Consider the following 230,686-nt stretch of genomic DNA (forward strand, 5'->3'; position numbering starts at 1 on the left):
GGTTAAACAGCTGGGCGTCCCGATCATCCGGTATCCCGGCGGGAATTTCGTTTCCGGGTATAACTGGGAGGATGGGGTTGGTCCGGTTGAATCGAGGCCGAAACGCTTGGAGTTGGCCTGGAGGACGGTTGAACCGAATTGGGTAGGCACGAACGAGTTTGCCGGATGGGCCAAAGAGGTTGGTGCCGAAGTGATGATGGCGGTGAATCTGGGGACCCGCGGCGTTGATGCGGCCCGCAACCTGCTGGAATACTGCAACCATCCGGGGGGCAGCTACTGGAGCGATTTGCGTCGCAGCCATGGTTACGAGCAGCCCCATAAGATCCGGACCTGGTGTCTGGGCAACGAGATGGACGGTCCTTGGCAAATCGGACAGAAGACGCCGCAGGAATACGGCCGGCTCGCCTATGAGACGGCAAAGGCGATGCGACTGGTCGATCCCGATATCGAGCTGGTGTCCTGCGGCAGCTCCAGCTCGTCGATGCCAACGTTCCCGGAATGGGAAGCGGTAACGCTGGAGCATACCTACGAGGTGGCCGACTATATCTCCCTGCATCAATACTATGGCAACCGGGACAACGATACGGCGAACTTCCTCGCCCGTTCGATGGATATGGACCACTTCATTCGTACGGTGATTTCCACCTGCGATTATGTCAAAGCGAAGAAACGCAGCAAAAAAACGATGTACCTCAGCTTCGACGAGTGGAACGTTTGGTACCATTCCAACGATGCCGACGCCAAGCTGGAGCCTTGGGGAATTGCGCCGCCGCAGCTGGAGGATGTCTATAACTTCGAGGACGCTTTGCTGGTCGGAAGCATGCTGATTACGTTCCTGCGCCACGCCGATCGGGTGAAGATGGCCTGCATGGCCCAATTGGTGAACGTCATCGCCCCGATCATGACGGAGAATGGCGGGCGGTCCTGGAAGCAGACGATCTATTATCCTTACATGCATGCATCGCTCTTTGGACGGGGCGTTTCGCTGCAGCCGGTTGTCGACTCCCCGGTATACGACACTAAGGATTATACCGATGTTCCGTATTTGGACAGCGCGGTTGTATATAACGAAGCAGACGAGACGTTGACGATTTTTGCGGTGAACCGCCATTTGGAGGAAGCTCTTGAGCTGGATTGCGATATTCGCGGGTTCGAAGGCTACCGTGTGATCGAGCACCTTGTGCTGGAGCACGAAGACCTGAAGGCCGTAAATACGGCGGACCAGGAAAATGTGAAGCCTCACACCGGAGGAAATGCGGTATGCCAGGACGGTTATGTGAAAGCCTGTTTAGCTAAAGCTTCCTGGAACGTGATTCGCCTGGGTCAAGCGAGAGCTTAAGGAAACCGACGCTTCTGGGAAGCAACTGCTTCATTCACCCTTTGAGACGATGACAACACCTAGCTATCCACAACCGGTGAGCGCTTCTTCGGGTCATCGATTGACCATCGGTTCTACTAGAGAAGTGGGAGATAACCGACTGTAAGTGGAGTGTGTAGATTTTATTTTGTCAGGGAGGGTCAAGGATGAAGAAAAAGGTTTGGACTGTGCTGTTAGTGTTAACGATGGCCACATGGCTGTGGGGCTGCGGCAAGACGTCAACCACAGCGGGGGGAGAAACCTCCGTGTTGGACGGCGGCGCGGGGGAAGACGCGATAGAGCTTTCCTATTGGACGTTCGTGGAACTGCATGGACAACATTTTGAGAAAATGCTGGAGAAATGGAACGCCGCCAATCCGGATCGGCAAATCAAGCTGAACGTCACGGTGATGCCATACGACGACATGCACAACAAATTATCGATCGCCGTGCAGACGGGCGTTGGTGCGCCGGACATCGCCGATATCGAGCTGGGCAAATTCCCGGACTTCTTGGCCGGGACGCCGCAGCTGGTTGAATTAAATGACGTCATCGACCCGTACCGGGACACGATCGTCAAGTCCAGAATCGACCTCTACAGCAAGGACGGCGTGAATTACGGTATCCCGACCCACGTTGGCGCCTCGGTGGCGTTCTACAACACGGAAATTTTAGAAGAAGCCGGAGTGGATTACAAGTCGATTGTGACCTGGGAAGATTTCAAAAAAGCCGGAATTCAAGTGTATGAGAAAACGGGCAAGTACATGGGCACCGCCGATACGAGTGCAACATGGCAGCTTTCCCAGCTGCTGGCACAGCAAGGTGCAGATTTCACCGATGACGCCGGGAACCCGATCGTTAACTCGGAGCCCGTAGTGAAGGCGCTCACCCTGCTGAAAGACCTGCAAGACAACCATGTCATCGCCACCATCGCCGGCGGGCAGCCCGATACGGAGGAAGCGTACGGAGAGTTTAATGCGGGCAACTATGCGACCGCTTTCATGCCGCTGTGGCAAATGTCGAGATACACGAACTATATGAAGGACCTCTCCGGCAAAATCGCGATCGCCCCGATTCCGGTCATCAAAGAAGGGATGCCGCGTTCGGTCGGCGGCGGCGGAACCGGGACGGTCGTGACCAAAACGGCCAAAGACATCGAGCTGGCCAAGGATTTCCTCGCATTCGCCAAATTGTCGGAGGATGCCAATATTGAAATCTGGAATACGCTGGGCTTTGACCCGGTCAACATGGACGTTTGGGAGATGAAGGACGTTACTCATAACCCGGACAACCAGTTTGTCCAATACTTCATTAATAATCCATTTGACGTGCTGAACGACATCAAGGACGAAATCCGATTGATTAAATCCACCTCGGCGTCGCCGACGATCAACAACGTGCTTTGCACGGTGACGTTAAACGAGATTTTTGAAGACGGGAAGGATATCAAGCAAGCTCTGGATGATGCGCAAGCGCAAATCGAGCAGGAGCTGAAGTAATCGAAATAAGCAGCGAGCTACTCCTTCGGGAGTAGCTCTGTTTAAAAAGGGGTAGGGCGATGGTTAAAAAATTCCTTTACTCGCAAAAGGTTGCTCCTTACGTATTTGTGTTGCCGTTCGTGCTCGTTTTCCTCATCTTTTGGGTGTATCCGCTGATCAGCTCCTTTGGGATGAGCTTCCAGAAAGTGACCCTGGGTCAGGAAGCAGCGTGGATTGGCATAGACAACTACGAGAAATTGATGGGCGACGGGATCTTCCTTAAGGCCGTCACCAACAGCGCCATCTACATGGTCTTAACCTTGGTGATCCTGATCCCGTTTCCGATGTTGTTTGCCGTTTTGATCAACAACAAGTTCATGTGGGCGAGGGAATTTTTCAAGTCCTCGTTTTTCTTCCCGGCGCTGACGTCGGTGGTGGTGGCCGGGACGATCTTCCGACTGATGTTCGGTGAAATGGAAGGGTCGCTCATCAACAGCTTCTTGGGCTTGTTTGGCGTGGAGCCGATCAAATTCCTGAAAGGACAAACGACCGGCTTTATCGCCTTATTGGCGCTGGCGACCTGGAGATGGACCGGGGTAAACATGCTTTACTTCTTATCTGGACTCAAAAATATTCCCGACGAATACTACGAAGCCGCTTCAATCGATGGCGCCTCTCCCATCCAGCGATTTACGAAGATCACGATGCCGCTGTTGAAGCCAACAACGATATATGTCTTAACGATCAGCATCTATGCCGGTCTGGCGATGTTTATCGAAAGTATGATGCTCTGGAACGGCAACAATTCTCCGAAAAATATCGGCTTGACCATCGTGGGTTACTTATACCGTCAAGGGATCGAGAAGAACAACCTGGGGTATGCGGCCGCCGTCGGCATCGTGCTTCTCGTCATTACGATGGTGATTAACCTGACGCAGTTGGCCTTTACTGGCATGTTTAAGAAGGAGGAGGAAGCATGACGAAATCGAAGCGCGGCTTGCTGATCAAAATCGTTTTGTTCGTGTTTTTCGCCTTCCTGTGCGTGCTGGTGCTTCTGCCGTTTTATGCCGTTACGCTGGCTTCCTTTAAGCCTGGGGAGGATTTGATCCGGTACGGGCTGAACCTGAAGTTTGATTTATCGGTCATGAGCTTGGATAACTTTGTTTACTTGTTTACGGGCAATCATTCCTATTTCTTATGGTTTTTTAATTCGCTGCTGCTGACGGTCGTCCAAGTCACGGTGACGCTGCTGGTCAGCGCTACGGTGGCGTACGGGTTTTCGGCTTATGAATTTAAAGGGAAAAATACCCTGTTCATCTGCGTCCTGCTGATCATGATGGTTCCGTTCGAGATTCTGCTCCTGCCGCTGTATACGTTAACGTACGATATCGGGCTGATGAACTCGTATTCGGCCATTATTCTGCCGGGGATCGCCAGCGCGGCGACGATCTTCTTCTTCCGGCAGTATTTGCGGGGAATTCCCCGGGAAATTATCGCCGCAGGACGCGTCGACGGAGCGAGTGAGTACGGAATCTACGTGCGGATCATCTTGCCGGTGATGAAGCCTTCTTTTGCCGCGATGGCCATTCTCAACGGTATGAACAGCTGGAACAACTTCCTGTGGCCGTTTATGGTGCTCAGCGATGCCAATAAATACACGTTGCCGATTGGGCTCAAGACGCTGCTAACCCCTTACGGGAACAACTATGATTTGCTGATTGTTGGTTCCTTTTTCTCCATCATTCCGATCTTCATCTTGTTTGTTGCCTTCCAAAAATACTTTATCGACGGGATGACGGCAGGAGCGGTGAAAGGATAGAACGGCCCTGCGCTGCGGACGTTTGCGGACGGCTTCAGCGCCGGCCGATTTCATATCATATTAATTATTCAAAACGGGGGAAGAAACATGAAAACGAAGTGGTTGTATTTATCTTTGGTTTTAGTTCTTTTAAGCGTGACAGTACTATCTGGATGCAGCAGCGGCTCGGACAAGAAGACGATTACTTTCTGGACGCCGTTAACCGGCGATGACGGAGCTTACATGGATCAATTGGTCAAGGATTACAACGCTACCAATCCCGAGTTCAAAGTGAAGCATGTGATTACCGCAGACATGTATACCAAAATTTCCACGGTGCTCAACTCTGGCAAAGGGGTTCCTGATTTGGCGATCATCCACGCGGACCGTGTTCCCGGCTTTGTGAAGCAAGGCGTGCTGGAACCTATCGGCGGTGCGATTGCCGCGCAGCCGGAAATTAAGGAGGAGAACTACCTTCCGCAGGCTTGGGCGACGGGGAACATCGATGGAACGCAGTATACCGTTCCGCTCGACATTCATAGCAACACGATGTATTACAACAAGGATCTGCTCAAGAAGTACAACGCGGAATCCTTCTTGGACGACGACGTGGTTACCATCGACGAAATGCTGTCGCTTCAAGGCAAGCTGGAGGATGGTGATTACGTTGTCAATGATGCGCTGCTCGGCTGGGTGATTTTAGCTCAAGTGCAAAACCTTGGAGGAGACATCCAAGAAAACGGCAAGCCGGCTGTGAATACGCCGGTGATGAGACAAGCCTTCGAAGAGGTGAAGAAAATTGCCGATGCCGGGTTGATGACCCCATTTGGCGAAGACGGCTACTTAATGTTCCAATCCGGCAACGTCTTGTTCTCGACGGACGGTACTTGGAGTTCTACGGCCCATGCTGCGGTTGAGGGTCTAAACTTCGGGGTGACGAACATCTATTCTCCGACGCCGGACAAGTTCACGAACCGCGCTTCGTCCCACCTGTTTGCGATGCTGAAAAATGACGAACGATCGGATGAGAAAGAAGCCGGCATCGGCGCTTTCCTGGAATTCATCCGCGCGAACTCCTTGGAATGGGCGAAAGCAGGTCAAATCGTGGCGAGTAAACAAGTGATCGAAAGTCCGGAATATCAGCAATATATGCAATCCTTCTTCACCTCCAATGAGAAGGAGACCCAGTCCCTTTATATTTATACCTACGAATATTACCCTTACATCGCCGAAGCGGTTGATACCTATTGCGCGGATATCGTTCGCGGCAACGTCGATCTGGATGATACGCTGCAGACGATGCAGAAGTTCGTCGAGGACAAGATTGCCGAGAGCACTACGGGCAGTGCAAGCTGAGCCTGCGTTCTAGATAAACAGAAAGAAATCATGTGCCGGAACGATGCGTCTGGCACATGATTTTTCCAAAAGGAGATATGGAAAGGCGATGAACAAGAAATCCTTTGCGCCGTTTTTCTTTGTGGGTCCGCACCTGGTTTTGTTCCTGATCTTCATTCTGATTCCGACCGTATACGGGATATATGCTTCGTTTACTCAGTGGAACTTGATGAACGATCCGACCTGGGTCGGATGGGCTAACTACAAAACGATCCTATTTGATGAAACCTCGACCTTCCACACCCAATTCGTAAACGGGCTTCGGAATACCCTCATTTTTGTCGTGATCAGCGTTCCGCTGTTGATCGTCATCCCATTGTCGGTGGCCGTCGCCTTGGAGCATAAGAAGGTCAAATTGAAGGGCATCATCCAGTCCATTATTTACATTCCGGGCTTGATTTCCATTTCCGCTGCCGCTTTGATCTGGCTGCTTATCTTTAACAAACAGCTGGGGATTACGGGGAACATCTTCCATTCGCAGGTCGCTTGGGCGGCGACGCAGCCTTATGCTTGGATCATTATTTTTGTGATCACCGTATGGGGCGGGGTTGGCGGGAACATGATTATTTACCGCGCCTCGATTGCCGGGGTATCCAAAGACTTGTACGAAGCCGCCGAGATCGACGGAGCCGGCGCGACCCGGCGATTCTTCAGCATCACCTTGCCGTCGATCCGTTTTCCGCTCATTTATACCTTTGTCATGACCACTGCCGGGGCCTTTAACGTCTTTGGCCAACCTTTAATGATGACGGATGGCGGACCGCGGCAATCGACGCATGTTCTCATGATGTACATCCGTCAATTAGCGTTTGGTCATGGCGAATCGATTGCCGGCATGGCATCCGCGATGGCGGTGCTGCTAGGCATGGTCATTTTGGTCATTTCGGCGCTGCAGTATTACGTCATGAACCGAAACGCCAATTGACGCATCCTGTGATGGATTATGGAAACGAGAGGTAAGGTGTAAATCAAGATGTCGAAGAAAATCAGCATATCGAAGTATATCGCATACCTGTATTTGATCCTCCTGTGCGTCATTTGGGTCATTCCCGTGTTATTTGGGATTTCGACTTCCTTCCGCTCCCAATCCGAAGTGGTGTCAACGGGCTTCCGTTTGCTTCCCGTGGAATGGATCCTGGACAATTACGTGACGATTCTGGAGAATACGTCCACGGCTCCGATCCTGCGCTGGCTGACGAACTCCGTATTCATTGCGGTGACACATACGTTCCTCGTGATCGTGATCATCTCCATCACGGGTTACGGGTATGCTCGAATGAACTTTAAAGGCAGAGACACGCTGTTTTTTACATTGCTGGGCATTTCCTTCTTTCCGGGAGTCGTCAACATTATCCCCTCTTACAAAATCATCGATATTTTCGGCTGGGTGAATACCGCATGGGCGATGATTATTCCGGGTTTGGCGGGTATGGGCAACATCTTTCTGGTCAGGCAGTTTCTGAAAGGGATTCCGACCGACCTGGATGAATCCGCCCGGGTTGACGGGGCCGGAGATTTTCGGATCTACTCGTACATCATCCTGCCGCTTATCAAGCCGATCCTCATCGTTTGCGGCCTGTTCTCGTTTGTCGGCTCCTGGAACGACTTCCTCTGGCCGGTCATCGTCTATACCGACGTGGACAAAATGCCGGTGACTGCGGGACTGCTGCTGCTTCAGGATATCTACGGCAACTATCGCATGATCGGACAGCTTATGGGTTCGGCCATGTTGGCCATCATTCCAACGCTGCTGCTGTTTGTTTTTGCGCAAAAATACTTTATTCAATCGATCAATCTGAATTCAGGCATTAAAGGATAAATGAATTTAGGGTGGAGGAAAAACCGTGAACAACAAAGTGATCATTCAAACGGACGTGACGAAAGCGGTCATCAACAAAAATATTTACGGTCATTTTGCCGAGCATTTGGGCAGATGCATCTATGAGGGGATTTGGGTCGGAGAAGATTCCCCGATTCCCAACACGCAAGGGATACGTAACGACGTGCTGGAGGCGTTGAAGCGGATCAAGGTTCCGGTGCTTCGTTGGCCCGGAGGATGTTTTGCGGATGAGTATCACTGGAAGGACGGCGTAGGCCCGAAGGAAGCCCGCAAGCGGATGGTCAACACCCATTGGGGCGGCGTTATCGAGAACAATCACTTCGGGACGCATGAATTTATGCTGCTATGCGAGCTGCTGGAATGCGAGCCGTATATTTGCGGGAATGTGGGGAGCGGCACGGTTCAAGAAATGTCCGAATGGGTCGAGTATATGACATTTGACGGCGAATCCCCGATGGCGAACTGGCGTAAGGAGAATGGCAGGAGCGCGCCGTGGAAGCTGACCTATTTTGGCATCGGAAATGAGAATTGGGGATGCGGCGGCCACATGCGTCCGGAATATTACGCCGATCTGTATCGCCGCTATCAAACCTACGTCCGCAATTATGGGGATAACCGGATATATAAAATCGCCGGCGGGGCCAATGTGGACGATTATCGCTGGACCGAAGTGCTGATGCAACAGGCCGGCGGGCTCATGGACGGGTTAAGCCTGCATTATTACACGATTCCCGGCGATTTCTGGCTGGGGAAGGGTTCGGCGCTGGATTTTTCAGAGGACGAGTGGTTCGTGACCATGAAAAAAGCGCTGCACATGGACGAATTAATTGCGAAGCACAGTACGATCATGGATCGGTACGATCCCGAGAAGCGTATCGGCTTGATTATCGACGAGTGGGGTACTTGGTACGACGTTGAGCCGGGCACGAATCCGGGATTTCTGTATCAGCAAAACACGATCCGTGACGCACTGGTGGCCGGGCTTCACTTCAACATCTTTCATCATCACGCCGACCGGGTGCAGATGACGAACATCGCCCAGACCGTCAACGTCCTGCAAGCGATGATTTTAACAGAAGGTGAGCGGATGATCCTAACGCCGACGTATCATGCGTTTGATATGTTCAAGGTCCATCAAGGAGCAGAGCTGTTGTCGACCGAGTCATCGCTGGTTGCTTCGGCGAATGGCGACGACACACTTCCGGCCCTGTCGGTGTCCGCCTCGAAGAACGCCCAAGGCGACATTCAGATCAGCTTGGTTCATATCGATCCGAGACAGGCTGCGGAGGTCAGTCTCGAGTTGCGAGGAAATCACGCGGAATGGGCTTCGGTTTCGGGAACTTTGTTAACGGCTGCAACGATGAATGCGCACAATACGTTTGAGCAACCGGATGTGGTTACGCCGGTTCCGCTCCGGGACGTTCACGTAGCCGGTGACACGCTGCACGTGAAAATGCCGGCCATGTCACTGGTAACCTTGATCATCAAATCATAACCTAAACCTTATGAAGGAGGGAAGTCCGTTGAAAAGTATGGTTAAGTGCCTGGGTTTACTCTTGATCTTCACGATGCTCATCCCTGCCGAAGGGTGGGCGAGCAGCGGCGATACGGATGCCGGGAAACGCGGGGCAACGGAAAGCGAGAGTGCGGGAGGGGCCTCGGGGAAAAAGCGACCGCCCGCGTTTACCAATGTCTCGGTCCACGATCCGAACATCGTCAAGGCCGGCTCGACCTATTATGTCTTTGGGTCGCATATCGAAGCCGCCAAATCAACCGATTTGATGAATTGGACGACGTTTACCAACGGCTATCAAACCCCGGGGAACGTGATCTACGGCGATCTGTCTCAAAATCTGGCCGGTTCGTTCGCTTGGGCGGGAGAGGACGATGCCGACAGTAAAGGCGGGTATGCGGTCTGGGCGCCGGGCATGATCTGGAATGAGAAATACCGGAATGCGGACGGAACGAGGGGCGCTTATATGATGTATTACAGCGCTTCGTCCACCTATATCCGCTCTGCGATTGGTTATGCGGTATCCAAAAATATCGAAGGCCCCTACACCTACGTGGACACGATTATTTACTCCGGGTTTACGAAGGAGACGGCGTATGACGAGAACAGCCGGGTCGATAAGAAGTGGACGAATACGAACCTCAAGCAGCTGGTGGACCAGGGAAGGCTGAAGGAGGCCAGTCCGAATTGGTTTAACAGCGACGGTTCCTATAATAATGCCATGTATCCGAACGCAATTGACGCCGCTTTGTTCTTCGATAAGGACGGCAAGCTGTGGATGACGTACGGCTCCTGGTCCGGCGGAATCTTCATCGTCGAGCTGGATCCGGTCACCGGTCAGGTGAAATATCCCGGCAAAGACGGCACAACAGCGGACGGACGCCTGGTGGATCGATATTTTGGCACCAAAATCGCCGGAGGCTATACGAAGTCCGGCGAAGGGCCCTACATTTTATACGATAAAACTTCGGGATACTACTATTTGAACGTTTCCTATGGTTGGCTGGGGGCGAACGGCGGCTACAACCTGCGGCAGTTCCGGGCGAAACGTCCAGACGGCCCTTATCTCGATGCGGCCGGACAAAATGCCGTGCTGCCCAGCGATACGGATAACGCGCCGTACGGCATCAAAATGGTCGGCAATTTCCTGTTCGACCGCAAAATAGGCGATCCCGGCACGGGAATCGGTTACGGTTATGCTTCGCCAGGGCATAACTCGCTATTTTATGACGAGAAGACGAAGCGATATTTCTCGGTGTTCCATACTCGCTTCCCGCAACGGGGAGAGGTTCACGAAGTCAGGGTGCACCAGCTGTTTATGAACCAAAACGGGTGGCTGGTCATGGCACCGACGCGTTACGCCGGGGAATCCCTGCAGAAAGTGACGGCCTCCAAGGTGGTCGGCGACTATCAGTTCGTGAATCATGGGCTTGGCTATTCCGGTGAGGTCCCTACTTCGGTCCACCTTACTTTGAACAAAGACCATACGATTTCGGGTTCGATAACCGGAACCTGGAAGCTAAACGGCTCCTATGGAGCGGAGCTGACCCTTGAGGGAGTAACTTACCACGGCGTATTCGTCAAAGGCTGGGACGAGAACCAAGGGCGGGAGACGATGACCTTTACGGCCATCTCTCGCGAAGGCACCGCCATTTGGGGCATTCAGCAGCCGGAGATGAACGACCGCCAGGTCGTTAAGGCGGTGCAGGAAGCCTTAACGCTCGGCGATACCAGCAAAGTCATGAACAACCTGACATTGCCATTGGAAGGGACGCATGGGGCTCAAATCGTCTGGTCCACCTCCGATCCAGGCGTCATTTCAGAGACCGGGGTCATCCACCCGCCCGATGCGGGAGAAGCCGATGCTCCCGCTACGTTAACCGCAACGATCACGAAGGGGAAAGCGAAAGCCGTCAAGACGTTTGAGATCGTCGTTGCTCCGATTGATCTTAACTATGGACTGCGAGCCCACTATCGCTTTGAGGGGAATTTATCGGAGGTCGAAGGACGGTTTGGCGATGGAGCGGTGACCGGGGCAAAGCTTGATACCGAAGGCGGAGCGATCACTTTTACGGATGGAGTCCAGGGGTTGGCTGCCGAGTTTGATGGGAAATCCGGCATTCGGCTGGATGACGGTCTGATTCAAGGGAACCGTTATTCGGTTTCCCTCTGGTTGCATCCGCAGCAATTTACCCAATTTACGACCAGCTTCTTTGGGGCGAAATCCAATACAAGCTGGATCAGCCTCGTGCCGGATTCCTGGGATCATAACACGATGCTGTGGTCCGGTGAAGCCTGGTATGACGGGACAACGGGTTCGCGGATCTCGGCGGGAGCGTGGCATCACGTAGCCTTTACCGTCGATGCCGGGAACGTGAAGGTGTACGTTGACGGGGAACTGAAGTTTACGGGAACGGGATTCCCGGATATCTTCACGGATAATCAAGGTATGTTCAGCCTAGGGGTGAATTGGTGGGATCCCCCTTTCCAAGGGAAGATGGACGAACTCCGGGTTTACGACGTGCCGATTCCAGAAGCGGTGGTCCGCAAGCTGTATGAGGAAGGCCAGAACGTAACGAGATGACAGAAAGAGAAGGAGAAACCAAGATGAAGAACACGCAGGAATATCGAAATCCAATCGTGGAGCAACGGGCGGATCCATGGGTTTATAAGCATCAGGACAGGTATTATTACTTTACGGCTTCGGTACCTGAGTATGACCGGATCGAAATTCGCCGGTCCAAGACGCTGCAAGGATTGGGGGATGCCAAGCCGGTGGTGGCCTGGCGCAAATATGATACCGGCCCGCTGAGCGCCAATATTTGGGCTCCGGAAATCCATTTTATCGACGGAAAATGGTATATCTATTTTGCCGCCGCGCGAACGACCGAGACGAACGAAGGATTGTTTGATCACCGAATGTACGTGCTGGAGAACACCTCCGCCAATCCGCTTGAAGGCGTATGGGAGGAGAAAGGGCAAGTCCGTACGCGGTGGGAGTCGTTTGCATTGGATGCGACGACGTTCGAGCACCGGGGGGAACGGTATTACGTTTGGGCGCAGAAGGACCCAGGTATCGAAGGCAACTCCAACCTCTACATCTCCCGGATGAGCAACCCTTGGACGTTGACCGGGGAGCAGGTCATGATCTCCACGCCGGAATACGATTGGGAAACGATCGGCTTCAAAGTAAACGAGGGACCGGCCGTACTGAAGCGGAACGGGCGTATATTCATCAGCTATTCGGCCAGCGCCACCGACCATCATTATTGTATGGGCCTGCTCACCGCGGACGAATCGGCAGATTTGCTGGACCCTAGCTCCTGGTCAAAATCGCCGCTTCCGGTGTTTGCGACCAATGAAGCGGCGGGACAGTATGGACCAGGTCATAATAGTTTTACCGTCTCGGAGGACGGGCGGGATGTATTGGTCTATCATGCCCGGAATTACAAGGAGATCGACGGTGATCCGCTGTACGATCCGAACCGGCATACCCGGGCCCAAATTCTGGAATGGAACGAGGATGGCACGCCAAACTTCGGAGTGCCGGTACCCGACTCGGTCCGCACGAATCCATAGGTTTGGACTACTCCCGGCGCGCGTTACCCCGGTGCGCGTTACTCCAGCGTGCATTACTCCGGCGCGAGTTCCTAGCGGCACGACGAAGCAGAATGGCTGCTCTACCACTCATCTAGGGATGAGGTAGGGCAGCTTTTTTTGGCGAGGCATCAAAATAGTGCAATAAATGAACAGAATAATGTTTGTGAGCTGTTCGAAAATTAACCTATAATTACATTGAAAACGCTTTATCTAATGCTGGGGAAAACAAAATTTTTTCCGGCCGGAGGAATGCAAAATGATTAAAGTGCTGATTGTTGACGACGAACCGAAACTTAGGGAGGGTCTGCGGACCTTTATCGAATGGGGAGCCTATGACTACGAAGTTGTGGATACGGCGGCCAACGGGAATGAAGCGCTGGAAAAGTATCAGCAATATCATCCCGATCTGGTCGTGGCCGATATCCGCATGCCGGGGATGGACGGGTTGCAATTGATCGAGAAGCTCCGCACGCAAGATCCGAATTTGCATATTTTGATTCTTAGCGGTTACGCGGATTTTAGTTATGCCAAGAAGGCGATGACATACCGGGCGGATGGTTATTTGCTGAAGCCGGTAGATGAAGATGAACTCAAGGATTATCTTTGGAAAATCAAGCTGACGATCGACGAAGAGAAAGCATCCGAGCAGTGGAAGCACGTCACAACGGAGTGGAACCGGGAAGCGTTGATCCAGTCCGTGCTGACCGGCGAAGACGAAGAGGACCCTACTCCGCTATGCGAGCGGGCTCATGAAGTAGGTATCAGCGGCAAGGTGTTTCAAATTTTGCTGCTTGCCCCGCAAATGGAAGGGGACGCTGATGCCCAAATTAACGCTCTGATCCGCAAAGCATTGGTCCGGCAGTTCGAGGAGCCTGGCCGCGGCTGGGTGTTTGCGATCCATTCCAAGTTTGGCGTCCTGCTCAAGGAGCCGCTTCTCTCCGTGGAGCTTGCGGGGATCTATCGCGAGCTTGCTGCCGAGCTGTCCGATTTAGGCATCTGCTATTCCGTGGCGCTTGGCGAGAAGGTGGGATGCATGGCGGAGATTCGGGAATCGTACCGGACGGCATGTGATTTGGTCCGCCGCCATTTCTTCCTTGATCAGGGAACGATCTTAACGCCAGACAGCCTGTCTGCCAGAACGGATGCGGGGGCTGGTGCGAGTGCGGGACCGGAGCTTACGACCGAAGAGCTGGGCGAGCAGCTCTTTTATGCGGTAGATATCGGTAATCGCGATGCCGTAAAATCTCTGCTGCACCAGCTGGGCGAAGCGTATAAGGCTGAAGGTGCGATGGAGAACGAAATCAAGAACCGTTATGTGGAGCTGCTGACCACGATTTTCAGTAAGGCGCTGAAGCAGTCGCCGGAGCTGCAAAATCGCAGCAAAGAGTTTTCCGACGGGTACTCGAAAATCCAAAAAGCCTACTCCATTCTGGAGCTAAACGGGCAGGCAGAGCATCTGCTGCAGCAGATCATGAACCAGCTCGGCGAAGACGGGAAACACCGCGAAGTCAAAATTATGTTGGATCTGATTCACCGGAACTATAACGAAAACCTCAAATTGGAGACGCTCTCCGGCATCTTCAACTATAACAGCGCATATTTAGGCAAATTGTTCAAGAACACGACCGGAGAATACTTTAACACGTACCTCGACAAGGTGCGGATCGAGAAAGCTAAACACTATTTAGAGGAAGGCCTGAAGGTCTATCAGGTGGCCGAAAAGGTCGGATACACCAATGTCGATTATTTTCACAGCAAATTCCGCAAATATGTCGGTACCTCACCTTCCGCATATCGCAAGCAGATGAACCATGCCTGATGCCGGCCCTGTAAGTTTCCATGGGGGCACTGAGGTGTGCTTTGGTCCGTTGCCCTAGGGCATTTGCTTTAGTGGCATATTGCGCAAGTGACATATTGCTCTAGTGGCATATGATCTATCGGCGGCGCTCTTCTGACGATTATCCCGTTGAATCAGGGAGTGGAAAAAGAGAAACCTGAAAACGTTCGGAAGAAAAAAACGAAATAACAATTAAAAGACAAATGGATAAAACTCCAAGTCCAACCGATTCATAGACATAGAAGAGCTCGTCCTGTTAGGTGTAAACAAATTCGTACACTAGTACAGCAAGCACTTGTAGCCCGTTCATTCGGCAGTGGTTTAAGCCGCTGCTGCAATGGACGGGTATTTTTGTTGGCGGTTGATTAGCTCACGGTAAGGGATGGCAGAAATGGACAGGCACATCTGCAGCAGATTTTGGCGCATCTCTTCCTCGGAACAAGTCATGCGCAGGTAACGGCGGGCGGTGTACTCATTCAAATACGCCTGCAAATGCGTTGTCCCCAAGGCGACATACGTGCGTCGGATCGAGTCTCTTGCTTGTCTCACGACTCTCCGCAAGGGCAGATACATCCGATAAACGAAAGGAAACCACCGCTTGGTTGAAGTATGTTGAACATCCACATGCTTGTTGATGAAAGCCTCGAGATCGGGCCGAGTAGCCCATTGATCGCTTCCTCTTTGATGCGAAACCAGTTGAATCTTCACCCGCTCGGGTTCACCCGACTCCGTGACCGTGCAGCCGCTAACAACCGCGGTGGCATAAGGTTGACAAGCTGGATGAAAGCGTCTGGTATCCGTCCCATATTGATCGCGGCACACTTTGACTTCTCCAGAGAGCAAAACCTTCGCATCGCATTCACCGAGGGTATGGCGGATTTTGTGCAGCATGAGCCAAGCGGTCTTGTAGGTCACTTGGATTACCTGACTCAACCGCAGCGCCGAGATGCCATCCGGAAGCAAAAACAACTCCAGCGCTTGGAACCACTTCACCAAAGGCAGATGGGTTCTTTCAAAAATGGTGCCGACCAAAGGAGAGGCTTGATAACTGCATCTTCCACATTCAAATAAAGGAATATGTCGAGTGGACAGACGGGTGCACTCGGTATAAGCACAGCGCGGGCAGACAAAGCCATTTGGCCACTTCATCGCGATGATCGCCTCGATGCAGTCGGCTTCATTTTGAAAACGACGGCTAATAGCTTGATGCTCCGTGTTCATCCCTGATTTCATGTCCGCTTCCTCCATTGATTCTTCTAAATGACACAAACAAGCACATACGTTCTCTTTTCCTAAATTATACCAAACGCATGTTCTGATATCAAGAAAAAAATCCTAAAAATACTAACTTATATACGGAGGACTAATCAGATTCCGGGAAACCAGCTTTCCGTCTCGCCTATTGATTCCTTTTATCTGAACAAAAGGGATAGCGGCGAAAAAGGGCGGTAAGAAGATGATCCTCCTGAAAAATCCCAATTCTGAACCAAAGGGATAATGGTGCAAAAGAGAGGGCCAGAACATCATCCTCTCCCAAATCTGAGCAAAAGGGATAATCTGCAGAGAAGCTGCTTAGAAGATCCTCTTCTCGATTTCTCCATTCTGATTAAAGGGGATAATCGTGCAAAAGGAGGTGCAGCTAGGGGAAACTCTTCGGGGGCGTACCGTGCTGATCATGCGATATTTTTATATGAAAAATACACTAATGTTCCGTGTATCGCTGAAGGGGGCGGCAGACTATGATAGGGTGGAAGACTTGATGGTATCAGCAGCAACAAATTCTTAAGCGCTTACAATGAGTTTGATAGAGTAGGAGAGCGAGGTAATTGTATGACGAACAACACGTACCAATATCCTTTTCAGAACCCTGATCTGCCGCTGGCGGAGCGGGTGGACGACTTGGTTAGCCGATTTACATTGGATGAGAAAATTGAACTGATGTGCCAATTCCAAACGGAAGTGCCGCGGCTTGGCGTCAAAAAATACAAGCATGGTACGGAAGGCGCGCACGGCGTAGCTTGGTTGGGGGAAGCCACGTCCTTCCCGCAAAACACCGGACTAGCCTGCACCTGGAATCCCGAGTTGATGCGCCAAATCGGCTCGGTGATTGGGGATGAGGCCCGCGTGTATTTTCAGCGGAATCCGGAAGTGAACGGCTTGACGATCTGGGCGCCAACCGTAGATATGGAGCGCGATCCGCGTTGGGGCCGGACAGAGGAAGCCTACGGCGAAGATCCGCATCTCACGGGAGCGTTAACGACCGAACTGGTGAAGGGGCTGCAAGGCGATCATCCGTTTTATTACAAGGCGGTAGCCACGCTGAAGCATTTTTACGCAAATAACAATGAAATCGGTCGTGGCAGTGAATCGGTGAGCATCGATCCGCGCAACAAACGGGAGTATTATTTGAAAGCGTTTGAGCGGGCGTTCCGGGAAGGTCGCGCAGGTTCGATGATGACGGCTTACAACGGGATCAACGGTACGCCTTGCAACCTGAATTCGGAAGTCAACGAGATCGTCAAAGGCGAATGGGAGATGGACGGGTTTGTTGTCGGCGACGCCGGCGACGTCATGGGCACGGTGCTGGATCACAAATATGTGGAGTCTTATGCCGAAGCGGTTGCAGGGAGCATCAAGGCAGGCATCGACAGCATGACGGATGAGCAGCCGATTATGTTCCAGGCGCTGCGGAATGCGCTGGAGCAAGGATTGCTGGCTGAATCGGACTTGGACCGTGCGCTACGGAATGCCTTCCGCGTTCGCTTCCGGTTGGGTGAATTTGATCCGGAGGAGCGGAACCCGTACAGCCGCGTGCCGGAAGAGAAGCTGTGCGCACCGGAGCATGCGGCCTTGGCGCTAAAGGCTTCCCGCGAAGCGATCGTACTGCTGAAGAACGAAGGCTTACTGCCTTTACCGCAAACGTTAGGTTCTGTCGCGGTTGTCGGGCCGCTGGCCAATGAAGCCTATACCGACTGGTACAGCGGCACGCCGCCGTACCGCATCACCCCGCTTCAGGGCATTAAGAAGAAAATGGGCGATCGCCCCGTCCTGTTCGGAACTGGCCTGGATCGGATTCGCCTGCGCTCGGCCTTGACCGGTAAATATGTCCGGATCACGTCTGGCGAAGGAGCGGAAGCCGTTCTGGAGGCGACCGGCGAGAATGCGGCCGATGCGTCCGTTTTTGAGCGTAACGATTGGGGCTGGGGCTCCATCACGCTGCGGTCGGTGGAGAACGGCAAGTTCGTGACGGAGACCGAATCGGGATTGCTGACGGCGACGGCGAACGAAGCAAGCGGCTGGTTTGTCAAGGAAGTGTTCGACTTCCGCCCGGCTTTGAGCGGCAAGGTCGAGTTGAAGGCGTGGAACGGACGGCCAATCGTCTTGAACGAACGCGGCGGGTTGATTGCTGTGGGTGAGAATGTTTTTGATAATGCCGTGAAGGTGGATAGTCGCCTTCCAGGAGAACAATGGATCGTGGAAATTGTGGAGAGCGGGATCGAGCAAGCCGTACAGGCTGCCAAATCGGCGGAGACGGCGGTTGTCTTCGTGGGCAACAACCCGTTCATCAATGCGAAGGAAACGATCGACCGGGTGGACATCGTGCTTCCGCCGGCGCAGCAAGCATTAATTCAAGCCGTAAGAGCGGTGAATCCTAATACGGTGGTCGTCATCGTCGGCAGCTATCCGTTTGCAGTGAACTGGGAGAACGCGCATGTACCGTCGATCCTGTTTACCTCTCATTCCGCCCAAGAGCTGGGCCATGCCGTGACTGACGTGCTGTTCGGCGACTATAATCCGGCGGGGCGGTTGAATATGACCTGGTACCAATCGGTGGACCAACTGCCGGACATTATGGATTACGACATTATTAAGGGCAAACGGACTTATCAATATTTTGACGGCGAGGTGCTGTATCCGTTTGGTCATGGGCTTAGCTATACGACGTTTGAATATAGCGATCTTGCACTGGATCGGGCCGCGATAGGTCAGGATGGCGAGGTTCAGATTTCGTTTGATGTGCGTAATGCCGGGAACATAGCCGGGGACGAAGTGCCGCAACTGTACGTGCGAATCGGGCAATCGCGCGTGCCGCGGCCGCTGAAGACGTTGAAGGGCTTTACCCGCCTGCATTTGCAGCCGGATGAGACGCAGCGGGTGACCTTTACGCTGAAAGCAGAAGAGCTGGCGTTCTGGGACGTGACCCGAGATCGCTATTGCGTGGAGTCGGGCGAATATACGGTGATGGTTGGCCCTTCCTCGGACGAGATCGCCTTGACGGCAACGCTTCAGGTTGACGGCGAAACCGTGCCTCCGCGCTCGCTGCGTGAACCAGTCCGCGCGGTCAACTATGACGACTACGAGCAAGTTTTCCTCGATGAATGCCGTGAAGGCGGTGAATGCATCCGGCTGAAAAGCGAACGCGGGTGGATTGCCTTCCGTGATGTCGAACTAGGCGAAGGAGCATCCCGATTTGAAGCCCGGGTATCGGGGAATCTGAAGGGCGGTGAAATCGCCGTAACGCTGGATTCTCCGGATGGCGAGTCGGTGATCACCTGCAAGATCCTGCCTACCGGCGGTCGCCAAGCTTGGACAACGGTCACCGCAGAAGCCGCGGCAAGCTTGTCGGGCCGGCATGATGTGTACCTGCATTTGCAAGGTGAAACGCAAATCAGCTGGTTCCGGCTGGGCTAAACCTACGGCTACTTCCTGTGATTACTTATTGAATCAACCGCAATCAGCGAACCTAGACCTCGACCGAAGCCTGCAGCCGCTTGCGGAATTCCGACGGCGAGCAGTTCATCGCTTTACGGAACACGCGGATGAAGTAGCTGATGTTGTCGAAGCCGACCTCCAGTGCGATATCGGAGATTTTACGTTCCGGATCGCGCAGCAGCTCGGCGGCCTGGCGGATCCGGTACGAATTGATGTAATCCATCGGCGTCTGCCGGGTCATCGACTTGAAGAAGCGGCAAAACTGGCCTTCGCTCATCGGAATCAGCGCGGCCAGCTCTGCCAGCCGGATCGGATGGCTGTAGTTGTGCTGGATATGCTGGATGACCGTCTTGAGCCGGTCAATCTTGGACGACTCGCTGCGGCTGCTGCTATGGGAACGGTTGACGGCCCGGCCGGTGGCCGCGATCTCCGCCAGCATCAAGAAGAGATGCCCTTTGACGGCGCCTTCATAGCCGGGCGACTCGGTGCTGCAGCTGCGCATCAACGCCACGATATGCTCCAGAAGAGCAACGTCTGCCGCTGTGTCGCGCCGGATATGGCGGGGAAACGTCGCCTTTCGTTCCTGCAAGGGCAGCACCAGATTCTCCTGGACCGCATCATAGTGTACGCTGGCCAGCAGCTGCGTATCAAACACGAGGGAGAAGAACGCGCAGCCCTGCTCACCATGCGCATGGGCGGCATGAATGTCTCCGCCGTCGATAAACACCGCTTCCCCAGCCCGAACCGGGAAGTAATCTGTATCGACCTGAAACAGCGTTTCGCCTTCAAGGCAATAGAAGAACTCGGCTTCATCATGCCAATGGCAGTCGATCACATGTTCACCGGGCCCGTAGCGGTACCAATAGGTTCCGAACGGCTGCCGCTCGTTGCCGTGACTCTTGCTCTCCTTCAGGGAGCGGCGGAGCGCTTGATCCATACAGGTCACCTCATCAAAATAGTGTTATATTTCGGCTTGATAATGTTAGTTTTATATTAGTGGTATCAGTATAATGCAAGTATAGAGCGTTTTCATAAGAAAAACAATGCGACGAGAAAGGCGGTATTCCACCCATGAAGTTTACCGATGGTAACTGGCTGATTCGCGAAGAGTTTACGCTTTCCACCGCGGTACAGGCCTATGATTTTCAAGTAAAAGATCATACTTTAATTGCCTCCGCCTCCACGACGCCGCTTCGCGGCCGGGGCGATATGATTAATACGACATTGCTGACGATGCAGTTCCATTCCCCGTTGCCGGGGGTCATTGGCGTGAAGCTGATCCATTTTGCCGGGACGGTGGACCATGGTCCGCATTTTGAATTGGCGAAGGGCGGCGACCATGCCGAGATTACTGTGAACGAGCACTATGCCGAGCTGAAAAGCGGCAGCCTTAGCGTCCGCATCAACAAAGGCCCGCAATGGTCCGTGGATTTCTTCCGCGGCAACGAGCGGATTACCGGCAGCGGCTACAAATCGATGGCGCATATAACCGAAAAGGGTGGCAACACTTATATGCGCGAAGAGCTTGACCTGCGCGTCGGCGAATGGGTGTACGGTTTGGGCGAACGCTTCACCTCGTTCCTCAAGAACGGTCAAGTTGTTGACATCTGGAACAAGGACGGCGGGACGAGCTCTGAGCAGTCCTATAAGAACATTCCTTTTTACGTGACGAATAAAGGATATGGTGTGTTTGTAAATGATCCGGGCGCGGTTTCGTTTGAAGTCGCATCGGAAAAAGTCAAAAAAGTACAGTTTAGTGTTCCCGGCGAATCGATTGAGTATTTCGTGATCGACGGTCCGGAGCCAAAGGATGTGCTGAACAAGTATACCGATTTGACTGGCAAGCCTTCGCTTCCTCCGGCGTGGAGCTTTGGCTTGTGGCTGACGACCTCGTTTACGACCGATTATGACGAGGCGACCGTTAACTCCTTCGTGGACGGCATGGCGGAGCGCGACTTGCCGCTGCACGTCTTCCACTTCGACTGCTTCTGGATGCGCGAATTCCACTGGACGGACTTCAAATGGGACGAGCGCGTCTTCCCGGATCCGGTGGGCATGCTGAAGCGCCTGAAGGAGAAAGGGCTGAAAATCTGCGTTTGGATCAACCCGTATATTGGACAGCGTTCCCGTCTGTTTGAGGAAGGCAAGAAGAACGGCTACCTGGTGAAAAAACCAAACGGCGACGTATGGCAATGGAACTTGTGGCAACCGGGCATGGCGCTGGTGGACTTCACGAATCCGGCGGCTTGCGAATGGTTTGCCGGATATCTGCGGGAGCTGGTCGATATGGGTGTCGACTGCTTCAAGACCGACTTCGGCGAACGGATTCCGACGGATGTCGTGTATCACGATGGCTCCGATCCAGTGAAAATGCACAATTACTACACGTACCTGTACAACAAAGTTGTTTTTGAAGTGCTGGAAGAGAAGCTGGGCAAAAATGAAGCCGCCTTGTTCGCCCGTTCGGCAACCGTCGGCGGTCAGAAGTTCCCGGTTCACTGGGGCGGCGACTGCTACGCCGATTATGAGTCGATGGCGGAAAGCCTTCGCGGCGGCTTGTCGCTGGGTCTCGCCGGCTTCGGCTTCTGGAGCCACGATATCGGCGGATTTGAGAACACGGCTCCGGCGCATGTGTTCAAGCGTTGGCTGGCCTTTGGCTTGCTGTCCAGCCACAGCCGTCTGCACGGCAGCAGTTCGTACCGCGTGCCTTGGGCATATGACGACGAGGCGGTGGACGTAACCCGGTTCTTCACCAAGCTGAAATGCCGTTTGATGCCGTATATGTTCGACATTGCGGTTCAAGCGACGCAGCAAGGCGTGCCAACGATGCGGGCGATGTTCCTGGAATTCCCGGACGATCCGGCCGCCGAAACATTGGACCGTCAATATATGCTGGGCGACTCGCTGCTAGTAGCGCCGGTGTTCAGCGAACAAGGCGACGTAACTTACTACCTGCCGGATGGCCAGTGGACGCATTTGCTGTCGGGACAGACGGTGGAAGGCGGCAAATGGCGCAAAGAGAAATATGATTTCTTCAGCTTGCCGCTGTTCGTTCGTCCGAACTCGATTCTGGCGACGGGGGCAAACGACGTTCGTCCGGATTACGACTATGCGAATGAAGTTGAGCTTGGCTTGTATACGATCGAAGACGGGGCAACCGTATCCCGCACGGTACGGAACACCAAAGGCGAAGCTGAACTCCAAGTTACGGTCGTTCGCGAAGGTAAGCTTGTGAAGCTGACTGCAGAAGGCGCCGGCAAACCGTTCTACGTAACATTGCACGGCATGGGCGAAGCGGAGTCGGTGCAAGGTGCAGCGTTGTCCAGCAATGGTGCAGTAAAAGTTGATGCTTTCACAGGGAAAACCGAACTGCAAATCACCTTGAAATAATTGGTCCTAGACCTTAATCGCATCTTAATTTAATATGTGACAGGCATCCCCGGCGCACGGTACGTGCCCGGGGAAACTGAAATATCCCCTTTCCCTTTGACGAAGGGGATATTTCCATTTAGGCGAGAGGTGATCCGATTGTTAAGCAAACTGATTCGCATCACCAATAATTTGCGGCTGAAGCATAAGCTGCTCATTTCCTATATCGTCGTGGTCATGATTCCTGTCCTGATTGTCGGCGTTGCCGTAACCGCTTACTTTCGTAATCAAGCCATGGAACGGGCGATCGCCCAAACCACCAATAACGTCGAAAAGGTGAAAACCCGAACCGCCGCGATGCTACGGGTGCCGATGGATATCTCCGATATCTTTATGCTCGACGAAGGGCTGGAGAAAATCGTCAGCACCACGTATCCCAGTGTGTTAGAGCTGACCAAAGCGTACCTCAACTATAATGATTTTCGCGCTTACGACAGGACCTATCGTGAGGTCTCGGGGATTCGCTTCTATTACGATAACCCTACCTTGATCAACAACCTGGAATTAATCCCGGTGAACGAGGAAATCGAGGGCATGTATTGGTACCAGCAAGCGATGAAGAGCAAAGACATCGGGTGGTTCTACATCAACGACAATCAGGAGGTTCCGGTCAAGCGGCTGAGTCTCGTTCGGCAGATCTCTTTTAAAGGAACAAAGAAAAGCGGTGTACTCATGGTCATCATGAACCAGGAGGAACTGAACCGGATGCTGCAGCAAGAGCCTTTTGAGACGCTGATCACCGATGATTTAGGTTATGTTGTGGCCGCCAATAACCCGGCGATCGTCGGTAAAACGCTGGAGGATTTGGATTACGGCATCGACTTGCGAACCCAGCAAAAGGGGACGTTTCGGGTAGATATCCAAGGAGTTCCATCCTATCTCGTCATCGACACCTTGATCCCGGAATCCAGCATGAACGGTCTGAAGTTTATTTCCGTGTTTGCGACGAAGCCGATTGTTAAGGACGCAAATACCGTAAGCCTTGTCGGATTGCTGATTATCCTTCTCGTATTGCTGATCGCGCTGGTGTTCGTATACACCGTATCGTTCCTGACGACCAACCGGATGCTGCGATTGAGCCGGCACTTAAACCGTCTGGCCTTAGGGGACCTGAACGTCGTGTCGCGGATCGACGGGAATGATGAGATCGGACAGTTGTCCCGGCAGTTCAACTACATGGTGGACAGCATCCGCCGGCTGATGGACCAGGTCGTGGAGAAAACAGAACAAAACAATGCCCTGGAGCTAGCCCAACGCGAGATTAAGCTGAAGATGATGGCCAGCCAGATTAATCCGCATTTTTTGTTTAACGCTTTAGAGTCCATCCGGATGAACGCTCATCTCAAAGGGGACAAGGAAATTGCCAACGTGGTCCGGTTGCTGGGCAAGATGATGCGCAAAAATTTGGAGGTCGGCCGGGAAAGCACACCGCTGAAGGAAGAGCTGGAAATGGTCAGCTCCTATTTGGAAATTCAGAAGTTTCGTTATGAGGACCGGCTAACTTATACCTTGTCCATTGATCCCGCAGCCAGCTCTATTCGGGTGCCGCCGCTGATCATTCAGCCGCTCGTCGAGAACGCTGTCGTGCACGGGGTAGAGGACAAGGAAGAAGGCGTCCATGTGGAGGTGAATATCCAAAGGGACGAAGGATTAGTCCGGGTGTCGGTACAGGATAACGGAATGGGTATGACCCAGGAGCGGCTTGATGAGGTCATGCGCTTTATCTCCGGTACGAAGGAACCGGAACAGGGGCGCATCGGGCTGCGTAACGTGCATCAAAGGCTTGTCCTCTCCTATGGGGAAGAACATGGATTACAGATCGTCAGCGAGTATGGAGTGGGTACGAAGATCAGCTTTACGATCCCGGCGGGAGGCAATCTCTAATTTTTATATGGTTTTGTTTGAAATCTCTCGGGTATTTCGTCGGCCGCTCCTCCCTTATCATAAAGCTATAGCAGACAAGGGGGGAGAAATCGAGATGGAAACGCTGTCAACTCAGCCTGAAACCAGAAATGTAAGCGCAACCCCTAAGCCGCAGAAGAAGCGGAAGACCGGTATCTGGCGGAGCATTTTGCAGCAAAAGTACTTATATTTAATGTCCATGCCATTCGTGATCTGGTTGTTTGTATTCAACTACCTGCCGGTGTGGGGATGGACGATGGCTTTCCAAAACTATAAGCCGGCGAAATCCTTCTCGGAGCAAAAATGGGTTGGATTTAAAAACTTCGTGGATTTGTTCCAGGATGAACGGTTCTACCTGGTCCTCCGTAATACGCTGGCGATGAGCTTTATGGGGCTGGTCGCGGGATTCGTGATTCCGATCACCTTTGCGGTGTTGTTGAACGAGCTGCGCGGCAAATATTTCAAACGGACGGTTCAGACGATTTCCTACCTTCCGCACTTTGTATCTTGGGTAGTCGTCGCCGGGATCGTGACGAAAATGCTCTCGATCGACGGCGGGATCGTCAACGAGATTTTAGTTTCCTTGCATATCATTGACGAACCCATCCAATTCATGGCCCAAGGGAAATGGTTTTGGGGAATTGTAACCGCTTCCGATGTATGGAAAGAAACCGGTTGGAACGCCATCATTTATTTGGCAGCGATCACCGGCATCGATAAAGAGCTGTACGAAGCGGCACGGGTCGATGGAGCCGGACGTTTCCGGCAAATTTGGAACATTACGCTGCCGGGGATCCGGACGACGATTTCGGTACTGCTGATTATGTCGATCGGCCATTTGATCGGCATCGGGTTCGAGAAGCAGTTCCAGCTGAGCAACTCGCTCGTCACCGACTATTCCGAAGTGTTGGACTTGTACGCACTGAACTACGGTATCAATATCAGCCGTTTCTCCTATGGTACAGCCATCAGTATGTTCACGTCCGTGGTCAGCATCATCCTGCTGCTTACGGCCAACGGAATCATGAAGAAAACCACAAAAGAGAGCATCATGTAAAGGGAGGGAGAAGGGCGATGGCAAGTTCAAGCAGAGGCTTTAATGATACGCGGGGCGATAAAATCTTCAACATTTGCAACATCATTCTCATGAGCGTCATTTTGGTCATCACGTTGTATCCTTTCCTGAACGTGTTGGCGATCTCCTTTAATGATTCCACCGATACGGTTCGAGGCGGCATTTACATCTGGCCGCGGGAATTCACTTTGGAGAACTATAAAACGATCTTTAATTATTCCAGCCTGATTACCGGCTTTAAAATTACGATTTACCGGACGGTTCTTGGGACCGTGCTTGGCTTGATCAGCGCCTCAATGCTGGCCTATACGCTAAGCCGGCCGGATTTCAAATCCCGGAAGTTTGTATCCACCTTCCTGGCGTTGACGATGTACTTCTCCGGCGGTTTGGTTCCAACCTACATGCTGATGCGCCATCTCGATTTGATCGGCACGTTCTGGATTTACATCTTACCGGGCGTTGTCAGCGCGTTTAACGTGTTCGTTATCCGTTCCTTTATCGACGGGTTGCCGTATGCATTGCAGGAATCTGCCAAGCTGGACGGAGCCAACGACTTCACGATTTACTACAAAGTGATTCTGCCGCTCTGTAAGCCGGTACTGGCGACCATCGCCTTGTTCCTGGCGGTAGGCCAATGGAACTCTTGGTTCGACACTTATCTGTACAACGGGAACAAAGCGCATTTGACGACGCTTCAATATGAGTTGATGAAAATTTTACAAAGCACCAACCAAGGCGCAAGAATGATCAACGCCAACGATATGGCGAATCAGATGGCTCAGGTATCGCCGGAATCCATCAAAATGGCGATCACTATCGTTGTAACGGTACCGATCTTGATCGTTTATCCGTTCTTGCAGCGTTACTTCGTAGATGGGATGACGCTGGGCGCCGTCAAGGCTTAACCCTAGAGCCTGCCGGGCGGTAAGCCTGATGGATTAACGCCGCCAAATCCGCCTCCGCCGCAAGCTGCATCAGCGGCGGGGCGGCACTCGGCGGGTGGGAGTAATTTCTTTTTCAATCAAAGATGAAAGCCTTTACTTTTTTGGGTAACACCGGGAATGAGGGAAGCAACTCAGGTATCAGCAGGCGAAAGCCTGTTCATACAATACAAGTTTGATCAAGATGACGAGGGGGAACGTAGAAATGAAGTGGAAAAGCCCTAAAGCATTCGCGGCGATCTTGCTCGCGAGTACGGTGTTGGTTGCGGGTTGCGGAAGTAACGGTAACAATGCTGCCAACAGCAGCAATACCGGCAACGCGGGAAGCAATGCGGAAGCGTCCGCAGATAACAGCCCGATCACCTTTACCTTCTTTGGTGCGGATGCCAGCCCGAACTGGAACAACATGCAGGACGATGTAGGCAAAGTGATTACAGAGAAAACCGGTGTAACGCTTGAAGCCGAGTTTGACGTAGGTGCCGGCGGCGGCGAAAACAAAATCGCGCTGATGGCCGCAAGCGGTGACGTTCCGGATCTAATTTTTGCCAAAGGGGAATTGAGCAAGCTGGTGGATGCCGGTCTCATTATCGACTTGGCTCCGCTTATTGAAGAGCATGCACCAAACCTGAAGAAAATTTTCAGCGAAAATATGAACCGTCTGAAATACAGCAACGATGATCCTGCGATTTATTCCATCTTCACGAATGGCGGCGTGGATCAGCAGTACTTCGACGCTGGCGGCGGCTTCGAAATCCAGCAACGCGTTTTGAAAGAGCTGGGATATCCGAAGATTCGTACGGTTAAGGATTTTGAAAACGTGCTGAAGCAGTATGTAGAGAAACACCCGACTACAGACGGTCAGCCAACCATTCCGCTGACACTGAGCGCCGATGACTGGAGAATCATGATTACGGTAACGAACCCGGCGTTCCTGACAACAGGTGCACCGGACGACGGCGAATATTATGTCAATCCGGAAACTTATGAGGCGATGCTGCATTACAAACGTCCGGAAGAGAAGGAATACTTCCGTTGGCTGAATCACATGTATAACGAAGGCCTCCTGGATAAAGATACATTCGTGCAAAAAGAAGACCAATACAAAGCGAAAATTGCCAGCGGCCGCGTGCTTGGCCTGATCGACCAAGAGTGGGGATATCAGGATGCAGAAAACGCGTTGAAAACAGCTGGTAAAGACGAGTACACTTACGCGCACTTCCCGGTTACTTTGACGGAGGAATATGAAGATCATTCCTTCCAACAAGCAGGCGTTGACGGCTACGGAATCAGCATCACCACAGCATGTAAAGATCCGGTTCGCGCCATCAAATTTATCGACTGGCTGTCTTCTGACGAAGGTCAGGTTTTGAGAAACTGGGGCGTAGAAGGTAAACACTATACGGTTGATGAGAACGGCCAACGCGTCATTCCAGCCGACATTCAAGAACGTAAAGTAAATGACAGCACGAACTTCACGAAGGAATCCGGCATCAGCTTGTACCGCATCTTCGGTGCGAACTATGGTGACGGCGTGAAAGATCCTTCGGGCAACTACTACACCACGAACTTCCCTGAGCAAATCGTGGCAGGCTACACCGAAGCTGAAAAAGAAACGTTGAAAGCTTACAATGCAACAACTTGGAAAGACCTGTTCCCAGGTGAAGATGCATTCCCTGCGAAGGATTGGGGCGCTCTGTACAACATGCCTGTTCCTACGGACGGCGATTACCAAGTGATTTACCAAAAAACGCAGGATATCATCCGTAAGCGGATTCCGGAAGCGATTCTGGCGAAGGAAGCCGATTTCGACAAGATTTATGACGCTTTCCTTGAAGAGCTGGACAAAGCCGGCGCGAAGAAGATGGAAGCCGAGTATACGGAATTGGTTAAGAAGAGAGTCGAATTGTTTACCGGTAAGAAATTGTAATTGTAGCTTAGCAGTAACAATCTAAATAGGATTGCAAAAAGGCCCGTGTGTTTTCGGGCCTTTTTGCGCCAGTTAGCCATTATATACATCATTCAGGAGGATGAGGAAACTGAACTATTCGGAGCAAACGGAGTGGAAGCTATGGTATGATCGCCCCGCTTCTCGCTGGGAGGAAGCTCTTCCCGTTGGAAACGGGCGAATCGGCGGGATGGTCTTCGGCGGGATTCATCGCGAGCGGATTGCGCTGAATGAAGATACGTTATGGTCGGGATTCCCCCGGGACCCGCAAAACTACGATGCGCTGCGTCACCTTGGACCGGCCCGGGAACTGATCTTCGCCGGCAAATACAAAGAGGCCGAGAAACTGATCGATGCGAAAATGCTAGGCCGACGCACGGAATCCTACCAGCCGCTTGGGGATTTGTGGCTGGAGCAGGGAGATTCGGCGACGGAGGCCGATGGGAATGAGCTGCGGGGATTCCGACGGGAATTGGATCTGGCGACCGGGATCGCAACGACGACTTATCGGATCGGGGGGGCGGAATATCGCCGCGAGGTATTCATCAGTGCGGTTGATCAGGTAATGGTTCTCCGCATTACGTCGCTGGGGAGTGAACCTGTGAATATGGCCGCTTCGTTGGACTCTCTTCTTCGGCATCAAGCCTTCGGCGGGCCGGCGGGAACGGCACGGATCTGCATGAGAGGCCAGGCCCCCAGCCATATTGCCGACAATTATCGCGGGGACCATCCGCAGTCGGTCTTATACGAGGACGGCTTGGGCCTCACCTTTGAGGCCCAGCTCTTGGCGCTGCCGGAGGGCGGCGGCACGGTGCAGGCAGCTGCCTCAGGCCGGCTGACGGTGAGCGGGGCGAAGGCGGTGACGCTGCTGCTGGCAGCCGCCACGGATTACGCCGGCTATGATCAGGCGCCGGGAAGCGGCGGCATCGACCCGGCGGAGCGATGCCAGGCGGCGCTGGATGCGGCCGCAGCGCTTGGCTATGAGCAGCTGCGTCAGCGCCATGAGGCGGATCACCGCCGGCTGTTCGGCCGCGTTGAGCTGCGGCTGGGCCGCGCGGAGGAGGCCGCCGAGCGGGCAGCCCGTCCGACCGACGAGCGGCTTGAGGCTTATCGCCGCGGAGAGTCGGACCTTGGGCTGGAGTCGTTGTATTTTCACTACGGCCGATATTTGCTGATGGCCAGCTCCCGGCCGGGGACGGAGGCTGCTCATCTGCAGGGAATCTGGAATCCGCATGTGCAGCCGCCGTGGAACTGCGGATATACGACCAACATCAATACGCAAATGAATTATTGGCACGCAGAGGTGGCAGGGCTGGCCGATTGCCATGAGCCGTTGTTCGAGCTGATCCGTGATCTTAGCGTAACCGGAGCCCGAACGGCGCGGATTCATTACGGCGCCCGGGGCTGGGTCGCTCATCACAATGTGGATTTATGGCGCCAATCCACGCCATCGGACGGCGAGGCCAGCTGGGCGTTCTGGCCGATGGGCGGCGTGTGGCTGTGCCGCCATTTATGGGAGCATTACGAATTTGGGCTGGACGAGCAGTTTCTGCAGGAAACGGCGTATCCGCTGATGAAGGGAGCTGCCGAGTTTTGCCAGGATTGGCTGGTGCCCGGACCGGACGGACGGCTGGTTACAGCCCCGTCGACTTCGCCGGAGAACAAGTTCCTGACACCGGATGGCGGAGAGCCTTGCAGTGTGTCTGCTGGCAGTACGATGGATCTGTTCTTGATCCGTGAACTGTTGGAGCATACGATTCGGGCCGCAGAAATTCTTAAGGTTGACGAGGCGTGGCGACAAGAGCTGGCCGATACGCTCACGCGTATGGCTGAGCCGCAGATCGGCCCGGACGGCCGGCTGCAGGAGTGGAGCGAGCCGTTTGCAGAAGCCGAGCCGGGACATCGGCACGTGTCCCATTTGGTTGGCTTCTACCCGGGCAATGCGATCACGGTGCGGCAGACGCCGGAGCTGGCGGAAGCTGTCCGCCGCACGCTGGAGGAGCGCATCCGGAACGGCGGAGGCCATACCGGCTGGAGCTGCGCCTGGCTGATTAACCTGTACGCCCGGCTGGGCGACGGGGACACCGCTCACCGGTTCGTGAACACGCTGCTGTCGCGTTCCACGTATCCGAACCTGTTCGACGATCATCCGCCGTTCCAGATCGACGGCAACTTCGGCGGAGCAGCCGGCATCGCCGAGATGCTGCTGCAAAGTCATATGGGCGGCATCGACCTGCTGCCGGCCCTGCCTGCGGCCTGGACGAGGGGGCAAGTGAGCGGCCTGCGAGCCCGCGGAGGGTTTACCGTCGACATGACGTGGGAGGAGGGCCGTCTGACGTCGGCCTGCATCACGTCAACGTCCGGCGGCGAGTGCACGCTGCGCGGGCTGCATGGCCTGAGCGTCCGCTTGCCGGACGGCCGCACCGTGCAGGAAGGTGAACGCTTCCAGACGGAAGCGGGAGCGACGTACCTCGTAGGCTAGGGGACAGCCCCTGCGTCTCGCGGGTTACGGCGTCAAATTGATGCAAAAATGCAGTTTTTTAAGGCCAAAATCGCTGATACTCTCCATTTGGAGCGCTTTTGCAGTTTTTCTTGTCCACCTGCCACGCTGCCAAAGGCAGAACTCTTCCTAATGCAGCCTACGGAACTGCTGGGGGGTCATCCCCGTGTGCTTGCGGAACGTGGCGACGAAGTGGCTGGCATCGCGAAAGCCCGTTTTGCCGGCGATCGCGGCGACGGTGACGCCAGGTTCGCTGGCCAGATGCTCCTTCGCCTTATGGATGCGCATTTGCGTGAGGTAGCTGTAGGGGGCGATGCCAAACGATTGCTGGAACAGCTTGCTGAGATGTCGGCCGGACATTCCGGCCACTTCAGCCAACGTATCCAGCCCAACGTCGGGGTTGCCGTATTCCCGCTCCATCCAGGCGAGCAGCGGTCCCAGCTTCTCCATGATTCGCGGGACGGCGCTGCCGCTCACCTGGCCGAATTGGCTCAGGACTGCAAGGAACCGGTACACCTCGGTTGAGGTCTCCAGGCCAAACGGGTCCTGAATGCTGTCCAGCCGGTTGAGCAGGTGGCCAAGCAGCGGGGAGATAGGCGCCTCCGCTTCCCAGCGGAACAGGACAGCCTCCCGGATGCCAAACGCCGCCAGAATCGACCCGGCAGCTGCTCCGCCAAACGTGAGGTAATACGTCTCCCATGTCGAGCTTCGCTTAGCTTGATATTCGTGAGGCATGCCGGGCGGCAGCAGCATCCCGCTGCCTGGAGGGAGCAGGACCGTTCCGCTGCCCAAAGTCAACTCCCCCTCGCCCTCGGCGGTATGTAGCCAATGGTAATAAGGGTAGCCGTCCGGGCGGACGATTTTCTCCTGATTCGGATTATAGCCGACGCTTTCCAGGAGCAAGGGAAGATTCGGTGTGGCAGCCGGGGAAAAAACAAAACGGGTAAAGGCCCGTGAACTCATCGTGCGAATTGCCTCCTAAGTTTGATCCATATTATTATATTACAATTCGAAATTATTATATATAAAGCGGGAAATTTCAACCTTACAATGGACTTAGAAGTTATATATCGCAAAAGGATGTGGATATGGTGATCAACGAGAAACTGCCGAAAATTTGGTACGGCGGCGACTACAATCCGGAGCAGTGGGGACCGGACGTTTGGAAAGAGGACGAGCGGATGTTTAAGCTGGCCGGGATCGATGTGGCTACGGTCAACGTTTTTTCCTGGGCGCTCATTCAACCTAGCGAGGAAACGTATGACTTTACGCAATTGGACGAAACGATCGACCGCTTGTACAAGAGCGGCGTTTATGTCTGCCTGGCGACCAGCACCGGGGCTCACCCGGCATGGATGGCCCGCAAATATCCGGACGTGCTGCGCGTTGACGTGCAGGGACGGAAACGCCGGTTTGGCGGACGTCATAACTCCTGTCCAAATTCGCCGACCTATCGCAAATACGCTGCCCGTCTGGCCGGCAAGCTGGCGGAACGCTACAAGGATCATCCGGGGCTGTTGATCTGGCACGTTTCCAATGAATATGGCGGCTACTGCTATTGCGACAACTGTGCGGCTGCCTTCCGCGTGTGGTTGCGAGAGCGTTATAAAACGTTGGATGAGCTTAACCGGGTATGGAATACGCGATTCTGGGGTCATACGTTTTATGATTGGGAAGAAATCGTGGTGCCTAACGAACTCAGTGAGGAATGGGGCGGAAACCGCACGAACTTCCAAGGGATTTCGCTGGATTACCGGCGCTTCCAGTCGGAGTCGCTGCTGGAGTGCTACAAGCTGGAGTACGACGAGATCAAAAAGCATACGCCAAACGTGCCGGTAACCACCAATTTGATGGGCTTTTATCCGGAGCTGGATTATTTCAAATGGGCGAAATATATGGACATTGTTTCTTGGGACAACTACCCGTCCTTGGATACGCCGGTCAGCTTCACGGCCATGGCCCATGACTTGATGCGCGGGCTGAAGAGCGGCGCGCCGTTTATGCTGATGGAGCAGACGCCAAGCCAGCAAAACTGGCAGCCCTACAACTCGCTGAAGCGTCCTGGCGTGATGCGCCTTTGGAGCTATCAGGCGGTCGCGCGCGGCGCCGACACGGTGATGTTCTTCCAGCTGCGCCGCTCGATTGGGGCGTGCGAGAAATACCACGGTGCGGTCATTGAGCATGTCGTTCACGAGCACACCCGGGTCTTCCGCGAAGTGGCGGAGCTTGGCCGAGAGCTGGAGCAGCTGGGCGATACGCTGCTGGACGCGCGGACCGAGGCGAAGATCGGCATCGTCTATGACTGGGAGAACCGTTGGGCGATCGAGCTTTCCAGCGGTCCAACCGTAGCTTTGAATTACGTTAATGAAGTCCACAAATATTACGATACGTTGTTCCAAATGCATGTGGAGAGCGACATGGTGTCGGTGGAAGAGGATTTCAGCAAATACGAAATCCTGATTGCGCCGGTGATGTATATGGTGAAGCCGGGCTTTGCGAAAAAAGTCGAGGAGTTCGTAGCGAACGGAGGCACATTTGTCACCACCTTCTTCAGCGGCATCGTAAATGAGAACGATCTGGTGACGCTCGGGGGTTATCCGGGCGAGCTGCGCTCCGTCCTAGGCATTTGGGCAGAGGAGATCGACGCCTTGCTGCCGGGCCGCACGAACCAAATCGTGATGAAAGAAGCTTGGGGTGCACTGTCTGGCCAATACGAATGCGGCCTCTTGTGCGATTTGATTCATGCCGAAGGCGCAGAAGTGCTAGCGGAATACGGCTCCGATTTCTATCAGGGGATGCCGGTCGTGACGGTCAACCAGTTCGGCAAAGGTCGCGCCTATTATGTGGCAAGCAGCCCGGACGCCGCCTTCCTGCAAGGGTTCCTGAAGAACCTATGCGAAGAGAAAGGGATCCAGCCGTTGCTGGACGCACCAGCCGGCGTCGAAGTCGCACGCCGCGTGAAGGATGGCAAAGCCTTCTTGTTCCTGCTGAACCATAACGAAGGGGCTGCTGAGGTGGAAATCGGGTCTGAAGGAATGAAGGACCTGCTGGCGCAAACGGAAGTGTCGGGTACGGTTCAGGTGCCTAGCCGGGGCGTCGTTATTTTGGAAGGTAAAAAGTAAAGATTATCCAAAAAACCGCAAGGCCTGACAAACGGCCTTGCGGTTTTTTTGAAGATATCAGAAAACTTTGAATGTACGTCGATAGACGTTTTTCTTACGGAGGTTCAGCTATTCTCCAGAATTGTGTTCAGCGTCGTCCGGTCCAGTCCGCGCACCAGGCGAATCAGCAGCTCCTTCGCAGCTGCATAATCATCCGTATGGATGATTGAGGAGGATGTGTGGATGTAGCGGGAGCAAATGCCGATGACGCTCGACGGGACGCCGGTGCCGCTGAGATGCACTTGACCGGCATCCGTGCCGCCCGGTGACACGAAATATTGGTACTTAATCTTGTGCGTATCCGCCATATCGCGGATATATTCGACCAAGCCGCGATGGGTGATCATCGTCGGGTCAAGGATGCGCAGCAGCGCGCCATCGCCCAACCGGCCGAACGCTTTTTTGTCGCCGGTCATGTCGTTGGCCGCGCTGGCGTCCAAGGCGAAGAAGATGTCAGGCTTAATGAGATTCGCCGCCGTCCGAGCCCCTCTAAGGCCCACTTCTTCCTGCACGTTAGCCCCGGCATAAAGAACATTCGGCAGCTTCTCGCCGTGCAGTGCCTCGAGCAGCTCAATCGCTAAACCAACGCCATAGCGGTTATCCCAGGCTTTCGCCATAATTTTCTTCGGATTTACGAGGGGGGTGAACTCGCAAATCGGCACGATCTGCTGGCCGATCCGCACTCCTGCGGCTTCGGCTTCCTCACGGCTGTCCGCGCCGATATCCAGGTACATCGATTTGATGTCTACCGGCTTGTTGCGTTGCGACTCATCCAGCAGGTGGGTGGGGATCGATCCGACGACGCCGACGATTCGCCCGTTTGGCGTAATGATTTGCAGGCGTTGCGCCAACACGGCCTGGCTCCACCAGCCGCCGAGCGGCTGGAACGACACCATCCCGTTATCGCTGATGCCGGTGGTCATGAAGCCGACTTCGTCGAAATGCCCGGCGACCATCACCCGAGGACCTTGCTCATCTCCGCGCAATACCCCGAACAGTCCGCCGAGGTTATCCTGCACGAATTCCTGCGTATAGGCCGACATTTTCTTTTTAACGAGGGCCCGCAGTTCTCGTTCAAATCCAGGAGCCGCTGGAAATTCCGTCAGTTCTTTAAATAGCTCGCGCGTTTTTTCATTCATCGTTTGCTTCTCCTTTTTCTAAAGATACGGGTTCCAAAGGCCCGATTTACAGCATCTAGATATCTTAGAATCCATCTCAGATAACCTTCCTACCCTAGTATGAACTACCTTTTTTCGATTGTCCATGGCGATTGGATTGCCGTCAGTGTCAAGCTAGCGTGGGCAGTCATTTAAGATGCCTGGAACGCGAACCCCGAAGGAACCTCTTCCTTGTAAGCGCTTTGCTTCGTTCTTTCATCAAACACAAGTGATTTGTCAGAATTTTTTGCCGTTATCCGCGAAGTGCTTTGAGTGCCATACCCGTTGTGCTGCTTTGCTTCGGTCCTTGCAGCATGCGAATCATTCCAGCGATACAACCCTTGACCGGTTGCGTCACGTTCTTGAGCAATTGCCGCATGTTTATCGACTGCTGCGGCGTTGCCTGCTTACTCGCTTGTCCTTCAACCGTTCTTACCACCGTGCCCGCTTCTTGAATCCTCATCATCGTCCTCAGCATCGCCCTGACGCCTCGCTCACTCCAACTGTACCCGCCACGCTTCGTCCGCTTGGCGAATATACGCATCTGCGATTCCGCGCTTCCCATCGGGCGCATACCGCTTGTGTCGATCCCCTTCGCCTGGAGTGTTTTTCGGTAGTCGTCCAAATGCTTCTCATGCCGCTTTAGAAATCTTTTATACGGCTTCCAATCCTTCCGGTTCTCTTCCGCTATCTCTTGCTCCGACACGCCTTCCAGGACCGCCATAAGCGCGGCTGCATCCTGTTTGGCCAAAGACCGTCTCACTCTCTCCCACACCTGCGGCAAATGACCGACAAAGCGTTTCAAATCACGCGCCACATGAAAGCGGTCCAGCATGTACAGACATTGGTGAAAGTAGGATGTACATTCCCCGATCCACGCCGCGCCGTCTCCGTTCACCACAAGCCACGTGTTCTCGTCGATTTCGTAACGCTCCACCAGAAAGTCCCCGAACCCTTCCCAGAAGTCGCCGCCGCTCGTATGCAGGTAATGCTGTTTGTTCTTCAGCTGTACCCGCTTGCCGTTCTTCTCCCAGCCTTCGTGTACGACTGCAATTGCGTTCTCCATCCCGCGCTTTTTGCTCCGCTGCAGCTTCGTGTACAGCCCATCCACTTCCACGAACAGCACGCGGGCAGCGCGCCGTTTCACCGCTGGCATCGGCTGTTGCGCACGCTCCATCAGTTTTTCCCTGATCGCTTGGTGGCTCAGCACATTGTAGCCCAAAAGCTGCTCCAGCCGCTTTGCGCTGTCCCGGTACGACGGTCCTTGGCTTGCGAATGCGATTGCTGTCTCTTCCAAATGCGGACTGACTTTCCCGCGCCCTTCGAATTGCAACAGCTGATCCAGCAGATACACGTGTTTGCCGCTTCTACGGTCACAGTACAATCTCCGCTTAAAGCGCACATTCCCGAACACTGTGTTGACGCTTGTTTCACGCTCGTCCTTTACTCGATAACGCTCTCGGTCCCGTTGCTCCAGGATCTGCTGATCCAGCGCCTCCAGTACCTGCTTCATCGCACGAGCGAATTCCTCCTGCATTTTCCGGAAAATCCATTGCTCAATCTCTTTCATCGTCGGCATTGTTGTGGTAAAGTGGCTCACAGGAGCTTCCTCCTTCTTGGTGTGTTGTGCGTCAAACATCACTTTACCAAGGGAGAAGCTCTTTTTCTATATCCGCTTTTTCCAATTCCTACACCCACAGAGATTTTACACTATCTGGATTGCCCGGATTTCTTGTGCTGTCGTAACTCTGGCGAGCACCCGCCATCCGAGCGCAGCATATACTGCAGAAGCAGCAGTCGATGGGCGAATGAGGAGGCTAAGCTTAATGGAACGATATGCCAAAGATTGGCTGGTGATCTGTCTGCTCTTTATCCTGTTAGTGATCATCCTTCTGTATTTGTGATTTCAGGATGCGATTCCCTTGCCTCACCTGACGTGAGTCCGCCGGAACTTTGGTTCCTGCGGGCTTCTTTAAGATATCAGCGTACTATGTCAAGTAGAATTTTTAGGTTTCTGGGTAACCCAAACACACCTAACCACCCAGATTTTCAAAAAAGTTAGCAACTGACAGAGAAGCGATGCTTGAAACCGGCCTTTCTCGGACTTGAAAGGAAATAGCCTCGTTTTTTCAATCCTGCGATGCAATCTGGCTGAGTGCAGAGTATACGCTAACGTACAATTCGCATTCACAGGGCGAGGTGGATAAAGCTGACATACGAGATCCAAGGTCTCCAAGAAAGTGATCCGATCTTCCCTCAGTCCCAGAAAGACCGGTTCCAAGATCTTGCTTAGTTAGGCCACCGCTAGTGTCGGCATAACGCAATTGAAGTTCAACTTCTTATTGACCTCATCAAGGATGTGATAATCAGAGCACTGCGATTGAAACGGTAAACGGTCTCGCAGCATGGCGAAAGCGACTTTGAGCATCTTATTACCCATTGCAACAAAGATGGCTCGTTCATGTTTTCCTTTTTCCTTCAGACGATCATAGAAAGGCTTAAGGTCCTTATTATGCATGCAGAGACTCTTACCTGCTAGATATACCGCATAACGAAGGTGATCGTTTCCCTGTTTGGAAATCTTGCGGTAGGAGCCTTTGCCGCCACCTGTTTGCTTAACAATGGGGTTTGTGCCAGCTTTCTTAATTAACTGGTTTGCGTTCGAGTACTGAGATACATCGCCGATTTCAGCATAAAGCTCAGCCGCGGTAGTCACTCCTAAGCCCGGGACGGTAAGAAGCAGTCGTCCGTCTGTCTGAAGGAGAAGGTTCTCGATCTCTTGTTCCAAAACATTAATTTTGGCATCAAATGTTCGTAAGTCACGTAGCTTCATTTTCAGTAACATAAGCTCAGGCCGAAGTTCCTGTAAGTTTCTCGATAACGCTTGTTCAGCGACGTGCAAGAGCTTCTGGATGGTGGTGTTTCGCAATTTGAGATTATGCTGAATCGAGAGCTTTCGTAGCCCGGTCTCCCCTAGTTTCAGGACAGCAGCGGGGTGTGGATAATGCTCCATGAAGAAGAGCGAGGCTTTCCCCCAGAAGTCACTGAATACTTTGATTTTTCGAGCTCTACCGGCTGAATAATCTGCATATCCTTGGTACTCGCGCCAGATGAGGTCCATAAGTGCTCGAATCTCTGTACGCAAGGAAGCACGCTTCCGTGTCTCAGAGCGCCGTGCTCGAGTCAAGACATGGAGCTGACGCTGCACGCCATTCAAAAGCTGGTTTTCAGTGGCTTTGTTGCTTTTGATGGCATGGGCGATGGCCACAAGATCAAGATCATCTGTTTTGCACCAATTCAGTGCGCCGGCGCGTTCCTCGAAGGTGGTATACGGATTCAAGATCTGAACGTGGTACCCTCGTTTCGCCATCTCGCGGACGATGTCTTCATAGTAATGGCCTGTTGCCTCAATACCCAGGAACAAGCGAACAGCCTCTGTGGCTGTAACCGCTTGATTAATCTTCTTGCAAAGCAGCTCCATACCAGAATTATTCGCTGAGAAAAAGAAGGGTTTTTCAATGATGTCGCCGAAATAATTGCATATTAAGGCTTTTTGGTGGAGCTTGGCCGCATCGATTGCAACGATGAGGACTTGCTCCAGGTTAACGCCCCTTAGCTGTTGACTGAACTTAGTTCCCTTACGGCCTTGAATGTGCGAGGATTTCCCCATGCGACTTTAACCTCCTGTGGTTGGTAGGTAAGATTGAAGCTTCCCTGTCAGGTGCTTCTTTCTTCGATAGTCGCTGGGGATTTCCTCTTTATATTTTGATTATATTACACGCCAGAAAGTATAAACTTCGGGGCATTAGCATCCTGATATCGCAGGAAAAACTTCCGCTAAACGCGGTCTGTCTACTTTGAATGTACGTCGATAGACGTTTTTCTTAAGATATCAGAAAGTATAAACTTCGGGGCATTAGCATCCTGATATCGCAAGAAAAACTTCCGCTAAACGCGGTCTGTCTACTTTGAATGTACGTCGATAGACGTTTTTCTTATGTTTTAAGCTCGCTTTCTGGTGCCGGATTCCATGGATCATTTTCCAAACATAACAAGCCGCAGGATGACAAATAATGAGTATACCGTGCAAGTTAGGAAAATAAGGAGGAATGCCGTTTGCCTGCAAAAGCGAAAAACAAGCCGGGAGCTCGGGTGAAGTTGAACAACCTGCTGCTGACGGAGGAAGAGTATCAGCAGGTTGCCGACCAGCATAAGCCGAAAACAAACATTTTGCGCAACTGCCTGAGGGCGTTTCTGGTCGGCGGGTTCATCTGCTTTATTGGCCAATGTATCCAGCAGCTGTTTATGACTTTTGCCGACATGTCCGCGCGGGAAGCAGCGAGTCCTACGGTCGCGATCCTGATTCTTATCTCCATCGTGCTCACCTCGTTTGGCGTTTACGACAAAATCGCCCAATGGGCCGGGGCCGGTACGGCTGTACCTGTGACGGGGTTCGCCAACTCCATGTGCTCCTCGGCCATTGAATCCCGAGCGGAGGGGCTTGTCCTTGGCGTCGGGGCCAATATGTTTAAGCTGGCGGGTTCGGTGATCGTGTTTGGCGTCGTGGCCGCTTTTATCGTAGGTGTGATTCATGTGATTTTCGGCCTGGGAGGAGTGCATTAACCGATGCTGATCGGCGCGCAAACCTGGGAATTTCGCTCCAAGCCGGCCGTTATCGGAGCGGCGACCGTTGTAGGGCCTGAAGAAGGGGAGGGGCCGTTGTCCCACACCTTTGATTTCGTCTACGACAATTTGGAGATTGACGAGAAGACGTGGGAAAGAGCGGAGCGCAAGCTGTTGGAGCACGCTGGGTCCCTTGCCTTGGTCCATGCCGGCATTAACCGGGAGGATCTGTCCTTCTTCATCAGCGGCGATTTGATGAACCAGATTATTACCGCGACGTTTGCGGCCCGGACGATTGCGGCTCCGTATCTTGGGGTGTTCGGTGCCTGCTCGACCTCCATGGAGAGTCTCGCCTTAGCCGCATTTCTGGCTGACGCCGGCGGGGCAAAATATGTGATGGCCGGTACGGCCAGCCATAACTGCACTGTGGAGAAGCAGTTCCGCTATCCAACCGAATACGGTTCGCAAAAACCGGCCACCGCCCAATATACGATTACGGGCGCAGGCTGTGCGGTTGTATCGAAAGAGGGGAGCGGTCCGCGCATTACCCATGCCACGATCGGCCGGATCCAGGATCTCGGTGTTAAGGATCCGTTTAACATGGGAGCGGCCATGGCGCCGGCCGCTGTGGATACGCTGGTTTCCCACTTCCGCGATACGGGCCGGGGGCCCGAGGATTATGATTTGATCGTCACCGGAGACTTAGCTTCGGTGGGACATGCCATCGCCAAGGATTTACTTGAAAAAGACGGCGTCTCGATGGACAAAACGGAATTTGACGATTGCGGATTGATGATTTATGACCGTAACAAACAAACGTATGTGAATGCCGGAGGCAGCGGCTGCGGCTGTTCCGCCGTCGTCACCTATGGCCACATTCTAAGAAAATTAAAGAACCGGGAACTAGGCCGGGTGCTGGTCGTTGCTACGGGTGCCCTCTTGTCTCCGCTGTCCTATCAGCAAGGCGAGAGCATTCCCTGCATCGCGCACGCGGTTGCCCTGGAACAGGAGGTTAACGAAAAATGATATTTTTTTGGGCATTTGTCGTTGGCGGATTGATCTGTGTTATCGGCCAACTGATGTTTGACGTGCTAAAGCTCACCCCGGCGCACACAATGAGTTCGCTGGTCGTCGCCGGTGCAGTGATGGATGCGATTGGCTGGTATGACCCGCTGGTGAAGTTCGCCGGAGCGGGAGCTTCCGTACCGATTACAAGCTTCGGCAACTCGCTGGTGCACGGGGCATTAACCGAACTGCAGCGGGACGGCTGGATCGGGGTTATTACCGGGATCTTCGACGTGACTAGTGCGGGGATCTCGGCGGCGATCATTTTCTCCTTCCTTGCGGCACTTGTTGCCCGGCCAAAAGGTTAAAATTTTTGGAAAACGCATTGCTTTTTGCGGGAACAGTGTACTCCCTATCTATCTTCATGTAAAATAGGTAGATATATACAGGTCTTATTTGGGAGGGAAAATGCGTGCCCGTACATGAGCAATCGATGCAAACTTTGAACGCCGTAAAGAACAACCTGGAGTCGTGTATTTTAGGAAAGTCTTTTGAAATCAAGCTGCTGCTTTCGGCGCTGCTGGCCGGCGGCCATGTGTTAATCGAGGACGTACCCGGTACAGGTAAGACGCAGCTCGTGAAGGCGCTGGCCAAGTCGATGAGCGGAGACTACCGGCGGATACAATGTAATCCAGATATTTTGCCCAGCGACATTACGGGGGTATCGGTTTTCCATCCTCATGAAGAACGTTTCGTATTCCGGCCAGGTCCGGTGATGACGCATATTTTGCTGGCGGATGAAATCAACCGGGCAACTACAAAGACGCAATCCGCCTTGCTGGAAGTCATGGAGGAGCGAAGCGTCACTGCCGATGGCGTGACCTACCCGCTTCCTCATCCTTTTATGCTCTGCGCTACGCAGAATCCGATTGACTTTGAAGGCACTTATCTGCTGCCGGAAGCTCAGTTGGACCGCTTTATGATGAAAATTGGGATCGGTTATCCCGACGCCGACACGGAGAAAGCGATGCTGCGCTCCCATAGTCAAGGCCAGCCGGCAGATCAGTTGGAATCGGTTACAACGATGGAGGAGATTGCCGCCATCCAACGTGAGGTTCAGCGCGTGCATATCAGCGAACCGCTTGCCGATTACTTGCTGGAGATCGTTCGCCGGACACGGGAGCATGAAGAAGTGTTGCTGGGCGCGTCGCCGCGCGCTTCGCTCGCCTTTATGGCCGCAGCCAAGGCCTATGCTTTCCTGGAGGAGCGGGATTATGTGCTGCCCGACGATATTAAGACGCTCGCGCCATTCGTGCTGGAGCACCGGATTCTGCTGCGTCCCGAGTCCCGCCTGGGGCACCGGAACGTCAGCGAGGTGCTGCAGCAAATTCTCCGGCAGGTCCACGTACCGGTCGCCATAGGACGGTAACCGATGCGCGCGCTGGTTGAAGGCGTTAAAGCGGGCCTCACCTCCCGGAAGTTCTGGAGGGTGGCGTCCGTTTGGCTGGTCTGCCTGTTGTATGTCTTGTTTCAAGGCGGGAAAACCTCGCTGATGTTATTTATGATGGTTTCGGTGCTGAGCTTCTACTGGGCGATTGGAGGGTTTGGCGGCGTCAAACGGATCACGGGCTCGCGGACGCTTTCGCTCTCTGGAGAACGGGGCGGGTTGCTTCAAGCCGGGGATCAGGTGGTGGTGAAGCTGCAGCTGCAGCTTCCGGCATTTTTGCCGCTGCCTTACATCGTCGTCAGGGAAACGCTGCGGCGCCATAACGGGGACAACTGGATGTTCGAGGACAGCATTGTGCCTTATTTCAGCTCCCGATCCGAGCTGGTGTACAAAACGCCGCCCCTCGAGCGCGGGAAATACGCATTTGCCGGTACGAATTGCAGTGCTGAGGATATTTTTGGTCTCATGGAGCATACCAGCGTCTTTCAGACTGGCGGGGAGTTTCGCATCCTTCCCCGAACGGCGTTTATTCCGCACTGGGAGCTGTACAGCCGCAATTCGCGTCTTGCCGGTCCGGAGACGGCCGTTGCACTGTCGCGCCGGGAATCGACTCAAATCAACGGGGTGCGCGATTATGTGTACGGGGATCGGATTTCGCGGATTCATTGGAGCGCTACCGCGAAGACGGGGACCTGGAAGTCCAAGGAGTTCGAGCATGAATCGCTGCCGAAAATGGTTCTGGTGCTGGACGCCCATACGAGCGGATATTTCCGCCCTCCGCAGTTCGAATTGGCCGTATCGACGGCCGCGTCGCTGCTGGAATTTGGGGCTAGAGAACGGATCAGCATGGGGCTGTGCACCATGGGCAAGACCCTCCGTTACTTCCCGCCGGCAGAAGGTTATCTGGAGCGGCAGCAGATGCTGCACCATCTCGTAGATATCGATGCGGACGGATTCGGCAACTACAAGGATCGCTTAGAAGCGAAGCCGGATTTGTTTCAGCCGGGCGCGTTCTTTATCCTAATCAGTCCGCTGGCGGACGACAAGGTGCTGGCTATGCTTAGGTTAGCCAAATCGCGGCAGATGATCCCGTATCATATCCAAATCGGGGATGAGGCTGTGGCCGCAGGCGCGCCTAACACATATCAAACCGTTAAACGTTCCGCATGGCAGGCGACCCTGCAGGAGCGGGGACTTCGCGGCATTTACGTCTCCTCTCTGCGCGAGCTTCCCGCAGCGATGGGGGGTGCGAAGCTGTGAAACTTACGGCAAATTCTCAGCTTCCGAAGTCTTATCAGAGCTTAACCCTGTTGTGGATCGTGATCATTGCCATGCAATGGATTGATTTTACGGAGCCGCTGTGGTTTTCGGTCACGACCACTTTGGTGACGGTCACAATCATTATGATGGCTCTGATTGAATGGCTGCTTCCGGTGCAGGCGGCGTGGAAATGGACGATCAAGATCATCGCGCTGCTGTTGATTTGGAGGTTCATCCTGACCAGTTACGGGGTTTACGTTCCGTTTGGCCCGTTTTTTCCCGATCAGATTCGCGGCATGGCGTTAACCTTTACGCCGTATATCTGGTTTTCCTTAATCGCCTGGGTGCTGCTTGAGGCGGCGCTGCGGCTGGTCGTGACTCGTCTGAGAATTTTGGCGTTTTTGGCCGTCCATCTGGTTGCGTTTACGATTTTGGACTCTTTTACACGTTATTATTTATGGCAAAACGTAGCCTGGATTGTATTCGCCGGTCTCGGCTGGCTGGTGAGCGCTCATTTCTACGAGTATCGCCGGAAATATCCGCATGGCTGGCAACGGTTGCGGCAAAGCCCGTTCAAGATCGCCGTGAACATCTTTATGGTCTTTGCCTGCGTGCTGCTGATCGGAATCAGCATGCCGTCGGTGTCGCCTACGCTGACCGATCCGTATACGGCTTGGATCAAGCGCAGCGGGGGAGGCGGCGGCGGTCCCTCAGCCCTGACCAGCGCGTTGGGGGATAGCCCGTCTGCCGTACAAGAGGAGGTCGTCTCCGGCTACAGCCGCGATGACAAAACGCTAGGCGACGGATTCGAATTCAGCTACAGCCCGGTTATGTCCATCGAAACGCCGGTGAGATCTTATTGGCGCGGTGAAACCCGGCGCATCTACTCAGGGAAGGGATGGGCTGACCTGGAGCAGGAAGGCCGGGATACGGAACGTTATCGCGGCGGACCGGACGCCGACCCGCTCATGCACGATCAGCCGGGCAAGGTGGAAACGATGCGGGTAGAACAGATCGTGACGATGAGTACCGATAAGGTGTACCCGGTCTTGTTCGGCGGTTATGCCATCGAAAGCATCGAATTGCTGGACGAACGCCAGCAGGCGGATATGCGCTGGGCCGGCAAACAGGCGGAGCTGTTCTGGAACGGCTACCGCGATCCCGGGGATTTGCCGGATTATCCGCGGAAATATAAGGTGGTTGCCAATATTCCGCTGATCCCACTGAAGGAGTTGGAGCAGGTCAGTTACGATGCGTTGTATCCGGAAGGTGCGCCGGAGGAATATTTGCAACTCCCCAGCAACCTGCCGCAGCGGGTGAAAGACCTGGCCGAGGAAATTACCGCAGAAGGCGAGACACCCTACGCGAAAATGGATTTGTTGCAGCAATACCTTCGGCAAAACTACGAATATACGAACAAGCCGGATTTGACCCGCAGACGCAGCGACGATTTCGTCGACAGCTTCCTGTTTGAAATCCGGCAGGGGTACTGCGACTACTATTCGACGGCGATGGTTGTGATGGCCCGCTCGCTGGGCATCCCCGCACGTTGGGTTAAAGGGTACGCTCCCGGCAGTCAGCCAAGCGACGAGATGATGATGCGCAACCCGGAGCTGGGCCGAGCGTACAATGTGAGCAATGCGGATGCCCACTCTTGGGCGGAATTGTATTTCGGCGATTACGGCTGGATTCCGTTTGAGGCGACGCCGGGCTTCGTCTCTCCGATTATGGAGGCGCCGGAGGAGAGCGAAGATACGCTTACGGTGGATACGAACACCGATACGGAAGTGGTTGCAGCCGAAGAAAGCTTCTTCTCCAAGCTGGATCCGGTGGTCATGCAACGGATTTTCGTTTCGGCCGTCAGTGTCTTATTGCTTTGGACTTTATATCAACTGCGCTCGGAGTTGTATTTCCTCTGGCTCCGGCTGCGGCTGGGCCGCCCGCTGACGCCGGGGGAGAAGACGATTTACGAAACGCTGCGACTCGTAAGACGGATGCGGCGAAGAGGCTTCACCCGCGGCGACCAGGAAACGCTGCGGGAAGCGTTTGGGCGCTGGAAGCTTGAACGACCGCAGCTCGCGGAGGCGCTGGATCCGTTGCTGCTCTTATACGAGCAGGCGATGTACAGCCCGAGTCCGGCTGCCGCCGATTGGCGCACCGCGCGGGAGCTGTCGCGAAAGGCAACCAAATTGGTTGGCGGTCACGGTTGGAGGCAGGCTTGGCCGCCTGGCCCTAAACGGTCCCTTGGTCAATGATCCGATCGTAAACTTATATACTCTGTCAACGTTAACGCCCCCGTGCTTGCGCGGGAGGCGTTTTCTTTTTTAAAATAGAAGCATGTCGGGGGAATAATATGGTATAGTTTGTCGTATGAAACCGAGGTGAACGTATTTGTTTGAGAAGTTTATACCGAATATGCGCGTGGACAGCGTATTCGATATCGATCTGGAAGGACTCTATGCCCAAGGCTACCGCGGTATCATCACCGACCTCGACAACACCCTGGTCGGAGCCAAAGCGCCGCTGGCCACTCCCGAACTGATCGAATGGTTTGAGAAAGTGAAGAAATGCGGGTTTAAACTCGTGATTGTGTCAAACAATAATTTGGATCGGGTGTCGGTATTCGCCAACCCGTTAAATATTGAGTTTGTGCACGCAGCCAGAAAACCGTCCGGCGCAGCTTTTCACCGAGCGATGGAAATGATGGGGCTTGGCCCGAAGGAGACGATCGTGGTAGGCGACCAAATGATGACCGACGTCTTTGGCGGGAACCGGCAAGGGTTGTTTACTGTGCTCGTGCTCCCGATTTCCGTTCAGGATGAAAGGTTCGGCACGAAAATTAATCGCATGCTGGAACGAATCGTGAAGCGGCGGCTGGGCAAGGTTGGATTATGGCTCGAGGAGGACAAGAGGAGATGACGGAAGTACGGGGCGCAGAAGGCGCTCTTCGTTGCAGCGGGTGCGGTGCTGTGCTGCAAACGCAGGATTCAAGTAAGCCGGGGTACGTCCCGGAGCAAGCTTTATCGAAAGAACCGGTGATATGCCAACGCTGTTTCCGGATCAAGAACTATAATGAATCTTCATCCGTTACGGTGGAGCAGGACGAGTTCCTGCGGTTGCTGTCGCAGATCGGCAGTAAGGAAGCGTTGGTCATTCATATCGTGGATCTGTTCGATTTTCATGGCAGCGTGATTACTGGCTTGCAGCGGTTTGTTGGGAACAATCCGGTGCTGCTGGCGGTAAACAAGACCGACCTGCTGCCGAAAGTAACGAACTGGAACAAAGTCCGTAACTGGGTGCAGAAGGAAGCTAAGGACTTGGGGCTGAAGATCGAAGACGTCGTTCTGTGCAGCGCCAAGCAAAACAGCGGCTTCGACCGGCTGCTGGATGCGGTGGCGGCACGGCGCGGCGATCGAGACGTGTATGTCGTTGGCGCAACGAATGTCGGCAAATCAACGCTGATCAACCGGTTGATTCGGGATTACAGCGATCTGGATCAGGAGTTGACCGTTTCGCGTTATCCAGGCACGACGCTCGACATGGTGCACATCCCGCTGGATGACGGCCGGGCGATCATCGATACGCCGGGGATTGTGTATCCGTCCCGCTACAGCGAACTGGTAGCCCCATCCGATTTGGGCGTCATCATGCCGGACAAGCCGCTTAAGCCGGCGGTATACCAGCTGAATGAGGGACAGACGCTCTTTTTTGGCGGCTTTGGCCGGTTTGATTTCATTCAAGGGGAGCGCCAGTCGTTCACTTGTTTCGTCAACATCCGGGTGCCGATTCACCGTACGAAGCTTGCCCGGGCGGATGAGTTGTTCACGGAACATGCCGGGGAATTACTGTCACCGCCGAGCAAGGAGCATATTGAAGCGTTGCCGGAATGGACGCGCCATGAATTCCGGATTCCGAAGGGCAGCCGGAGCGATGTGTTTATTTCCGGCTTAGGCTGGATCAAAATTAACAACGATGCGGGTGCGGTCGTCGCGATGCATGTGCCTAAAGGCGTGAAGGTGCTCGTTCGGCCGTCGTTGATTTAAGGGTTTGATGGTGTGGACGCTGGCTGGCCTTGCTGGCTAGCGTCTTGCCATGCAGCACAGATAAGGGTAAAAAAAGGCGCTATTTGATGGAAAACGCAAGGATTGAGCAAAATAGCGGTCATTATGGGTGTTATTTTTGGAGCGTGGCCCGAAGTAGGGGCGATTGCGGCGTTTTTTAGGTGGAATAAGGCCATAATTTACCGCTATTTTTGAGTAGAAACGGACTTTAGAGTAAATAAGGCCCATTTGGACCTTTATTATTCGGAAAGTCCGGCGAGCGGGAGGAGAACCGATGGGAGAGCGAGAGCAGGCGAATCACGAAAAATGGGGAGAGACACAGGCAAGGGACTACGGAAGCGCTAGGCAACCGCTGCTGCTCGGCGTCATCGGCGATCCGATTCAGCATTCCAAATCGCCGGTGATGCACACCGCCGCCTTGCAGGCGTGCGGGCTTACTGGTGCTTACCTGCCGTTCCACGTCAAAGGGAACCGGTTGGAGGAAGCAATCCGGGGCATTCGCGCGTTGGGGTTCCGAGGCATCAATGTCACGGTTCCGCATAAGGTGGAAGTGATGAACTACTTGGACCACATCGACGAAAGCGCGCGGCTGATCGGGGCGGTGAACACGATCGTGAACGACGACGGCGTGCTCACCGGGTACAACACCGATGGTATCGGGTATATCCGCTCGCTGAAGGAGGAGGCTGCCCCTGAGCTGAAGGGCAAACGCGTGCTGGTGCTGGGCTGCGGCGGCGCAGCCCGGGGCATTGTGTACGCGCTGCTGCAGGAGGAGCCGGGGCGGGTGACAATCGCCAACCGCACCGGGGAGAAAGCGCAGGAGCTGGCCGCCGAATGGTCCGGGCTCGGCAGCTTAACCGGCTGCGGCATGGATGAGCTGGCTGAGGTGCTGCCGGAAGTGGACCTCATCATTAACACCACCTCCGTTGGCATGCATCCGCACGTGAGCGATTGTCCGTTGGATGCGCGGCTCATCCCGGAGGGGATCGTGGTCAGCGATCTGATCTACAATCCGCTAAAGACCGAGCTGCTGGTGCAAGCTGAGGCGAAAGGCTGCACGATTCACAGCGGGCTGGGGATGTTCATTTACCAGGGCGCTTACGCGTTTGAGCGTTGGACTGGCCTGATTGCGCCGGTGGGTGCGATGCGGGCAGCGGTCTTGGAGAGCATGAATCAATAACGCAAGTTGTCGCATAATTGAATGTTAAGGGGTCTTGAATACGACATGTTAACAGGAAAACAAAAACGTTACCTGCGCAGTTTAGCGCATGGGCTGCAGCCGATTTTTCAAGTTGGCAAAGGCGGCACCAACGAGCATATGATTAAGCAAATCTCGGAAGCGCTGGAGCGCCGGGAGCTCATCAAAATCTCTGTGCTGAACAATAATCTGGACGATCCGCAGGAAATCGCCGAGGAGCTGGCGAAAGGCGCCGGCGCTGAGCTGGTACAGCTGATCGGCCGGACGATTATTTTATATAAGGAGTCTCGTGAATATAAGCAAATCGAGCTGCCTTGAAACGAGCTGCATTCAAAGGTTATTGGAGGCAACGCAACATGAAAAAAGTCGGAATTATGGGCGGGGCGTTTGACCCGATACACCTCGGCCATCTGTTGGCGGCGGAGGCAGCCAGAGAACAATACTATCTGGAAGAGGTTTGGTTCATGCCCTCCCATATCCCTCCGCATAAGCATCAGGCCGGCGTGAGCGGCCAGCAGCGGCTGGAGATGGTCGAGGCGGCGATAGACAGCAATCCCGCCTTTAAGCCGCTGGATATCGAGCTGCGCCGCGGCGGCGTGTCCTACACGGTGGATACGATCCGGGAGCTGCGTGCACTGCATCCCGATCTGGAGTTTTATTTTATTATCGGGGCCGATATGGTGAATTACCTTCCGAAATGGGAAGGGATTGAGGATTTGGCCGGGATGATTTCGTTTATCGGGCTGCAGCGCCCCGGAAGCTTTCTGGAACTGGACGCGCTGCCTCCGTTTATTCAGGAGGCGGTGCAGCTTGCGGAGATGCCGCTTGTTGATATTTCCTCGAGCCTGATCCGCAGCCGCTTATCCGCCGGACGTTCGGTCAGATATATGGTACCGGATGCCGTGTATGAATATATGACAAGGAGCGGATTGTATGGGTTACAGCCGTGAAGAACTGATCGCCTCCGTTTCGGCGGGGATGCCCGCCAAACGCTGGAAGCATGTTGAAGGCGTGATGGAGAGCGCGGTCATTCTGGCCAAGAGGTATGGAGCCGATCCGGTCAAAGCGGATTTAGCCGCTCTGCTGCATGACTTGGCCAAGTTTTGGCCGATTGAGGAGCAGGAAGCGATCATCCGCGACAACGGTTTAAACGCCGAGCTGCTGAATCACGACAAGCAGCTGCTGCATGCTGAGGTCGGGGCATTCATCTCCAGGCGGGATTACGGGATAGAGGATGAAGAGGTGCTGGACGCGATCCGTTACCACACCTCCGGCCGGGTTGGCATGACGCTGCTGGACAAAATCGTATGTCTGGCAGATTACATCGAGCCGGGGCGCGAGTTCCCGGGCGTGGAGAGGATTCGCGAGCTGGCGGAAACAAGTTTGGAGGATGCGCTGATCGCGGGCTTTGACTCGACGATATCTTTTTTACTGGAGAAGGGGAAGCCGATCTTTCCTTTGACGGTATTAGCACGTAACGATTTGATCGTAAACCGACAAAAATCTAAGGAGGCTGAATGAATGGCGATTAGTTCCAATGAATTGATGAACTTGGCGGTGCAAGCTGCAGACGATAAAAAAGCAATGAACATCGTGGCGCTAGACTTGAAAGGGATTTCCTTGATTGCGGACTATTTTGTGATCTGCCACGGGAACTCGGATACGCAGGTGCAGGCGATTGCCACCGAGATTCGCAAAAGAGCGCATGAGGTTGGCGCCAATATTCGAGGCATCGAAGGCTTGGATTCCGCCCGCTGGGTGCTGATGGATCTGGGGGACGTTGTCGTGCACGTGTTCCATCGCGATGAGCGCGAATATTACAATATTGAGCGGCTTTGGTCGGATGCCAAGGTCGTGGAGACGGTATGAGCCTGGTCGCGGGAACCATCGTCTCTTTACCGATCGATCGCGAGGTATCGCCGTACGGGTATTTTCTAAGTGCAGGCGGGCAAGATGTGCTGCTCCATTACTCCGAGCTGACACGCCAGGTGAAGCCGGGGGAAACGGTGGAGGTGTTTCTGTTCTACGATACGGAGGACCGTTTGGCGGCCACGATGAAGAAGCCGTATCTCACGCTAGGCGAGCTGGCGCTGCTTGAGGTGGCTGACGTGCATCCGCGGCTCGGCTGCTTCCTGGAGATGGGGCTGGGCCGTCAGCTGCTGCTGCCGATCCGTGAGCTGCCCGAGATGAAGGAGCTTCATCCGCAGGTGGGCGACCAGGTGTACGTCATCATGGAGCACGACAAGCAGGGCCGTCTCAAAGCGAAGCTGGCTGGCGAGCAGGATCTGGCTCCCCTTGCTTTCCATGCTCCAACCTCGTGGAAAAACCAATGGCTCGACGCCATCGTCTACAAGCCGCTGCAAATGGGGACGTTTGTGGTCGTCCAAGGCGGCGTGCTGGGGTTCGGGGCGATTGGCTTGATCCACGCCTCGGAACGCAGCCGCTTGCTGCGCCTGGGCGAGCGCGTCCAGGTGCGGGTGGCCCATATCCGTGAGGACGGGCGCGTGAACCTGTCGATGGCGCCGCGCAAGGAAATCGGCATGGGCCAGGATGCGGAGCGCATTCTCGCGTATTTGGAGAGTCGTCCGGGCGGAAGCATGCCGTATTCCGACGCGACGCCGCCGGACCTGATCAAGCAGCGGTTTGCCATCAGCAAGTCCGCGTTCAAGCGGGCGCTCGGCAAGCTGATGAAGGAAGGTAAGGTTGTCCAGAAAGAGAACTGGACCTATTTGGTGCAGTCTCCAGTTGCCGGCACGGACGATCACGGGCAGCCGGAAGCTTAAGCAACAGCAGCAATTAGACAGAAGGCGGTGACAAGCAAGCCCATGGCATCTTATCGGAAATTTGCTTACGTGTACGACGAATTGATGGAGGACATGCCTTACCCGGACTGGATCCGGTTTGCCCGCACGGCTTGGGAACGGTACGGAATGCCAAAGACGGTCGTGGATCTCGGTTGCGGGACCGGCAGCATTACAATTCCGTTGGTGAATGCCGGGTTCGAGGTAATCGGCATCGATTTGTCCGCCGACATGCTGGCGGTGGCCCGCTGCAAAATGGAAACCACGCCCCAAGGCGCCCGGTTACTCCGCGAGGGCAGCGTGCGCTGGGTGCAGCAGGATATGACGGAGTGGTCCGTGCCGGAGCCGGTCGACGCCGTCATTTCTTTTTGCGATTGCTTGAACTATTTGCTGGAAGAAGAAGACATCATTCGGACCTTCCGCCGGACCTACGAAGGGCTGAAGCCCGGAGGGACGTTCCTGTTTGATGTGCACCATCCCCACACGTTGATCCGGTACGAGGAAGAGCAGCCGTTTGTTTGGGACGAGCCGAGTGTGTCGTATATCTGGACTTGCGAGCGAAACGCGCATCGCAACGAAATCGAGCATCATCTGACGATCTTCGCCCGGGAAGAGGAGCAGGGACCGGAATTGTACCGCCGGTTCGAAGAGACGCATATCCAGCGGGCGTACGACCCGGCATGGATGAAAAGCGAGCTGCTGCGCTGCGGCTTCCGCGAAGTCAGCATCTATGCCGATTTCGAGTGGGTCGAGGCGGTGGATGAGGCGGCCCGGCTCTTTTTTGTGGCGGTGAAGTAGACGGCCCCGAGTGCAAATCAGGGGCCCCAAGTGCAAATCCCTGCAAAAGTGCCGTTTTTTTGGGGATTTTCCGCATAAATCGCAAAATAAATGCAAAAGTGCAGGAATTTTTTATCCAATTCGGGGTTTGACGTTTTCCGTCTAAAATAACTGCAGTTTTGCAGGGATTTATCGAAAAAAGGCTGAAGTTCGCGAAGAAAACTGTATTTTTGCACTAATTTCTCCATGGAGGATCGCTGTCTCTCAAAGCTATAATGGGAAACGGAGATCATGGAAGGAAAGAGGGGAAACGCATGAAAAAGCAGTTGACCGTATTGTTTCAGGGGGATTCCATTACAGACGGAAATCGGGATCGCGGCACGGATTTGAATCATATTTTGGGCCACAGCTATGCCTACATCATCGCCGCGAAGCTAGGTCATGAATACGCGCATTTGCAGCCAAAATTCATTAACCGGGGCGTGAGCGGGGATCGGGTCTCCGACCTTTACGCAAGATGGAACGAGGATGCGATCAGTCTGAAGCCGGACGTGATTAGTCTGCTGATCGGCGTTAACGACGCCTGGCGGCAAATGAGCGGCGAACCTAGCGGGGCAACGGATCGTTTCGAACGGGCGTATCGTCACTTGCTGGAGGAGACGAAGGAAGTATTGCCGAACACCAAGCTGGTGTTATGCGAGCCGTTTATTTTGAAAACCGGAGCTACGGCGGAAAAATGGACCGAATGGGAGCGCCTGATCAAACGGTACCAGGATACCGTTCGTCAATTGGCTGAAGAGTTTGGTACGGTGCATGTTCCTTTGCAGGATGCGTTTGATGCGGCGACGGAAAAAGCCGAGGCCGCTTACTGGATCTGGGACGGCGTCCATCCGACGGCTGCAGGCCACGATGTCATCGCCAAACGGTGGCTGGAGGTCGTGGAGCGCAGCGGATTGTGGGACTAAGACGAACATAAATAAAGGGTTTAAAGCGGATCGATTCCGTTTTAAACCCTTTTATTTTTGACGAAACATTTCCTTCAGCACACGGTACGCACGCGCTTGTTCCTCGGCTGGCTGTTCCTGCAGCAGCTGCACGATCTGCCAAATCCAAGTTTGGTCCTGGAGCTCGTCGTACCCTGGATTGCGAAATAGAGCATATACGCTGATCTGCAGGGCATCCGCAATTTTATGCAGCGTTTCGAGCTGAACGTTTTGCTCCCCGCGTTCCAACCGTCCGATGTAGGAACCGTACGTTTCCGTCGACTCGGCCAGTTGTTCCTGCGTAAGCCCTTTGAGCTTGCGATAGTATCTGACATTTTTTCCGACCTGCTTTGCTACATCCATAGAGGCCACCTCTCGTATTAAGTTTAGTCCAAGCGGAGGGGCAAACTGCAGAGTATTCAAAGTTCAATATTTTATCAAAAAGAATTCATAAGTTCTCTATTGCATATTATTGACAAAATTCGAGTGGAATATTATTTTGAAAATAGAAAGTTGAACCATTCCTTTGGGATGGTTGATTTTTTCATATTGAAGGTTGTGAGGAGTGGTCTTTTTGAACAAATCAGGGTTGCAGATATTTCCATTTTATTCGAATTAGACATAATCCCCTAAAATCATGGATGAATAGTTTTTTTTGCAAAATAGAGGGGGATTCCTTTGAAACCGCGTGCCACTATTGTCGCTGCAATAGAAGAATATATGGTGCGACACCAGCTAAATCTCACTCAATTGGCCAAGCAGCTTGAACTGAACCCAGGGACGTTAAGCTCCATTCTGAACGGAAACCGTCCGCTGGCTGTAGATCAATTAGAACGGATCACCATGGTGCTGGGATTTCCGAGAGGCCATTTCTATAAGACTTATATCAGCGAGTATCTGCACGAGAAGGATCCGGATTGGCGAAGAGTAAAACCACTAATTCATAACTGCGCGGAGTTGGGCCAGTTTGATCGCATTCGGGAAATCGTTGGATTATTGCTGGACAACCCGCTTTATGCTCAACTTTTATTTGATTTGGCCGAAGAATTGTACGAGAAGGGCGAATATGAAGCAGCGGGGATCTTATACGAAAATGTGGCGATGACCGAGCGCAAGCAGCACTCCGAACGGTTGGCCCTTTGCCAATATCGTTTATTCCTGATCGGTCAAGGGACGAATCAGGATCAAAACTATCAGTCAGCGATCCAGTTCGAACCGTATATTGAGCGACTGGATGAAGCGAGTCAACTCGATGCGTTAAGGGATCTGGCCAATACCTATCGTGCCTTAAACCGATGGGATAGGGTGGAGAGTATTGCTCAACGATTGGAGCACAAGGCCAAAGTGTATTACTTTTCGGAACAGAAGCGAAAGATCTTGCAACGGAAGACAACTAGACCTTTGTTTTACTATTTGGCGTATTCCTATTTGCTGCTTGGGAGTGTACATAATTTGCGGGGGGAATATGACCAAGCCTTACTTTATATCCAACGCTATCATGATCTAAGTTGGGTGCGGGAAAACGATCCGGAAACGTTACATTGGCGGAACCTGTTTCGTGAATGGGCCTATGCAAACGCTCTTATAACCCGGCTTTCCTCCGGGGATATTACGGTACTCGATGAATATGTCACCTACTGCGAAAACAGACAAGCGGACAAGATCCTCATGATCTTCAATCTGGTTAAAAACGCCAATCGGCATGACTTCTCGATTGAACATATCCTTGAACGGTTTAAAGAAGATTTGGCTGCTTTAGATCATCAGCCCTTGACTACGGGAATGTACAGCCCGCAGTTTATTCTTGATCGGATCTCCCAACTTTATATCGAATTAGCCGATTATGATCTCCGCCGAGGTAAGTACCCGGAGGGGTTTCGTTACTTACTTAAAAGCTTGGAACAGTTCAATCAATTAAACAATTCACACCGAGCTGTCATGGTTAAATATGTAGAGCTATTCGAACGATACAGGAACTTTGCAACGCCGCAAGTCATCGATACATATGAGGAATTAATCAGCAAGTTAAAGAAAAGTGTATAATCCGTTGATGGAGCCACTGCCAAAGGAGCCGGTGTTGATGCACGGCTCTTTTTTTGTTGTCTTCCTTTTTTATGCAAAATTCCTCTTTTCGTGAAGGTTCTGCAGTAAATTCATCTGGTTCAGTGGAGAATTGTAAAAATTAAATAGGGCTTGCTGAACAATATTCGTTCCATCTACACCCAACGCAAGTCTCTAAACCCAAGCAGTCTGAAAAAATGCAAAAAGAGAACACGCAGTCGCCGCTCCAGATTCATGACCAGAAACTGAAGGGCGATGACGGTCAAACTGGTTTCGGCGCCACGCGCCCGAATGCGACCTAGGCCCAATTTGCGCTTGCCTTCTCCAAATTTTCCTTCGATCGCATTACGCTGTACAGCGTCCTGGCGCTCTTGCCGACGATCGGCGACTTCACTTTGCTCTTTCGAGGGTCTGCCGAGCTTCGGGCCACTAAGGCGAATCCCTAGCGTTTTGCAATAGTTCAGGTTGTCTCGATTGCGGTAGATTTTATCGGCTAGAATGACGGCGGGATAATACCCGAATCGCTGTTTGTACGCTTCCACCGATGCTTGCAGCGTGGTTGCCTCGTTGAAGCTGTCCCATTGTGCCGTTTCGATCCAAGCGTAACCGTCCACCAGACTGACGGCGATTTTGGCGCCGAACTCCACGTTCGCTCCAGCTTTGCCTCGAACCATCGGACGTACATGCGGCTGTTCGATACTCACGATGCGATCGGCGACGACATGCGTATTCTTCTCTAGCATTTCGCGCTGCTGACGGTAGAGCTCCGAGATGATCAGAAGCTGGCGATAGTGTCTTTTGCTCAGTTCCGTGAGAGGCGTATACTTCAAGAGGGCTTCAATAATCCGCAGATTCCGTCCCACGTAGCCAAGTTGCTTTTTGATCGCTTTGCGGATCACCTTGCCCGATGCCTTGCGTTGCTTGGAAACACTCAGGTACGATTTTCTGGCTTTCTCGCGGTACGTGCGCGGCTTCTCCATCGCTCCGACATGGGGACGGTGCAGCACGTCGATGATGTCTTCCAGGATTTCACGGGCGTGATTCAGCAGCCCCAAGTCAGTCGGATACTTGATGTCCGCAGGCGCGCATGTCGCATCCAGCATGAGGGTGCCCTTGTTCATGACTTCCGCTGTCGGTGCGGCTGTAGATGGCAGGACGTGTAGCTTTTTCGCCATGTTGCGGGGTTTCTTCGCCACAACAGGGGGCTCCTCGGGAATAGAGAAAGCGTCCCCTACCTCCATGGTGAGCTGCGAGCCGCCCGCGTCGTTGTCGTCGTCATCGCGATCTCGCTTGGACGATTTCGGTTTCGCCTCGACCTCTCGCTCTGCTTGCAGCGCGGCTTGGGCGATCCAGTCGTTGACTTCAGCTAGGATTTCCAAGCCGAGCCGTTCCCGAAAATGCGTGAGCAGGGAGTGATGAAACGGCACTTTATCGACATACGCGGTGTAGCCCAAGAAGAACTGCAAATATGGATTTTCCTGGATTTGTAAGGTGGTCTCGCGGTCACTTAAACCAAGGCGCTCTTTGATGATGAGCGAGCCGAGGGCGATACGTGCCGAGTATGCCTTTTGGCCGATGGCTGGGGACTTGAACGAGCTCACATATTTCTCTTCTACTTTGTCCCAAGGGATGATCGCCGCAAGCTGCACCCACCGATTGGTTGGATTTAATTTTCCGCCAAAGGGCAAATAGAAGTTTTCCAACAAGTCTGCCATATCTCGATTCAGCACGAACACTTTCGCTCACTCCATCTGCAAGGTTTTTTACCGATTTTCCGTGTTTTCTTTGCAGATGAATTCGACAAAAGTGCCTCTAAACCCTTGTGAGATAAGGATTTTTTGATTATTCAGCAAGCCCTAAATAGTTATTGTGCTCATAATTCAGTATAATTCTTATGAACCCATTGAACGAACTCTTCAGAGAGGATTATCGACCTAATGAATGTAGCAGCAACTAAATCAGTTAAGACAAATCGGCGTTCGAAGCCGTCACCTCCACCTGTCCGGATCTTTTCACTCGGCGGGATCGGGGAAATCGGAAAAAATATGTATGGCATCGAGTTCAGAGACGAAATCATTTTGATTGACGCGGGGCTTAAGTTCCCGGATTCCCGTTTGACGGGCATTGATTGCATTATTCCGGACATCAGTTATCTGATTGAGAACAAGCATAAAATGAAAGGGCTTTTCCTGACTCACGGTCATGAGGATCATATCGGTGCGATCCCGTATGTGTTGCGCCAACTGCAGCTGCCGATTTACGGCGGCCCGTTAACAATTGGCTTAGTGAAAGCCAAATTGGAGGAGCATCGGTTGCTTGGGCAAGCAGAGCTGCATGTGTTCCACGAAAATGATCGGTATGCTTTTAAGCATCTGGCCGTGCATTTTTTCAGGACGACACACAGCATTCCCGATGCCTTTGGCATTGTCGTGGATACTCCTTACGGATCTATCGTTCATACCGGTGATTTCAAATTCGACTTCACCCCGGAGGACCGTCCGGCGGATCTGTTTAAGATGGCCAGCGTCGGGGGAGAAGGCGTGTTGGCATTGCTTGCTGACAGCACCAACAGTGAGAAAGAAGGCTTTACCCCTTCGGAGCGCCGGGTTGGTGACGCCATCCTGGAGTCATTCCGCGGCTGCCGGGGGCGGATCTTGTTCGCCACCTTCGCCTCGAACGTGCATCGGCTTCAACAGGTGGTAGAAGCGGCCACGATCGTCAACCGCAAAATTGCAGTTATCGGCCGCAGTATGGAAAAAGTATTCGCCATCGGTCAGGATTTGGGCTATATCCGCGTTCCGGAAGGGATGCTGATCGATGTGAAGCACATCGACCGTTACCCGGAGGAGCAGATCCTTATTGTCTGCACCGGCAGCCAAGGTGAACCTAACGCGGCGCTCAGCCGAATTGCCTCGGGTGCGCATCGGAATGTCCAGGTTTATCCGGGAGACACGGTAATTTACTCATCCTCGCCGATTCCTGGCAATGCGCAAAATATTAACCGCAGCATCGACCTGCTGCTTCGCGCAGGTGCCAACGTCATTTACGGCTCGATCTTCGATATCCATACGTCCGGGCACGGCTGCCGGGAGGATCTGAAGCTGATGCTCAGCTTTATTCGGCCTAAATATTTCATTCCGATCCACGGCGAGTACCGGATGCTGCTCAGCCATCGCGATTTGGCGCTGCAAACGGGAATTCCTGAGGATCGCATCTTCATCATGAACATCGGGGATACGTTGTCGGTGTACCGGAACCGAGCCAAACGCGGGCGCACGATTCCTTCAGGACAAGTGCTCATCAGTAACGGGGAAATGCGTCCTACCCATGAAGACACCCTGTTGCTCGAACGGATGGAGCTGGCTCAGGAAGGGATTGTCATCGTCGTCATGACAGTCGACCGTAAGACACGGCAAATTTTGGCTGGACCAGACATCGTCTCGCGCGGTTTCGTTTATATGCAAGATGCCAGACCGTTGCTGCGGCGGGCGGAGGCGCTGTTGAAGCGGAACCTGAACCGCCTTGGCGAGAAGGAGCCTTACGATCATAACGCCTGGCTGCGCGCGACGCAGCAGCAACTTCGGCGGTATTTTGCCAAAGAAGTGGGCCGGACGCCGCATATTATGCCTTCCATCTTGGAAGTCTAGCATCGACAGTGGGAGCTTCCCGATCACGGGAGGCTCTTCTCTTTGAATTGACCGCTTGTTCGGAGTTCCGTATAATGTGTAAAAATATAAGGAGATCGCAAAGGAGGGAGATTCCATGAAAGAACCCACGATTCGTTCCGTGATCAGCGATCAGCTGGAAAGGAAGGGCTATTCCTTGCACAGCTTCTCTCGCCGTTCGGGAATTAACCGGGGAACGCTCAGCGCCATCTTGAACGGAAATCCCCCTAAACAGATCTCTATCGGTCAGTTGGACCTGATCACCCAAGCGCTGGAACAGCCGATCGGGTCGTATTATCCCTTGTATGTGGAGGAATGTATCGATTCAGACCATCCCAACCGTCGAAGGTTAAAAGCGTTTCTGCATCGCTGCGCGGAGATCGGCGAATTGGCTTGCATTGATCAAGTGTTATCTCGCTTAACCGAGGACTTATCGTATCTTCCGATGATTTTTGATCTGGGGGAGGAGCTTTACGAAGAAGGATACCGCGATGCTGCAAAGCTCTTCTACCATTCCGTCTGCGAAAACGAGAAGTACCAGCACTCAGAACGACTGGCAATCAGCCAATACCGCCTGTTCCGGATGAATCTGGGGGATGACGCGGAATCCAACCTGCGGACTGCCACCTGGTTCGAGCCCTATCGCAACCGACTTCCTGAGGATCTTCAGCTCGATGGGCTGCTGCAATTAGGGAACACCTATTACGCATTGCAAAAATGGATGTATGTCGTGAGATTTGCCGAGGAGCTGCAAACGCTGGCCCGCCGAATCTATGAAACGAGCTGGAAGGCCTCCTCTGCTCAATGGGATCGGGAGCTGCGTTGTGAGCGTCACCTGGTGGTTTACTATGGCCAAGGATATCTGCTGAAGGGCGCGGCATTGGAGCATCTGGGCAGGTATGAGGAAGCGCTGCAGTGTGTTGCTGAATACGCGGATTTAAGCTGGTTTGAGGGCTTGGACGAAACGGGCTTCAAAGAAGTGGAGAAATTTAAAGTCTGGGCCAGAGCGAACCGCTACAATCTGGAAATTTTAAATGGGAACCAAGCGATTCTTCCGGAATATATCCAGATGCTCAGAGAGCATCCGTATGAAGTGCTGCCGAGCCTGAGGATCATTGTCGAAGCCGCGAACATCAACGGTTTTCTAATTGACGACGTATTAAAAGAGTTTCCGATGAATACGGATTTATATAGCCTTTATCCCAATCACTATGTTTCCGCTATAAATAAAGACCGCTTCTTGGACCTTAACTATCAGCTGGCGATTTATCTGCTGCGCAAACAGGAGATTGAGGAAGGTTTGGAGAAGTTGATTTACGCGCTCCAATACGCGGTTTCTCTGAATAACAAGGAATTTTTCATAAAAATGGTTCCGCTATTCGAGCAACATCGAAGCTTCGCGACACAAGTGCAACTCCAGCAGTACGAATCTTTGATGAGGGAGGTGTTGAAGGTTGTGGAAGTGGGCAGTGGCGTTCGCTTTGTTGATTAGTTTAGGTTCTGGAGTATTCGGCAGCATCAGTCACAACGGCCCTATTACAGTGTACGAAAACGGAGTAGGGGGTTAATAAGACACCAGAACATAAGATGCAGTTTGGCAGGGACCAAGTCAATTCATCCGGGGGAACCCGTATCGATGGATTGGCTTTTTTTTTGATAGTTTTCCGAGTCCGGACATGAGATAATGGTAGTAAATTGACTCCAAAAGAAGGTGTGAATCTGAACATGCAGCAGTTAAGTGAATCTCGTCCGAACCCGGGAAGCCCCGAGGTGGTCACCTTTGGCGAAAGCATGGCTTTATTGATCGCGGAAGGGGGCAAAGGGCTCGAATATGCAAGCGCTCTCTCTCCATCGTTTGGGGGGGCGGAGTCCAATGTAGCGATCGGATTGGCACGGCTGGGCCAAACTTCCGGATGGTGCGGCCGCCTGGGGGACGATCCGTTTGGCCGGCGTATCCTGAAGGCGATCCGCGGCGAAGGCGTTGACGTATCCCGTGCGATGTTGACGGATGAAGCCCCTACGGGCATGATGGTACGGGAGAACGTGGCGGGCAAAAGCTCGGTCTATTACTACCGCAAGTTATCTGCGGCCAGCTTCATGCGACCGGAGCATCTGGACGAATCGTACATCGCCGGAGCCAAGGTCCTGCATCTGACGGGCATTACGCCGGCGCTTAGCGCTTCTTGCGTGGAAACGGCCCATGCGGCGGTGGATATCGCCAAGCGGCATGGGGTGAAGGTGAGCTTCGATCCGAACTTGCGATTGAAGCTGTGGAGCATTGAGGACGCGCGTAAGGTTTTGCTGCCGCTGGCGATGAAAGCGGATTATTTCCTGCCGGGACTGGATGAGTTAAAGCTGTTGTACGAGACAAATTCGATGGATACGATCATCGGCAAGCTGCAGGAGTTGTCTGCGATCAGTATCATCAAAGGCGGAGACGACTGCACCTACGTGCTGGAGCAAGGGCAGCTGAACCCGGTGCCGTATTTTAAAGTGGAACAGGTGATTGATACGGTGGGAGCGGGCGACGGATTTTGCGCCGGATTTCTGGCTGGAGTCGTACGCGGGTACAGCATGATTGAGGCCGTTCGCCTGGGGAATCTGGTTGGCGCTCAGGTCATTCAGGCTGTTGGTGACTGGGAAGGGTTGCCAAGTGCGGCGGAGATTGAACGTCTCTTGTCCGGCAAAGGGCATGTGGAGCGGTAAAGGGCTGGATCCTTTGCTGTGAACGGTTGTCGTTTGGGCTTTAATGTTAACGTGATCATTTTCTTAGGTAATGATAAAACCGCGGGAGCCTCGTCTCCGGCGGTTTTGCTTACTTATGGGGCGAACCCCTCCTGACTAAGAAATACTTGATGATCGGGAAAAACTTGCAGCAGGCGCTCATACACGATTCGGTAGGCGTCCGGTGAATACCAGGATTCGAGGCCCAGCTGTTCATAGATCGAGCGGATGCCCAGCCTCAGCGAATGAGAGTAGTGGGACAGGAATCCGGTCCCTATATTAAGCAGTGTCTTGGGCGTCATATAGGCGGCAACTACCCGCGGGTGGCCGTTGGGATTCACCGCCCGCCTCCGCCTAAAGCGGCATGTTCCAGCTCCAGCAGCCGCATCTTCATCTCCAGGCCGCCGCGGTAGCCGGTAAGCGCCCCGTTCTTGCCGATCACGCGATGGCATGGAATCGTGATAAGCAGCGGATTCGCCCCAATCGCCGTGCCTACTGCACGGACGGCAGCGGGTTTACCGATCGACTCAGCAATGTCGGAGTAAGAGCGGGTTTGCCCGAACGGAATCGAGCATAACGCCTGCCAGACGTCTTGCTGGAACGGAGTTCCGTGCAAGTCGAAAGGGAGGGTAAAACGTTGGAGTTCACCGCGAAAATAGGCCGCCAGCTCGGAAGCATAGGGAGCCAGCCGGCGGTCATCTTGCGCAAGCAGACGGCCGGGGAAACGTTGGCCCGCCCAGGCGGTCAGCTCCTCAAAAGAACCGCCGGATGAGCCAACGAACGCCAGGCCTTGTTCGGTAGCGGCGAGATATAGGCTCCAAGCAGGTTCCTGGAGCTGTGACCAGTATAACGGCGGGGACTGAACGATTGTCATGGAGCTTACACCTCCGTTTGCATTTTGCGGTATTCGTTAGGCGTGATGCCGGTGATTTTCTTGAACAGGGTGATCAAATAGGCGGCGCTGCCAATCCCCACTTCTTGGGCGATCTCAGCAACGGTCCGCTGCGATTCAGATTCAGCCAAAGCGTGCTTCGCCTCATCGATTCGCCGTCGCACCAGGTATTCCGTTGGCGTCATTCGCATGACCCGTTTGAACGTTCGTTGCAGATGGTACGGGCTGCCGTGGCACGCTTCAGCCAACGTCTCCAGGGTGAGCTTGTCTTGGTAGTGGCGGTTGATATAGTCCGCGATCTGTTCGACCCATTCCTGATCTGGCAACCGCTGTCCTTCCGGCTTGCAGCGTTTGCAGGGGCGGAAATGGGCAGCACGCGCTTGCTCCGCAGTAGCAAAGACGAGAACGTTCTCCCGCTTAGGCGGCCTTGATTTACAGGACGGGCGGCAGAAGATGCCCGTGCTGACCACCGCGTAGAAGAATTGGCCGTCCTGTGCAGCATCATTGGCGAGAATCGCTTGCCACTGGGCATCGTTTGCGGTCTGGTAAGTCCGGGACCCGGTATGGATTGTCATGGCTTCACCCCCAGCCCTAGTATACCTTGACCAAGATCACGGCGCCACGGGAAGCGAAAGGAAAAGCAAGATTACGAAATGCCCCATCATAGAAAAAGCCTGCCAATAAGGCAGGCGAAATTCGATGATATTACCGCGCCATCCATCCTCCATCAACGCAAAGGATATGGCCGTTCATATAGTCTGAGGCGGCGGAGGCGAGGAAGACGGCCGGCCCTTTTAGATCCTCCGGCGTTCCCCAACGCCCGGCAGGAATCCGATCCGTGATCGAAGCCCTCCGGTTCTCGTCGGCCCGGATTTGCGCGGTATTGTCCGTTACCATGTAGCCGGGTGCGATGCCATTCACCTGTACGCCATAGGAAGCCCATTCGTTGGCGAATGCCTTCGTTAAGCCGGCGACCCCATGCTTGCTGGCCGTATAGCCGGGCACGTTGATCCCGCCTTGGTAGGAGAGCATCGAGCAGATATTAATGATTTTGCCGCTGCCGCGTTCAATCATATGGCGTCCGGCGATCTGCGAGAGCAAGAACACGGTGTTCAAGTTCAGTTGGATGACGTCGATCCAATCCTTTTCGCTGTGATCCTTCGCTGGTGTCCGGCGGATAATCCCGGCGTTGTTTACCAGAATGTCGACCGCCCCCGTTAATTGGAGCGCTTCATCAAAGGTTTCCTGCAGCTTGTCATGCTCGCTGAGGTCGACAACGATTTCCGTCGTTTTCCGGCCTAAGGCTGTAATTTGGCTGACCGTTTCAGCACTGCTGGTGCGAGAGACGCATACGACGTCGGCCCCGGCTTCGGCTAGTCCGACTGCAATCCCCTGGCCTAGTCCGCCGGAAGCCCCGGTAACCAGGGCGGTTTTGCCCGTTAAGTCAAAAAGTTGATGCATATGTTTACGCTCCTCCCATCAAACCGCTTTCGTTTATTTCGTTGCGTATTCGATCGTTACGCCGGCACGTTCATACGGTAGTGCAGACTCTGCGGGTAGGCCCCGATCGGTGAGGATACGCGAGATCTCGCTCAGCGAGGCGAAGGTGCGGAGCGCCGTCTGCCCGAACTTTTGATGGTTTAAGACGGCGATCGCCTCGCGGGACGTTTCGATCAAAGCCCGCTTGAAGTCGATCAAATCACCGGTATAAATCGACAGTCCGTGTTCCGGATGGATGCCGGTTGCCGAGATAAAGGCTTTCTGGATATTCAACTGACGCACGTACGCCGCCGATTCGGGACCGGCCAGCATGTTGCGGACGCGGTAGCCTCCGGGGACGACCAGACGAATCTGGTCTTTGGCTGCCAGCTCGCTGATGATATACACGTCGTTCGTGACAACGGTAAGCGGGCGATTCTCTAACCGCCGGGCGATCTCCAGCGTTGTGCTGCCCCCGTCCAGTGCGAGGATATCACCCTCTTGAATGTGATTGAGGGCGAGGCGGGCGATGTCCCTTTTCTCCTCCGCATGCTTGGTCAGCGGCTCTTTGGACGGCAAAATGCCGTACTGGTCGCTTTGGGCGAGCATTGCTCCGCCGTGTACGCGCACCAGCAGCCCTTGCTCCTCCAGCTTGGCGAGATCCTCCCGGATCGTCTTGCCGGTCACGCCCAAGCTTTCGCTTAATTCTGCCACCGTCACTTCCTTTTGCGTCAGTAGAACCTCCATAATTTTTTCATAACGTCGAATTGGATTCATGCAAGCTTTCACTCTTTCTTACACAGCTGACGCATGAAAATGTTTGTAGGTCTTGCGAATGGCTAAAATGCCGTTTTTACGGGGTATCCTATGAACTTTTCCGGAAAATATCCGGCTGTACGGCTGCATCACCACCTTCTCGTGATGTACTTTCTTCTTTGAGCGTACTTTTTTTCCTTATAATGGACAGACGTGTTGCGTCGCACTCTTGGATTCTTTATGCACATTTGCAGGTCATGAAGCAAAACGCAGGTACCTCTTCTGTTCCTGAAGTTCCCGCATCCGTACGAGGTCTAACCACGGACTCGCAATCGTTTCCCGCAGCAGCCGAAGAAATCCGCGAATGCCGAACTGAGAAGTTAATGCCGCCACAACTTCAACCAGTCCGGCCAGTTCATTCATCAAATGGGCCAGATGCATAAGGTAGTGGTATCCTCTCATCGCGTTCCAATCATAGGCGAAAACATGCTCGTACTGGTACCCTTGCCGTTTCTCTTGCAGGATGTCGTTCTCCAGTCCCCAGCGGCTCCGGGCCATCACGTTGCAACGCACATGCAGGTTGCGCTCATGGAGCGGTTCGCTGGAAAGCCAGGCATGGCGGGAGGTTTTCGTGACGATCTTGGCCTGCTCATCTGCTTCTTCCCACGTTTCTTCACAGACGACGACGTGTACGGTCTGCTTCAACCGTTCATTGGAGCCATAAACGTATTCGATGTCATTCGTATACCGGAATGTCTGGGCTCTCCCCTTCCAAGTGCGGGTGACGGTCTGCTCCGGATGGAGCTTCATGAGCGCATGTGCTTCCTTCCATACGCTCAGCAGCGAATCGTTCTGCAGCACGATCATAAATTCCCACCGGTTTTTGCGGCAAAGCGCCATCACCGGACCGTTGGCATACAAGCCATCCAGCAGAAGCGTCACGGGCAAGCGGGGAAACGCCGCTTTCAGTCGTGCCGCCAGCCGGTAAAACGCCTTTAATTCACAATCCTGTTTGCTGCTCCCTTCATCGACCGTGTTATCCAGAAATTCGCTCATCAGCGGCAACACCAACCCGCTGGGAAACACCAGCTTCGCTTCCAGCAGATACACATAGTATTCCGGCTCTTCTTTGCCGCCCGGTTTCCGGTGCAGTTGCTCTTCGGACAAACACGTTTGCGTCACCAATTTTTGTGTGCCGTCTACCGCGATCAGATATCGTTTCTTCACCAGATCGTTTCGAAACTTTTTGCTTCGGATGAGCCGCCGAAGCAGCTTCAGGTGCGCCTGCTCAATCTCCTGTACTTCGATCCGCTCCAGCAACCGGCACAGCGTATCGTGATGCGGCAAACTTTCCAGTTCGGGAAACAACGCCTTTAGATTCTCGTACAGCACAGGACGGCTCATCTCGCGTCCGGCTTCCCGCCGCGACGCATATTGAAACACAAACGCCAGTATCCCGTACAGCATCAGCACGGTGAGCTTGTGCTTGACTTTGTTGGGATGGCGCGGATCCTCGATCTTCCCCAGGTCATGCAGCAGCCCCGGCAGCAGTTGCCGGAATACGTTCAGGGTTCCCTCCACCGCCTGCTGTCTTCCCGCCTTTTCCTCTTCCGGCGTCTTCCATATGCTGTTGCGATTCGGAAGCGTTGCTTTACGCGGCATGGCTATGCCCTGCTTCTGCTGACGGACTCGGAGCATCTTCTGGCTTCTTCTTTTGGCTTTGCGGCGTAACTGGGCTGCGGACACCGGTTTACTCATCCCGCTCACCCCCGGATACGGGCAGCGAACACAGCTGCGCTCGAAAATCCCGCCGCAGCGGATAGACAAAGATGCGTTTCCGGCTTAGCGCATGCTCGTGTGTTCGGTCCATGCGCCCCCGTCCGGCGGTAAGACCAAGATCGATCCAATTGGCCGCCCGGTAACACGTCCCTGCGTAATGCGCCGTGTCCACGAATGTCTCCAGCAGTACGGGTGCATAGCCGTATCGCTCCTGCCAATCGACGACGATTTGGCATGATGCTATCGCCAGCGCTTTGCTCGCCAGGTTCTTGATCTTCACCCATGGAAAGATGAGAAACCGAGTATTGTTCACGACCAGATGCAAACGCTGGCTGCGGTCTTCCCTGCTCCAGCCAATCCAGTTGTCGCGTTCAGCCAAGGCCCATGCCGACGCAGAAAACAGCAGACATCCGAGCCGACGCTTCGGTTCGGCGCTTGACCAGATAAAGTAGCGCTGATGGGCGCCAAACGGGCGTTTGTAGCCCAGCATGTGGTAACGTTCAATGAAACTGTTCCAAAGGCGAACATCGGCTTGGTCTTGAACGGGTTCCAAAGCGATTGGGGCATATTGAGATACAGTGCCGGAAAGAACTGCTTGCTCCTGAAGTTCATCACTTTGCGCGAAAGGAACATAAGGATTACGAACGACCGTCTTCCGCTTTGCCGGAAGAACAATCTCACCCTTGGCTTCCAACTTCTCAAGCAATGCCATACAGGCATCTCGCTTATACTTTCCGTTAGGAGCGAACCATTCAAGCCCCTCACAGATGGTATGTGCCAACTCTGTTCGGGTTAAGTGCTTGAACCGGCGTACGATGTACTTGATATCTTCCAACTCTTGCTTGGTAAATATCCGTCCAGCTAACAGCTCCGAGTCCTGAGTCATAAAGATTTCGCCCCCCCCCACAGGTTCCCACACTATTATCGCATAGTGTTTTTGCCTTGTCCAGCACGGGATTGCGAAAAAGTTTTTTCGACGATCTATGAAAACCCGCGTCAAATGTTACATCTCAGTTTCATGCGTCAGTACTGTCTTTCTTATCTCAAGTCTTTCATCGGAACGGCGTCCATGTCCGCATAAGCTTTGTTGTCGCCGGCCATGCCCCAAATAAACGTATAATTGCTGGTTCCTACCCCGCTGTGAATCGACCAGCTCGGCGAGATGACAGCTTGCTCGTTACGCACAACGATATGCCGGGTTTCGTTGGGCTCGCCCATCAGGTGAAAGACGACAGCGTCCTCTGCCAGATCGAAGTACATATAAGCCTCCATCCGGCGCGGATGGACATGGGCAGGCATCGTATTCCACATGTTGCCGGTCTTGAGCTGAGTCATCCCCATCACGAGTTGGGAGCTTTGAATGCCGTTCTCGTGGATGAACCGGTGAATCGTGCGCTCATTGGAATTTTCGATCGAACCAAGCGCTCCGGATTCCGCTTCCGCCAGCGTTGTTTTTGCCGTAGGGAATTCCTTGTGGGCCGGTGCCGAATTCAAATAGAACTTCGCTGGCTTCGAGGCATCCTTGCTTCGGAAAATCACTTCACGCGAACCCTTGCCGACGTACAAGCAATCCTTGTTGTTCAGCTCGTATTCCGTTCCGTCGACAATAATGGATCCTGGTCCGCCAACATTAATGGCTCCAAGCTCGCGCCGTTCGAGGAAGTAGGAGACGCCTAGCTCCTTGAGATCCGTTTCCAGTTTGACATCCTGCTGCACCGGAGCCGCGCCGCCGATAATCAGCCGGTCTTCGTGCGTGAGCACCAGCTCCAATCGATCCGGCGTAAACAAGGTAGGAATGTGGAATTCCTTGCGTAAACGGTCGGTATCAAATTGCTTGACCTCTTGGGGATGCGAAGCGTAACGACGTTCCATGTAAAATCTCTCCTTTACACGTTCATTTTGGTGTATAATGTTCATATACGTTCAGATTAATCCATTTAGGTTCATTTGGCAAGAGGGCACACCATATTGCTCCATCTAGGATGAAGATGCCGGAATTCGGAAGTTTACCGTAGGAAATCGTGGATTCACCGGCTTTAAGCAGCTGAGGGAACCATGGTAGGATGTGGGGGAAGGGGTACGTTTTGATGAGTCTGGATCAAGCTCGAATGAAGACAATCGTCCGAAAAGCCGCAGCAACCGCCTGGCGGCAGCCGCTTCTGGACAGCGGACTGTGGTTTCATGGCGATATCCGGGACAACTATTATTACGCCTCCTATTTATTTGCTGCCGCCGTAGATCCGGACGAAACGCCGCCGTTTGATCGGACGGAAGGCCGGCGGCTGGCGGAGCGGGTGCTGCTGCGCGTGCTTCAGCTGCAGGACCAGGAGACGTCCAGCCCGACATATGGACACTGGCCGCTCGGATTGGATCCGACACCGGAGCGGGCCAAGCCGCATGTGCTCCCGGTCGAGCTCATGGGCAGCTTGATGGCGTATTTCATGCACTGCTATGGGGAAGAGCTGAGCCCGGAGTTGGCCGCCCGCTTCGAGGACGCGTTGTCGCATGTCTATCGCAGCGGCTTCTATCGCAAACCTTTACGGGAATACAACCATCATGAGGCGAAGTATACGGCCGCGAAGCTGATCTTGGGGCAGCGTTACGGAGATGCGACATTGTTCGCGGACGGCAGGGAATGCTTACGGCAAACGTTGGCCCGTTTACGGCTTAAGGGTATGGCCGAATACGGCGCGTTGCCGTGGTTTTGGCACTGGGTTCAGGCGTTCACCTGCGCTTGGGCGCTGATGGGCGATGCGGAGGTAAAGGCCGAGCTGTCTGAGATGTTAAATCATCTATGGACCCTTCGGGCCACCTATTATTTCAAGGGATCATGGGTTGGTGCCCATGCCCGCGGTTGGCTGCATGATGCGCCGCGGGATGCGAACGTGCTGCACGATTATGTGCAATTCGGCGATTTCGAGCTGCCGGAAGCGATGCCGCGCACCGAGTATGCCGGGCTTCTATTCTATGAAGCTCCTGCGTCAGCTCGGCTGCGGGCATTGGAGCGAAGTAAGCCTGCCGAGTCCAAGGCGGCCATCCTCAAGGAGATCGGCGGCGTCAAGCAGCGGCTGCATTCCTATGCCTATCTGACCAACCACTTCGCGGCAGGTGGGCTGTGGGAGAGAGTCGAGGAATTCGACAATGAGCAGCTACGTTGGCTGTACAGCTTGCCGGTCCGCGGGGAGAAAGGAAATCAGCTGTATTTTTTCCATCCCGGCAAAGGGTATGATCTTAGCGGCTACGACCCGCGCCATCAGAGCGAATGGACGGAAGTGTTGTATTATCACAACGTCGTGGTGGCGGTCTACCCGCTGCCGGAGGGTGTGCCTGGGCAGGTCAATGGCGTGCTTCCGGAAGGAGAATGGCGATTTACAGCGAATGGTATATTCGGAAAGGTTGAAGAGACGTTTTTTGCCGTATATGTGTCGAGTGATTATCAGGTGCGGGAGCGGGACGGCTATCTCCAGGTCGAGGCGGAAGGCCGCTACGTTGGTGTTGTGGTGGAAGCGATGGGCCTTCCGGAAGCAGGCGAGCGGGGAATCGCGGGTCTAGACGATTTCGTATTAACTATGAAGTCCCACGCCCCACGCTTCACAGCCGACGATAGGACCGGTCGGATCGATGCCTCCTATACCACCTATGCCGAGGGAGTCCAGCTTACTCTAAGCGTCAAAGGTCCCGGGCTTCCAGGGGATCGATGGGTAAACGGCGAGCGTGTGGATTTGGAGTCGTATTCTTTTTCATTGTAAGGGGCAAAAAGTACAACGATTAGGAGAAAGAGGGTTAGGGAATGAAGAAGCTGCAGCTTGTGCAAAAAATCGTACAGGAAGGCGTTGTCGCCGTCCTGCGCGGAGAAACCCCGGAGGAAGTCGTACAAATGGCCGAGCAGGCCATTGCCGGCGGGATTAAGGTCATCGAAGTGACGATGACGGTTCCGTTTGCTTTGCGGGCGATCGAGGAATTGGCGCGTAAATACAGCTGGGACGCCCAGGACGAATCCCGTTATGCGATCATCGGCGTGGGCACGGTGCTGGATCCCGAAACGGCGCGGGCTGCGATCTTAAGCGGCGCTCAGTTCGTCGTTGGGCCTTCCTTGAATCGTGACACGGTGATGCTGTGTAACCGGTACCGGATCCCGGTCATGCCTGGATGTATGACGATCAAGGAAATCCAGGAGGCGCTGGAGCTGGGGGCGGACATCGTGAAGCTGTTCCCGGGCAATTTGTACGACCCGTCGATGATCAAGGCGATCAAAGGGCCGTTGCCGCAGGCAAATATTATGCCAACCGGCGGGGTCTCGCTGGCGAACCTCGGCGAATGGATCCAAGCGGGCGCGGTCGCTGTGGGGATCGGCTCGGATTTGACAAACGAAGCGGTGAAGCGGGGCGACTTGTCGTTGATCGCCCAGAAAGCCGCTGCTTATAAAGCGGAGTATCTGAAGGCCAAAGGATGATCCTAATCAATACACGTTGATCATAAAAATATCGTCGAGGAGGGATTCGCGTGGATCTTGGATTGAGAGGGAAACGGGCAATCATTACCGGCGGCAGCAAAGGCATTGGGCTGGCAACCGCCCTCACGTTGGCTGCGGAAGGCGCCCAGGTCGCCATCGTGGCGCGGAACGAAGGGCCGCTGCAGGAAGCGGCTGCGGCCATCCGCGAGAAGACGGGGACGGAACCGCTTGTCCTTGTCGCCGACGTCACTTCGGGCGATGACGCCCGCCGGGTTGTTGAGCAAGCGGCCCAGCATTTTGGCGGACTCGATATTCTCGTAAATAATGCAGGCACCTCGGCGGCGGCCCCGTTTGAGAAGGTGGAGGCCGAAGCTTGGGGCGCGGACTTGGACCTGAAGCTGCTTGGCGCGGTGAATTTCTCCCGGGCAGCGCTCCCCCATCTGCGTAAAGCGGGGGGCGGAGCGATTCTGAACGTCACTGCCATAGGCGGCAAAACACCTGGGGCTTCCTCATTGCCAACATCGGTCAGCCGGGCAGCGGGGTTGGCGTTAACGAAGGCGATGAGCAAGGATTTGGCGGCCGACCGGATCCGCGTGAACGCGGTGTGCATCGGGCTTGTCCGCAGCGACCAAATCGAACGGAAATGGCGTCAAACCGCGCCCGAGCTCACTTGGGAGCAATTTGCAACGGATCCTCGCCATGGCATCCCGCTAGGCCGAATCGGTCAGGCGGAGGAGGCGGCGAAGGTCATCGCCTTCCTGGTGTCCGAAGCGGCGTCATATGTGACGGGCACAGCGGTCAACATCGACGGCGGTACGTCGGCGGTGTTGTAATACTCGGCGGGGTGGAACCCGCCGGATGAAAAAAGGCGGATCGCCGGTGAGTCGGCGGTCAGCCTTTTTTTACAGGCATGATGCTGCGATTCATTTGGAACAGCCTCATCACGGGAATCCGCTTCATGACCTCTGTTCCCACGGCGCTTCCCATTGAGCCCAGCAGCACGCTGGCGGTCGCCAGCTTGATCAGGTAGTACAACCCGGTTTCCGGTGATCAGATCCAGAATAATGAAATTTCGAATCGTTGTTGATGCCCGGATCGACACAAAAATAAAGGGTTGTTGTATTCGCTCAGCCATCGTTCTCCCCATTCCTCTCCATCATCGCTGTTCAACAACGATATGGGGTGCAGAGATTGGGCTATTCGCAAAAAAAAGAAACCCCGAACTTGATCAAGTCGGGGTTTCTTGGCGTTTCGTTTTGGCTTAGTGCCGGTGTCCGGTTAGTCGAGCCGATACGGCTTTAGATCCAGCGGCAACGCTGCCGGCGGGGTGCAAGTGCTCTGCATTTCATAGTAGCTTCCCGCATCGGAAGCATCGTGGAAGCCCCACATGGCCTCAAGCACATGGTAGGCAAGCTCGCCGGTGGCGCGGTGCGGACGCCCGTGCAGTAAAGCGCTGGCCATATCGGCCGGGCCGATGCCGCGGCTGTTCTCGGCGTAGCCGGGCAGGAGCGGCACCTCGGTCCAGGCTTCCTCGCCGATCCGGCGGAGCTTCACCGGGCCGCCAAAGGAGTTAGGATCGGGAACGAGCAAGGTGCCTTCCGTCCCGTGGATTTCGATCGGCGGTAACGTACTGCCGCCAAAAATATCAAAGCTGGTCGTGAGCGTAGCAATAGCGCCTTGCGCAAACTCCAGCGTGCCCGTGACATGGGTCGGGACTTCGACCTGAATCTTTTGCCCGTACTTTTTCTCGCTGGTGATTGTGCGCTGCTCCAGCGCTTTGCCGGTCATACCGGCGATCCGCTTAATAGGACCCAGCAGCTGGATGAGTGCGGTCAAATAGTAGGGGCCCATATCAAACATCGGGCCGCCGCCTTTGGCGTAATAAAATTCCGGGTCCGGATGCCAAAACTCATGGCCGCGGCTCATCATAAACGCCGCTGCCGAGACCGGCCGGCCGATCGCCCCGTCCTGGATGAGCTTCAGTGCCGTTTGGATTCCGGCACCAAAGAACGTTTCCGGCGCGCTGCCAACCATCAGCTCGCGCTCGCGGGCCGCTGCGAGAACGGCCAAGCCTTCCTCGCGGGTCACAGCCAGCGGCTTCTCCACGTATACATGTTTGCCGGCTTCCAGCGCTTTCAGGCAAACCTCGGCATGGGCCGCCGGAATCGTCAGATTTATCACGATCTGGATGTCAGGATCCTGCAGCAGCTCGTCGACCGTGCAGGCACGGGGGACGTTATATTGCTTGGCCTGCTCCTGCGCCCGGTTCAGGTCGAGATCGGCGCAGGCTACGAGTTCGAGCGCCTCGAACTTTGCGCAATTTTCCATGTAGATGCCGCTGATTTTGCCGCAGCCGATAATTCCTACTTTGATTTTGTCCATTATTGGCTGTCCCCCATGCCCGTATAATTGCTGTGACTCAGCGCATTTTCACCTAGAGACTCGACGGCAAGCCGTTTGCCTTCCGCCGCCCACAGCATCCCGCGGGTCATCATTTCCTTCACCGGAGGCAGGTCGACGATGTCGGCGTGATGTCCCAGCGAGTTATAGTACACTCGTCCAACCCCCCAGCGCTTGGTCCATACGACCGGCATATCCACCGGCTTATTCAGGCGATGAGGCCCGTCAACGACCGGGAAGCGGGTGGTGGCCAGCACTTCAACGGCAGGATCGACATGCAGGTAATACTGCTCCGTTTTGACGTAAAAGTCTTCGATCCCCTCCACCAGCGGGCTGGAATTGGCGATAATCTCTACCTTGTACTCGACTCCGTCATTACCCGGATGGGCCACCCATTGTCCGCCGGTCATAAATTGCCAATCGACATTGTTGCGGAACGAATCACACATCCCTCCGTGGCAGCCAGCCAATCCGGTTCCGGCCTGTACCGCCGCGGATACGTTATTAACCAACTCTTGAGCAATCGTTCCCATCGTCCACACCGGGACAATCAGATCAAGACCCAGGAGCTTTTCTGCATCGGCAAAAGCCTCCAGCGTATCGGAGACCTCCACCTCAAAGGCGTGCTCTCGCAAAACGCCGGCGAAGATGCCAGCAACCTGCTCCGGCTCATGCCCGTCCCAGCCGCCCCAGACGATTAATGCTTTTTTCATTTCTCGATTCCTTCTCTCCTGATAAATTGTTTAAAAAGCTAACGGACACCAGAGACGTTATCGACTTATGCTTGTACATCTGCGAATTCTAACGGACTGAGGAGACCTTATTTCGGGAAAAAGCAGCTGAACGTTCGCCACAATCGCTCCATAAGGTCATTGGAGTCCGTTACAGCGGGAAATAGCCGGGAAATAGACAAATAAGGTCGCTGTGGTCCGTTAGGCCGCTGGATGGGGAACACCGGATGTGGGATGCCGGATGGGGACCGATTCCGCAGGTCACCCCGCGGAACGGGTCGCATTCCGTGGACCCCAGCAGAATGTGCCGCATTCCGCAATACCCGCGGACCCACCTGCAATCCGGCGCGGCCTAAACGGCCACACCCCATGACCCTGTGCCTATCACATTTCGGAAATGCCGACCCAGCGCCGCTCCGCAATCGAGCGTTCCACCGCTTCCAGCACGGCCTGGCATTGAACGCCTTCACGGAAGCTCGGCACCGGCCCACGGCCTTCGCGAATGGCCGAAGTCAGCTCCAGCACCTCGTGCGTAAACGTATGCTCGAACCCGATCGTGTGCCCCGGCGGCCACCAAGCTTCGGCATAAGCGTGGGCCGGATCGGTGGCAAGTACGCGCCGGAAGCCCTGGACATCGGCGTCGTCGGAGGTGAAGTACACCTCAAGCTCATTCATCCGCTCGAAGTCGAATTTCACGCTGCCCAGGCTGCCGTTGATTTCAAAAGCATTGGTCGAGCGGTGGCCGGCGGCAAACCGCGTTGCCTCAAAGCTGCCTAGCGCGCCGTTGGTGAACCGGGCCAGGAACAGCGTGGCGTCATCGACCGTGACCGGCCCCTTCGGCGCATCTGCGCTGCTTTTGGCGCTAAGGCCGGTCATATTCTCAGCGAGCGGCCGTTCCTTGATAAACGTCTCGCTCATGCCGATCACTTCCTGGATGTCTCCAACCAGATAGTGGGCCAGATCGATCAGATGGGCCCCTAGATCTCCATGCGCCCCCGATCCAGCAATGTCCTTCTGCAGCCGCCAAACCAGCGGGAAGGACGGGTCCATGACCCAATCCTGCAGGAACCAGGCCCGGAAATGGTAGATCCGGCCAAGCCGGCCGCTCTGTACCAGCTCCTTAGCCAACCGGACAGCCGGCGAGAAGCGGTAGTTGAAGCCAACCATATGAGCGACGCCGGCAGCTTCGGCCGCAGCAAGCATCTCCCGGGCATCCTGCAATGTAAGCGCTAACGGTTTCTCGCAAAAAATATGCTTTCCCGCCTGAGCTGCCGCAAGTGCGATTTCCTTATGGGCGTCGCTGGGGGCATTGATGTCGATCAGGTCGATATCGTCTCTGGCGACGAGCGCTCGCCAATCCGTGGTCGTTTCGCGCCAGCCCAGACGATTGGCCGCCTCTTGCACCGCTTCTTCGTTACGGCCGCATAATACAGCCATCTCCGGCTTTAAAGCGTCGGGGAAAAACATCGGCAGCGCCCGATAGGCGTTGCTGTGGGCTTTGCCCATAAACTTGTAACCGATCATTCCAACTCGCAGCGGGTTCATCGAATTCCTCCGTTTCGCGGGTGTAGTCAAAAGTTTTTTTAAATTTTACTTTTTCAACCCCATTATAATTAGATTTCCTTGCGATCTCTCGCCAGTTTATGCGTATGTATGGACAAAATATGCGTTTTCCCATTCTCTGCAGGTACCCGTTCAGCTATCGGGATGGGCGCAGGCTGGAAGGGACAGTGCCCCGCAGCTCCTTAAACACGCGGTTAAACGTACGAATGCTGCTGAAGCCGCACTCCAGAGCGATTTCCATAATACTGAGATCGCTGGTCAGCAGCTGATGTTCGGCGCTTAGGACGCGAACCGTGTTGAGATAAGTTTTGAAATTCATGCCGATGGCGGCTTTGAAGGAACGGCTGAAATGGGAGGGCTCCATGGAAAAACGTTTCGCCATCACCTTCACGTTTAATTCCTCCCGGTAATGGTCCTCGATATAGGACAAAATTTGCTGCATCCGCGCCCGGCGGGACTCGTACTTCTCCTTGGTGGTACGGTCCATCGGCAGCGTGTCCACCGCCCTTTGCAGACTGCCGCACAGCTTTAAGATGCCGGCTTTCAGCAGCAGGGGATAGCCAGGTTTCTTTTCGTCTTTTTCCCGAATTAGCTCGTCCAGGATCGTTTTCACTGTTTCGAGCCCCGGAGTACCTGCCGGAATATAAGGTGAGGCGAAGCGAAAGTCGGACGGCCAGCTTTTTGTCATCGTGATCCACTCCGGTTTGCAGATCAGAATGATAATTTCCGACTCCAACTCTCGGCTGTCAAAATAGTGGATATCGTTGCTGCCGCAGATAACCATGTCGCCTTGCCGAAGCAGGCGGATTTCTTCATTAACCCCAATCCGGATGGTGCCGGAGAGGACATAAATAAACTCGATTTCAGCATGGAAATGAGGATAAAACGTAATGTTCGTGCTCTGGTAGATATCCATCGGAAGCTCGGGATCCAATTTCCAATTTTGATAGAACGATTTCACTTTTAGATCCCTCCGTGTCGTTAAAATCACATTCCCTCCTAAATGTACTGCATTTTGGCGGGAGATTCCTCTTTTTTGTTTCAAGAATAGATGGAAGAGCTTGGACATAGGATGAAATTGGGAGAATTCAAAAAATGGAAATGAAGGTGGCAATATGAATGATCGATGGGTCAAAATATTTCAAATTGCCGTTACCTACATCGGTACGGTGGTCGGCGCCGGTTTTGCTTCGGGACAATCGATTATGCAATTTTTTACCCTTTATGGCTCGGTTGGCGCCGCAGGGATTATCATTTCGACGTTGCTCTTCATGTGGTTGGGGACGAAAATGATGATCTATGCCCATCGAATACAAGCATTTTCTTACCAGGAATTTAATGATCATCTGTTTGGCCGCCTGTTCGGCAAGGTTGCCAACTTCCTGACCCTGCTGATCCTGCTGGGGGTTACCGCCGTAATGCTATCCGGTACCGGTTCGATCTTTGCCGAGCAGCTTCAGCTGCCTTATCAACTCGGGATCATCGTGAGTATCGTCTTGAGCTATCTGGTGATGATAAAGGGGATGAACGGTATCGTGGTTGTGAATGTGCTGGTTGTGCCGATGATTCTTCTATTTACGAGCTTGATTGCGTTCCGCGCGATTGAGCCGGAAGGTCTGTTCGGGATCAACGGCTTCCAGCTGCAACAACTGGAAAGTTACAAGTGGGTGCTGAGCCCATTTGTGTATGCTGCCCTCAACTTTGCTTTTATCCAGGCTGTGTTGATTCCGCTGGGGAGCGAGGTTCAGGAGGAGAGTACATTAAAATGGGGCGGCTTCTGGGGTGGTATCGGGCTTGGCTCTATGCTGTTGATTTACCATATTGCTTTGAATTCCCGGATGCCTGAAATGCTTAGTTACGAGATTCCGATGGCGGTCATCGTCCGCGACCTCGGCCCGTTTCTGCATGTGCTGTTTCTGTTAGTGCTCTATGGCGAGATATTTACGACCCTGATCGGCAATGTCTTTGGCGTCACGCGACAGCTGCAAAGCCTCTATCAGGTGCCCAAAAACATGACCATGCTGATCATCTTAGTTGCTTGCTTTGTGATTAGCCAGGCTGGTTTTGCTTCCTTATTAACATACCTGTACCCCATGTTTGGATATATTGGGATGCTGCTGCTTATTTTATTGGCGTTCCGGCGGTTGCCTCTTCGTTAAGCTTCCTGTTTCCATGTGCTGCTGAAAATATCACGGAACCGATTCACCTGCGGGTTTATACTGGGGAAACCGCTGGCGGAATGGATCGTGTCGATTTTTCGCTGATATAGATGAGAAGAAGAGCCGGACATTTCCCTGGATGCAGGGAAGGTCCGGCTCGATTGATGTTCGCCCTAGCTTTCAGTTGGGACTAAGATATCCCAGTCTTTAAACACAGGCTGCAGTCCGTTTTGATAGAGCATTTCCCGGATTTCGGCTACGCTACGCTCATCGGATATTTGAAACTGCGGGGTGCCTCCGCCTTGGGAATGGCCCCCAACTGCCGTGGATACGCCGGCCGACATCTTGGTAACGCCAAGGTGAACCAGCCTGTCGCGTAATCGGGCAGGCTCCCGGCTGGATAAGGTGATCCCGGCCCGCGGCAGAAAGAGACGGTAGGCGAGCGTCACCTGCACCAAAGCCCGATCGGTCACCTGGGCATCCGGTTCGTAATCTCCGAGAAAAGGGCGGAACCGCGGGATCGACAAGCTGATCTCACACCCCGGATACTTGGTTTGTAAATAATCCGCATGCATGGCTGCAAAAAAGGCTTCCTGTCTCCAATCGTACAAGCCAAGTAATGCACCGATATTAACGGACCGATAGCCTGCAGCACAGCCGCGCTCAGGGGCATCCAGCCGATTTCGATAATTGCGCTTGGGTCCTTTCAGATGGAGCTTGGTATACGTTTCCCGGTGGTAGACCTCTTGAAATACCGTCAGGCTGTCTACACCTACCGCGCCTAACTCCTGATATTCGGAGACGGACAGCGGGTTGACCTCAATGCCTATGGAGGAAAAATACTTGCGCAGCACCTTCACGCAATCCTTTAAGTATTCGACCGGGGAATCTTTGCGGGATTCACCGGTTAACAGCAGGATATGACGGATGCCGGTAGCGGCAATCGCCGCGGCTTCCCGTTCGACCTCTTGCATATCTAATTTTTTTCGCGGAAAGTCATAGATCGAGCTAAAGCTGCAATACTCACAGTGGTTTACGCAATAATCGGACACATACATCGGGGTAAACAACTGGATCACGTTTCCGAACTGGCTTTGGGTGATCCGCTGAGCCCGTTGGGCCATCTCCTCCAAATGTCTATCGGCCGCCGGTGACAGCAAGGCTAACAGATCCTCCCCATCAAGCTTAGGCTTGCTAAGCGCCCGCCGTACATCTGCATCGCTGTAACCTTGCAGCCGCTGTGGAAAGGGGAAGCCTTCCCAGGATTGGATTTTGTCATAAAAGCTCATCACTTAGGCCCCCACTTCATCCAGAAACCCGGTCAGCGGGGAGGAGGCCACGGCGTTTTGCTCCACCGGCCCTAGTCCGGCCAAATGAGCTAGTCTGCCGGCCACTACGGCTGCGCGGAACGCTTCGGCCATCCCCAGCGGATCGCGGGCGGTCGCAATCGCTGTGTTCAAGAGGACCGCCGCCGCTCCCATTTCCATCGCTTCTGCCGCCTCAGACGGCTTACCGATGCCGGCGTCAACGATCACCGGCAGGCCTGCTTCCTCGATCAGGATCTGAATCAGTTCCTTCGTCCGCAGACCGCGGTTACTGCCAATCGGTGAACCGAGCGGCATGACGGCAGCGGCTCCTGCATCCCTTAGCCGGAGAGCAGCCGACAAATCCGGGCTCATATAAGGAAGGACAACGAACCCTTCCGCGGCCAATATCTCGGTTGCTTTAATGGTTTCCACGTTGTCTGGCAGCAAATAACGTTGATCCTGGATGACCTCCAGTTTGATCCAATTGCCCATATCCGCCGCCCTAGCCAATCTGGCGATGCGGATCGCCTCTTCCGCGTTACGGGCGCCGGAGGTGTTCGGCAGCAGCGTCATATGCGAAGGGATATGATGCAGCAGATTTTCCTCTTCCCAATCGGGATTCACTCTTCTTAAAGCGACGGTGATGACCTCTGCTCCTGAACGCTCGATCACTTCGGGAATTAAGGTGTTGCGGTTATATTTGCCGGTACCGATAAATAAACGGCTGGACAAAGCCTTGCCGCCAATATGGAATAAGTCCTGCATGCTGATCAGCCTCCCCCTACAAAATGGACTAGCTCAATGCGATCTCCATCAGATAACTGGATAACGGCATAGTCTTCCTTTCGCACAACCGTACCGTTTAGTTCAACCAACAGCTTCCGGTCCCTCCATGGGGGGTCCGCTAATAAATCGGCCAGTGTGACACAGCTTTCGTTTAACGTCGTCTCCTTCCCATTCAGACGAACCTGCACGTGGTTCACCTCCTTTCCAGCCAAGCTGCTTGCATCGCCTTGCGGTAAGCTTGGGCTTCTTCTGCCGGGTCCGGTGCATGAAACAACCTTGTCATGACGGCAATCCCTTGAGCGCCGCAGCGGATGATCTCTCCCGCTTGATCCGGTCGGATGCCTCCAATGGCGATCATCGGAACCGGGCAAGCCTTCGCCGTAGCAGTTAATGCCGCCAGCCCTCTGCCGGGAAGTCCGGGTTTGCTGGAGGTATCGTACACATGTCCGAACAGGCAATAATCCGCTCCATCTACGGCGGCCTGCACCGTTTCTTCCACCGAATGAACCGACCTGCCCAAGCGCATCCCGCTGGCTAACGGACGAGCGGAGTCCACCGGAAGACTATGGCCGGCTAAGTGGACATTCACTGCCCGCGCGGCCAAGGCCACGTCCAGCCGATCGTTCACGACAATTTTGTTCAGCGGAATGCCTGATTCGAACATTTGTTGAATGATCTCCAGCTGACCTTTCGCGGTGAGCTGCTTATCCCGCACATGAATGTAATCCAAGTAGGGAAGGGCCTTGAGGGATACCCTGAGCAGTTCGGATACGTGGATGGGAGAGATGGAGATCAGATGCAGTTCGGGTGCGGTTAGCGTTAATTTTTGGCTCGTCATATTCATCCCCTCTCAGGTTAGAAATCCAATGCAAAAAAGCCCCCTCCGTAAGGAGGGGGCTAAGTTCAGCAACAGAATGTATAAGCCTAAATAGACCTATTTTCCGGTTCATGTATGCTTTACTCTCCACTTCCCTACGCAGGTCTTAACCCGTTCAGGTTCAAAGGGTCCGAATCTTTCGATTCATCTCAGCCTTGCGGCTCCCCTAGTGTCGATCGATTTAGAATTGTCATGTTTACTATACACGGGGATCCAGATAATTACAACCGTTGAATTGGATTGGTGTTAAGCTGCCTGCTTTAAGCCGTTTCCAAGAAATTTTCATGAAAATGTCACGATTTATCGCAAAAATAGCCGTTTTGTGATGTTTAATTAAATTGAAGCGAATTAAAAACATCCTCTATAATACGGTCGGAGCTTGATTGGGGAGTGATGAGATTGAAATGGACGATTGGTTTACGCAATCTCAAGACAGGGCTAGCCATCTGTTTGTGTGTGATCGTTGCAGCGTTATTGCGCTTGGAGTATCCTTTTTACGCCGCGATCGCAACGATCATTTCCATGGAAAATTCGGTCACCAACTCATTTACGGCCGGGAAACATCGGACGATGGGGACGTTTGTTGGGGCGATCGTGGGTGCAGGTTTCGCCATGATTGAGCCTGGGAACGCGGTGTATTGCGCGTTAGGCGTCATCGTCGTAATCTATGTCTGCAATTTGCTGAAATGGAATAAGTCAATATCCATCGGGTGTATCGTTTTTTTAGCTATCATGTTGAATCTTCAGCCGGGTGAAAGTCCGATTTTTTATGGGATTAACCGGATCACAGACACATTGGTTGGTATTGCTGTTGCTGTGATCGTCAATTTGGTCGTCTTCCCCCCTAAACATGAGGCCGATTTGGAAAAGGCGCGGAAAGCCGTCGCTAAGCGGATGGCCGATTTATTCGGGCAGATCACGACGTGCCGGGAAGTCGTCGATTTGGAGAGTTTTCGTGCGGAGCTAGGTTGCCTGGAGAAATATTATCAGCTTTGCAAAGAGGAATTCCATCTGACTCGAGATCTCAGCGAATCGATGGAGCACATCGGCAAAGAAATTGAATCCTATCGCCATATCTATGAGCATTTGGTGATTTTGCAGCAGCTGCTTGCCGAGCATCGACTGTTGCTGGTCGAGGCCGATCATGAACGGAGCGACTCAGCAGAGGTAGGAAACCGTAGTGAAGAGCAGCAGTACAAGATCGAAACCGTCTATGAGTACCACGCGGATTGGATATACGCTGAGCTGCAGAAGCTGGGATTACCGCTTCCGATTAAGGAGCGGGGTCGTTTCCAGACGAAAGCGGAGCTTAAAATATCGTAACGTGGGTATGGTGCCTACGATTTTCTAACGAACAGGTAGAAAGGGGATGTCCCAAGAGCCGTTAAAGGCTTCTGGGGCATCCCTGCTTTTTTAAGCAAAATAGTGTCCTGATGGCACCAAGAAAACCGAAATGGGCATCAGCCTCTTCCGGTGTGATGCTGACCACAGGCACGTTTAATTGCCGCCCGATGACAGCAGCGATTTCGCGAAGCTGAATGCCTTCGTCGCCGGCACCAAGCAACCGTGAACCCGCTGGGGCGGACTCTACATCCGCTAGTATGAAAAAGAAGGGTTGCTGGATGAGATTGATGAAAATCAAAGGCTTTTAGTGGATCAGAGCCCTCTTCCAGCCATAGCTCATATACCAAGAGATTCGCGGGAAAAAGATATTTAGTAAAGCAAGAAGGACAAATAAAAATAAAAAGACTCCCATTACTAACCAACTCCTTAAAAAACAATACGTTAAGTATCGGAAATTGTTTCAAGGATTGTTTTTATACAGTAAAAAAGGAGTGTACTAGCAGTTTTTGGCCTGTTAGAATCTAAAGGAGAAGAAAAGAAGGAGTCCTACGATGATGACGAGAGTGGTCCAAAAGCCGCCTTTTGCTAAAGCGTCCCAATCTCCGATTTCAGCACGATTCATCGAATCCGCAAAATTGATGAAAGGCTTACGTTGATACTCTTTAAACTTTTCTTTCTCTTGTTTCTCCCACATATTCACTGTAATCCCTCCCTATGGGTTACCCTTTAACATTAGTATACTTGGAACCGCGTTGAAGAGCATTCATTTTTTTAAATTGAGTTTAGGAGCCGATCTCTATGAACAAACTCCCCCCAAATAAATCAACGAAGTCTTCTCTTCAAGAAGTTGAGAATTTCCTTATTCAAACCTACTCAGCCAAGAAGATCCCCGTTTCGAACTTTGAGGAACTTAGAAACGACGCTCAGGTTAAATTTGATCGGATTGTGGCTTGCTTTGAAGTGGATCATCCGGAAGTTCTTAAGAGCATCTTTAATGAAGATGAGAAAAAAATGCACGAAGACTGCATTCATGAGCATAGGAATACGTCATTTGCTACTCCATGGCAGAAGATAAATGCGGGGAAGCTCCTTAGGATCGTATTAGAAAGCAAGGACGGGGTCAGTATTAGTAACTTCACCGTTCAGGGGTTGTGCATGAGGTTGGTTAATGATCTTTCAGCCTTAAAAACGCAATAAAAAAATCGCGGCCATAAGACCGCGATATTGGTGTCATAAGAATCGAGACGACAGGATTTGAACCTGCGACCTCTTGCTCCCGAAGCAAGCGCTCTACCAAGCTGAGCCACGTCTCGTCAGCAATATTAATAATTTGGGGGAAACATTAATACATTATACACTTTTAGACGAAACTGTAAAGGGGGTAACGGATGAAAAAATTTTGAACGCAAGGAATAGGAACCAACGTTGACGATATGTGGTATTATTTTATATAATAATTGATAATCCAATTCTATAGTGTGGAACTTTGAAGAGGAATAGTAATTTGGATTCCGCCATCCAGAGAGCCGGCGTTTGGTGCAAGCCGGTTGGGGAATGCAGATGAACTCGCCTTGGAGTTATGATGCGCAAATCATCATCGTCTTGCCCGCGTTAAGGGTGCAAAGGGAGCTAGGACAAAGCATGTCCGACGCTAACTAGGGTGGTACCACGGGAAATCTCCTCTCGTCCCTAGCGATCATAACGCTACGGGTCGGGAGGTTTTTAATTTTAGGGAGTTCAATCAGTCGGTTATTGACTTTGATCCCGCATATCAAATTGTTGTTTCAAGGAGGATTTTGAATTATGGCGGACTATAACGTGCCCCATGACGTTTACCGTCCCCAGGCCATCGAACCGAAATGGCAGGCCTACTGGGATGAGCATCACACTTTCAAAACACGGGAAGAGTCGGGGAAACCGAAGTTTTATGCCCTTGACATGTTCCCTTATCCATCGGGAGCAGGCCTCCATGTAGGCCATCCGGAAGGCTATACGGCCACGGATATCGTCTCCCGCTTTAAACGGATGCGCGGATATAACGTTCTGCATCCGATGGGCTGGGATGCTTTCGGGCTGCCGGCGGAGCAGCATGCGCTCGATACGGGCGAACATCCGCGTGATATCACGGTGAAGAACATCAACAATTTCCGGCGCCAAATCAAGTCACTGGGCTTCTCCTACGATTGGGACCGCGAGATCAGTACGACGGATCCGAATTATTATAAATGGACGCAGTGGATTTTTATCCAGCTGTATAAAAAAGGTCTGGCCTATGTGGCCGAAGTTCCGGTGAACTGGTGCCCGGCATTGGGAACGGTGCTGGCGAACGAAGAGGTCATTGATGGCAAGAGCGAACGCGGCGGCCATCCGGTCATCCGCAAGCCGATGCGCCAATGGGTGCTGAAAATTACCGAATATGCCGAACGACTGCTGGAAGACCTGGAGGAGCTGGACTGGTCGGAAAGCATCAAGGATATGCAGCGCAACTGGATTGGGAAATCCGAAGGCGCCGAGGTCGTCTTCGAGATTGATGGACATGACGCATCTCTGACGGTCTTTACCACACGCCCGGATACGCTGTTTGGGGCTACTTATGCCGTGCTTGCGCCAGAACATGAACTGGTCAAGAAAATCACGACCGATGCTCAACGCGAAGCGGTTGAAGCTTACCAAGACCAAGCTGCGCGGAAGAGCGATCTGGAACGTACCGACCTTGCTAAGGAGAAAACCGGGGTGTTCACCGGTGCATACGCGATCAATCCGGTCAATGGCGAGAAGCTGCCGATCTGGATTGCCGACTACGTGCTGGCGGGTTACGGAACCGGTGCGATCATGGCCGTACCGGGGCATGATGAGCGCGACTATGAATTCGCCAAACAGTATGATCTGCCGATCATCGAGGTGGTCGAAGGCGGCGATCTGTCGAAAGAGGCTTACACGGGCGACGGAGCCCATGTGAACTCCGGCTTCCTGAACGGTCTGGGCAAAGAGGAAGCAATCAAGAAAATGATCTCCTGGCTGGAGGAAAACGGCAAAGGCCGCGGCAAAGTGACTTACCGCCTGCGCGACTGGCTGTTCAGCCGTCAGCGGTATTGGGGTGAGCCGATCCCGATTCTGCATCTGGAAGACGGCACGATGAAGCCGGTACCGGAAGATCAGCTGCCGCTGGTTCTGCCGGATGTGGATGCCATCAAACCGTCGGGTACCGGGGAATCGCCGCTGGCGAACGTGACCGAATGGGTGAACACGGTAGATCCGGAAACGGGGCTGCCAGCTCGCCGCGAAACGAATACGATGCCGCAATGGGCCGGAAGCTGCTGGTATTATCTGCGTTATATCGACCCGCACAACGACAAGGAGCTGTGCTCGAAGGAGAAGCAGCAGGAATGGCTGCCGGTTGACCTGTACATCGGTGGGGCTGAGCATGCAGTGCTTCACCTGCTCTACGCCCGCTTCTGGCATAAGGTGCTGTATGATCTCGGAGTGGTTACGACCAAAGAGCCGTTCCAAAAACTGGTAAACCAAGGGATGATCCTTGGCACCAACAATGAGAAGATGAGTAAATCCCGCGGCAACGTTATCAATCCGGACGAAATCGTTAACCAATACGGGGCGGATACGTTGCGCGTTTATGAAATGTTCATGGGACCGTTGGAAGCAACGAAGCCATGGAATGAAAGCGGCGTGGAGGGCATTCACCGCTTCCTGTCCCGCGTATGGCGTCTGTTCATTGCTGAAGATGGCAGCCTGAATCCGAAAATTACAGCGGACGGCGGCAGCGACGAATTTAAACGCACTTGGCACAAGACGATTAAGAAAGTGACGGAGGATTTTGAAAACCTGCGCTTTAACACCGCGATCAGCCAGTTGATGATTTTCGTTAACGAGGCTTACAAAACGGATGCTGTGCCGAAAGCGGCAGCGGAAAACTTCGTGCAGATGCTGTCCCCGCTGGCACCGCATTTGGCGGAAGAGCTGTGGGAACGCCTTGGCCATACCGATACGATTACGTATGAACCATGGCCAACGTACGATGAGGCTTGGACAGTAGAATCCGAAGTTGAAATCGTCGTGCAAGTGAACGGAAAAATCGTAGAACGCACGAAAATTTCCAAAGACCTGGATCAAGCAGCTATGCAAGAACATAGCTTAAGCCTGCCGAACGTTCAGCAGGCTGTGGCTGGGAAGACGATTCGCAAAGTGATTGCGGTGCCAGGCAAGCTGGTGAATATCGTCGTCGGATAAGCCGCTTCCCTTCGTGAGGGCGTAGGTTTGTTCAGGAAATGGAGGCGGCCCCCGATCCGTCCGGCGGTTTGACGCCGGCAAAGGGGGCTTCCCTTTCCGGACATGACGGAGCATGATCCGAAGACGACGGCAGGGCATCCGGAATGGCCGGATGAAACAGCGCATGCAGCTTGTTGATATCGTCGTCGTATTTGCGATGAGTCGTATTGATCAGGCGGGCAAAAACTTCGCGCAGGCTGGAATCCAGCACAGCGATGCCTTCAGCGGTCACTCCTCCGGGGACCGCAACCCGTTCGATCAGTTGCTCGGGGTTCAGGCCGCCTTCGGTCAGCAGCTTGCCGGTGCCTAGCAGCATTTCCGAGCCGAGCGCAATCGCCTCCGCATAACCGATTCCGGTTAATTCAGCGGCAGACTCGGCCCAAAGCTGCAGCATATGAGCAACGAAAGCCGGCCCGCAGCTGGATAAATCGGAAGCGATTCGAGTTTCGCTCTCTTTGAGAGTGATTGGCGTACTGATTGAGGACATCAGCTGCTCCAGGAGCAGACGGTCTTCGGGGCGAATCCGCCCGCCGTAGATGCAGAGCGAAGCGCCGCTGTGAACGGAATGCGTGATGCTGGGAATGATTTTGGCGATTTTTGAGGGAATGGCAGCTTCTAAGGTTTCAATTTGAACGGGGCTCGTGATCGACACGACGATCTGTTTCTCATCGAGCACGTCCCGGATTTCCGCGATGACATCGGGGTAATCCAGGGGTTTGATGCACAAGAAGACGATTTTGCTTCCCTGGGCGGCTTCGGCATTGCTGCTGTACGCCCGCAGTCCGGGATGGCGCTGGGCCAGCCGTTTCGCTTTCGAGGGAGAGCGGTTGCTGGCACAAATATTTTGCGGGAGCAGCGCGCCGGAACGCAAAAACGCGTCAATGAGCAGGCTTCCCATGGCTCCGGTTCCGATGAAGGCGACTTTCATCCGGCTTCCCCTTTCCGTGCTTCGCGCACTGTATTGGTAAAACGTTAAAGTGATTGCACTCGTTCACTTGTTGTGGTATTGAGGCGGTTAGTCTTACGTTATTGCGATCCTACTTTTGCCGTTTCTACTTCACTTGTATAGATTGTATGCAGCTTGATTGGATCTTCATGACTATTGGCAGATTCTTTTAAGATGTTGAAAGAGGAGTGGAGTTACGATATGCGGAGGGAACTCGTATTGACGGCCATCGTTTCGGCTGCGATTGGCGCCGGATTGATGCTGCTGGCTACGGGCAGCCGCCCACCTGCAGGCATCGAAGGCTGGACGCCGATCAATGCCGAGGTTAAGGCCGCACTGGCCACAGAAGGCTCGGCTGCGGATCCAGGCGGCGATAAGGCCTCTAAGCCCGCAGAAACTGCGTCAGCGGTGGACAAGCCTGGCGAAGAGGTGACTGGGAACGGCGCAGCCGGGAAAACAGAGCCAGGCGGCGGTTCAGGAGAGACGGTAACGAACGCGGATGCAGCAGGTCAGAACGCAGGGCCTAGTGCCGGGGCCGAATCGAACAGCGGAGTCGCAGCCTTTAAGGAAGAAGCCGGGAAATCAACGGATACGGGAAAGATCAGCATTAATCGCGCCGGATTGGCCGAGCTGCAGGAAATCCCCGGGATCGGCGAGAAGAAAGCCCAAGCTATCCTTGATTACCGGAATGCGCACGGCCCTTTTACCTCCATTGAAGAGTTGACTCAGGTGAAAGGCATCGGAGACAAAATGCTGGAGAAAATGAAGCCTTATATCGGGCTGTAAGGCTTGTGATCGAAAGATGACTTGCGAGGGTGATGATGGAATATGAATCCGGACAAACGCAAAGATTGGGATACGTATTTTATGGATATCGCTTATATGGTATCGACGCGGTCGCGGTGTAACCGACGTCATGTCGGCGCTGTGCTCGTTCAGGGCAAGAAGTTGCTGGGTACGGCATATAACGGAGCCCCTTCCGGCGTTCCGGACTGCTCGGAGGCCGGCTGTATGATTGCGAAAGAATACGAGCTGGTGGTGGAGGACGGACAGGAGAAAATGGTGAAGAAGCAGCGCTGCGTCCGCACCATTCATGCCGAGCAGAATCTGCTGTTGTTCACCGACCGGATCGACCGGGAAGGTTCCAGTGTTTACGTCACGGACGAGCCATGCTGGACTTGTGCCAATATGCTGGCCAACAGCGGCATTACGGAGATCGTGTTCCATCGGCCCTATCCGAAGGATACCGGCAAAGTGACGGCCATGATGGCGCAAAAAGGCATCACCTTCCGCCGTCTGGAAGGCTATCAACCGCCGCAGGAAACGATTGCGCACGTGGAAGAATAACTGAAATCTTACGATTCATCATCGAATGCGGAAGCACCCCATTCGCCTTAGGGCGGGTGGGGTGTTTTTGTTTAGGTCGACCAGGGGGGGATGTCCATGAACCGGAGGCCGTTAATCGCGATCGCCTGCGGTTGGATGGCTGGCAGCGGCTTGGCGGCAGCTTATGCCGGCTGGCGTTTTTGGCTGTTTGGGCTGGGATTATCGTTGGTATGTACGGCTATCGCCATCATTTGGCGTCAGTCGTGGCGGAGTCTCGCCTTGGCAGGGCTGGCTTTTTTGCTTGGAGGCGGCTATTGGCTGTATAACGAAGCGGGAAATGTGAGCCGGATCGGGCCGATGGTGGCTGGTGTGAATGTAGAAAAAGAAGCGAGAACGGGTACACGCCCTATAAAGGAGGGGGCGCAGCCACTTGACGGTCAACCCGTCCGTCTGGAGGGAACGATCGTGTCCACGCTAAGGGTTGACGGGGATCGGGCTGATTTTACGCTGAAGGCCGACCGCCTATCGCTAAAGTCTCCAGAGGGGAAAGCATCGGTGATGCAGGAGATTCCCCGAGGAGAAAAGGTAGCCGTCCAGCTGCGGCTGGCGTCGCAAAGCGAACAGCGTACGGCGGCCACCTGGCGTCGCGGGCTTCGGATTACGCTAAACGGAACGTTGGAGTCACCGCAGCCTGCCCGCAATTTTGGCGCGTTTGATTACCGCCGGTATTTACATTTGCAGCGGATCCATTGGCTGGTCAAAGCATCGGGTGTATCGTCCCTGAAGGCGGGACAGCCGACCCGAGGCGTCGCCGCAGCCTTGGGATATATCGATGCGCTGCGCGAACGTCTTGGTGAGCGTATTGAGGGGTTGTTTCCGGGCTGGCAAGCCGGTTATATGAAGGGGCTGCTGATTGGGCTGCAGGATGAGCTGGAGCCGGACAAATATGCGGAGTTTACACAGCTGGGACTTACGCATATCCTGGCCATCTCCGGCAGCCATGTCGCGATTAACGTGGCGCTTGTGTTCGGATTACTTCGCCTGTGCCGGGTGACGCGGGAGACGGCAATCACGGTTGCAATGATGTTCGTTCCGGGATACATGCTGCTTACCGGTTTCTCCCCATCGGTCATCCGGTCCGGGCTGATGACGATGCTGGGGCTGTATTTGCTAAGGCGCGGGCTGCTAAAAGACAGCCTGAATGTATTGGCCGCCGTTGCGATGCTGATGTTGATCTGGGAGCCGTATTATTTGCTGAACGTGAGCTTTCAGCTCTCGTTCGCTGTGACGGCGGGGCTGATCGTGTTCGTCCCGCGCTTAACTCCGTACCTGAGATGGCTGCCTGGTAAGATCGGGAATGCGGTGGCGATCACGTTGGCGGCGCAGCTGGTATCTTTTCCGCTGACCATTTTCTATTTTAATCAGTTCTCTTTCCTATCGATTCCGGCCAATTTGCTGCTGGTTCCGTTGATTGGTACCTTAGCGCTTCCCCTAGGAACAGGGGCGTTGCTGTTAAGTTTGTTGTCGATCAAGCTGGGCTCATGGGCAGCTCTGCCGGTACGTTGGCTGAACGAGGCAACGTTTGCAGCAACAAACTGGCTAAGTGCGCGCAGCGGCTTTATGACCTATTGGAAATCGCCATCGCTGCTTTGGATCGCGGCTTTTTATGCCGGGTGCTATCTGCTGGTGTATTGGGGACAACGCCGTGAGCGCTTTGCCGCCGAGGCCTTAGCTGTCAGTGGGCAGGATGACGAAACCGTTCCTCTGAATCCAGCTAAACGAGAGGCAGCTTTCGCTCATCTCAGCTGGAGTGAGTGGCCTCAGGACGTGCCTGGATTCCGGGCTCGGCTAGGGTTTCTTGGGAGATTGACAGCTGTTAGAACCGCCTGGGCCCAACAGGGTCACGGATTGGGGCCGATCGCAGACGCGCTTAGCCGATGGGTATGGACGAAACGAATGGATCTTCTGCGTTTGGGCGTAGCCATGGGCCTAGGGCTGCTGCTGATCACTGGATATCAACCGGCATACAGCCAAGGGACCGGCTATATCGAGTTCATCGATGTCGGCCAAGGTGATTGTGCCCTGATCACAACGCCATCTGGCAAGCATATTTTGGTGGACGGCGGCGGGACGGTATCGTTTCGCAAAGCGAAGGATGCGTGGCGGGAGCGGCGTGAACCTTTCGAGGTCGGGGCCAAAACGGTGGTTCCGCTGCTCAAGAAGCGCGGGATCCACCGCTTGGATGCGGTTATTTTAACGCACGGGGACCAGGATCATATCGGCGGACTGCAGGCGGTGCTTGATTCCATTCCCGTGGAGGCGCTGTTGATCAATGGCAGCCTGGCCGAGTCCAAGACGATGACGAGCTTGATGGAAACGGCGCTGACCCAGCGTATTCCGGTGTACGCGGCAAGCCGCGGCATGAAGCTGCAACCGGATGACGCCACCCGCTTGGAGGTGCTTTATCCCTTGATGCCTGAGGAGGCGCTTAACCCAATCCCCTTCGTGAAAGAACAAAATCACCGCTCGATCGTCTTTCGTTTAGATATGAATGGAGCTTCCTTTTTATTTACAGGTGATATGGATGAGGCGGCGGAGAAGGAGGTACTTGGGCTTGAAACGCTGACCGCTTTGCGAACGACAACGCCGAATCCCTCTTCGATCGATGTCATGAAAGTCGCCCACCACGGCAGCAAAACCTCTACCTCTGCAGCTTGGCTAGAATATTGGCAACCGGAGGCGGCACTTATCTCGGTTGGCGCTTCAAACCTGTATGGCCACCCGCATCCTACGGTCATTGATCGGTTGAACGCTCAACAGATTCGAATCTATCGAACCGACAACCAAGGCGAGGTCCAAATGAGAGTTCGAGAGGGAAGAATCGAGGTTAGATATAAGCTGCTTCCAATCCCATAGAATCAGGCCTTTTCGCTGTTTGTAAGGATGACGGGGCCTTTTTTTTCTGGTATCCTTAGGTCAGATTGCTTAGAGGGTGGACTTCTAAAATATTTTTTAAAAATAGTAACAACATTGCAACATCTTGTCGGACATTAGCGTCTGTAAGGATGCAAGGAAGGGGGAGCCTTAGTGGTAGAGCAGGGACTCATCAGAGCCGCTCAAACGGGCGATCGCGACGCTCTAATCACCCTATTGCGAGAAATTGAAAGCCATGTGTACCGGACGGCCTATTATATTTTAAACAATGAACAGGATGCACATGATGCTGCTCAGGAAGCGCTCATTCGCATTTATACGAAAATCGGTTCCTATGAAGAAAAAGCGCAGTTCAAAACCTGGGTTCAGCGGATTGTGACCAACATCTGTATCGACAAATTTCGCAGAAATAAGCCAACCGTATCGATCGAAGAGCACGAAATGGTGTTTCAGGGGAATGATAGCGTAGAACGGGAAGTGATGTCGGGCTACTTGGCCGAGGACATCCGAAGCGCGATAGAACAATTGCCGGATCACCATCGGTCGGTGGTTGTGCTGAGGTATTTGCAAGATTTTTCGTATAACGAAATTGCTGACAGCTTGAATTTGCCGCTGAATACGGTGAAATCCTATTTATTTAGGGCAAGGCAACAGCTGCAACACTTACTCCAAGATTATCAGAAAGGTGGTGTATCAGGATGAAGTGCCCAGAGGCGGTGGAATGGATGCATCGTTATCTAGACCATGACTTAAATGAAGAGGAGACCTCTCTTCTCTTTGAGCATATGCGCAGTTGTGAAGAGTGCGCCGAAACGTTTGCGCTGCTTCGCAAGCTGTCTGCGCAATTGGAGGAGCTGCCGAAGGTAGTTCCGAACTATAGCCTCGTGGACGCGATCCTTCCGCAGTTGGATGAGATCGACCGGGCCCGCCGTGAAGGCGGCAGTGCTGCGGAGGAAATCGTGCTGCCGATGACAGCGGTGAAACGCGATGCGGATGCCGGTCAAGGTGGCATGCTGCCGAGCCGACGCAGTCTTCGTCGTCCTGATGCGGGAGCAGGAATGCGTCGGAGCCGGATTTACCGGTATGGGGCGCTTGGTGTGGCGGCGGTATTGATATTGGGCGTATTCATTTATCAATACGAACCGCGCACTGTATCCGATGCCGAGATCGCCATGGACACCGCGTTGGAATTGGCGAATGAGCAATCCTCGGCAGCCAACTCGGCGGACGATGCCGCGGGCAACGCTCGGCTGTTCAGTGACGACACCAATACCGGTGAGCCTGAGACCGGAGATTTGGACACTCCAGTGTCCAAAGATGTGGTTCCTCCGACTGAAGACTCGAATACCGGAGGCGCCCAAGATCGAATTGCTCCCGGGAATACACCGGATACCGGTTCTCCAGCGGTGACGCCGGGCAACCCCGGTGCAGGCGACAAAGCTCCAAGCGAGCCAAATCAAGGGAAGAACCATTCGTCCGGCAGCCCTTCGGTTCCAAATGGCGGCAGTGACAAGGCTCCTGTGCAGGAGCCAACATCACCAGAAGCGGGAAATTCGGACCCTGCGGGCGATACGCAAGCTCCGGACAATCTGGAATATCCGATCGCAGATCAGCAAATGCTCATCGATGATCTCAGAGAGAAGTTTGGCATCGCGAGCTTTAATATCTGGACTTCTCCAGATGGCGCATTTGAAGCCGAGTTCAAGGACGGACACCTGTATGTATATCGTCTCGAAGCCGAGGAACGGAAACTGGTGGCTGATCAGGTGATCGATGGGAATTGGGTTGACGGGTCGTGGTCGGAAGCAGGCCATGTATTTACGTACGAGACAGAAATCGAGGGAACCCCTGCGGTTCATACCATCGATGCCGAGAAGGCGGCCACGGATGCTGCAAAAGGAACACAACCCTAAAATAAGTGCAAAAGACGGACGAATTTGGGCGGTTTTTTGAACATGCGGCAGTCACCTTTTCAGGAGATATGGAATAGGTTATATATATAGTAGAGATAACGGATTAAACCCCTGATCGTCGTATGACCGCTGGCGGGAGAGTTTCTAGAGCTCTTTAGCCCGCGTTTATATAGATGTTCCGGGACAGAGGGATCTTTCGCCAAGAGGCAGAGGTCCCTCTGTTGCATTATAAGCGGTTGTTTAAAAAGTCATCTTGGGATCACGAAGTGTCTCAGGGAAGTGTTCTCGACGTCGAATCTTGAATTCAGCCGGGCCTTCCGTTGCTCACGTAGCCTCCGGCTACGCTCCGCTACTCAGTCCCTAAGCTTCATCCAACCTTCTCGGTGCTCCCAACCTGACTTTTTAAACCTTCATTGGAAGAGGTTGTTTAAAAAATCATCTTGGGATCACGAAGTGTCTCGGGGAAGTGTTCTCGACGTCGAATCTTGAATTCAGCCGGGCCTTCCGTTGCTCACGTAGCCTCCGGCTACGCTCCGCTACTCAGTCCCTAAGCTTCATCCAACCTTCTCGGTGCTCCCAACCTGACTTTTTAAACCTTCATTGGAAGAGGTAGTTTAAAAAGTCATCTTGGGATCACGAAGTGTCTCAGGGAAGTGTTCTCGACGTCGAATCTTGAATTCAGCCGGGCCTTGCGAGCTCGGTTCCTGGTATCCCCGCAGGCTAACGGACTCTAGAGCCGCTATTTTCACATATCGTAGGCTTACCGATTCTAACGGACCGAGGAGACCTTATTCTGGACAAATCCAGCTAAAAGGGTGCTGGAAGTGCCCAATAAGGTCTCAGGTGTCCGTTACAGCGGGAAATAGCCGGGAAATGTACAAATAAGGGCTGTACGGTCCGTTACGTTACTTTAGGCCAACCTTAGGCCCATTTCGCGGTACATCGGAGCTGGAACAGTACAACCCCTGTCATGCAACTGAACATTTTCCGCCGCATCCCCGTCTAATAACAACCGCGCACGTTTCCCCTTGCTGTGACCTCAAGTAACTTGACGGTATTTCGACTGAACAACAATAAACAGAGCTTGGACGAATGCGTGAAATCGAAGTATGATGGAAGAAGGCAACAAAGTCGAAAGGGAGATACCGGATGGACGCAAAGCAAAAACAAGCGATAAAAGACATTAAGCAGGGGCGGGTCTCCCCGTTGTACGTATGTTACGGTACGGAGAAGTATCAAATTCAGGAGTTTGTTAGTTTGCTCCAGGATCAGCTGGTGGATCCGGATCAGAAGGATTTTGCCATCGCGACCTTTGATTTGGCGGAGACGCCGATTGAGGTGGTGGTCGAGGAGGCGGAGACGATGCCTTTTCTCGTGGAGCGCAAGCTGATCGTTGTACGCGACTCCACCCTGCTTGTAGCAGGCGGCAAGGAAGGCGGCAAGATTGAGCATAAAGTCGAGGCGCTGCTGACGTATATCGGCAATCCGGCAGAACATAGCGTCGTTGTGTTTGTCGTGAACGGTGAAAAGCTGGACGAGCGAAAGAAGGTTGTCAAAGCGATCAAGGCGGCGGGTACGGTGTTGTCCTTTTTGCCGCTTGGCGGCGGCGAGCTTGTTCAGTGGGTTGTGCAAGAGGTAGAGAAGCGAGGTTGCCGAATTGGACGGGATGCCGCGGAAGCATTAATTGCGGCAAGCGGTGTGCAGATGGCTGTATTGGCTGCGGAAATGGACAAGCTCTGCTTGTACGCCGGAGCCGGCGGCATGATCGATACTGCTGCGGTGGAGCAACTGGTGGCGCGCAGCACAGAGCAGAACGTGTTCGTGATGGTGGAGCATATCGCCGCGATTCGGCTGGAGCAGGCGCTGGGCATTTTCTACGAGCTGCTGAAGCAACGTGAGGAACCGATTAAAATTGCGGCGCTGATCGCCCGCCAGTTCCGGATTATGCTGCAGGTGAAGGAGCTCGCCCGCCAAAGCTATTCGCAGCAGCAAATTGCCTCCCAGCTGAGCCTGCATCCGTACGTCGTCAAGCTGGCCGGCGACCAGGCCCAGAAGTTTGAGACCGGCCGCCTGAAGGCGATTTTGTCCGAGCTGGCCGAACTGGACTACCGGATGAAGAGCGGGCAGATCGACAAAGTCCTGGGGCTGGAGCTGTTCCTGCTAAAACTGGCGGCTTGAGGTACAAGCCCGACCTAAACAATAACCAAAAAGACCTGAACGATTTATCGTTCAGGTCTTTTTGAGCTTCGTATCATTTAACGAGACTTACGCTTGGGACGTAAGTTCGTTTAATTTTTTAGCCAAGCGGGATTTCTTACGGGCAGCTGCATTTTTGTGGATCAGACCTTTCGTAACGGCTTTGTCCAATTTTTTGGTAGCAGCCACGAAAGCAGCTTTAGCTGCTTCAACTTCGTTGTTCGCCAGAGCGGTGTCAACTGTCTTCACAGCCGTACGCAGGGCGGATTTTTGCGAAGCGTTCAACGCGCGGCGTTTGTCGCTCGTTTTTACGCGTTTGATTGCGGATTTAATGTTAGGCATTGCATTCACCTCCTGTAAAGCATATATCAACCCAGATGATTCACAACTTAAAATATTTTATCACGCAAGATAGCAAAAAGCAATAAATTCATCATACCGAATCTCTCGATTTCGCGCAAGTTTTTCAGCCTCGCAGAAGGGATGTATAAACCCATTCCCTCTCCCGCACAATAAAGGCAATCAGAGGAAATGGAGGTCTTATGGCATGAACTTGGACTTGCGCGAATATTCCGTACGCACTGACTTGGCCGTTGAATCAAAGGAAATGGCGGAGACGATCCATGGCGGCCCGGTCCCTGGCCTCAATGAGCAGGTCGAGGAACAGGACGGGATCAAGATTACCCGTCTGGATGTGACCGATGAGGCAGCCTCGCGGCAAATTGGACGAATCCAGGGGCATTATGTGACGCTGGAGGTTCCCGGTCTCCGCAATCAGGATACCGAGCTGCAGGAGAAGGTGGCTGCGGCGTTCGCCAAGGAGTTTACTGCATTTTTAAATAAAATCGGGGTTGGACCGGAGGCGAAGACGTTGATCGTTGGCCTCGGCAACTGGAACGTCACGCCGGATGCGCTTGGACCGCTGGTGGTGGAAAATGTGATGGTCACCCGCCATTATTTTGAGCTGACACCGGACCAGGTAGCGCCAGGTTACCGCGAGGTTAGCGCGATTGCCCCCGGGGTGCTTGGCATTACCGGTATTGAATCCAGCGAAGTGGTGCAGGGGATCGTGGATCGGACAAAACCCGATCTCATCATCGCCATCGATGCGCTGGCTTCGCGCTCGTTGGAGCGGGTGAATACCACGATCCAGATCGCCGATATCGGCATCCATCCCGGCTCAGGGATCGGCAATAAGCGGCGGGGGCTGACCAAGGAAATTTTGGGCGTGCCTTGTATCGCCATCGGCGTTCCAACGGTGTGCTACGCATCGACGATCGTAAATAATGTATTGGATTTGATGAAAAATCATTTTAACCAGGAAAGCGACGACGGAAAAGCTCCGACCAAGCAGATCATGGGCATGCTGAACGACCTGAGCGAAAACGAGCGTCTGGGTCTCGTCAAAGAGGTGCTTGAACCGCTCGGCCATGATTTGATCGTCACGCCGAAGGAAATTGATGAATTCATCGAGGACGTAGCTAACGTGATTGCTAGCGGACTTAATATTTCGTTGCATGAGGCAGTTACTCCGGATAACGTGGCGTCCTACACGCATTAACGAGCGTATGCTGCTTCTAGTTCCTTCTCCTTAAATCTCAAGGAAATCCGCGAATCTAGCGGATTTCTTTTTTTGTGTGAGAATTTGAGGTTCTAGCCTTTCAACTAGGTTCATAGATTTGGAATATAGTTTGAAAGCGGCTGGAGGAGGACATGCATATGAAATTCAAGGCTTGGAATCTAGGGAAAATGAGAAGGAATCTGCTTCATGTGTTGGCGATGGGACGCACCTTTTTGCTGCTGTCGGTCATGTCGGTGATCTTCTTCGTCATGCTGGGGGTGCTGGGGATCGCTGAGAAACAGCTGAACACCTCTCCTGTCTCCTCGATGAAAGGACTGGCGGCCTCGCTGTCCAGCGGATTCTTCATGGATATGGTTGGCATGGAGCTGCCACATGTGGCTAGCGAGAAGCAGACCCCGGCGATTTCCGGGCGGCAGGTGACGAACTTCGTCTTTCAGCTGTTGACGGACGTGAATCCGTCCGATCCAAAGAGCTTGGTAGCCCGGGAAGTCCCAGGGCTTGGCGCTGACAGTCCGATCCTGCTGCGCACCGGCTCCGGCAACGGGACGGCCCAGGCTCCGGAGGACTACCGGCCAGGCGCAGGAGCCGACGGAAGTGCGCCGGATCACCCGGAACCGGATATCCCCGATGACGGAAGTAACGCGGATCCCGGGAAGGACGGCGACAATTCGGACACAGCACAGCCGCCAGCAGTGGAACCGGGGAAGACGGACGGCACGTCCGGGGATCAGGAGGAGCCTTCCATCAAGCCGGGCAACAAAAATATCGTGATGATCTATCATTCCCATCCGCAAGAATCTTTTAATCCCGTGCTTGGCACGAATGTAGATAATCCGAGCTCGGCGGAGGATAAGAAGAACGTAGGCTTAGTTGGAGAGGCCTTGGCGAAAGAGCTGGAACGCAGAGGGGTCGCAACCTTACACACGTACGAAAATTATGCGGCCAAGGTGAGCAATTACAACTACAACTACTCATATAAATATTCACGAGAGACTGTCAAACAAGCGATGGCTGAAAATGGTCAGCTGCAATATTTTATCGATATTCACCGCGACTCGCAGCGCCACGACAAAACGACAACAACCATCAACGGTGTGAATTATGCCCAGGTATACTTCATTATCGGACACGGGAACAAGAATTGGCGCGAGAATGAGAAATTCGCCAGCTCCATCCATGAACGGTTGGAGAAGGCGTATCCCGGGATTTCCAGAGGCATCTGGGGGAAGACGTCTTCCCAAGGCAACGGGGAATATAACCAGTCGCTGTCGCCGAACAGCGTGCTGATCGAAATCGGCGGCATCGACAACAGCCAGGAAGAGCTGGAGCGTACCGCCAAGGTGCTGGCCGGAATTTTGGCCGATCTGTATTGGGAAAGTCAGGACGCGGAGAAAGCAGGCAAGCTGTCGAAGAGCAGTACGAACGGCATCGCTAGCGGCAGCGCAAAGAGCACGGACAAGTCCGCTGGCACCACGAACAAAGGCGCGGGCAGTTCCAATAAGTCTTCGGACAGCGTGAACAAAGGAACGAACAGCACAAACAAGAAATCTTGATTTGAATGGGGGATGGACATGGCTAAAATGCTGCGAAAAACATTGGTATACGGTTTATTGCTGGCGACTGGGGTGACGCTGGGGATGCAGCTTGCCGAAAGCGGAACCAGCTCGATCCTCGGCCCCGGATTTCAAACCGGAGGGACGACTGCAGGCATGAACGGACAATCCATGATCTATCCCTATCCGCAATCGCAGCAGCCGCAACAATCGCAACAGCAATTACAGCAGCAATTGCAGCAGCAATTGCAGCAGCAATTGCAGCAGAACAACAACGGTTGGACCGCCGGATCCCCCCCCATTTGGACAACCGGTCAAGGCAATGCCGCGCCGCAAGGAACGACAGGCGGTTATACCCAGGTTCCCGGCTACGGAACCTCCCCATCCGGGACCGATGTGCCAAACACGACGGGGGGCGGTCAGGCGCTGCAGACGCCAGCTGACCTGCTGATGCCGCCACCCTCGCCGCCGGCCATCGACCGATTTGCCGACAAAGCGGCTCACCTATTGCAGCAGGCGTCGCAGAAGAGCATTCATTGGGTGGCCTCCTGGTTTGGTCCAGGCGAATGAAATAACGATTTATAACGAATGGCGAGTTTGTTATACTGTTGTTATATTGTTATGAACCCGTTCGTTATACGTTATTTCGGAGGTTAGAGTCCTTGAAAAAAATTACGATGCAGCAAATCGCCGACCATCTAGGCGTCTCGAAATTCGTTGTATCCAAAGCTTTGTCCGGCAAGGGAGGGGTCAGCGAGCAGACCCGGGAGCGGGTCATTCAAGCTGCCTCCCAGCTTGGGTATTTTAATCAGAAGAACGGTTATGTGAAGAACGTCATCCCTACGGGAACCGCGCTGCCGGCACCGGCCGGCAAGCAGTCAGTGCTGGTGCTGATGCCAAATATCCGGTTTCAGAACAAGGAATCGCTGTATTGGGGTAGACTGCTGGAAGGCATCTCCCGGGAGCTGGAGGCGCAGGAGCTGGGGATGATTATCGTATCCGAACCTCGCGGTGACAACTTCATGAGCATCCTGAATCCTGACGGGATTCTGGGGATGATCGGGGTGGGGCAGATCGCCACCCCATTCCTGCTGGAGGTACACCGGATCGGGCTGCCGATCGTGCTGGTCGATCATGAGGACCCGCTGATTCCAAGCGACACGGTCTTCGCTAACAACGTTGATGGGATGGCCCGTTTGACCAATCACCTGATCGGCCTGGGGCATCGGAAGCTGCATTTCTTAGGCAATTTAACGTTTTCCCGCAGCTTTCGGGACCGCTGGATTGGTTTCCGCAGCGCCTTGGAGGAGAACGGCTTGACACCGCAGTCCCTGGAGGATCCGATGCTGGAGCTGGAAGGTGTCGACACCGGGGCTTACGGCGACGTGCTGCGCGGATGGCTGGAGGGGCAGAAAGCGGAAGGGACGCTCCCGACCGCGCTTGTGTGTGGGAACGACTCCATCGCGATGCATGCCTGCTCCGTCCTGAGTGAGATTGGCCTTCACGTGCCCGGGGATATCACGGTCAGCGGGTTTGACAATATCGACGATGCGGCCCGGTACACTCCGGCCATTACCACCATTAACGTGCCGAAGGAGAACCTTGGCCAGCGGGCGGTGAGGAAGCTGCTGGAACGACTGGTCCAACCGGACGCGCCGCGGGAGAAAATCATGATCTCCGTCGAGACGGTATACCGGGATTCCACCGCCGAGCCGCATCGAAAGGCCGAGTAAAGAAGTCAACTCAAACAAACGAGCTGCCAAGAGATGAACTCCTAGCAGCTCGCTTGTTTTACTTGTTCAGAAATTGGATATTCCGCTCGATCAAATCGATTCGTTGCTGTACGCAGGCATAGGAGCGCAGCGGATCCTCCGGCGTGTTCAGCACGTAGTCCAGCAGCCGGTCGACCGTCGTTGTGGCGACGTGGATGCGCGTATCAGAGGAAGCGTAATAGATGAAGACGTCGCCGTTGTCGCGGGCGATGACGCCGTTACAGAACACGACGTTGGACACATCGCCGACACGCTCCTCGCCTTCCGGTGCGATCAGATGGCCGCCCGGCCGATGCGTCACCCGCTGCGGCTCCTGCAAGTCGGAGAGGAAGGCGTACAGCACGTAGCGGAGCCCGGCCGCCGTTCCCCGCACGCCATGGGCGATGTGCAGCCAACCTTTATCCGTTTTGATCGGGGCGGGACCTTGGCCGTTCTTGACCTCTTTGATCGTATGGTACTTGCGGTCGTCAACGATGATTTCCTCGTCGATGACCGCCTGCTCGATCGAATCAGACAACCCCCAGCCGATGCCGCCGCCGGAGCCGGCGTCGATGAAGCCGTCCTGCGGACGGGTGTAGAACGCGTATTTCCCGTCTACGAACTCGGGGTGCAGCACCACATTGCGCTGCTGCGGAGATTTCGTTTTCAGGTCGGCTAACCGCTCCCAAGTGACGAGATCCTTCGTGCGGGCGATGCCGCACTGGGCTACGGCGCTCGACAGATCTCCCCGCGGCGCATGGGGGTCTTTCCGCTCCGTACAGAACAGTCCGTAAATCCAGCCGTCTTCATGCCGCACGACCCGCATGTCGTAGACGTTGACGTCCGGATCTTCGGTTTCGGGCATAACCACCGGCTTATCCCAGAAACGGAAGCCGTCGATGCCGTTATCGCTCTCGGCTACAGCGAAGAACGATTTGCGGTCTACGCCTTCAACGCGGGCGATCAGATAAAATTTTCCATTCAGCTCGATGGCTCCCGGATTAAACACGCCGTTGACGCCAAGGCGTTCAGAGAAATACGGATTCGTCGCCGGATTGAAATCGTATCTCCAAATGAGCGGCGCATGCTCCGCCGTCAAGACCGGATAGCGGTAGCGGTCGTACACCCCGTTGCCATAGGGCATTTTCTCGTTGCGGCGCGCAATCAGCTGTTCGTAACGTTCGGTCAGCTGCTGTTTTCTTTCGTCAAATAGGCTCATTCTCAATTCCTCCGATCCATCAAATTACTTCTCACGTTCCAGACGCTCCAGCATTTCCAGACACGCGCGGCTGTTATGATAAGGGCATTTCCAAGGGCTGACCTTTGGTTCGCCCGGCAACGGTGCGCCGCCTCGATCCACGCCCCAGAACCATTCGCCGTGTTTACGATCCACCAGATACGTTTGAATAAAGCTCCAGGAATTTGCTGCAGCCGCCCGGTACTTGGGGTCTCCGGTCAGTTGGTACGCATTGTAGAAACCAACCATCGCTTCCGCCTGCGGCCACCAGTCTTTGTTATCGTCAGTCAGGCCGTTTGGATCGGCTTCGTTCCATATCCCGCCGTCCCGGTCAACGCCTTCCGCATACACAGCCTCGGCCATCTTTAAGGCGGTTTCCTTCACGCGCTGCAGCAGAGCGGGCTCACCCAGCACCTCGGCTGCCTCGACGAGCAGCCAGCTGCCCTCGATATCATGGCCATACGAGACATGATGTCCTTTGACCTGCCAGCCGTCATCGAAGAACAGCAGGAAGTGGGCAGTTTTCGGATCGATGATTTGCTCTAGCGTCACTTCGATCAGCTCGGACAAGCTGCCCCGCAGCTCAGAGGATTTCCATACCCGGTACAAATTGGTGTACGCCTCCAGCACGTGCAGGTGCGTATTCATCGATTTCTTTTCGTTTAGATCCTTGTTGCTGAGACTTAAATCCCCGGTGGGTTTCCAGTCGCGGGACAGAGCCTCAACATAGCCTTTATGAACCGGATCATAGCTGTGCTGCTCCAGCAGGCGGTAGAGGTTGACCGCTTGCTCCAATGCCTCTTCGCTGGAGGTTGCGCGATAATATTCAGTCAAAGCGTAAATGACAAACGCTTGCCCGTAGACCTGCTTTTTGTCTTGAACCGGCCGTCCTTGGACATCCACCATCCAATAGAAACCGCCGTACTGAGGGTCCACAAAATGCGTCTTCAGGTAATCATAAGCCCGCTCGGCGATTTCCAGGTATTTGGGATCGGGAAATCGACGATAGGCCGAAGCGAAGGTCCATAGAATGCGGGCGTGCAGCACCAGCCCTTTATCGGCCTCGGGGTGCTTGTTGAGCTGCTCATCGATGTATCCGACAAAGCCGCCATGCTGCCAATCGATTGTATGTTCGATCCAAAAAGGGAGAATGTTGCCTTGCAGCTCCTGCTGCAGCTGTACCTTCCAATCATGGATTTCCACGTAAAAAACCTCCTTATCGCTCGATCGCGTTCAGCTTGGCGGCATAAGCTTCAGCTACGACCGTCTCCGCTTCCTTGCCATAAATGCAGTAACCATCATTTGTTGCAGCCTGGCTCCGATCGTACAGCCGCGCCGGCCAATCCCACAGCATCAAGCCGCGGACCCAATCGCGCGCTCCGCATTTCTCCAGCATCGTGCGGTAATATTCCGCCTGTTCCGCCTCATTCACTGCACCCTGCAGCGTCCAGTCATTTGGGACGTTCGCCGACCCGGTGCGGCTCGGGCAGCCGGCTTCCATAAACAAAAACGGCTTACCGTATCTCCGGACAACGCTTTCAATTCGATCCAGCTGACGATCCCAGTCTCCGATCGGGTAGTAGCCGCTGGAACTGATCACATCCAGGGCATCCCACCACATCACATTGTCCTCTTGATATTTGTCGCAGTTATACGTCAGCGGTCCGTGGTAAACCTGGCGAATGTCGGCGATCAAAGCGCGCCATTCCGCTTCCCGCCGGTCGGTTTGCACCATTTCGCAGCCGATACAGAACATCTCGCACCCGGTTTCCTCGGCGATTTGCGCGAAATGAAGGAGATATGCGCGATACGAGGCAAACCAGTCAGACCATTTTGGTTCACAAGGGACGTCTCGATCAAAAAAATTAATGTGCGCTCGCCAAGTTCCGTCCGCGCAGTTCACGATCGGCTTCAGACATACCTTCAACCCCAGCGAATGCGCCTTACGAATGGCCCATCGGACTTCCTCGTCGGTCACCGTCGGCGCCTCCCAGAAGGGGATATCCGTGGAGAAGGCTGTTGCTTGCAGTGCGGCAAAAGCAATGGCCGTCCAGTTACTGCGGGTCACCTTCGCCATCATTTCCATGGAATGAGCTGCGGCCTCGTTACCCCAGGTCCCCCTGACGCCCATAAACCCCCAAGTCATTCCGGCAATATAAGGTTTGAGCGATTGCATACTTGCATTTCACCCCACGATCTCGAAAATTTAAAATTTGTTATTATTTGTTATATAAATTAAGATAACAAAATACTAATTATGAGATAACTATATAACGGCTAAACGGTGGATTCAACCTTTTTTATTTTGAATTTGTTAGCGTGAAGTTGTCCTAAAGAAGCAAAAAACCGCCGATTACTCGGCGGGTTCGGTATTAAGGTTCTTAACGGAATCCCGGTAGATGATCTTGCCTTGCACCAGCATGCGGCCGATGCGGCGATGGGGGTTGGACACTTTATCCATAATCGCCTTGACGGCGGATCGGGCCATCTGCTCAATATCCACCTCAACCGTAGTTAGCGGCGGATTTGCCAGCGTGGCGTATACGTCGTTGTCGAACCCGACAATCGAACAGTCATCCGGGATACGGTAACCCATGCTGGTGAGGCGCTCGCCCAAAAGATAGGCGACTTGGTCGCAGTTGCAGACGAACGCGGTAGGCATTTGCTCCGGAAGCTCGATATCGATATAGGTACCGTGTTCATCACGGTCATTGATCAGATAACGCTCGTTAAACTTCAACCCGTGCTCCAGCAGCGATTTGTAGTAACCCAGGAAGCGGTCTTGGATACTGCTGGTGGAATAGACGTTGCCAACATAAGCGATCTCGCGGTGGCCGCATCGGATCAGATAGTTCGTGATCTCGTAAGCGCCGTAAAAGTTATCGGTAACGATTGAATCGATCGCGGCATGCTCGTCATAAAAGTCGAGAAACAGCTTCGGCAGCTCCATATTTTGCACCGTTTCGATGTACTTCTTGCTGACCTGCCCCAAAATGATGATGCCATCCACCTTATTTTCACTGTATACCCGCGGGAAATTGAGCTGTTCCTCATCTTCGCTGCTTAAGATATTTAAGATTCCGAAATAGCCATAGTGGTCCAACTGAATGGCGATCTGCTGATAAACCTGCAAATAGAAGGACTCTCTAAGACCCGTAAAACGCTGCGGAATCATCACGCCAATATTATAAGAAAGCCCGTCCTTGATCGATTTGGCCGCCGAGTTAAAGCGGTAGCCCATCTCACTGGCCACCTTCTTGATCTTCAGCTTCAGGCTGTCGCTGACGCCTTCCTTGTCATTCAGCGCTTTGGATACCGTAACGCTGCTGACGCCCAGCTTGTCGGCGATATCTTTCATCGTTATGTTGCGTTTCATGAACTTATATTCACCATCCCGTTCAATCTATCATCCAGAGCCAATCGATCTAAAATCCAGTATACCGATTCTGTTGGTAAATAGGAAGATGAGCGAAAAATTAAACTTATCATTCATAAGCAATAACTTAATACATTACTTTATTAACCGAAAATAAATGGATTTAGTCATTGACTAGTAAGCGTATACATTATAGAATCTTAGTTAGTTTATCGATAACTTAATTTATAAATTGAAAGGGGAAACGGATGTGAAAAAGAACAAAGCTTTCATCGGTTTGCTGGCCTTGATGCTTGTTTTGACTCTGTTGGCTGGCTGTGGAGGGAACAACCGTAATAACGCGGCACAGAACAATGCAGCCGGAAATGCCGGAACCGCGAACTCCGGCACGGAACAGACGGCGGGAAGGGACATCTCGGGAGAGATTACCGTCATTACGCAACGAACAGACATCGTCGACACCGTATTCAAGGATTATGCTGCCGAATTTAATAAGGAATACCCGAACGTGAAAGTAAACTTCCAAGCGCTTTCCGATTATGAAGGACAAATCACAGTGCGGATGAACTCTGACGATTACGGTGATGTTCTGTTGCTGCCAACCAGCATTCCGCTGGCGGATACGCCGGAGTTTTTTGAACCGCTGGGTACGTTGGAAGAGATGAGCAAGCAGTATATCGGTCTGGAGGAAAGAACCGTTGATGGCAAAGTTTACGGGATTCCGATCGCTGTTAACTTTTCCGGGATCCTCTACAACAAGAAAGTATTTAACGACGCCGGCGTAACGACGACGCCGAGAACACCGGACGAGTTTTTGGCCGCTTTGCACAAAATCAAAGAAAAAGGCGACGCGATTCCTCTGTACAGCAACTATGCAGACAGCTGGCCTTTGACGCAATGGGAAGCTGTATTAACTACCGTTGCCGGCGACGTCGACTATGTCAATGTGATCCAGCCGAACACCGATGACAACTTCGTTCCTGGACAGCCGCACTATGAACTGTACAAGGTGATGTACGACACCGCCAAACAAGGTTTGATTGAAGATGACCCGACAACGACGAACTGGGAAGCTTCCAAAGCCGACATGGCCAATGGCAAAATCGGTGCGATGGTGCTGGGCTCCTGGGCGATCGGGCAGGTTCAAGGCTTAGCTGAGAATCCGGATGACATCGCTTACATGCCTTTCCCAACGAATGCTAAGGAAATCATTATGCCGCTTGCAGACGACTATACGCTGGGCATCAGCAAGCACAGCAAGCACAAAGAGGCGGCAAGAGCTTGGGTGGACTGGTTCATCAACAAATCCGGATATCCCACGGAACAAGCCGGCGGCATGAGCCCGGTGGTCGGCGCTCCTCTTCCGGAATCGCTGAAGCAATTCGAAGGAACTGACGTGAAGTTCGAACTGCAGACTCCTGCAAAACCGGGGCAAGAAGGCCTGGTGGACAAAATCGACAAAGACGCGGAAATCGGCTTGTGGCAGCCGGAATTCAAGAAACGGATCATGGAAGCCGCGATCGGTAACCTGAACGAATCCTATGACGACATCATGAAGGATCTCAACGACGCTTGGGTGAAATCCCGCGCCAAATTCGTGAAATAACACCGGTCACAGGGGAGGACAAAGTTGCAGGGGGAACGTGCCGGATGCGCGTTTCCCTTGTGATTTTAGCCAAGGAGAGACAGAGATAGGCATTTTGCAGGATTTTTGGAGGTGTGAGTGGTGTTCAAAAATTTAAGCTACAAAACCCAGCGGAAAGTGATCATTTTCGCCTTCTCGCTGATCCCGGTCGCCTTGTTGTTCACTTTCGCCTACTTGCCGGTTTTTAATATGTTCAAATACAGCTTCACCAACTGGAACGGCTACAGCAAGCATTATGATTACGTAGGGTTTGAGAACTACAAGACGATCTTTACCGACTCCAAATATTTCACCGTCTTTAAGGTCAGCTTGTATTATTTTTGCGCGACCTTTGTTCAAATGGCAATTGCTCTTTATTTTGCAACGATACTTAGCTTTAAGGTGCGATTCAAAAACTTCTTTAAAGGCGTCCTGTTCTTTCCTTACCTCTTAAACGGGGTAGCGATCGGGTTTATCTTCCTGTTCTTCTTCCGTCCGGACGGTACGCTGGATACCTTGATGCAATCGGTGGGGCTTGGCGCTTACACGCAGGGATGGTTGAAGAACCCGAACATCATTAATATTTCGCTGGCGGGCGCATCCGTGTGGAGATACATGGGCTTTAACTTCATCATTTTCCTGGGCGCGATTTCGTCGATTGGTTCCGATATTTACGAAGCGGCCGAGATCGACGGGGCCAACCGTTGGCATCAGTTCCGCCATATCATCATTCCCAGCATCATGAAAATTGTGCAGCTCAACCTGATCCTCGCCATCAGCGGTGCAATCAGCGCCTTCGATATTCCGTACATTATGACCGGCGGCTCCAACGGAAGTAATACGTTTGTCATCCAAACGGTGACCACCGCGTTTAAATATAACAAGCTTGGCCTTGCCTCCGCCATGGCGGTTGTCCTGCTGTTTATCGTGATCATTGTCACCTTGCTGCAGCGCTTGTTGATCAAGGAGGAGAAGTAAGCCATGTATAGACTGAAATACGTAGCCGCGGCCTTCATTAAATATGTCAGCTTGCTGCTGGGCGCTTTCGCCGCGCTCGTTCCGATCGTGGTGGTGCTGTTCGCTTCCTTTAAAACGAACAAGGAATACGGTTCGACCAGCCCCTTGACGCCGCCGGAGAACTGGCTGAATTTCGCCAACTACTCCAAGGCTTTTATTAATGGAAAAATGCTGCTTGGCTTCGGAAACACCGTCATTATCGTAGTCATCTCAATTCTTGGCGCGACCTTGATCGGCTCCATGATCGCTTATGTCCTAAACCGCTTCAAATTTCGCGGCAACAAGCTGTTGATGGGGGCCTTCTTGCTGGCGACCTTGATCCCAAGCGTGACGACCCAGGTGGCGACATTCCGAATCATCAACTTCTTCCACTTGGTGGATACACGATTTGCTCCGATTTTGCTTTACTTAGGCACTGACATTATCGCCGTGTATATTTTCATGCAATTCCTCGATTCGATTTCCGAATCGCTGGACGAATCCGCGATGCTGGACGGCGCGTCCTATTTCACGATTTACTGGCGCATTATTTTGCCGCTGCTCGCCCCAGCCATCGTGACGGTCATTATCGTCAAAGGCGTGAAAATCTATAACGATTTCTACACGCCGTTCCTGTATATGCCAAGCGAGGACCTGCAGGTGATCTCGACCGCGCTGTTTAAGTTTAAAGGCCCTTACGGTTCGCAATGGGAAGTGATCTGCGCCGGGATCATGATAACGATTGTGCCGATCCTGATTGCTTTTGTGGCGCTGCAGAAATACATCTATAACGGATTTGCCCAAGGCTCCGTTAAATAAACGCACTTATTTGAGTTGATTTGGAAGGGGTAACCTCATGAGCACAGTGAAAATCATTGGAGAGAACCTGCCGAACATTCCTTGGCAAGACAAACCGGAGCATGCGGCAGGACCCGTATGGAGACATAATGACAATCCGGTCGTGAAGAGGAATCCGGCCAAAGGCATCGCGCGCATCTTCAACAGCGCAGTTGTTCCTTACGATGGCCGCTTTGTTGGCGTGTTTCGCGCCGAAACGATTAACGGCCGTCCTCACCTGCATACAGGCTGGAGCGAAGACGGCTATGAATGGAAGATCGACGAGGAGCGTATTCCTTTTGTGGATGAGGAAGGGAAGCCGTTCCAACCTCAATATGCCTATGATCCCCGGTTGGTGAAGGTGGAGGATACCTACTATATTATTTGGTGCACGGACTTCTACGGCGCTTCGATTGGGGTGGCCAAAACCCAAGACTTTAAGACGTTTGTCCGTTTGGAGAATCCGTTCTTACCATTTAACCGCAACGGCGTGTTGTTCCCGAAGAAAATCGGAGGCAACTTCGTGATGTTGTCCCGTCCCAGCGACAGCGGGCATACTCCGTTTGGCGACATCTTCCTTAGCGAAAGCCCGGATTTCGTCTATTGGGGCAAACATCGCCATGTGATGACCAAGGGCGGGCAAGGCTGGTGGCAGTCGGTGAAAATCGGCGGCGGTCCCGCTCCAATCGAAACGACCGAAGGTTGGCTGATGTTCTACCATGGCGTCACCGGGACGTGCAATGGCCTTGTTTACAGCATGGGTGCGGTCATTCTTGACCGAGAGGAACCGTCCCGCGTGAAATATCGCTCCAGCACGTATGTATTAACGCCGGAGGAATGGTATGAGGAGCGCGGCTTCGTCCCGAACGTCGTGTTCCCTTGCGCCGCTTTGACCGATGCTGCCACAGGCCGTATCGCCATTTACTACGGCGCTGCAGATACCTATGTTGGGATCGCCTATACGACGGTTCAGGAAATCGTGGATTATGTCAAGGCGACGCATGAGGAAGTTGGCGATGACGCAGAAATCGGTAGAATGTAGCGGGACGGAGGCGACCGGGTTCTTCTGGAGAGGTTGAAGCTGTAAACGCAAAATCGCTGGCCGTGATTGCTGCTTGCCCCTTCAACTGCTATAATAAATTGATTGCATTACTTCGATGATTTGTGGTGGGGGTAAGGATGACAGATATTAGGGCTAGACAAGCGAAAATTCGCAATTTCTGTATTATTGCACATATAGACCATGGCAAATCGACTTTGGCCGACCGGATTCTGGAGTATACCGGGGCGCTGACCTCCCGGGAAATGCAGGATCAGGTTCTTGACCAGATGGACTTGGAACGGGAGCGCGGAATTACGATCAAGCTTCAGGCGGTCCGCCTGAACTACCGTGCTGACGACGGCGAGGAGTATGTGCTGAACCTCATCGATACTCCAGGGCACGTCGACTTCACCTATGAGGTTTCCCGCAGCTTGGCGGCTTGCGAAGGCGCATTGCTGGTCGTGGACGCAGCCCAGGGGATTGAGGCGCAGACGTTGGCCAACGTTTATCTGGCGCTGGATAACAACCTGGAGATTTTGCCGGTCATCAACAAAATCGACTTGCCGAGCGCAGATCCTGACCGGGTAAAGCAGGAGATTGAAGATGTCATCGGCCTGGATGCCAGCGAAGCGGTGCATGCTTCCGCCAAGGCCGGAATCGGGATTAAGGAGATTTTGGAACAGGTCGTTCAGAAGGTGCCGGCACCGACGGGAGATCCGGATAAACCGCTGAAGGCGCTGATCTTCGACTCCCACTATGACCCTTACAAAGGCGTTATCGTTTATGTGCGCGTCATTGACGGCAAGATCAAAGCCGGTTCGAAAATCAAAATGATGGCGACGGACAAAACCTTTGAGGTCATCGAAGTCGGCGCGTTCAAACCGCGGATGACGATTGTGGACGAGCTTAACGTCGGCGATGTTGGCTTTATCGTCGCCGGGATCAAGACGGTTGGCGATACCCGTGTCGGGGATACGGTGACGGACGCGAAGAATCCGACACCAGAGCCGCTGCCGGGTTACCGGAAGATCAACCCGATGGTGTACTGCGGCTTGTACCCGATCGAAACGTCGGATTACAACGACCTGCGTGAAGCGCTGGAGAAGCTGCAGCTGAACGACGCTTCGCTGAGCTTCGAACCTGAAACTTCAAGCGCGCTGGGCTTCGGCTTCCGCTGCGGTTTCTTGGGACTGCTGCACATGGACGTGATCCAGGAGCGGATTGAACGGGAATTTAACATTCCGCTGATTACGACAGCACCAAGCGTTATCTACAAAGTAACGCTGACGAACGGCGAGACGATTTCCATCGACAACCCGTCGAACTATCCGGAGATCGGCAAAATCGACTATGTCGAGGAGCCTTACGTCAAAGCGTCGATCATTGTGCCCAACGATTATGTCGGAACCGTGATGGAGCTGTGCCAAAGCAAACGCGGCGAGTTTGTCAATATGGAATACCTCGACACGACGCGCGTGACGATTACGTATCAGGTTCCGTTGTCGGAGATTGTATACGACTTCTTTGATCAGTTAAAATCGAGCACCAAAGGCTATGCTTCGTTTGATTACGAGCTGTCCGGCTACCGCAGATCCAATCTCGTGAAGATGGATATCCTGTTGAACGGCGAGCAGGTGGACGCCTTGTCCTTTATCGTGCACCGCGATCGCGCATATCACCGCGGCCGGATCATCTGCGAGAAGTTGCGCGAGCTGATTCCGCGCCAAATGTTCGAGGTACCGATTCAGGCTTCGATCGGAACGAAGGTCATCGCCCGTGAAACCGTAAAGGCGATGCGCAAGAACGTCCTTGCCAAGTGTTACGGCGGCGACATCTCGCGGAAGCGGAAATTGCTGGAGAAGCAAAAGGAAGGCAAGAAGCGGATGAAGCAGGTCGGCAGCGTCGAGGTGCCGCAGGAAGCGTTCATGGCGGTGCTGAAGATCGACGACAATTAAGAAGCGGGTTGGTTGACGAAGGAAAGCCGTCAGGCTTTCCTTTCTACTATTATTTAAGAGAAACTTGGAGGAGGGCATGACCATGGACCAAACGATGAAGCATCCGGGGCAGGGAATGCCGATCCAAAACCCTGCGGCAAGCGGCGTGACATCATCCGGACCATCCGGCGCACCGCATGCGGTATATATTCATATCCCGTTTTGCACCAACAAGTGCTTCTATTGTGATTTCAACTCCTACGTATTAAAAGATCAGCCGGTGATGGACTATCTGCGCGCCTTGGATCGGGAGATGGAGCTGACGGTCCAGCAAACTCCGCCGGGCGAAATCCGCAGCATATTTGTGGGCGGCGGGACGCCTACCGTGCTGACTCCGCAGGAGATGGAGTTTTTCCTGGCATCAGTCAGACGTCATTTCCCGTATTGGGCCAGCGATATCGAATTTACGATGGAAGCGAACCCGGGCACGACGGACCGCGACAAGTTGACCGTCATGAAAGACGGCGGCGTCAACCGGGTCAGCTTTGGCGTGCAGGCATTCCAGAATGAGCTTCTGAGCGGCATTGGCCGGATCCATAACACCGATGATGTCTACCGGAGCTTGGAGAATGCTAGAGCTGTTGGGCTAGATAATCTGTCCATCGATTTGATGTTTGGTCTGCCCAACCAAACGGTTGAGATGCTGGACTACAGCGTCTCACGGGCATTGGAGCTTGGGCTGCCGCATTATTCGATTTACAGCCTGAAGGTTGAGGAGAACACGTTGTTCCATACGTTGTACCACAAAAATCAGCTCCCGCTTCCAAGCGAAGAGGAGGAACTGAACATGTACCTGCTGTTAATGGAGCGAATGGAACAAGCCGGTTACAAGCAATACGAGATCAGCAATTTTGCCAAACCCGGCTTCGCCAGCCGGCACAACATCACGTACTGGAAGAACGAGGATTATTACGGTTTGGGCGCCGGCGCCCACGGGTATGTCGGCCGCACGCGTCACGTGAACATTAAGGGCGTGAACCCTTATGTGGAAGCGGCGAAGACAGGATTGCCTCGCTTGGAGCAATTTGGCGTGTCCCGGGAAGAGGCGATGGAGGACTTCGTTATGGTTGGACTTCGGATGCTGGACGGCATCCGTAAGGCGGATTTCCGGAGACAATTTGGCGAAGAGCTGGACGATGTATTTGCCCGGCAGCTTACGAAGATGTTAAGCGCCGGCCTGTTGGAGCCTCATAGCGACGGTGAAGGCTATCGGCTCAGCAAGCAAGGCGTGTTGTTCGGAAACGAAGTGTTTGCCGAATTTATCGGCGTCTTAACGGATTAGTGACTTATCCAACAAGCAGCTTGCGCTTCTTTAATGAAGTAGCAAAGCTGCTTTTTTACATGTCGCTGAATATACTTGGAAAAATGACATGGCCATGAAACATTTCTCTTGAAGTTTTATACCGTATAATGTATATTTATTCATATTATTTGTGATCGAGGGGGAATCAGCATGCCAGCGGTAGCCGTGTGCAGACAGGCGAATTTAGCGGATGTCGAGCCATTATATAACATCATTGAAGGGTATGCCCGGCGAGGCATTATGCTGCCGCGTTCACGGGCGGTGTTGGAGCGTCAGATCCAGGATTTCGTCGTGGCGGAAGTGGATGGCGAGGTCGTCGGCTGCGGTTCGCTGTGCAAGCTGGGGGAGGAACTGGTTGAAATCCGTTCCCTTGGGATCGCCGAAGGCCACAAGGGGAAGGGGCTTGGTTCCATGCTGGTCGAGCAACTGGTGGAAGAGGCCCGGAGACAAGCGATCCCCAAAGTGATGGCACTCACCTATGAGGTTTCCTTTTTTATTAAAAATGGCTTTACAGTCGTGAATAAAGAGATCTTTCCGGAGAAAGTATGGACCGACTGCGTCAATTGTGCAAAGCAGCATTGCTGCGATGAAATCGCCGTTCTCAAGATACTGGACTGACCGTGTCAACTCATATAAAAATGTTACCGAAGGATAATGGTTCACTCACGTAATTTTGTTACCCAGTGGAGGCTGTTACACAGCCTCCACTGGTTGCGTAGCGGAAGCAGACGTCACGGGTTGGGAAAGCAGCGCTTCCAACTGATGGTGTAATGCAAGCGGATCTTGGGAAGTCTGATACGCCTGTAACCGCCCGGTTTGTTCTGGTAGTAGCACGCCCAATTCGATTAACCGCGCAACGGGTGTTTTGGCCGTGTCGAATGTTTTCTTTACACGAGCTCCGCGACGCTCCTTGCCGATCAGCTTGCGAGTGGGCAGGCAGCAATTGAAGTACCGATCATGCAGAGCATAGATGGAGTTGAGCCACTCCACCTGTTCCGGGCGGTCATAGCGTTCGTAGCCGACCAACTGGCGGACGAGAAAGCCGTTTTTCTGCTCCACGTGAGCATTGTCGTTTTTGCGATAAGGGCGGCTGCGCGTGAAACGAATGTTGTTCGAAGCGCAGAAGGTTTTCAAATGGGCGTTTAAAAACTCTTGGCCGTTGTCACTGTGGATCCCCCAAGGCTGCATGGGCCACTCCGCGATGATGTGCTTGAGCTCACGAAGCACGGCAAGTTGGGATTTGCCCAGCAGCGCGCGTCTGCGGGTGTAGCCGGAGACCACGTCGGTCACAGTCAGCGTATAGGCGAAGTGGCCGAGCGACGATCCGCCGTTGTGTTCGACCAAATCGATTTCCAGCGCGCCCGGACGCGTTTCATCCCAATCGTAGGCGATCATGGGCACTTGTGAACGGAGTTCGGCGAGCGGCTTTCGCTTGTTGACAGCTGGTCTGGCTTTTGGACAACGAAGTGTGGATAACCTGCGCGCCAATGTCGGGCGGCTGATCTTTTGCAACTGCGATATGATAAGGTCGGTAAGGTGCAGGTGACCGTGCCGGGCAAGGCTCTGGGCTGTATCGAGCAGAACAGGATGCAGTCGCTCGGCACAAGGATAATCCAGGGCTTCCCAAACGCGCTCAATGACGGGCATCGCCTCCTGGTAAGCTAATGGCCGATTACGTTTCGATTTCGCTGGCGTCAGCGCAGGAGGGTTCGTGAGAGCGCGGATCGCATGCTTCCGATGGCAACCCAGCACCTTCACGGCGTTGTCAAGGATTGCAGATTTCTCATTTCGCGATTTCGCTCTCATGTATTGATCAGCCAAGGTACGGATTACTTCACGTCGTGTTTTCATGCTCAGTTTCAAAACACATCCCTTCGGTAACATTTCGATGTGAGTGAACCGATGCCTCTTTAGTAACATTTTAACTGAGTGATCGCGCTGACTTGACAATCGTCAGGTCGGTTTGGTATTTTTGTATTAGTGATTAGCACTCTATGACATTGAGTGCTAACGATTCGGAAAAATCGAGTTTATCCGGGAGGGATTGCCATGTTGACGGAACGCCAAAGAATGATATTGACCGCTATTGTTGATGACTATATTCGCTCGGCGGAGCCTGTGGGATCCCGAAGCATTTCGAAACGGGACGATGTCGGGTACAGTCCGGCAACGATCCGGAACGAAATGGCCGACTTGGAAGAGCTCGGTTTTTTGGAGCAGCCGCATACGTCGGCGGGGCGGATTCCTTCTCATAAAGGCTACCGCTACTATGTGGATCACCTGACGCCGTTGAACTTACTATCGAATGAAGAAGTAACGACGTTAAAAGCATTCTTCGCAGAAAAGCTAAACGAAACTGAACAAGTGATTCAACATGCTGGGACCATTCTATCCCAAATGACCAATTACACTTCCATCCTGCTGGGGCCGGAAGTTTTTCATACGTCTTTGCGTCACTTCCAGCTATTGCCGTTAAACGAAACGAAGGCGGTGGCGATCGTCGTGACGAATACAGGACAAGTGGAGAACAAGACCGTCGCGATTCCGCCGGACGTATCCGTATCCGAAATGGAGCGGGTGGTCAACCTGTTGAACCGCAAACTTGCTGGGGTGCCGATCTATAAGCTCAAGACTGCCTTGTATAACGAGATTGCTCAAGAGATGCAGCGGCATATTGAGCATTTTGAAGATCTGATGAAGGTGCTGGATCAAGCGCTTGACCCGGGCACAGAGGGGCAACGCCTCTTCCTGAGCGGGGCGACGAACATGCTGACACAGCCGGAATTCCGCGATGTCGAGAAGGTCAAAGGGATTCTGGATGTACTGGAAGAGACCCCAACCTTGACGAAAATGATCTCTTCCGCATCCGGGTCTGGCATTCAAGTGCGAATCGGCACCGAAAACGGGCATGAAGCCTTTGCCAACTGCAGCCTCATCACGGCAACCTATCAAGTCGAAGGCGAAGCGGTTGGTACGATCGGCATTTTGGGACCTACACGGATGGAATATGCCCGAGTGATCCGGATTTTGGAAATTTTGTCGAAGGACCTAAGCAATTTTCTGAGCCGGATGCAATAACATGCATGATCTGCGGGTCTAGCTGCATGTTAAGGAGGTGAGCATCTTGAAGGAATCACAGCCGATTCAGGACAACAATCACACTGTAGAGGAAGAAACGAATATGAACGATAACGTGAAAGAGGACTTGCAAAACACCCCGGAATCCGAAGAGAGGCAGGATGAAGTAGCGGCTCAAGAGCCGCAGGATACTCAGGACGCTGCCGGTGGAGAGGGTGCAGCTGAGGCTGTCAACGAAGCGAATAACGCAGATGTGACTGCGGAGCTGGAGAAGCTGCGTGCGGAGAACGAGGAAATTCAGCAGCGCTTGCTGCGTGCTCAGGCGGATTTCGATAATTTCCGGCGCCGTACGGTGAAGGAAAAGGAAGAACTGGGCAAATACGCATCCGCCAAGCTGATTACCGAGCTGCTTCCGGTGATTGACAACTTTGAACGGGCGCTTAACACAACCGGAGACATCTCGGACGCCGCCTCATATGTCAAAGGGGTGGAAATGATCTTCCGCCAACTGGAAGGCGTCTTGAAGGCGGAAGGCCTCACTCCGATGGAAGCGGAGGGCCAGCCGTTTAATCCTGAATTCCATCAGGCGATTATGCAGGTGGAATCCGAGGAGCATGAAGAGGGCATCGTCGTGGAAGTTGTGCAGAAAGGCTATATGCTGAAAGATAAGGTGCTGCGCCCGGCGATGGTCAAAGTCAGCGGCTAATATAGCAGCTAACAACGAATCCAAAAGACGATTCAACCTATTAAGGAGGACATAACGTAATGAGCAAAGTAATCGGTATTGACCTTGGTACAACGAACTCCTGCGTTGCGGTGATGGAGGGCGGCGAAGCGGTCGTCATTCCTAACCCGGAAGGTGCGCGCACAACCCCTTCCGTCGTAGGTTTTAAGAAAGACGGCGAACGGATCGTCGGCGAAACGGCGAAACGCCAAGCGATCACCAATCCGGATCGGACGATCATTTCGATCAAACGTCATATGGGGACGAACCATAAAGAAGTCATCGACGGCAAAGAATATACGCCGCAAGAAATTTCTGCGATCATTTTGCAGAAGCTGAAAGCTGACGCCGAAGCGTATTTGGGACAACCGGTCACCCAAGCGGTTATCACGGTTCCGGCATATTTTAACGATAGTCAGCGTCAAGCGACGAAGGATGCCGGGAAAATCGCCGGTTTGGAAGTATTGCGGATCGTGAACGAACCAACGGCAGCTGCACTGGCTTACGGTCTGGATAAAGCTGAAGATCAAACGATTCTCGTATATGACCTTGGCGGCGGTACCTTTGACGTATCGATCCTCGAGCTGGGCGACGGCTTCTTCGAAGTTAAAGCGACCAGCGGGGACAACCATCTGGGCGGCGACGACTTCGACCAGAAGATCATCGACTACCTCGTTGCCGAGTTCAAGAAAGATCAAGGCATTGACTTGAGCAAGGACAAAGCAGCGGTACAACGTTTGAAAGATGCCGCGGAAAAAGCGAAAAAAGAACTGTCCGGCGTGCTGACGACGACGATTTCTCTGCCATTCATCACGGTAGTTGACGGCGTGCCGCAACACCTTGAAGTGAACCTGACCCGCGCGAAATTCGAAGAGTTGACTGCGGATCTTGTTGAACGCACCCTTGGACCAACTCGCCGTGCTTTGAGCGATGCTGGCCTTACTCCGGCTGACATCGATAAAGTCGTGCTTGTCGGTGGTTCTACGCGGATTCCTGCCGTACAAGAAGCGATCAAGAAACTGACGGGCAAAGAGCCGCATAAAGGCGTAAACCCGGACGAAGTCGTTGCGCTTGGTGCTGCGGTGCAAGCCGGCGTATTGACTGGCGATGTCAAAGACGTTGTCCTGCTTGACGTTACTCCGCTTTCGCTGGGGATCGAAACGGCTGGCGGCGTATTCACGAAGATGATCGAACGGAATACAACGATTCCGACGAGCAAGTCGCAAATCTTCTCGACCTTCGCCGATAATCAGTCAAGCGTTGAGATCCACGTCCTGCAAGGGGAACGGGAAATGGCAGCCGGCAACAAAACGTTGGGCCGCTTTATCCTGGGTGATATTCCGCCTGCACCACGCGGGGTACCGCAAATCGAAGTTACCTTCGACATTGACGCGAACGGGATTGTTAACGTATCGGCAACCGATAAAGGGACCGGTAAGAGCCAAAAAATCACGATTACTTCCTCCAGCGGCTTGAGCGATGAAGAAATCGAACGGATGATGAAGGACGCCGAGCTGCATGCGGAAGAAGATAAAAAACGCAAAGCGCTGGTTGAAGCGAAAAACAACGCTGACCAACTGATCTACAGCGTTGACAAAACGTTGAAAGATCTGGGCGACAAAGTTGACGCAGCTGAAGTTGAGAAAGCAAACGCCGCTAAAGAAGAGCTGAAGAAAGTGCTGGAAAGCGACAATCTGGAGCAAATCAAAGCGGCATCGGAGAAATTGACCGAGGTTGTTCAGCAGTTGTCCGTGAAGCTGTATGAGCAAGCTTCGCAAGCGGCAGGTGCGCAAGGCAACGCTGAAGCTGCCGGCGGCCAAAACCGCGATAACGTCGTTGACGCTGACTACGAAGTGGTTGACGAAGATAAGAAATAAAGCTAAGATGGCTCACAGAGCAGTTTGAGTCTGGTGAATAGACTTTGGCATCCGGGAAGGTCAAAGTGCGGGCTGCTACCGCACTTTGACTTTCCTTTTGCTGATAAGGGTTATTGAATAGATTTACTTCGTGATTAAAAGATGACCGATGGGGGTGGAAGGATGGCAGAGAAGCGCGATTACTACGAGGTGCTGGGCCTCAGTAAAAACGCAACTGAAGACGAAATCAAAAAAGCTTACCGCAAGCTGGCCCGGCAATATCACCCGGACGTCAATAAAGCGGCGGATGCGGAAGCGAAATTCAAAGAAGTCAAGGAAGCCTATGACGTCTTAAGTGATCCAGCGAAACGGTCGCGTTATGACCAATATGGCCATATGGATCCGAATCAGGGGATGGGCGGCGGCTTCTCTGACGCGGATTTTGGCGGCTTCGGGGATATCTTCGATATGTTCTTCGGCGGCGGCAGCCGGCGTGATCCGAATGCGCCGCAGCGCGGTAACGATTTGCAATACACGATGACGATCGAATTTAAGGAAGCGGTGTTCGGGAAAGAAACGGACATCACCATTCCGCGTACTGAAAGCTGCGATACCTGCTTTGGAACGGGAGCGAAACCAGGGACCAAACCGGTCACCTGTTCCGTGTGCCATGGCACCGGGCAACAGGAAGTCGTTCAAAATACACCGTTTGGCCGTATGGTGAACCGGCGTACTTGTACGAACTGCGGCGGAAGAGGGCAAATCATCAAGGAGAAATGTCCGACCTGCGCAGGCAGCGGCAAGGTAAAGAAGCAGCGTAAAATTCATGTCCGCATTCCGGCAGGGGTTGACGATGGAGCTCAACTGCGGATGTCCGGTGAAGGTGAAAGCGGGTTGCGCGGCGGTCCAGCCGGCGATTTGTACATCGTGATCCGCGTGAAACCGCATGATTTCTTCTACCGTGAGGGCGACGATATCTATTGTGAGGTTCCGTTGACGTTCGCCCAAGCTGCGCTGGGGGATGAAATCGAAATTCCTACGCTGACAGAGAAAGTGAAGCTGAAAATTCCGGCAGGAACGCAAACCGGAACCTACTTCCGCTTGAAAGGGAAAGGGGTGCCGCGCCTGCGTGGAATCGGTCAAGGCGACCAGCATGTTAAAGTGGTCGTTGTGACGCCAAGCAAGCTCAGCGAAGAGCAGAAGGAGCTGCTGCGCCAATTTGCTTCGTTGGACGGCGAGCAGACGCATGAGCATGAGCAATCGTTTTTTGACCGAATGAAACGGGCGTTTCGCGGAGACTAATCGCTCCAACATAAAAGCGCGAGCTAAGGAGAAATAATTCCCTAGTTCGCGCTTTTGTTTTTGTATTGAAAAATCAACCTTCCGTCCGAATCTCCGCCAAGATTTCATCCTCCAGCATCAGCCGGATATCTTCCCGGAAGACCCGCATTCCGTATTCCCGATGTACGTACACCATGATCGCCTCCATGATGTTCGACTCAACGATATACCAACTGCGGCCGTTCACCCATACTTCACCGGTATAGCCGGTATCCTCGTCCCAGCTGAGCTCGACCGTCACATCGGTGGGGCGGACGCCCCTCCGTTCGGCCGTATGCAGGCAAATCGCGTTAATAATTTCGTCCATACCGAGGATCATGGCTTAATAACGGCCTCCGTTGCGATAATCGTCGTGGCGCGGCTGCTTTTTGAATCGGCGGTACAGAGCCATTGCGGCGGCAATGATCACATAGATTGCCAACAGATTTACGGCTAATCCCAGCAGATTGCCGAAGAAGCCCATGCTGCTAAATAAGCCGCCGAACAGCAGACCCGCAAGCCCGCCGATCATCATGCCGCGCATAAAGCTGCCGCCGCTAAAGAATCCGCGGTTTGTTGTCGGAGTTCCCGTTTGGGTTCCGGTGCGATTGCCCGTCGTATTCTGATATTCGCTTTGCGACGGCTTCTTCGGGGTTGGATTGTACGACCGAGGGCCGGATTTGAATCCGCCGCGTCTGGCGTCAGCAAAGTCAGGGGCGGTGAAGGTGAAGAAGACGGTGAAGACCATCATCAGAAGCATTATTCTTTTTAACATCGTCTATAAACTCCTCCTATGATTGTAAGATAAGTATGTTCGCTTCCCCATCGAGTAATACGGACAAGCCAAGGAAACGTTTCAAATTTAAATCAATTCAGGTCGGTAAACGAACAAAATTTGTATAAAGCCATGGCCAAAATTACATCCTACCGAATAATGGGCTGCGAGCGTGCAGCTTCATTGAAGTGTAAAACGAAAGGCAGGGAGGAAGGATGGCTGAAAAGAACATTTTGGCCTATTTCAAAAGCCCGGAACAGGCCGAAGGGGTTGCCCGCAAATTAAATGCGCTGCGGGTGGAAGAGATATCGATTGATCGATTCAGCCGTTATGCCGGCGAGGGCTACAATCCGATGAATCCGGTGACGGGAAGCATCTCCAACCTGGCGGCTGTCACCCAGGATGCGTCGATGACCAACCAATCAGCGGGGATATTGGCAGCAGCGGATCCGGCAGCCAGCGGACTTAGCCATGGGGGACAAGGCGGGCCGACCGGCCATGATATTTTACTGACCGCTGTCGTTGACGAATCGATTCATCATCAGGCGCTGCGCATCATTGAAGAAGCGGGCGGCTTGATTTAATCGTTAAGAAGGATGACTCCAATCATGCCAATCGGAGAATACATGGAAAGGAGCTGAAGCGAGAGATGAGTCAAAGCCAGGAGGATCGGCGAACCAAGCGGATCTCTGCCAAAGGAAAAAATCTGCCGATCGTACATTACACGGATGTGGAGTTTTCCGAAGAGAGGGCTGATCAAGAGGATTGGGAAGCGCTGGAGCGCAGCGAACGGGCGGACGCACGCCAGCAGGGACAATACAAGCTGTAATCGTAAGCAGCAGACGGGGGACCCGAATGGTTCCCTGTTTTGTTTTGTCACGTTCCTGAATCTATAGTACAATTAATTTTATGCATGTAAGTCAAGGAGGAAATCATACGATGATTTGGAAAGAAATAACTATACATACGACGGAAGAAGCGGTGGAGATGGTTTCCAACTTCCTGCATGAAGCAGGCGCAGGCGGGGTAACCATTGAAGAGCACGTCGATAACGATAAACCTCGGGATACTTCACTGGGACAATGGTTTGAAATTCCCCCTAATGACATTCCTGAAGGAGAAGCGAAAATCAGCGGGTATTTTCCGGAAGGACTGGATATCGACGAAGTGATTGCGGAAGTCCGCGCACGCATCGAGGAACTTAAGAGCTTTGATATCGATCCTGGGGTTGCGGAGATCTCCGTGCGGGATGTCAGTGAGGACGATTGGGCGAACAATTGGAAGCAATATTTCAAGCCGCTGCGGGTCTCTGAGAGACTGACGATCAAACCAACGTGGGAGGAATATGTACCAGTTTCGCCGAATGAGCAAATTATTGAGCTGGACCCGGGCATGGCGTTTGGTACAGGTACGCATCCTACCACCTCTCTTTGCTTACGCACACTAGAGAGTATAATCCAAGATGGGGACGAAGTGATTGATGTCGGCACAGGTTCAGGGATTCTGGCCATCGGAGCATGTCGGCTTGGTGCCTCCAAGGTGTTGGCGCTGGATCTGGATCCGGTAGCCGTATCTAGTGCGAAGGAGAACACGCGTCTGAATGGTCTTGAGGACCGGATCCAAGTCGTGGAAAGCGACCTGTTATCCGTTCTGAAAGGAGAAGGCAGCACGGGTGTAGAGATCAAGCTGCCGGTACGGGTGGTCGTGGCTAACATTTTGGCAGAGATCATTTTACTGTTTATCGAGGATGTCTATCAAGCATTGGCACCCGGCGGTTATTATATCGCCTCGGGGATTTATAAGAATAAAGAACAAGCCGTACAAGAAGCGCTGATTGCCGCGGGTTTCGAACTGGAACGGACGGCCCGGGAAGAAGATTGGGTCGCTTTTGTGGCGAGAAAGAGGTAATTAAATATGGATTTTCTAGACCGAATATTGCGGGTTCCGTTGGACCAGCTCCCCTTTTATTTGATCACGCTGGTGATCGCCTTTACGCTGCATGAATTTTCTCATGCCTATTTTGCGAACAAATTTGGGGACCCGACAGCCAAGCTGCTGGGTCGCGTGACGTTGAACCCGGCAGTTCATTTTGATCTATTGGGCATTATCCTGCTCCTGCTTGCCGGGTTCGGTTGGGCTCGGCCGGTTCCGGTGAACCGGGACAATTTCAGCAAACCGCGCCTGATGGGTGTGATTGTATCCGTTGCCGGGCCGCTCAGCAACTTGCTGCTGGGCGTCCTGGGGACGCTTGTTTACGTGATGCTGGCTCGTTTTGGCGTACTGGATGCAATTACGAACGAGAAGTTGTTTCAAGCCGTTCTCATTTTCTTTAATCTATTTACGGTCATGAACTTTTTCTTATTTTTATTTAACCTGATTCCTTTACCGCCGCTGGACGGCTATCGAATTTTGGAGGATGTCGTGCCGCGCCGCATGCTGGGCAAATTGCAGCAATACGAGCAGTGGTCGGTGCTGATCTTCTTAGTGATCCTAATCGTCCCGGGGATGCAGCAGTATACGATTCTGCCGTTATATAATGCAGCGGAAACAATCTATTACCAGTTTGCCCATCTTTTCCTGACATTGTCTGGGGTTTAGGCTGGGGAGAAGGACTGGAAACGGAAGTTCAAAAGTTGTATGATGTAGTTTGGTGATTTTGACCTTGTGGAACGGTGAGGATGATGGCATGCAGCGATATTTTGTGGATCCCGCGCAATTTGGCGATCGGGAAGTGACGATTGCCGGTGAGGATGCCCGTCATATCGGCAGGGTGATGCGTTCCAAACCCGGCGATAAGCTGATCGTGAGCGACGGGATATCCCGGGAAGTCCTCGCGGAGATTACGATCATAGAGCCGCAGCAAGTGACTGCGGCTATTATAGAGGAGCTGGCGGCGTCGGGAGAACCGTGGTTTCAAGTGACTGTAGCCCAAAGCTTGCCGAAAGGCGACAAGATGGAAACCGTCATTCAGAAGTGCACGGAAATCGGCGCGGCTTCTTTCCTTCCTTTTTTATCAGAACGTACGATCGTACAGTATGACAGCAAGAAGGAGGAGAAGCGGCTCACCCGCTGGCAGAAAATCGCCAAGGAAGCCGCCGAGCAAGCGCATCGCAGCAAAATCCCGGCGGTTGAGCTTCCAGTCAAGTGGGACAAGCTGCTTGTAGAGCTTAAGAACTACGATTTGGTATGTTTATGCTATGAAAAAGAGGACGGTCGGCAGCTGCGGGACGTGCTTAAGCCTTTCGTCACCGGGCTGACGCCCGAGAGAACGGTGAAGGTCGCTGTTGTCGTTGGACCTGAAGGCGGCTTTACTGAAGCGGAAGTGGAGGAAGCCGAAGCTGCGGGAGCGGTATCCGTTGGTTTAGGCCGGCGCATTCTGCGCACCGAGACGGCTGCGATGGCCGCCCTGACCTGCATCATGTATGAATCCGGAGAAATGGGGGGGGAATGAGCGATGCCTACTGTCGCCTTTTACACCTTGGGCTGTAAAGTTAATTTCTATGATACCGAAGCCATTTGGCAACTATTTAAAAACGAAGGCTATGAACAGGTTGATTTTGAGCAATCAGCCGCCGACGTTTACTTGATTAATACTTGTACGGTTACGAATACCGGTGACAAGAAGAGCCGTCAGATCATTCGGCGGGCGGTGCGCCGCAACCCAGACGCGATCATCGCGGTAACCGGCTGCTACGCGCAGACGTCGCCTGCGGAGATTCTGGATATTCCCGGCGTGGATCTGGTCATCGGAACGCAAGACCGGGACAAAATTATCCCTTACGTCAAGCAGCTCCAAGAGCAACGTAAGCCGATTAACGCCGTGCGCAACATTATGAAGACCCGGGAGTTCGAAGAGCTGGACGTGCCAAGCTTCGCCGATCATACCCGCGCTTATCTGAAAATCCAAGAGGGCTGCAACAACTTCTGCACCTTCTGTATTATCCCTTGGTCGCGCGGACTGTCGCGCAGCCGTGACCCGCAAAGCGTGATTCAGCAAGCGCGTCAACTGGTCGCTGCGGGCTATAAGGAAATCGTCCTGACCGGCATCCATACGGGCGGCTACGGTGATGATCTGGAGAACTACCGTTTGTCCGACCTGCTGTGGGACTTGGATAAAGTAGAAGGGCTGGGACGCATCCGGATCAGTTCGATTGAAGCAAGCCAGATCGATGACCGGATGCTGGATGTGTTGAAGAACTCCTCGAAGATGTGCCGCCACTTCCATATCCCGCTGCAAGCGGGCAGCAATGAAGTGCTGAAGCGCATGAGAAGAAAGTACACGATTGAAGAGTTCGAGCATAAAATCAAAATGATCCGCGATTTCATGCCGGACGTTGCGATTACCACGGACGTTATTGTCGGCTTCCCTGGGGAAACTGACGAGCTGTTCCGCGAAGGCTTCGAAGCGATTAAACGCATCGGCTTCTCGGAAATGCACGTATTCCCGTATTCCAAGCGGAGCGGTACGCCGGCAGCGCGGATGGAGGACCAAGTGGATGAAGAAGTGAAGCATGCTCGCGTGCATGAACTGATCGACTTGTCCGAGCAAATGCAGCTTGCTTATGCGGAGAAATTCGTTGGCCAGGTGCTGGATGTCATTCCAGAGAAGGATGAGAAAGGCACAGCCGGAGACGGCTATGTGACTGGCTTCAGCGACAACTACCTGCAAATCCGCTTCCCGGGCACACCGGACTTGACCGGTAAAATCTGCCGCGTGAAGCTGACCCAAGCGGATGCGAACACCTGCGAAGGCCAGTTAGTCCGAGTCCTGGACGATGCCGCGCAAGCTTTAGCATAATACTGTCGCCCGACATCGGGCATAGGCCAAGGATTTCACCCTGTCGGGGGTGAAATCCTTGTTGTTACATACGGGCAAATTGGAAGTATGAGTGCGATGCTCCTATAATTAACAAATAACACCAGGTGTCAATAATTTCTCGCCCAGCGCCGAAGGCAGCATTTTCCCGGAGGGAACAGCGAGCAGGAGCGCCTCAGTCACTCCCGCGTTTGTCCCGTTTGCGGGATACCTAAGGGCTGCGAACCCTTAGGGCCCTCTTTTACGGTAAGGGAGGCTTGGGTAAAATAAAGGGAGGTACAGCCAGAATGCCATTCAAAGAAATCTCTGCTGGAGGCGTCGTTTACCGCATCCAAGACGGACGGCTGCAAGTGCAACTGATTACCGATCGTTATGGCAAGATATCGTTTCCGAAAGGAAAGCGGGAACCGGGAGAAACCGTGGAACAAACGGCGCTGCGCGAAATTTTGGAAGAAACCGGCATTGTGGGCCGGATCAGTAAATTGATTGATATCATCGTGTATACTTACCATCATCCCAAGCTGGGGAACGTGGATAAAGATGTCCATTATTACTTGGTTGAATGGCAAAGCGGAGCCCTCCGTCCTCAGCTTGAGGAGATCCGCAGCGTGTCCTGGTATGAGCCGCAGGAGGCTTGGCGTCAGCAACGCAAGGCGGGATATGACAACAACGACTTCATCTTAGAGAAGGCGTTGCAAATGCTTGGTATCGAGCCGGAGAACTAATACGGTGCAGTTATTTTCTGCGATATTTAAGAGATGGGAGAATATCGGGGGAAATAACTGCATTTTTACGGCTATTTAGACGCTTTCGTATTCGGGAGGAGGGGGCCGGCGAGATGATCCAGGTCCTCGGGCCGATCCAGTTTGGACCAGATGGGCAAATAGCAGAAAGGCAACGCCAGCAAGGAGCAGACGACGTTAAAAATCGTCTGCGTGTGTGCGATTTGCGCTGAAAGATCGCTGGTTAGCCAGGCTGCCGCCGCTTGCAACAGCGGAACCAGCGGCAAGAACAACACTGCCCCCAGCACGTTGAGCGCCACGTGCGACCAAGCGACGAATCGGCCGGATCGGGTGCCGCCGATGGCGGCGATCACCGCCGTGACGCAGGTGCCAACGTTGGATCCGATAACCATGGCAATGCCGAATTCCACCGGCAAGGCACCGCTGGCGGCGAGTCCCATCGTCATGGCGACGACTGCGGCGCTGCTATGAATGATCGCCGTCAGGATGGCGCCGGCGAAGGCGCCCCACAGCAGGCTGCCGGTGGCATGCTCCAGCAGCCAGGAGATCACGCCGCGTTCTTCCAGCGCCGGACCGATCGACTGCATAAAGCGGATGGCGATCATCACCAGGCTGAAGCCGGCTAAGGCCAGTGTGGCAAACTGCAAGGGCAACAACCATGGCATGCGGCGTTTGATCTCGTCCGGCAGCATTTCGCCTCCCAGCACAGCGGCCGCCCATAACGTTAACGAAACGATCAGCATGGGGACCCCCAGCTTGGCTATATTAAGGGCAAGCAGCTCCGTGGTCAGGCAGGTTCCGATATTGCCTCCCAGAATAATGCCCAGCGTTCGCGCATAGGACAACAGGCGGGCATTAACCAGGCCAATCGTCATTACCGTCACGGCAGTGCTGCTCTGTAAGACGGCCGTGATGAAGGTGCTCGACAGCAGGCCTGTCCAAGGCGTCCGCGTCGTCCGGTGAAGGAAACCGATCAGCCGGGGACCCGCCCATGCGTGCAGGGCAGCCTCCATCACCTTCATGCCGAACAGGAACAGGGCGAAGCCAAACGTCACTGGAAACAAGATCTCATGAAACATATTGGCAGCCTCCCTTCCCGGATCATCTGTAAAATGCAGACAAGCGACAATCGTACAAGTTACATATATGACGGTCGGACAACTTCCATGCCAGCCAAGCTGACGTACCGTCCCGGCCGCAGGGGTGCTTTAGGCGCAGTGGGTCATATTTTTAATGAGGAGTGAAGGATTAAGTGGCAAGGGTCATATTGCAGCGCAGCCGCAAGAAACGGTTGGAAAAAGGGCATCCTTGGATCTTCAAAAATGAAATCGAGCGTTTGGAAGGGAACGTGGAACCGGGCGGATTGGTTGAGGTCGTTGACCACCGGAACCGTTACCTGGCCACCGGGTATTACAACCCGGCTTCGCAAATTACCGTCCGCGTTGTGTCGTATACGCCGTTGGAAGCGATGGACACGGCCTTTTTTGTCCGGCGGTTTCAGGAATGCTTGAAGCATCGGGAACGGTTCGTGAAGGAGGATGCTTACCGCTTCGTGTACGGAGAGGCCGACTTTTTGCCGGGGCTGATCGTGGACAAGTTTGGTGACGTACTGGTTGTACAGCTGCTTACACTGGGTATGGACCGCTGTCGGGAGCAGATTGTGGAGGCGTTGTCGGAAGTGCTGCATCCCGTTGGCATCTATGAACGCAGCGATGTAGCCGTCCGGGAAATGGAGGGCTTGGAGCAGGTGAAAGGGCCGATCTTTGGCCAGCCGCCGCGCCATGTCATCGTGTCGGAGAACGGGCTCAAGATCGAGGTGGATATTGAGCAGGGGCAAAAAACGGGCTATTTCTTCGACCAGCGGGAGAACCGGGCGTCCATCAAGCCGCTGATGACCGGTTGGGGCGGACGCAGCGGCATCACGCTGCAGGAGCTGCCGACGGAAGACGGCGGCGTGCGGCTAGCGCCGGTCAACCGGAACGGCAAAGAAGTCACTTTCCCGTACTGGGACGGAGCCACCGTGCTGGAATGCTTCTCGCATACCGGAAGCTTCACCTTACATGCCTGCAAATACGGAGCCAAAAAGGTGACCTGCCTTGACATCTCCGAGCATGCGATCGAAAGCGCGAAGCGGAACGTGGAGCTGAACGGGTTCACCGATCGCGTCGAATTTGTCGTGGCTGATGCGTTTGATTATTTGCGCAGTCAGGTGAAAGGCTTGGAGGAACGGGCGCGCCGTGCGGCCCAAGACGCCAAGGTGGACACTTCCGTGCCGCTGACGGCCGGCGGCGGGCGGACTTGGGACGTCGTGATCCTCGATCCCCCGGCGTTTGCCAAGACGAAAGCGGCGGTTAAAGGTGCCGTTCGCGGTTATAAAGATATTAACCTGCACGGCATGAAGCTGGTGAATGAAGGCGGCTATCTGGTAACGGCCAGCTGTTCCTACCATATGCGACCGGATCTGTTCCTGGAGACGATCCTCGAGGCCGCGGAGGATGCAGGCAAAGTGCTGCGCCTTGTGGAATGGCGGGCAGCCGGCAAGGATCATCCGCAAATCCTTGGGGTGGACGAAGGACATTACCTGAAATTTGCCATTTTCGAAGTGCGCAGCAAACACGCGTTGTAAAATTGGATATAACGGATAAACAGCCTCGTTTCGCGAGCTTTCGCGGTACGGGGCTTTTTTAAGGTATCAGAAAGTATAAGCTTCGGGGGATTGACATCCTGATATCGCAAGAAAAACTTCCGCTAAACGCGGTCTGTCTACTTTGAATGTACGTCGATAGACGTTTTTCTTATGCTTGAAGAAGATACGAATGTTTGATCGTATTTATGCTATACTGGAACTTAACGAATTGTCCGTCGCAGGAGGTACTTCCATGTCTTTACAGTTCATACTCGGCCGCTCCGGCAGCGGCAAAACCAGCCTCATTCTCGACCGGGTGACCGCCAAGCTGCGCGAGCAGCCGATCGGTCCGCCGCTGATTATTTTAACCCCGGAGCAAGGCACGTTTCAGATCGAGCAGCGGATCGCCACGGCCCCGGGCTTGCGCGGTACGGTACGCACCCAGGTGCTTGGCTTTCGCCGTTTGGCGCTGCGCGTCATGCAGGAAACCGGCGGTGCGGCGCTGGTGCCGATCGATGATGAAGGCAAAAAAATGCTGCTATATAAGCTCATGCGCCGCCGCAAAGGCGAGTTGAAGCTGTTTGGACACGGCGGAGACCAGCTCGGATTAATTGACCGGATAGCCGGACTATACACGGAAATGAAGAAATACAACGTGGATTTCTCAGCTCTGCGGGAGCATTATCAACTCCTGGAGCAGACCGAAGGGGAATCCCCTTTATTAAAGGATAAAATGCACGATCTTAGCCTTTTGTTTGCGGAGTATGACGAAGAGCTGTCCCGCTTGTACATCGACAACGAGGACCATGTCGTCAAGCTGGCGCAGGGGGCTAGCAAGTCGGCTTATTTGCGCGGGGCGGAAATTTGGATTGACGGGTTTCATACGTTTACGCCGCAGGAATATACAGCGATCCTCGCACTGCTGAAGACGGCGGCTTCCGTCACCGTCTCGCTGACGTTGGACCGGGTATACAGCAATGGAAATCTGCCGCATGAACTAAACCTGTTTTATACCCCTGCATCCGCCTTCGTTAAGCTGAGCCGACTGGCCGCAGAAGAGGGAATTGAAGTTCTGCCGGCAGAGCTGTTGGAGGCCCGTCCGTTTCCGCGGTTTCGGGAGAGCGAGACGCTTTCGTACCTGGAGTCTGCGTACGAGCGGCGTTCGCCGTGGCCGAAGTCCGAGCCGCCTCAGGATTTGGAACAGGCCCTATCTTTGCACCGGGCTGCCAGCCGGCGGGCTGAGGTTGAAGGCGCGGCGCGCGAGATGGTTCGCCTCGCCAGGGAAGAAGGCGTGCGTTGGCGGGACATGGCGCTGCTGGTGCGCAACTTAGGGGATTATGAAGAACTGCTTGCTCCGACGATGGAAGCATACGGGATCCCTTATTTTCTTGACCAGAAAGCAAGTATGCTGTATCACCCGATGATCGAATTTATCCGGGCCGCGTTGGACGTGGTACTCGGGTTTTGGAGATACGAAGACGTATTTCGCTGCGTGAAAAGCGAATTTCTTCTGCCGCTGGACGGCAGCCTGACGCGCGAGCATATGGATGTGCTGGAGAATTATGCTCTGGCGAGCGGGATTCAAGGTTACCGTTGGTTTGACGGCCGTCCTTGGAAGTCGGCGCCAAGCCTGTCGCTGGAGCAGGAGGATCAAACGGCGGCATCCGTTAAAGCCATGGAGCAGCTGCAGCTGCTGGAGCGGTGCCGCGCTGCGGTCGCCGGCCCTTTGTCAGCGTTTGAGAAAGAGATCCGCAAGGCGAAGAACGCGGCAGACATGTGTGCCGCAGTATTCCATCTGCTGGAGCGGGTGGAGGCCGCCCAGCGTCTGGATGTGCTGGCGCATCGGATGGTGCGCGAAGGCAAGCCGCGTCAGGCGATGGAGCATCGCCAACTATGGAGCGCGGTATTGGACGTGCTCGACCAGATCGTGGAAATGATGGGGGACGAGCCTTTGGAGCTGGAGCTGTTTGCCGGCGTGCTGGAGACCGGGCTCAAGGAGCTGAAGGTGTCGCTTGTGCCGCCTTCGCTCGACCAGGTGCTGATCGGGAGTACGGAGCGGACGCGTTCGGGGCAAGTCAAGCATCTGTTCCTGCTTGGCATCAACGAAGGGATCATGCCGGCCAATCTGCAGGAGGAGGGTGTGCTCAGCGAGCAGGAGCGGGAGCGACTGGCGGAGCTTGGCTTGGAGCTGGCTCCGGGGCTGGCCCGCAAGCTGCTGGATGAGCGCTTCCTCATTTACGAAGCGTTGTCTGGGGCAAGCCGTTCTCTGTGGTTGAGCTACCCTGCTGCCGACGGAGAGGGCGGTGCGCTTTTGCCGTCGGAGGTGATCCGGCATGTGAAGCGGATTTTCCCGGGACTAACGGAGCGGCCGCTGCTGTTAACACCAGGACCTGCAAGCCGTTCTGCCGATCCGATGGCGTCGCAGCTTGAATTCGTCTCCCGTCCGGGCCCGGCGCTGAACGCCTTAATCGGCCAGCTGCGGCTGTGGAAGGCGGGAGAGTCCATTTCACCGCTATGGTGGCGTGTGCTGGATTGGTACAAGACCCGGCCGGAATGGGAGAGCAAAGCGGCGCGCCTGCTGACCTCACTGGATTATCGTAACCGGGTGCGCGGTTTGACGCCGGCAACGAGCCGACGGCTTTACGGCAAGCGGCTGCGGACAAGCGTGTCGCGAATGGAGCAGTTCTCGGCTTGTCCGTTTGCGCACTTCGCTTCGCATGGGCTGAAGCTGAAGGAACGCCAGCTTTACCGGCTGCAAGCGCCGGACATCGGACAGTTGTTTCACGCTGCGCTCAGTCAGATGGCGATCACTTTTAAGGCGCAAAACCGCAGCTGGGGGAGCCTCACGCCGGAGGAGGCGATTCAGGCGGCCAATTCGGCCGTTGATGAACTGGCGCCCAAGCTGCAGGGAGAAATCCTGTTAAGCTCCAAGCGCTACGGTTATATTTCCCGCAAGCTGAAAGCTATCGTCGGCCGTGCTTCGTTGATCCTTGGCGAGCAAGCGCGCCGGGGCAGCTTTGAACCGGTTGGACTGGAGTTGGATTTTGGACCAGGGCGGCCCTTGCCTCCGCTGACGTTTGAGTTACCGAACGGCTGCGTTATGGAAATCGTCGGCCGGATTGATCGTGTGGACATGGCGGAAGGGGAGCAAGGCCTGCTCTTGCGGGTCATCGACTACAAGTCAAGCCAGACCGACCTGAAGCTGCATGAGGTGTATTACGGCTTATCGCTGCAAATGCTCACGTATCTGGACGTCTTGTTGTCCTCGGCGGAAGCCTGGCTTGGCCAGCCTGCGCTCCCTGCGGGCACGCTGTATTTCCACGTGCATAACCCGCTGCTGCAGAGCAGCAACGGCATGAGCGCGGAGCAGGCGCAGCAGGAGCTGTTAAAGCGATTCAAGATGAAAGGCCTGCTGCTGGCAGACCGGGATGTGATCGCGAAGATGGACGCCCAGCTGGAAAAAGGCTATTCCGATATCATCCCGGTGGCGATCAAGGCGGACGGCGGCTTTTATAGCAGCGCCTCGGTTGCGACGCCGGAGCAGTGGGATACGCTGCTGGGTTCTGTGCGGCGGACGATTACGGAGATCGGCACGCGCATCACCGACGGTGACGTGCAGATTGCCCCATATCGGCTTGGGCTGGAAACGGCTTGTACGTTTTGTCCCTACAAACCGGTGTGCCGCTTTGAGGAAGCGCTGGACGGCAATGCATACCACGTCCTCGGCAAACCGGGCAAAAACGAAATTTGGCAGCTCCTTGGACAGGAGCGCGGAAAGGAGGGGAACCCTTCATGACCATCCCGATGAAACCCAAACCGGCCAGCAGTTATTGGAGCGACGACCAATGGCGGGCGATCGCTCTGTCCGGCGGCGACATGCTGGTGGCGGCGGCCGCCGGGTCCGGCAAGACGGCGGTGCTCGTCGAGCGGATTATCCGCAAGCTGACGGACCGCGAACAACCGCTGAGCGTGGACCGGCTGCTGGTGGCCACGTTCACCAAAGCCGCCGCCGCGGAGATGCGGGGGCGGATCACGGAAGCGCTGGAGAAGGAACTGGCCAAGGACCCGGGCAACGAGTACCTAAACCATCAGTTGGCCATGTTGGGGCGTGCTTCGATCACGACGCTCCACTCGTTTTGTATGGAAGTGATCCAACGCTATTACACGCTGATCCCGTTAGATCCGGGCTTTCGGATCGCCTCGGAAAGCGAGACGGCGCTGCTGCGTCAAGAGGTGCTGGAGGAGCTGCTTGAGGACAAATACGGCAGCGAACCGGAGGACAGCCCGTTTTTGAAGCTGGTAGATCTGTTTGGCGGAGAGCGCAGCGATACGGCGGTCTTTACGCTGGTGCAGCGGCTTTACGACTTCTCGCGCAGCCATCCTTGGCCGGATCATTGGCTTCAGGAAGCATCCTCAGCTTTTATGGCTCCGGATCTCGATGCCTTAGAGAAGAGCGCATGGGTCCAAAGCCTATTGGCCGATACGAAGTTGGCGCTGGGAGGCGCGATCAGCTTGCTGACTCAAGCGAAGGCGCTGGCGTTGTCTCCAGGAGGGCCGGAGCCGTACGCCGTCACGCTGGAGGACGATCTGAACGTGGTCCGCTCGCTGCAGGAAGCGGTGGCAGGCGGAGCTTGGGCTTCGTTGTATGACGCCTTTCAGGGTGTGAACTTCGGCAAGCTGAAGCCGGTCAAGAAAGACCAGACCGATCCGGAGGTGCAGGAGCGGGTTAAGGCGCTGCGGGAGGAAGCGAAGAAGACGGTGACCGATTTGCGCACGCAACTCTATGGCCGGCCGCCGGAGGCGTTTTTGCGGGAGATGCATGACATGGCTCCGCTGCTTGGCGCGTTGTCCGAGCTCGTAAGCGAATTTGGGGAACGTTACCGGCTGCAAAAAGTGTCCAAGGGCTGGCTCGATTTCTCCGACCTGGAGCATTATTGCCTGCAGATCCTGCGGCATCCGGATTCGGAGCCGGGCGAGCTTCGGCCGTCCGATGCTGCCTTGGAATACCGCCGGCAATTCGATGAGGTGCTGCTGGACGAATATCAGGACACCAATACGGTGCAGGAAACGATCGTACGGCTGATCTCCCGGGAGAACCCGGGCAACCGGTTTATGGTCGGCGACGTGAAGCAGAGCATCTATCGTTTCCGCTTGGCTGAACCGGGGCTGTTCCTGGAGAAATATCGGACCTATGGCGACGATTTTGACGGAGCCGGGCTGCGCATCGATTTAGCGCGGAACTTCCGCAGCCGGCGTGAGGTCGTTGATGCGGTGAATTTGCTGTTCCGGCAAATCATGAACGAAAGCGTGGCGGAAATTTCGTACGATACACGAGCGGAACTGGTGTATGGAGAAGGTTTTCCGCCGGAGGGGGCGGAGGATTATCGGCCCGAGCTCTTGCTGATCGATCGCGACAACGGCTCAAGCGGCGGTTCAGATTCGTCCGAACGCGGGGACAACGAATGGACGGACGGCGACGGCGGGGATGAGGAAGATGAGGCGGCGCTGATTGAAGCGGTGCGGCTGGAAGCCCGTGCGATCGCGGCCCGCATTCGCGGCATGCTGGGCGAAGGCGGCGAACCGCTGCTCATCTACGACAAACAGCTGCAGGCGATGCGCCCGGTCGCTTTCCGGGACATGGTGATTTTGCTGCGCTCAACGCTGACCTGGGCACCGGCGATGATCGAGGAGCTTCGGGTGGAAGGAATCCCGGCGTACGGGGAACTGAGCCAGGGGTATTTTCAGGCGTCCGAGGTCGAGACGATGCTGTCGCTCCTGCAGGTGATCGATAATCCGCTGCAGGATATTCCGCTGGCGGCGGTGCTGCGTTCTCCGCTGTACGATTTCTCCGAGGAGGAGCTGGCGGACATTCGCCTTGCTTCTCCAAGCGGCCGTTACTATGAGGCGGTGCTCGCACGGGCAGCCGCAGGGAATGCGGAGTCGGCTTTGAGCGACAGCAGGGGAGGCGACGCCGGGGAAGCCTCGGTGTATCACCCGGAGACGGGGCAAATTGAACCTTCGGCCAATGATGCTTTGGCGCTGAAGCTGCAGGCTTTCTTACGGCAGCTGGAAGCTTGGCGGAGCATGGCGCGGGTTGGACAGCTGGGCGACCTGATCCGAGAGATTTACCGGGAAACCGGTTATCTGGAATGGGTTGGCGGCTTGCCGGGCGGAACCCAGCGTCAGAGCAACCTGCAGGCGCTGCTGGATCGGGCGAGACAATACGAGGTATCGTCTTCTGCGCCCGGGTTGTTCCGCTTCTTGCGTTACGTCACCCGGTTGCGCGAGAACGGCGGAGACCTTGGAGCTCCGGGGGATGCCGGGGAACAGGGCGACGGCGTTCGGATCATGACGATCCACAAGAGTAAAGGCTTGGAGTTTCCAGTTGTGTTCGTCGCCGGATTGTCCAAGCAATTTAACCGGCAGGATCTGAACGCGCCGTTTCTGATGCATAAGGAGCTGGGTTTTGGTCCGAAGTACGTCGACGCGAACACGCGCGTCAGCTATCCGACGCTGCCGAACCTGGCGATCCGGCGGCGGGCGCAAATGGAGCTGCTGGCGGAGGAGATGCGCGTCTTGTACGTGGCGCTCACCCGCCCGAAGGACAAGCTCGTGCTCGTCTCCTCGGTCAAAAATCTCACCAAGTCCGTCGAAGCTTGGGGCGGTGCACTTGAGGCAAGTGAACAGCAGCTGCCAGATTACTTGCTGGCGCGCGGCCGCTGCTATCTCGACTGGATCGGCCCGGCGTTGATTCGCCATCCAAGCGCGCGCGAGCTGCGACAGTTTGCCGGGCTGCCGGAGGTTGGCCCTGCCGTGTTAGCGGACAGCCCTTCTGACTGGCACATCGCGTTTCTTTCCGCCCGCTCGGCGGGACAGAACGGAGGAGCGGAAACAGAAGCGGCAGCAACTGCAGAGGCTACGGCGGTGGACACGGCGCAAATCAAGGCGCTGCTGTCCGGGCAGCCGACAGCGGTCCTTGCAGAGGATGCGGACGATACCGAGGCCGCTGAGATGAGAGCTATGGTGGAGTCCCGGCTCAGCTGGACGTATCCTTATGCGGCAGCAAGCCGAATCGCGGCCAAAACCTCGGTGACGGAGATGAAGGCGCTGCTGATGCTGCAGGAGGAGCCGGTGCGCGACGTCTTCGCCGAAGCGGAGCTATTGCGCGAGCGGGAGCAGGCGGAGGCGGAAGAGCAGCCGGATTTCAAGCTGCATCTGCGGCGGCCACGGTTCATGGAGCAGCGCAAGCTGACCCCAACCGAACGCGGGGTGGCCTACCATACGCTGATGCAGCATCTGCCGTTTGACGCAGAGCCGGGAATCGCGGTCGTCCAAGCGACGCTCGCCCGGTTGATCGAGCGGAAGATTATGACCGCTGAGCAGGCTGCGGCCATCGAGGTGGATAGCATCGCCAGATTGCTGCAGAGCCCGCTTGGCGAACTGCTGCGGCAGGCGGACTGGGTGAAACGTGAGATGCCGTTCAGCTACGGGCTGCCTGCAGCGGAAGCCTCGCCGCAGCTGGGGGGCTTGGAAGCCATGCAAGACGGCACAGCAGGCGACGCAATCCGGGAGCTGGATGGGGAAACGGTGCTGATCCAGGGGATCGTGGACTGCCTGTTCGCTGCAGGCGGCAAAGTGTACCTGCTCGATTACAAAAGCGACCGGGTGCTGGAGCATCGCGGCGGCGCTGCGGCCCTGGCGGAATCGTACCGGTTCCAGCTGGAGCTGTACGCCAAGGCGGTTGAGGAGATCACCGGTTCGACCGTGGATGAGAAGTGGTTGTATTTCTTCGACGGCGGCCAAGCGGTGAGACTGTAATCTAAAATGAGTATGGATAGAATTGCAGGTTTTACGGCTTTATGAAAAAAGGGATGTTTTGAACGCCGGCGTACTTGGCCGGAATCAAGGGGGAGAAACGGATGCGCATTTTACATACGGGCGATTGGCATTTGGGGCGCACGCTGGAGGGACGCAGCCGGCTCGCAGAGCAGGAGGCGTTTCTGGACGAGCTGGTGCAGATGGTTAAGGAGCAGCAGGTTGATCTCGTCCTGATGGCGGGCGACGTCTATGACAGTGTGAACCCGCCGGCTGCGGCGGAAGCGATGTTCTATGAGGCGGCGGCGCGGCTGACGGAGACCGGCTGTCATCTGGCGGTGATCGCCGGGAACCATGACCAGCCGGAGCGGGTGGCCGCGGTATCGCCGCTGGTTGCGCGCCGGGGCATTTCGCTGGTGGGGCTGCCGGTGCCGGAGGCGATCACCGTTCCCGTGCCGCGCACCGGGGAGACGGCGGTCATCGCCGCGCTGCCCTATCCTTCCGAAGCCCGGCTGTCCGAGCTGCTGGCCGGCGACGCGGATGAATCCGAGCTGCGGCTTGCCTACAGCGCCAAGGTAGGGCTGCTGATGCGCCAGCTGGCCGGTGCGTTTCGCCCGGACACGGTGAACCTCGCGATGAGCCATATCTATGTGCTTGGCGGCGTGGAGTCTGACTCTGAACGGCCGATTCAGGTTGGCGGCGCATATACCGTGGACCCGTCGGCGCTGGACATCGGCGCGCAATATACGGCGCTGGGCCACCTGCATCGGCCGCAGGCGGTGAAGGGAGGCGGATTGACCCGGTATAGCGGGTCGCCGCTGGCGTATTCTTTTTCTGAGGCAGGACAAGCCAAATCGGTGATGCTCCTGGACGTGGCGCCCGGGAAGGAGCCGATCTTGGAGGAGCTGTACCTGAGCAGCGGGCGGCCGCTGGTGCGCTGGAGCTGCCGGGGCGGACTGGCAGAAGCGTACCGCTGGCTGGAGGAGGGGAGGGACGCGAATGCGTTTATCGACCTCGAAATCAGTCTGAGCGAAGCGATGTCGCTGGGCGACATCCAGGCGCTGCGCAAAGCCCATGACGGGATCGTCCATATCCGGCCGGTATATCCGGGACGGGAGCTGCAGGAGGAGCTGGCCTCCCGGGAGAGTGTGCCGGTGCATGAGCTGTTCCGCAAGTTTTATCAGCGGCAAACCGGCGGAGCCGAGCCGGAGGCCGAGTTGGTCGAGCTGTTCATGTCGCTCGTCTCCGAAGAAGAGGACGAAGGTGCGGATGCGGATGGAGCGATGGAGGGAGTAAGCCGATGAAGCCGATTACGCTGAAATTAGCCGGGCTGCAAAGCTACCGTGAGATGCAGACGATCGATTTTACCGAGCTGTGCGAGACAGGGTTGTTTGGCATTTTTGGGCCGACAGGCAGCGGGAAGTCGACGATTCTGGATGCGATCACGCTGGCCCTTTATGGCAAGGTCGGCCGTGCATCCGGCGGAACCCAAGGGATTATGAACCATTTGGAAGACGCGCTGTTCGTCGCGTTTACGTTCGAGTTGACCTCTGCTGCCGGGACGGAGCGTTACCGGGTGGAGCGGCGGTTTAAGCGCCAGGGCGAGCTGTCGGTCAGCAATACGATCAGCCGGTTTATCGAAATTCTGCCGGATGATGAGGAAAAAGTGATCGCCGACAAGCTCGCTGACGTGACGCGCTGCGTGGAACAGAAGCTGGGCCTCAAGATGGACGATTTCACCCGCGCGGTCGTATTGCCGCAGGGGAAATTCGCCGAGTTTTTGTCCCTGAAGGGGGCGGACCGACGGGCGATGCTGCAGCGCCTGTTCCACTTGGAGAAATACGGCGACCTGCTCGGGCAGAAGCTGACCCGCAAGGTCAGAGCGAACGAGCAGCGCCGCGCTGAGGTCGCTGCCGAGCAGCAAGGGCTCGGCAATGCCTCCGCCGAGGCGCTGGAGCAAGCGGCGGCAGCGGTGCGCGAAGCCGCAGCGCTCGCCGCCCAGCGGCGCCGCGAGCTGCTGCTCGCGCAGCAGCGCTACGACCAGCTCGCCAAAGTGCGCGAGCTGGCGGTGGAGCGCGCCGAGCGTGCGGCGCAGCTGGAGGCGCTGCGCGCGCAAGGCGGCGAGATCGCCGCGCTGGAGGCGAAGCTGGCGCGCGGGAGCGCCGCCGAGGCGCTCAGGCCGGTGCTGACGGCCTGGCAAGAGGCGCAGCGCGCCTCGGCCGCTCGCGCGCAGCAAGCGGCCGAGGCCGAGCAGGCCGCCCGGGCCGCGGCTGCGGCGGCCGCCGAGGCCGGCGCGGCTGCCGAAGCCGCAGCGGCGGCGCTCGGCCGCGAGGAGCCGGCGCTGCTCGTGCGGCTCGAGCAGCTGGAGCAGGCGCGCAGCCTGCAGGATGAGGCCGCGCGCCTTAGCGCCGAGCTGCAGCGGCTCGCGGCGCAGCGCGCGGAGGGCGCGCAGCGTAAGCAGCACCTCGCCGAGCAGACGGCGAAGGAGGAGCAGCTGCTGGCCAAGGCGCAGACGCGCCAGCGCGAGCTGGAGCAGCAGCTGAAGGACACGGAAGTTAAGGCCGAGGAGCGTCATCAAGCGCAAGCTGCCGTACGGCTGGCCCAGCAGTTGGCCGCGTTGCAGGAGCAGCTTGCGCAAGCGGAGACCGAGGAAGCGGCTGCGCGTACGAGCTTGCAGCAGGCTGCAGGCAAGCTGGAGCAAATCGCGAGGGAGATTGCCGAGGTACAGCAATCCGGCCAAGCGCTTGCCGGACAGCTCGCGGAAACCGCTTTGGAGCTGACGGCAGTGGAGAAGGAGCTTCAGCAACATGCTGCTGAGCTCACCGGATACGAACACTCGCTGCGTCAGGCGCTGAAAGCCCGTGAACGTCATCTGTGGGCGGCACGGTTAGCCGAGCAGCTACACAGCGGCGAACCGTGCCCGGTGTGCGGCTCCGCGCATCATCCGGCTCCGGCCGAGGGCGATGACGACGGGGGCGCCGGCGGGGAGGCGGAGCTTGAGACGCTCTCCGCCCTGATCGCGGAGGCCCGCGAGCTGCAGTTCGCCGTCGCCCGCGACCGCGACGTGTGCAGCGCGCTGCTGCAGGCGCTGGCCCAGGACGGCGCCTTCGGCTACAGCGGCGAGCCTGCTTCTGCGCCAGGCGCGCTTGCTGCGGGCGAAGCCGCCGCCAGCGCCGAAGCCGCCGCCACAGCGGCTGCGCTCGCCGCGCCGCACGCAGCCGCGCCCGCCGGCCTCGCGGCCCTGCAGCGCCAGGCCGCGGCGCTGGCCGAGCGGCACGCCGCTTGCCGCCGCCGGCTGGAGGCGCTGCAGCGGGACGGCCGCGCAGCGCAAAGCGCGCTGGCGGCCTTGCAGCCGCAGCGTGCCGCCGCCGAAGCGGCGGAAGCCGCGGCCTCCGGCCAGCTGAAGCAGGCGGCCGCCCGCAGCGCGCAGCACCGCGAGGCCCTCGCGGCCAAGCAGCGCGAGTGGGCCGAGCTTTACCCGGACCTCTCGCCAGAGGAAGCCGCCCGGCAAATGGAGACGTATGCCGCCAAGGATCGGCTGGCCGAAGATTTGCGGGGCCGGCTGGCCGTCAGCGTGCCGTTTATCGAGGAGAAAATGGCCAAGCTGCAGGCATTGACCGGCGAAATGATCGAGCTGGACAAAACGCTGGTCCAATGGGAAGTACAGGAGCAGGGGAAACAGGATCTCCTGCGGGAGAAACAGGAGAGATTGCACGCCGTGGCCGGGGAACGTCCGGTTGATGAGCTGCTAACCGAAGCACGGGAGAAGCTGGCGGCCCTTCGTGAGCAGGCGGAGCGCAGCCGAGCGATGCAGACGGAAACAGCGGCCCGAAGCCATGAGCTCGCCAAAGCGGAAGCGCTGGCTGCTCAAGCGGCCGCATCGGCCCGGGAGCAGGAGGCGGAGCTTGCGGCCCGCTGGCTTCAAGCGCTGGAGGCGTCGCCTTTTGAGGAGGAAGCTTCCGTATTGAATAACCTGCTTGCCCCGGGAGAAGCGGAATCGATCGCGGAGACGGTGCAGCAACACCGCAGCCGGGAGCAGGAGCTCGTGATTAGCCTAAGTGAGCTGGACGCCAAGCTGTCGGGACAAACGGTCAGCGACGAGGAATGGCAGCAAAGTAGAGCGGCATTCGCCGCGGCGAAAGAGCAAGATGAAGCGGCCTTGCAGCAAAAAGCCCGGGCCGAGCGGGACTGGGAGGACCTGCAGGTTCGCCATGTCCGCTGGCAGGAGCTGGAGCAGGTCCGCAGCCAGCTGGAGCATGAAGCCGGCTTGCTCGCCAAGCTGCAATCAGCGCTGCGCGGGAACGCGTTCGTTGAGTATGTCGCGGAGGAGCAGCTGATGAATGTCAGCCATGCCGCTTCCCAACGTCTGAGGTTCCTGACGAAGCAGCGGTATGCGCTGGAGACCGACTCCGGCGGCGGCTTTGTCATCCGCGACGATGCGAGCGGCGGCGTGAAGCGCCCGGTGGCGACGTTGTCCGGCGGGGAGACCTTCCTGGCTTCCCTGGCGCTGGCGCTGGCCTTGTCAGCGCAGATTCAGCTTCGCGGCCAATATCCGCTGCAATTCTTTTTCCTGGACGAAGGCTTTGGGACGCTGGATCCCGAGCTGTTGGATACGGTCATCACCTCACTGGAGCACCTGCATCACGACCATCTCTCGGTGGGGATTATCAGCCACGTTGCCGAGTTGCAGACCCGGTTGGCCCGCAAGCTGGTGGTGATTCCGTCGGAAAGCGGCGGGGCCGGTTCCCGGATTAAGCTGGAACGGCTGTAGCCTTCACAAATTTAGAAAGAAAGCGCAAGGCGGGCCTTGTGGCAACGCCGCCGAGTAAGGAGACGAAACGGAGGAGCGGTATGAAGATACGGGTGCTGATCGCAGACGACAACTCGTTTATCCGTGAGGGAATGCGAATTATTTTAAACAGCTTTGAGGAATTCGAGGTGGCGGAGACCGTGGAGGACGGACAAAAGGCGGTCGAGTACTGCCGGTCTAACCCGGTAGACGTTGCGTTGCTGGACGTGCGGATGCCAAATATGAACGGGGTGGAAGCGACCCGGCTGCTGACGGAGGAAGGGCTGGCGAAGCCGCTGATCCTGACCACCTTCGATGACGATGAATATGTCATGGACGCGATCCGTTTTGGCGCGAAAGGATATTTGCTGAAAAATAACGACCCGGAACGCATTCGCGACGCGATCAAAAGCGTGTATTACGGCCACAACGTCTTGCAGGACGTGGTGCTGGACAAGCTCAAGCAGACGCTTGCCTCTGGCGGAGCTTCGAAGGAAGCGGAGGTGCCGCCTCCGCCGGAATCGGTGAGCGCGCAAGCGAATGCGACTGCATCGCCGGTGACTCCTGCTGCAGCTTCAACTCCGGTAGGCACCGGCCTGTCGCCAAGCGATCTGGAGCGGTTCACCGAACGGGAGCTGGAGGTCATGTCCCGAATTGCCAAGGGCTTGTCCAACAAGGAAATCGCGAAGGAAATTTTTATATCAGAGGGAACCGTAGCCAACTACATCACCTCGATCCTGAACAAAACCGGGCTGGAGCACCGCACGCAAATCGCCATTTATTACTTGACCGGGAGGGTCCGCTAGCTTATGGAACGGTGGAGCATCGGCAACAAGTGGCTCGTGCTGGGCCTGGCCATTGCTTTGATCTATGCGAGGGAAGCTTCCCCGTCCTCCTGGCTGATCTTGATCGTTTTACTTTATTTGGCCTTGGACCTCACGGCGCTTCTGCTTCCCAAATTGGCGCATCGAAATGCGCTGTACGGAGCGATGCTGATCTACTGCGCCTGTTGCGCGGTTTACGTCTCTCCCGAGTTCGTGCTGCTGCTGCCGCCAACCACCTATGAAATGGCAAAGGGAAAGAGCACGCTCATCGTTGCTGCGGCGCTGCTTGCAGTACCGCTGCTCTTCCTGAAAGGGACGCTGGCAGCGGTATACGCGTTTATCGTGATCATCAGCTTGCTTAACAGGCATCATGTCCGCCGCCTGCTGATGAGGTTAAGCCGGCAGGAGGAGCAGCTCGACAAGCTGCGTTTGACTCAGGATAAGCTGCGGAAGCGGCTGAACGACAATGAGGACTTCATTCGGGCTTCGGAATACACGTATAAGCTGGAAGAACGAAACCGTCTCTCCCAGGAAATTCATGATGGCGTTGGCCACTCCATGACTGGGGCGCTGATCCAGATGGAGGCCGCCAAGCGTGTGCTGCATACCGACCCGCCAGGGGCGGAGAAGCTGCTGCAGAATGCGATTGGCATTGCCCAGGAATCGATTGAACGTATCCGGCAAACGCTGAAGAACATGAAGCCTCCGGTGGAGCAGTTAGGGATCCATCGGTTGAAAAGCGCCGTAGAAGCCTTTGGCAACCGTTCCGGACTGCAGACCCTGGTCGTCCATAGCGGAGATCTGGAGAAGATTACACCGCTTTATTGGAAAATCATTTATGACAACGTGACGGAGGCGCTGACCAATACGGCCAAATACAGTGGAGCTACCTCCGTACAGGTCGAAGTGCGGGTTCTCGGCAAATGGATTCAAGCCGTCGTAACGGACAATGGCCGAGGGCAAGCCAAGATCGTCAAAGGAATGGGCTTGATCGGTATGGAAGAGCGCGCGGCTGCGGTGAACGGCATGGTGATCGCAGACGGCACGCAGGGATTCAAGGTGACCACCTTAATTCCCTACGCACCTCCCGAATCATGAAGAACTTCATTGGCATGGGTCCGCCCCTAAGACAATATGAATTTTCTCATGCGCAAAGGATGAACTTATGCACTGACATAAGGGCATCCTTTTTTTCTACAATAAGGTCAAGAACGAAGCAGAATGGAGAGGTTGCAATGAACGTTTTAGAGATTCGCGGACTCACGAAAAAATTCGGCGACTTTATCGCAGTTGACAATATGTCCTTATCCGTGCAGGAAGGGGAGATCTTCGGATTTCTTGGATCCAACGGCGCCGGCAAAAGCACAACGATCAATCTGGCCGCTTCGCTGCTGCGTCCAACGAGCGGGGAGATCCGCATTTTGGATAAAGACATCAGCAAGCACAACCGCTTTGCCAAAATGAACCTAGGCATTGTTCCGCAGGATTTGGCGATTTACCAGGATATGACCGCTTATGAAAACGTGAAGTTTTTCGCCGGATTGTACGGCTTGCGGGGAGCAGAACTGAAGGAGCGGGTTGAGGAAGCGCTTCATTTTGTTGGGTTGGAGGATAAGGCGAAGAGCTTTCCGAAGAACTTCTCCGGCGGGATGAAGCGGCGGCTGAATATCGCTTGCGCCATTGCCCATCGGCCGAAGCTGATCATCATGGACGAACCTACGGTTGGCATTGATCCGCAGTCGCGCAACTACATTCTCACCTCCGTCCGGAAGCTGAACGAAATGGGCTGCACGATCATTTATACCAGCCATTACATGGAGGAAGTTGAAGAAATCTGCTCCCGGATCGCCATTATCGATCATGGCAAAATTATCGCGGACGGTACCAAAGAGCAGCTGATCGCCACGATCACCGATGTGAAGGAAGTGCGCATTGAACTGAAACAGGATGGCGAAGCGTTCCTGGGGCTGATCCGGCGGTTGCCCGGGGTAAGGACAGTAACGGCACAGGAATCCGAAATTCGTATTCATAGCGACCTGTCGGTGGATAACCTTAGCGGCATCCTGAAGCAGTTAATCGACGGCGGGGCTGTCATTCGTTCCGTTGAGGAGCAGGAGCCAAATCTGGAAACGGTGTTCTTGACGCTGACCGGACGCAACTTGCGGGACTAGAGCAGCGGTCGCAAACCGATCGCTTTGGGAGGAGATCTGAGGAATGAATACATTATCGATTGCACTTAAGGAGCTTAAGCAGGAGGCGCGCAACCGTTGGACGCTGGTGTTTATGCTCGCTTTTCCGATTGTGCTGATGTTAATTCTGGGCACAGCTCTGTCGAACGCTTTTGACAGCACCGCCCAGGTAGGGGATATTCGCGTGTTGGTGAAGGATAACGGTGACAATCCGGCTTTAACACAAGCCTTCAAGGCTTTTGCCCAAGAAACGGCCGGCATGGGACTAACGTTCGAGACGCTGGCTCCGGGGGCAGATGCCCGGAAAGAGGTCGAAGCCGACCATTACGATGAGTACGTAGAACTGAGCGGCCAAGGCGTGTTGCTCTACTTAAGCGGTCGGGATGCCATTCAGGGCAATGTCGTGCAAGGGATGCTGACGGCCTTTGCCCAGCAATATAACGCGATAATGGCTATTGAGAAGAACGCTCCTGGCCAATCGGAAGGAGCGATGGCGGCGGGAGCAGTGAATAACCGGGATTACATCAAAGAAACCTCGATTGCAGCCGACCGTCAGCCCGGATCGCTTGATTATTACGCGCTGGCGATGACCACCATGATCGCTTTGTGGGGCTCGCTGTCCGCCAGCCGGCTGATCACCGGGGAGATTCGGCAGGGGACCAGCATCCGGCTTGCGGCGTCTCCGATTGCCAAAGGCGAGATTTTTGCCGGCAAGGTACTCGGCAACGTGGTCATTAACCTGCTGTGCGTGATCCTCCTGATTCTCTTTAGTAAATATGTCTTTAAGGCTTATTGGGGAGAGCATCCGGGTGCGGTGCTGGCCGTGTTAGGCTCGGAAGTGATCATGGCCGTCAGTCTGGGGCTCGCAGTAAGCTATGTGCTGAAAGAGGCGGCAACGCAAGGAGTGATCTTGATTTTTACTCAAGTCGCAGCGTTCTTAGGCGGAGCGTACTTTCCTATGGGAGAACTCGGCCCGCTGGGGGCGGCTGCCAAATTGTCACCGGTTCGATGGGCGAACGTAGCGATTACGCAAATCATTTATAACAATCAAGTTTCGGCGATGTGGCCGGTTGTAGCTCTAAATTTAAGTTTAGGCGTCGTTCTGTTGGCAGCGGCAGCCTGGATGATGCGGCGCAAGGAGGGTCTGTAACATGCTCAAGGACATTTGGTGGTTGACTTCCCAAACTTTGCGGAAGACGTTTCGTAAACGCAGTAATCTCATTCTATATGTAGCCCTGCCGCTGGCTGGAGTCTTATTATCGCTCATGATTTATGGCAACAGCGAAAGTGCCGGACTGCGGGTCGGCGTTGTGAATCATGACGGGAATGAACCGATCGCGGTGGATACGATCCGGTTTCTGGAAGGGCTGGATCAGATTCAGTTGACGGAAGTAACGGAGCAAGGGCTTCGCGAACAACTGGCAGCCGGGAAGCTGGACAGCGGTCTGGTGCTGGGGGCTGGTTATTCGCAAAGCATCCTTGCCGGGGAGCCCGACCATATCGGAATTCAATCGGTCAAAGGCGCTCAGGTCACCGCCTACATGAAAGCGATGCTCTACAATTACACCGGTAATCTGGCTGCCCTTACCCGGGTTGCTCAGGGAGACGAAGCGAAGTTTGCCAAGCTTTACGAAGATTATCAGCACTCCGGGATTACGTTCACCGTCCAGTCGGCTGACAGCTCTGTAGAGCAAAAGCATGCGATGACGTATCAAACGATTGGCTTCCTGATTATGCTGATGATGATGTCAGCCGTGAATTTGTCGGAGTTGATTCTGAAAAGCCGGGAGGACCGCACCTTCTTCCGTGTGATTTCCTCTCCGATCAACGCCAAGCATTTTGTGATTTCTAACTTGATCGTCAATTTCGTGGTGATGGCGGTACAGATTGTGGTCACCCTGTTTTTCCTGGAGGTCGTGTTCCACATCGATACTGGGATTCCGTTTGGGCGGATGGCGCTGCTTCTGATGCTGTTTGCGCTCGTATCGATCGGCCTGTCGCTCGTGATCGTCGTGTTCTCTAAGAACAGCGGCATCTCCAGCGCTCTGCAAAATATTATCGTGACGCCGTCCTGCTTGCTCGCGGGCTGCTTCTTCCCAAGCGAGATCATGCCGGAAGCGGTGCGGCGGATCTCCGAGTTCATGCCGCAGCACTGGGTGTTGCAGTCGATTGAAACGCTGCAGCAAGGCGTAGGCTTTGCTCAAATCTGGTTTAACCTGTCCGTACTTGCCGCGTTTGCCCTGGTTTTCTTCCTGCTGGCAGCCTATAAGATCGCACGGAACAACGATACGCGTAATTTCATTTAAAATATTCATTCGCCGGTGATGTACATCACAGTAACAGTATCAACCTGCTGTTATACTACAGTTAGCCGACATCCTATTTGCAAGCACCCCGCCGGACGTATTGGTGACAGAAAGAGTCGTTGCTTTTTCCGTCCAATACGTCCGTGCGTAAAGCCAACTCATTCTGTGAGGCGGCAGGGTGCTTCTTTTTTTTGCCTATTTTCGGTAAAATGAAACCTATCACAGAATCTGTTTAGGAGGCTTTCCGATGGACAACTGTTTGTTTTGTAAAATCGTCGAGGGGACGATCCCGTCGAACAAGGTGTATGAGGATGATCGCGTTCTTGTTTTCCACGATATTCAACCCGCTGCACCGGTACATGTGCTGATCATTCCTAAGAAGCATATCGCTTCCATGAATGACGTGGCTCCCGAAGATTTTGCTCTGATCGGCGAGATGCACCGTGTTGCGCAAGAAACCGCGAAGAAGCTAGGCGTTGCAGAGAGCGGGTACCGGCTGATCAACAACTGCGGACCCGACAGCGGACAAGCGGTCGCGCATCTGCATTACCATCTGATTGGAGGCGCCAAGCTGGGCGCGTTGGTGCAATCCTCTAGCTCTCACGCGCTCTAAAACTCCTTTTAGAATTTGGAAGAGAAAAAAGCCGGTGCTCAGGTTGACACCCTATTTCTCTTTCCCCTATAATGAAGTTTGATGAACCGTGTTATGCTCTTGGACGGTCTGGTCGGAGGGAGGGAAAACTGGTGTCTGAAACTAAAGTTCGCAAAAACGAGACAATTGATGCTGCACTTCGTCGCTTTAAACGTTCCATCGCGAAAGATGGAGTATTGGCTGAGGTGAAGAAACGTAAGCATTATGAAAAGCCAAGCGTAAAGCGCAAGAAAAAGTCCGAGGCTGCTCGTAAGAGAAAGTTTTAGGAGGATTTAATCAGCGATGAATCTTAGCGAGCGATTGAACGAAGATATGAAGCAAGCGATGAAGAGTCAAAACAAGTTCAAGCTCTCCACCATTCGAATGGTTCGTGCTACGATCAAGAATCTTGAGATAGATTTGAAAAGAACTTTGAACGATAATGAAGTGCTTGATATCCTAAGTCGTGAAATCAAACAGCGCAAAGATGCCCTCCAAGAATTTGAGAAAGCGGGTCGTGACGATCTTGCCGAGCAAGTGAAAGCGGAAGCGGAGATCCTTGCTGAGTACCTTCCCGAACAGCTAAGCGAAGAAGAAATTAAAGTCATTGTACAGCAGACCATCCAGGAAACCGGTGCTTCTTCGAAAGCCGATCTCGGGAAAGTGATGAGTGCACTGATGCCCAAGGTAAAAGGCCGGGCAGACGGTAAGCTCGTAAACCAGACGGTTCAACAGCTTTTGCCATAACTTCGAGAGACAAACACCTTTTACGATGTATTCGTAGAAGGTGTTTTTTCATGTGCGCCCGGCATGGGCGATAAGCAAACCCAGGACAAACGTGTCAAGCGGTTGAACCGCCGTATGCCGAACGGTACGTACGGTGTGGAAGGTCGGCTACTCAATTCATGGGTAGCCTCCTATCCGATTATATATCCCCCCCATGAAAGCCAAGGTTGCCGGCCTAAGCAACCTTGGCTTTTACTTCTCCTTTTCCATTCTCATAAATCCAAGCAGGGCCGCATAATTTGTACAGTAGGGGAAGGAGGATTGTCTCATATGAGCCGGTTTGTCCGCAAAATTCGCAAATGGACGGTCGATGCGCTCGACCTGCCCAGTGACCTTGTATTCGATTTGCCGAGGCTCACCTTAATTGGAGGTCAGCAGCTGTATATAGAAAATCATCGGGGCGTGGTCCACTTCTCTCCCGAAGCGCTGCATTTGGCGCTGAGTGAAGGAACGCTGGAAGTCGAGGGAAGCGGCTTGGTTATTAAAGCCATCATGCCCGAAGAAGTGGTCGTGGAAGGGCGGATCTTCGGCATTAAATATCGTGGAACGGGGGAATGAAGCGTGAAATCACCGGCCTTAAACCAGCTGAGAGGCATCGTTACCATCACGGTCCGCGGAGGATCGATCGAACAGCTTGTGAATGAGATATCTCACCAGGGCATCGACATTTGGGATGTCCAACCCTTGCCCGGAGGGCAAATGAACATGAAGATCGCGCTGCCCGACTTCTTTCGGCTGCGGCCGCTCTTGAAACGGACAGGCTGCCGAATGTCGGTTCAGGGACGCTCCGGGCTCCCGTTTGTGTTAGGCCGCGTATGGAAGAGGAAGGGGTTTATCGCCGGATTCGCTTTATTTGTTGCGGCGATTTTTTGCTTATCTTCGCTGGTCTGGGATGTCGAGGTAGTAGGGAACAAGGAGATTGCCTCCCAAGATATTCTTCAAGCGGCTAGACAAGAGGGCATTTATCCGTTTCAATGGATTTTTCGTTTGCCTGAGCAGGACAAGCTGTCTGCCGAACTCACCCGCAAGCTGCCGGGCACGTCCTGGGTTGGGGTTACCCGTACGGGGACAAAAATCACGATCCAAGTGGTGGAGGCGACCAAACCAAAGGACCAGAAACTGGTCAGCCCAAGCCATTTGATCAGCAAGCATGACGCGGTGATCACACATATTTATGTGGAAAAAGGTCAGCCGGAGGTCAGGAAAAACGATCGGGTGAAGAAAGGACAAGTGCTGGTGTCGGGATTCCAAGGCGGCAAGCTGGTCGTGCCCGTGGCGAAGATCCGCGGTATTGTCTGGCACGAGTATAACATCCAGGTACCGCTGGTATATAAGCAGAAGGTTTACACGGGAGAGCGCAAGCAACGGGGGTATTTATATTTTGGCAATACTGCGATTCAGTTAACCGGTTATGGCAAAGTGACTTATGCACAATCAGAGACGATGACCGATCAGGATCCGTTGACATGGCGCGGTTGGAAGCTCCCGATTGGATGGATGACCGAGAAGGTGATGGAAACAACGGAGCTTGAGCTGAAACGGACGGAGGAACAAGCAAAACAGGAGGGAATTGAGCGAGCGAAGCGCGATATTCTGGCGAAGTACGGCACGGATAGCGTCATTCTGGATCAAAAAATTTTGCATGAGAAGGCGGACAATGGTAAAGTTTATATAAAAGTGCATTTCGAAGTAGAACAGAACATTTCGGAAGAAGTGCCGATAGTACAAGATCAAGGAGAATGAGGCTATTTGTCGGAACAACTGGTGAACATCAAATTACCGCTTCACAGTGCGGCTGAAGGACTCTCTTTGTTTGGCCCTCAGGATTCGTTCCTGAAATTAATTGAACAGCATTTACCAGCAAGCATTGTTTTGCGAGAATCGGAAATTACCATCCGCGGGGAACAACGTGAGGCGGAGAAGGTAGAGCAGTTGTTTGAAGTTTTGCTAGAACTGATTCGGAACGGATATATCTTGACCGAACGGGACGTGTTATATGCCGTCGATTTGGCTAAGGATTTCCGCGCGGATCAGCTGCTTGATTTATATAAAGGTGAAATTGCCATTACTTATCGCGGCAAGCCGATTCGGGTGAAGACGATCGGGCAGAAGCACTACGTTACGACGATTAAGAAACGGGACGTCGTCTTTGGCGTCGGCCCTGCCGGGACAGGCAAAACGTATTTGGCCGTTGTCCTCGCGATTAGCGCGCTCAAGGAAGGCTCGGTCAAACGGATTATTTTGACTCGTCCGGCGGTCGAAGCAGGGGAAAGCCTGGGATTCTTGCCTGGGGATCTCCAGGAGAAGGTGGATCCTTATCTGCGTCCCCTGTATGATGCATTGTACGATGTTATGGGACCGGAGCAGACCGCTAAGGCGCTGGAGCGCGGGTTAATCGAGATCGCGCCGCTTGCCTATATGCGGGGCCGGACGCTGGATGATTCCTTTATTATTTTGGACGAAGCCCAAAATACGACGCCGGAGCAAATGAAGATGTTCCTGACCCGGCTAGGCTTTGGTTCTAAAATGGTAATTACCGGGGACGTGACGCAAATCGACCTTCCCAAAGGGAAGAAATCCGGTTTGGTCGAAGCGAAGGCGATTTTGAGCGGAATCGAAGAGATCGGATTCGTCCAATTTGCCGAGTCCGACGTCGTTCGTCATTCGCTGGTCCAGAAGATTATTATGGCGTACGACCGCGCTGCCGAAAACCAAGGGTAAGCTTCCCAGACGTTGTTAGGGTTTACCATGTTCAGGAGGGCTGTCTAATATGACAAATGACGATCAGCAAAAGAAAAGCGCGTTACAATTCAGATTTGCAGGATGGAAGCATAGCACCAGCGTGCGTTATGTTCTGTTCGCGCTGCTTGTCGTTATGTTCTACGTCAGCTTGGCGCCCAAATTGTTGCCCGAAACGTATGACATTGCGGTAGGTTTGCCGAGCGAGAAGGAAATCTTGGCGCCGATGGACATTCCCGATACCAAGGCGACGCTGAAAGCGCAGGAGGAGGCTGCCGAGAAGGTGGGACAGGTCTACACTATCCTGCCGCTCCGCAACGAAACATTAGTCGCGCAAATGCTTGACCGGATCTTCCGCTTGAACCAGGACGACCAGGTTTCGGAAGAAGATAAGATTAAGATCTATCGCGAGGAGCTGCCGCAGCGCGTTAAGGATTATGTGCAGAACTTCATCATGAACAATCGGAATTCCAGCGTTTATTCGGCGACCTTGTTTGAGGAAGTGACCCAGCGCATTGATGAACAGCAATATCACATTTCGGAAGAGACGTTTATCAAGATCCCTCGCTTAACGGCAGAGGATATCAACGCGATGAAGCCGGTTGCTGCGGATATTGTGGCCCGGCTGACGGCGGATCCGATCGTTGAAGCGCAAACCGCACGGGCAAAAGTCGCGGAAATGGTCAGCACAAGCTCGCTAAGCAAAAGGACTGCACGCGAGGTTGTGCAGGAGCTTGCCCGTCTGTCCATCACCGCTAATAAGTTTTATGATGAAGAAGCAACGAAGGCGGCGAAGGTGGAAGCGCGCGAGAATACACCTACGGTATATATTAAGCAAGGGGATGTGCTCGTCCATAAGGGCGAAAGAATTACCCAGGAAATGTACACCCTGCTGGAGAAGAACGGCCTTCTCAAGGATGAGGTCGATTATTCACCGCAACTGGGGCTCGTTTTGCTGTCTTTGCTGATGGCGACCGGGCTGATTATGTTTATTCGTCAATCGGAAGGCGCCAGCCGGTTCAAATACAACAACGCGCAGTTCGTTATGCTGCTGCTAATTATTTTTATCACGATTGCTTCGATGCATGTCATCAACATTCTGCAGAGTGAACAGCAGGCTTTTATCGGGTATTTAGCCCCGATTGCCACCGGTGCGATGCTGATTACGCTGTTACTGGATTTGCCGCTCGCTTATCTCTGCTCCTTTTTGTTTAGCGTTCTGGCTAGCATCATTTTAAATCAGCGGCAAAGCGAAATGTTTGATTTTCAGTTTGGGTTCTTTGCTTTGGTGACTTCGTTTGCTGCGATTTTCGCGATTCACCGGGCCAGCCAGCGCTCTACACTGCTCAAGGCGGGGATTATGATCTGCTTGTTTGGCGCGCTGTCGATCTTTGCCCTGCAGCTGATTGATAATCAGGACTGGACGCAAACCAGCACGTTATATGCGCTTGGATTTTCCGTTGCTGGGGGATTGTTGACAACGATTTTGGTCATCGGCTTGATGCCGTTCTTCGAGGTCACCTTCGGCATCCTCTCGGCGCTTAAGCTGGTGGAGCTGTCGAACCCCAACCACCCGCTGCTGCGCAAGCTGTTGACGGAAACGCCGGGGACTTACCATCACAGTGTAATGGTGGGCAATCTGTCGGAGGCGGCAGCCGAAGCGATTGGTGCCAACGGACTGCTGTGCCGCGTCGGTTCGTATTATCACGATATCGGGAAGACGAAGCGGCCGAGCTATTTTATCGAAAATCAGAACAACATGGAAAATCCACACGACTTTATCGATCCGAAGTTAAGCAAATCGATTATTATCGCCCATGCCCGGGATGGGGTGGAGATGCAAAAGGAATATAAGCTGCCGAAGCCGATCCGGGATATTGCCGAGCAGCATCATGGAACGACGTTTTTGCATTATTTCTACCACAAGGCGCTGCGATTGGCGGAGGAACAAGGCGTTGAACCGGATTTCACGGAGGATGATTTCCGCTATCCGGGGCCTAAGGCTCAATCGAAGGAGGCCGCTGTGGTCGGGATTGCCGACAGTGTTGAGGCGGCCGTACGCTCCCTGCGCAAACCAACGGTGGAGCAGGTTGAGTCCATGATCGAGAAAATTATTAAGAGCCGCTTGGATGATCACCAGTTTAACGAATGTGATCTGACGATGCGGGAGCTCGATATCATCGCCCAAACGCTGAAGGAAACGGTAATGGGCATCTTCCATTCGCGGATTGAATATCCGGAGGAAGTCAAGAAGAGTAAAGAGAACGAGGAGAAGGACAGGGGGCAAAACGTAAATGGGCCTACAGCTGGCTTGGAGCAATGAGCAGGATAAAATGGAGATCAGTCAGGAGCTGATCGATCTCTTGGAGCGGGTGCTGCAGATCGCTGGACAAGCGGAAGGTATCACGGAAGGCGAAGTGGCGCTCACGTTCGTGGACGATGAGGCGATCCACGAATTAAACCGCGATTATCGCGGCATCGACCGGCCGACCGATGTGTTGTCGTTTGCGATGAACGAATCGCTGGAGGAAGAGCCGGAAATCGTCTATGAGCTGGAAGAAGACGAAGAGCTGGACGATATGACCGAAATGCTTGGAGATATCATCATCTCCGTGGAACGGGCCAAAGCGCAAAGTGAGGAGTACGGTCATTCGCTGGAGCGGGAAATCGGATTTCTGTTTGTGCACGGGTTCCTGCACCTGCTAGGTTACGATCATCAAGACGCGGTCAGCGAAGCGGAAATGATGGGCAAACAAGAAGCGGCGCTCGCCGAGGTGGGGCTTGTTCGCTAATGAAGCCGTCGCGCCGCTGGAGTTCATCTTTTCGATACGCGTTGGAGGGAATCGCTACTTCGCTAAGGACTCAGCGTCATGTGCGGTTCCATTGCGTCGCGGCGGTCATTGTGATTGCCGCGGCGATTGCGTTATCCCTTCCCGCGAGAGACGTGGCCTTATTGCTGCTCGTCATCGCCTTGGTTATTTCTCTTGAGCTCGTGAATACGGCGATTGAAGCCGTTGTAGATCTCGCAGCCCCTGAGTGGCATCGTCTTGGCAAGATCGCCAAGGATGCTGCAGCCGGGGCTGTACTGGTCGCTGCGGTTTTTGCCTTAGTGATCGGGATATTGATTTTTTGCGAGCCATTGATGCGTTGTCTGGGGCTGCTGTAAGATTGGAGCCCGTAACTTATTTTTGCTTTGGTTGAAGGAGATGATATGGTTATGGATTACGGTCAATTGATGAAAGAAGCGATCGAAGCCCGCAAAGCGGCTTATATTCCATATTCGGGATTCGGCGTTGGGGCAGCTCTGCTCGATAGCAAAGGACAGGTTCACCACGGTTGCAATGTCGAGAATGCGGCTTACTCCCCTGGGAACTGCGCGGAGCGTACCGCGATGTTTCGGGCGATTGCCGATGGGCATCGACCCGGGACGTTCCAAGCTATCGCCGTGGTTGCCGACACAGAGGAACCGGTTGCGCCTTGCGGGGTCTGCCGCCAGGTGCTGCTGGAACTGTGCGGGCCGGACATGCCTGTCATCCTGGGCAATCTGAAGGGCGACATCCGTCAGACGACGGTACGGGAGTTGCTCCCCTACGCCTTCGGCCCCTCCCATCTGGAGGAGCAGAAGTAGTTCAAAAAGGCGGCTTCGGATCACGAAGCGGCGCGCTGATGCGGATTCGACGTCGAATCTTGGATTCAGCTGGGCTTTCCGATCCTGACGTTACTCCAACCGCGATCGAACGCTCCTTGCAGTATCTCTAATGGAACTGAGAGACGTTATTTTGCTGTATAGAGGCGATTTGGAATTCTAACGGAACCAGGAGACGTTATTTCGGACTTTTCACGGAAAATGGACGTCGTGAGTGCCGATAAGGGCTCTGAGTTCCGTTAAAGCGGGAAATCGCCGGGAAATGGGCAAATAAGGTCATTACGTTCCGTTACGAACGGTTGGAGACACGGACCGGGAACGCGGACCAAACGGTCGATGAACCGAACCAAACGCTAGGGGACACAGCACACCGCGAAACCAAAGCGAACCACCACAGATTCTCACACAACACGAACTCACAGAACCAACACAGACCGATCCCGTCAGAAAAACGGATCAGGTCACACGAAAGGAACTCAATATATGGCAAAAGCAAAATTCAAATCCGGTTTTGTGGCGATTGTGGGACGCCCAAACGTGGGTAAATCCACGCTGATGAACCATATCATCGGGCAAAAGATCGCCATTATGTCCGATAAACCGCAAACGACGCGGAATAAAATCCACGGCGTCTATACCTCGGAAGAGATGCAGATCGTATTTCTGGATACGCCGGGGATTCATAAACGCCAATCCAAGCTTGGCGACTATATGAATACGACGGCGCTCAACACGCTTGGCGAAGTCGAGGCCGTGTTGTTCCTCGTTGATGCCGCGGAAGGATTGGGCGGCGGCGACCGCTTTATCATCGAACGGCTAAAGGATGTACGGACGCCGGTCATTCTGGTGCTGAACAAAATCGACCGCGTAGAGCCGGAACAATTGCTGCCGTTGATTGAAGAGTATAGTCAGCTTTATCCATTCAGCGAAATCGTACCGATTTCCGCCATGCTGGGGAACAACGTGAACCGGCTGCTGGAGCAGATCGGCAAATACCTGCCGGAAGGACCGCAGTATTATCCGGAGGATCAGGTTACGGACCATCCGGAGCAGTTTGTCTGCGCTGAGCTGATCCGCGAGAAAATCTTGCATCTCACCCGCGAGGAAGTGCCGCACTCCATCGCTGTCACGATTGAAGATATGCGCGTACAGGAGAACGGTGTCGTGTACATTTCCGCGGTCATTTTTGTAGAGCGCGATTCCCAGAAGGGGATTATTATCGGTAAGCAAGGGGCGCTGCTGAAGGAAGTAGGTAAGCTGGCCCGGCAAGATATCGAGAACCTGCTTGGATCGAAGATTTTTCTTGAGTTATGGGTGAAGGTGAAGAAAGACTGGCGTAACCAAGAACGGATCTTGAAGGACCTCGGGTTCCATAAGGACGCTTAAGGCGTAACGTTTAGTTCTAGCTTTATACTGGGAGTTATTGCAACGCATAGATCCCGTTCATGCGCACATCCTATTCTTTGTAGATGCAGGCGTCATTTCCGAAGAAAGGGTGAATACGAATGCGAGATTTTTCGTGGAAGTATTTTGCGATGACTGGAGATGTCGATGCTTACTTGCTTTATAAAGAAGCCAGCAGCGCGTATGAGGAGGAGGCTGCGGCTGCCGAAGAGCTGATTCTAGAGGCAGAAGCCGAGTAGTACGGATCTGGCGGGAGAGGCGAGTTTGGGGGAAACGAAATGCTCTACAGGGTGGAAGGAATCGTCATCCGCAGCATGGATTATGGGGAAGGCAATAAAATTATTACATTATGTACCGAAACGAGCGGCAAAATCGGGGTACTGGTGCGCGGCGCCAAGAAGGTGAAGAGCCGCCACGGGGCCCTGACTCAGCCTTTTACACATGGAGAATATGTGTTCTTCCGTCAAAACGGCGGTTTGGGCACCTTAAACCAGGGTGAGATGATTGAGTCTCACTTTTCTTTGCGTGAGGACCTATTTCTCGCGGCCTACGCTTCGTATGCCTGCGAGCTGTTGGACAAGACGCTGCAGGATGAAGAGGTGGGCAGCTTCTGGTTCACTCAACTGAAAGCTTGCCTGGATGGTTTATCGTCGGGCAAGGACCCGCAGATCGTCACCCACCTGTTCGAAATGAAAATCTTGCAGGCTGCAGGCTACGGTCCTTCGTTTGAAAGCTGCGTTTCCTGCGGGCGAGTTGACGATTCACCGTATGTCAGCCCGCGGCTAGGCGGGAGGCTCTGCCGATCCTGCCGTCACCAAGATCCGGCCGCGATGCAGGTCACACCGGGAGTGCTTAAATTGCTCATGTTATTTGAAAAAATGGACCTGCGCCGGCTCGGAAACGTAGAGGTCAAGGACGAGACGAAACGGGAGCTAAAGACCGTGATGCGCGCCTTCATGGATATGCAGCTTGGGATGAAGCTGAAATCACGCCATTTTCTCGATCAACTGGACAAGTATGAAATTTGACGAACGAGATAAAATTAGTTAATATATAAAAGAATTTCTCCCTCGAAGTGTCATTTTCAAGAGGGAGACTTGTGCGTTGAACGGGAAGAGTAACAAGAAGAAGTCTATGAACTCCTTTTTCTGAGTCGATGTTGGTGGATCAGGAGAGGAACAAGCGACCGGGGAGGGTGGGAGCCCGGATAGGCGGTCTTGTGAAGCGGCAGCCCGGGAGCACAAACCGATCGTGAAAAGCGGATTTGCCGGCAATGGTCACCGATAGGAGGCCGCGGCAAATCAAGTAGGGTGGAACCGCGGGAACTTATACGTATGAGGAAATGGCCTCTTACAGCTCTCGTCCCTACGTCTGACAGCAGGCGTAGAGGCGGGGGCTTTTTATTTCTCCCTTCTAGCCCATGCTTGCTGAACAAACCTGAAGGTTAGGAGATGAGGTTCGCCATGAGTATCAACTTTCAACAAATGATTTTGACGCTGCAGCAGTTCTGGGCAGAACAGAATTGCATCGTCGTGCAGCCGTATGACGTGGAAAAAGGGGCCGGTACGCTGAACCCGATGACTTTCCTGCGTTCGATTGGCCCTGAGCCGTGGAATGTGGCTTACGTGGAGCCTTCCCGGCGTCCAGCGGACGGGCGTTACGGGGAGAACCCGAACCGGCTGTACCAGCACCATCAGTTCCAGGTGATCATGAAGCCGTCGCCGGATAATATCCAGGAGATTTACTTGGAAAGTTTGAAACGGCTGGGCATCAATCCGCTGGAGCATGACATCCGGTTTGTCGAAGACAACTGGGAGCATCCGGGCTTGGGCGCATGGGGCCTCGGCTGGGAAGTTTGGCTAGACGGCATGGAAGTCACGCAGTTTACTTACTTCCAGCAAGTCGGCGGGATCGAAACGAATCCGGTAGCCGTAGAAATCACTTATGGGATGGAGCGTCTGGCCTCCTACATTCAAGACAAGGAGAACGTGTTTGAGCTCGAATGGGTGGATGGCACGACTTACGGTGATGTTTTCCATCAGGCCGAATATGAGCATTCCAAATACACGTTTGAAATCTCTGACGTGAAAATGCTGTTTACGCTGTTTAATATGTACGAGCAAGAAGCTAACAAAGCGATGGAGCAGCATTTGGTGTACCCGGCTTACGATTATGTGTTGAAATGCTCGCATACGTTTAACCTGCTGGATGCCCGCGGCGCGATCAGCGTCACCGAACGGACAGGGTATATTACGCGGGTGCGGAATTTGGCCCGTCAGGTTGCCGCAACTTACTTGGAGGAACGCGAGAAGCTTGGATTCCCGATGCTTCAGAAAGGGGGTGCTGCACGTGGCTAAGGACCTGCTGTTTGAAATTGGACTTGAAGAAATGCCGGCCCGGTTTATCCGCGCTGCGATGGAGCAATTAAAGGAGCGGACGGTGAAATGGCTGGAGGAATCGGTCATACAGCACGGAGCAGTCGAAGCTTATGCGACCCCTCGCCGATTGGCCGTTCTCGTCAAAGACGTGGCAGAGAAGCAAGAGGACGTGCATGAGGAGGTTAAAGGGCCTTCGCGTAAAATCGCCCTGGATGAAAACGGACAGTGGAGTAAAGCGGCGCTTGGCTTTGCCCGCAGCCAGGGTGCCAGCCCGGAACAGTTTACGTTCCGTGAGGTTGGCGGCACGGAGTATGTTTATGTCAGCAAAAGCCGGATGGGCGTAGAGACGTCCAGTCTTCTTGCCGAGGGATTGCTGGGCATTTTGCAGGCGATGAATTTTCCGAAGAACATGCGTTGGGGGAATTACGACTTTAAGTTCGTTCGCCCGATTCGCTGGCTGGTTGCGTTGTTCGGCAAAGACGTTATCGAGCTGGAAATCGCCGGGGTGAAGTCCGGCAATGTTACGCGGGGACACCGGTTCCTTGGAACGGAAACGGTGATCGAAGAGCCGGCAGCCTATGTGGAAACGCTGCGCAGCCAGCACGTGATCGCGGACGTCAATGAACGTCAAGCCTTGATTCAGAACCAAATCGAAGCCTTGGCCAAAGAAAAAGGCTGGCATATCGCCGTGAAGGAAGATTTGCTGGAGGAAGTATTGTTCTTGGTCGAGACGCCAACGGTGCTGTATGGTACGTTTGAGGAGTCGTTCCTGAACATTCCGCAGGAAGTGCTTATTACCTCGATGCGTGAGCATCAGCGCTACTTCCCGGTGCTGAATGCGCAAGGCAACCTGCTTCCTTACTTCGTCACAGTGCGTAACGGGAACAACACGTCGCTGGACGTGATTGCCCGCGGTAACGAGAAGGTGCTTCGTGCCCGCTTGTCCGACGCGAAATTTTTCTATGAGGAAGACCAGAAGCTGGCGATCAAGGACGCGTTGTCTAAACTGGAGAGCATCGTGTTCCATGAGGAGCTTGGCACGATCGGGGACAAAGTGCGCCGCATCCGTCGCAATACGGAGAAGCTGTCGGCGATGCTGAGGACGGATACCGGAACGGCCGAAGCTGCTGCGCGTACGGCTGAAATTTGTAAGTTTGACCTGGTTACCCAGATGGTTTACGAGTTCCCTGAATTGCAAGGGGTTATGGGTGAAGATTATGCCCGTAAAGCCGGCGAACCGGAAGTGGTGGCGAAAGGGATCTTTGAGCATTACCAGCCGCGATTTGCCGATGATGCCGTACCCGCTTCGACCGTTGGCTCGATCGTCAGCATCGCTGACAAAATCGACACGATTGTTGGATGCTTCTCGATTGGGATCATTCCAACCGGCTCTCAGGATCCGTACGGGCTGCGCCGTCAGGCTGCCGGCATCGTGCAGATCATTGTGGAGCATAAGCTGTCTGTTTCGCTCACTGACATTTTCAAGCTGGCGCTGGAAACGCATCAGCAATTCCGCGGGCTGAAACGCAGCGAAGATGAAATCATGAAGGATCTGATGGATTTCTTTGGCTTGCGTGTCAGAAAGACGCTTTCGGACGAAAACCTACGCTACGACGTCGTGGATGCCGTTCTGTCGGCAGGTTATGATGATGTCGTCTCCACGGTAGCTCGCGGCAAGGCGTTGATGGAAGCGGTGGATACGAAGGAAGAGTTCAAAGCAACTGTTGAATCGTTTGGACGGGTCAGCAACCTGGCGGCCAAAGCCACCGGAGAGAAGGTTCGCTCCGATCTGCTAAGCGAACCGGCGGAGCAAGCGCTGTATGAGGCATGGCGTTCGATCTCGGATAAATACCGGGAAACGCTGGCTTCCCGCGACGCGGCTGGTGCGCTGGAGCTGATCGGCGGGTTAAAAGATGCGATTACGGTCTTCTTTGATGCCGTCATGGTTATGGCCGAGGACGATGCGATCCGGACGAACCGGTTGGCATTGCTGGCGGCTATTGATGAAGATCTCAAAGCCTTTGCCGATTTCGGCAAACTGGTTTGGGCATAATAGAAGGCAATGAAGCAAAAGTGTGGCTGACGGCAAGCGAAGGGCTTGCCGTCAGCCATCCATCGCTATTCGGCACATATCGATGAGTTTCGGCACGGTCTTGTTTAGATTCAGGCATTTCGAGGTTATATTGTAATACATGGAGGCGTGGTGGATGCGGATCGTCGTCGATGGGGATTCCTGTCCGGTCAAGGCTGAAATTGTCGAAACGGCCGGCAGATTTGGTGTACCTGTGATCATGGTGGCCTCATATGATCATGTTCTGCAGCCGGAGCCGGGAGTGACGGTTGTCCAGGTTGATCGCAGCGGACAAAGCGCGGATATGTATATCGCCGCTCATGTAGAGAAGGGCGATATCGTTGTGACCCAGGACTACGGGCTGGCGGCATTGATCATTGCGAGAGATTGTCACGGGATATCTCCGCGCGGCGATATCTACCATCCGGGAAATATCGACTATTTGCTCGAACGCCGTCATCACCATGCGAAAGCAAGGCGGGCAGGGCACCGCGCCAAGGGCCCCAAGCCTTTTACCATCGAGGACCGTGAGCGGTTTACGGACGCTTTGTCAAAACTTTTGATTCGTTTGCAGGAGAATGTATAGTTTTAGCGAATTACTATTTACGTGTCACCCGAGAGCAGCAAAATGTCGGTGCTTTTGACATTTTGAGCGATACTCACGCGTGAAAGATGAAGGTGATTTGGATGAGTACCGGGCGTGGCATTCCGGAGGAAGTCATCGAGGCGGTTCTGCGTCAGCACGATATCGTCGATACGGTCAGCAAGCACGTTCATCTAACGAAGCAGGGGAAGTATTTGAAGGGGTTATGCCCGTTCCATTCGGAGAAGACCCCGTCGTTTACAGTCACACCCGAACGCCAAATTTTCCATTGCTATGGCTGCGGCAAAGGCGGAAATGCCATCAAATTCAGGATGGAAATCGAAGGATTAACCTTTCCCGAAGCTGTCAGAATCATGGCGGACGAGGCGCATATCCCTTACGAGGATAAGGGCAGAGGTTACGCCGATACCCCGCGTAACCGGGAGTTGGAAGAGCTGCTGCAGGCCCATGAGTGGTCCTCCAAGCTTTATCATTATTTGCTCAAGAACACCGAATACGGAAAGCCGGCGATGGAATATTTGAAATCCCGCGGCTTTACCGACAAGGCCATCGATACGTTCCAGATTGGTTACGCACCCGCCAGATGGGATACGCTCGTCCAGTTTTTGGACAAGAGATCATTTAATCTGGAAACGATGGAGAAGGGTGGATTGCTGTCATCGAAGCAGGACGGTTCCGGTTACGTGGATCGCTTCCGCGACCGGGTCATCTTCCCATTGCACAACCGAAACGGCAAAGTGATTGCGTTTGCGGGCAGAGTGCTCGGCGACGGGCAACCGAAATACTTAAATTCGCCGGAAAGTAAGCTGTTTACGAAGAGCCGTGTTCTTTACAATTTGCATCAAGCCAAGAACGAGATCCGCAAGACGGGCCAAATCGTCCTGTTTGAGGGTTACGGCGATGTCATCAGCGCATGGGAAGCCGGAGTTCACAACGGTGTCGCCACCATGGGGACCGCTTTGACGGAACACCATGCGGCGATCATGCGGAGCCTTGCCGATGAGGTATTGGTCTGCTATGACGGAGACTCCGCCGGTCAGGCTGCAGCCTTAAAGAGCATCCCGATCCTCGAAGGCGCAGGATTCTCCCAGGTAAAAATCGCAATGCTCAGCGAAGGGCTGGACCCTGATGAATTTATCCAAAAGTACGGAGCCGAACGGTTCCGCCATCAAGTTTTGGATGGTGCGGTATCTTCCGTTAAATTTAGGCTTATATATCTGAGAAAAAACCATATACTGCTAGAAGAAGACGGAAAGATCGCTTATATCAAAGAGGCGATGCCGATTATTGCGGCGCTCTCCTCCCCAAGCGAACGCGAAATTTATTTGAAGGAGCTCTCCGCCGAATTGCAGGTGTCCTTCGACAGCTTGAAGCAAGAGTGTAACGAGCTGAGAACGGCTATGCAAAAAAAGGCAAATGCCGGGGATAATAAGCCCGAAAGGTGGAATAATGGTAGGCATAAAAAAGGGCAGGCATCCATGCCGACGTTGCTGCCCGCTTTTCATGTGGCGGAACGGAGACTGCTTTCATTCATGCTGCAGGACGAAGAGGTGTCCCGCTATGTAGGCGAACGCCTTGGGACGAACTTTAACATCGAAGATCATGTGGCGATTGCCGCTTATCTATACGCCTATTACGCGCAAGGGAAGCCGCCGGATGCCAGCCGATTCATTTCCTCGCTTCAAGATGAACGGCTGGAGCAGACGGTGATCTCGATCGCGATGATGGATACACCGGCCGAATGGACAACACAGGAGCTGGACGATTGTATCCGTGAAATTCAGAAGGTGCCGCTGCTGGAGCAGATCAAACGTAAGAAAGAGGAAATGGTTTCGGCCGAACGGGCCGGTGACTATTTGCGTGCGGCGCAAATTGCAAGTGAGATTATTGCCCTAGAGAGACAGTAAGACGAACGGACTTTCGATGATGTTTCTAGGGAGGAGGGAGCCAGAAATGACGAATGAACAACATACTGAACTAGAAACGGAACTCACCTTGGATCAGGTAAGGGATCAATTGATCGAACAAGGGAAGAAAAGATCATCCTTAACTTATAAAGAAATTATGGAGAAGCTTTCGCCATTCGATCAGGATCCCGAGCAAATGGACGAGTTTTTTGAACAATTGGCCGATCTCGGCATCGACATTACCGGTGACGGCGACGATGATCATCGGAGCCGCGGCGATGGAGACGACTCGCATGACGATGATTTTAATTATGACGACGACCTCTCGCTTCCTCCGGGAATCAAGATTAACGATCCAGTTCGGATGTATCTGAAGGAAATCGGACGTGTACCGCTGCTGTCGGCGGACGACGAAATGGAGCTGGCCAAACGGATCGAAAACGGGGACGAAGAGGCAAAGCGGCGCTTGGCTGAAGCCAACCTGCGGTTGGTTGTCAGCATCGCCAAACGTTATGTTGGTCGCGGCATGCTGTTCTTGGACTTGATCCAAGAAGGAAATATGGGCTTGATTAAAGCCGTGGAGAAATTCGACCACAAGAAAGGCTTCAAATTCAGTACCTATGCCACCTGGTGGATCCGTCAGGCCATTACCCGTGCGATTGCCGACCAGGCCCGAACGATTCGGATTCCGGTTCATATGGTCGAAACGATCAACAAGCTGATTCGGGTATCCCGGCAGCTGCTGCAAGAGCTGGGACGCGAACCTGCTCCGGAAGAAATCGCTGCGGAGATGGATCTTAGCGTGGAGAAGGTCCGGGAGATCATGAAGATCGCCCAAGAGCCGGTTTCGCTGGAAACGCCGATCGGGGAAGAGGACGACTCCCATCTTGGCGACTTTATCGAAGACCAGGAAGCCTTGGCGCCAGCCGACGCAGCGGCTTACGAGCTGCTGAAAGAACAGCTGGAGGATGTACTGGACACGCTCACTGAACGCGAAGAGAACGTGCTCCGTTTACGGTTTGGACTGGACGACGGACGTACAAGAACCCTTGAGGAAGTGGGGAAAGTCTTCGGCGTAACGCGGGAGCGTATCCGGCAAATCGAAGCGAAAGCGCTCCGTAAGCTGCGCCATCCTAGCCGCAGCAAGCGGTTGAAGGACTTCCTCGAATAGGCGTCATCGCCTGCAATCTTGACCTTCTGCAGCCAAGCAGCAAGGTCATTTTTGTTACAGCGGCGCTTTATGGACGTAGACCCGGAAGCAGGTCGATAACGGCTCTGATGTCCGTTAAGCGTCGTCCCTTTCTTTTGGAATAATTTCCTTCTTTTTCTTTATTGTTTTTTATTTTACCGTTTTTCCCTGGGCATTGCAAATCGCTGTGGAGCTGCTTTCCGCGGTATGTGATGCCCTGGCACTTTATTATCGATCGCTATGTGGCATATCTGCTATTGTTGTGAATTAAGGAAAAAATGGGTGGTGTGGATAACGACATGAAATTGTCAGCTAGATTGCAGCTTATTGCCGACTGGCTTCCGGCCGGATGCCGGTTTGCCGATATCGGTTCAGACCACGCGCTGCTGCCCGTGGCTGCTGTGCGCAGCGGACAAGCGGTCTTCGCCGTCGCCGGCGAAGTGAACGACGGCCCGCTGGAAGCGGCACGCCGTCAGGTGGCTGAAGCCGGGGAGACGGCGCGGATCTCTGTCCGCAAAGGGGACGGACTCGCCGTGATTGCACCCGGCGAAGTTGACGTGATCACCATCGCCGGGATGGGCGGGGCGCTGATCTCCTCCATTCTCGATGCCGGCCAAGCGAAGCTGGCCGGTGTCAAGCGGCTCGTGCTGCAGCCGAACGTTGGCGGAGAATTTGTCCGCCGCTGGTTGCTCGAGCACGATTGGTATTTGGCCGAAGAGGCGATCTTGGAGGAGGACGGCAAAATTTACGAAGTGCTTATGGCCGAAGCCCAGCCGGATGCCGAGGTCCGGAACGCTGAGCTGTACCGTGAACGCCAGCTGGCGGGAGGCCGGGTCAGCTTGACTCGCGAGCTCCTGCTCATGATGGGGCCTCGATTAACCGTGGCCCCCAATGAAGTCTTTTTCAGGAAATGGGAATCAGAGCTTCGTAAGCTGGAGGGGATCCGCCGGTCGGTGGCTTCCTCAACGCTGGAGGCATCCCGTCAGAAGGAAGCGGAGCTTACCCGGTTATCGGAGCAGTTAAAGGAGGTGCTGGCATGTTTGCCAAAGGACAAACAGTAGTGCAATACATGGAGCAGCTGGCTCCTAAGCATGTGGCGATGGAGGGGGACAAAATTGGCCTCCAACTAGGCAGCCTGCAGAAGGAAATTCGGGGCGTGCTCGTAGCATTGGACGTGAATGAGGAGGTTGTAGACGAGGCAATTGCCTTAGAGGCGGATCTGATTGTCGCCCATCATGCCATCATTTATCGTCCGCTGGCTCATTTGCAGAGCGACACGCCGATGGGCAAGGTGTACGAGAAGCTGATCAAAAACGATATCGCGGTATATATCGCGCATACGAACCTCGACGTCACGGACGGCGGGATGAACGACTGGATGGCGGAAGCACTGGGCATCGAAAGCGCCGGTTCGCTTGAAGATGTGCATACGGACAACCTGTATAAACTGGTCGTATTTGTGCCCAAGGATCACCACGAGCCGGTGCTTCAGGCGATGTTGAACGCAGGGGCAGGCCACATCGGTAACTACAGCCACTGCAGCTTCAACCTCGAAGGCTTCGGCACGTTTAAGCCGGGAGAAGGGACCGCCCCGTATATCGGCAGCCAAGGCAAGCTGGAGCGGGTCGAGGAGGTACGTATCGAAACCGTTGTGCCGCAGAGCCTGCGCAACAAGGTCATTCAAGCGATGCTGAAGCAGCATCCGTATGAAGAGGTAGCCTATGATCTGTATCCTATGGATTTGAAGGGGCGCACTTTTGGACTTGGACGGGTTGGGAAGCTAACGGAGCCTGTTACGCTCCGGGACTTCGTGCAGCGCGTCAAAGAGCGACTGGACGTGCCGATGGTTCGAGTTGTCGGGGATTTGGACCGGCCGATTCGCAAAGCTGCAGTCTTGGGCGGTTCAGGCGGACGGTATTGGAAAAATGCCCAATTCCGCGGGGCGGACGTGCTCGTCACCGGGGACGTAGATTACCATACCGCACAGGATGCCTGGATGGCTGGGGTTGCGATCGTCGACCCGGGGCATAATGCGGAGAAGATCATGAAGCCTCGCGTTGCTGCTTGGCTGACTGAAAAATTAAGCGAAGACAAATATGCAACCCGGGTACATGCTTCCCAGGTCAACACCGAGCCGTTTCGATTTATGTAAAAGGGCGTCTGGGACCTACGAATATCCGTCTCCAAAGCTGGCAGGAAACGTCAGCCTTACCGGAAAAGCGCTCTTGTCAGCGGACGGCAATGTCTGTATACTAACTAGTGTTGCCTTACGAAAGTTTGACAGACAATCGCCGGCGGCTGCAAAGCCGCGGGAGGAAAGTCCGGGCTCCACAGGGCAGGGTGCTGGATAACGTCCAGTCAGCGCGAGCTGAAGGATAGTGCCACAGAAATGGACCGCCGATGGACTTCTCCACTTCGTGGAGGGGTCACAGGCAAGGATGGAACCGAGGTGTAAGAGACCCCGAGGAACGCTGGCGACTTCGTTCCTGGTAAACCCCACCTGGAGCAAGACCTAATGGGACGCAGCTTCTTTGCGAAGCGGCCTTTGCCCGAGGCGCGTCCGGGTTGGTTGCTGGAGCCGCTCAGTAATGTGCGGCCTAGATAGATGATTGTCACTCAAGGCGGGAGGGTGGTTCCCGTTATACCGCAACGAGTACAGAACCCGGCTTATGGCAAACTTTCATCACTAAAGGGAACATGACTTATATCAATGTCAAAGCCTCCGCATCGCTTGGATGAACTTCCAGCGATGCGGAGGCTTTTGGTTTAGGAAGTTATTTGACGCGATCCACCGCACGCTCCATTTTACGTTGGACTGACTGCGGCCAGAACTGCAGCGGAGCTGCACTGCCACCAGCAGCCTGCAACGCGGCATAGACGTCGATCTGCCCGTACCCGTAATATTTGTCCCGACCTTTTTCACCAAGATCGATGACGTTCTTCCGGATAATGTCCATGACCTCGGTGTTCTTCAGGTCTGGATTCACCGATCGGATCAGAGCAGCGAGAGCTGCGACGTGCGGGCTCGCCATCGATGTCCCGGATAACGCGGCATACTGATTATCCGGATAGGTGCTGGCGATGCTTTCACCTGGGGCCATCACGTCGATGTAATCGCCGTAATTGGAGAAGGAAGCTTTCTGCATGTTATAGTCGGTTGCCGACACGGACAACACTTCAGGATAAGCGGCAGGGTACCCTGGACGTTCGGTATTATCGTTCCCTGTAGCCGCAATCAGCACCACATCCCGCTCATATGCGTACTTGATCGCTTCATGCAAAAACTGGGCATCGGCGTAGTTGCCAAGGCTCATATTAATCACTTTAGCGCCGTGGTCCGTCGCCCAAATGATGCCCTGGGCCACCGAATACGTTGTGCCTGAACCGGATTTGTCTAGCGCCTTCACCGGCAATATTTTGCCGCCCCACATCATGCCGGCGATCCCTTCGCCATTGTTCACATTGGCGGAAATGATGCCCGCCACATGCGTGCCATGCCCAACATCATCGGTAGGCTCCTTGTCCGGTTCGATCACGTTGTAGCCCTTCAGCAATCGGCCCTGCAGATCAGGGTGCGTCAGATCCACGCCGGTATCCACGACCCCTACGATCACGTCGTTGCTGCCCTTCGACAATTTCCAGCCGCGGTTCGTCTCGATAATCGGCAGATTCCATTGGTATTCGGAGAACAGCAAATCGTTTGGAATCTCGGGATTATCTTCGGTGCCTTCGGTGCCAGCTACCTTATCGTCTTCGTAATAGTAGCTCTCCGGATCGTCCCAAATGCTGTCGCCGTTTTCATTGGTCAGATAGAGATAATGCGGCTCGATATACTTTGGCTGCCATTTATTTTGAAAATATTGCTTCAGCTGATTCATGCTCATCGTGTCCGAACGGAAGATGTAGGTGCTGTTCAGCTTCCGCGGCGGTTTGCCGGAGATGTCGGCCAAAATCTGCTTTATTTGCTCGTCTGTTGGCTTGCTGTGGAACATTACAACGATTTCGTTCTCGTAGTAATGGCTTGCTTTTTCGTTGTCATGCCCCGTCTTCACCGTAATGTCTTTCAGCGTGTCCGCATGCACCGATTCTACCTTGAATTTGCCTTCCTTCGGATAAGGAATCAAACGCAGGTTTTTATGCTGGTGATCCTGCACCCGCCCTAAGATTCCGATATCCATTACTGCGATAATCCCTTGCTTTTTGCCCTTCACCGGCTCTGCAGCAATGAAATATTTCGGCTGCTTCTCTGGGAAGGAAGGCGATTCATAACTGCTTGATTTGCTTAACGCTTTTTTCGCGTAACCCAAATAGGTGTTGAGCTGCTTACTTACAGCCGGATCCGGTTTAAAATCCTCCCGCCGAAACTGCCGGGTTTGCCCTTTTGTGGCATCGTACCAGAGGATCGCCTGAAAATGCTTATGATCCTTCTGCAATTTCTGCGCGGCATCTTGCAGCTTGTCACCTATGCTGCCGGGAGAGCTTGCCGCAAGCGAACGAAGATGCCCCCGAGCGTCCATCCGAGATAACCGTTCGGTTGCGGTCATATCCCGTTTCAGCATGCTTTGCTTTAATTTCTGCTCCTCCGCCGGCTTTGGCACGGTTAGCTGAGTTACGGATTTCCGTGGAGTTGTCTTGTCATTGTCCGCGGATGGGAGAAGAAGCGAAACCGCAGCTACCGCCGCAGCACCCGTTAACCCCAAAGCGGTCCATCTGCGCCAGTTCATCAGTTAACCTCCTTTAACATGTGTCCAATGTCCATAGCCATAGCGTGAGGTGATGTCTCTGATTTTATTCTTGAGGGATACCGTATTCTGTAAAATTGTGTTACGATAATTTCGATAATGACTATACCGATCATTACAGGTGAAGGAGAATTGTTCGCATGCCACAAGCCAATAACATCAGGCAGCTGTGTGAAACCACTCGAGAGAAATTAAAACAAGCGGTGGAGAAGCTTGAAACGTTCTTGAACCAACATTCTCTGCCGCAGCTTATGGAAGGCCAAGACGAAGACAGAGTATTGTTTTACCAAGGATTTTTGTCAGATCTGCGTCACCTGCTTGTGTTCAGTGAGGTTTGCTACGAGAAGCTGGGCGTTGCCCTCCGTCGCGGAACCTTTGACGACGAAGCTGCTGAGAAAGTGCTATACCATGTGTACCATGACTGCGTTAATAACTTCTTCTATCCTAAAAATGAAAGCTATTCCGAAGATGGCAGATACGCTTATACCGGGCAGGATGCCATTCGATTCCGTAAGAAGCCGGTTCGCGCGGCGCGCGACATCGTGCTGGATATCACGGGGATTTTTGAGGAATTGCGGGACGATCTAAATTATTATGAAAGCGATTATTTAACCCAATTACGATTAAACCGTTCCGCCAAATAAATGATGGATGAAATGAAACGACAAGATGCCGCGATCACGGCATCTTTTTATTTTTGGGAACGATTTGCTAATTGTGCGGCGCATAAGGGAATCAGGCCGGGGAGAAAATGATACGCGAGGTGATCAATATGCCAAATGGGGAAAAACCCATAGTTAAATGTAGCGTATCCAACTGCACCTATTGGGGAGAGAAAAACGTGTGCAATGCCGACGTCATTATGATCGATGTCGATCAGCATGCGAAGAGCCGTTATTCGGCAGAGTTCGCCGGCGAAACGTTTGATACGGAACACCGAGATACCGCTTCATCGTCCGCTTCCACTTGCTGCCATACGTTTAAACCTAAGTCCAAATCGTCGTAAGGAAAACACATTTCAAGGAGGTGCTTCAGATGACGGATACCAAAGCAGACAAACCCCACAAAAAATCGGCCGAAAAGAGCCGCACCGACTATCCGCGTAAAGTAAATCGTGAGCACCGTGAGGAGTATGCGGCCGAGGTCACGCCGGCCGGGACGTTCAGCGGTAACGTGGTCCGCAGTGAAAGATCCGAAGAACCTCACGATGCCTCCCGGAACGAACTTGCGGATAACGCCAATACGGCGGGACGTACCGTAGGTTACGTCGGCGTTGGTTTAGGGATCGCCTCGTTGTTCTTATGGTCGATTATTCTAGGTCCGCTGGCTGCGGTTATGGGCTTCTATGCCTACAGCCAAGGCAACAAAACATCCGGAGCTTGGGCGATCGGCCTAGGGCTCGTATCCACGTTAAGCTACTTTGTACTGATGCCGTTTACCCGCTAACAGTCGTCCGATGGGGCTGCTGGTGGCGATGGAATCATGACCGTCATATCAATCGGCTAACGTCATCTTTAGGGCGTTGGCCTTTTCTTTTCTGCAGCTTTTATCGAAAAAGGGTGGTATGAGTCGCGGATTGCGTGTAAAATATAGGCATTGAACTAGTTATTCCTCGATAAGGAGCTTATAACGCATGCAAATCGATCCGCGAACGGTGGAACAGCTGATTCAGCTTCAGTCTTTAAACCCATTAAACTTGCAACAATCGTCATCTGAGCGGGTAACCGGTGATACGGACGGCTCGTTGTTTGATATATTGCTTCAGGAGTTGATGTTGGCGGAACAGGGCGAGAAATCGTCACCTGAGACCGAATCCAATGCCGATACTCAATCTTTGTTAGCGTCGCTTCAAGGGTATCTGTATTCTGCTGGTATTGACTCCGGGGAATCGTTGGACGGAGTCTTCGCAGAGATGCTTCCCAATTACTTGACGGCCGCTGCGGCAGAGACGGTAGGGGATGTCCCGGGGCAGGAGTCGGAGGGTATAGCCGATTTGCAGTCTTTGATTGCCCAGGCTAGTGCGCGATATGGAGTGCCGGAAAGCCTGATCAAAGCGGTGATTGCCACGGAGTCGTCCTTTAATCCGCAGGCGGTATCGTCCGCCGGTGCCAAAGGTCTGATGCAGTTGATGGACGCTACGGCGAAAGGGCTGGGGGTCAGCGATCCGTTTGATCCGGCGCAGAATATCGACGGAGGCACCAAATATTTGTCTTATCAAATCCACCGTTACGGCGGGGATATCAAAACGGCTCTTGCGGCCTACAATGCCGGACCGGGCAGACTGCAGCGGCTGGGAATCAGCAACGATGAGCAACTGATGGAGAAGTTCCATTTGCTGCCGCAGGAGACGCAGGGCTATATTGCCAAGATTATGCGAGCGCAAGCGAAATACGAGGCTTAATTGGTTATAAAAATTGAGTAGTACATGATTCGAAAGATCAAAGGGAAAACGCTCCGATCGCGGTGATTTCGGGTATACGCGTTTTTCATTTGATCTTTTTTGAGATGAAGGTGAAAATAATGATCTATTTCGACCATGCGGCGACGACACCGCCCTACGAGGACGTCACCAAGACTGTTGCAGAAGTTATGGCACGGCACTATGGGAACCCGTCTTCGTTACACCGGCTGGGCGAAGAGAGTGCGAAGCTGCTGGACAAAGCGAGAGAGGTAAGCGCCGCTGCTCTGGGAGTTCAGTCGCGGGAAATCGTGTTTACCGGCGGGGCGACAGAAAGCAACAATATGGCCATTAAAGGGGTCGCCCTTCAGTTTACTGAGCGGGGCAAGCATTTGATCACGACGGCAACGGAGCATCCCTCCGTGTTCGAGAGTGTCAAGCAGTTGGCCACTTGGGGCTGGGAGACGACCATTCTTCCGGTTGACGAGGATGGAGGCGTGACTGTCGAACAGGTGCGGGAAGCGTTGCGTCCAGACACCGTACTGGTGTCGGTCATGCATGTCAACAATGAAACCGGGACCGTACAGCCGGTGGGGGAAATCGGCCGGATGCTTAAAGCGGTTGCGCCTCGGGTGCTGTTCCATGTGGACGGCGTTCAGGGCTTTGGAAAGCTGCCCTTGTCCTTGGCTGACAGCGGAATTGATTTATACAGCCTGTCTGCGCACAAACTAAGAGGACCCAAAGGAGTTGGTCTGCTGTACGTCCGTGAGGGGCTCCGGCTTGCGCCGCTGCTGGCAGGCGGCGGACAGGAGGGGGGCTACCGTTCAGGTACGGAGAACATCCCTTATATCGTGGCTTTCGCCAAGGCGTTGCGTCTGGCGAAGGAAGGCCGCGAGACTCGGGCAGCCAAGCTGTATGGCTTACGTGAGCGTCTAATGCATGGGCTTGCAGAGCTGCCAGAGCTGACGATCAATTCCCCGGCGCAAGGAGCGCCGCACATCGTGCATTTTTCTTATCCGGGGATGAAAGCCGAAGCGTTGCTGCACATGCTGGAGGAAGAAGGATTTTTCGTATCCACCCGCTCGGCTTGTTCTTCCAAGCGAAGTGAACCGAGCCGCATCCTGCTGGCCATGGGCAAATCCAAGGAAGTGGCCTCGTCCGGCATTCGGATCAGTCTGGGCGAAGAACATGAAGAACGAGACATTGACGCCCTGCTCGCCGCGTTAAAGCAATGTGTTAAGCGGCTGCAGGTTTTACGATAGGAGAGAAATGTTAAAATGGAATATGATATGCTGCTGCTCCGTTTTGGAGAAATTACCCTCAAGGGGCGAAACCGCTCGCGCTTCGAGAAAGTGATCCACAACCATGTCAAAGCGCTGATGCATGACTTCCCCCGGGCGGAAGTCATCAAAGAATACGGAAGAATCTTTATTGCCATAAACGGAGAGCCGCTTGAACCGATGATCGCGGCGCTGAAGAACGTGTTTGGCGTCACTTCGATGTCTCCCATCAAGGTTGTACCGTCCCGTCTGGAGGATATCCTTCAGACCGCGGTCGATTTCATTAAGGAGCTGGGGCCAGCCCCGGGAACGAAGTTTAAAGTTACCGCCCGCCGGATATGGAAGCCGTTCCCCCACTCGTCGCAGGAAATGAACAAGCTGGTCAGCAACCCGATCCTGAACGCCTGCCCCGAGCTTCGGGTGGATGTCCATCATCCTGAACTGGAGCTGCGCGTAGAGATTCGGGAGCAGGGCACGTATCTGTTCTGCGAAGTGATACCGGGAGCGGGAGGGTTCCCGCTCGGTTCAAACGGCAAAGCCATGCTGCTGTTGTCCGGAGGGATCGACAGCCCTGTTGCCGGTTGGTCGGCGCTGCGACGCGGATTGGAAATCGAATGCGTTCATTTCCACAGCTATCCATTTACCAGTAAAAAAGCGGAGCAAAAGGTCATTGATTTAGCCAACGTGTTAGCTCAATATTCCGGCTTCATCAAGCTGCACCTTGTGCCGTTTACCGAAATTCAAACCAAGCTGGCACAGACTGGTCAGGATAACTTGATCATCACGATGATGCGAAGAGCGATGCTGCGCATTGCCACGAAGCTGGCGGAACGGAATGGCGCCTTGGCTCTAGTCACCGGAGACAGCTTGGGCCAGGTAGCCAGCCAAACGTTGTCCAGCATGAATGCGATCGGACGCGTAACCAATCTCCCGATCCTGCGGCCTTTGGTGATGACCGACAAGGTGGATATCATTGCGATGGCGCAGCAGATTGGCACGTACGACTTGTCGATTTTGCCTTATGAAGATTGTTGCACGTTATTTGTTCCGAAATCTCCAGCAACCAACCCGAATCTGAGGGTCCTGGAGAACGTTGAGCGTTCGTTGGAGAATTTGGATGAGATGATTGACAAAGCCGTAGAGGATACGGAAACGATCTTTATCCGCCCCGGGCGCAGCATCAAGCGACGGGATAACGCGGAGGACAACGTCGTTCAGGAAAGTTGGTTCTAACCCTAAAGAGAAAACCCGCCCGGGCCAAATTCAAATGGCCGCATGCGGGTTTTGCTTTTTTCTACCGGGTTGCCGGATGGGTCTGAGCTCCTTCGGTTTCTTTGCGCTGCTGGCGCTTCTTCATGTAACCCGCCAACAGCACGCCGGCGATCACAATGGCGATCAGCAGATAACGAAGAGACGGGTTCTCCTCGAAGAAATGCGCGAAATGGCGTTCCTCCGTAATCATATTGGCGGCTGTGTAGGCAAGTACTGCAGCGCCAAGATATGCGATCCAAGGGAACTTGTCCAACAGTTTAATAAACAAGGTACTACCCCAAACAACGATCGGGACGCTGATCAGCAGGCCGATCACCACCAGCACCATGTGCTGCTTGGACGCCCCCGCTACGGCGATGACATTGTCGAGTCCCATGGCGGCGTCGGCAATGATAATCGTACGGATCGCCGGCCATAGCTTATCCTTCGCTTCGATGTTGTCATGGCCGCCTTCATCCGCCAGCACCTTGTAGGCGATAAAGACCAGCATCAATCCGCCTACCGCCAGCAGCCAGGGGATTTGCAACAGCCATACGACGATCAGCGTTGCGGCGATCCTTAGTACCACGGCACCGATGGTACCGTATAAAATGGCTTTCTTCTGGACCGAGTGGGGCAGTTTTCTTGCCGCCATCCCGATGACGATTGCATTATCACCCGCCAAAATGAGATCGATAAAAATGATATTGATCAGGGCGAGAAAAAAAGCAGCGCTAAATAAGTCCACGTTATGTCACTTCCTCTATAGACGTATATACGTATTAAATCTCTAAAAGGATTCATTTGTCCAGAGTTGTTTTTTAAAGTGGCATAGCTTGGCTACATCCCTCATACAAGTTGTAGGGGGGAGGGATAAGCTTGGAACATTTGCTGCTGTTATCGGAAATATTAATCATCAATCTCGTACTCAGCGGCGATAACGCCGTTGTTATAGCTATGGCGAGCAAGAATTTGCCGCTTAAACAACGTAAGCGGGCGGTATGGTGGGGAGCGCTGGGAGCCGTACTGCTGCGCTGCGTCTTGACCTGGGTAGCCGTGTTACTGTTGAAAATCCCGTTTATTCATGCGGCAGGCGGCGTACTGCTGGCTGCTATTGCCGTAAAGCTGCTGCTGCCGCAGGAGGAACACTCCCGCGTGGCGGGCGCAAGCTCATTGTGGAAGGCGGTGCAGACGATTCTTGCCGCCGATTTTATTATGAGCTTGGATAATGTACTGGCGATCGCCGCGCTGGCAGAGGGCGATGTGTCGATTCTTGTGATCGGGATCGCCATCAGCATTCCGATCGTGGTCTGGGGCAGCAACCTGATCGCCGATTGGCTGCAGCGTCTGCCGCTCCTCGTTTATGCCGGTGCAGGCATCCTCGGATACACTGCCGGAGAAATGCTGCTGCAGGATCCGCAGCTTGGACCGGCGCTTGCGGCGGCCGCTCCCGCATTGGCACGAGTCGTACCGGCGGGAACCGCCGCGGTCGTTATTATGTTCGGCTGGCTGCGAAAATGTAACGCCGGGCGCGGTTAACCGCACTCAGCAGTTCCATCCACACCATCCGAAAAAAACATCAGGCCCCCGCCTTAGGCCGAGTGGTTTTTTGGGCAGAATTCATATAAACTGGAAGTGAAGGGGATGTCGTAATTTGCAACGTCTTGTCCCTCATTGTCTTCTGGAAGGTGTGTGATGGATATGTCCGACAACAACAAACTCATGACAGGCGTCTTGATCCTCGCTGCCGGAGTGATTATCCTGCTCGGTAAATTAGGGTTTTTCAGCTTTCTTGGAAGAGCGCTTTGGCCGCTGCTGCTGCTGATCCCTGGGATCTTGCTTCACGTATGGCATTTCTGGCGGAAAGGCCCTGCGGAACTGCTGCTTCCCGGAGCCATTCTGGTCGTATACAGCCTCGTATTTTTTACCGGGGTCATCGGCGGATGGCAAACATTGAAATACACCTGGCCGATCTTCTTCCTAGGCGTTGCCGTCGGTTTGTTTGAATATGGTTATTTCGCGCCTCAGCGCCAGAACGGAATATTCATCGCCGCCATGATATTGGGAGCGATATCACTCCTCTTGCTTGGCTGGACGTTGTTTGCTTCGACGATCGTTTATTTCTTAGCTATTGTTCTGATCGTTGCCGGGATTTGGTTGATCGCTGGCCGGGGCAACCGCCGGAGATCTTGGTGAGTCACAGGGATAGTTCTTGAAAATTTCAAGATTTCACGTATAATATAAGGGATATGTCAAGCGTCGGCATTTAAGTCGACGCTTTGTTTTGTGGTGGATGAGGCTGCACTTGGTCTTGTAAACTAATTCCTGTTCGAAGTGCAAATTGTATTTTATAAAACCATCTCAATAATCTATAGAGACGAAAGGATCTGGAGACAAACCTATGCATGATAGAAAACAAATTCGCAATATTGCGATTATTGCCCACGTTGACCACGGGAAAACGACGCTCGTCGACAAGCTGCTGCAGCAATCCGGGATTTTCCGGGAGAACGAAGCGGTGCAAGAGCGGGCCATGGACTCCAACGATTTGGAGCGGGAACGCGGGATTACCATTTTGGCGAAAAATACTGCCATTACGTACAAGGACTATTTGATTAATATCGTAGATACTCCGGGACACGCCGACTTCGGCGGGGAAGTGGAACGGATTATGAAAATGGTCGACGGCGTGCTGCTCGTAGTTGATGCTTACGAAGGTTGCATGCCGCAGACGAAATTCGTGCTTCGTAAAGCGCTGGAGCATCACCTGACGCCAATCGTCGTGGTGAACAAAATCGACCGCCCGGCTGCACGTCCGGCCGAAGTGATCGATGAGGTGCTGGATCTGTTTATCGAGTTGGAAGCCAGTGAGGATCAGCTGGACTTCCCGGTCGTTTACGCCTCCGCGTTAAACGGTACATCCAGCTTGGATCCAGAGAAGCAGGATGACAATATGCTGGCGCTTTACGAAACGATCATCGACCATATTCCGGCGCCTACGGAGAACGTTGACGAGCCGCTGCAATTCCTCGTGACGTTGATGGACTATAACGAATACTTGGGCCGGATCGCCATCGGCCGTGTGAACCGCGGCGTGATTCGCCAAGGTCAATCTGTGGCGGTGATGACGCGCGACGGCGGCAAGAAGACCGCTCGTATCGAGAAGCTGTTTGGCTTCCAGGGCCTGCGCCGCGTGGAAATCGAAGAAGCCGGAGCCGGGGACATCGTCGCTGTTGCCGGGATCAAGGACATCAATATCGGGGAAACGATCGCCGATCCAAATCACCCGGAAGCCTTGCCGGTCTTGAAGATCGATGAACCAACGCTGCAAATGACGTTCCTCGTTAATAACAGCCCGTTTGCAGGACGCGAAGGCAAATGGGTGACTTCCCGTAAACTGCGCGAGCGCCTGTTTAAAGAGCTGGAAACTGACGTTTCCTTGCGCGTGGATGAGACGGACAGCCCGGACGCATTTATCGTATCTGGCCGTGGTGAGCTTCACCTGGGCATTCTGATCGAGAACATGCGCCGTGAAGGGTACGAGCTGCAGGTATCTAAGCCTGAGGTCATCGTACGGGAAATCGACGGCGTGAAAATGGAACCGATCGAACGCCTGCTGATCGACGTGCCGGAAGAAAGCATGGGCGCAGTCATGGAAAGCTTGGGTTCCCGCAAAGCGGAAATGGTGAATATGGTTAACAACGGTAACGGCCAGGTTCGCTTGGAGTTCTTGATTCCAGCCCGCGGCCTGATCGGGTATCGGACGCATTTCCTTACGTTGACTCGCGGTTACGGCGTTATGAATCACGCGTTCGACAGCTATGGTCCATTCGTTGGCGGACAGGTTGGCGGACGTCATGAAGGCGTGCTTGTTTCCAGTGAAAACGGCGTTTCCACCCTCTACGGGATCTTGTCCATTGAGGATCGCGGGATTCTGTTCGTGGAACCGGGAACGGAAGTTTATGAAGGCATGATCGTCGGGGAGCATACCCGCGATAACGATATTGTGGTGAATATTTGTAAGGAAAAACAACTGACAAACGTGCGCTCCGCCACGAAGGACGAAACGGTGAAGATGAAGACGCCGCGGCTCTTCTCGTTGGAACAAGCGCTGGAATATTTGAATGACGACGAATATTGTGAAATTACGCCAAAATCGGTTCGCCTGCGTAAGAAGATTTTGAACAAGAGCGAACGGGAACGGGCAGAAAAACATCGCAAAATGGCGGAAGCCAACCTATAATTAGGAATAAGGTTGCCATTTGAAGGAGGGGTTCGTTATGCAGGCTTGGTTTGCCAGCCATCCGATCATTTCCTACGTGCTGATCTTCGTGCTGATCATTTATGTTTACAATAAAGTGTTCCGTGCACAGCAGAAGCTGCCGCTGTTTAAAGAGATTATTCTGTACCTCCTTATGGCGCTGGGCTCCTTCCTGCTGCTCATCTTCCAAATTGACAAGCTGCCGATCATTCAATGTTTGCTGGTGGCTGTCGTTTTGATGCTGATGGTGCGGATTCGTTATTTTGTCGAGGGTCGACGGAACAAGGAGAACAAGACGGGTTCGCCGTCAAGCGATAAATCGGCATAATTTGCCTCCGCTTTCTAACCGGTAACTTTTCCGAAACTCTGTACGTCTTAATGAATGCGACAACATTTTTACAGAAATAAGGTGTTTAAGTTCATGAGTTCTAACCGCAGCGGCTTACCTCCACGGGGGCAAAGCCAAAGAGGATCGACAAAAGGTGCAAAAGCGGGCTCCACTCGAAAAAGAAAATCCGGCGGCCTGAAACGGTTCTTCAAAACCGTCCTGACGCTCCTCATCCTCGGGGTAATCGGGGTTGGCCTTTATGCAGGGTATTTATTCTATACCGCGGATCAGGTGATCGATGCAACGGGGACTCCAGACAAAGTAGCACCTGAGAAATCCGCCAAGGTGAAGCCGATTACGATGCTGTTGCTTGGGACGGATTACCGTCCGCAGACCGGCACCCATCTGAGTGACGTGATGATGGTCATCGCGATGAATCCCGATACCAAATCGGCAACGGTCGTCTCTCTTCCGCGCGATACCAAGCTGGAATTGGACGGATATAAGACGAACAAGCTCAACGCGTACTATCCGAACTTCCTGGCGGCTGAGAAGAAAACAGGGATTCCCGCCACACAGGAAATGAAAACGATGATGGGCAAGTTTTTTGGTATCAATATCGATTATGTGACGGTGCTGAATTTCCAAGGGTTCCGCGATGTGGTGGATGCGCTGGGCGGCGTTGACGTCAATGTGGATGCCGACATGTGTTACCGCGATACGGCGGACGGTACGAACATCAACCTGAAGAAAGGCGAGCAGCACCTGAACGGGGAAGATGCGTTAGGCTACGTGCGCTACCGCAAATCGAACTGCAAGCCGCAGACGAAGGGTTCGGATGATTTCGACCGTAACCGCCGGCAGAATGAAGTGCTGCACGCCCTGATCGACCAAGCGAAGTCGCTGAACGGTGTCATGGGGGCCGGCAAAGTGATCGAATCCGTCGGAAAGAATATGGAGACCGACCTGGAATCGCAGCAAATGAAAAATATCATTCAAGCGTATTGGAACATTTCTAAGGAGAATGTGGCATTCGTGCCAGTGACCGGGGATTGGAAGAGCCCGTACGTCTACTTGCACCAGGATGAACTGGAAGCGGCCAAGCAGGCGCTGAAGGATCAGCTCGCCGGGAAGGCAAGTTCCGCGCAGGCAAATAGCGGGGAGACGGACGACGGACAGGTGAACTGACGATTGAATGCAAGTTTTGCCGCATGCTATAATACAATTGACTTAAGGATAGCTGAAGCGTATTGAGCAGAAATCCGATGTAACACTGTACAGGAGGGCTGGTCTAATGTCCGAAGTCGTAACTCAATTATCTGATTCACTTTATTCCCTTCTCCAGTCCGAAACGTATGTACTGTTGAACACGGTGGATCAGGAATCCGGCGGCCCTACGTCCAGCGCCATTTCTTGGGTGTATGCCGTGGATCCTTCGAAGCTGCGGCTGGCGCTGGATCATCGCTCCAGACTGGTCGGCAATTTGAAGGCCAATCCGCGGGCGACGGTCACAGTGTTTGGCCAGGATACGATTTACGCCATCAATGGCCGAGCTACCGTTGTACAGGATCCATTGGACGGGGTGCCGTTTAATATGTGCTGCTTCGACATCGAGATCGATGCGGTGCGAAACGCGCTGTTTTATGGCGCGCAGCTGGTGTCACCGCCGGAATATGCCAAAGTTTATGACCAGCGTGCTGCGGACATGCTGGATCGTCAAGTGTTTGAAGCCATGAAGAAAGCCTAGCGAGTTGATCGCTAGGCTTTTTTTCCTTCTTGGGACAAACTTAACGCAGATTTTGCCGCGTTGCTCCGCCGTCAGGGGCGATTTGCATTTGCTTCGGATTGCCTTCCGGCGGCCGGGTATCGTTCGGAATCTGAGGGACGATCCGTCCGATAATGTCAGCCAGCTCGGTGGCGAAGCCGGAAACCGGCCGACCTTCGCGGATTTTCTTGCCGATCTCGGCAAGTCGTTGATTTAAGTCGATATCCGCGGTGACGATGGCGCCGGCTCCGTGCGGATCTTTTCGAAGCGCTTCAGCTACCGTATATTTAATGCTCCCTACCCTTGCACGTTCGAGGCGGCTATCCACATCGATACCAACGATGGCGGTTTTGCCCATAATGACACAATGCGCGCCTTTCACGCCAGGGACTTTTTTCACCAGTTCTTCCAAATAAACTTGTCTGTCACGGTCTGACATGACCTCTTTGTCGTTGGCGTTGGTGGCATAAGGATTCACGCTTTGTGCCTGGGGCGCATTCCCTGTTTGATGATTTGGAGAGGGTGATGCCTTTTCAGAACGAGTTCCGCAACTTGTAAGCAGGGTAGCCGTCAGTAACAAACACAGCCATAATCGCATGTTCAATCCGTCCTTTCGGAATTGATCTCTCGATACCGGTTCTAATATCGGTTATAGAGTTCCCGGGACGCCAAAAAATATGTATGCTCATAAGGCTGCAATGACCGCGGTGGAGGGGATAATGATGAAGAAGATCTTTGTATTGGATACGAATGTATTATTGCATGATCCGGGTGCCGTATTTGCCTTTGACGAACATGATGTGGTCATTCCGGCTGTCGTGCTGGAGGAAATCGACAGCAAAAAGCGCAATGCCGACGAGATCGGCCGGAATGCGCGGGGCGTCTCTCGCTTGCTGGATGGCTTGCGGTCAACGGGCCATTTGCATGATGGCGTACCGCTGGAGGGCGGCGGGCGAATTAAGGTCGAGTTAAATCACCGCAGCTTCGTCAAGGTTCAGGAAAAGTTCGGGGAAGTCACCAACGACAACCGGATTCTCGCGGTAGCCCTGAACTATCACCTGGAGCAGGCGGAGATGGAAACGCCGCGGCCGGTCATTCTGGTCAGCAAGGATGTGCTGGTCCGAATCAAAGCCGACGTTCTGGGACTCCATGCCGAAGATTATTTGTCGGACCGGACCGTAGGCCCCAGCGACCTATACGGAGGTTATTCAACCATCAAGGTTCATCCGTCGGTGATTGATGAATTTTATACGTATCGCTTTTTGCCAATTAAACCGCTTGGGGCTAATTATTCCCTTTACCCGCATGAGTTTGTGATATTAAAAGATGAGATGGGGACTGGCAAATCCGCTTTGCTGAAAGTGAACGAAGATGCCACCCGCTTGGAGCCGCTGTATCTTAGTAATGAGCCGGTCTGGGGGATTAGCGCTCGAAACGCCCAGCAGCGCATGGCATTGGAGCTCTTGCTTAACGATGATATTCCGCTCGTTACGATCACCGGTAAAGCCGGCACCGGTAAGACGTTGCTTGCGTTAGCCGCCGGTCTGCTGAAGGTCGAGGATGAGCACAAATACAAAAAGCTGCTGATTGCCCGGCCCGTTGTCCCGATGGGGAAGGATATCGGATACCTGCCCGGGGAAAAAGAAGAAAAGCTGCGGCCTTGGATGCAGCCGATCTATGATAACCTGGAGTACCTGTTTGATACGAAGAAATCCGGCGACATCGAGAAAATCTTGATGGGGCTTGGCAGCATTCAGGTGGAGGCCCTTACGTACATTCGCGGCCGCTCGATCCCCGGGCAGTTCATCATCGTAGACGAGGCGCAAAACCTGTCGCGCCATGAGGTGAAGACGATCGTGTCGCGCGTCGGGGAAGGCAGCAAGATCGTGCTGGTTGGCGATCCGGAGCAGATCGACCATCCGTATCTGGACGCTTCCAGCAACGGATTAACCATTTTGGTCGAACGCTTCCGCGACCAGGGCATCAGCGGGCATATCACCCTGGAGAAGGGCGAACGCTCCAAGCTGGCTCAGCTGGCGGCGGATTTGTTGTAGAAGGGCGAGCTCGGACTGGACTTGGCCTTGGCCAACTGTGGCGGATACAGTGATAGCCAGGTCAACGGAAGCAAGTAACGCCCTCGGCCCGCTCTTGTCCGCCGGTTGTCCCTGATGAGGTAGAAGGAGGAGAACCGGCTCCCAAATGCGGACGTAAACTTCCTCCGGCTCGTTACTTGCCTTCCTGGAACAGGAAGTTGCTGATCGAGAGCATACCGCTCGTCCGTCGCGAGGAAAATAATAGTAAAAGCCCGGCGAATCGGTATATCTTAATTCGCCGGGCTTTTTTGCTCGTTTGCACGCTTTTGCTCGAAGGGGGGAAACCTGCAAAAGTGCAGTTTTTTTCGGCTAAATCCCGATTTCTCGGCCAAAGCCTGCAAAAGTACAGTTATTTTTCACGATTTCGGACAAATGGGCACTAGCCTTGCACCAAACCTGACATGAGAAATTACAGAAAAATTGTTTGTAAAATATCCTAAATATGGTTGCTATTACTGGTATTCTTCTGGTTGCTCATAAAAAAATCTCCTATTGTTAAGGTGTAGGCATGTTACCCACTCCATAACAGAAGGAGACCATAGCATGGGTAACAATAACTCAAAATCAGTCATTTGTAAATGCCTAAATTTGCTGAATGTCGGAGAATACCGCGGCCTGCTTGCCGACCATCGCACTCGCAAACTTACAACCGGTAAAGCCATTCAGATTTTTGTGGAGTCTCAGCTTGCAGGGCGTACCAGCTATGATGAAATCTCGGAACACCTTCGCATCATGCCGGATCTGCAGGACGACCATCTGAAGTCGATCAGTGCCTCTCAGCTTTCACGAAAGATCAAGCAACTCCCGACGGATCTGTTACAAGCGATCTTTCTCTGCAACATCGCACGCATCCAGGAGATCACCAAGCAGAAGCAAGGGATCCCGAATATCGGCAAGCTCCGGATTCTCGACTCCACCGTGCTTACCTTGCCTACCCTAGCTGGACGCTGGGCGTACTGGAGCAAAGAGCAAAATGCGGTCAAGATCCATACCCAGCTCGTGGTGGCCGATCGCGAAACGGTGTTTCCCGGCAAGATCATCAACAGCACAGCGGCGGTGAGTGATCAGGAAGTCGCTCTTGATCTGGTGGTGGCGGACGATGCGATTCATGTGATGGATCGCGGGTATATCCAGTACGAGCTATATGAATCGCTGATTCACCAACAGATGAGGTTTGTGGCCAGATTGCAGACCAAGAACAAGGTGACCATCCTCCATCAGCGAGCGGTTCCTGAGGGTTTTCCCATCACGATAGATGCGGACGTCGAGATCCAGTGGAACGATAAGCAGAAGCAGACGCATTACCTCCAAGCCCGACTGATCGAGTTTACGGATGAGCAGAAACGGACCTACCGCTTGCTGACCAATGTGCAGGATCGCTCTGCCCAAGAGATTAGCGAGATCTACCGCTATCGATGGTTGATCGAGTTGTTCTTCAAATGGATCAAGCAACATCTGAGGCTGGTGAAGATCTACAGCGCAAACCAGACCGCCATCTGGAACCAAATCTATCTGGCGTTGATCGCGTACAGCTTGGTGCTGTTGATCAAGTTAGAGATGCAAACGGATCTAAGCTTATGGCAGATCTTGAAACGCATGCGCTTATATGCTGAGCGATCGTGGGAAGAGTTTCAACAAGCTGTGTTACGACCGCCGTCTCGGCCATCCAAAGGCCGGCGTAAGAAAGGGCGGCCAGGAAGGCCGAGAAAACATCCGTTGAAGCTCAAGAGCGTCAAGATGGTACTAGAGTAACCGAACGATTCATCTACTAATTTTTGGTAACATGACTACACTTCACGTCCTGTTACCCTTTTAGCACATTGGCGGGAAATAGAAATGGAAAATTTTAATACAATAAGCTGATATAACTAATATTAACAATTAATTAAATACCATGTCACTTTAGATGCAAGGCTAGTGACAAATGGGGCAATTCGGCGCAAAAAGCCTGCACTTTTGCAGGCATTTTGCACAAAGCGGCGATTTCACCTCAAAAAACTGCATTTTTGCAGGAATCGCATACATTACAGGAGAGTTAAAGTCCAAGCACCCCACCGCCATACACATATACATTTTTTTACGGGACAATTCATCCGGCGATTTGCTACAATACGGAGTATCAGAAGGTTATTGACGTGACGTGCGCTCCTAAATTGTGGAGAGGAAGGACAGGCGTGAAGCGAAAAAATCATTGGGTGCTTTTTGCAATCCTCCTGCTCGCTTTAATTAATCTGTCGCCTAGCGAAGAAATGACGCTAGTTCGCCAAGAAGACGGCGGGGAGGCTCAGCCGGTTACGCCGCCTGAAGCGCAAACCAAGGAGGAGACCGGCCACATTCAGGTGGCCGTGCAGATGAATGAGACTGACTTCCGTCGCCTGGAGGAGATGAACCGGCAGTTTACGGTGAGCCATCCGGTGGAGGTTGATTTGGTGAATGTGCCGTTAGAGGAGAGTTATGCTGCGTACCAGCGCCAGCTGATGAAGCTCGGGGAATCGCCGGACGTCCTGCTCTTGGACAATGTCTGGATTCGCCGTTTTGCAGCGGACGGTTATCTGCTGCCCACGGAGGGCTATTTCTCTGGTTCCTTGTCAGGCGAAGTGTTAAGCGCTTCCTTAATTCCAAACGAGTGGAACGGTTACGTCTGGGGAGTTCCGCTGGATGTGGATCCCTATGTGCTGGTTTATCATGAGGACAAACTGAAGCAGCTTGGACTGGAACGCCCGCCGGCTACAGCGGACGATTGGAGCGTCTTAGTCTCCACCTTCAAAAAACAACATTCCCAGCCCTACCTGTTAGGATTGGATTACCGTGATCCCTATGCGGCAGCGACTTTGCTGTGGCAAGTCGGCGGAGGCTGGAAGCCGGCCGGTTCCGGGCAATTCTATACAGTGGAGGGCAATATGACGTACGCCCTGCAACAGCTGGAATCGCTGCGCCCCGCGCTCTTGGATTCGGGCTTGGCCCGATCGGATTCGTGGAGCAAGCTGAGTGACGGCGAACTGGCGATGATGATCACCACGGCGACGGAAGCCGAGAAGCATCGTCATCCCCGCTCGAAAATCTGGATGCCGGAGTTCCAGCCGAATCTAGCGTCAACCTGGATCCTAGGCCGAAGTTATGCCGTTTCTTCGCAAACGGATCATCCCGATGCGGCCGGATTGTGGATTTCAGAAATGACCTCCCTTTATAATCAAGCGCGTTGGTATGAAACAACCGGGCATCTTCCTGTTCTCAAAACCGTTTATTACGAAGCCGCCCGAAATCAGCTCCCCACTTGGATCCCCGCCACGCTGGCTGCCGGATCCGGAATTGTGCTGCCGGCGAGTCCGTCGCTGCCGGAACAGCTCGAGCGCTTCGCGCCGCTCACCTCCGATTATTTAAGCGGAGCGATCACGGGCAAGCAATATCGCGGACGGTTGGCTGAGCTTAGTCGGTAAAGCATCACCAGCGCTTACAACGCCAACTTCAATTTCACCGTTAACGTCCCCTCGGAGATCACCGCCTCAGTGGCTTCCACGAAGGGGACAATTTTTTTCGGATAAAAGCCAAGGTCGAAATCCCGCTCCAGCTCGGCCCGCGTCGTATCCGGGAGGGCCAACCCATTAAACAGCAGGCGGTCCACATGGAAAACAATCGCGTTCTCCGGCTCCTGCTCCACCGTATAATGACCCTCGACTTCGAGCTCCAGGCCTTCCCGGCTGCCGCGCGCGATGATCTTGTCCGTTTTGAATTGAAAGCTCATATCCTTGAGCAACTCGCTCTTGCCATAGAGGAACGCATTCAGATCATCCTCGTGGATTTCCAAACGGTATCCCCCTTTTTCAGCGATCAAACTGCTCTCGTTCTGCTTCAAAAAGTCGGAGAATTGCGACATGGCGGAGCTGAGTGCCTGAAAATATCTGCGGAGCTCATACAGCCCAACGCTCTCCCAATAGGCGGTCAACTCTTGAATTAACGCCTTGAGCTTCTCGGGATCGGCACTGAGGCCAAGGGATTCGTCGACGCTTTGCCGAAGCGCGGCAACCCGGGTGCGCTGGAGCTGCAGCTCCTCTTTCATGCGGTCGAGTTCGGTGGACGTGGCTTCCAGCTTCTGCTTGGTCTTCGTCAGTTCAGCATATTCCGACTTGTATTGGTTTAATATGGTACGATCCCGATCCATAATGAGTTGATAATAATCCAATACGGTAAAAAAATCTTTGAGGCTGTTCACGCTTAGCAATGCGTACAGCAGATTTTCCCGTTCCCCCATATAATACGCGCGTAGTCTTAAGCCAGCTTGTTCGCGGCTGATACGGATTTGTTCGTTTTTTTCGGTTAATTGCTCTTGCAGCTCGCGAAGGTCCATTTCCGTCTCTTGCTGGCGGGATTCGATCCGCTCGATTTCCCGGTCGATTTCCTGAATGGACAAGCTTTGTTCCAGGATCTGTTGTTCTTCGGCAGTCAGCGGAGCAGCGGCGGCCGACAAACGGGCAAACTGAAGAGCCGCCAGCAACAGCAATAGACAGAGCGATATGATGCGTATCTTCAACAACGATCCTCTCCCATCTGTAGTTGTCCTATATATATGATAACAGGCCCGGAAATAGCAGAACTCACGAAAAAAGGCGTTCCAGCACATAGCCGAAACGCCTTTTTGGAACATTTATGAGATTCGGGATTAGAGGGGTAAACCCATTTTGAAGACCGTCCAGTAGCTGAAACCGGTAAATGCGACGATCATATATCCCCAGAACAGCAGGATATAGGTTCTCTCGGTAAGCTTCAGATAGCCGAAAAGGACGAAAAAGGCGGTTTGCAAGAAGAACAGCAAAGCCATTTCCGTCAGATCGCCCGCAAAGGCCATAAGCCCAATAGCCAATGTGAAGAAGCCAAGGACGCGGAACATGCGTGCCACGAGGTAATCCCCCTTTCTTATGTATCAACGAGCTTCCATTCCTTTCCCCATTATACCCGTTAGGCTGAAAAGTGTAAACGAAAAGTCATGATTTAGCCAAATTACGCAGGTGTTGTTGTGACAAACCTAACAGTAGTGTTGGCGGCGCCTGCTCTTGTTATTCATTTCGTGAAACGTCATGTATGGAGGAGCTGGATTTTGGAAATACATTTTAGTATCAAATAGATTCTATGAACTCTATGAGAGGCATAGAAATGGAGTAAGAAGCATTTTACCCTTACGCCTGCCGGAGACCGCCGGTTGGATGACGGTTAGATTAGGATGTCGTTAGGAGGTTTTTATAGCATGACAGCTGTGAGACAAGATGCATGGAGCCCAGAAGATGATTTGATTCTGGCCGAGGTTACCCTTCGGCATATACGGGAGGGCAGCACCCAATTAAACGCTTTCGAAGAGGTCGGAGAACGGATAGGCAGAACGGCGGCGGCCTGCGGTTTCCGATGGAACAGCTGCGTTCGCAAGAAGTACGAAGCGGCCATCAGCATCGCGAAAGCACAAAGACAGAAGCGTAATTATATGAAAAAGCAAAACTCGCTAACGGCCGGTTCCGGCATGGCCTCGCTTACTTCCGTCGATGTGGACGACAACGGTTATCGCGGAGATGGGGTGTCGGAGGAGACGATTTCCATCGATGCGGTGATCCGCTTTTTGCGCGGGTGGAAAAACACGATTCAGGAAACCAATCGTCAAATGAAAGCGTTGGAGAAGGAGCTTCGAGAGAAAGAAGAGGAGATTGCTAAGCTTCGCGAGGAAAACGAGAAGTTGTCGGCACAGGTCAATGAGGTACAGACCGATTACCGGGTCGTGAACGACGATTATAAGGCGTTGATTCAGATCATGGACCGGGCTAGACGGTTAGCTTTTTTAAACGAAGAAGACGAGGAAAACAAATCCAGATTCAAGATGGACGCGAACGGAAATTTAGAACGGATCGAATAACAGAAACCTATCGCAAAATCTCGCCAAAATGGCGGGATTTTTGTGTTGTTAGGGGGGAGTTTGGTATAAAGGGATTAGAAGAAAGGAAAGGTCGTGAAGCTTCATGAAGGTTGACATCATCGGCGCCGGTGCATTGGGGCTGTTGTTTGGCGGTAAGCTGGCGGCGTCCGGCGTGCCGGTGCGTTTTTGGACAAGAACCCCTGAGCAGGCCGCAAAGCTAAAGAAAGAAGGGATTCGGCTTGCCGAAGCCGACGGGACCGCAACCGTTGTGGATGGCCAGCGGCTCGAAGCTTATCCCGTGGGAGAAGGCAGTAGGGACAGAGCGAGCGATACGGCCGAATGGCTGTTGTTAACCACGAAACAACGCCATATCGATGCTAATCTGCTGACTTTTCTCAGTCGAATTGTGGGTCCGAAGACGAAGGTCGTATGCTTTCAAAATGGCATAGGGCACCTAGAGCTGATCGGCAATGCGCTGCCAGGGGTTCCGCTTTATGCGGCAATTACGACGGAAGGCGCAAAACGGCTGAACGAATCCAGCGTGAACCGTGCAGGTCAGGGGATAACGCAAATTGGCGCGAACGGCGGTATGGCCGATCTGGAGTCTCCAGCAGAAAGTTTCGTGAAAATGCTGGAGAAGGCAGGATTTACAGCCCTTTTGTCGAAAGACATCGGGAGAGAAATCTACAGGAAGCTGCTAATCAATGCGGCGATCAACCCCTTAACGGCTTTGTGGCGGCTGAATAACGGCCAACTGCTGGAGAACGACGAACGAATTCGCCTGCTCCGGCAACTTTGCGATGAAGGATTACGCGTTTATGAGGCTTACGGAATCCCTTACAATGCCGACATGTTTGATCAAATCGCTGCGGTTTGCCGGTCGACCTCAACGAATATCTCTTCCATGCTAAAGGACGTGCAGCAGGGCATGCCAACGGAGATTGATCATATTAATGGGAAATTGGTCGAGATGGCGCGCAGCAAAGGAATCGCGGTTCCCGGACACGAGATGGTTTGGCGGTTGGTCCGAGCATTATAATCTGACATGGATATAAAAATATAGTTACTTACTTTTATGAATTGATTTTTTCTATAACCAAAATTGATGCGGAGGTGAGGCTTTGGAAGCGTTGGTCTCTTCCTTGATCGTGTTGGCTATGATACCGGTCATTCCATTTGGGCTCGTTTATTTCATTCATTATTATGTCAAGCGGGATAAGAAAAGAGCGCTGAAGCTGGCCATGGACGTAACGACGCTGTTTCTGATCTTGTCGGTCTCTGCGTTGTTTAATAATGTGTTCCATTCGACCTTTGGCTTCTATCTGATCGTATTAATTCTATTGGTTGTTAGCGGATTGATTGGCGGGGCGCAGACTCGCCTGAAGGGAAGGGTCGACGCCCGCAAGCTGCTGCGTGTGGTGTGGCGTTTGGCGTTTGCGGCAACCGGATTAGCATACGTTTTATTGTTTTTAATCAGCTTTATTACATATATCACCGCCGCTTAGGTCAAACTAGGGTTGCCTTCCCAATACCGAATAAAGGGATGACATTCTTGGTTAATTGTTAAGAAAATCAAATGTCAATATTGTATATTGGACTATTTTGTTAAAGTCTAGCGCGAATTTTAGCAATTAACGCGAAAAATCTTGAATTTTATGTTGGATTTTTTTGACCGCTGGTTGTATAATCTAAAAACATATACCAAACCATTTTAAGGGGGATATTGCTAGATGAAGAAGAGTAAGAGTCTTTTGCTTCTTCTGACGCTCGTTCTTGCAGTCGGCACATTGCTAGCCGCATGCGGTTCGAACAACGGAAACAATGGCGCTGCTAATAATGGCGCAGCGAATGGAGGCAATACAGCTTCCGACAGTGGCAACAGCGGCGGAGAGAAGTTGGCCGCAGATCAAACGCTGAGAATTAACCTGAGCGCCGAGCCACCAACTTTCGACCCGGCTCAAGCTCAAGACAGCCAAGCTAACACCGTTCTGAAGTTGATGTACGAAGGTCTTACACGCCAGGACGAATCTGGTCAAGTTATCCCCGCTGCAGCTGAAAGCTGGGACATCGACGGGACGAAATATACGTTCCACCTGCGTAAAGACGCTAAATGGAGCAATGGCGACCCTGTTACGGCGAACGATTTCGTATTCGCTTGGGAACGTGTCCTGAGCCCGAACACAGATCCGGCTGCACCTTATGCTTATCAATTGTACTACCTGAAAAATGCTCAAGAATATAACGAAGGAACCATCACGGATTTCAGCCAAGTCGGCGTAAAAGCAGTTGACGACTATACGCTGGAAGTGGAACTGGTTGCTCCAACTCCTTACTTCCTTGGTCTGACTTCCTTCTATACGTTCTATCCGGTTCACCAATCCGTTAAGGATGATCCGAAATGGGCGGTTGACCAAAGCAAAATGATCGTTAACGGCGCGTTCACGCTGACCAACTGGGTGAAAGGCCAATCGATCGAAGTAACGAAGAACGAAAACTATTGGGATAAAGCTAACATCAAGCTGAACAAAATCACCATGTCTCTGGTTAACAGCGGCGCAACTGAGTTGGCTTCTTACCAAAACAACGAATTGGATCGCGCAGGTGCGCCTAACGGCGAAATCCCAACCGACCAAATTCCGATCCTGAAAGATCAATTGAAAGACGAATTGGAGATCAAAGGGATTGCAAGTACGTACTACTATGAATTTAACGTAACGGCTAAACCGTTTGATAACGTGAATATCCGCAAAGCGTTTGCGATGGCTATCGATCGTCAAGCGATCGTTGACAACGTAACGCTGGGTGGTCAAGTTCCGGCATTCGGCTTCGTACCTCCGGGTATCAAAGGTCTGAATGACGAATATCGTAATGAACACAAAGACGACTACTTCACAGAAAACGTGGAAGAAGCGAAGAAGCTTCTGGAACAAGGTATGAAAGAAGAAGGCTATACGAAATTGCCTGAGATCACATTGACTTACAACTCCAGTGAAGGGCACAAGAAAATCGCTTTGGCAGTTGCGGATATGTGGAAGAAAAACCTGGGCGTTGACGTGAAAACGGAAAACCAAGAATGGGCCGTATTCATCGAAAACCGTCAAAACCTGAACTACCAAGTAGCTCGTGCTGGTTGGAGTGCAGACTACAACGATCCGATGACATTCATGGATATGTGGGTAACAGGTGGCGGTAACAACGACACCGGCTTCTCGAACGAAGAATACGACAAGCTGATCAAAGAAGCGAAAAATAGCGAAGATATGGCACTTCGTGACGCGAACTTCGCAAAAGCCGAAGAAATCCTGATCAAGGACAACCAAGTCTTGATGCCGATCTACTACTACACGAACGTTTCGGCTACGAAACCGTGGTTGAAAGGTGTAGTTCTCGACTACAGCGGTGCGATCGATTACAGCCGCGCTTATATTACGGATGATCGTAAATAAGTCATTGTTAATCGCATAGAAATCTCGGGATATATATGTGGGTATTCCATATATATCCCGTTTTTTTTGTGTGCCCTCTTCTTCCAAGCATTGCGTCCTTATACAAATATATGGAATAGACAAAGTGTTTCTTTTCACCTAAAATCGATATGTGTCGAAATTTAAAAGAAGGAGGTGTGAACGGGCATGGTGCGCTATATTGCCAGTAAGTTTTTTTATATGTTAATTTCACTGTTTATTTTGATCTCAGCTACCTTTTTCCTGATGAAGGCGATTCCGGGGAATCCGCTTACTTCCGAGAAACAGGTGCCTCCGGCAATTAAGGAGCGTCTTATAGAACAGTTAGGACTCGATAAGCCCGTTTACCAGCAATATCTGAAATATTTGGGTGAAATTGCTCAGGGCGATTTGGGAATTTCCATGAAGCAGATCAACCAGGATGTATCTCACATCATTAGTCAAACGTTTTCGGCGTCTTTGAAGCTGGGGATTGTTGCGATTATCGTCGCGTTAGTCCTTGGGGTACTGCTTGGTATGTTGGCAGCGCTGTATCATCGCAAATTGATCGACAATGTGGCGATGGTGTTAGCGGTGCTGGGCATCGCGGTACCTAGCTTCGTCGTGGCTTCTTTGCTGCAGTACGTATTTGCTTCGAAGCTGCACTGGCTGCCGACGATGGGCTTTAAAGGTCCGATGTATTATGTGTTGCCGGTAGCGGCCCTCACGGCGCAGCCGATCGCGTTTATCGCCCGTTTGACCCGTTCAAGCATGCTGGAAGTATTGCATGCAGATTACATCAAAACGGCTAAGGCGAAAGGCCTGGGCTGGATGGCAATTCTGTTCCGTCACGTGATCCGTAACGGGATTATGCCGGTAATCACCTATATGGGACCGATGACGGCAAACATCGTAACCGGTTCTGTGGTTATCGAGCAGCTCTTCGGGATTGGCGGTATCGGAAAACAGTTCGTGCAAGCGATCAGCGTCCGCGATTATCCGCTGATTATGGGGATTACGATTTTTTACGGCGTATTGCTGATGTTGGCCCGGTTTATCACGGACATCCTCTACGTGCTAGTGGATCCGAGAATTAAGCTTTCGAAAGGGAAGGAGGGATAATGCGCATGGATACGAATCCAATCAAAGTGATGCCGACTCCGGTCGACCTGACGGCGGACGATTTCCGCAAAATCGGCGCGGACGAGAAAGAAGCCGAAGTCATTCAACGCGAAAGTATCTCAGCTTGGCGAGATGCATGGCAAAGATTGCGCAGCAATAAGCTGGCGATGACGGCTTTGATCTTCTTGGCGCTGGTAACGTTGGCTGCGATTATCGCTCCGGTTATCGTCGGTAAAATCTACGGCTACAACTATTATTCAAACGACCTTTTAAATACGAACAAAGCGCCATCGGCCACGCACTGGTTTGGTACGGACGACCTTGGCCGCGATATGTTTATCCGAACTTGGATGGGGGCGCGCATTTCCCTGATCGTTGGTCTGGCGGCAGCGTGTATCGACCTTTTGATTGGCGTCATTTACGGCGGAATCATGGGTTACTTTGGCGGCCGCGTCGATGAAATTATGAGTAAGTTTTCAGAGATTTTGTACTCCATCCCTTATCTGCTCGTTACGATTCTGTTGCTGGTCGTGATGGAGCCGAGCTTGGGAACGATTATCCTTGCTTTAACAATTACCGGCTGGATTAACATGTCGTGGATTGTCCGCGGTGAAATTATGCAGTTGAAGAACCGCGAATACGTGTTGGCTTCCCGTTCGATGGGCGCAGGCCACGGACGCTTGTTGTTCCGCCACCTGTTGCCAAATGCGGTTGGACCTATCATCGTTACGGTGACATTGTCTGTACCTAACGCGATTTTCGCCGAAGCGTTCCTTAGCTTCCTTGGCTTGGGCGTTCAAGCTCCGGTTGCTTCGCTCGGTTCGATGATCAATGATGCCTTGACCGGCTGGTTGTATTACCCGTGGCGGATGCTGTTCCCAGCCATTTTGATCAGTATCATCATGCTGGCGTTTAATATTTTTGGTGACGGTCTTCGCGATGCGCTTGACCCTAAACTGAAGAAGTAGGAGGTGGAATGATGGAGCCGATTTTACAAGTTAAAGATTTGCATGTTTCCTTCCAAGTCAAAGGTGGAGAAGTGAAGGCCGTCCGCGGCATGAACTTTGAAGTGGGGAAAGGTGAAACGGTTGCGATCGTCGGCGAATCCGGCAGCGGCAAGAGCGTCACGGCCCAAACGATTATGCGCCTGATTCCGTCTCCTCCTTCCATCATTAAGCAAGGTGAAATTATTTTCCAAGGGCAAGACCTTTTGAAGAAAAGCGACAAGCAAATGGAATCGATCCGCGGGAAAGATATTGGCATGATATTTCAGGACCCGATGACCTCCTTGAATCCTACGATCAAAGTAGGCCGACAAATCACTGAAGTATTAATCAAACATCAGAAAATGTCAGCGGGCGAAGCGAAGAAACAGGCTATCGAGATGCTTAAGCTTGTAGGCATCAAAAATGCAGAAGCCCGCTTTAACCAATATCCACACGAATTCTCCGGGGGGATGCGGCAACGCGCCATGATCGCCATCGCACTTGCCTGCCGGCCTGCGCTGTTGATCGCTGACGAACCAACAACGGCGCTCGACGTGACGATTCAGGCTCAAATCATGGACGTCATGAAAGAGATGCAATCCCGGCTGGGCACCTCCATCATTTTGATCACCCATGACCTTGGCGTCGTAGCTGGCATGTGTGATCGCGTCATCGTCATGTATGCTGGTGAAGTGGTGGAGACCGGAACGAAGTGGGAGATCTTCAAAAACCCGCAGCATCCATACACCAAAGGTTTGCTGCGTTCGATGCCGCGTTTGGATCAGAAGAAAGGCGAACCGCTGATTCCGATTATCGGTACACCGCCGGATTTGATCAAGCCGCCGATTGGTTGCCCATTCGCCGCTCGTTGCGACCAAGCGATGAAGATTTGCGAACGCATCGACCCAGGCGCGACTGTATTTAGCGAAACGCATACAGCCCGCTGCTGGGATCTTCATCCGATGGCCAAGGAGGTACAGTCGTCATGAGCAAAGGCAAAACTCTAATTGAAGTTGAAGGCTTGAAAAAATACTTTAACGTTGGCGGCGGTAACGTACTGAAGGCGGTCAACGACATCAGCTTCTCGATTGCCGAAGGCGAAACGCTTGGCCTCGTTGGCGAATCGGGCTGCGGTAAATCGACCGCGGGCCGTACGATTCTTCGTTTGTACGAGCCGACGGCTGGCAGCGTTCGCTTCAACGGCGTGGACATCAGCAAATTGCCGCCGAAGAAAATGAAAGCGATGCGCCGCGACATGCAGATGATCTTCCAGGATCCGTATGCATCGCTGAATCCGCGGTTTACCGTTACGGATATCATCGGGGAAGCGCTGGATATTCACGGTTTAGCCGGATCTAAAGCAGAACGCAAGAAACGGGTTGAAGAATTGCTGGATATGGTTGGTTTGAACCCGGACCATGCAACCCGTTATCCGCACGAATTCTCCGGCGGTCAGCGCCAACGGATCGGGATTGCCCGTGCGCTGGCGGTGAATCCGAAGTTCATCATCTGTGACGAACCGATTTCGGCGCTGGACGTATCCATTCAGGCACAGGTTGTCAACCTGCTTGAGGATCTTCAGGACCGTCTCGGATTAACGTATCTGTTTATCGCGCACGACTTGTCCATGGTGAAGCATATCAGTGACCGTGTGGCCGTGATGTATCTGGGCCGGATCGTGGAGCTGGCAGACAGCGAAGAGTTGTATGCCAACCCGATGCACCCTTATACGAAAACGCTCCTGTCCGCGATTCCGATCCCGGATCCGGAAATTGAAGCTAACAAGAAACGGATTGTTCTGGAGGATACCACCAGCGGTCCAATCGGCAAAGAAGGGGTTGCCAGCGGAGGTTTGTACGACTTGGAGAACTCCGAGCTGGTTGAAGTGTCTAAAGGACATTTCGTCTCCATGCCGAAAAAAGGTTGATCGATTCTGCGAACTCCCGCAGCCGTTCATGACGGTTGCGGGAGTTTTTTTTTGCGCCTGATCATTACGGAAAGTTAGAGGTTTAGCAAAAGTAAGGATTTCTTTGACGGAGCGGTAGGACATCCGTTACAATCAAGGAAGGTTTTGATGCAGACAGGAGGACGCAAACTGATGAATGTCGTTCAAGAGCAACTTTCATTTGTGGGGCCGCTGGCTGAAGTATACGTCAATCAGTTTGCTACGGTTCAGCAATTGTATGAGAGCGACCCGGCGGAGGCCAACAGCTGGGCTGAACGAGTCGCATGGCTTGATCAATCAGAGCATACGCGCATAAGTCGGAAGGCAGTCGCTGCCCGACTTCGTGAATATAACAGACAATATAACCCGTCCCCGGCCGTTGAACAGGCGATCGATCAACTCGAGCAGCCGGGGACGGCGGTGATTGTCGGCGGGCAGCAAAGCGGGTTATTCACCGGGCCGCTGCTCGTGATCTATAAAGCCGTGACCATCCTCAAAGCGGCGAAGGCCGCTTCGGCCCGGTTAAATCGTCCGGTGGTGCCGGTGTTCTGGATTGCCGGCGAGGATCACGACTGGGATGAGGTCAATCACACCTATGTGTTGGCGCCGGATTTACAGGTGCGTCGGATTCGCATGCACCGCGGCAGCATGGACCGGCTGCCGGTCAGCTTCACGAAGGTGACGTCCGAGGCGTGGGACAAGGCCATTTCAGAGCTGGAGCAGCTGTTGCCCGACAGCGAGCATAAGGCGGCGCTCCTGGACTTGGCACGAAGCTCGTCAGCGGATGCGGATAACTTGACGGCCGCTTTTGCCAAGCTGATGGGAGCTTTATTTGGAAAATACGGACTGGTGCTGCTGGACTCGTCAGATCCTGAGTTGCGCCGGCTGGAAGTACCGGTGTTTGAGCAAATGATTCGCCGCAATGATGAGCTGGAATCGGCTTACCACGAAACGGTACGGGATTTGGCGGGCTTGGGATTTGAACCTTCGGCTGAAGTGGCCGAAAATGGAGCGAATTTGTTCTATATTAATGAACATGAACGGCTGCTGTTGTTTAAACAGGAAGGGCGCTTCGAAGACCGCAAGGGCAAAGTCTCCTTTACGGCTGACGAGCTGCTCGCCGAGCTGCGGGAGCATCCGGAGCGGTTCAGCAATAATGTGTTAACTCGCCCCTTGATGCAGGACAGTTTGCTTCCCGTCCTTGGCTCGGTTCTCGGCCCCGGCGAAATTGCTTACTGGGGGCTGACGCGCAAGGCGTTTCATAAGCTTGGGCTGAAAATGCCACTGCTGCTGGCACGGGAAGCTTTTACGGTGGTAGATCGAACCGTGCAAAAGTATATGCAGAAATATCAGCTCAGCTGGGATGATGTGAAGGATGCCGAAGGCTTCCGCCGCAGACGTGGAGCTTGGCTTGCGGCGCAGGAGCGGATGCCGGTCGACAAGCGGTTTGATGAGGTCATCGCTGCGTTTGGAGAGCTATACAATCCGCTCATTGAGGAGCTGGCAGGAGTTCAAAGCGATTTGTCCAGACTCGGGGCGGTGAACCGAGACAAGATCATCGGCCAAATCGAGTATTTGCGCGGCAAGGCGAAGGATGCGTTGGAGAAAATTCATGAGACCGGCTTACGCCATTTCGACCGGATTCAACTCTCGCTATTCCCTCTAAGCAAGCCGCAGGAGAGAGTCTACAATCTCTTTGATGCATTAAATCGATATGGGACGGATTGGATCGAAGGCCTGATGAATATCCCTTATGAGTTAACTGGCAAACATCGAATCATCTATTTATAGGAGGAGACATTTATGAGTTCGTTAGCGATTCAGAACAGCATCATTACCGACTTGAAGCTTGCGCCGGAGGGGCATTTGAAGATCGATTGGGTGGAAGCCCACATGCCGGTGCTGAACCGGATTCGGAAGCAATTTGAGGCGGAGCAGCCTTTTAAAGGACTGAAAGTGACCATCTCGCTTCATTTGGAAGCCAAAACGGCCTACTTGGCTAAAGTTATCCAAGCCGGTGGGGCGGAAGTGACGATTACCGGCAGCAATCCGCTGTCGACGCAGGACGATGTTTGTGCTGCACTCGTTGAAGATGGCATCACCGTTTATGCCAAATATAATCCTGAACCGGAAGAATATAAGGCGTTGTTAATTAAAGCGCTGGAGACGAAGCCGGATCTTATCATCGACGATGGCGGTGATTTGGTTACGATCTTGCACTCGGAACGTCAGGATTTGCTGGAGAATGTGCGGGGCGGCGCTGAAGAGACGACCACCGGGATTTTGCGCCTGAAAGCGATGGACAAGGAAGGCCAGCTGAAATTCCCAATGGTTGCAGTAAATGATGCTTATTGCAAATACTTGTTCGACAACCGCTACGGCACCGGCCAATCGGTGTGGGACGGAATTAACCGGACGACGAATCTGGTCGTTGCTGGGAAAACCGTCGTGGTTGTCGGCTACGGCTGGTGCGGCAAAGGCGTGGCGATGCGGGCCAAAGGCCTTGGCGCTAACGTCGTTGTTACCGAAGTTGACGCGATCAAAGCGGTGGAAGCCGTGATGGACGGCTTCCAAGTGATGCCGATGCTGGAAGCGGCGAAGATCGGCGATTTCTTCGTCACTGTGACCGGCAACCGCGACGTGATTCGCGGCGAGCATTATGATGTGATGAAGGACGGCGCGATTCTGTCCAATGCCGGCCACTTCGACGTGGAAGTCAACAAGCCTGAGCTTGCGGAGCGTTCGGTTTCGGTTCGCACCGTGCGCAAGAACATTGAGGAATATCAGTTGAAGGACGGACGCAAAATGTACCTGCTCGCCGAAGGCCGTCTGGTGAACTTGGCCGCCGGCGACGGACATCCGGCCGAAATCATGGACATGACGTTTGCGCTGCAGGCGTTGTCCTTGAAATACGTGAATGACCGTTATCAGGAAATCGGGAAAACGGTTGTTAACGTCCCTTATGAGCTGGACGAGCAAGTGGCCCGCTTCAAACTGGAAAGCCTCGGCGTGAACATCGATACGCTGTCCGCTGAGCAACGCGCTTACCTGGATAGCTGGCAGGAGCATTAATTCGTCGCAGCGGTGATTACAGCTCGATCGCCGGTGGACAGGCGTTACGGTGAAACGCTACGGCCGCTGTAAATTGATGCGTGTTCGCCGGGAGACGATAATTAACGGTAAATCGTACCGCTAATTGTTACTTATCCGCCGCTAGACGATGATTAACGGTAAATCCTACCGCTAATTTTGCCGGATTGGGCGAAGTCGGGTGATTTCACCGAAAATAACGGTACAAAATCCTGTTAATTCGCTGAAACTGCGGATTGTTCAATAAAATAAAGGTACTTTTTACTGTTAACACACCAATAAAGGACTATCTGAGGCAGATCAAATCTGCCGGGATAGTCCTTTTTGCTGCTTATTTAGCGCCGAACGAAGCGTCAACCGCGGTTGCAGCCCTAAAGTAATACCTCCTTCCCACCAACCGCCTGTCAAAAAAATTTTGAACCAGAGAAGGATTTTCTCGTTCAGTGTGGAATAGTTACATATCACAGTGGTGTAAAGTGGTGCAAAGTGGGGGAAAGAGGTAAGGAGTGAGTCACCAATGTTTATGGGGGAGTTCCAACATAGCATTGACGATAAAGGCCGGATTATTATTCCGGCTAAGTTTCGTGAACTCCTCGGCAGCTCTTTCGTGGTTACCCGCGGCTTGGACCAGTGTCTTTTCGTTTATCCGATGCAGGAATGGGAAGTGCTGGAACAGAAGCTGAAGGCTTTGCCACTGATGAAATCCGACGCCCGTGCGTTTACCCGCTTCTTTTTCTCGGGTGCAACCGAATGTGAATGGGATAAACAGGGAAGGGTAAACTTGCCAAGTAATTTACGGCAGTATGCCAAGCTGGAGAAGGATTGCGTTGTTTTAGGCGTGTCGAATCGCGTGGAAATTTGGAGCAAAGACACGTGGGAGCAATACTTCCAGCAGTCGGAAGATACGTTTAACGAAATTGCTGAGAAGCTGGTGGATTTCAACTTCGATCTTTAGAAGGAGTTATTCTTTAAGCTAGTCAAATGAATTCAGGTTTGGGGGCGTAAGTCTTGTTTCATCACATCACGGTACTCAAAGAAGAAGCGACAGAAGGTCTGCGCATCAAGCCGGACGGCATTTATGTGGATTGTACGCTGGGAGGCGGCGGCCACAGCTCCGTCATCTTATCCAAGCTAGGTCCAGGGGGAAGGCTGATCGCTTTCGACCAGGACGACTGGGCGCTGGACAATGCCAAGGAGCGGCTCGCAGCCTATGCGGACAAGTTAACTTTGGTAAAAAGCAATTTCCGCTACATCGAGCAAAAACTGCGGGAGATCGAAGGGGTGCCGCAGCTAAACGGGGTTCCCCAGGTGGACGGCGTATTGTTCGACCTCGGTGTTTCCTCCCCTCAGTTTGACGAAGGGGAGCGGGGGTTTAGCTATAACGCGGACGCGCCGCTCGATATGCGGATGGATCAATCGGCCGCATTGACGGCTCGGGAGATCGTAAATACGTGGCCGGAACGCGAAATTGCTCGTATTTTGTTCCAATACGGCGAGGAGAAATTTTCCAGGCGGATCGCCAAGGTCATTGCAGACCGGCGAGCACAGGAGCCGATCGAAACGACGGGGCAGCTCGTCGAGCTGATCAAGGAGGGCATCCCGGCGGCTGCAAGGCGTACGGGGGGCCACCCAGCCAAGCGCAGCTTTCAGGCATTGCGCATCGCGGTTAACGATGAGCTGGGCGCATTCGAAGAAGGGCTGCATGCGGCCATCCGTTGTTTGGCGCCGGAAGGACGGGTTTCGGTCATCACCTTCCACTCGTTGGAGGACCGAATCTGTAAGCAAATCTTTGCCAGCTATGTGGAGAAATGTACTTGCCCGCCCGATTTTCCGATGTGCGTGTGCGGCGGCAAAGGATCACTTAAATTAATCAACCGGAAACCAATCGTTCCGTCGGAGCAGGAGTTGGCTGACAATCCGAGGGCCCGTTCCGCGAAATTACGCGTGGCGGAGAAATTGCAAACCGGTGTGGAGGTATCGTAAATGGCTTATACGCGTGGGAATCTGGCAGTCAAGGAGAAGCAAGCGGAACGCAGCTATCAACCGCAGCGTTATCGGGAAACGACGAAGGTGGTAACCCGCCGTTCGCCGTTGCCGGTTCGTGAGAAGTTGCTGTATATGATGACGGTTATTTTTTGCGTAGCCGTGATGGGCGGGTTGTTATGGCAAAATGTGTCACTTTACAACATTAAGCGTCAAATGTTTAATTTGAATACGGACATTCAAGCGATCAACGCGGAAGTGAAGGAACTAAGCATTCAAAAGGAAAAGCTGGAGGAGCAAATTCCGGAGAAGGCGAAGGAGCTCGGTTATGTTCAGCCGGAGGTAGAAGGCTTTCATGTGAATGTACCGGCAGATGGCGTTGAAACGGCCAAGAAATAATGTCTAAAGAGGTTTTGCCATGATCAAGCGAATAAAGCTTCGAACACTGCTGATAGGGGGATGTATTACCCTCTTTTTTGCTGTATTGATCGGTAGAGCGTTTTGGCTGCAGGTCGTGCAAGCGGACTTTTGGCAGGCGCATGCGGAGGAGCTGTGGTCGACCAAAAAGTTGCTGCCCGCAACGAGGGGGACGATCACGGACCGGAACGGCGACGTCCTGGCGGTGGATGCTCCGGCTTACACGGTGGCCGTCAATCCCGAACTGATTAACAAGTACGGCCTTCAGGACGAGGTAGTTGAAGGGCTTGGCAAGGTCCTCGGTAAAGATGAAAGTGAACTCCGGAAAATCGTCAGTGCCAAAAAAGAGTCCGGCGAGTACTATACGCAACGCGAGGTTCGGAACGAGGGCTGGAAGATTGATCAAGACCTGAAGAATCAGGTGCAGGCATTGATCGACGAGCTGAAGGAAAAGCATAGCAAACTGCAGGACGTCGGCATTTACTTGATCAAGGATCAGAAGCGGTATTATCCGAATCAAAGCTTGGCTTCCCACGTCTTGGGATACATCGACCGCGAAGGCAAAGCCGTATCCGGTATTGAAGCCTACTTCGATGAGCAGCTCAAGGGCGTTGACGGTTCGCTCGAGTACAAGCGGGACGGCCGGGGAATTGAGATTCCGAAAGCCAGCGAAATTTATAACCCGCCGAAGAACGGAGACAACCTGAAGCTGACGATTGACTACACGATCCAGTACTACATCGAGCAGGCGATGAAGGAAGCGTACGATCAGCTGCAGCCGATCAGTATGACGGTGATTGCGGCCGATCCGAAGACGATGGAAATCCTTGGCATGGCGAATATGCCGACCTATAACCCCAATGAATATTGGGCGGATGTCGATCAGAAAAATTTCTATAACCACGCGATCAAATCCGTTTACGAGCCAGGTTCCACATTTAAAATCGTGACCTTGGCCGGGGCGGTACAGGAAGGCTTATTTAATCCAAATGCTACATACAAATCCGGCAGCATCCGGGTGCCGGGGCAAACGATTCACGACTTGAAGCGTTCCGGCTGGGGCGAGATCACGTATCTGGAAGGCGTGAAACGCTCCAGTAACGTCGCTTTCGTCAAGCTGGGTTACGAGATGCTGGGTCCGGAACGTCTGAAGACGTACGTCGATCAATTCGGATTCGGGAAAAAAACGGGCATCGAGCTGCCGGGGGAATCCAAAGGGATCGTGGATCCGGTGCAGCAGGCTGACTTTGCGGCGATGTCATACGGCCACGGGAAGCTGCTTGTGACGCCGTTGCAGCAAATTGTGGCGGTATCGGCCATCGCGAATGGCGGCAAGCTGATGGAGCCGCATATCGTCAAGTCCATCACCGATCCGCAAACCGGGGAGACGGTGGAAACCAAACCTAAAGTGCTTCAGCAGGTGATCTCTCCCGACAAAGCGAAAGAAGTTGGAACTTATTTGGAGCAGGTGGTCTCGGACCAAAAGATCGGGACGGGACGTCACGCCTACATCGAAGGGTATCGGGTTGCCGGTAAGACGGGGACTGCAGTAAAGGTAGTTAACGGCCAATATGATTACACGAAACAGGTCGTTTCATTTATCGGCTATGCGCCGGTGGATGATCCGAAGATCGCGGTTATCGTCTTGATCGACGAACCCAAGGACTCGGAACTGGGCGGGGGGGCCGCCGCCGCTCCGGTGTTTAAGCAGATCGTAAATCAAACGCTGCAGTATATGGGAGTTCCGAAAAAAATCGAAGGCAGCGCGTCCGGTAACTCCTCGAAGACAGCGGCTTCGGGACCAAAAGTTCCGGATGTCGGCGGGTTGCCAGTTCAACAAGCCAAGGACAAACTGTCGGCAAGTCGCATTTCCTACGCAACATATGGGAAAGGGGATACGATTATCTCCCAATTCCCGAAGGCGGGAACGACGCTCAAATCCGGGCAATTCGTTTACTTGCTTACGGAGAAGGGATCGGACATCAATGTGCCAAACCTGCAAGGCGAATCGCTGCGCGATGCCTTGGAGTTACTATCGGTCCTTCAAATCCCGGTTACGGCGAATGGGGAAGGCTACGTCGTCTCACAGGAGGTTGTCAACGAGAACGGCGGCAGACGTGTAATCCTTACCCTGGAACCGCCGGATAAGGAGGAAACTTCGTCCAACGATGAGCAGGTGGAGGATGCCTCAACCAGCGGCGATCAAGGGAACGATGCCGGAGAGAAGGAGACCTCGGACTCGCCATAGCTTGTTCTAACCCCTGGTTGTCCTGAATAGTCATGTGATGAGTGCAATCATGATGATGTCAGGATGGGTAAGGGGGGCGACCTGTGAAAGTATCCAGATTTACTGTACGACGAAGATTATTCTGGCTGTTAATGGTGTTGTGTTTGCTGTTTGCGGCGCTGGCCGTGCGTCTTGCCTACGTTCAAATCGGGAAAGGCGCTGAATTGTCCGCCAAAGCGGAGGATTCCTGGCGCCGGAACATCCCGTATTCGGCGAAGCGCGGCGAAATCAGCGACCGCAACGGCACGGTGCTTGCTTATAATATTACGACGCCAACGGTGATGGCCATTCCGGTGCAGATCAAAAATCCGGAGCAGACGGCCAAGAGCCTGGCGCCGCTGCTTGGGATGACCGAGGAATCGGTACTGAAGACGATCACCAAGAGACAATCCATAGTCAGGCTGCAACCCGGCGGACGCAAAATTACGATGGAAAAAGCGCAGCAAATTCGTGATTTGGCTCTTCCGGGTATTGTTGTTGCCGAAGACAATAAGCGCTACTACCCCTTCGGGGGATTGGCAGCACATATCCTGGGCTTCACCGGCGGCTACAACCAAGGCCTTACCGGCGTGGAAAGCAAATACGACAACCTGCTCAGCGGCATGAACGGAAGCGTGTCTTATTTGTCCGATGCCGGCGGGCGCTTGATGCCAGGTTCGTCGGAGAAATACGTGGAGCCGAAGGACGGCCTGAATCTGACGCTGACGATCGATAAGACGATCCAGAGCATCATCGAGCGGGAGTTGGATCAGGCGATGGACCGGCTGCAGGCTGATTCAGCGCTGACAATTGCGATGAACCCGAAGACGGGAGAAATCCTTGGCATGGCTGCCCGGCCGGGGTATGAGCCGGGAGCCTACCAAGAATATGATGCAGAAGTGTATAACCGGAATTTACCAATCTGGATGACGTACGAACCAGGTTCCACCTTCAAAATCATTACATTGGCTGCGGCATTAGAAGAGAAAAAGGTGGATTTGCTGAATGAGCGTTTTTTTGATCCGGGTTACGTCAAGGTGGGCGGGGCAACCCTGCGCTGCTGGAAGAAAGGCGGCCACGGCAGCCAAACGTTCCTTCAGGTCGTAGAAAACTCCTGCAACCCCGGGTTTGTCGCCTTAGGTCAACGGCTGGGGAAAGAAACACTGTTCCAATACATCAAAAATTTCGGCTTCGGCAGCAAAACCGGCATCGACCTGAACGGGGAAGAGAACGGGATTCTGTTTAAGCTCTCGCAAGTAGGGCCGGTGGAACTGGCGACGACCTCGTTTGGTCAAGGCGTTTCGGTGACTCCGATCCAGCAGATTACGGCGGTATCCGCGGCGATCAACGGCGGCAAGCTGTATAAACCTTATGTAGCCAAAGCGTGGACGAATCCGGAGACGGGCGAGGTGGTTTCGGAGAACAAGCCGCAGCTGGTGCGGCAGGTCATTTCGGAAGAGACCTCCAAGCAGATCCGCATGGCGCTGGAAAGCGTCGTCGCTAACGGAACCGGCGGGAACGCGTTTATCGACGGGTATCGGGTTGGCGGCAAAACCGGGACAGCGCAAAAGGTTGTGAACGGGCGTTACTCGCAAAATGAACATATCGTTTCGTTTATCGGCTTCGCTCCGGCAGACGACCCGCAAATCGTCGTATACACGGCGGTGGATAACCCGCAAGGCATTCAATTCGGCGGCGTGGTGGCCGCTCCGATCGTACGCAACATCATGGAGGATGCACTGGAATATATGAAGGTTCCGCCTCGCGAGCAGCAGGTCAACAAGAAGTATAAATACGGCGAGACGCCAATCGTCACGGTACCTGATTTGATCGGCCACACGACGCAGGAAATCTACGAGGACTTGAATATGAATTTCAATCTGGCCAGATCCGGCGCCGGCAATGTGGTGATCAACCAAGCCCCGAAAGCGGGGGCACGCGTAGAGAAGGGATCGACGATCCGCATCTACATGGGGACAGAAGCGGAAGCAGAGCAACAGCATGATCATAACTCGATCACAAGTGAATAATAATCCTGAACTTAGTTAAATTTGGTGATAATATAGTATGAGTGTGTAGCGGTACAACACGCAGTTGAAAGACGGAGGGGTAACCTATGCTGCTTAAGAAACTAGCAACGTATTTTATGACATCGCAGATACGAGGAGATGAAGAAACGTCCTGTACGGGGATCGCGATCGATTCGCGCAAGGTACAACCGGGGGATCTATTTATTTGCCTTCCCGGCCATACGGTGGATGGTCACGATTATGCCCGGCAGGCTGCAGAACAAGGGGCTGCAGCACTGGTGGTAGAACGGTGGCTGGACGAGGTTGCCCTGCCGCAGCTGAAAGTCAAGGACTGTCGACAGGCGATGGCTGTACTCGGAGGCGTATTCTACGGGGCGCCTAGTTCGCGGCTGAAAGTCATCGGCGTGACTGGTACGAATGGCAAGACGACCACTACTTATCTGATCGAGCGGATTTTGCAGGATCAAGGCAAGGAAACGGGATTGATTGGCACCATCCAACGCCGGTTCGCCGGGCAGACGTATCCGATGTCCGGGACAACGCCGGAGTCGCTGGAGCTGCAGCAATATTTGCATGACATGGCTGAAGGCGGCGGTGAGTATTGTGTTATGGAAGTGTCCTCCCATGCGCTGGCGCAAGGACGTGTGAAAGGAACCCGCTTCCGGACGGCCGTATTTACGAACTTAACCCAGGATCATCTGGATTATCATAAGACCATGGACGAATACCGCTGGGCCAAAGGATTATTTTTCTCCCGATTGGGGAATACGTATGCGGAAAATCCAGAGGAACGCAGCTATGCCGTGCTGAATGTTGATGACCCGGCGAGCGCTTATTTTGCCAAACAGACGGCGGCTGAAGTGATTACGTACGGCGTGGAGCAGGATGCCGACGTTAGAGCCTCCAACATCTCGATTACCGCACGGGGGACATCCTTCCACGTGGATACGTTCCGCGGCAGCGCAGATATCTCCTTGCGGATGGTAGGGAAGTTTAATGTATACAACGCGCTGGCCGCCATCTCCGCGGCACTGTTGGAAGGTATCCCGCTTACGCAGATCAAGGCCAGCCTGGAATCGGTGAAAGGCGTTGAGGGTCGAGTGGAAGCGGTGGACGAAGGTCAGGATTTCGCCGTCATTGTGGATTACGCCCATACCCCGGACGGGTTGGAAAATGTGCTGCGGACGGTAAATGAATTTGCGAAAGGCCGCGTGATTTGCGTCTTCGGCTGCGGCGGGGATCGGGACCGGAAGAAACGTCCGATTATGGGCCAAATCGCCGCGAAGTATGCAGATTACGTACTGGTGACCTCTGATAATCCTCGCACGGAAGACCCGCAAGCCATCTTACGGGACATCGAACAGGGACTCGTTGAGGACGGCGTGGATCAGGCGCGTTATGAGCTGATCGTCGACCGCCGAGAGGCCATCGGGAAGGCTATTGAAATGGCAAGCCGTGAGGATGTAGTATTGATTGCGGGGAAAGGCCATGAGACCTATCAATTGATAGGCTCCAAGGTGCTCGATTTTGACGATCGAATCGTTGCAAAAGAAGCGATAAGGGGTTTGGCAAAGTGATCAAAAGAAACTTAGCGGAAATTGCCGCGATGTGCGGCGGACAGATTCGGGAAGCGGGCGATGCCGGCATCGTGGTGCAAGGCGTTGTGACGGACTCCCGGCAAATAACGAAAGGCTGCCTGTTTGTGCCGCTGGCGGGAGAACGGTTCGACGGCCATGATTTCGCCTCGGACTGCCTGCAGGCGGGAGCAGGCGCTTGCCTGTGGGCACTCTCGAAGGGAACGCCGCCAGGCCCGGCCGTACTCGTGGACGATACGCTAATTGCGCTGCAGGCGCTGGCCAAATCATACTTGACCGAAACCGGAGCTAAAGTCGTCGGGATCACCGGAAGCAACGGGAAAACGACGACCAAAGACTTGGTTTACGCTCTTTTGTCTACGACTTATAAAGTGCATAAAACCAAAGGGAATTTCAACAACCATATCGGCCTTCCGTTAACGATCTTGGCCATGCCGGAAGATACGGAAATCGCCGTACTGGAGATGGGGATGAGCGGCCGTGGGGAAATCGAACTGCTTTCGAAGATCGGTGAACCGGAAACGGCGGTTGTCACCAACATTGGCGAATCCCACTTGCTGCAGCTGGGTTCGCGGGAAGAGATCGCAAGAGCCAAGCTGGAAATTCTAGCGGGCATGAAGCCGGGAGGACTGTTCATCTACAATGGGGACGAACCTCTTATCCCTCAAGTGCTGGCCGAGCCGTCTACGGTGAAGCCGGAAGGTCTGCGAACAGCAACATTTGGGCTGCGTCCGGAGAATGACTTGTATCCCACAGGAATTCTGTTTACGGACCATCATACGTTGTTTACGCCGCATGGCAGCGAAGGCGAACCGCTGGAACTGCCGCTTCTGGGTGAACATAATGTATCCAATGCGCTTGCGGCGATCACGGTTGCCCGTCAATACGGGGTGAGCGACGCAGCGATCCGTGAGGGCTTCAGCAATGTGGAGCTGACCGGAATGCGGATTGAAGTCATTACTGGACAGAGCGGCATTACGATCCTGAACGACGCGTATAACGCCAGCCCGACTTCGATGAAGGCGGCCCTTGGCGTTTTGGAGCATATGAAAGGGCATCGGAAGAAGATCGCCGTGCTGGGGGATATGCTCGAACTGGGCGATTCCGAAGCAGATTATCATCGCGAAATCGGGGAGATGTTGACGCCAGGTACGGTGGATCTGCTGTTCACCTGCGGTCCGCTGTCCCGCCACATCGCCGAAGGGGCGAAGAAACAGTTGGACCCGAATTTCATTCATGCATATACTGATAAGTCTGAACTGATCCGCAAGCTGGTTTCGTTGCTGCATCCGCAGGACGTCGTCTTGGTTAAGGCTTCCCGGGGCATGAAACTCGAAGAAGTCGTTGAAGCGATCAAAACTAGCGAGCTAACACACTAATACCGGCGAAAGGGGGGGATCCCATGGATTTTGGACTTATCTTGTTAACGATCGGCGTATCTTTTATTCTGGCGGTCATCTCGGCTCCGCTGATCATACCGCTGCTGAGAAGACTCAAATTCGGCCAGCAAATTCGCGGCGAAGGGCCGCAAAGCCATTTGAAAAAGGCGGGCACGCCAACGATGGGCGGCATTATTATCCTACTAGCGTTTACGTTGGCTTACTTAAAATTTTCCGTTGTGAATACCGACTTCTACGTGCTACTCGTTGCCACGCTGGGGTTTGGACTGGTCGGATTTCTCGACGACTATATCAAAATCGTATTTAAACGGTCTTTGGGTCTCACACCCAGACAGAAATTAATTGGACAGCTGCTGTTCGCCGGAATCATGTGTGCCTTGCTCATTTCGGAGGGTCATAGCACAGCGATTGCTATCCCGGGGACGGACATTTCGTTTGACTGGGGCCCGTGGTTCTACTATCCGTTTATCGTGATCATGATGATGGCGGTGACCAACGCCGTGAATTTTACCGATGGCGTGGACGGCTTGCTGTCTGGCGTCAGCGCGATTGCACTGGGGGCGTTTGCGGTGATCGCCATGCAGGTGACTTCGCTTCCTGCCGCGGTTTGTGCGGCAGCCATGATCGGTGCCGTGCTGGGCTTTCTGGTATTTAACGCTCATCCGGCCAAGGTGTTCATGGGCGATACCGGTTCGCTGGGCATCGGCGGGGCGATTGGAGCGATTGCGATCGTCACCAAAACCGAGCTGTTGTTCCTGGTCATCGGCGGAATTTTCGTCATCGAAATGTTGTCCGTCGTCATCCAGGTCATTTCGTTTAAGACACGCGGCAAACGGGTATTTAAAATGAGCCCGATTCACCATCATTTCGAGTTGTCCGGATGGTCGGAATGGCGCGTTGACGTCACCTTCTGGGCGGTTGGACTGGTGCTGGCGGTCATAGGACTTTACTTGAACAAGGGGTTGTAATGAAGATGAATCATCCAGAAGAATACCGGGGACGTCAGGTTGTCGTTCTCGGTTTGGCGAGAAGCGGCGTTCAGGTCGCCAAAACCCTGCATCATTATGGCGCCGTCATCACAGTCAATGATCGAAAAGAACGAGAACAGTGTCCCGAAGCATCCGAATTGGAGGCTTTGGGAATTTCTGTTGTATGCGGAGGTCACCCGGACGATCTCATTCATGAGGGCGTTTCGCTGGTCGTTAAAAACCCGGGGATCCCCTATACCGCGCCTCCCGTGGCCAGGGCGATTGAGCTTGGCATCGAGGTTGTGACGGAGGTGGAGGTCGCTTATTTGATCAGCCCGGCTCCCATTCTCGGGATCACCGGATCCAACGGTAAAACGACCACGACAACGTGGATCGGCAACATGCTGGAGGCTGCCGGCATGAGACCGATTGTCGCTGGCAATATCGGCATCCCGCTGTGCGAGGCCGCTGAGGAGGCGGATGAAGGCAATTGGCTGGTCGCCGAGCTCAGCAGCTTTCAGCTGAAGGGGACCCGGGCGTTCCGCCCGGAGGTAGCCTGCTTGCTGAACGTGGCGGAGACGCACCTGGATTATCATGGGACAATGGATGATTACATCTCGTCGAAAGCCAAGCTGTTTGCGAATCAACGGGAAACGGACCGCGCCGTCCTCAATTGGGACGACCCCGTGTGCCGGGAGCTTGTGCCTTACATAAAAGCGAAGCTGATCCCTTTCTCCATGACCGAGGAATTGCAGTCGGAGGGTGTTTACGTCGAGCCGGCATACATTCCGGACGTTGAAGACGGGCTGGCCCGCCGCATCATGTATCGGGGGGCTGATGGCGAGGTGCGTGTCATCGTCGACATTGCCGACATCGCCTTGCCGGGCCGCTTTAACGTCGAGAACGCGCTGGCGGCGGTTGCGGCGGCGATTGCGGCGGGTGCCGCACCAGAAGCGCTTGCGGAGCCACTGCGAACGTTCCACGGTGTGGAGCATCGTTTGGAGTATGTGGACGAGAAGCAAGGCGTCGTTTACTATAACAACTCCAAAGCGACCAATTCCAAAGCGACGGTCATGGCCCTCGGCGCGCTGCAGGCACCCATCGTGCTGATCGCCGGCGGTTTGGACCGCGGCTCGGATTATATGGAGCTGCTGCCGGTTTTCAAAGAGAAGGTGAAAGCCGTTGTGGCGATGGGGCAAACGAAAGAAAAAATTGCTAGAGTCGCTGAGCTGGCGGGTCTATCGCACATCGTGCTGGTCGATACTGTGGACAGCGCCGCAGATACGCTGCGTGCTGCGCTGAAGGAGGCTGCAAGCCTGGCGGAGCCGGGAGATATCGTTCTGCTCTCGCCAGCCTGTGCCAGCTGGGATATGTTCCCTTCCTATGAGGAGCGTGGACGCATTTTTAAAGAGGCGGTGCATACCCTTTAAGTAGGGGGGTGGAAAAGCCCCTACTTTCGGTTAAGAGGTGGCATCCACGATGGGCAAGAGCCGTACGGCGCCGGATTTTTGGCTGGCGGCCAGCATTCTCGGATTGCTGGCGATCGGAATCGTAATGGTATACAGCGCGGGTTCCGTACTCGCTTTCCATGATTACGGCGATTCTTTCTATTTCGTCAAGAGGCAGCTGCTCTTTGCTGTACTTGGGTTAATCGCGATGTTCCTGATGATGAATGTAGATTACCGTCTGCTGCGGAAATACGCCAAAATCGGGCTGGTTCTATGCTTCATCCTGCTCGTGATCGTGCTGATTCCCGGTATCGGGGTCGTGCGCGGCGGGGCGCGCAGCTGGCTGGGCATCAGCTCGTTTGGGATTCAACCCTCCGAGTTTATGAAGCTTGGCATGATCTTGTTTCTATCCTATTGGCTGAGTAAGGAAGATTACAAGATCACGAATTTTACGAAAGGCCTGCTGCCGCCGCTTGGGATTATCGGACTTGCCTTCGGCTTAATCATGCTTCAGCCCGATTTGGGGACGGGGACGGTCATGCTGGGCGCTTCCCTGTTGATCGTGTTTACCGCAGGTGCACGCATTCGGCATTTAGCCGGCCTGGCGGCCGTGGGAGCGCTGGGCTTCGTCGGCTTGATCCTGGCAGCGCCTTACCGGCTGAAGCGGATCACCGCCTTCCTTGATCCCTGGTCGGACCCGCTGGGCGCAGGATATCAGATCATCCAGTCGCTGTATGCGATTGGACCCGGCGGATTGGCGGGCTTGGGACTGGGGATGAGCCGGCAAAAATACAGCTACGTGCCGGAGCCGCAAACCGACTTTATCTTCTCGATCCTAGCAGAGGAATTAGGTTTTATCGGCGGACTTTTGGTTCTGTTATTGTTTTTAATTTTAGTATGGCGCGGTATGCGCGTTGCCATGACCATCGACGATCTGTTTGGCAGCTTGCTTGCCGTTGGGATCGTTGGCATGGTTGGCGTGCAGGTCGTGATCAACATCGGCGTTGTCATCGGCCTGATGCCGGTCACCGGCATTACGCTGCCGCTGATCAGTTACGGAGGATCTTCGCTGACGCTGATGCTGACCGCGCTGGGCATTCTACTGAATTTATCCCGTTATGCGAGGTGAGAATATGCGCGTCGTACTAAGCGGCGGCGGAACCGGGGGGCATATTTACCCGGCTCTGGCCGTCGCCAGCCAATGCGCCAAGGAATTTCCCGGCTCCGAATTTCTGTACATTGGAGGCAAGCGCGGGCTTGAAAGCTCGATTGTTCCGCAGCAAGGAATTCCGTTTGAAGCGATTGAGATTACCGGCTTCCGTCGGAAGCTGTCATTCGATAATGTGAAAACGGTCATGCGTTTTCTCAAGGGAGTGCAAACTTCCAAGAAACTGTTAAAACAATTTAAGCCCGATGTCGTCATCGGAACCGGCGGATATGTCTGCGGTCCGGTGGTGTACGCTGCGGCCAAGCTGGGCATTCCCAGCATCATTCATGAACAGAACGCCATTCCGGGCTTAACGAACCGCTTCCTGAGCAAATACGCATCGACGGTTGCCGTCAGCTTCGAGGGATCGGAAAAGGCGTTCCCCGCAGCTCGAAACGTCATTTACACGGGAAATCCGCGGGCGACAACCGTATTTGCAGCCGATAAACAAAAGGGCTTTGAATCCCTTGGTTTGCCGCCTAGCAGCTCGGTTGTCCTTGTGGTCGGCGGCAGTCAGGGAGCTCGAGCCATCAATCAAGCGATGGTTGAAATGGCTCCGCTGCTTAAACAGTCCGAACACTTAAAATTTGTGTACGTCACCGGAGACCGCTATTATGCCTCGACGGTGGAGGCGATTTCGGCGAAATTGGGCGAGTTGCCCGCCAATCTGCAGGTGCTTCCTTATGTGCATAACATGCCGGAGGTTCTGGCCTGCACCTCGCTGATCGTGAACCGTGCTGGGGCTTCTTTTTTGGCGGAAATTACGGCGCTGGGGATCCCCGCGATTCTGATTCCATCCCCTAACGTGACGAACAATCATCAAGAAAAAAATGCCCGCGCGCTGGAGAGCGCCGGTGCCGCCGAAGTGATTTTGGAGTCGGAGCTGACGGGACGCAGCCTGTATGCGTCCATCGAGCGCGTGATGAGCGATTTGCGTCGGCACAGCGCGATGTCGACCGCTTCCCGTGCCTTGGGCAAACCGGATTCCGCTCATCTTATCGTGGAAGAGATGCGGAGGCTCGTCAAACACCAATAAGGCGCTGTTCATGGGCGGCGTAAGGCCTTGTGCCGGGGGCTGGGCGATTGTCACACTCTCCGTGAGGGAGGCATAAGATACTCTATAAATCGTGACAACCAAGCGGGGCAAGATGATCACCCTGCAGGACCCGGGCTCCGGCAGTCATCGGCTGCCGATATGGAACAGTGGCACCCGGCGAAATACCGCCGAAGGTATCCGCCATTCAAGTCAAGGAGGGTTATACGATGCAGCAGTGGATATCACAATTGACCAGGCTGGAGGCCTTGGAGGTGTTGCCGAATGAGCCAATGTCGAAGTACACGACTTGGAAAATCGGCGGTCCGGCGGATGCGATGGCCGTTCCACAAACGACCCGGCAGCTTGCGGAGCTGATGCGCTTGCTCCACGCAGAAGGAATCCCGTGGATGATGATCGGAAAAGGCTCCAATCTGCTGGTTTCCGACAAAGGCATCCGAGGCTGCGTCATCCGGCTGGGTGGTGAGTTCGAGCAGATTGTTTTCGACGGTACGGAAGTCAGCGCCGGAGGAGGCGCATCCACCGTCCGGCTCAGCATCATGGCGGGCAAAGAGGGGTTAACCGGGTTGGAATTCGCCGGGGGGATCCCGGGTACGGTCGGCGGCGCCGTCTACATGAATGCCGGTGCCCACGGGTCCGATGTGTCACGTATATTTAAATCCGCTGACATTGTTCTGGAGACAGGTGAATTGGTCACATACACAGCGGAGGATATGAAGTTTGCCTACCGGCATTCCGTCCTGCATGAACAGCGAGGGATCGTGGCTCAGGCACGTTTTTCGCTTGCCGCGGGTGACCGGCTGGAGGTCGCGGCGGCCATGGCGGCGTACAAGGACCGCCGCCGTAAAACGCAGCCGCTCTCGCAGCCTTGTGCAGGCAGCGTATTTCGCAATCCGCCCGGCGATCATGCCGCCAGGTTGATCGAAGCGGCGGGTCTCAAAGGGATGAAGGTCGGCGGGGCTGAAGTGTCCACGCTGCATGCCAATTTCATCGTCAATACCGGGCAAGCGACAGCAGAGGACGTTCTTGCGCTCATGGAGCAAGTCAAGGCAGCCGTCCAAGATCAATTTGGGGTGGCGCTGGTGCCGGAGGTCTTCTTCGTGGGTGAACGGTAAACTCGGAGGTGATACATTGGACAAATTGGTGATCGAAGGCGGGAAACCCCTATCAGGAACCATTCGTATCCATGGAGCGAAAAATGCCGCACTGCCGATTCTGGCCGCATCGCTGCTGGCGGAAGGTAAGGTGCAACTTCGAAATGTCCCCCGCCTGCTCGATATTGATGTCATGTTAGGCATTCTCGGTCGACTGGGCTGTAAAGCCGTCCATTTGGGAGATACGGTGACTGTCGATACCTCGGGAGCAGATTCCAGCCATGTTCCTGAGGATTTGATGAAACAGATGCGCTCCTCCATCTTTTTGATGGGGCCGCTGCTTGCCCGGTTTGGGGAAGTATGCATCTATCAGCCGGGAGGCTGTGCGATCGGGGAACGGAAAATCGATCTACATTTGAAGGGACTTGAAGCTTTAGGAGCGAAGATTGAAGAGCACGATCAGCAAATATGGTGCAGAGCCAGCAAGCTGGTTGGTACCGACATCCATCTGGATTTCCCCAGCGTGGGTGCAACGGAGAACATCATGATGGCTGCAGCGTTGGCTGAAGGCACAACCATGATTACGAACGCAGCACGGGAGCCGGAGATTCAGGATTTGCAAAACTTCTTGAATGCCATGGGCGCCAGCATCATCGGCGCTGGTACCGACACGATTACGATCAGAGGAGTGAAACGCCTCTTCCCTTGCGATTACGAGATTATCCCGGACCGTATCGTTGCGGGTACTGCTTTAATTGCTGTTGCTGCCACCCGCGGCAGCGTCACGCTGACCCACAGCAACCCTTCGCATCTGGTATCGCTGCTGCACGTGCTCAAGCGGGCCGGTGTTCAAATCGGAGTGAGCGATGATATAATAACGTTGAGCAGTGCAGGCCGTCCGAAAGCGGTGGAACGGATTGTGACCTCACCTTATCCTTCGTTTCCTACCGATTTGCAGTCCCAAGTGATGGTACTGTTATCCTTGGCGGACGGAATGAGCGTGATGAAAGAAACCGTGTTCGAAGGCCGGTTCAAGCATGTGGGCGAGCTGGTTCGCATGGGAGCTGACATTACGGTGGACCTGAATTCCGCGTTTATTCGCGGGGTGCCCCGGCTTTACGGCGCGACCGTGGAAGCAACCGACCTGCGTGCAGGGGCGGCGCTGGTGATCGCCGGCTTGGCGGCCCAGGGTCAAACCGTGGTGGAGCAGGTTCATCATATCGACCGCGGTTATGATCGAATCGAAACGATGTTCCAACGGCTTGGAGGCTCGGTACGCCGTGAATCGCCAGCCTTGCGTCAGCTGGATCTGGCTTAAGGCTATCGTGGTGCTGATTCGCGAAACCTTCGTAGTATAGCCCTAAACTTTTGTCCCCTCCCCTGGAGGGGATATAAGCTTTGTAATACTTATTCAGAAAGTTGCGGAGAAATGACATGCCAAAAGCGAATGTACCCGTCCTAAAAGAACCTGCGCCCAAGAAGAAAAGCGGACGAAAAATCAAAACCATACTTATTTTGTTGTTCCTCGCATTATTATGCGTTCTATTTTTCCGTTCATCTCTTAGCAAAATATCTGTTATTACGTTCGACGGCAATGAGTATACAACGGAGACAGAGCTGCTGGGCGCCACAGGGCTTCAGGTGGGTTCGCCGTTTTTTGCGGTCAGTGCCGATCATATCGCCCGCAGGCTGGAAGAAATTCCTTCGGTGAAGCAAGCAGAGGTAGATAAGACGTTCCCCGGCAGCGTTACGATCCATATTGAGGAGTATCCGATTGCAGCGTATGTGCTGGCAGAGGACGGGAAGCTGCATGGCTTGCTCGCCAACGGGACGCGCATCGACCTGAAGGACGGGTCGATGCCGGTGGACAAGCCCATATTAACCGGTTGGAAGGACGACGATGAAGGACTGGTCAAACTTTGCCAAACGTTGTCGCAAATTCCGGACGAGCTGACCGCAGACATTTCGGAGATCGTACCTTCACCTACGTTGTCTTATCCGGACCGAATTAAGCTGTATACCCGGTCCAAGTTCGAAATCATTTCAGCCACTTCCCTCCTAGCCAAAAAGGCGGAATACATGAACGAAATTTTGCAAACCCAGGACCCTGGAAAGCTGACGATGCTGGACGCGGATTCATATGTTCCATACTCCACGACGGAGGACGGAGACGATGGACAAAATGATACTACTCATGATTGAAAAACAATGATAAAATACATTTTATGGGCTAGTTGGCGTTCTCCCTCTTTTTTCTTCTAATTTTTCAGATAGGGGCAGGGTCTCTGCCACAGTCAGGTTACTTCCTGTCTATGAGATGTAAAAAGTTGGAAGCCAAAAAATTTGTAGAAAAAAGAGGGAAAGGTTAAGTGGCGTTGAATTAGTAGATAGTGCATCTAACACGGCAAGTATATTTTGCAAGTATATTTTGATGGGGAAATAGGAGGTGCCAGGGGCTTGAGCAACAATGACATCATTGTTAGTTTGGACATCGGTACATCCAAAGTTCGTGCTATTATTGGGGAAATTAATAATGGAACCTTTAATATTATTGGGGTTGGATCTGCCGACTCGGAAGGAATTCGAAAAGGCGCGATTGTAGATATTGACCAAACGGTGCAATCGATCCGCAGCGCTGTGGATCATGCAGAACGGATGGTAGATATTCAAATATCTGAAGTGTATGTCGGCATTTCGGGAAATCACATCGGACTCCAAACGAGCCACGGGGTTGTAGCCGTACAAAATGAAGACCGGGAAATCGGTGAAGAAGACATCGAGCGGGTCCTGAAGGCGGCCGAGGTGATCGCCCTGCCGCCGGAACGAGAAATTATCGATGTGGTGGCCAAGCAATATATCGTGGACGGACTGGAAGGGATTTCGGACCCGCGCGGGATGATTGGCGTTCGGCTGGAAGTGGAAGCGACGATCGTCACCGGCTCCAAGACGGCGATTCACAATCTGCTTCGCTGTGTGGAGAAGGCCGGCCTTAAGGTTCGGGATCTGATATTGCTGTCGCTTGCTGCCGGTCAATTGGCGTTGTCTAAAGACGAAAAAACGATGGGATCCGTCCTGGTAGACATCGGTGCGGGTTCCACGACGATCGCTGTATTTGAAAGCGGCACGATCGTTGCGACATCCACGCTTCCGATTGGGGGAGAATTTATAACGAACGACATTGCCTACGGTCTTCGGACGTTAACGGATCATTCGGAGAAGGCGAAGTTGAAATACGGCTGCGCTTCAATCGAGGACGCGGCGTCGGATGTAACCTTTAAGGTGACACGGATCGGAAGCAATGTGGACAAGGAGTTTACGCAGGAGGATTTAGCCGCGATTGCGGAGCCGCGCGTACAGGAGATTTTTCAGTTGATCCGCCAGGAAGTCAAGCGTCTTGGCTACAGCGAGCAGCCGGGGGGATATATCCTGATCGGCGGTACGGTGTCCATGCCGGGATTGCTCAAGATTGCCCAGCAGGAGCTGGAAGCTTCGGTTCGAATTGCTGTGCCTGATTTCATCGGCGTTCGTGATCCTTCTTACACCGGCGGGGTGGGAATTCTGCATAAGGTGGTCAGAAACATGCGGATCCGCAGCGCTTCCAGCCCGAAGAAGAACGCGAACCGGAGCAAGGCTCCGGCACCGCAGGAAACCGTTCGGAAGAGCGGATTGATGGAACGACTCAAGAACTTGTTTAGCGAATTTATATAGTGGTTCAGGAATGATGCATGGGCGATCCATGCATATTGAGGGGGAGATGGAAGAGTATGTTGGAATTTGATTTCGAAATGGAGAGCTTGGCACAAATCAAGGTGATCGGGGTTGGCGGCGGCGGAAGCAACGCGGTTAACCGAATGATCGAGAACGGCGTGCAGGGCGTGGAATTTATTACGGTCAACACGGACGCTCAAGCGCTGCATTTGGCCAAGTCCGAACATAAATTGCAAATCGGGGACAAGCTGACCCGCGGTCTCGGCGCCGGAGCCAATCCGGAGGTGGGTAAGAAAGCGGCAGAGGAATCCCGCGATTTGATTGCCAATACGTTGAAAGGCGCCGACATGGTGTTTGTTACTGCCGGTATGGGCGGCGGTACAGGAACTGGTGCAGCGCCGGTTATCGCCGAGATCGCCAGAGAATGCGGCGCGTTGACGGTTGGCGTCGTGACCCGTCCGTTTACGTTTGAAGGCCGCAAGCGCTCCACGCAAGCGGAGATGGGCATTGAAGCATTGAAGGAAAAGGTAGACACGCTGATCGTCATTCCGAACGATCGCTTGCTTGAGATTGTGGATAAGAAGACGCCGATGCTGGAAGCGTTCCGCGAAGCGGACAACGTCCTGCGTCAAGCCGTGCAAGGCATTTCTGACTTGATTGCCGTGCCGGGTCTGATCAACCTCGACTTTGCCGACGTGAAGACGATCATGACTGAGCGCGGATCCGCTCTGATGGGTATTGGTCTTGCAACCGGCGAGAACCGTGCTGCCGAAGCTGCACGCAAAGCAATCATGAGTCCGCTCTTGGAGACTTCAATCGAAGGGGCACGCGGCGTCATTATGAACATTACCGGCGGGGCCAACCTGTCGTTGTATGAAGTTAATGAAGCAGCAGAGATCGTGATTGCCGCTTCTGACCCAGAAGTGAACATGATTTTCGGTGCAATCATCGATGAGAATATGAAAGAAGAGATCAAAGTTACCGTGATCGCCACGGGGTTCGAGAACAAGCCGATGCCTAGCCGCAAGCCGGCAGTGTCTGCCCCTGGTGCTCCGGAGCCGCAGGAAACCCGATCGACCTCCACGCTGAGACCGTTCGGCAACCAGCCTAGCGGCGACCAACTGGATATTCCGACGTTTCTTCGTAACCGTTCGCGGAACAACAACGAATAGGTTAGGAGCTATTAAACGTCTTCCCCGAGACCTTGACCCGAGTATGGGCCAAGGTCTTTTTTTCTCTCCTCCAGTCCTGCGAATCTCTTCAGCGATGTCGACAAAAATAGTGGCATTCTACTTTCAATTTTAGACAGACTTTATCGCTCGTTCTCTTTATACTGATAACCATCTACCCAGGCAGGTGAATGCCGTTGGTTGTCTATATCGATCTCATATTTTTGATGAACCTATTGATCGATGCAAGCTTGCTCCTGGTCACGGCTTGGATGCGGAAGCAAAAAGTCGTTCTCTGGCGGCTGGCCTTGTCGGCGGTGGTTGGGGCGATGTACGTCGTCATGATGTTTTTGCCGGAGCTCTCATTTCTGTACACGTTTCTGGTGAAATTTCTATTCTCTGTCGTGATGCTGTGGGTTGCGTTCGGATTTGGAAGTTTACAAAACTACTTACGGAATATGGGAGCTTTTTATATCGTCAATTTTGCAGCGGCCGGCGGGATTCTAGGTGTACATTATTTGCTGCAAGACTCCGGAGAAATCTGGAGCGGGATATGGTATTCGGCTTCCGGCGGGCTTTCGTTTTCCTTGAAAATCGGAGCGTTGTTTATTCTGGTATGCTTCTTTGCCGTCTTGTATTGGTTTAAGCGGGTGATCGATGCACGTCAGCGTCAGGAGCGGATTCGCTCGTTCTTGGCCGAGTTGGAGGTGCGTGTTGGCGATACGGCGATTACGTGCACGGGGTTGATCGATACGGGCAACCAGTTATCCGATCCCCTGAGCCGGCTGCCGGTGACGGTGATGGAAGCTGCGCTTTGGGAGCGGGTTCTCCCCCCGTCGTATCGGGGAAAGCTGGCTGACGAGCGTGCGGACAACCTCATCTTGGAGCTGACGGAAGCGGGGGATTTTCCATGGCCGGAGCGGCTGCGTTTGGTTCCGTACCGCGGGATCAACAAAGGAACCCAGTTCATGCTGGCGCTGAAGCCTGACGAGGTAACGGTCCGTCTGGAAGGCCAGGAACACCGGACGTCCCGGGTGCTGATCGGCTTGGATGGAGGGCGGTTATCGACGGAAGGCACTTACCAAGCGATTATTCATCCCGCACTGGTAGAGACAGCAGAGGCGAATGAAAGCATGGACACCATCAGTAAAACGGGAACGTAACTTAGGAGGATACAAAGCGATGCATGTAAAGTGGAAAATGATGCTGCAGCTGCAGTATTACCGGCTGCTGTTTCTTTTTGGATTAAAGAGTGAAGAAATCTATTATATCGGCGGCAGCGAAGCGCTCCCTCCGCCATTAACGCGCGAAGAGGAGGAATACTTGCTGCAGCGGCTGCCCAGCGGCGACTCCGCCATCCGGGCGATGCTGATCGAGCGCAACCTGAGGCTGGTCGTATATATCGCTAGAAAGTTCGAGAACACGGGAATTAATATCGAGGACCTGGTATCCATCGGCGCCATTGGCTTAATTAAAGCAGTTAACACGTTTGACCCGGAGAAAAAGATCAAGCTGGCGACCTACGCATCCCGTTGTATCGAAAACGAAATTCTGATGTACCTGCGTCGGAACAGCAAAATCCGCACCGAGGTCAGCTTTGATGAGCCGCTGAACATCGATTGGGACGGCAACGAGCTGCTTCTCTCCGACGTGCTCGGCACGGAGAACGATACAATCTATCGTAACATCGAGGAGCAGGTCGACCGCAAGCTGCTGCACAAAGCGCTGGATAAATTAACCGAGCGCGAACGGATGATTATGGAGCTTCGGTTCGGGCTCGTTGACGGCGATGAGAAGACACAGAAGGATGTAGCTGACCTGCTGGGGATTTCGCAATCGTACATCTCGCGTCTGGAGAAACGGATCATTAAACGGCTGCGCAAGGAATTTAACAAGATGGTGTAATGGCCTGATGGAAGCGCAATTTTCCCAATTTCCAATTATTTCGACAGAAGTCGACTTAAGTGTTTTCGCTTCGACCTGGAAGATGACGGCGGAATAAAAATGCAGTCCCGGGAGATACTGTTCATTAGTTTCTCCTTGGGAGGTAAGACACGATGACCCGAAACAAAGTCGAAATTTGCGGTGTCGATACCGCAAAATTGCCCGTTCTAACCAATGCGGAAATGCGTGAATTGTTCCACTCGTTGCAGCAGGACCACGTAAGATCAGCCAGAGAAAAGTTAGTAAATGGCAATCTGAGACTCGTGCTGAGCGTCATCCAGCGGTTCAACAATCGGGGGGAGTATGTGGACGACCTATTCCAGGTTGGCTGCATCGGACTCATGAAAGCCATCGATAATTTCGATTTATCGCAGAACGTCAAATTCTCCACTTACGCTGTGCCGATGATCATTGGGGAAATTCGGCGTTATCTGCGGGACAACAACCCGATCCGCGTCTCCCGAAGCTTGCGAGATATCGCCTACAAGGCGCTTCAAATGCGGGACAACCTGACCAATCAGAACTCCCGTGAACCTACGATTTTTGAAATCTCTGAGGCTTTGGGCTTACCGAAGGAGGACGTCGTCTTTGCCCTCGACGCCATCCAGGACCCGGTTTCCTTGTTCGAGCCGATCTACCATGACGGCGGGGATCCCATCTACGTGATGGACCAAATCAGCGATGACAAGAACAAGGACGTCTCCTGGATCGAGGAAATCGCCTTACGCGAAGCGATGCAGCGGTTGGGCAACCGTGAGAAGATGATCTTGTCCATGCGTTTCTTTGAAGGCAAAACGCAAATGGAGGTCGCCGATGAGATCGGGATCTCCCAAGCCCAAGTGTCCAGGCTCGAGAAATCCGCTATTTTACAAATGCAGAAGCATGTGAAGTCGTAAATCCGGTCCCTGCGGGGACCTTTTTTATTTGGGCTCCTGCCGATTTCGCTACGGAGTTTTTTTGTGTGTTGTTTGGACGTCTCTTTTCCTGTGGCCAAGGCGCATGCTCCGAATCCCGCGCTCATATAGTAAAGGGACGGAGTAATTAGACGGGACGGGGGCGGTAGAACCATGGACAATGTGGTAAGGGCGAGTATGAAAATATCCGATTTTCAGACGAAGGACGTCATCAACGTCGTAGACGGGAAACGGCTTGGGCATATCAGCGACCTGGAACTGGATTTGAGGCAGGGGGTCATTGAGGCGATTGTTGTGCCTGTCGGGGCTAAATTTATGGGGTTGTTTGGCGGAGGGAGCGATCTGATCATCCCATGGAAAAATATCGTGAAAATCGGATCTGATGTCGTGTTGGTTAAAATGGAGGAACTCCGAGAACCAAGAACGCAGACGACCTACGACACGACGGTGTATATCGACCGAGACGGACGGGTGGAACGGCGGAGCTAGAATCCACAAGCGGTGTAGTGCCGATTTGTGGTAGACTTGAAGGAAATACAGTGTCTTGAATTATAACGGACCTCAGAGACGTTATTCTGCCGATTTCTGCCGGAAACAAAATGTAGCGGACCCTAAAGACCTTATTCGGCTGAACTGGGCATGATTTCCTGCGATTTCAAGCTAATAACGACTCTCCGGTCCGTTACAAAAAAATTAGGCGGCTTTTTTGATAAATAAGGTCGTTTAGGTCCGTTAAATTTTAATTCCTATAAGGAGATGGATGATGGAACCGTTTGTAAGGAATGCTAAAGACCAACAACCGGAACGGCTCGAGCTGGCTCCGTGGGCGAATATTTTTCCGGGAATCAGCGCCGGATTTACCGGACGGTCAGGCGGAGTCAGCGAACCGCCGTATGATGCCTTAAATTTGGCTCTCCACGTTGGCGATGATCCTCAGCACGTGCTTGAGAACCGGCGCCGGTTAGCTGAAGCGTTGGGGTTTGCCCCTGAGGCATGGACCTGCGGGGAGCAGGTTCACGCCAACGCTGTCGCCGTGGTTCGTGCCGAAGATCGCGGCAAAGGATACCTGGACCGCAGCAGCGCTTTCCAGGAAACGGACGGGCTGGTGACGAACGTGCCGGGCGTGCTGCTCACCTCGTTTTATGCCGATTGTGTTCCCCTTTATTTCGCTGATCCCGTGAGAGGCGTCGTTGGCTTGGCCCACGCCGGCTGGAAAGGCACCGTCCGTCTGATCGCTGCGGAAATGATCCAAACGATGGAGCGCGAGTTCGGCAGCCAGCGCAGCGAGATCCGGGCGGCGATTGGCCCCAGCATTGGGGAATGCTGCTATGAGGTGGACGAAGTGGTGATGGAGAAGGTTCGTGAGGCCCTACCAGGCGAGGAGCAGCATTATGCTTCCGCATCTCCCCGTGCAGGAAAAACAATGCTGAACTTGAAAGAAATGAATCGAATCATTATGATTAAAGCAGGAATATTGCCGACTCATATCGAATGTACAACGTGGTGTACAAGCTGTCATCCGGAGTATTTTTACTCTTACCGGGCGCAAAATGGCGTTACAGGGAGAATGGCAAGCTGGATTGGCATAAAAGAGAGGTGATCCTTCCCGTGTCGCTGAAGGAACGGATACAGCACGTGGAAGAGCAGATTAAGGCAGCCTGCGAGCGAAGCGGCAGGAAGCGCGAGGAGGTCCATGTCGTCGCCGTAACCAAATATGTATCGGTTGAAGCTACGCGCGAAGTGCTGGAGGCAGGAATCGTGCATATCGGCGAGAATCGCCCGCAAATCGCCGTTCCGAAATGGGAAGCGCTCGGAGGGCAAGGGACCTGGCATTTTATCGGCCACCTGCAGAGCAATAAGGTCAAGGACGTCATTGGAAGATTTCAATATATTCATTCGTTGGACCGGCTGTCGCTGGCCCGTGAATTGGAGAAACGAGCCTCTGCGATGGGAACGAGCGTTACCGCATTTTTGCAGGTGAACGTCTCCGGCGAGGCGTCCAAGCAAGGGATTGCACCCGAGGCCGCTGCTGATTTTTTGAAGGAAATCGCTGATTTGAAGCATGTCCGCGTGGTGGGTCTCATGACCATGGCTCCCATCGAGGAGGATGCAGAGCGGACAAGACCAGTCTTCCGCAAGCTGCGCGAGCTGCGTGATCAACTGAACGCTCAATCGGTGACGGCGGAGCCGTTGACGGAATTGTCGATGGGCATGTCGGGAGATTTTGAAGTGGCGATTGAGGAAGGGGCGACATGGGTTCGCCTCGGAACGCTGTTAGTGGGGAAAGGGGAATTGTCGTAATGGGAGTAATGAACCGGTTCATGAACTTTCTGGGCTTGCAGGAAGAAGAAGAGATTGTGGAGCGCGAACGGTTTTCTGGTCAAGAAGACACGGAAATTGAAACCCCAAGCTTTGAATCCCGTAAAAATCAGAGAGGAAGCAACGTGGTCAGCATTCACTCCCAGAAGAATGTCAAGGTGATCCTCTATGAACCTCGCTCCTATGAAGAAGCGCAGGAAATCGCTGACCATCTTCGTTCCCATCGATCGGTCGTCATCAATTTGCAGCGGGTTCGCAATGATCAAGCTATGCGGATTATCGATTTCTTAAGCGGAACGATTTATGCGCTTAGCGGAAGCATATCCAAAATTGGATCGAATATTTTTCTCTGCACGCCGGATACCGTCGAGATTCAGGGATCCATTACAGAGATTTTAACGGAGGATTCCGATTATAACAGAATGAGGTGATGACAGCTTTGGCAGGCTATATTGATTCCATCGTGATGTTGCTATACAACATTTATTTTTATATGATCCTGGTTTACATTTTGATGTCATGGGTGCCTAACGCCCGCGACAGCTTTATCGGCGAGCTGCTCGGCAAGCTGGTTGAACCTTATTTGGCTCCTTTCCGGCGGTTTATTCCACCGATCATGGGGATGATCGACATCTCCCCGATTATTGCCTTGTTTGTGCTCCGATTGGCTTTCTTCGGATTAAGTAGTGTTCTCCACTATATCTTTGGGTACTAATGATGAAAGCCGATATTTATGAGCATTTTAAACCGGAGGAACGGCCGTTTGTCGACCGAGCCTGGGAATGGGTCGTGAATGCCGGGGATTATCATGAGGTCAAGCTCAGCGACTTCTTGGATCCGCGGCAGTGTTATATTCTGGAGACCCTGGCGAATCGTCATCCAGACACGCAAATTCGGCTGGACGGCGGTTATGAAGGCGCGGAACGGCGGCGGGCATTAATTGCTCCGGATTACCGGGATCTAAGCCAAGAGCCGATGGGACTGAAAGTGCTCGATATCACCTCAGGAGACCAGAAATTTCTCGCCCTGCAGCATGGCGATTATTTAGGGGCGATTTTGGGATTAGGACTCAAACGCGATAAAATCGGCGACATCCATGTTCGCGAGGACGGATGTCACGTCATCGTTGCGGAAGAGATTGCGCCGTTTCTGCAAATGAACCTCCATCAAGTGCATCGCGTCAACGTCATGACCGATGTGCTGAACCTCAGCGAACTGCGGACGATGGAGAAAGAGCTGGAACCGATGGAGCTAACGGTGGCTTCATTGCGGCTGGATGGGATCGCCAGCGATGTATTTCGCTTAAGCCGCAACAAAGTGCTGCTTCCGATCAAAGCCGGCCGCTGCCGAGTGAACTGGAGAACGGAGGAGGACCCCTCCACACCGTTGAAGGTTGGCGATGTCGTCGCACTGCAGGGCTTCGGGCGGTTTAAGGTGCTGGAAGCAGGCGGTCTGACCAAGAAAGGCAGACATCGTGTCAAAATCGGTAAATTTGTATAAGGCGTTTTGCAGGAGATGGTGGATTCTTGTCGAATATGATAGTTCGAACTGGTTCTTGAATGTATCTCGTGATTGAATTGGACACGTCTTCCCGCTGAGGTGCGAGTTCAACAACGGGACCATTACCTGATGGAACTATCGCTTCACGGGGAGTTTCGAAATTTCTAGGAGGTGAGGATCATGCCATTAACGCCGCTGGATATACATAACAAAGAGTTTTCCAGACGTTTGCGCGGTTATGACGAAGATGAAGTTAACGAGTTTCTCGACCAAGTCATTAAAGACTATGAGATCGTGATCCGGGAGAACAAGGAGCTTCATAACCAACTGTTGACTTTGCAAGAGAAATTGGATCATTTCGCGAATATCGAGGAAACTCTTAGCAAGACCATTATCGTTGCACAGGAAGCGGCCGATGAAGTGAAGAACAACGCGAAGAAGGAAGCCCAGTTGATCGTGAAGGAAGCGGAGAAGAATGCCGACCGGATCGTCAACGAATCGCTGGCCAAATCGCGCAAAATCGCGATGGAAGTGGAAGAGCTCAAGAAGCAGGCTTCCATTTACCGCGCTCGTTTCCGTACGCTGGTGGAAGCCCAATTGGATTTGCTTAGCAGCGAAACCTGGGATACGCTGGAGAGCCGCGAACGTGTCCCTGAGAAAGGTCAAGAAGTACAGGAATTGTACTAATCACAACAAACGCCATTTGGCTTCCATGAGGAGCGCCAAATGGCGTTTTTTTAAGATATCAGAAAGTATAAACTTCGGGGCATTGGCATCCTGATATCGCAAGAAAAACTTCCGCTAAACGCGGTCTGTCTACTTTGAATGTACGTCGATAGACGTTTTTCTTATTTGCCTTCAAGAGGATGATGCAGGCTGGCTTGCCGTCGGTATTCGGTGGGTGAGACGCCGGTCGATTGCTTAAAGAGGGACAGAAAATGCTTCTTATCTGCGTAACCCACACTCCTCATAATCTCCATCACAGGGAGCCGGGTGGAGGCCAGCAGCTCGCGGCTTCTCTCCATTCTTTTGTTCCGGACATAATCGTGAAAGGTACAACCGGCGTATTGCCGGAACAATCGATGAAAATGGCGTTCGCTGAGATGGGTTGCTGCAGCAAAACTCCGGGCAGACAATCGTGAAGCGTAGTCCGTATCGATCCGGCGCAGGACTTCCTCCATCATCCGATTTTCCGGTTCCGCGGCAGAGCTGGACCCAAGGCGCTCCAGATGACGTTCCAGCATGACGGCCAGCTCGATAAACCGGCCGTACAGTTGAAGGAGATAGCCCGGCTTTCGTTCTGTAAACTCACGGTAGGCGCCCCGAAACCAGATATTCCACGGACTTCCTCCATCTCTCAAGTGCAGCCATCCCGGAGAGGGGGGCGCAGCTCCCTCGAACAAATACGGCCTGGAGCGGATTAACTCGTGAAAGCCAGGCAGGTGTTCCAGGCAAGATAGCAGCTTGCCCGGCTCATATAAGCAGTTGTATACGATCAGCGGACGGCGAGATCCCGCATGTCCGGGGCGAAACACATGCCTCGTTCCGGCGGGGAGCAGAAACACATCGTTTTTGGTGACGCGCACAATGTCCTCATCGATAAAATGAAACCCTTCTCCTTCATCCACAAGCACAATCTCCACGAAACGATGGCTATGCATCTGCAGATCAAATGTTTCCTCGACCCGGTTAAAGTAAAAAGGTAAGGAATCCGTAAAAAATTCAGCCCCATCCAGTACCTTCTCCCCTCGGTATAAAGACAACCGTGATCCCTCCTTCGCTGCAGTTGCCCCTATTATAGGGTCAGCCTCGGCAAGGGTCAATTTCGAATGCGCTAAGCCGGGGAAGAGGCAAGATGCAAGATACTACCTTGCCTATACTGAAGGACTGGAACCGGAAGCCACACGAATATGCTCAATCACGACTTCAACCTCGCTTGGGGATTGAACCTCGATATCGATGTCCTCTGGGGAAACGATCCGCAAATGCATCCGGGGCAGGCCGGGTTGCGCTTGACCTTCCTCCGCTGCAACGGCTGCCGGGGATTCCAGACGCCAGGAGACATCGATTCTGCCGCTACCCGGAACGGGAACGGTGCCGCGCGCCCAGGTCAATCCGCCGCAAGGCTGTGGTGCCACGAGCACCCGGCTCCACCCGGGCTCCAGGCCGCGTACGCCGAGGACGTAAGCGCCTAGGAAATAAGCGGGACCTGCAGACCAGGCATGGCAATGACTCCGGGTCAGAAGGTCGGCTTTTGCTCGGTTTTCCGTGGAGTTTGGATACATCTCCCAGCAGGTTGTTGCTCCCCAATCGATCATTTGCCCATAACCGCCACGCATATCCTCGAGCATCACATCCCATTTGCCCAGCTTAGCGAGTGCCTCGTAATAGAAGAAGGACATAAACGGGCTGCCGAGTTGCACGAAGGAGCTGGGCGGATGCAGAATATGTCTTTCAACGGAAGCAAGCCGGCGCTCCGCGAGCGATGCTTCAGCTGTATAAGCGGCTGCAGAGTTGGAGCCTTGGTCTTCTTTTAACGGAACGCTCTCGTCCTTAGCCTGTTCAGGAATGCCGCACAGCAGGGCCACGACTTGCGTTTGAATGCTGAAGATGTCAGAGCGCCGCCCGTCCGTATGGATGCAATCGAGATAAGCTTGATGTTCTTCCGACCATAAATGCTTGTTGATGGTGGCCGCCAAGCGGTTCGCCTGATCCGTATAGAACACTTTGGCTTCGTCATTGCCCAGGGCCGAGGCCAAAGCGGCGGTGGACATCAGCGCTTTCACTAGGAACATGTTCTGGTGCGAAACGATGCCGTCGTTCGGCTGGTCCAGCGGAGCCCAATCGAGCAGGTTCCAGCTGCGGATCCATAGCAATCCCCGCTCATCCAGCCGCTCTAAATAATGCTTGAGGGTGTATTCGATGTGGGGGAAAATATCCGCAGCAAAGGATTTGTCCCCATTATAGCGATACAGTTCCAAGCAGGCGATAATCCAGAAGAACGTCCAGTTCGGGATGACGCTGTTCCATCCGCTGGGAACCTGGTCGGCGTAAAACGGAGTCTGAAACTTGGAGCCGGGAACCAACCGAAGACAACGTTCGACGATCCGGTCTGCCCCAAATAAATAATAGTTGATCAGCGCTTCATTCCGGGCATCACCAACCCAGAAGGTCTGCTCGTACATCGGACAATCAACGAAGGTATCCTCCATGCACAGCCGGGTCGTATGTTGACTGATTTGCCAAATGTCATTTAGGCGTGGATCCGATGACTGGAACTGCCCGATCTCGGCAATCGGATAATTGCTTTGCAGCATTCGAATGTACCGGAGGCGCACAGGAACCGCTGCGTTTCGTACGGTAACCTGACAGTAACGCAGACCTCGTCGCACCGGAGACGTATACCGATGTCGTCCCCCGGCACAGATGTAACGAAGCGTATGGTCCAATCCATAGGTATCCTGGCGTCGACCTTCATGCATAAACTCGAATCCGTAAAAATCGAGGATCGCTCCCTCCGGTGCTTCGACTTCGAACTCTAAATAACCCGACAACTCTTTGCCAAAGTCGATCACGAATTCGGTATCCGCGTCGGGATACCAGGGGACCTCTGCCAGCTCGAAACTGGGAATCACCGCTTGTTGCAGCGTATTTGGAATGGACAGGGGAGCTTCATGCCTTTTCCACACGGAGAGGATAAAGACATCCTCCTCGCTGACCAGCGCTTTGGGCACAGGACGGAGCCAATTCGCAAACGGCACAAGACCTGCTGCATCTGCAATCCCTCGGGCCCGCAAATAATCGGGATGCGCTTGATTCATCGGAGGACTCGGTTTATGGTCGTAACGGATTCCGCCGTCGAAGGGGCCGAGGGTTACAAATGCGGACGAATCGCCTTCTTGAGCGTTTGGGTTTGCCTGAATGAACGAGAGAGGCGATAAGAACTCCAGCGGCACCTCCGCATCCACCGCAAAATGATGCCCGCCTCCGTGCGTCCCTCCGCTGACATCGATCAGCAAAAAATGCTCTCCCGGCTCAAGCTCAAGGCGGAGGAAGCGTTCGGGGGCTTCACCCGTCAGTGACTTCTCATCGTACCAAACCCCGTCCAGGCTGCAGCCCCGAAAAGTCCCGCCAACATCGATGAGCCCCAGCGTAACCGTGCATTTCTGATGACAGCGAACAACGGTAGCG

198 protein-coding genes, 1 tRNA gene, 1 other RNA gene, 2 pseudogenes, 1 riboswitch and 1 other annotated feature (2 of these 204 cut by a window edge) are annotated in these 230,686 nt (G+C 53.7%); of the genes and pseudogenes, 158 read left to right on the forward strand and 44 right to left on the reverse strand.

The window, feature by feature from the left end:
* The 11 genes from ACL02P_RS02030 to ACL02P_RS02080 form a co-directional block, all read left to right on the forward strand.
* Window positions 1–1,339, forward strand: the 3' portion of a protein-coding gene (locus ACL02P_RS02030; RefSeq protein WP_412836738.1) for an alpha-N-arabinofuranosidase. Its footprint begins 182 nt before the window's first position; the window shows 1,339 of its 1,521 coding nt (coding positions 183–1,521); its start codon lies off the left edge, out of view; it ends in the stop codon at window positions 1,337–1,339.
* Window positions 1,340–1,524: 185 nt separating this feature from the next.
* Entirely contained in the window at window positions 1,525–2,856 is a 1,332-nt protein-coding gene (locus tag ACL02P_RS02035) for an ABC transporter substrate-binding protein (RefSeq protein ID WP_412836739.1), read from the forward strand.
* Window positions 2,857–2,915: 59 nt separating this feature from the next.
* Window positions 2,916–3,815, forward strand: coding sequence for a carbohydrate ABC transporter permease (locus ACL02P_RS02040; protein WP_412836740.1), 900 nt, complete (start codon window positions 2,916–2,918; stop codon window positions 3,813–3,815).
* Window positions 3,812–4,654 (forward strand): carbohydrate ABC transporter permease, encoded by an 843-nt coding sequence (locus ACL02P_RS02045; protein ID WP_009224214.1) that lies wholly within the window; start codon window positions 3,812–3,814, stop codon window positions 4,652–4,654. The genes ACL02P_RS02040 and ACL02P_RS02045 overlap by 4 nt, the downstream gene beginning before the upstream one ends.
* A gap of 87 nt (window positions 4,655–4,741) precedes the next feature.
* Complete coding sequence (locus tag ACL02P_RS02050; protein WP_412836741.1) at window positions 4,742–5,989, forward strand: extracellular solute-binding protein; 1,248 nt, start codon at window positions 4,742–4,744, stop codon at window positions 5,987–5,989.
* Between the two features lie 88 nt (window positions 5,990–6,077).
* Entirely contained in the window at window positions 6,078–6,953 is an 876-nt protein-coding gene (locus ACL02P_RS02055) for a carbohydrate ABC transporter permease (RefSeq protein WP_009224212.1), read from the forward strand.
* A gap of 48 nt (window positions 6,954–7,001) precedes the next feature.
* A complete protein-coding gene (locus ACL02P_RS02060; RefSeq protein WP_009224211.1) occupies window positions 7,002–7,847 on the forward strand; it encodes a carbohydrate ABC transporter permease in 846 nt (281 codons plus the stop codon).
* 25 nt (window positions 7,848–7,872) lie between these two features.
* Complete coding sequence (locus ACL02P_RS02065) at window positions 7,873–9,363, forward strand: alpha-N-arabinofuranosidase (protein WP_260071842.1); 1,491 nt, start codon at window positions 7,873–7,875, stop codon at window positions 9,361–9,363.
* A gap of 37 nt (window positions 9,364–9,400) precedes the next feature.
* Window positions 9,401–11,965 (forward strand): lipocalin-like domain-containing protein, encoded by a 2,565-nt coding sequence (locus tag ACL02P_RS02070; RefSeq protein ID WP_412837307.1) that lies wholly within the window; start codon window positions 9,401–9,403, stop codon window positions 11,963–11,965.
* Window positions 11,966–11,988: 23 nt separating this feature from the next.
* On the forward strand, window positions 11,989–12,960 hold the full coding sequence (locus ACL02P_RS02075; protein ID WP_339299640.1) for a family 43 glycosylhydrolase: 972 nt from the start codon (window positions 11,989–11,991) through the stop codon (window positions 12,958–12,960).
* Window positions 12,961–13,237: 277 nt separating this feature from the next.
* Window positions 13,238–14,800 carry a response regulator transcription factor gene (locus ACL02P_RS02080; RefSeq protein WP_323077208.1) on the forward strand — a complete coding sequence of 521 codons (1,563 nt, stop codon included), beginning with the start codon at window positions 13,238–13,240 and terminating at the stop codon, window positions 14,798–14,800.
* A 339-nt stretch (window positions 14,801–15,139) separates the two neighbouring features.
* On the opposite strand, the gene ACL02P_RS02085 is transcribed toward ACL02P_RS02080, so the two are convergent.
* Window positions 15,140–16,051 carry a transposase gene (locus ACL02P_RS02085; protein WP_412836742.1) on the reverse strand — a complete coding sequence of 304 codons (912 nt, stop codon included), beginning with the start codon at window positions 16,049–16,051 and terminating at the stop codon, window positions 15,140–15,142.
* 597 nt (window positions 16,052–16,648) lie between these two features.
* On the opposite strand from ACL02P_RS02085, the gene ACL02P_RS02090 reads away from it, so the two are divergent.
* On the forward strand, window positions 16,649–19,510 hold the full coding sequence (locus ACL02P_RS02090; protein ID WP_412836743.1) for a glycoside hydrolase family 3 C-terminal domain-containing protein: 2,862 nt from the start codon (window positions 16,649–16,651) through the stop codon (window positions 19,508–19,510).
* A gap of 52 nt (window positions 19,511–19,562) precedes the next feature.
* Here ACL02P_RS02090 and ACL02P_RS02095 read toward each other — a convergent pair whose 3' ends face one another.
* Window positions 19,563–20,468: an AraC family transcriptional regulator gene (locus ACL02P_RS02095; protein ID WP_339299633.1), complete on the reverse strand. Its 906-nt coding sequence runs from the start codon at window positions 20,466–20,468 to the stop codon at window positions 19,563–19,565.
* Window positions 20,469–20,602: 134 nt separating this feature from the next.
* Here ACL02P_RS02095 and yicI point away from each other — a divergent pair, with 134 nt between their 5' ends.
* From yicI to ACL02P_RS02125, 6 genes are all read left to right on the forward strand, one after another.
* Window positions 20,603–22,921, forward strand: a complete 2,319-nt coding sequence (gene yicI / locus ACL02P_RS02100; protein WP_412836744.1) for an alpha-xylosidase — start codon at window positions 20,603–20,605, stop codon at window positions 22,919–22,921.
* A gap of 138 nt (window positions 22,922–23,059) precedes the next feature.
* Window positions 23,060–24,844, forward strand: a complete 1,785-nt coding sequence (locus ACL02P_RS02105) for a sensor histidine kinase (RefSeq protein WP_412836745.1) — start codon at window positions 23,060–23,062, stop codon at window positions 24,842–24,844.
* Window positions 24,845–24,938: 94 nt separating this feature from the next.
* On the forward strand, window positions 24,939–25,919 hold the full coding sequence (locus ACL02P_RS02110; protein WP_339299628.1) for a sugar ABC transporter permease: 981 nt from the start codon (window positions 24,939–24,941) through the stop codon (window positions 25,917–25,919).
* A gap of 17 nt (window positions 25,920–25,936) precedes the next feature.
* On the forward strand, window positions 25,937–26,842 hold the full coding sequence (locus ACL02P_RS02115) for a carbohydrate ABC transporter permease (RefSeq protein ID WP_009224200.1): 906 nt from the start codon (window positions 25,937–25,939) through the stop codon (window positions 26,840–26,842).
* 241 nt (window positions 26,843–27,083) lie between these two features.
* Entirely contained in the window at window positions 27,084–28,805 is a 1,722-nt protein-coding gene (locus ACL02P_RS02120; RefSeq protein ID WP_009224199.1) for an ABC transporter substrate-binding protein, read from the forward strand.
* A 100-nt stretch (window positions 28,806–28,905) separates the two neighbouring features.
* A complete protein-coding gene (locus ACL02P_RS02125) occupies window positions 28,906–31,305 on the forward strand; it encodes a glycosyl hydrolase family 95 catalytic domain-containing protein (protein ID WP_412836746.1) in 2,400 nt (799 codons plus the stop codon).
* Between the two features lie 147 nt (window positions 31,306–31,452).
* Here ACL02P_RS02125 and ACL02P_RS02130 read toward each other — a convergent pair whose 3' ends face one another.
* Complete coding sequence (locus tag ACL02P_RS02130; RefSeq protein ID WP_009224197.1) at window positions 31,453–32,286, reverse strand: AraC family transcriptional regulator; 834 nt, start codon at window positions 32,284–32,286, stop codon at window positions 31,453–31,455.
* Window positions 32,287–32,414: 128 nt separating this feature from the next.
* On the opposite strand from ACL02P_RS02130, the gene ACL02P_RS02135 reads away from it, so the two are divergent.
* On the forward strand, window positions 32,415–34,445 hold the full coding sequence (locus tag ACL02P_RS02135) for a beta-galactosidase (protein ID WP_412837308.1): 2,031 nt from the start codon (window positions 32,415–32,417) through the stop codon (window positions 34,443–34,445).
* A gap of 104 nt (window positions 34,446–34,549) precedes the next feature.
* On the opposite strand, the gene ACL02P_RS02140 is transcribed toward ACL02P_RS02135, so the two are convergent.
* The 3 genes from ACL02P_RS02140 to ACL02P_RS02150 all read right to left on the reverse strand — a co-directional run bounded on the left by ACL02P_RS02140 (window position 34,550) and on the right by ACL02P_RS02150 (window position 39,311).
* A complete protein-coding gene (locus ACL02P_RS02140) occupies window positions 34,550–35,623 on the reverse strand; it encodes a M42 family metallopeptidase (RefSeq protein ID WP_009224195.1) in 1,074 nt (357 codons plus the stop codon).
* Between the two features lie 271 nt (window positions 35,624–35,894).
* Window positions 35,895–37,241, reverse strand: a complete 1,347-nt coding sequence (locus ACL02P_RS02145; protein WP_260072014.1) for an ISLre2-like element ISTco1 family transposase — start codon at window positions 37,239–37,241, stop codon at window positions 35,895–35,897.
* A gap of 693 nt (window positions 37,242–37,934) precedes the next feature.
* The gene (locus ACL02P_RS02150) at window positions 37,935–39,311 is read right to left on the reverse strand and encodes an IS110 family transposase (protein ID WP_260072012.1); all 1,377 of its coding nucleotides are present in this window, start codon (window positions 39,309–39,311) and stop codon (window positions 37,935–37,937) included.
* Window positions 39,312–39,757: 446 nt separating this feature from the next.
* On the opposite strand from ACL02P_RS02150, the gene spoVAC reads away from it, so the two are divergent.
* From spoVAC to ACL02P_RS02230, 16 genes are all read left to right on the forward strand, one after another.
* Complete coding sequence (spoVAC, locus tag ACL02P_RS02155) at window positions 39,758–40,264, forward strand: stage V sporulation protein AC (protein ID WP_009224194.1); 507 nt, start codon at window positions 39,758–39,760, stop codon at window positions 40,262–40,264.
* 3 nt (window positions 40,265–40,267) lie between these two features.
* A complete protein-coding gene (gene spoVAD, locus ACL02P_RS02160; protein ID WP_412836747.1) occupies window positions 40,268–41,290 on the forward strand; it encodes a stage V sporulation protein AD in 1,023 nt (340 codons plus the stop codon).
* Window positions 41,287–41,637 (forward strand): stage V sporulation protein AE, encoded by a 351-nt coding sequence (gene spoVAE / locus ACL02P_RS02165; RefSeq protein WP_009224192.1) that lies wholly within the window; start codon window positions 41,287–41,289, stop codon window positions 41,635–41,637. Before spoVAD ends, spoVAE begins: the two co-directional genes overlap by 4 nt.
* A 104-nt stretch (window positions 41,638–41,741) precedes the next feature.
* The gene (locus tag ACL02P_RS02170; protein ID WP_009224191.1) at window positions 41,742–42,698 is read left to right on the forward strand and encodes an AAA family ATPase; all 957 of its coding nucleotides are present in this window, start codon (window positions 41,742–41,744) and stop codon (window positions 42,696–42,698) included.
* A 3-nt stretch (window positions 42,699–42,701) separates the two neighbouring features.
* Complete coding sequence (locus tag ACL02P_RS02175; protein WP_412836748.1) at window positions 42,702–43,976, forward strand: DUF58 domain-containing protein; 1,275 nt, start codon at window positions 42,702–42,704, stop codon at window positions 43,974–43,976.
* Window positions 43,973–46,231 carry a DUF4129 domain-containing transglutaminase family protein gene (locus ACL02P_RS02180; protein WP_412836749.1) on the forward strand — a complete coding sequence of 753 codons (2,259 nt, stop codon included), beginning with the start codon at window positions 43,973–43,975 and terminating at the stop codon, window positions 46,229–46,231. Before ACL02P_RS02175 ends, ACL02P_RS02180 begins: the two co-directional genes overlap by 4 nt.
* Before the next feature lie 136 nt (window positions 46,232–46,367).
* Window positions 46,368–46,895: a YqeG family HAD IIIA-type phosphatase gene (locus ACL02P_RS02185; protein ID WP_009224188.1), complete on the forward strand. Its 528-nt coding sequence runs from the start codon at window positions 46,368–46,370 to the stop codon at window positions 46,893–46,895.
* A complete protein-coding gene (yqeH, locus tag ACL02P_RS02190) occupies window positions 46,892–48,019 on the forward strand; it encodes a ribosome biogenesis GTPase YqeH (protein ID WP_009224187.1) in 1,128 nt (375 codons plus the stop codon). The genes ACL02P_RS02185 and yqeH overlap by 4 nt, the downstream gene beginning before the upstream one ends.
* A 292-nt stretch (window positions 48,020–48,311) precedes the next feature.
* Window positions 48,312–49,217: a shikimate dehydrogenase gene (gene aroE, locus ACL02P_RS02195; RefSeq protein ID WP_009224186.1), complete on the forward strand. Its 906-nt coding sequence runs from the start codon at window positions 48,312–48,314 to the stop codon at window positions 49,215–49,217.
* Window positions 49,218–49,262: 45 nt separating this feature from the next.
* Window positions 49,263–49,553: a ribosome assembly RNA-binding protein YhbY gene (yhbY, locus tag ACL02P_RS02200; protein ID WP_412836750.1), complete on the forward strand. Its 291-nt coding sequence runs from the start codon at window positions 49,263–49,265 to the stop codon at window positions 49,551–49,553.
* A gap of 38 nt (window positions 49,554–49,591) precedes the next feature.
* The gene (locus ACL02P_RS02205) at window positions 49,592–50,185 is read left to right on the forward strand and encodes a nicotinate-nucleotide adenylyltransferase (protein WP_412836751.1); all 594 of its coding nucleotides are present in this window, start codon (window positions 49,592–49,594) and stop codon (window positions 50,183–50,185) included.
* A complete protein-coding gene (gene yqeK, locus ACL02P_RS02210; RefSeq protein WP_412836752.1) occupies window positions 50,169–50,756 on the forward strand; it encodes a bis(5'-nucleosyl)-tetraphosphatase (symmetrical) YqeK in 588 nt (195 codons plus the stop codon). Before ACL02P_RS02205 ends, yqeK begins: the two co-directional genes overlap by 17 nt.
* Entirely contained in the window at window positions 50,757–51,104 is a 348-nt protein-coding gene (gene rsfS, locus ACL02P_RS02215) for a ribosome silencing factor (RefSeq protein WP_009224182.1), read from the forward strand.
* On the forward strand, window positions 51,101–52,018 hold the full coding sequence (locus ACL02P_RS02220) for a S1 RNA-binding domain-containing protein (protein WP_339299612.1): 918 nt from the start codon (window positions 51,101–51,103) through the stop codon (window positions 52,016–52,018). The genes rsfS and ACL02P_RS02220 overlap by 4 nt, the downstream gene beginning before the upstream one ends.
* 42 nt (window positions 52,019–52,060) lie before the next feature.
* Entirely contained in the window at window positions 52,061–52,834 is a 774-nt protein-coding gene (locus ACL02P_RS02225; protein ID WP_412836753.1) for a class I SAM-dependent DNA methyltransferase, read from the forward strand.
* Between the two features lie 293 nt (window positions 52,835–53,127).
* Window positions 53,128–53,778: an SGNH/GDSL hydrolase family protein gene (locus ACL02P_RS02230; RefSeq protein WP_009224179.1), complete on the forward strand. Its 651-nt coding sequence runs from the start codon at window positions 53,128–53,130 to the stop codon at window positions 53,776–53,778.
* 51 nt (window positions 53,779–53,829) lie between these two features.
* Here ACL02P_RS02230 and ACL02P_RS02235 read toward each other — a convergent pair whose 3' ends face one another.
* Window positions 53,830–54,159, reverse strand: coding sequence for a helix-turn-helix domain-containing protein (locus tag ACL02P_RS02235; protein ID WP_028537439.1), 330 nt, complete (start codon window positions 54,157–54,159; stop codon window positions 53,830–53,832).
* A gap of 315 nt (window positions 54,160–54,474) precedes the next feature.
* Here ACL02P_RS02235 and ACL02P_RS02240 point away from each other — a divergent pair, with 315 nt between their 5' ends.
* Complete coding sequence (locus ACL02P_RS02240; RefSeq protein ID WP_412836754.1) at window positions 54,475–55,839, forward strand: transcriptional regulator; 1,365 nt, start codon at window positions 54,475–54,477, stop codon at window positions 55,837–55,839.
* A 173-nt stretch (window positions 55,840–56,012) separates the two neighbouring features.
* Here the strand turns inward: ACL02P_RS02240 and ACL02P_RS02245 are convergent, their stop codons facing one another.
* A complete protein-coding gene (locus ACL02P_RS02245) occupies window positions 56,013–57,572 on the reverse strand; it encodes an IS5 family transposase (RefSeq protein ID WP_412837309.1) in 1,560 nt (519 codons plus the stop codon).
* 222 nt (window positions 57,573–57,794) lie between these two features.
* Here ACL02P_RS02245 and rnjA point away from each other — a divergent pair, with 222 nt between their 5' ends.
* The 3 genes from rnjA (at window position 57,795) to ACL02P_RS02260 (ending at window position 62,228) form a co-directional block, all read left to right on the forward strand.
* On the forward strand, window positions 57,795–59,504 hold the full coding sequence (rnjA, locus tag ACL02P_RS02250; protein ID WP_412836755.1) for a ribonuclease J1: 1,710 nt from the start codon (window positions 57,795–57,797) through the stop codon (window positions 59,502–59,504).
* A 115-nt stretch (window positions 59,505–59,619) separates the two neighbouring features.
* Window positions 59,620–61,014 carry a helix-turn-helix domain-containing protein gene (locus ACL02P_RS02255; RefSeq protein ID WP_412836756.1) on the forward strand — a complete coding sequence of 465 codons (1,395 nt, stop codon included), beginning with the start codon at window positions 59,620–59,622 and terminating at the stop codon, window positions 61,012–61,014.
* Window positions 61,015–61,247: 233 nt separating this feature from the next.
* A complete protein-coding gene (locus ACL02P_RS02260; RefSeq protein WP_036644624.1) occupies window positions 61,248–62,228 on the forward strand; it encodes a sugar kinase in 981 nt (326 codons plus the stop codon).
* A 113-nt stretch (window positions 62,229–62,341) separates the two neighbouring features.
* Here ACL02P_RS02260 and ACL02P_RS02265 read toward each other — a convergent pair.
* From ACL02P_RS02265 to kduI, 8 genes and pseudogenes are all read right to left on the reverse strand, one after another.
* Window positions 62,342–62,485, reverse strand: a pseudogene (locus tag ACL02P_RS02265) (radical SAM protein); the annotation flags it as partial.
* A gap of 98 nt (window positions 62,486–62,583) precedes the next feature.
* Window positions 62,584–63,120, reverse strand: a complete 537-nt coding sequence (locus ACL02P_RS02270) for a methylated-DNA--[protein]-cysteine S-methyltransferase (protein ID WP_009224172.1) — start codon at window positions 63,118–63,120, stop codon at window positions 62,584–62,586.
* A 5-nt stretch (window positions 63,121–63,125) separates the two neighbouring features.
* Complete coding sequence (locus tag ACL02P_RS02275) at window positions 63,126–63,713, reverse strand: bifunctional transcriptional activator/DNA repair enzyme AdaA (protein WP_009224171.1); 588 nt, start codon at window positions 63,711–63,713, stop codon at window positions 63,126–63,128.
* 130 nt (window positions 63,714–63,843) lie between these two features.
* The gene (gene kduD, locus ACL02P_RS02280) at window positions 63,844–64,599 is read right to left on the reverse strand and encodes a 2-dehydro-3-deoxy-D-gluconate 5-dehydrogenase KduD (RefSeq protein WP_412836757.1); all 756 of its coding nucleotides are present in this window, start codon (window positions 64,597–64,599) and stop codon (window positions 63,844–63,846) included.
* A gap of 33 nt (window positions 64,600–64,632) precedes the next feature.
* On the reverse strand, window positions 64,633–65,394 hold the full coding sequence (locus tag ACL02P_RS02285; protein WP_036644623.1) for a DeoR/GlpR family DNA-binding transcription regulator: 762 nt from the start codon (window positions 65,392–65,394) through the stop codon (window positions 64,633–64,635).
* A gap of 234 nt (window positions 65,395–65,628) precedes the next feature.
* Window positions 65,629–67,131, reverse strand: coding sequence for a transposase family protein (locus ACL02P_RS02290; protein ID WP_412836758.1), 1,503 nt, complete (start codon window positions 67,129–67,131; stop codon window positions 65,629–65,631).
* Window positions 67,124–68,038, reverse strand: coding sequence for a DUF4338 domain-containing protein (locus ACL02P_RS02295; protein ID WP_412836711.1), 915 nt, complete (start codon window positions 68,036–68,038; stop codon window positions 67,124–67,126). The genes ACL02P_RS02290 and ACL02P_RS02295 overlap by 8 nt, the downstream gene beginning before the upstream one ends.
* Window positions 68,039–68,190: 152 nt before the next feature.
* A complete protein-coding gene (gene kduI, locus ACL02P_RS02300; RefSeq protein WP_036644622.1) occupies window positions 68,191–69,024 on the reverse strand; it encodes a 5-dehydro-4-deoxy-D-glucuronate isomerase in 834 nt (277 codons plus the stop codon).
* A 215-nt stretch (window positions 69,025–69,239) separates the two neighbouring features.
* On the opposite strand from kduI, the gene ACL02P_RS02305 reads away from it, so the two are divergent.
* The 3 genes from ACL02P_RS02305 to ACL02P_RS02315 are packed head-to-tail and all read left to right on the forward strand — an operon-like array spanning window position 69,240 to window position 72,438.
* Complete coding sequence (locus ACL02P_RS02305) at window positions 69,240–70,901, forward strand: hypothetical protein (protein WP_412836759.1); 1,662 nt, start codon at window positions 69,240–69,242, stop codon at window positions 70,899–70,901.
* A gap of 41 nt (window positions 70,902–70,942) precedes the next feature.
* Complete coding sequence (locus tag ACL02P_RS02310) at window positions 70,943–71,605, forward strand: bifunctional 2-keto-4-hydroxyglutarate aldolase/2-keto-3-deoxy-6-phosphogluconate aldolase (protein WP_412836760.1); 663 nt, start codon at window positions 70,943–70,945, stop codon at window positions 71,603–71,605.
* A gap of 50 nt (window positions 71,606–71,655) precedes the next feature.
* Complete coding sequence (locus tag ACL02P_RS02315; RefSeq protein ID WP_412836761.1) at window positions 71,656–72,438, forward strand: SDR family NAD(P)-dependent oxidoreductase; 783 nt, start codon at window positions 71,656–71,658, stop codon at window positions 72,436–72,438.
* 58 nt (window positions 72,439–72,496) lie between these two features.
* On the opposite strand, the gene ACL02P_RS02320 is transcribed toward ACL02P_RS02315, so the two are convergent.
* The 3 genes from ACL02P_RS02320 to ACL02P_RS02330 form a co-directional block, all read right to left on the reverse strand.
* Entirely contained in the window at window positions 72,497–72,640 is a 144-nt protein-coding gene (locus tag ACL02P_RS02320; RefSeq protein WP_009224164.1) for a hypothetical protein, read from the reverse strand.
* 243 nt (window positions 72,641–72,883) lie between these two features.
* Window positions 72,884–73,987: a Gfo/Idh/MocA family protein gene (locus ACL02P_RS02325; RefSeq protein WP_009224163.1), complete on the reverse strand. Its 1,104-nt coding sequence runs from the start codon at window positions 73,985–73,987 to the stop codon at window positions 72,884–72,886.
* Window positions 73,987–74,718: a ThuA domain-containing protein gene (locus tag ACL02P_RS02330; RefSeq protein WP_009224162.1), complete on the reverse strand. Its 732-nt coding sequence runs from the start codon at window positions 74,716–74,718 to the stop codon at window positions 73,987–73,989. The genes ACL02P_RS02325 and ACL02P_RS02330 overlap by 1 nt, the downstream gene beginning before the upstream one ends.
* A 245-nt stretch (window positions 74,719–74,963) precedes the next feature.
* On the opposite strand from ACL02P_RS02330, the gene ACL02P_RS02335 reads away from it, so the two are divergent.
* Window positions 74,964–75,092, forward strand: a complete 129-nt coding sequence (locus tag ACL02P_RS02335) for a hypothetical protein (protein ID WP_260071459.1) — start codon at window positions 74,964–74,966, stop codon at window positions 75,090–75,092.
* 28 nt (window positions 75,093–75,120) lie between these two features.
* Here the strand turns inward: ACL02P_RS02335 and ACL02P_RS02340 are convergent, their stop codons facing one another.
* Complete coding sequence (locus tag ACL02P_RS02340; RefSeq protein WP_009224161.1) at window positions 75,121–76,281, reverse strand: Gfo/Idh/MocA family protein; 1,161 nt, start codon at window positions 76,279–76,281, stop codon at window positions 75,121–75,123.
* A 154-nt stretch (window positions 76,282–76,435) separates the two neighbouring features.
* Entirely contained in the window at window positions 76,436–77,260 is an 825-nt protein-coding gene (locus tag ACL02P_RS02345; protein WP_036644619.1) for an AraC family transcriptional regulator, read from the reverse strand.
* A gap of 154 nt (window positions 77,261–77,414) precedes the next feature.
* Here ACL02P_RS02345 and ACL02P_RS02350 point away from each other — a divergent pair, with 154 nt between their 5' ends.
* On the forward strand, window positions 77,415–78,458 hold the full coding sequence (locus ACL02P_RS02350; RefSeq protein WP_412836762.1) for a hypothetical protein: 1,044 nt from the start codon (window positions 77,415–77,417) through the stop codon (window positions 78,456–78,458).
* 173 nt (window positions 78,459–78,631) lie between these two features.
* Here ACL02P_RS02350 and thiH read toward each other — a convergent pair whose 3' ends face one another.
* From thiH to ACL02P_RS02370, 4 genes are read right to left on the reverse strand one after another with little or no spacing between them, the layout of a single operon-like run.
* A complete protein-coding gene (gene thiH / locus ACL02P_RS02355) occupies window positions 78,632–79,747 on the reverse strand; it encodes a 2-iminoacetate synthase ThiH (protein WP_009224158.1) in 1,116 nt (371 codons plus the stop codon).
* Between the two features lie 3 nt (window positions 79,748–79,750).
* Window positions 79,751–80,530 carry a thiazole synthase gene (locus ACL02P_RS02360; protein WP_412836763.1) on the reverse strand — a complete coding sequence of 260 codons (780 nt, stop codon included), beginning with the start codon at window positions 80,528–80,530 and terminating at the stop codon, window positions 79,751–79,753.
* 5 nt (window positions 80,531–80,535) lie between these two features.
* Window positions 80,536–80,739, reverse strand: a complete 204-nt coding sequence (thiS, locus tag ACL02P_RS02365) for a sulfur carrier protein ThiS (RefSeq protein WP_412836764.1) — start codon at window positions 80,737–80,739, stop codon at window positions 80,536–80,538.
* A gap of 5 nt (window positions 80,740–80,744) precedes the next feature.
* Window positions 80,745–81,389: a thiamine phosphate synthase gene (locus tag ACL02P_RS02370; protein WP_009224155.1), complete on the reverse strand. Its 645-nt coding sequence runs from the start codon at window positions 81,387–81,389 to the stop codon at window positions 80,745–80,747.
* A gap of 114 nt (window positions 81,390–81,503) precedes the next feature.
* A riboswitch (TPP riboswitch) is annotated at window positions 81,504–81,606 on the reverse strand.
* A 215-nt stretch (window positions 81,607–81,821) separates the two neighbouring features.
* Between ACL02P_RS02370 and ACL02P_RS02375 the strand changes: the two genes are divergently transcribed.
* Window positions 81,822–82,751, forward strand: coding sequence for an FUSC family protein (locus tag ACL02P_RS02375; protein ID WP_412836765.1), 930 nt, complete (start codon window positions 81,822–81,824; stop codon window positions 82,749–82,751).
* Between the two features lie 535 nt (window positions 82,752–83,286).
* Here ACL02P_RS02375 and ACL02P_RS02380 read toward each other — a convergent pair.
* Entirely contained in the window at window positions 83,287–83,472 is a 186-nt protein-coding gene (locus ACL02P_RS02380; RefSeq protein ID WP_009224153.1) for a hypothetical protein, read from the reverse strand.
* 98 nt (window positions 83,473–83,570) lie between these two features.
* Here ACL02P_RS02380 and ACL02P_RS02385 point away from each other — a divergent pair, with 98 nt between their 5' ends.
* Window positions 83,571–83,969, forward strand: a complete 399-nt coding sequence (locus tag ACL02P_RS02385) for a hypothetical protein (RefSeq protein ID WP_412836766.1) — start codon at window positions 83,571–83,573, stop codon at window positions 83,967–83,969.
* Between the two features lie 42 nt (window positions 83,970–84,011).
* On the opposite strand, the gene ACL02P_RS02390 is transcribed toward ACL02P_RS02385, so the two are convergent.
* A tRNA-Pro gene (locus ACL02P_RS02390) sits at window positions 84,012–84,085 on the reverse strand.
* 164 nt (window positions 84,086–84,249) lie between these two features.
* Window positions 84,250–84,466 (forward strand) — a binding site (T-box leader).
* A gap of 109 nt (window positions 84,467–84,575) precedes the next feature.
* On the opposite strand from ACL02P_RS02390, the gene leuS reads away from it, so the two are divergent.
* The gene (gene leuS / locus ACL02P_RS02395; RefSeq protein WP_412836767.1) at window positions 84,576–87,017 is read left to right on the forward strand and encodes a leucine--tRNA ligase; all 2,442 of its coding nucleotides are present in this window, start codon (window positions 84,576–84,578) and stop codon (window positions 87,015–87,017) included.
* A 31-nt stretch (window positions 87,018–87,048) separates the two neighbouring features.
* Here leuS and comER read toward each other — a convergent pair whose 3' ends face one another.
* Entirely contained in the window at window positions 87,049–87,984 is a 936-nt protein-coding gene (gene comER / locus ACL02P_RS02400; protein ID WP_412836768.1) for a late competence protein ComER, read from the reverse strand.
* A gap of 192 nt (window positions 87,985–88,176) precedes the next feature.
* Between comER and ACL02P_RS02405 the strand changes: the two genes are divergently transcribed.
* From ACL02P_RS02405 to holA, 6 genes are all read left to right on the forward strand, one after another.
* Window positions 88,177–88,788, forward strand: a complete 612-nt coding sequence (locus tag ACL02P_RS02405; RefSeq protein ID WP_412836769.1) for a ComEA family DNA-binding protein — start codon at window positions 88,177–88,179, stop codon at window positions 88,786–88,788.
* 42 nt (window positions 88,789–88,830) lie between these two features.
* Window positions 88,831–89,349 carry a deoxycytidylate deaminase gene (locus ACL02P_RS02410; protein WP_412836770.1) on the forward strand — a complete coding sequence of 173 codons (519 nt, stop codon included), beginning with the start codon at window positions 88,831–88,833 and terminating at the stop codon, window positions 89,347–89,349.
* A 96-nt stretch (window positions 89,350–89,445) separates the two neighbouring features.
* On the forward strand, window positions 89,446–92,244 hold the full coding sequence (locus ACL02P_RS02415) for a ComEC/Rec2 family competence protein (protein WP_412836771.1): 2,799 nt from the start codon (window positions 89,446–89,448) through the stop codon (window positions 92,242–92,244).
* Window positions 92,245–92,415: 171 nt separating this feature from the next.
* Window positions 92,416–92,964: an RNA polymerase sigma factor gene (locus ACL02P_RS02420; RefSeq protein ID WP_009224146.1), complete on the forward strand. Its 549-nt coding sequence runs from the start codon at window positions 92,416–92,418 to the stop codon at window positions 92,962–92,964.
* Window positions 92,961–94,175 carry an anti-sigma factor family protein gene (locus tag ACL02P_RS02425; protein ID WP_412836772.1) on the forward strand — a complete coding sequence of 405 codons (1,215 nt, stop codon included), beginning with the start codon at window positions 92,961–92,963 and terminating at the stop codon, window positions 94,173–94,175. Before ACL02P_RS02420 ends, ACL02P_RS02425 begins: the two co-directional genes overlap by 4 nt.
* A 1,149-nt stretch (window positions 94,176–95,324) precedes the next feature.
* Entirely contained in the window at window positions 95,325–96,353 is a 1,029-nt protein-coding gene (holA, locus tag ACL02P_RS02430; RefSeq protein WP_412836773.1) for a DNA polymerase III subunit delta, read from the forward strand.
* 87 nt (window positions 96,354–96,440) lie between these two features.
* On the opposite strand, the gene rpsT is transcribed toward holA, so the two are convergent.
* On the reverse strand, window positions 96,441–96,713 hold the full coding sequence (gene rpsT / locus ACL02P_RS02435; protein ID WP_016311419.1) for a 30S ribosomal protein S20: 273 nt from the start codon (window positions 96,711–96,713) through the stop codon (window positions 96,441–96,443).
* Window positions 96,714–96,918: 205 nt separating this feature from the next.
* Between rpsT and gpr the strand changes: the two genes are divergently transcribed.
* The 4 genes from gpr to ACL02P_RS02455 all read left to right on the forward strand — a co-directional run bounded on the left by gpr (window position 96,919) and on the right by ACL02P_RS02455 (window position 101,239).
* Window positions 96,919–97,932 carry a GPR endopeptidase gene (gpr, locus tag ACL02P_RS02440; protein WP_009224142.1) on the forward strand — a complete coding sequence of 338 codons (1,014 nt, stop codon included), beginning with the start codon at window positions 96,919–96,921 and terminating at the stop codon, window positions 97,930–97,932.
* Between the two features lie 158 nt (window positions 97,933–98,090).
* Window positions 98,091–99,506 carry a stage II sporulation protein P gene (locus tag ACL02P_RS02445; RefSeq protein ID WP_412836774.1) on the forward strand — a complete coding sequence of 472 codons (1,416 nt, stop codon included), beginning with the start codon at window positions 98,091–98,093 and terminating at the stop codon, window positions 99,504–99,506.
* Window positions 99,507–99,524: 18 nt separating this feature from the next.
* Complete coding sequence (locus tag ACL02P_RS02450; protein WP_412836775.1) at window positions 99,525–100,076, forward strand: hypothetical protein; 552 nt, start codon at window positions 99,525–99,527, stop codon at window positions 100,074–100,076.
* A 92-nt stretch (window positions 100,077–100,168) separates the two neighbouring features.
* Window positions 100,169–101,239, forward strand: coding sequence for a LacI family DNA-binding transcriptional regulator (locus ACL02P_RS02455; RefSeq protein ID WP_412836776.1), 1,071 nt, complete (start codon window positions 100,169–100,171; stop codon window positions 101,237–101,239).
* A 58-nt stretch (window positions 101,240–101,297) separates the two neighbouring features.
* Here the strand turns inward: ACL02P_RS02455 and ACL02P_RS02460 are convergent, their stop codons facing one another.
* The 4 genes from ACL02P_RS02460 to ACL02P_RS02475 all read right to left on the reverse strand — a co-directional run bounded on the left by ACL02P_RS02460 (window position 101,298) and on the right by ACL02P_RS02475 (window position 105,870).
* Window positions 101,298–102,476, reverse strand: a complete 1,179-nt coding sequence (locus ACL02P_RS02460; protein ID WP_028539693.1) for a glycosidase — start codon at window positions 102,474–102,476, stop codon at window positions 101,298–101,300.
* A 24-nt stretch (window positions 102,477–102,500) separates the two neighbouring features.
* Window positions 102,501–103,697 (reverse strand): AGE family epimerase/isomerase, encoded by a 1,197-nt coding sequence (locus ACL02P_RS02465; protein WP_009224137.1) that lies wholly within the window; start codon window positions 103,695–103,697, stop codon window positions 102,501–102,503.
* Window positions 103,698–103,710: 13 nt separating this feature from the next.
* Window positions 103,711–104,670, reverse strand: a complete 960-nt coding sequence (locus ACL02P_RS02470; protein WP_412836777.1) for a glycoside hydrolase family 113 — start codon at window positions 104,668–104,670, stop codon at window positions 103,711–103,713.
* Between the two features lie 177 nt (window positions 104,671–104,847).
* Entirely contained in the window at window positions 104,848–105,870 is a 1,023-nt protein-coding gene (locus ACL02P_RS02475) for a substrate-binding domain-containing protein (RefSeq protein WP_036700814.1), read from the reverse strand.
* 250 nt (window positions 105,871–106,120) lie between these two features.
* Between ACL02P_RS02475 and ACL02P_RS02480 the strand changes: the two genes are divergently transcribed.
* The 7 genes from ACL02P_RS02480 to ACL02P_RS02510 all read left to right on the forward strand — a co-directional run bounded on the left by ACL02P_RS02480 (window position 106,121) and on the right by ACL02P_RS02510 (window position 114,284).
* Complete coding sequence (locus ACL02P_RS02480) at window positions 106,121–107,476, forward strand: ABC transporter substrate-binding protein (RefSeq protein WP_028539689.1); 1,356 nt, start codon at window positions 106,121–106,123, stop codon at window positions 107,474–107,476.
* Between the two features lie 120 nt (window positions 107,477–107,596).
* Window positions 107,597–108,472, forward strand: a complete 876-nt coding sequence (locus ACL02P_RS02485) for a carbohydrate ABC transporter permease (protein WP_028539688.1) — start codon at window positions 107,597–107,599, stop codon at window positions 108,470–108,472.
* Between the two features lie 3 nt (window positions 108,473–108,475).
* The gene (locus ACL02P_RS02490) at window positions 108,476–109,309 is read left to right on the forward strand and encodes a carbohydrate ABC transporter permease (protein WP_412836778.1); all 834 of its coding nucleotides are present in this window, start codon (window positions 108,476–108,478) and stop codon (window positions 109,307–109,309) included.
* A gap of 37 nt (window positions 109,310–109,346) precedes the next feature.
* Window positions 109,347–110,369, forward strand: coding sequence for a glycoside hydrolase family 130 protein (locus tag ACL02P_RS02495; RefSeq protein WP_028539687.1), 1,023 nt, complete (start codon window positions 109,347–109,349; stop codon window positions 110,367–110,369).
* Window positions 110,370–110,506: 137 nt separating this feature from the next.
* On the forward strand, window positions 110,507–112,324 hold the full coding sequence (lepA, locus tag ACL02P_RS02500) for a translation elongation factor 4 (RefSeq protein ID WP_412836779.1): 1,818 nt from the start codon (window positions 110,507–110,509) through the stop codon (window positions 112,322–112,324).
* Window positions 112,325–112,439: 115 nt separating this feature from the next.
* The gene (gene hemW / locus ACL02P_RS02505; RefSeq protein WP_260070479.1) at window positions 112,440–113,645 is read left to right on the forward strand and encodes a radical SAM family heme chaperone HemW; all 1,206 of its coding nucleotides are present in this window, start codon (window positions 112,440–112,442) and stop codon (window positions 113,643–113,645) included.
* A 171-nt stretch (window positions 113,646–113,816) separates the two neighbouring features.
* On the forward strand, window positions 113,817–114,284 hold the full coding sequence (locus ACL02P_RS02510) for an N-acetyltransferase (protein WP_009224123.1): 468 nt from the start codon (window positions 113,817–113,819) through the stop codon (window positions 114,282–114,284).
* A 75-nt stretch (window positions 114,285–114,359) separates the two neighbouring features.
* On the opposite strand, the gene ACL02P_RS02515 is transcribed toward ACL02P_RS02510, so the two are convergent.
* Window positions 114,360–115,517 (reverse strand): DDE-type integrase/transposase/recombinase, encoded by a 1,158-nt coding sequence (locus ACL02P_RS02515; protein ID WP_412836780.1) that lies wholly within the window; start codon window positions 115,515–115,517, stop codon window positions 114,360–114,362.
* Between the two features lie 198 nt (window positions 115,518–115,715).
* Here ACL02P_RS02515 and hrcA point away from each other — a divergent pair, with 198 nt between their 5' ends.
* The 4 genes from hrcA (at window position 115,716) to dnaJ (ending at window position 120,626) form a co-directional block, all read left to right on the forward strand.
* Window positions 115,716–116,744, forward strand: a complete 1,029-nt coding sequence (gene hrcA / locus ACL02P_RS02520; protein ID WP_412836781.1) for a heat-inducible transcriptional repressor HrcA — start codon at window positions 115,716–115,718, stop codon at window positions 116,742–116,744.
* 103 nt (window positions 116,745–116,847) lie between these two features.
* On the forward strand, window positions 116,848–117,450 hold the full coding sequence (gene grpE / locus ACL02P_RS02525; RefSeq protein ID WP_412837310.1) for a nucleotide exchange factor GrpE: 603 nt from the start codon (window positions 116,848–116,850) through the stop codon (window positions 117,448–117,450).
* A gap of 59 nt (window positions 117,451–117,509) precedes the next feature.
* The gene (gene dnaK, locus ACL02P_RS02530; RefSeq protein WP_412836782.1) at window positions 117,510–119,345 is read left to right on the forward strand and encodes a molecular chaperone DnaK; all 1,836 of its coding nucleotides are present in this window, start codon (window positions 117,510–117,512) and stop codon (window positions 119,343–119,345) included.
* Window positions 119,346–119,507: 162 nt separating this feature from the next.
* Window positions 119,508–120,626 (forward strand): molecular chaperone DnaJ, encoded by a 1,119-nt coding sequence (dnaJ, locus tag ACL02P_RS02535; RefSeq protein WP_009224119.1) that lies wholly within the window; start codon window positions 119,508–119,510, stop codon window positions 120,624–120,626.
* A gap of 73 nt (window positions 120,627–120,699) precedes the next feature.
* On the opposite strand, the gene ACL02P_RS02540 is transcribed toward dnaJ, so the two are convergent.
* Both ACL02P_RS02540 and ACL02P_RS02545 read right to left on the reverse strand, forming a co-directional pair.
* Window positions 120,700–120,984: a YxcD family protein gene (locus ACL02P_RS02540; RefSeq protein WP_009224118.1), complete on the reverse strand. Its 285-nt coding sequence runs from the start codon at window positions 120,982–120,984 to the stop codon at window positions 120,700–120,702.
* 3 nt (window positions 120,985–120,987) lie between these two features.
* A complete protein-coding gene (locus ACL02P_RS02545) occupies window positions 120,988–121,419 on the reverse strand; it encodes a hypothetical protein (RefSeq protein ID WP_009224117.1) in 432 nt (143 codons plus the stop codon).
* Between the two features lie 215 nt (window positions 121,420–121,634).
* Here ACL02P_RS02545 and ACL02P_RS02550 point away from each other — a divergent pair, with 215 nt between their 5' ends.
* The 7 genes from ACL02P_RS02550 to ACL02P_RS02580 all read left to right on the forward strand — a co-directional run bounded on the left by ACL02P_RS02550 (window position 121,635) and on the right by ACL02P_RS02580 (window position 126,960).
* The gene (locus ACL02P_RS02550) at window positions 121,635–122,003 is read left to right on the forward strand and encodes a hypothetical protein (protein ID WP_339299562.1); all 369 of its coding nucleotides are present in this window, start codon (window positions 121,635–121,637) and stop codon (window positions 122,001–122,003) included.
* Between the two features lie 65 nt (window positions 122,004–122,068).
* Entirely contained in the window at window positions 122,069–122,248 is a 180-nt protein-coding gene (locus ACL02P_RS02555; protein WP_009224115.1) for a YfhD family protein, read from the forward strand.
* A 110-nt stretch (window positions 122,249–122,358) separates the two neighbouring features.
* Complete coding sequence (gene prmA, locus ACL02P_RS02560; protein WP_412836783.1) at window positions 122,359–123,327, forward strand: 50S ribosomal protein L11 methyltransferase; 969 nt, start codon at window positions 122,359–122,361, stop codon at window positions 123,325–123,327.
* A gap of 6 nt (window positions 123,328–123,333) precedes the next feature.
* Window positions 123,334–124,017: a site-2 protease family protein gene (locus ACL02P_RS02565; RefSeq protein WP_412836784.1), complete on the forward strand. Its 684-nt coding sequence runs from the start codon at window positions 123,334–123,336 to the stop codon at window positions 124,015–124,017.
* Between the two features lie 88 nt (window positions 124,018–124,105).
* Window positions 124,106–124,870, forward strand: a complete 765-nt coding sequence (locus tag ACL02P_RS02570; RefSeq protein WP_036644744.1) for a 16S rRNA (uracil(1498)-N(3))-methyltransferase — start codon at window positions 124,106–124,108, stop codon at window positions 124,868–124,870.
* Window positions 124,871–124,873: 3 nt separating this feature from the next.
* A complete protein-coding gene (gene mtaB, locus ACL02P_RS02575) occupies window positions 124,874–126,217 on the forward strand; it encodes a tRNA (N(6)-L-threonylcarbamoyladenosine(37)-C(2))-methylthiotransferase MtaB (protein ID WP_009224111.1) in 1,344 nt (447 codons plus the stop codon).
* Between the two features lie 305 nt (window positions 126,218–126,522).
* Window positions 126,523–126,960, forward strand: a complete 438-nt coding sequence (locus ACL02P_RS02580; RefSeq protein ID WP_412836785.1) for an NUDIX hydrolase — start codon at window positions 126,523–126,525, stop codon at window positions 126,958–126,960.
* 71 nt (window positions 126,961–127,031) lie between these two features.
* On the opposite strand, the gene ACL02P_RS02585 is transcribed toward ACL02P_RS02580, so the two are convergent.
* A complete protein-coding gene (locus ACL02P_RS02585) occupies window positions 127,032–128,057 on the reverse strand; it encodes a Na/Pi cotransporter family protein (RefSeq protein WP_009224109.1) in 1,026 nt (341 codons plus the stop codon).
* 173 nt (window positions 128,058–128,230) lie between these two features.
* Between ACL02P_RS02585 and ACL02P_RS02590 the strand changes: the two genes are divergently transcribed.
* The 32 genes and pseudogenes from ACL02P_RS02590 to rnpB all read left to right on the forward strand — a co-directional run bounded on the left by ACL02P_RS02590 (window position 128,231) and on the right by rnpB (window position 167,567).
* Entirely contained in the window at window positions 128,231–129,604 is a 1,374-nt protein-coding gene (locus tag ACL02P_RS02590) for a class I SAM-dependent rRNA methyltransferase (RefSeq protein ID WP_009224108.1), read from the forward strand.
* Between the two features lie 253 nt (window positions 129,605–129,857).
* The gene (gene addB / locus ACL02P_RS02595; RefSeq protein WP_412836786.1) at window positions 129,858–133,400 is read left to right on the forward strand and encodes a helicase-exonuclease AddAB subunit AddB; all 3,543 of its coding nucleotides are present in this window, start codon (window positions 129,858–129,860) and stop codon (window positions 133,398–133,400) included.
* On the forward strand, window positions 133,397–137,422 hold the full coding sequence (gene addA / locus ACL02P_RS02600) for a helicase-exonuclease AddAB subunit AddA (RefSeq protein WP_412836787.1): 4,026 nt from the start codon (window positions 133,397–133,399) through the stop codon (window positions 137,420–137,422). Before addB ends, addA begins: the two co-directional genes overlap by 4 nt.
* A gap of 101 nt (window positions 137,423–137,523) precedes the next feature.
* Window positions 137,524–138,723 (forward strand): exonuclease SbcCD subunit D, encoded by a 1,200-nt coding sequence (locus tag ACL02P_RS02605; protein ID WP_009224105.1) that lies wholly within the window; start codon window positions 137,524–137,526, stop codon window positions 138,721–138,723.
* A 44-nt stretch (window positions 138,724–138,767) separates the two neighbouring features.
* A pseudogene (locus tag ACL02P_RS02610) lies at window positions 138,768–139,241 on the forward strand (AAA family ATPase); the annotation flags it as partial.
* 525 nt (window positions 139,242–139,766) lie between these two features.
* On the forward strand, window positions 139,767–142,190 hold the full coding sequence (locus ACL02P_RS02615; RefSeq protein WP_412837311.1) for an SbcC/MukB-like Walker B domain-containing protein: 2,424 nt from the start codon (window positions 139,767–139,769) through the stop codon (window positions 142,188–142,190).
* A gap of 80 nt (window positions 142,191–142,270) precedes the next feature.
* Window positions 142,271–143,014 carry a response regulator gene (locus ACL02P_RS02620; RefSeq protein WP_412836788.1) on the forward strand — a complete coding sequence of 248 codons (744 nt, stop codon included), beginning with the start codon at window positions 142,271–142,273 and terminating at the stop codon, window positions 143,012–143,014.
* Between the two features lie 3 nt (window positions 143,015–143,017).
* Complete coding sequence (locus ACL02P_RS02625; RefSeq protein ID WP_412836789.1) at window positions 143,018–144,130, forward strand: sensor histidine kinase; 1,113 nt, start codon at window positions 143,018–143,020, stop codon at window positions 144,128–144,130.
* A 137-nt stretch (window positions 144,131–144,267) separates the two neighbouring features.
* Entirely contained in the window at window positions 144,268–145,203 is a 936-nt protein-coding gene (locus ACL02P_RS02630; protein WP_412836790.1) for an ATP-binding cassette domain-containing protein, read from the forward strand.
* 43 nt (window positions 145,204–145,246) lie between these two features.
* Complete coding sequence (locus ACL02P_RS02635) at window positions 145,247–146,371, forward strand: ABC transporter permease (protein ID WP_412836791.1); 1,125 nt, start codon at window positions 145,247–145,249, stop codon at window positions 146,369–146,371.
* Between the two features lies 1 nt (window position 146,372).
* On the forward strand, window positions 146,373–147,527 hold the full coding sequence (locus ACL02P_RS02640) for an ABC transporter permease (protein WP_412836792.1): 1,155 nt from the start codon (window positions 146,373–146,375) through the stop codon (window positions 147,525–147,527).
* A gap of 247 nt (window positions 147,528–147,774) precedes the next feature.
* Window positions 147,775–148,140, forward strand: a complete 366-nt coding sequence (locus ACL02P_RS02645; RefSeq protein ID WP_009225544.1) for a histidine triad nucleotide-binding protein — start codon at window positions 147,775–147,777, stop codon at window positions 148,138–148,140.
* Between the two features lie 131 nt (window positions 148,141–148,271).
* Window positions 148,272–148,445: a 30S ribosomal protein S21 gene (gene rpsU / locus ACL02P_RS02650; RefSeq protein ID WP_005547957.1), complete on the forward strand. Its 174-nt coding sequence runs from the start codon at window positions 148,272–148,274 to the stop codon at window positions 148,443–148,445.
* 16 nt (window positions 148,446–148,461) lie between these two features.
* Window positions 148,462–148,905, forward strand: coding sequence for a GatB/YqeY domain-containing protein (locus ACL02P_RS02655; RefSeq protein ID WP_412836793.1), 444 nt, complete (start codon window positions 148,462–148,464; stop codon window positions 148,903–148,905).
* 309 nt (window positions 148,906–149,214) lie between these two features.
* Window positions 149,215–149,502 (forward strand): sporulation protein YqfC, encoded by a 288-nt coding sequence (yqfC, locus tag ACL02P_RS02660; RefSeq protein ID WP_009225546.1) that lies wholly within the window; start codon window positions 149,215–149,217, stop codon window positions 149,500–149,502.
* 3 nt (window positions 149,503–149,505) lie between these two features.
* A complete protein-coding gene (gene yqfD, locus ACL02P_RS02665; protein WP_009225547.1) occupies window positions 149,506–150,687 on the forward strand; it encodes a sporulation protein YqfD in 1,182 nt (393 codons plus the stop codon).
* A 6-nt stretch (window positions 150,688–150,693) separates the two neighbouring features.
* Window positions 150,694–151,665: a PhoH family protein gene (locus ACL02P_RS02670; protein ID WP_009225548.1), complete on the forward strand. Its 972-nt coding sequence runs from the start codon at window positions 150,694–150,696 to the stop codon at window positions 151,663–151,665.
* Between the two features lie 49 nt (window positions 151,666–151,714).
* Window positions 151,715–154,006: an HD family phosphohydrolase gene (locus ACL02P_RS02675; protein WP_009225549.1), complete on the forward strand. Its 2,292-nt coding sequence runs from the start codon at window positions 151,715–151,717 to the stop codon at window positions 154,004–154,006.
* Entirely contained in the window at window positions 153,978–154,475 is a 498-nt protein-coding gene (ybeY, locus tag ACL02P_RS02680) for an rRNA maturation RNase YbeY (protein WP_339299533.1), read from the forward strand. The genes ACL02P_RS02675 and ybeY overlap by 29 nt, the downstream gene beginning before the upstream one ends.
* A complete protein-coding gene (locus ACL02P_RS02685) occupies window positions 154,475–154,849 on the forward strand; it encodes a diacylglycerol kinase family protein (RefSeq protein WP_412836794.1) in 375 nt (124 codons plus the stop codon). The genes ybeY and ACL02P_RS02685 overlap by 1 nt, the downstream gene beginning before the upstream one ends.
* 51 nt (window positions 154,850–154,900) lie before the next feature.
* Window positions 154,901–155,311, forward strand: a complete 411-nt coding sequence (cdd, locus tag ACL02P_RS02690; RefSeq protein ID WP_323077005.1) for a cytidine deaminase — start codon at window positions 154,901–154,903, stop codon at window positions 155,309–155,311.
* Window positions 155,312–155,812: 501 nt separating this feature from the next.
* Window positions 155,813–156,715 carry a GTPase Era gene (gene era / locus ACL02P_RS02695; RefSeq protein WP_412836795.1) on the forward strand — a complete coding sequence of 301 codons (903 nt, stop codon included), beginning with the start codon at window positions 155,813–155,815 and terminating at the stop codon, window positions 156,713–156,715.
* A gap of 119 nt (window positions 156,716–156,834) precedes the next feature.
* Window positions 156,835–156,972, forward strand: a complete 138-nt coding sequence (locus ACL02P_RS02700) for a YqzL family protein (RefSeq protein WP_009225554.1) — start codon at window positions 156,835–156,837, stop codon at window positions 156,970–156,972.
* Between the two features lie 39 nt (window positions 156,973–157,011).
* Entirely contained in the window at window positions 157,012–157,761 is a 750-nt protein-coding gene (gene recO / locus ACL02P_RS02705) for a DNA repair protein RecO (RefSeq protein WP_260070462.1), read from the forward strand.
* Window positions 157,762–158,202: 441 nt separating this feature from the next.
* Entirely contained in the window at window positions 158,203–159,090 is an 888-nt protein-coding gene (gene glyQ, locus ACL02P_RS02710; protein ID WP_036645656.1) for a glycine--tRNA ligase subunit alpha, read from the forward strand.
* The gene (glyS, locus tag ACL02P_RS02715) at window positions 159,083–161,164 is read left to right on the forward strand and encodes a glycine--tRNA ligase subunit beta (protein ID WP_412836796.1); all 2,082 of its coding nucleotides are present in this window, start codon (window positions 159,083–159,085) and stop codon (window positions 161,162–161,164) included. The genes glyQ and glyS overlap by 8 nt, the downstream gene beginning before the upstream one ends.
* Window positions 161,165–161,318: 154 nt before the next feature.
* Entirely contained in the window at window positions 161,319–161,768 is a 450-nt protein-coding gene (locus ACL02P_RS02720) for a YaiI/YqxD family protein (protein WP_036645591.1), read from the forward strand.
* Window positions 161,769–161,869: 101 nt separating this feature from the next.
* Window positions 161,870–163,693 carry a DNA primase gene (gene dnaG, locus ACL02P_RS02725; RefSeq protein ID WP_260070460.1) on the forward strand — a complete coding sequence of 608 codons (1,824 nt, stop codon included), beginning with the start codon at window positions 161,870–161,872 and terminating at the stop codon, window positions 163,691–163,693.
* 46 nt (window positions 163,694–163,739) lie between these two features.
* The gene (rpoD, locus tag ACL02P_RS02730; RefSeq protein ID WP_009225560.1) at window positions 163,740–164,864 is read left to right on the forward strand and encodes an RNA polymerase sigma factor RpoD; all 1,125 of its coding nucleotides are present in this window, start codon (window positions 163,740–163,742) and stop codon (window positions 164,862–164,864) included.
* 317 nt (window positions 164,865–165,181) lie between these two features.
* Window positions 165,182–165,943 (forward strand): tRNA (adenine(22)-N(1))-methyltransferase, encoded by a 762-nt coding sequence (locus ACL02P_RS02735; RefSeq protein WP_412836797.1) that lies wholly within the window; start codon window positions 165,182–165,184, stop codon window positions 165,941–165,943.
* Window positions 165,919–167,034 carry a Nif3-like dinuclear metal center hexameric protein gene (locus ACL02P_RS02740; RefSeq protein ID WP_009225562.1) on the forward strand — a complete coding sequence of 372 codons (1,116 nt, stop codon included), beginning with the start codon at window positions 165,919–165,921 and terminating at the stop codon, window positions 167,032–167,034. The genes ACL02P_RS02735 and ACL02P_RS02740 overlap by 25 nt, the downstream gene beginning before the upstream one ends.
* A gap of 120 nt (window positions 167,035–167,154) precedes the next feature.
* Window positions 167,155–167,567: RNase P RNA component class A (rnpB, locus tag ACL02P_RS02745), an RNA gene on the forward strand.
* Window positions 167,568–167,656: 89 nt separating this feature from the next.
* Here the strand turns inward: rnpB and ACL02P_RS02750 are convergent.
* Window positions 167,657–169,606, reverse strand: a complete 1,950-nt coding sequence (locus ACL02P_RS02750; protein WP_412836798.1) for a S8 family peptidase — start codon at window positions 169,604–169,606, stop codon at window positions 167,657–167,659.
* Between the two features lie 158 nt (window positions 169,607–169,764).
* Here ACL02P_RS02750 and ACL02P_RS02755 point away from each other — a divergent pair, with 158 nt between their 5' ends.
* From ACL02P_RS02755 to thiI, 6 genes are all read left to right on the forward strand, one after another.
* Window positions 169,765–170,268, forward strand: coding sequence for a YpuI family protein (locus ACL02P_RS02755; RefSeq protein WP_009225564.1), 504 nt, complete (start codon window positions 169,765–169,767; stop codon window positions 170,266–170,268).
* 128 nt (window positions 170,269–170,396) lie between these two features.
* Entirely contained in the window at window positions 170,397–170,630 is a 234-nt protein-coding gene (locus ACL02P_RS02760; protein WP_036645660.1) for a DUF1540 domain-containing protein, read from the forward strand.
* Between the two features lie 29 nt (window positions 170,631–170,659).
* Entirely contained in the window at window positions 170,660–171,070 is a 411-nt protein-coding gene (locus ACL02P_RS02765; protein WP_009225566.1) for a hypothetical protein, read from the forward strand.
* A 187-nt stretch (window positions 171,071–171,257) separates the two neighbouring features.
* Window positions 171,258–172,025 carry a lytic transglycosylase domain-containing protein gene (locus tag ACL02P_RS02770; protein ID WP_009225567.1) on the forward strand — a complete coding sequence of 256 codons (768 nt, stop codon included), beginning with the start codon at window positions 171,258–171,260 and terminating at the stop codon, window positions 172,023–172,025.
* A gap of 119 nt (window positions 172,026–172,144) precedes the next feature.
* The gene (locus ACL02P_RS02775; protein ID WP_036645596.1) at window positions 172,145–173,284 is read left to right on the forward strand and encodes a cysteine desulfurase family protein; all 1,140 of its coding nucleotides are present in this window, start codon (window positions 172,145–172,147) and stop codon (window positions 173,282–173,284) included.
* Between the two features lie 15 nt (window positions 173,285–173,299).
* Window positions 173,300–174,535, forward strand: a complete 1,236-nt coding sequence (gene thiI / locus ACL02P_RS02780) for a tRNA uracil 4-sulfurtransferase ThiI (RefSeq protein ID WP_260070456.1) — start codon at window positions 173,300–173,302, stop codon at window positions 174,533–174,535.
* Window positions 174,536–174,596: 61 nt separating this feature from the next.
* Here the strand turns inward: thiI and ACL02P_RS02785 are convergent, their stop codons facing one another.
* Window positions 174,597–175,301: a TerC family protein gene (locus tag ACL02P_RS02785; RefSeq protein ID WP_009225570.1), complete on the reverse strand. Its 705-nt coding sequence runs from the start codon at window positions 175,299–175,301 to the stop codon at window positions 174,597–174,599.
* Window positions 175,302–175,432: 131 nt separating this feature from the next.
* Between ACL02P_RS02785 and ACL02P_RS02790 the strand changes: the two genes are divergently transcribed.
* The 6 genes from ACL02P_RS02790 (at window position 175,433) to ACL02P_RS02815 (ending at window position 180,889) form a co-directional block, all read left to right on the forward strand.
* A complete protein-coding gene (locus ACL02P_RS02790) occupies window positions 175,433–176,092 on the forward strand; it encodes a TerC family protein (RefSeq protein ID WP_009225571.1) in 660 nt (219 codons plus the stop codon).
* A 156-nt stretch (window positions 176,093–176,248) separates the two neighbouring features.
* Window positions 176,249–176,749 (forward strand): hypothetical protein, encoded by a 501-nt coding sequence (locus ACL02P_RS02795; protein ID WP_009225572.1) that lies wholly within the window; start codon window positions 176,249–176,251, stop codon window positions 176,747–176,749.
* Window positions 176,750–176,954: 205 nt separating this feature from the next.
* Entirely contained in the window at window positions 176,955–178,796 is a 1,842-nt protein-coding gene (typA, locus tag ACL02P_RS02800) for a translational GTPase TypA (protein WP_009225573.1), read from the forward strand.
* Between the two features lie 37 nt (window positions 178,797–178,833).
* Window positions 178,834–179,142: a YlaH-like family protein gene (locus ACL02P_RS02805; protein WP_009225574.1), complete on the forward strand. Its 309-nt coding sequence runs from the start codon at window positions 178,834–178,836 to the stop codon at window positions 179,140–179,142.
* 93 nt (window positions 179,143–179,235) lie between these two features.
* Window positions 179,236–180,330, forward strand: a complete 1,095-nt coding sequence (locus tag ACL02P_RS02810; RefSeq protein ID WP_036645599.1) for an LCP family protein — start codon at window positions 179,236–179,238, stop codon at window positions 180,328–180,330.
* Between the two features lie 106 nt (window positions 180,331–180,436).
* Window positions 180,437–180,889 carry a pyridoxamine 5'-phosphate oxidase family protein gene (locus ACL02P_RS02815; RefSeq protein ID WP_009225576.1) on the forward strand — a complete coding sequence of 151 codons (453 nt, stop codon included), beginning with the start codon at window positions 180,437–180,439 and terminating at the stop codon, window positions 180,887–180,889.
* A 40-nt stretch (window positions 180,890–180,929) separates the two neighbouring features.
* Here the strand turns inward: ACL02P_RS02815 and ACL02P_RS02820 are convergent, their stop codons facing one another.
* Entirely contained in the window at window positions 180,930–181,505 is a 576-nt protein-coding gene (locus ACL02P_RS02820) for a YhcN/YlaJ family sporulation lipoprotein (protein ID WP_036645601.1), read from the reverse strand.
* A gap of 124 nt (window positions 181,506–181,629) precedes the next feature.
* Here ACL02P_RS02820 and ACL02P_RS02825 point away from each other — a divergent pair, with 124 nt between their 5' ends.
* The 3 genes from ACL02P_RS02825 to ACL02P_RS02835 all read left to right on the forward strand — a co-directional run bounded on the left by ACL02P_RS02825 (window position 181,630) and on the right by ACL02P_RS02835 (window position 186,437).
* Entirely contained in the window at window positions 181,630–182,961 is a 1,332-nt protein-coding gene (locus ACL02P_RS02825) for a PhoH family protein (protein WP_036645603.1), read from the forward strand.
* A 582-nt stretch (window positions 182,962–183,543) separates the two neighbouring features.
* The gene (locus ACL02P_RS02830; protein ID WP_009224685.1) at window positions 183,544–184,752 is read left to right on the forward strand and encodes an IS4 family transposase; all 1,209 of its coding nucleotides are present in this window, start codon (window positions 183,544–183,546) and stop codon (window positions 184,750–184,752) included.
* Between the two features lie 422 nt (window positions 184,753–185,174).
* Window positions 185,175–186,437, forward strand: coding sequence for an extracellular solute-binding protein (locus ACL02P_RS02835; protein WP_412836799.1), 1,263 nt, complete (start codon window positions 185,175–185,177; stop codon window positions 186,435–186,437).
* A gap of 14 nt (window positions 186,438–186,451) precedes the next feature.
* Here ACL02P_RS02835 and ACL02P_RS02840 read toward each other — a convergent pair whose 3' ends face one another.
* Window positions 186,452–187,528 carry a coiled-coil domain-containing protein gene (locus tag ACL02P_RS02840; RefSeq protein ID WP_260070453.1) on the reverse strand — a complete coding sequence of 359 codons (1,077 nt, stop codon included), beginning with the start codon at window positions 187,526–187,528 and terminating at the stop codon, window positions 186,452–186,454.
* A 129-nt stretch (window positions 187,529–187,657) separates the two neighbouring features.
* The gene (locus tag ACL02P_RS02845) at window positions 187,658–187,894 is read right to left on the reverse strand and encodes a DUF2626 domain-containing protein (RefSeq protein WP_009225581.1); all 237 of its coding nucleotides are present in this window, start codon (window positions 187,892–187,894) and stop codon (window positions 187,658–187,660) included.
* Window positions 187,895–188,239: 345 nt separating this feature from the next.
* On the opposite strand from ACL02P_RS02845, the gene ACL02P_RS02850 reads away from it, so the two are divergent.
* The 36 genes from ACL02P_RS02850 to ACL02P_RS03025 all read left to right on the forward strand — a co-directional run bounded on the left by ACL02P_RS02850 (window position 188,240) and on the right by ACL02P_RS03025 (window position 227,182).
* Window positions 188,240–188,893 carry an RsfA family transcriptional regulator gene (locus ACL02P_RS02850; protein WP_260070452.1) on the forward strand — a complete coding sequence of 218 codons (654 nt, stop codon included), beginning with the start codon at window positions 188,240–188,242 and terminating at the stop codon, window positions 188,891–188,893.
* A 103-nt stretch (window positions 188,894–188,996) separates the two neighbouring features.
* A complete protein-coding gene (locus ACL02P_RS02855; RefSeq protein ID WP_412836800.1) occupies window positions 188,997–189,932 on the forward strand; it encodes a ketopantoate reductase family protein in 936 nt (311 codons plus the stop codon).
* 82 nt (window positions 189,933–190,014) lie between these two features.
* Window positions 190,015–190,398, forward strand: a complete 384-nt coding sequence (locus ACL02P_RS02860) for a DUF3397 domain-containing protein (RefSeq protein ID WP_260070710.1) — start codon at window positions 190,015–190,017, stop codon at window positions 190,396–190,398.
* A gap of 225 nt (window positions 190,399–190,623) precedes the next feature.
* Entirely contained in the window at window positions 190,624–192,339 is a 1,716-nt protein-coding gene (locus ACL02P_RS02865; RefSeq protein ID WP_323076989.1) for a peptide ABC transporter substrate-binding protein, read from the forward strand.
* A gap of 186 nt (window positions 192,340–192,525) precedes the next feature.
* Window positions 192,526–193,458 (forward strand): ABC transporter permease, encoded by a 933-nt coding sequence (locus ACL02P_RS02870; RefSeq protein ID WP_009225586.1) that lies wholly within the window; start codon window positions 192,526–192,528, stop codon window positions 193,456–193,458.
* 5 nt (window positions 193,459–193,463) lie between these two features.
* Window positions 193,464–194,426: an ABC transporter permease gene (locus tag ACL02P_RS02875; RefSeq protein WP_009225587.1), complete on the forward strand. Its 963-nt coding sequence runs from the start codon at window positions 193,464–193,466 to the stop codon at window positions 194,424–194,426.
* 11 nt (window positions 194,427–194,437) lie between these two features.
* A complete protein-coding gene (locus ACL02P_RS02880) occupies window positions 194,438–195,433 on the forward strand; it encodes an ABC transporter ATP-binding protein (protein ID WP_036645609.1) in 996 nt (331 codons plus the stop codon).
* On the forward strand, window positions 195,430–196,371 hold the full coding sequence (locus ACL02P_RS02885) for an ABC transporter ATP-binding protein (RefSeq protein ID WP_036645611.1): 942 nt from the start codon (window positions 195,430–195,432) through the stop codon (window positions 196,369–196,371). The genes ACL02P_RS02880 and ACL02P_RS02885 overlap by 4 nt, the downstream gene beginning before the upstream one ends.
* A gap of 171 nt (window positions 196,372–196,542) precedes the next feature.
* The gene (gene bshC, locus ACL02P_RS02890) at window positions 196,543–198,180 is read left to right on the forward strand and encodes a bacillithiol biosynthesis cysteine-adding enzyme BshC (protein WP_009225590.1); all 1,638 of its coding nucleotides are present in this window, start codon (window positions 196,543–196,545) and stop codon (window positions 198,178–198,180) included.
* A 12-nt stretch (window positions 198,181–198,192) separates the two neighbouring features.
* Window positions 198,193–199,461 (forward strand): adenosylhomocysteinase, encoded by a 1,269-nt coding sequence (locus ACL02P_RS02895; protein WP_009225591.1) that lies wholly within the window; start codon window positions 198,193–198,195, stop codon window positions 199,459–199,461.
* A gap of 535 nt (window positions 199,462–199,996) precedes the next feature.
* Complete coding sequence (gene mraZ / locus ACL02P_RS02900) at window positions 199,997–200,434, forward strand: division/cell wall cluster transcriptional repressor MraZ (RefSeq protein WP_009225592.1); 438 nt, start codon at window positions 199,997–199,999, stop codon at window positions 200,432–200,434.
* Window positions 200,435–200,487: 53 nt separating this feature from the next.
* The gene (rsmH, locus tag ACL02P_RS02905) at window positions 200,488–201,462 is read left to right on the forward strand and encodes a 16S rRNA (cytosine(1402)-N(4))-methyltransferase RsmH (protein WP_260070711.1); all 975 of its coding nucleotides are present in this window, start codon (window positions 200,488–200,490) and stop codon (window positions 201,460–201,462) included.
* On the forward strand, window positions 201,463–201,861 hold the full coding sequence (locus tag ACL02P_RS02910; protein WP_009225594.1) for a hypothetical protein: 399 nt from the start codon (window positions 201,463–201,465) through the stop codon (window positions 201,859–201,861).
* Between the two features lie 19 nt (window positions 201,862–201,880).
* Window positions 201,881–204,127, forward strand: a complete 2,247-nt coding sequence (locus tag ACL02P_RS02915) for a penicillin-binding transpeptidase domain-containing protein (protein WP_009225595.1) — start codon at window positions 201,881–201,883, stop codon at window positions 204,125–204,127.
* An 83-nt stretch (window positions 204,128–204,210) separates the two neighbouring features.
* Window positions 204,211–206,175, forward strand: coding sequence for a stage V sporulation protein D (locus tag ACL02P_RS02920; protein WP_412836801.1), 1,965 nt, complete (start codon window positions 204,211–204,213; stop codon window positions 206,173–206,175).
* An 86-nt stretch (window positions 206,176–206,261) separates the two neighbouring features.
* Window positions 206,262–207,752, forward strand: coding sequence for a UDP-N-acetylmuramoyl-L-alanyl-D-glutamate--2,6-diaminopimelate ligase (locus ACL02P_RS02925; RefSeq protein ID WP_412836802.1), 1,491 nt, complete (start codon window positions 206,262–206,264; stop codon window positions 207,750–207,752).
* Complete coding sequence (locus tag ACL02P_RS02930) at window positions 207,749–209,149, forward strand: UDP-N-acetylmuramoyl-tripeptide--D-alanyl-D-alanine ligase (protein WP_412836803.1); 1,401 nt, start codon at window positions 207,749–207,751, stop codon at window positions 209,147–209,149. Before ACL02P_RS02925 ends, ACL02P_RS02930 begins: the two co-directional genes overlap by 4 nt.
* A gap of 23 nt (window positions 209,150–209,172) precedes the next feature.
* Entirely contained in the window at window positions 209,173–210,138 is a 966-nt protein-coding gene (gene mraY, locus ACL02P_RS02935; RefSeq protein ID WP_412836804.1) for a phospho-N-acetylmuramoyl-pentapeptide-transferase, read from the forward strand.
* Window positions 210,139–210,143: 5 nt separating this feature from the next.
* The gene (murD, locus tag ACL02P_RS02940) at window positions 210,144–211,568 is read left to right on the forward strand and encodes a UDP-N-acetylmuramoyl-L-alanine--D-glutamate ligase (protein WP_412836805.1); all 1,425 of its coding nucleotides are present in this window, start codon (window positions 210,144–210,146) and stop codon (window positions 211,566–211,568) included.
* Window positions 211,569–211,617: 49 nt separating this feature from the next.
* Complete coding sequence (gene spoVE / locus ACL02P_RS02945; RefSeq protein ID WP_009225601.1) at window positions 211,618–212,715, forward strand: stage V sporulation protein E; 1,098 nt, start codon at window positions 211,618–211,620, stop codon at window positions 212,713–212,715.
* A gap of 4 nt (window positions 212,716–212,719) precedes the next feature.
* A complete protein-coding gene (murG, locus tag ACL02P_RS02950; RefSeq protein ID WP_339299502.1) occupies window positions 212,720–213,829 on the forward strand; it encodes an undecaprenyldiphospho-muramoylpentapeptide beta-N-acetylglucosaminyltransferase in 1,110 nt (369 codons plus the stop codon).
* Between the two features lie 227 nt (window positions 213,830–214,056).
* Window positions 214,057–214,962 carry a UDP-N-acetylmuramate dehydrogenase gene (gene murB, locus ACL02P_RS02955; protein WP_009225603.1) on the forward strand — a complete coding sequence of 302 codons (906 nt, stop codon included), beginning with the start codon at window positions 214,057–214,059 and terminating at the stop codon, window positions 214,960–214,962.
* Between the two features lie 16 nt (window positions 214,963–214,978).
* Entirely contained in the window at window positions 214,979–216,259 is a 1,281-nt protein-coding gene (gene murA / locus ACL02P_RS02960) for a UDP-N-acetylglucosamine 1-carboxyvinyltransferase (RefSeq protein WP_009225604.1), read from the forward strand.
* A gap of 116 nt (window positions 216,260–216,375) precedes the next feature.
* Entirely contained in the window at window positions 216,376–217,143 is a 768-nt protein-coding gene (locus ACL02P_RS02965) for a cell division protein FtsQ/DivIB (RefSeq protein ID WP_016311510.1), read from the forward strand.
* A 255-nt stretch (window positions 217,144–217,398) separates the two neighbouring features.
* Complete coding sequence (gene ftsA, locus ACL02P_RS02970; RefSeq protein ID WP_412836806.1) at window positions 217,399–218,649, forward strand: cell division protein FtsA; 1,251 nt, start codon at window positions 217,399–217,401, stop codon at window positions 218,647–218,649.
* A 56-nt stretch (window positions 218,650–218,705) separates the two neighbouring features.
* Window positions 218,706–219,821, forward strand: coding sequence for a cell division protein FtsZ (gene ftsZ / locus ACL02P_RS02975; RefSeq protein ID WP_036645617.1), 1,116 nt, complete (start codon window positions 218,706–218,708; stop codon window positions 219,819–219,821).
* A gap of 188 nt (window positions 219,822–220,009) precedes the next feature.
* A complete protein-coding gene (gene spoIIGA / locus ACL02P_RS02980; protein WP_009225608.1) occupies window positions 220,010–220,981 on the forward strand; it encodes a sigma-E processing peptidase SpoIIGA in 972 nt (323 codons plus the stop codon).
* 19 nt (window positions 220,982–221,000) lie between these two features.
* Window positions 221,001–221,723: an RNA polymerase sporulation sigma factor SigE gene (gene sigE / locus ACL02P_RS02985; protein ID WP_009225609.1), complete on the forward strand. Its 723-nt coding sequence runs from the start codon at window positions 221,001–221,003 to the stop codon at window positions 221,721–221,723.
* 152 nt (window positions 221,724–221,875) lie between these two features.
* Window positions 221,876–222,658, forward strand: coding sequence for an RNA polymerase sporulation sigma factor SigG (gene sigG, locus ACL02P_RS02990; protein ID WP_009225610.1), 783 nt, complete (start codon window positions 221,876–221,878; stop codon window positions 222,656–222,658).
* A gap of 171 nt (window positions 222,659–222,829) precedes the next feature.
* Window positions 222,830–223,165, forward strand: a complete 336-nt coding sequence (locus ACL02P_RS02995) for a YlmC/YmxH family sporulation protein (protein WP_412836807.1) — start codon at window positions 222,830–222,832, stop codon at window positions 223,163–223,165.
* Between the two features lie 274 nt (window positions 223,166–223,439).
* Complete coding sequence (gene pgeF / locus ACL02P_RS03000; protein ID WP_036645622.1) at window positions 223,440–224,276, forward strand: peptidoglycan editing factor PgeF; 837 nt, start codon at window positions 223,440–223,442, stop codon at window positions 224,274–224,276.
* A gap of 8 nt (window positions 224,277–224,284) precedes the next feature.
* Complete coding sequence (locus ACL02P_RS03005) at window positions 224,285–224,977, forward strand: YggS family pyridoxal phosphate-dependent enzyme (protein ID WP_036645624.1); 693 nt, start codon at window positions 224,285–224,287, stop codon at window positions 224,975–224,977.
* Complete coding sequence (locus ACL02P_RS03010; RefSeq protein ID WP_009225614.1) at window positions 224,977–225,426, forward strand: cell division protein SepF; 450 nt, start codon at window positions 224,977–224,979, stop codon at window positions 225,424–225,426. The genes ACL02P_RS03005 and ACL02P_RS03010 overlap by 1 nt, the downstream gene beginning before the upstream one ends.
* Complete coding sequence (locus tag ACL02P_RS03015; RefSeq protein ID WP_009225615.1) at window positions 225,426–225,710, forward strand: YggT family protein; 285 nt, start codon at window positions 225,426–225,428, stop codon at window positions 225,708–225,710. Before ACL02P_RS03010 ends, ACL02P_RS03015 begins: the two co-directional genes overlap by 1 nt.
* 2 nt (window positions 225,711–225,712) lie before the next feature.
* Window positions 225,713–226,495, forward strand: coding sequence for an RNA-binding protein (locus ACL02P_RS03020; RefSeq protein ID WP_036645627.1), 783 nt, complete (start codon window positions 225,713–225,715; stop codon window positions 226,493–226,495).
* Between the two features lie 180 nt (window positions 226,496–226,675).
* Window positions 226,676–227,182, forward strand: a complete 507-nt coding sequence (locus ACL02P_RS03025) for a DivIVA domain-containing protein (RefSeq protein ID WP_036645630.1) — start codon at window positions 226,676–226,678, stop codon at window positions 227,180–227,182.
* Between the two features lie 161 nt (window positions 227,183–227,343).
* Here the strand turns inward: ACL02P_RS03025 and ACL02P_RS03030 are convergent, their stop codons facing one another.
* Both ACL02P_RS03030 and ACL02P_RS03035 read right to left on the reverse strand, forming a co-directional pair.
* Window positions 227,344–228,258 (reverse strand): helix-turn-helix domain-containing protein, encoded by a 915-nt coding sequence (locus ACL02P_RS03030; RefSeq protein ID WP_412836808.1) that lies wholly within the window; start codon window positions 228,256–228,258, stop codon window positions 227,344–227,346.
* Between the two features lie 111 nt (window positions 228,259–228,369).
* Window positions 228,370–230,686, reverse strand: the 3' portion of a protein-coding gene (locus ACL02P_RS03035; protein WP_412836809.1) for a family 78 glycoside hydrolase catalytic domain. The gene runs 794 nt beyond the window's last position; only the last 2,317 of its 3,111 coding nucleotides appear in the window; its start codon lies beyond the right edge, outside the window — the gene reads right to left on this strand; its stop codon occupies window positions 228,370–228,372.

The organism is Paenibacillus sp. MB22_1 (assembly GCF_047200555.1).
GTDB classification, from domain to species: Bacteria; Bacillota; Bacilli; order Paenibacillales; family Paenibacillaceae; genus Fontibacillus; species Fontibacillus phoenicis.

Coding starts and splice junctions, on each gene's coding strand:
- recO (WP_260070462.1), top strand. CDS start 157,012: ATGCTCTACAGGGTGGAAGGAATCGTCATCCGCAGCATGGATTATGGG.
- ACL02P_RS02125 (WP_412836746.1), top strand. CDS start 28,906: ATGAGGAAACTGAACTATTCGGAGCAAACGGAGTGGAAGCTATGGTAT.
- ACL02P_RS02925 (WP_412836802.1), top strand. CDS start 206,262: ATGCTGCTTAAGAAACTAGCAACGTATTTTATGACATCGCAGATACGA.
- mtaB (WP_009224111.1), top strand. CDS start 124,874: ATGCCTACTGTCGCCTTTTACACCTTGGGCTGTAAAGTTAATTTCTAT.
- ACL02P_RS02425 (WP_412836772.1), top strand. CDS start 92,961: ATGAAGTGCCCAGAGGCGGTGGAATGGATGCATCGTTATCTAGACCAT.
- murB (WP_009225603.1), top strand. CDS start 214,057: ATGCAGCAGTGGATATCACAATTGACCAGGCTGGAGGCCTTGGAGGTG.
- bshC (WP_009225590.1), top strand. CDS start 196,543: ATGAATGTCGTTCAAGAGCAACTTTCATTTGTGGGGCCGCTGGCTGAA.
- kduD (WP_412836757.1), bottom strand. CDS start 64,599: ATGCATCAACTTTTTGACTTAACGGGCAAAACCGCCCTGGTTACCGGG.
- rnjA (WP_412836755.1), top strand. CDS start 57,795: ATGAATGTAGCAGCAACTAAATCAGTTAAGACAAATCGGCGTTCGAAG.
- ACL02P_RS02090 (WP_412836743.1), top strand. CDS start 16,649: ATGACGAACAACACGTACCAATATCCTTTTCAGAACCCTGATCTGCCG.
- ACL02P_RS02295 (WP_412836711.1), bottom strand. CDS start 68,038: ATGACTCAGGACTCGGAGCTGTTAGCTGGACGGATATTTACCAAGCAA.
- cdd (WP_323077005.1), top strand. CDS start 154,901: ATGGATTACGGTCAATTGATGAAAGAAGCGATCGAAGCCCGCAAAGCG.
- ACL02P_RS02490 (WP_412836778.1), top strand. CDS start 108,476: ATGTATAGACTGAAATACGTAGCCGCGGCCTTCATTAAATATGTCAGC.
- ACL02P_RS02475 (WP_036700814.1), bottom strand. CDS start 105,870: ATGAAACGCAACATAACGATGAAAGATATCGCCGACAAGCTGGGCGTC.
- ACL02P_RS02885 (WP_036645611.1), top strand. CDS start 195,430: ATGAGCAAAGGCAAAACTCTAATTGAAGTTGAAGGCTTGAAAAAATAC.
- ACL02P_RS02260 (WP_036644624.1), top strand. CDS start 61,248: ATGCAGCAGTTAAGTGAATCTCGTCCGAACCCGGGAAGCCCCGAGGTG.
- yqeH (WP_009224187.1), top strand. CDS start 46,892: ATGACGGAAGTACGGGGCGCAGAAGGCGCTCTTCGTTGCAGCGGGTGC.
- ACL02P_RS02310 (WP_412836760.1), top strand. CDS start 70,943: ATGAAGAAGCTGCAGCTTGTGCAAAAAATCGTACAGGAAGGCGTTGTC.
- ACL02P_RS02870 (WP_009225586.1), top strand. CDS start 192,526: ATGGTGCGCTATATTGCCAGTAAGTTTTTTTATATGTTAATTTCACTG.
- ACL02P_RS02140 (WP_009224195.1), bottom strand. CDS start 35,623: ATGAATGAAAAAACGCGCGAGCTATTTAAAGAACTGACGGAATTTCCA.
- ACL02P_RS02405 (WP_412836769.1), top strand. CDS start 88,177: ATGTTGAAAGAGGAGTGGAGTTACGATATGCGGAGGGAACTCGTATTG.
- ACL02P_RS02830 (WP_009224685.1), top strand. CDS start 183,544: ATGGGTAACAATAACTCAAAATCAGTCATTTGTAAATGCCTAAATTTG.
- ACL02P_RS02635 (WP_412836791.1), top strand. CDS start 145,247: ATGAATACATTATCGATTGCACTTAAGGAGCTTAAGCAGGAGGCGCGC.
- yhbY (WP_412836750.1), top strand. CDS start 49,263: ATGTTAACAGGAAAACAAAAACGTTACCTGCGCAGTTTAGCGCATGGG.
- ACL02P_RS02675 (WP_009225549.1), top strand. CDS start 151,715: ATGACAAATGACGATCAGCAAAAGAAAAGCGCGTTACAATTCAGATTT.
- sigE (WP_009225609.1), top strand. CDS start 221,001: ATGCATGTAAAGTGGAAAATGATGCTGCAGCTGCAGTATTACCGGCTG.
- ACL02P_RS02460 (WP_028539693.1), bottom strand. CDS start 102,476: ATGAGCCTATTTGACGAAAGAAAACAGCAGCTGACCGAACGTTACGAA.
- ACL02P_RS02110 (WP_339299628.1), top strand. CDS start 24,939: ATGGAAACGCTGTCAACTCAGCCTGAAACCAGAAATGTAAGCGCAACC.
- dnaG (WP_260070460.1), top strand. CDS start 161,870: ATGAGTACCGGGCGTGGCATTCCGGAGGAAGTCATCGAGGCGGTTCTG.
- ACL02P_RS02875 (WP_009225587.1), top strand. CDS start 193,464: ATGGATACGAATCCAATCAAAGTGATGCCGACTCCGGTCGACCTGACG.
- ACL02P_RS02325 (WP_009224163.1), bottom strand. CDS start 73,987: ATGGACAAAATCAAAGTAGGAATTATCGGCTGCGGCAAAATCAGCGGC.
- ACL02P_RS02175 (WP_412836748.1), top strand. CDS start 42,702: ATGCGCGCGCTGGTTGAAGGCGTTAAAGCGGGCCTCACCTCCCGGAAG.
- ACL02P_RS02545 (WP_009224117.1), bottom strand. CDS start 121,419: ATGTTAAAAAGAATAATGCTTCTGATGATGGTCTTCACCGTCTTCTTC.
- ACL02P_RS02805 (WP_009225574.1), top strand. CDS start 178,834: ATGCAGGCTTGGTTTGCCAGCCATCCGATCATTTCCTACGTGCTGATC.
- ACL02P_RS02130 (WP_009224197.1), bottom strand. CDS start 32,286: ATGAGTTCACGGGCCTTTACCCGTTTTGTTTTTTCCCCGGCTGCCACA.
- yqeK (WP_412836752.1), top strand. CDS start 50,169: ATGGGTTACAGCCGTGAAGAACTGATCGCCTCCGTTTCGGCGGGGATG.
- murD (WP_412836805.1), top strand. CDS start 210,144: ATGAATCATCCAGAAGAATACCGGGGACGTCAGGTTGTCGTTCTCGGT.
- dnaJ (WP_009224119.1), top strand. CDS start 119,508: ATGGCAGAGAAGCGCGATTACTACGAGGTGCTGGGCCTCAGTAAAAAC.
- ACL02P_RS02415 (WP_412836771.1), top strand. CDS start 89,446: ATGAACCGGAGGCCGTTAATCGCGATCGCCTGCGGTTGGATGGCTGGC.
- ACL02P_RS02075 (WP_339299640.1), top strand. CDS start 11,989: ATGAAGAACACGCAGGAATATCGAAATCCAATCGTGGAGCAACGGGCG.
- ACL02P_RS02815 (WP_009225576.1), top strand. CDS start 180,437: ATGTCCGAAGTCGTAACTCAATTATCTGATTCACTTTATTCCCTTCTC.
- ACL02P_RS03010 (WP_009225614.1), top strand. CDS start 224,977: ATGGGAGTAATGAACCGGTTCATGAACTTTCTGGGCTTGCAGGAAGAA.
- ACL02P_RS02080 (WP_323077208.1), top strand. CDS start 13,238: ATGATTAAAGTGCTGATTGTTGACGACGAACCGAAACTTAGGGAGGGT.
- mraY (WP_412836804.1), top strand. CDS start 209,173: ATGGATTTTGGACTTATCTTGTTAACGATCGGCGTATCTTTTATTCTG.
- ACL02P_RS03025 (WP_036645630.1), top strand. CDS start 226,676: ATGCCATTAACGCCGCTGGATATACATAACAAAGAGTTTTCCAGACGT.
- ACL02P_RS02760 (WP_036645660.1), top strand. CDS start 170,397: ATGCCAAATGGGGAAAAACCCATAGTTAAATGTAGCGTATCCAACTGC.
- ACL02P_RS02540 (WP_009224118.1), bottom strand. CDS start 120,984: ATGATCCTCGGTATGGACGAAATTATTAACGCGATTTGCCTGCATACG.
- ACL02P_RS02755 (WP_009225564.1), top strand. CDS start 169,765: ATGCCACAAGCCAATAACATCAGGCAGCTGTGTGAAACCACTCGAGAG.
- ACL02P_RS02605 (WP_009224105.1), top strand. CDS start 137,524: ATGCGCATTTTACATACGGGCGATTGGCATTTGGGGCGCACGCTGGAG.
- ACL02P_RS02120 (WP_009224199.1), top strand. CDS start 27,084: ATGAAGTGGAAAAGCCCTAAAGCATTCGCGGCGATCTTGCTCGCGAGT.
- grpE (WP_412837310.1), top strand. CDS start 116,848: ATGAACGATAACGTGAAAGAGGACTTGCAAAACACCCCGGAATCCGAA.
- ACL02P_RS02150 (WP_260072012.1), bottom strand. CDS start 39,311: ATGGGGAAATCCTCGCACATTCAAGGCCGTAAGGGAACTAAGTTCAGT.
- gpr (WP_009224142.1), top strand. CDS start 96,919: ATGAACTTGGACTTGCGCGAATATTCCGTACGCACTGACTTGGCCGTT.
- ACL02P_RS02570 (WP_036644744.1), top strand. CDS start 124,106: ATGCAGCGATATTTTGTGGATCCCGCGCAATTTGGCGATCGGGAAGTG.
- ACL02P_RS02685 (WP_412836794.1), top strand. CDS start 154,475: ATGAAGCCGTCGCGCCGCTGGAGTTCATCTTTTCGATACGCGTTGGAG.
- addB (WP_412836786.1), top strand. CDS start 129,858: ATGTCTTTACAGTTCATACTCGGCCGCTCCGGCAGCGGCAAAACCAGC.
- ACL02P_RS02410 (WP_412836770.1), top strand. CDS start 88,831: ATGAATCCGGACAAACGCAAAGATTGGGATACGTATTTTATGGATATC.
- prmA (WP_412836783.1), top strand. CDS start 122,359: ATGATTTGGAAAGAAATAACTATACATACGACGGAAGAAGCGGTGGAG.
- ACL02P_RS03020 (WP_036645627.1), top strand. CDS start 225,713: ATGAAAGCCGATATTTATGAGCATTTTAAACCGGAGGAACGGCCGTTT.
- ACL02P_RS02335 (WP_260071459.1), top strand. CDS start 74,964: ATGTGGGATGCCGGATGGGGACCGATTCCGCAGGTCACCCCGCGGAAC.
- hemW (WP_260070479.1), top strand. CDS start 112,440: ATGCCGATCCAAAACCCTGCGGCAAGCGGCGTGACATCATCCGGACCA.
- ACL02P_RS02865 (WP_323076989.1), top strand. CDS start 190,624: ATGAAGAAGAGTAAGAGTCTTTTGCTTCTTCTGACGCTCGTTCTTGCA.
- ACL02P_RS02825 (WP_036645603.1), top strand. CDS start 181,630: ATGAAGAAGATCTTTGTATTGGATACGAATGTATTATTGCATGATCCG.
- ACL02P_RS02775 (WP_036645596.1), top strand. CDS start 172,145: ATGATCTATTTCGACCATGCGGCGACGACACCGCCCTACGAGGACGTC.
- ACL02P_RS02655 (WP_412836793.1), top strand. CDS start 148,462: ATGAATCTTAGCGAGCGATTGAACGAAGATATGAAGCAAGCGATGAAG.
- ACL02P_RS02095 (WP_339299633.1), bottom strand. CDS start 20,468: ATGGATCAAGCGCTCCGCCGCTCCCTGAAGGAGAGCAAGAGTCACGGC.
- ACL02P_RS02630 (WP_412836790.1), top strand. CDS start 144,268: ATGAACGTTTTAGAGATTCGCGGACTCACGAAAAAATTCGGCGACTTT.
- ACL02P_RS02640 (WP_412836792.1), top strand. CDS start 146,373: ATGCTCAAGGACATTTGGTGGTTGACTTCCCAAACTTTGCGGAAGACG.
- ACL02P_RS02330 (WP_009224162.1), bottom strand. CDS start 74,718: ATGAAAAAAGCATTAATCGTCTGGGGCGGCTGGGACGGGCATGAGCCG.
- ACL02P_RS02965 (WP_016311510.1), top strand. CDS start 216,376: ATGCCAAAAGCGAATGTACCCGTCCTAAAAGAACCTGCGCCCAAGAAG.
- ACL02P_RS02880 (WP_036645609.1), top strand. CDS start 194,438: ATGGAGCCGATTTTACAAGTTAAAGATTTGCATGTTTCCTTCCAAGTC.
- ACL02P_RS02205 (WP_412836751.1), top strand. CDS start 49,592: ATGAAAAAAGTCGGAATTATGGGCGGGGCGTTTGACCCGATACACCTC.
- ACL02P_RS02050 (WP_412836741.1), top strand. CDS start 4,742: ATGAAAACGAAGTGGTTGTATTTATCTTTGGTTTTAGTTCTTTTAAGC.
- ACL02P_RS02580 (WP_412836785.1), top strand. CDS start 126,523: ATGCCATTCAAAGAAATCTCTGCTGGAGGCGTCGTTTACCGCATCCAA.
- ACL02P_RS02735 (WP_412836797.1), top strand. CDS start 165,182: ATGAAATTGTCAGCTAGATTGCAGCTTATTGCCGACTGGCTTCCGGCC.
- ACL02P_RS02495 (WP_028539687.1), top strand. CDS start 109,347: ATGAGCACAGTGAAAATCATTGGAGAGAACCTGCCGAACATTCCTTGG.
- thiI (WP_260070456.1), top strand. CDS start 173,300: ATGGAATATGATATGCTGCTGCTCCGTTTTGGAGAAATTACCCTCAAG.
- leuS (WP_412836767.1), top strand. CDS start 84,576: ATGGCGGACTATAACGTGCCCCATGACGTTTACCGTCCCCAGGCCATC.
- ACL02P_RS02765 (WP_009225566.1), top strand. CDS start 170,660: ATGACGGATACCAAAGCAGACAAACCCCACAAAAAATCGGCCGAAAAG.
- ACL02P_RS02290 (WP_412836758.1), bottom strand. CDS start 67,131: ATGAGTAAACCGGTGTCCGCAGCCCAGTTACGCCGCAAAGCCAAAAGA.
- ACL02P_RS02285 (WP_036644623.1), bottom strand. CDS start 65,394: ATGAATCCAATTCGACGTTATGAAAAAATTATGGAGGTTCTACTGACG.
- murG (WP_339299502.1), top strand. CDS start 212,720: ATGCGCGTCGTACTAAGCGGCGGCGGAACCGGGGGGCATATTTACCCG.
- ACL02P_RS02360 (WP_412836763.1), bottom strand. CDS start 80,530: ATGCAGGACTTATTCCATATTGGCGGCAAGGCTTTGTCCAGCCGTTTA.
- addA (WP_412836787.1), top strand. CDS start 133,397: ATGACCATCCCGATGAAACCCAAACCGGCCAGCAGTTATTGGAGCGAC.
- ACL02P_RS02810 (WP_036645599.1), top strand. CDS start 179,236: ATGAGTTCTAACCGCAGCGGCTTACCTCCACGGGGGCAAAGCCAAAGA.
- ACL02P_RS02115 (WP_009224200.1), top strand. CDS start 25,937: ATGGCAAGTTCAAGCAGAGGCTTTAATGATACGCGGGGCGATAAAATC.
- ACL02P_RS02550 (WP_339299562.1), top strand. CDS start 121,635: ATGGCTGAAAAGAACATTTTGGCCTATTTCAAAAGCCCGGAACAGGCC.
- ACL02P_RS02245 (WP_412837309.1), bottom strand. CDS start 57,572: ATGGCAGACTTGTTGGAAAACTTCTATTTGCCCTTTGGCGGAAAATTA.
- ACL02P_RS02510 (WP_009224123.1), top strand. CDS start 113,817: ATGCCAGCGGTAGCCGTGTGCAGACAGGCGAATTTAGCGGATGTCGAG.
- ACL02P_RS02895 (WP_009225591.1), top strand. CDS start 198,193: ATGAGTTCGTTAGCGATTCAGAACAGCATCATTACCGACTTGAAGCTT.
- ACL02P_RS02795 (WP_009225572.1), top strand. CDS start 176,249: ATGGATATGTCCGACAACAACAAACTCATGACAGGCGTCTTGATCCTC.
- ACL02P_RS02060 (WP_009224211.1), top strand. CDS start 7,002: ATGTCGAAGAAAATCAGCATATCGAAGTATATCGCATACCTGTATTTG.
- typA (WP_009225573.1), top strand. CDS start 176,955: ATGCATGATAGAAAACAAATTCGCAATATTGCGATTATTGCCCACGTT.
- ACL02P_RS02370 (WP_009224155.1), bottom strand. CDS start 81,389: ATGACGAGCCAAAAATTAACGCTAACCGCACCCGAACTGCATCTGATC.
- ACL02P_RS02220 (WP_339299612.1), top strand. CDS start 51,101: ATGAGCCTGGTCGCGGGAACCATCGTCTCTTTACCGATCGATCGCGAG.
- ACL02P_RS02515 (WP_412836780.1), bottom strand. CDS start 115,517: ATGAAAACACGACGTGAAGTAATCCGTACCTTGGCTGATCAATACATG.
- lepA (WP_412836779.1), top strand. CDS start 110,507: ATGACAGATATTAGGGCTAGACAAGCGAAAATTCGCAATTTCTGTATT.
- ACL02P_RS02750 (WP_412836798.1), bottom strand. CDS start 169,606: ATGAACTGGCGCAGATGGACCGCTTTGGGGTTAACGGGTGCTGCGGCG.
- ACL02P_RS02255 (WP_412836756.1), top strand. CDS start 59,620: ATGAAAGAACCCACGATTCGTTCCGTGATCAGCGATCAGCTGGAAAGG.
- comER (WP_412836768.1), bottom strand. CDS start 87,984: ATGAAAGTCGCCTTCATCGGAACCGGAGCCATGGGAAGCCTGCTCATT.
- ACL02P_RS02620 (WP_412836788.1), top strand. CDS start 142,271: ATGAAGATACGGGTGCTGATCGCAGACGACAACTCGTTTATCCGTGAG.
- ACL02P_RS02340 (WP_009224161.1), bottom strand. CDS start 76,281: ATGAACCCGCTGCGAGTTGGAATGATCGGTTACAAGTTTATGGGCAAA.
- ACL02P_RS02720 (WP_036645591.1), top strand. CDS start 161,319: ATGCGGATCGTCGTCGATGGGGATTCCTGTCCGGTCAAGGCTGAAATT.
- ACL02P_RS02995 (WP_412836807.1), top strand. CDS start 222,830: ATGGACAATGTGGTAAGGGCGAGTATGAAAATATCCGATTTTCAGACG.
- spoVAE (WP_009224192.1), top strand. CDS start 41,287: ATGATATTTTTTTGGGCATTTGTCGTTGGCGGATTGATCTGTGTTATC.
- ACL02P_RS02270 (WP_009224172.1), bottom strand. CDS start 63,120: ATGACAATCGTTCAGTCCCCGCCGTTATACTGGTCACAGCTCCAGGAA.
- ftsZ (WP_036645617.1), top strand. CDS start 218,706: ATGTTGGAATTTGATTTCGAAATGGAGAGCTTGGCACAAATCAAGGTG.
- dnaK (WP_412836782.1), top strand. CDS start 117,510: ATGAGCAAAGTAATCGGTATTGACCTTGGTACAACGAACTCCTGCGTT.
- ACL02P_RS02770 (WP_009225567.1), top strand. CDS start 171,258: ATGCAAATCGATCCGCGAACGGTGGAACAGCTGATTCAGCTTCAGTCT.
- ACL02P_RS02040 (WP_412836740.1), top strand. CDS start 2,916: ATGGTTAAAAAATTCCTTTACTCGCAAAAGGTTGCTCCTTACGTATTT.
- aroE (WP_009224186.1), top strand. CDS start 48,312: ATGGGAGAGCGAGAGCAGGCGAATCACGAAAAATGGGGAGAGACACAG.
- ACL02P_RS02910 (WP_009225594.1), top strand. CDS start 201,463: ATGGCTTATACGCGTGGGAATCTGGCAGTCAAGGAGAAGCAAGCGGAA.
- holA (WP_412836773.1), top strand. CDS start 95,325: ATGGACGCAAAGCAAAAACAAGCGATAAAAGACATTAAGCAGGGGCGG.
- ACL02P_RS02055 (WP_009224212.1), top strand. CDS start 6,078: ATGAACAAGAAATCCTTTGCGCCGTTTTTCTTTGTGGGTCCGCACCTG.
- ACL02P_RS02625 (WP_412836789.1), top strand. CDS start 143,018: ATGGAACGGTGGAGCATCGGCAACAAGTGGCTCGTGCTGGGCCTGGCC.
- yqfC (WP_009225546.1), top strand. CDS start 149,215: ATGAGCCGGTTTGTCCGCAAAATTCGCAAATGGACGGTCGATGCGCTC.
- ACL02P_RS02915 (WP_009225595.1), top strand. CDS start 201,881: ATGATCAAGCGAATAAAGCTTCGAACACTGCTGATAGGGGGATGTATT.
- ACL02P_RS02850 (WP_260070452.1), top strand. CDS start 188,240: ATGACAGCTGTGAGACAAGATGCATGGAGCCCAGAAGATGATTTGATT.
- ACL02P_RS02855 (WP_412836800.1), top strand. CDS start 188,997: ATGAAGGTTGACATCATCGGCGCCGGTGCATTGGGGCTGTTGTTTGGC.
- ACL02P_RS02070 (WP_412837307.1), top strand. CDS start 9,401: ATGGTTAAGTGCCTGGGTTTACTCTTGATCTTCACGATGCTCATCCCT.
- ACL02P_RS02235 (WP_028537439.1), bottom strand. CDS start 54,159: ATGGATGTAGCAAAGCAGGTCGGAAAAAATGTCAGATACTATCGCAAG.
- ACL02P_RS02450 (WP_412836775.1), top strand. CDS start 99,525: ATGGCTAAAATGCTGCGAAAAACATTGGTATACGGTTTATTGCTGGCG.
- ACL02P_RS02275 (WP_009224171.1), bottom strand. CDS start 63,713: ATGACAATCCATACCGGGTCCCGGACTTACCAGACCGCAAACGATGCC.
- mraZ (WP_009225592.1), top strand. CDS start 199,997: ATGTTTATGGGGGAGTTCCAACATAGCATTGACGATAAAGGCCGGATT.
- ACL02P_RS02225 (WP_412836753.1), top strand. CDS start 52,061: ATGGCATCTTATCGGAAATTTGCTTACGTGTACGACGAATTGATGGAG.
- ACL02P_RS02820 (WP_036645601.1), bottom strand. CDS start 181,505: ATGCGATTATGGCTGTGTTTGTTACTGACGGCTACCCTGCTTACAAGT.
- spoVAD (WP_412836747.1), top strand. CDS start 40,268: ATGCTGATCGGCGCGCAAACCTGGGAATTTCGCTCCAAGCCGGCCGTT.
- pgeF (WP_036645622.1), top strand. CDS start 223,440: ATGGAACCGTTTGTAAGGAATGCTAAAGACCAACAACCGGAACGGCTC.
- kduI (WP_036644622.1), bottom strand. CDS start 69,024: ATGGAACGTCGTTACGCTTCGCATCCCCAAGAGGTCAAGCAATTTGAT.
- yicI (WP_412836744.1), top strand. CDS start 20,603: ATGAAGTTTACCGATGGTAACTGGCTGATTCGCGAAGAGTTTACGCTT.
- ACL02P_RS02085 (WP_412836742.1), bottom strand. CDS start 16,051: ATGAAATCAGGGATGAACACGGAGCATCAAGCTATTAGCCGTCGTTTT.
- era (WP_412836795.1), top strand. CDS start 155,813: ATGGCAAAAGCAAAATTCAAATCCGGTTTTGTGGCGATTGTGGGACGC.
- rsfS (WP_009224182.1), top strand. CDS start 50,757: ATGGCGATTAGTTCCAATGAATTGATGAACTTGGCGGTGCAAGCTGCA.
- sigG (WP_009225610.1), top strand. CDS start 221,876: ATGACCCGAAACAAAGTCGAAATTTGCGGTGTCGATACCGCAAAATTG.
- ACL02P_RS02230 (WP_009224179.1), top strand. CDS start 53,128: ATGAAAAAGCAGTTGACCGTATTGTTTCAGGGGGATTCCATTACAGAC.
- rpsT (WP_016311419.1), bottom strand. CDS start 96,713: ATGCCTAACATTAAATCCGCAATCAAACGCGTAAAAACGAGCGACAAA.
- thiH (WP_009224158.1), bottom strand. CDS start 79,747: ATGAGCTTTTATGACAAAATCCAATCCTGGGAAGGCTTCCCCTTTCCA.
- ACL02P_RS02385 (WP_412836766.1), top strand. CDS start 83,571: ATGAACAAACTCCCCCCAAATAAATCAACGAAGTCTTCTCTTCAAGAA.
- ACL02P_RS02470 (WP_412836777.1), bottom strand. CDS start 104,670: ATGCAATCGCTCAAACCTTATATTGCCGGAATGACTTGGGGGTTTATG.
- hrcA (WP_412836781.1), top strand. CDS start 115,716: ATGTTGACGGAACGCCAAAGAATGATATTGACCGCTATTGTTGATGAC.
- ACL02P_RS02555 (WP_009224115.1), top strand. CDS start 122,069: ATGAGTCAAAGCCAGGAGGATCGGCGAACCAAGCGGATCTCTGCCAAA.
- ACL02P_RS02645 (WP_009225544.1), top strand. CDS start 147,775: ATGGACAACTGTTTGTTTTGTAAAATCGTCGAGGGGACGATCCCGTCG.
- ACL02P_RS02585 (WP_009224109.1), bottom strand. CDS start 128,057: ATGTTTCATGAGATCTTGTTTCCAGTGACGTTTGGCTTCGCCCTGTTC.
- rpoD (WP_009225560.1), top strand. CDS start 163,740: ATGACGAATGAACAACATACTGAACTAGAAACGGAACTCACCTTGGAT.
- ACL02P_RS02045 (WP_009224214.1), top strand. CDS start 3,812: ATGACGAAATCGAAGCGCGGCTTGCTGATCAAAATCGTTTTGTTCGTG.
- ACL02P_RS02035 (WP_412836739.1), top strand. CDS start 1,525: ATGAAGAAAAAGGTTTGGACTGTGCTGTTAGTGTTAACGATGGCCACA.
- ACL02P_RS02375 (WP_412836765.1), top strand. CDS start 81,822: ATGAGATTGAAATGGACGATTGGTTTACGCAATCTCAAGACAGGGCTA.
- ACL02P_RS02740 (WP_009225562.1), top strand. CDS start 165,919: ATGTTTGCCAAAGGACAAACAGTAGTGCAATACATGGAGCAGCTGGCT.
- ACL02P_RS02565 (WP_412836784.1), top strand. CDS start 123,334: ATGGATTTTCTAGACCGAATATTGCGGGTTCCGTTGGACCAGCTCCCC.
- spoVE (WP_009225601.1), top strand. CDS start 211,618: ATGGGCAAGAGCCGTACGGCGCCGGATTTTTGGCTGGCGGCCAGCATT.
- ACL02P_RS02445 (WP_412836774.1), top strand. CDS start 98,091: ATGAAATTCAAGGCTTGGAATCTAGGGAAAATGAGAAGGAATCTGCTT.
- ACL02P_RS03015 (WP_009225615.1), top strand. CDS start 225,426: ATGACAGCTTTGGCAGGCTATATTGATTCCATCGTGATGTTGCTATAC.
- ACL02P_RS02350 (WP_412836762.1), top strand. CDS start 77,415: ATGAATGATCGATGGGTCAAAATATTTCAAATTGCCGTTACCTACATC.
- ACL02P_RS02305 (WP_412836759.1), top strand. CDS start 69,240: ATGAGTCTGGATCAAGCTCGAATGAAGACAATCGTCCGAAAAGCCGCA.
- spoIIGA (WP_009225608.1), top strand. CDS start 220,010: ATGCCGTTGGTTGTCTATATCGATCTCATATTTTTGATGAACCTATTG.
- ybeY (WP_339299533.1), top strand. CDS start 153,978: ATGGGCCTACAGCTGGCTTGGAGCAATGAGCAGGATAAAATGGAGATC.
- ACL02P_RS02700 (WP_009225554.1), top strand. CDS start 156,835: ATGCGAGATTTTTCGTGGAAGTATTTTGCGATGACTGGAGATGTCGAT.